We start from the raw sequence: 230,686 nt of genomic DNA on the forward strand, positions 1-230,686 counted from the left end.
TTACCAAAAAACAGACTAAATGGACAACTAAAACAAAAAATGCCACGAAAAATTCGTGGCATTTACTTGACGAAGTCTTTTTTCAACAGCGTGAACCTTCTATCATAGAAGGTTTTTTTGTTTTCATTGATCAACTAATTCATGCATTAGTTGAAAAACCTTTAAGCTGATCGATAGCTTTTTTATCAAGTTAACCGCAGTTCAGTCACTACGAAATGGTATATCTATTGGCATTTGAATTAATACACTTTTATTACTTATAAAAAAATGACTAATTTAAAACTGAGGTTAAATAGATGCCTATTGTGCAATCAATTCAAAACCATCAGTTTTCCTTTTGATGACCTCTTTTTACAGCCTCTTCTGATAGTGCTGTGAAAATTTGAAAAGTAATACCGAATTTGTCAGTTACAATAGCGTAGGCAGGACTAAAATGAACTTGTTTTAGTGGCATTACCACTTGACCATCTTGTTTCAATAATTCGTAAAACTTATTTGTTTTCTCTATTTCATTTGTAGTAATACAGATGTTAACATTGTTCCCGTTTCGATATTGTAAACCTGGAAACAGATCAGCAATCATGATATTGGACTCACCGATTTTTAATATTGCGTGTGCTACTAAATCCTTCAAATTTTCTGGTAGAGGGGAATTAGGATCTTCTGGTGCATCCCCAAATAATTGGCAAAATAAAAGATTTGCATCGAGTGATGCCTTGTAAAAATCAATAGCTTCCTTTGCATTACCATCCATCATCAAAAATGAATTCAATTGTACTGTCAAATTAAACAACTCCTTAGGTTCTAGTGTAATATGCTTGTTTAAATCTTTGGTCATGTTAGTAAACCAATACAAAATGAGACTGTATTGTTTCCTACATCAATATTGATTACACTTACTAGTGTAGTGCCTAAAGGTGACAAATCTAGGCACCATTAAGAGGTGTTTTTATGAAAAAATCAGAACGAATAAATCAAATACTTCGATTCATCAATCAAAAACAGCATTTTACACTTCAAGATTTAATGCAGGAATTTCAGATTTCAAAAAGGACAGCACTTAGAGATATAGCTTCTTTAGAAGAAATTGGAGCACCAATTTACGCAGAATATGGTCGTTATGGGGGATATCGCTTACTTAATCAAATGAAGCTTCCACCTATTTATTTTAATAATCAAGAAATCCTTGCTCTTTACTTTGCAATGCAGTCACTTCGAAGCTTTTCAAATTTACCTTTTCAAGTATCCTATCGTACAATTCATGAAAAGTTCATAAATGTACTGTCGGAATGGCAAAAACAAGAAATAGAGCGGATGCAAAATCGCGTATCCTTTCAACATACTGTACAAATCAAAGAAAGCATATATTTAGAAATATTATTAATGGCAGCTGTTCAAAATATTGTATTAAAAATAACATATCAAAACAGCTTACGTACGATTCACCCGATTGCTATATACGTAATGAAGGGTTATTGGTATTGTCAAGCATATGATATGGATAAAACAGCTTACCGTGTTTTTCGTTGTGATCGTATCTCTTCGGCTGAAATAACAAGCATTCAACCTTTGGAGGAATTAAAAGAAATTACTAAGCAAAATTCGCATTCACTTTGGAAGCCGTCAGAAAATGCAATAAAATTTAAATGGTTGATTAATCAAGCAGGAATAGAATTATTTCAACAGGAACATTATCCATCCATGGAATTAATCTACGAGTTGGAAAATTCATATATTATTGGTACATATGAGCCAAATGAACTTGGCTTTATCATTAAATATCTTGCCAGATTAGGACAAACAGTAAAAATCATAGAGCCTACTAATTTAAAGGAAACTTTACGACAGTATTATAGAGATATTCTTGAAAATATATAATCGACGTGTTTGATAAACTTAAGGCATACAAAATTGAAAAAGAACAGGGTTAAAGAACGAAATGCTTTAGTTGAATAAGAGTTCCTAAAGGTCGTCAAATTAGACAACTTTTTTTAGTTCAAAAATCAACATTTAAATTTATTAGAGCCATTTGTTTAATAATAATTTTACTTTTTCAGATTTTATTGATTGTATTGTTTTTGAAATCATATTATGATTATACTTAATTATTCCGATACGAAAGGTTGGTTTTATGTATGTCTAATTCAAAAATAAATACAATTCCATTACCTTTAGTTCGTACAAATCAATGGACGATCTTTATTTCTGTTATATTAACTTGGGTAACTGGACAATACTGGCTACTACTCATTCCTTTAATAAGTGGACTTAGTGGATTACTTTTTGATTTCCATCCAATCATAAAATTTGCTAAACGTTTTTTAAAAAAGAAACCATCGAGCTATCCACAAGAGGATAAAGGACAACAAAATTTTAATCAAACAATTGCAGTAACTTGCTTATCGCTAGCATTTATTGGTGCATTAGTTGGTTGGACCGTATTATTTTATGTATCTTCAATAATGGTCGCATTAGCATCGTTTATCGCAATCAATGGATTTTGCATTGGATGCTATATTCATTTTCAATGGAACCAATATAAATACCGAAAAAGCTTAAGGTAAATTAAATAAAAATCAGAGTCTTCTCATTAAATGTGAGGGCTTTTTTTATGATATGAAGTCCTATATTCTGATTGAAATGGGAGTTGATTTTAAAAATATGGAAGAATAATTGAAACTCGTAATATATAATTAATTGGTTTATTCCAATTATTTGTATGATATATGATATGATATAATAATAAGTCTTTTATCGGTGGTGATTTGGATGGAAAAAGCTCAATTCTCAGAAGAACTTATGAGGTATATTTCAAATATGAATCATGAGAATTCTGTTGTTCAGTTTTCTGTACCAGGCAAAGGACGATTCACTCTTGTTCTTCAAGAAGAAGAAAAATCTATTAAAGCAGACATAGAAGTAAATCCTGAAATAGAGATTATGATTAGAAAAAGTCAGGATGAGTACAAAAAAGGTTTAGGGGTGTCAACATCTGATTTTTTAAAGTCAATTTCCTCTAAAGACTTCATCTAATGATTTTTAGAAATGTTATATGGCCACTTAGTGTACGAAATAAACTTACCCAATATAGAAGTATTAGATTCACTCCAGAAGAAACATTTGATTTTATTTCACAATTAGTCTTAGAAACAGAAGATTTATTAAAAAATGAAGTCATAGGAAAAGCATATACTGAAGAATATGGGAATTATAATGGAATATCATGAGTCGTCATAAAAAAATTTCGCATTTATTTTGAAAAGGTCAATAACGATATAGTTATTGTAGCAATCGTATTTCCAGGTGAAAAATAATTAAAATCAGAGTCTTCTCATTAAATGAGAGGGCTTTTTTTATGATATGAAAACATATTTCGGTATAATAGGACTAGTATTTGAAATTGTACGAAATAGATAAACAGATTGCTTCAGGAAGGAAGAATAGAAATAATGATTAAATGGAAAGAAGATATTGTTATTAATACAAATATCGAAAAAGTATGGAGTCTATTTTTAGATAAAAATATTAAGAAAATAATGCCAAAGGTTGAAGAGCATAATTTAATCGATAAAAACGAATACGAAGTAGGTGCAAAGCATCAGCAAAGTTATAGAGAAGGAAAACGTGTTGAATCTTATATTGTTGAAACTTTAGCATACGAAGATACTGAATCATATAAAAAAAAGCAAATCCATTTTGTTTTAGCAAATGCATTTGAAACGAATCTGACATTTATATTAGAAAAAATCGATGATACACATACAAAATTTATTTATGAAGGCACGAATGCTGGAGTGAATTTTATCGGACGAGCAATGTTAAAGCTAGCGAATCCAAAGGGGAATAATTTAAGAGCAGTACATGAATTTTTACAAAGGGTCGAACAAGAAGCTTTAAGGGAGCAGGATGAATAGGTGCTACTATACAACAAAAAGGAGAGCATCTTATACTCTCCTTTTGTTATTTATTTTGATACTTTACTTAATAACTCATATGAATATAAACGTGCTGCATGATCGAAAACAGAACCATTTACCATAATTTCATCAGCTTTTGTTATATTTAATACTGCTTGTAGTTTTTCAGTAACGGTTTCGATTGTACCTATAGCGGATAGTTTCATTTGATTTTCAAGTGTTTCTTTTTCAAAAGGACTCCAAATTTCATCCATATCGTCAACTGGTGGTTTTAAAAGTGCTGGTTTGCCACCTCGCACTAAGTTTAAGAATGATTGTTGCTGTGTTGTGAAAAGTCTTTTTGCTTCTTGATCTGTGTCAGCAACGACAACATTTAAGCCAATCATTGCATAAGGTTCATCTAATACTTTAGATGGTTTAAAGTTATTGTGATACAACTGCATTGCTTGGACTGTATAGTCTGGTGCGAAATGCGCTGCAAATGCAAATGGTAAACCTAATTCAGCAGCTAACTGAGCACTAAAGCCACTTGATCCTAATAACCAAATTGGTATATTTAAACCTTCACCAGGTACAGCTTGAACTGTTAAACTACCAATTCCACCTGGCGGATTAAAGTAATTACGTAATTCTTCTAATTGAGCAGGAAAGTCTTCGTGGCTGCGTAAATCTCTTCGTAATGCTCTAGTTGTTGACATATCACTACCAGGGGCACGACCTAATCCGAGATCTATACGACCTGGATGTAGTGATTCTAAAGTACCAAATTGTTCTGCTATGACTAATGGAGCATGATTTGGTAACATGATGCCTCCAGAACCAACTCGAATCGTTGATGTTCCACTTGCAATATGTCCAATTACAACTGATGTAGCTGAACTTGCAACTGCTGGCATATTATGATGTTCGGCAAACCAGTAACGGTGATATCCCCATTTTTCTGCATGCTGTGCTAAATCAAGACTATTTTTAAACGCATCAGCAGGAGTGCTTCCTTCAACAACTGGTGCTAAGTCTAAAACAGATAAAGGTATTTCACTTAAATTCTTAGCAACTTTATCTTGGAAACGATTATTCATCATAAAATTTTCCTCCTAAAAAACAATTTTCAATATATGGAAATAACGAGACGTTTTCATTTGATAAACTGTGTTTTAATTATATACAGTATGCTAAGATTATAGAAAATCTAAAGCCATAATACAAGCTTTTGAACTTGGAAATATTTATACAGGTAAACTTCATATGGTAACAAGAAGCACTTTTGGTAAAAAGAAAAAAATTTGTAAATAAATGTATAGAATAAATTTTTAGAATCATACTATCTTTAATCTGATAAACAACATCAGAGCATCCAAAAGACAAAGGAGTCAACAACATGGCAAACAGAAGATCTTCAAATCAATATGCTTCACCAAATGCAAGTTCAGCAATTGAGCAAATGAAGTTCGAAATAGCTTCTGAATTTGGAGTGCATTTAGGACCAGACACAACTTCACGCGCTAACGGTTCAGTTGGTGGAGAAATTACGAAGCGTCTAGTTCAAATGGCAGAACAAAGCCTAGGCGGATACTCTCGTTAAATAAAAAATGAGGATGGAAAGCAAACTTTCTATCCTTTTTTTATTGTCTAAAAACAACTAGATCCATCCAGTAAATTGGTATCTACTTACATTTAAACAAGACTAAAACTACTATATACTTGCAAGGGAAACAAAAACGGGGGATAATAATATCACTGGATGGTGATAAATGATGTCAAGTTGTAAAAATTCCGTTACACCTAAGTGGTTCGGATTTGCTATTCAGGCATTAGTTTTACTAGCAACAACAGAAGGGGTTACACCAAGTAAAGCAATCGCAAAACATATTAGATCAGGTGTTTCATTTATGAGAAGGATCATGGCTCCCCTCGTAAAAGAAAAAATAGTAGAAGCAAGAGAGGGACGAGATGGCGGCTATTTATTAGCTAAGTCACCTGAGGAAATTACCTTAAAACAAGTCTACATTGCCCTACAAATGACAGAACCTCTATCAACCGCACTAATTGAATCCACATCTGACTGTACTAGTGGACGTGTAATGAACAACGTATTCTCAGACTTTGCAATTGAAGCAGAAGAGCACTTACTTGGCTTTTTATGTAACTATACTTTGGCGGATTTTGTAAGACGTGCCAGTCATAAAACGATCGAATCACTTTGAAAATATCGTACATTTGGATGTACGATATTTTTATTTTATTGGGGATAGAGGACTACATATAAAAACCGGGGTGATTCATATAAGCTGTCATGTCTTCGAATAACGAGTGAGGTGCAAATAACAGTCAATCATCATAAAAAACTATTTTAAAAATTACATAATCCTTTAACAATAACATGAAGAACTCTTAATTCATCTCAACTGACCAAGACATTTCTTACAATAAGTCATTAAACACAAGATAAGAGTCAAAATGCTTTTATAAAATAATAAAAAGTGAGGTGTTTTATTTGAAACAAAATGATTATTATCAAAATTTATTAAAAAGGCTTTGTAAAGCTAATAATATCTCTCCCCGAAAACCTAGGTTTGAAAGCATTGATGATATCGTAATTATCCATGTGAAAAATCAATTGAAAGAAGGAGTAGATCTAGACAGTTTTAAAATATTAAATCTTATTTATCAAACAGTTGTACCTTTAGGTATAAAGTTCAATCAACAATTATTTTTATATCCTAAAGGGGATTGATTGGATAGAGTTACGATCTCTTTTAGCAGAAATGATTATATGGTTTTAAACAAGAAGCTAGAAACAGGAGATATAAATAACTAATTTTTTTACAAGGTAGATAGTTTGATAAAACAACTATATGTTTTGACAAATTTATTTCTCCCAACGGATTTCAACAAGCCTCAAAATTCTAACCTTGAGAGAAAAGTTAAACATAAATAAAAAAATGCACTTGAAATGAGAACAGTTATCGCATATACTGTACTTAAATCAAACGCACTTACAAAAAGTAACCAACAAGCATAAACCACACTATTTTTTTAAGTTTTACTGTTTCTAATCTAAGGACAGTAAGGTTTCAGTATAATATTCTAAAATTAACTGTACTTAATTTAAGTTCAGTAAAAAACAAAAGGGAGAGATTTTTTAAATGAAATGGTTTACTCGAATTATTCAAGGGATTTTAATTATTGCATTTCTAATGTCTGGATTTGTGAAATTAAGTGGCAATACTCAGATGTTACATGATTTTAAAGAGGTTTATGGTTATTCAAAAGGGATGATGTATACGATTGGTTCGTTTGAGGTGTTAGGTGCAATTGGTTTATTAGTTGGTTATTGGAAGTTGATAATAGGTAAGCTTGCTTCAGTTGGATTAGCAATTATTATGGTAGGCGCTGTATTTACTCATTTACATGCGGGTCAAGGCATGGGTGTTGCAATGGCTCCATTCGTTCTGTTAGTGTTAACATTAATTGTACTAATTTCTAGAGGAGGTAAATTAAAATGAATTTTCATCAAAAGCCAAAGGTTTATGCTCCAACAGTTGAATTAAAAGTTGCAAATTTAGAGCGTTCATTAGCGTTTTACCAAGAGGTTATCGGTTTAAATGTTTTGGACCATTCAACTACAAATGCCAGTTTAACAGCGGATGGAGTAAATGTTTTAATTAAATTAGAGCAGCCAGCCAATGTTACACCTAGAAATGAGCAAAATACAGGATTGTATCATTTTGCGTTATTAGTACCTACTCGAAAAGATTTAGGTATCGTACTTAAGCATCTGATTGAAACTAGAAATCCACTTCAAGGTGGTTCGGATCATTTAGTCAGTGAAGCGATCTATTTAGCAGACCCAGATATGAATGGTATTGAAATTTATGTAGATCGTCCATCAGAGAATTGGCAATGGCATAATGAGTATGTCGTTATGGATAGTAAACGATTAGATGTAGAAGGGCTTTTGGCACTTGCTGAAGGTGAAACTTTTACTGGACTACCACAAGGAACAATTATGGGGCATATCCATTTACAAGTTTCTGATTTAAATAGCACAGAGAAGTTTTATTGTGAAGGGCTTGGATTTGATGTTGTAACGAAATATGGAAGCCAGGCATTATTTATTTCAACTGGACGTTATCATCATCACATCGGTTTAAATACTTGGCATAGTGCAGGAGGAGTTGCGCCCTCTGATAGCAGTGCAGGATTAAAGAATTTTACGTTGTTATATCCGAGTGAAGAAGAAAAATCGGTGGTAGTAAATCGTTTAAAGAATATGGGAGCTTTTGTTTTTGAAGAAAATGGCGTTACATTTACGAAGGACCCTTCAGGCATAACAATCCAACTATTAGTTGGTAATGAAAAATAAAAATATAAAAAATATGAGTATCAGACTGATTGCAAGCGCTTGTCTTTCGAGGCGTGAAGTCTGGTGAGGAGCGGAGTTACCCTAGAGGGTAATGAGCACCGCGCAGGCAGGCGAAGCAACGAAGAAAGCGAGCGTTTGGCGGGCAGTCTAAAGAGACATTTTCAACTACAGTGTTGTGAATGTCTCTTTTTTTCGTTTCTATTTTTTAGTTGCTTTCTATCATATTTCTTCAATAAAAATAATATATTTGAACAACATGTACATTTACTAACTATGGGAGACGGGAAGAAAAAGGGAGAGTGAAAAAGTGTTACATATTGTGGTTTGTATAAAACAAGTGCCTGATACGAAGATCATTAAGATGAATCCTAAAACGAATACGATGGACCGAGCAAGTGCTCCAGCAATATTAAATCCGTATGATGCTCATGCTGTTGAGGAAGCTGTTCGAATTAAGTATAAATATGGTGGAACAGTTTCGGTTATTACCATGGGGCCACCACCTGCTGTAAAAGCTATCAGAAAATGTATAGAAATCGGTGCAGATGAAGGGTATATGATTTCAGACCGTGCATTTGCAGGGGCAGATACTTTAGCGACAAGTTATGCTTTGACAAAGGCAATTGAGAAAATAGGACAAATTCAAGCGATTGATTTAATCATTTGTGGAAAGATGACAATTGACGGTGATACTGGACAAGTTGGACCAGGTATTGCACGTCGTTTAGATATACCACCGTTAACATCAGTTAAGAAGGTTCAAGAAATTAATAAAGATGAAGGTTATGCAATTGTTCATCGAAAAATAGAAGATGGCCATGAAGTGATTAAAACGAGTTTACCTTGTTTATTTGCAGTTGAGAAGGAAATCAATGAAGTTCCTTATTCATCACTTACAAATATGATAAAGGCTGCCAGGTATAACCCGACCATCTGGGCCGTGAAGGATTTAGAAGATATTGATATTAAACAATTAGGTCTGAAAGGTTCTCCAACAATTGTATCGAAAGTATGGGCTCCACCAAAGGCCAAAGGTGGAACGGTTTTTGAAGGAACTTCACTAGAAAAAGTAAATGAACTGATGAAGATTTTAAATGAGAAGAAAGAGTTATTTGAAGTGAAAGGAGGGGTATAAATGGATTTCTCAGAGTACAAAGGTATTTGGGTGTTTATTGAAGAAAACGATAAAGTCATAGCACCCGTGTCACTTGAATTGCTTGGAGCTGGTAAAGAATTAGCTGAAAAACGTGGTTGCGAATTAGCAGGATTATTAATTGGTGAAAATGTGAAATCATTGGCCCCTACGTTATTTGAATACGGTGCTGACATCGTTTATGTTTATGATGATCCAATTTTTAAAGATTATCGTACGGAGTCTTATATGAAAGCAGTACTGGAATGTTGTAACAAATATAAGCCCGAAATCTTATTGTATGGTGCAACTTCTAAAGGGAAGGATTTAGCTAGTGCAGTTGCAACTGACTTACCTACAGGTTTAACAGCCGATACAACTGTATTAGATGTTGAAGAAGATACAGGACTATTATTAGCTAGTCGACCTGCATTTGGTGGAAATATAATGGCAACTATTCTTTGTAAGAAATATAGACCTCAAATGGCTACAGTTCGTCCGAAGGTAATGAAAGCGCTCACTCCTATTCCTGGTGCTGAGGGTGTTGTGATTGAAGAGGAAATTGATTTAAAAGAAGAAGATATTCGTACAAAAGTATTAGAGATTGTACGTGCAACAACTAAGAAAGTTCGCATTGACGAAGCAGATATTATCGTCGCTGGTGGTAAAGGATTAGGTAGTAAAGACGGATTTCAGTTGATTCATATGTTTGCAGAATCGATTGGAGCAGCTGTTGGAGCAAGTCGTGATGTAGTTGAAGCTGGCTGGGTTGAACATCATCATCAAGTTGGTCAGACTGGCTTAACGGTTACACCAAAAATTTATTTTGCAATTGGGATATCTGGCGCAATACAACATATTGTTGGGATGCAAAATTCAGGTCTCATTATTGCAATCAATAAAGATCCGAATGCGGCAATTTTTCAATCTTGTCATTACGGCATCGTAGGAGACGCATTTGAAATTGTACCAATGCTGATTAACCAATTCCAAGAAAGTTTTTCTTTAAAGGAGGAAAATCACGATCATGCCGGAAAAATTTGATGTAATTGTCGTTGGAGCAGGCCCAGCAGGAATTTCATGTGCATACGAACTCGCAAAAAATGGTGTTAATGTTGTCCTTATTGAAAGAGGAGAATATCCTGGTTCAAAAAATGTTATGGGTGGCGTATTGTATCGTAAAATGATGGAGGACGTTATACCTGAATTTTGGAAGGATGCACCAATTGAACGTGTGATTGTAGAGCAACGAGTTATGATGCTTGATAAACAATCCGCTACAACCTTTGGATATAAAGGTCTAGAATTTGCTGAAGAACCTTATAATAATTTTACGGTTCTTCGCTCAAAGTTTGATCAATGGTTTGCTCAAAAAGCAGTAGAACAAGGTGCATTATTAATCAATGAAACTGTTGTTCTCGAGTGTATTGTTGAAAACGATATGGTAGTTGGGGTAAGAACAGATCGACCAGATGGTGATTTATATGCCGATGTGGTAGTACTTGCTGATGGCGTAAATTCACTTTTAGGAAAATCTTTAGGTTTCCATAAAGAATGGCGACCAGATGAAGTTGCTTTAGCTACAATGGAAATTTTAAAGCTAGATAGTAAAATAATTCAAGATCGATTCGGCCTTGAAGGTAACCAAGGTGTAGCAATCGAGCTATTTGGAGATGCGACAAAAGGCATAGTTGGCACAGGATTTTTATATACAAATAAAGATTCTCTTAGTATTGGGGTCGGTACATTATTATCAGGAATGATTGAAAACAAATTGAAACCTTATGATTTACTAGAATACGTTAAGAATCATCCGATGATTAGACCGTATATTCAAGGAAGCGAACCACAAGAATACCTTGCTCATTTAATTCCAGAAGGTGGGTACAAATCAATTCCTAAATTGGTAGGAAACGGAGTATTAGTAATTGGTGATGCAGCACAATTAGTAAACGCAATTCACCGTGAAGGATCAAATATGGCAATGACTTCTGGAAGATTAGCAGCAGAGACCATTATCGAAGCAAAAGCGATTGATAACTACTCTGATGTTGCTTTAAAACCGTACGCTGATAAATTACTAAATAGCTTCGTTGGACAGGATTTGAAAAAATATAAAGATGCAACACATCATTTTGAAAAATTCCCTCAATATTTCGAGCAATATATTCCACTATTAAATAAATCTGCCAGCCAAATGTTTACAGTAGATGGTAAATCTAAATGGGAAAAACAAAAGAATATTATGAGTAATATAGGAGGAGCAAAGGCTAAACTTAAGCTTGCGAAAGATGTATACAAAGCATGGAAGGTGATGAAATAAATGAGTGAGACAAAAAAAGAAAGTACAATCGAAGAAAAGCAGTATCTCGTTCGTTTTAATGCTGATACAAAATCGCACTTAACTGTACTAGATTCCGATATTTGTATGACAAAATGTCCTGATAAAATCTGTACGATATTTTGTCCAGCAGAAGTTTATAAATGGGAAAATATTCGAATGCATGTTGGATACGAGGGATGTCATGAATGTGGAAGCTGTAGAATAGGCTGCCCTCATCAAAATATTAAATGGGAATATCCGAAAGGTGGGCACGGAATTATATTTAGATTGGGGTGATTGGAATGTTCTCGATAGGCAACTATGTTATGTTTAGCTTAGATGGTGCTGTGGGAACGGTTATGGAAACTAAAGATAATCATTGCTTAGTAGCTTGGGAGGATCGTGTTTGTAGTTGGGCAAGTTTCGATCTACTAAGGAAAATTAGTTGCGCAGAATTAATTCAACTCTTCACTCCAAAATAATTCACCTTTTTTAAAAGAATCGATATAAAAATGGGGGCTATATGAGAGGTAAAACAACCTCCCATATAGCCCCCAATTACATATTAAAGCCCGTCAAAAGCTATATACTTCTACATCAACCCGTATACCATAAAAACAATTCTATATGTTCCTTTTTCTATTTTTACTTTTTTCGGTTCTTGGATAGGTGCTTTATCAGATTTCGTTTTACATCCTACTCTATTCTTACAGGATTTAATTAGGTTCTCACTGTTTTTAGGTTTAGATATTTTTGTTTTTTCTTTTTGAACAGTATCTAGTTTAGAGTGTTCAGTTTTATAAATTACTTTGGTTGGCTTAATACTTTTGTCTTTTTCTGTTGCTTCTTTATGTTCTACTTCATTTGAAGGATCTGCAATAGAGGTAAAAATAAATAAAAAAAATAAGGCTCCAGCAATAATAAAATTCTTTAAAGATTTTCCGTTCACTTTAAAGAAAGAGTTAATCCCCTTAATAATAAAGAATAGAATTCCTATAAGACATAAAAATTCAATAAAAGTGTACAATAGTCAGCCTCCCTATATTTTTCCACATAATAACTATTCGTTATAGAGGACTAAATTCCCTTTTTAAAGTTAATTGGAGTGTTACTAAAGTATAGGAAAATTCCATCGGATGAAATAGTGGGTGCTATTTTCCCATATATAGCCAATTCTTTTTTTAGTGCTTTAGTTGTTATAGTATGGAGTTAAAAAATGGAGGGGGATATACAATGCAGAACCTATATGGCATCCATTATATGATCTTATCTTCAAGACATTCGTACAGTTCGTCCACTCTAACATTTAATAGGAAGATTTCTATTAATATAAAAGAAAATTTTCCTTATCACATGTCCACTTAAATGAAAAAGTTCCCCCAAATTGTATCTAAGTTATTTAATTTAGAATACATTTTTACATAAACCTAGGGGACACTAAAGGTAATAATAAATGTTTATGTGCCAGCATTTCAAAATTATATACTTTCAAATGCTAATTAATTGATATAGTCTCTAACAACTATATCTTTTTTATTTTGAAGTCGAAACAGACATTAAGGTTAAAAGAATTAGAATTTACCAAAACTATACAATTCCAATGTAATAATAAAAAAAATCAAAGCTATAATTAAATTTCATTCAATAAAATAAGAATAATATCATTGACTAAATAATAGATTGAATTTATATTTAATTTTAAATATTCAAATAATTAGGGGTGTTTAGATGGGAAATGCATTAGTGTTTCAGTCAGATTTTGGATTACTAGATGGAGCAGTTAGCGCTATGTATGGTGTTTCTTGTAGTGTAAATCAAGATATAAAGATTTACGACTTGACCCATGATATACCTCAATACAATATATGGGAAGCTTCTTATCGACTTGTACAAACAATGAATTACTGGCCAGTTGGAACAGTATTTGTTTCAGTTGTAGACCCAGGTGTAGGCTCGGATCGTAGAAGTATAGTAGCTCGCACAAATACGAATCACTTCATTATAACACCTGATAACGGAACATTAACACATGTTGGCAAAATATATGGAATCAACCAATTAAGAGTCATTGACGAAGAAATTAATAGACTACCAAATTCAAGTGAATCCTATACTTTTCATGGGAGAGATATTTTTGCTTTTACAGGTGCAAGATTAGCATCTGGAATAATCGATTTCGAAAATATTGGTCCAGAAGTAGATTCAGATTCATACATAAAATTACCGATTAAAGAATGTCATAGTGAAAACAATTCGATAACAGGAACAATTGATATACTTGATGTTCGCTATGGTAGTATTTGGACGAATATTGGTCGATTAGATTTTCTTAAACAAGGCGTTTCTCATGGGGACTTTGCCGAAGTACTAATTACACACCAAGGAAGAAAAGTATACAAAGAATCCGTAAAATATGGAAAATCATTTGCTGATGTAGCCATTGGAGAACCAATCTTATATGCAAACAGTCTAGATCAAATGGCAGTTGCTGTAAATCAAGGATCGTTTACTGATGAATACGGAATTGATACAGGTATAGAATGGGAAATAACACTTAAAAGTAAGTAGGGAAATATCTTTCCTTATTCCCAAATTTCAGTAATTTTTCAATATAATTTTAACTCGGAAGTTTACTTATTTTTAAGTAGGCTTCCTTTTTTTTTTAGTGGATTTAATCGGGAAGTTATAAATTTCGAATTTAAACTGATAAAAGTAAGTGAATTACTTCACAAAATATTCATTTTTGACTCTATTAAATTCCTTATATTTAGGGGATTTGTAATATTAAAAGTAAAATTTTAGTGAACACTTTCACAAATTATTCACAGACAATTCTATTTTCCTTTACTATAATTGGCTGTAACTTCTAGATAGATGTTTAGTCCTTTTTTGAAAGCATCTTTATATGAAGAATTTTTTGTAAGGGGTTTTGATTGAATGAAAGTTTCTAAGATTGTAGCAATTGGAGTAGTAAGTTTTTCAACACTTGTAGGAGCGGCAAATACATCATTTGCAGCTGTTACGTCTCAAGCAAATTCAAAAGCAGTTATTAATTTTACAGAAGGTTCTGGTCCAGTAACACCTGTAGATCCAACAGATCCATCAACTCCGTTAGAGCCAATTGGTCCTACTGATCCAACAGATCCTCCTACTGGTGAGACAGGTGCTTTAACTTTAGACTTTGTTTCTTCAGTTCAATTTGGTTCGAATGAAGTTTCAACTAGTGATAAGGTTTATTCTTCTACATCTAAAAAGCCTTTTATCCAAGTTTCTGACCGCCGAGGTACTGGTGAAGGGTGGAAAGTGACAGCGAAAGCTAGTAAGTTTACAGACGGTATAAAAGAATCACTACCCGGAGCGGTTCTTACTTTTAAAAATGGTTCAGTTGTAACACCAGGTAGTGGAACTGGCCCAACGCCTGCTCAAACGATTACTCTAAATACAGATGGATTAACTGAATCTTCAGTTGTTACTGCTGAACCTGGTACGGGACTTGGTACTTGGTTAACAAGATGGTTAGGTCCAAATCCTGATGTTAATGATGGTGCAGTAAATAATAATGTTACATTAAAAATTCCTGGTGGTTCAGCAACAGTAGGTAATCATGAAGCAATTGTTACTTGGACACTAGTCGATGCTCCAGGTGTATAATTGAATCTACATAAAAAAGCTTAATCAATATTTATTGGCCTGATAGGTAATTTCTGTTAGGCTTTTTATATTTTTCTAATTAAAAATTCTGTATAATTTAATCTGTCGTTAAGGACATCTTAGAAACTAAAGGTGGAGATTTTATTGGAGTCTAATTTTAAATTAGCAAGTAGATCAAGTAGGTTATTAGCAATATTGGTTGATGGATTTATTAGTTTTCTTTTTATTTTTGCTATATCGATTATAACTGGAATGACAAAGTTTTCAACATTTTTTAATCCTAGTCGAGTAGACAAATTTGATATTTGGGCAACTATATTATCGATTATAAGTGTTTTTATATTTTATATTTTGATCCCAACATTTGTTTGGAAAGGGCAAACAATAGGAAAGCGTTGGTTAAATATTGCAATCGTTAAGAACGATGATCAAGAAGTAAATTTAAAGACGATGATTATAAGAGAAATCTTTTTCATTTTTGGATACATAAAAATACCATATTTATCATTAGTTGTAGGTTTTGTTGCATTTGTTGATCCGTTTTTCATTTTTTCTTCTGAACGAAGAACTCTACATGATTTAATTGCAAAAACAAAAGTAATTGATGTTTAAAATAAAAAGAAAGCTCATGGAGCTTTCTTTTTATTTTAAAATTTTCATTTGGCTTATATGAGCACGTGTTTCTTCAGTACCTAATTCATAAATCATCGCATAGGCTTGTTTTAAAAAATAGTCATATCCATCATTGTTTTCTTGGCTCCAATTTGTGATTGGAATGATGAAAGCAGTTTGAATACCTGCTGCTTCATCATAGCTGTCAATCTGATGGAAAATTCTTTCGAGTCTATGTTTTTCATCGATCGTAGCATCAATTTCTAGCTCATAAGGTGCGTCCCCTTGGTTTGGAACAATTGTTTTTGCTTGAACGGATACATAATATCTCCTTTTTTCCATATAAATCTCCCTTTTACGTATTTTTGGTTATCCTTTTTATTATCCTCACCGACCAGTGCTTTATTCAAAATTAATAATAAGCTTGAGTAGAACATAAAAAGGAATTTCATAAATAATATTGAAATATAAATTTGATATTAAGATAATTTATGTATAGATGAGGGGGGAATTTATGAAGGGACTATATCGAGACTTTTTTCTTCATTTCGATATTATTGTAATGGGAGTACTTTTTTTAGTTGGAATTATTTATAGTGTAGGATTACATTTATCATGGCTTACTGTCTTAATTTTCATTATAGGATTAATCTTTTTTATGTTTAGTGAGTATGTAACTCATCGTTTCATTTTTCATTTAAAAGCACCAAAAAATAAACTATTACTTAAATTTATGAAAAGAATTCATTATGATCATCATACGTATCCAGATGATTTGAAATTATTATTTTTACCGATATGGTATAGCATTCCGAATTTAGGCTCACTTTGTATCATATATTTTTTGATATCGAAAGATCTAATTCAAGCGATCGCATTTGGTTCTGGTTTAGTTTTTATGTTACTAGTGTACGAATGGAAGCATTATGTAGCTCATAGGCCAATTAAACCATTAACGAAAGTAGGGCGACAGATTAAGAAGCTACATATTCTGCATCATTTTAAAAATGAAAACTTTTGGTATGGTGTATCGACACCTATTTTTGATGGGATTTTTGGTACTTTGAAGGATGAGAAGGAAGTAGTTACAAGTAATACTGCGAAAGCCTTAGAAGAAAGAATGTAAAATGCAAGTAAAAGAGATATTTTGGAGGAATAATGATTTACTTATTATCTTTTTTAATTGGTGGGTGCTGCGGTATTATTACCGGTTGTACGTTGTATATTATTAAAATGATCAAAGAAAATGCCTAGTGTTTACGCTAGGTATTTTTGTCGGTTTAAAGCTCCTTTTTTTATGAAAACAGTCCATTTTATAAAATTTTTCTAATAAATTAATATTTTATTAAAATTGAAAAAAGGGTAAATATTTGATTGTTGTGCTTACTATACTGAGAATGAGGGGGGATGATTGTGTCATTGGATCGAACTCATTTAGAAAATGTTTTTAGACAGATAAGAAGAGAGAAATTCGAATGGCTAAACTAAATTACAAAAAAATTATGCTTTTAGGATTTGGATTTTTTGCAATCAGTCTTACTTGGTCAGTCTATAATGCTTTTATGCCAAAGCTTTTAAGCGATTATTTAAAGTCATCTGCTTTAATCGGATTTATTATGACGTTTGATAATTATTTTGCATTATTTTTACAACCTGCCGTTGGAATGTATAGTGATCGTTTAGATACACGATTTGGAAGAAGAATGCCATTTTTAATAGTTGGTATGCCACTTGCAGCATTATTTACCTTTTTAATTCCAGTGCATAAAACACTTTTTATGTTAATCTTTTTTATTGTGTTTATGAATTTAAGTATGAGTATTTTCCGTTCTCCAGTAATAGCACTAATGCCTGATTTAACAAGAGTTGAACAAAGAAGCAAGGCGAACAGTGTCATTAATTTTATGGGTGGAATTGGTGCTTTAATTGCATTCTTTATTGGTTCAATATTGTGGGATTTAAATAAAGGGTTTCCTTTTTACTTGGCTGGATTTTTAATGTTATTTAGCTTTCTAATTCTATTTTTCTTTATTAGAGAAAAAAGTGATGTTCTAAATTATGAGCAGGCTGAAGAAAAGGTAAAGTTAAGAGAAGGTTTTCGTTCAGCTATTCAGAATAAAAGTGCATTATTTCTATTATTAGCAATTCTGAGTTGGTTCACGGGATTTAATGGAATTGAAACCTTTTTTACACGTTATGGGGAAGTTTATTTAGGAGTAAAAGTTAGTGCAGCAGCGTTTTCATTTGCTTTCATATCACTAGCATTTTTAATTTTTGCCATTCCTGCCGGGTTTATTGGAACAAAAATTGGTAAGAAACGCAGCATATTAATTGGTATATTTGGAATTATCATAGGATTTATTATTTTATTTTTCTTAAAAGATTTATTATTCATTCGATTAGTCTTTTTGATTATGGGATGTTTATGGGCATTAGTAAATATTAATTCTTATCCTTTCTTAGCCGAGATGGCACCGATTGGTTTTATTGGAACATATACAGGTTTATATTATTTATTTTCATCGATTGCCAATATTATATCACCACCATTATTAGGTGCAATTATGGATTTAATTGGATTCAAGTTTATGTTCTTGTATGGTTGCTTCTTTATTACAATTTCATTTTTCATGATGCTTAAAGTAAAAGATAATCATAAAACAGTCGAAAAAAATTCAAATGCATCTATATAAAATTGATGCTTTGAATTTTTTTGGCTGAGTTTTTAAATTTTAAGCTTAGGTTTCACATAATTAAAATTAAATAACAAATAATAATAAATGCTGATATTTCAGTGTCTATTAAAAGAGAAATTTTGAAATAAACATAAGTTAGGAGCACTACAAAATGACAACTAATATCAATAAATTGATTGATCATACAGTTTTAAAACCTGAAACAACTAAATCTCAAATTGAAAAATTATGTCAAGAAGCAAAAGAACATAATTTTGCATCAGTTTGTGTGAATCCAACTTGGGTGAGTCATTGTTCAAGTTTGTTAAAAGGCTCTGAAGTATTAGTTTGTACTGTAATTGGATTTCCTTTAGGTGCGAATACAAAAGAAACGAAAGCGTTTGAAACGAAGAATGCCATTGAAAATGGTGCAGGGGAAGTCGATATGGTAATCAATATCGGAGCTTTAAAGGATAAGGACTATGACACTGTTGAACAAGATATAGCAGCGGTTGTTAATGCAGCAAAAGGTAAAGCATTAGTAAAAGTAATTATTGAAACAAGTCTTTTAACGAATGAAGAAAAAGAAATGGCTTCAAAGCTTTCTGTAAAAGCTGGAGCAGATTTCGTTAAAACATCTACAGGATTTTCAACTGGTGGTGCAACTGTTGAGGATGTAGCACTAATGAGAAAAACAGTTGGACCTGATATTGGAGTTAAAGCTTCTGGCGGAGTACGTGATATAGCAAGTGTAAATGAAATGGTTAAAGCCGGAGCAACTCGAATTGGTACAAGTAATGGAATCACGATTGTCCAAGGAAACGTAGCAACAGAAGGTTATTGATTCCTTTTAATGGCAAAGGCTGTTAAGTTTCAAACTTGACATTTACCTGTTGACCTATCAATAGTTTATGTATTATAATCGTAAAAGACATGTGGAAAAGTGTTCTTTTTTGCAGTGTTTTATTGATTGGTAGCTTGGAGGGAGGGAAAAGTAAGATGTCTAAAACAGTCGTTCGTAAAAACGAATCTTTAGAAGATGCTCTTCGTCGTTTTAAACGTTCAGTTTCTAAAACTGGTACGCTACAAGAAGCAAGAAAACGCGAATTTTATGAAAAGCCAAGTGTAAAACGTAAGAAAAAATCAGAGGCAGCGAGAAAACGTAAATTCTAAGAGAGGGTGTTACTATGAGTCTTCTCGAACGTTTGAATTCAGATATGAAACAAGCGATGAAGGAAAAAAACAAAGACAAGTTAGCAGTTATTCGTATGGTGAAAGCGTCATTACAAAATGAAGTAATTAGCTTAGGGAATAATGTGACATTGTCAGCTGATCAAGAGTTAACAATTTTAACTCGTGAAGTGAAACAACGTAAAGACTCCCTCCTGGAATTCGAAAAAGCTGGTCGTCAAGACCTTGTGGATAAATTAAAGCAAGAGTTACTGATTCTAAAAGAATACTTGCCTCAACAATTATCTGAAGAGGAACTTCTTGAAATTGTACGTGTTACAATTTCAGAAGTCGGTGCTACATCAAAAGCTGACATGGGGAAAGTAATGAGTGCAGTTATGCCTAAAGTAAAAGGACAAGCTGATGGCTCTTCTGTGAATAAAGCTGTAGCAAGTCTGTTAAAATAAACGTCTATTTATAGACGTTTATTTTTTTTGTTTTTTAGTTACTGCAATTAAAACCTTCAAAATGATGCTTCAGTCCAATAAATCACATAAATCTGCTAAATTTTCACGAAAACAGTACGGTTCACAAAAAAAATCTAAATTCTCCTATACCAATTAGGTTGGTAGGTTTGGTAGTGAGTGCACTCATCACTTATGTTACAGTCAAAGGGGTATATGGTGATGGGAATAGTGATATAACTTCAATTGGTCTTGTAGTCATGTGGAGTCTGTTCTTTCTCACACAAGGAGTTCTATGGTGGGTTGCTACTTCACAAGGAAAACAAGATGTTTATCAAGATGTTTCATTCCAAAGAAGAATGTAAAAACGTAAATAAATTTAAACCGAGAATAGTTATTAGTTCTCGGTTTTTTTCTTAGTCATAAAACTATAAGAGGGATCTTGGGAAGGACATTCGACTCCTAAATAATTTGATTGATTTTCCGCACTACACAGACGCTAGTTCCTATAAAACCCAACTTCATCCCCATAAATTAAATCAATAAACACACTTTTTGAAATCTAAATATTCATCTTAAATTTCCTTTACCATTTTCTTTTTATATCATACCTTCACAAAATTCATCATAAATATGATATGAAAGGGGGAGGAGTCTATCTTGAAAAGATTAGCCCATAATTTAAAAACCTGGATGTCAAGTAAGATGGACTTACCACCAGATGTACTATTGGAATTGCCACGTATTACAATGTTAGGTCAACTACATATTTATATTGAAAACCATAGAGGGTTACTTGTGTATTCGGATAATGAATTGCGTTTGTTAATGAAGCAGGGGCAGTTGTTGATTAAGGGAAAAGATTTTGTTTTGAAGACGATGTTGCCTGAGGAGATTTTGTTGGAAGGCGAAATTGAGCATGTGTATTTTATTAATGAATAGCATCTAGAACTTACACCATGATCAGTCTAATGAACATGGGGGATTTAGGATGAAAAACCAATGGACTTCAAATCTTACGGGGATGGTTCAAGTAAAAGTAATTGGGCTTGGACCAGAACGTTTTTTAAATGATTGTATGCGAAAGGGGATTCCACTTCGTAATGTAAAGAAAAGTGGAACTAATTCGATTACGTTTACAATTGAGTTGAAAGATTATAAACGGATCAAGAATATTCCTCGGAAAAAAGAGTATAAGGTTTATTTTATTGGCAGGAAGGGGCTGCCTTTTGAAGTTAGACGAGCATGGAAGTATTTTGGATTTGTTGTAGGGGTAGTTGGTTTTTTAGTTGTATTATTTTTACTTTCAAATATGGTTTGGCGAATTGATATAAAGGGTGCTTCACCTGAAGTGGAATATAAACTTCGGAAAGATTTAACTGCGATGGGTGTTAAGACCGGCGCATCTCAATTTACTTTACCTAGAATGCAAACAATCCAAAAAAAGCTACAAGATGATAATCCAACATTAACCTGGATCGGTGTACAATTAAATGGGACTACCTTTCATTTTGAAGTAGTAGAAAAGCATATTCCTAAGCCTGAGAAGGCGTTAAGTCCACGTCATATTATTGCAAGTGAAGAAGCTGTTATTTCAAGTATGTTTGTTGAAAAAGGGAAACCTCTTGTAGTAAAGAATGACTTTGTGAAAAAAGGTCAAATATTAGTATCTGGAATAATCGGAACGGAAGAACATCCTATTTTAGTCCCAGCAGTTGGCAAAATCATGGGGGAAGTTTGGAGAGAGGAAATTATTAGTGTTCCTTTAGATACTCCGTTTACGGTTCTTACAGGAGAGAGAAAAACTAGCTATTATATTGGAACTAAGGAAAATCAAATAAAATTTTGGGGTTTTGAAAAGAATAAATATAAGTCTTTTGAAGATGAAAGTAGTTCGTATCAATTTAAATTTTTAAAATGGAAATTACCGATCTTTTTTAGTAAAAAAACAACTCTAGAAAGTGAAAAATATGTAAGAACATACTCTAAAGTGCAGGCTGCTCAACTTGGAAAACAAATTGGTAAGAAGGAATTAATGAAAAAGTTAAGTCCAGATGCCAAGATTTTACAAGAAAAAGTTTTGCACGAGTCAATAGACAATGGTAAAGTTAATTTAAGAATGTATTATAAAGTTTTAGAAGATATCACAAAAACGAAAACTATTGTTCAAGGGGACTGAGTAATGCCAGAACAACTACTAACGATTAATCAACAACTAGAAGATCCAAACGAAGCAATTGCCTTATTTGGTACAAACGATAAGCATCTAGAAATAATTGAAAATTTGCTTGATGTTAAGATTGTGTCACGTGGTCAATCTGTACAAGTTTCAGGTACGAATGAAGATGTGAAAACTGTTGAGCAAATCATTCAAGCTCTTTTAGAGGTTATTCGAAATGGAGTGAGTATTACATCGAGGGATGTTACGTACTCAATTCAGATGGCTAAAGAAGGAAGGCTGTCATCATTTGCTAAGTTGTATGACGAAGAAATTATTAAGAATTCAAAAGGAAAACCAATTCGAGTTAAGACTTTTGGACAAAGACATTATCTTCGTGCAATTCAATCAAATGATTTAGTATTTGGGATTGGACCTGCTGGTACAGGTAAAACATATCTTGCAGTTGTCATGGCTGTTCAAGCATTAAAAAATAATAAAGTAAGTAAAATTATTTTAACAAGACCTGCTGTGGAAGCTGGAGAAAGTTTAGGATTTTTACCAGGAGATTTAAAGGAAAAGGTTGACCCATATTTAAGACCATTATACGATGCTCTACATGATGTTTTAGGACAAGAGCATACTGTACGTTTAATTGAAAGAGGAACGATTGAAATTGCACCTTTAGCATACATGAGGGGACGTACTTTAGAAGATGCCTTTGTCATTTTGGATGAAGCTCAAAATACGACAATGGCTCAAATGAAGATGTTTTTGACCCGTTTAGGATTTGGCTCTAAAATGGTTATAACAGGTGACCCTTCACAAATTGATTTACCTAAAGGAGTAAAGTCTGGTTTAATATCAGCTCAAAATACACTTAAAGGTGTTGAGGGTATTGGTATGACAATCTTAGAACAAACAGACGTAGTTCGTCACCCACTAGTACAAAAGATTATTCAAGCTTATGATTTAGCAAAAGAATGATTCGTAGTGACCCTACATTGATAGGGTCATTTCGTATTTTTATGATGAGGTGCATTTCTAGAAAGGGGAAACAATGAATAGTTTGCAAGCTTTAATTCAGCGTTTTAAGAATCAAACTCTTGTCATATTACTATGTACTATTGCATTCAGCTTATTAAGTTTTCTTCTTTTAGTTAGTCATGTTAGACCGGTAAAATACGACATTCAGCTATTATCAATTGCTGATGATAATATTTATTCACCTATCACGATTGAGGACAAAGGAGCTACGGCTAAAAAACGACTTGAGGCTGAATCAAGAGTTGAGGATGTATATAAGTACGAGGAAAGTTATACACAAAAACGTATTGATATTGTAAATTCAATTTTTGATATTGTAACAGAAGTGAAAAATAAAAATGCCAATAGTGATAATCCTACAGGACAAGCATTAATTGATAAAGAAACAAGTGATGTTAAGAAAAAACTGCCTGACGATATTCGTAAAAGCTTAGAAGATAGTGTATATAGTGCATTAATAAAATCGTCTGAAGAACAGCTAAATATTTCTAAAGCTTCGTTAAATACTGCGATTAATAATGTGATGTCTGAGGAAATTACAGCGAATCAAATCGAAGAATCTCGTGGAAAGTTAAGAACTGAATTATCATATGTAAGCATTAATCCTTCACTAAAAGATGCGATGATCGCTATAGGCGATTTTGCTATTGTTCCAAACTACTTTTATGATGTCGAAGCGACAAAAGAAAGAAGACGTCTAGAAAGTGAAAGTGTAGATAGTGTCTATATATTACAAGGACAAGTCTTAGTTAAAGCCGGAGAGACGATTACAAAGGAAAAATATGATCAGTTAAAATTAGTTGGTTTAATAAAAAACAAACAATCGATTCAACCGTATATTGGATTAATTTTATTAATTGGAGTATTGGCGTACTTCGTATTGAAGCAAACGGCAAGTTTAAAAGAAAAAGGGAATATATACATCGTTACATACTATAGCATTGTAATATTTACAATCTTAATTTTGAAAATTGTAAGCTTGTTTCAAAAAGTTGAGTTTTCTGGCCTTGTATATGTAGCTCCAGTTGCGATTGGGACTTTATTGATAAAGTTTTTATTAGGTAATCGATATTTAATGGTATCGTCAATTATTTTCTCTATTTGCGGTAGCATAATGTTTAATGAAGATGTAAACGGCGCAATTAATTACTCGACTGGAATCTATATTTTATTTAGTTCAATCACCGTTTTATTTTTAAATGAAGTTAAAAATAAACGTTCAATGATTCTCCATGCGGGATTTTTAATTTCGCTTGTTAATATTGCAACCCTGTTTTCTTTAATCTTAATTCGGAATGGTCAATATTCATCAGTAGAAATTGGGATTTATTTATTAATGGGACTTACTTCTGGAGTTTTATCAAGTGTTATTACGATGGGTATTTTACCTTTTGTAGAAGATTCGTTTGGAATGGTGTCCTCATTTAAACTTGTTGAGTTAGGTAGTCCAAATCATCCTTTATTAAGAAAAATATTATTAGAGGCTCCGGGTACATACCATCACAGTATAATGGTTGCAAATTTAGCTGAAGGTGCTTGTGAAGCAATCGGTGCAAATGGTTTGTTAGCTAGAGTAGGAGCTTATTATCATGATATTGGTAAAACGAATAATCCAGGATTCTTTATAGAAAATCAAATGGGTGGTCATAATCCTCATGATCGAATTAAACCAATTCAAAGTAAAGATATCATTTTAAGACATGTAAGTGATGGGGTAAAAATACTAAAAAAATATAATTTGCCAAAAGATATAATTGATATTGCAGCGGAGCATCATGGTACAACTTTATTAAAGTATTTTTATTATAAAGAAAAAGAGATGAATCCTGATGTTAAAGAAATTGATTTTAGATATCCAGGTCCAAAAGCTCATTCAAAGGAATCAGCTATTGTAGGAATTGCTGATAGTGTTGAAGCAGCAGTTCGTTCGTTAAAGGACCCTGATATGGGAAAAATCGAGGTATTAGTTTCTTCCATTATGCACGATCGTTTGAATGATGGTCAGTTTGCAATATGTGAATTAAATTTAAAAGAATTACATATTGTTGAGAAATCATTGTGTGAGACTTTAAAAGGAACTTTCCATTCAAGAATACAGTATCCAGATGAAAGATAAGGTGAGGTTATGGTTGAACTAGAAATTGATTTTATAGATGAAACAAATGAAGTGACTAAAGAACAGCAATCTGATATAAAGGGTTTACTAGAGTGCGCACTTGAATATGAGGGTGTAACGGGTGAAGTTGAAATTGCAGTTTCATTTGTAGATGATGAAAGAATTCATGAAATTAATAAGGAGTATCGAGAGAAAGACCGTGCTACTGATGTTATTTCGTTTCCAATGGAAGAATTAGGGGAAGGTGAAATTGAAATCATTGGAGTGGACTTACCGCGTACTTTAGGTGATATTGTCATTTCGATTCCTACTACCAAGCGACAGGCTGATGAGTATGGTCATTCATTCCGCCGTGAATTAGGTTTTTTAGCAGTTCACGGATGTTTACATTTACTTGGTTATGATCATATGAATGAAGCCGATGAGAAAGTGATGTTTACAAAACAAAAGGAAATATTAGAAAGATATGGCCTTGAAAGACTCTAAAAAAAGAGCGCCATTACTTAAATCTTTTGGTTTTGCATTTAGTGGTATTTTTAAAGTCATTAAGGATGAAAGAAATATAAAAATCCACTTATTTGCAGCATTTATTTCAATCGGCCTTGCGTTTTATTTACATATTAGTCGAATAGATTGGTTAATTCTTCTGCTTATTATTACAATTGTCATTTCGCTAGAGTTAGTTAATTCCTCAATTGAAGCAGTTGTAGATTTAGCATCACCTAATAAACATCTTTTAGCAAAAAAAGCAAAGGATGTGGCAGCTGGGGCGGTGTTAGTCGCTGCAATCGTTTCAATCATTATAGGTGCTTTGCTATTTTTTCCGTATTTTACTATACTACGTTAATAAGACCCCACTTTCGTGTTCGGGCTTATAATAGGAGGCTACATAAATGGATAAACAACAACTTATAAATGAAGCGATAAAAGCTAGATTAAACGCATATGTACCATATTCGAAATTTCAAGTAGGTGCAGCTTTGCTTACAAAGGATGGTCAAATTATTCGTGGTTGTAACATAGAAAATGCATCATATGGTCTAACGAATTGTGCAGAACGAACTGCATTATTTAAAGCATATTCAAATGGCATTACGGAGTTTTCAGCAGTAGCAGTAGTCGCTGATACCGAGGGACCTGTTGCACCATGTGGGGCATGCCGTCAAGTTTTATTTGAACTTGCTGGTCCAGATACAGTAGTATATTTATCGAACTTAAATGGAGCAATCCAAGAAACAACAGTAAAAGAATTATTGCCAGGAGCATTTACATCGGAGGATTTGAATGAATAAAGAAAGTTATAAATCAGGTTTTGTCTCAATTATAGGTAGACCAAATGTAGGGAAAAGTACATTCCTAAATCGAGTAATAGGTCAAAAAATAGCTATAATGAGTGATAAGCCTCAAACTACTCGTAATAAAATTCAAGGCGTTTTTACAGAAGATGATGCACAAATTGTCTTTATAGATACGCCAGGAATCCATAAACCAAAACACAAACTTGGTGATTTTATGGTAAAGGTAGCTCAAGATTCAATTAAGGATGTTGACGCTACTTTATTTATGATAAATGCCAATGAAGGATTTGGTCGTGGAGATGAATTCATTATTGAGAAGCTGCAGGGAAGTCGTAGTCCAGTAATTTTAGTTATTAATAAAATTGATACAATTCATCCTGATCAGTTATTTGATTTAATCAATAAATACAAAGATTTATTTCAATTTGCTGAAATTGTTCCAATCTCAGCATTACAAGGGAATAATGTCGATCGCTTATTAAAAGTTATTAAAACGTATTTACCAGAAGGTCCGCAATATTATCCTGCAAATCAAGTAACAGATCATCCTGAAAGATTTATCATTTCAGAATTAATAAGAGAAAAAGTATTGCATTTGACTAGAGAAGAGGTTCCGCATTCAATTGCTGTTATTATTGAGCAAATTGAAAGAAGATCAGAAGGAAATGCAATATACGTAAATGCAACAATTGTCGTTGAAAGGTCTTCCCAAAAAGGAATCATTATCGGTAAGCAAGGCAGCTTGTTAAAAGAGGTTGGCAAGCGTGCTCGTTTAGATATAGAAAACTTGCTTGATACAAAAGTATTCTTAGAGTTATGGGTTAAGGTTCAAAAAGATTGGCGTAATCGTATGTCTCAATTAAGAGATTTAGGTTTCCGTGAGGATGAATATTAAAAAGCAAAAATCAAGGGACTAGGGCTTAGCATCAGGGTCTAATAATATTACCATTTGTTCAAAAAGCCCAACATATTTTTCTGGATTTTGCAAGCTTTTTATTTGTTATTTTAATAAATTTTATACACATGAAAATCGGGAGAGAAGGTCACATTATAAGTAAGCAGGGAAAGTAATTGGCTATAGGTAATGAGCAATGAGTTGTAGCTATTCTTGAAAGGTGGTTTCTCAATGTTGAATTTTACCTGGGATGTCTTTTCTAAAACTGGAAATGTTGAGACATATTTATTGTTTAAGCAGCTTGAACAGGAACATGTGGATCAGAAAAGTTACATTGATGAAGAAATAGCTGATATTGATTCCTTACATACTTAACCTTCATCCAATTGGATGGTGAGTTAATTGTTACAGCGTGTAGAAGGAATTGTATTACGGGCAAACGCTTATGGAGAATCAAATGTTATTATTACTCTCTTAACAAGAGAATTAGGTAAGATAGGAGTTGTGGCAAGAGGAGCAAAGAAGACGAATAGTCGACTTGCTTCTGTTACACAACTCTTTACATATGGGTCATTTTTGATTCAAAAAGGATCCGGTTTAGGTACATTAAGTCAAGGAGAACTGATTGATTCATTTCGTGAGTTAAGAAGTGATTTAGTTGCAACTGCGTATGCTTCGATTGTTGTAGAGCTTACTGATAAAGCGGTTGAAGAGAAAAAAAATAATCCGTATTTATTTGAATTGGTCCTTCAATTACTACAGCACATGAATGAAGGTGCAGACGCTGAAGTTTTGACTTATTTATTTATGACAAAAATGATACCTGTATTAGGATATCACCCATTTTTTGATCAATGTGTGAATTGTAGATGTAGTGCAAATGAAAATATATTTGTAGCCTTTTCTGTTAAAGAAGGTGGGTTTTTATGTCAGCGTTGTAAACATACTGATCCATATGCTTTTTCTGTTACTGAAAAGTCGGTTAAGTTAATGAGATTATTTTATCATTTTGATGTAAATCGACTTGGAAAAATTGAGGTTAGTGAAGCAACAAAGAAAAACTTACAACAAATTTTATTTTCATACTATGATGAATATAGTGGAATCTATTTAAAGTCACGCAAATTTTTAGAGCAATTAAAAAATATGGATAATTTTCTGAAAACAAATAAAAATTCAGAAACCTAAGGAAGGAAATAGGCTACCTATTTCCTTCTTTCTTTTTTAAATTGTAAAAATAGTATATAATATTTATTAGAGAGTATAACATATTGGATAGTTAGGGGTGAGGGAAATAGAACTGACAAAGCGACAAACTCAAATACTTGAAATTGTAAAAAATAATGGACCAATTACAGGTGAACATATAGCTGATCAGCTAGCACTTACAAGAGCTACGCTTCGCCCGGATTTAGCTATTCTTACAATGACTGGTTTTTTAGAGGCAAGACCACGAGTAGGATATTATTACACAGGAAGAACAAGCGGTGCACAAGTCATTGACAGAATTAAAAAATTGACTGTAAAGGAATTTCAGGCTATTCCAGTTGTAGTAGATCGAAGTTCATCAGTATATGATGCGATAGTTACAATGTTTCTTGAAGATGTAGGAACGTTATTTGTTGTTGATCAAAATTCGATATTAACAGGAGTACTATCGAGAAAAGACTTACTCCGTGCAAGTATAGGAAATAAAGATTTGCATACATTACCCGTAGATATTATCATGACGAGGATGCCAAACATTACAATTTGCTATAAAGATGATACAATTTATAATGTAGCTAAGAGTTTAATTGAAAAACAAATTGATGCTGTCCCTGTTGTTCGTGAAAGTGAGCATGGACTTGAGGTTATTGGTCGATTTACAAAAACAAATTTTACTCGTGCGATTGTAGACTTAATGAACAATGATATGTTTTAGTAAAGTTAAGAGGTGAACATATGGGCAATTCAATCGTTTATGTTGTATCAGATTCTGTTGGTGAAACAGCAGAGCATGTCGTAAAGGCGGCTATTAGTCAATTTCATCAAAAATTCGAGATTAGACGTGTACCATACGTTGAAGATAACGCAACATTAATTGAAATAGTTCAAGTAGCAAAAGAAAATAATGGTATTATTGTATTTACATTAGTAAAACCTGATATGAGAAAGAAATTATTAGAGGAATCGCAAAGTGCTGGGGTAATCGTATATGACTTAATCGGTCCATTAATCGATAAAATTTCAACGATTCATAAACTTGAACCTAGAAATGAACCTGGTGTTGTTCGTAAATTAGATGAAGATTATTTCCAACGTATAGAGGCAATTGAATTTGCGGTTAAATATGATGATGGAAGAGACCCAAGAGGTATTGAAAAAGCTGATATAGTCTTAATCGGTGTATCGAGAACATCAAAGACTCCTTTATCACAATATCTTGCTCATAAAGGATTTAAAGTTGCCAATGTGCCTTTAGTTCCAGAAGTTGATCCACCAGAACAACTATTTAATGTTCCAAAAGAAAAGTGCATAGGACTAATGATTTCTCCAGAAAAGTTAAACCATATTCGAAAAGAAAGATTAATTTCATTAGGACTTCACGATGGAGCTAGTTATGCTAATATTTCAAGAATTGAAGATGAGCTAAAACATTTCAATAATGTTGTTAAACAAATTGGCTGTAAAGTTGTAGATGTTTCAAGTAAGGCAGTAGAAGAATCCGCTAATGTAATATTAAATTACTATTACCAAAATAAGCAGATTAGATAATTTTTTTTGAAATTAAAAATGATCGATCTTTTTAGACTGACACATTAGAGTAATCTAATGTGTTTTCATCTTTTGTAAAAGTTGAAATTCTTTAGTACTTATTGCTAGATTTCCTAATTAAAATAGATTATAATAAAAAATTGTATGAAATGAACTAATTAATAGGTTTAACTTTTTATACTTACGAATAAACTATGAATATGTGCTTCCTAGTTTATTGAAAGATGGAAATAAAACTACATAAATCGATACATGTTTTGAAGGAATTACAAAAGACATGTAGAAATTAATCATAAGCGATAAATAAATGGGTTAATGAAAACCAGAACTAGCAGTTGGATGCAATGCTTATGAACTACTGTTTAGCACTTCTTTTTAGATAATTAATAATTCATATATGATTTAATAAAGTGAATTAACTTAAGTTTAAAATATATGGAAATATTTTTGTCGAATCATGAAGGAATACAGTGAGTTTTATCGAATAAAATAATATATGGAGCTGTCAGTATGGGAAACAGAATTCCCGATGAACTTGTCGAGCAGGTTCGTCAGTCAGTTGACATAGTTGATGTAGTAAGTGAGTATGTTCCTCTGAAAAAACAAGGAAGAAATTATTTTGGACTTTGTCCTTTTCATGGAGAAAGCACACCATCTTTTTCTGTGTCTCCTGAAAAACAAATTTTTCATTGTTTTGGATGCGGTGCTGGAGGAAATGCGATTTCTTTCATTATGCAACTTGAAGGACTTAACTTTCAAGAATCTGTCCATCAGCTTGCAAAAAAGACAAATATCACTTTACCTTCAGATACGGTTGACACAGTCAAGAATCCACAAGCTACTGAGCAAGGCATTATGCTTGAAGCTCATGAGTTTGTCAAAAAGTACTATCATCATCTATTAGTTAACACAACAGAAGGTAAACAAGCATTAGAATACCTACTTAACAGAGGAATTTCTAGAGAGGAAATAAAGCATTTTGAGCTTGGGGTTGCTTTAGATTCTTGGGATGCTGTTACTAAGGTGTTAGAAAAACGTGGCTATTCAATGCCAATCATGGAGAAAGCTGGTCTAGTTGTTCGAAGTGAACGTGATGGTAATTACTATGATCGATTTCGAAATCGATTAATTTTTCCAATTCATAACCATCAAGGAAAAATTGTTGCATTCAGTGGAAGAATAATGGGTGAAGGGTCACCAAAATATTTAAATAGTCCTGAATCTTCAATTTTCCATAAAGGAAAATTATTATATCAATTTTACCAAGCAAAGAATGTCATGCGAAAGCAAAATCGGGCAATCTTGATGGAAGGTTTTGCAGATGTCATTTCTGCGTTTAGAGCTGGTGTCCATGATGCAGTTGCAACCATGGGAACATCATTAACAGAGGATCAAGCGAAAGTCTTGAAAACATCTGTTGATCAAATTATTATTTGTTATGATTCAGATCAGGCTGGTATTAACGCAACTGAAAAAGCAGCTAAAGTTCTTCAAAAAGAAGGATTTACAATTAAAGTAGCACAAATGCCTGATGGCTTAGATCCTGATGAATATATAAGACAATTTGGTCCAGAAAAATTTAATACCTCTATTATTGAAGCTAGTGTATCATTAATGAGTTTTAAAATGCAATATCATCGAAAAGGAAAAAATCTTTTAGATGAAACTGTTAAATTTCAGTATATAAAAGAAATGCTACAAGAAATTGCTAAACTAAGTCAACTGATCGAACAAGATTATTACTTAAATCAACTCTCAAAAGAGTTTTCTATCTCGATTGAAGTACTTAAGAAGGAATTTGGACAATATAGTAATCAGGCAAATCGTATATCTAATGTAACAGAAGTAAAAACTGATATCAAACGCGATATTACTACTAAGACACTTCTTCCTGCACATGTTAGAGCTGAACAATTACTGTTAGCTCATATGTTAAATAGCAGTGACGTGGCTGAAAAAGTAAGACAGCAATATCAGGGTCTATTCTACAATAATGATTATTCCGAGATTATAATCCATCTTTATGCTTATTATGAAGAGGGCAATGAGTCTAATATTAGTAAATTTATGAATTACCTTCCTTCAAAAAGGTTACTTGAAGTAGTTTCAAAAATTGTCAATTTACAGATAGCACCTGAACTAACAGAGCGAGAGTTAAAGGATTATTTAGATGCATTAAACAACTATGATAAACAACAACGTATACGTGAAAAAGAAATAGATCTGAAAAAAGCCGAACGTGAAGGAGATTTTGTAAAAGCTGCAACGATTCTCCAGCAAATCACACAGCTAAGATCTAGTATGAAATATGTTAAATGATTCGCGAACTTTTCGAAGGAGGGGAACAGATGGCTGATAAATCGGCTCGTTCTAAAGATACGGAAACAGAAGTAACACTTGATCAAGTAAAAGCATTATTAATTGAAAATGGTAAAAAACGTGGTGTAATTACATATGAAGAAATTGCAGATCGTTTAAATGGATTTGAAATTGATTCAGATCAACTTGAAGAGTTTTATGAGCAACTAGGTGAACAAGGTATTGATATTGTTGGTGACGCTGATGATGAACCTAGAGGAACTCAATTAGAAAAGGAAGAAGAATTTGACTTAAATGATTTAAGTGTTCCTCCTGGAGTAAAAATTAATGATCCAGTACGTATGTACCTAAAAGAAATTGGCCGAGTTGATTTACTTTCTGGACAAGATGAAATCAATTTAGCGAAACGCATTGAAGAAGGCGATGAAGAAGCGAAACGACGCCTAGCAGAAGCGAACTTACGATTAGTAGTAAGTATTGCAAAACGTTATGTAGGACGTGGTATGCTGTTCTTAGACCTTATTCAAGAAGGTAATATGGGATTAATCAAAGCTGTTGAAAAGTTTGATTATCGTAAAGGTTATAAATTTAGTACATATGCGACTTGGTGGATTCGTCAAGCGATTACTCGTGCAATTGCAGACCAAGCTAGAACAATCCGTATTCCAGTTCATATGGTGGAAACAATTAACAAATTAATTCGTGTTCAACGTCAATTGCTTCAAGATTTAGGTCGCGAGCCATCTCCTGAAGAAATTGGTGAAGAAATGGATTTACCACCAGAAAAAGTTAGAGAAATCCTTAAAATTGCTCAAGAACCAGTTTCATTAGAAACACCAATTGGTGAAGAAGATGATTCACACTTAGGTGATTTCATTGAAGATTCGGAAGCAACTTCACCAGCTGAGCATGCAGCTTATGAAATGCTAAAAGAGCAATTAGAAGATGTTCTTGATACATTAACAGATCGTGAAGAAAATGTTTTACGTTTACGATTTGGTTTAGATGATGGACGAACTCGTACTTTAGAAGAAGTTGGTAAAGTATTTGGAGTTACACGTGAGCGTATTCGTCAAATCGAAGCAAAAGCTCTACGTAAATTACGTCATCCAAGCCGAAGCAAACGTCTAAAAGATTTCTTAGAATAGAATGTTTAAAAAGAGTTTATCCTTTATTGGGTAAACTTTTTTATTTTCAACTAAAAAATATAAAATAAAACGTTTTAATTAGTAAATATGTCACAATAAAAAAATTGTCAAAATATATCGAATGTCCGTACTAAATATATAATTGTAGTGCTATGCTACATACTAAGTAATGCTAAAACGGTTGATCTTTTAATAATTTATTCTAAAGATGAATCAAAGGATAATTTAAGCAAAAATGGTTATTATAAATTATGGAGACGCTAGTAGTAATTCCATCATTTTAACAATTGGATACCTATTTACTTTATTTTACAGAATTGTCTTTAAATTTGCAAATACTCATTTTCCCTACTTATTTAATAATTTTTATAATTAGTTCAATACTACTAAATATAAAATAAATGGTTTGAAGACATATTACCTATATCGTAATAGCAATTATTTATTAGAGTTTTTTAATAGAATGGGTTAAATCTTTTGCTTAAGCTTTTTGTGAAAATGATTAAATTTAAAATAAAAGTTTAATGGGTAACGATGGTTTTAAATGGTTTCTTAAAAAAACTTACTTATTTCATTTATCAAGAGGTGAGTTTATACAAATATAATTTGTAATTATGCTATATAGAATTTAATTCTTTATAGTAGGAAGGTTTATATAATTTTGAAATCGTTTAACAATTTTTAAATTTATCCAATATAATACTTTTTTTATTGTTTTTAATCGTATACAATAATAATGTTATAGTAATTAATTTTATTTTTTTAAGGGGTTACATAAGGGGGATCATAATGAAACGAAATCCATTAATTCCTTTTGCTCTAATTGCAGCACTAGGAATCGCAGTCATGCTAATTATTTCATTAAAAGGAGCAAAACAGGCTGATGAAATTGCCAACGGTGATAAAAAACCGGCGCAAACAGCATCAACTAAGCCTGATGAAATATATGCTCAAACATGTGTTAGCTGTCATGGTGATCAATTACAAGGGGTTGTAGGACCAAACTTAACTAAAGTAGGTTCAAGATACTCAGAAGATCAAATCAAAGACATTCTTAAAAACGGTAAACAAGGCGGAATGCCAGCTGGTTTACTACAAGGACCACAATTGGATGCTGTTGCTAAATGGTTATCTGAGAAAAAATAAGCAAGCATATAAAATGACCTCTTCGTTAGAAGGGGTCATTTCACTGTTTAATCAAATTTATAATAATTTGAATTTCAGACTGCTTGAAAAAGCTTTCTTTCGAGGCGCGAAGGTCGAAGATGAGCGGAGTTACCTAAGACGGTAATGACACCGCAAGCGGCCATTTGTCAGGTAGTCTGAAATGACCTCTTCGTTAAGAAGGGGTCATTTTGGTTTCTTGACTACTATAGTGTAAAATGATGTTATGAAAATAAAATGAAATGGTGATTTTGTTATGAATGAAGTTAATTTATCAAATCGTTTAAAAAGAGTATTTGATTACATACCAGAGGGCACGAAATTAGCTGATATTGGATCAGATCATGCTTATTTACCTTGTTATGCAGTTTTAAATAAAAGATGCACCTCAGCTATTGTAGGGGAAATTACTGAAGGTCCATATAATTCAGCACGATCTACGATTCGTCAAAGTGGGTTAGAAGGAATTGTAGAAGCGAGAATGGGAGACGGGCTAGAGGTTTTAGTACCGAACGAAGTAGATGTCATAACAATAGCTGGAATGGGTGGTTCTTTAATTTCGAGCATATTAGAAAAAGGTAAAGAAAAACTTCAAGGTGTTGAAACGTTAGTGTTGCAACCAAATATTGGTGCAAATCAAATTAGAAATTGGCTTGATTATGAAGGATATTCTCTTGTGGAAGAAGATATATTAGAAGAGGATGGAAAAATCTATGAAATTCTAGTAGCTTCTAAATCAAATCCAAATAGTGCATACAGTGAAAAGAAAGATATGGAGCTATTTATAGGTCCTTACTTATTAAAAAACAAAAATGATGCATTTAAGAAGAAATGGGAACATGAAAAAAAGAATTTTGAAAGAATCTTAACTCAACTTGAATCAGCAAAACAAACAGAGGAATCAGTTCAGAAGATGAAAGAAGTTGAACAGAAACTTGAGTGGATAAAAGAGGTGCTTTCATGAAATCGATAAATGGTTTTCAGCTAGTACAGCAATTTGAAGAACTATTCCCTAAGCATTTAGCTGAGGAAGGTGACCCAAATGGTCTTCAAATTGGTACATTATCAAAACAAGTGACAAAGGTATTAATTGCATTAGATGTCACAAAAGAGGTTGTAGAAGAGGCAATTTCAATTGGTGCAAACCTAATTATTGCTCACCATCCTATTATCTATCGTCCTTTAAAAAAGATTGATACAGACAGTGAACCGGGTAAAATAGTGGAACTTTGTATTAAACATGATCTAGCTGTTTTTGCAGCACATACAAATGTTGATATCGCAGAGAACGGTGTAAGTGATTTTTTAGCTGAAGCTTTACAATTAGAAAATACGAATGTTCTCGCTCCAACTTATGTAGAAAAATTAATTAAGTTAGTTGTATATGTACCGAAAACACATGCTGAAATTGTATTAAATGCAATTTGTGATGCTGGAGCAGGTCATATTGGTCAATACAGCCATTGTAGCTTTAGTTCGAATGGAACAGGGACATTTATACCGTTAGAGGGGACAACACCATTTATTGGGCAACAGGGGCAATTAGAAGAAGTTGATGAGGTAAAGCTCGAAACAGTTGTTCCACAATTAAAATTAAAACAAGTGCTAAAAGTGATGCAAAAAGCTCATCCGTATGAAGAAGTGGCATATGATACATACACACTAGAAAATGAAGGCAAAACATTCGGGATTGGGAGAATCGGAAGCCTTAAAGAAGAGATTTCATTAGAAGAATTTGCACATTATGTAAAAGAGAAATTAGATTTACAAGGTGTAAGAGTGGTAGGGAACTTAAGTGATCGAGTAAAAAAGGTTGCTATTGTAGGTGGAGACGGAAATAAGTTTGCCTATCATGCAAAAAGAAATGGTGCAGATGTTTATTTAAGTGGTGATATATATTACCACGTAGCACAGGATTGGAAAATGCTTAATTTAAATATAGTTGATGCAGGTCACAATATTGAAAAAGTGATGAAATTAGGTGTTAAACGTCTTTTAGATAAAAAATTAAAAGAAAAAAACATGGCTTGTGAAATTATCGCTTCAACGATTCACACTGATCCATTTACATTTATTTAAACGTTTTTTGCGAATTAAAAAATAGGACTTCCGGTTTAAAAATCCAGAAGTCCTATTTTTTAGTCTTTTATTCTAACTTTAGGTAGTATTTTACTTAATTCTACTCCAGATTTTGTATCCCAAGTGCTTTCATCGTTTGGATCATACTTCTCCAAAAATGCGATAACTTCACGTGTGATCGGTGTTGGAGTAGAAGCTCCAGACGTAACAGCTACAGTCTCAACGCTCTCTAACCATTTTAACTGAAGTTCAGTTATATCTGAAATACGAAATGCCTTTGTTCCTGCAATTTCATGCGAAACTTGTGCAAGTCTATTTGAGTTATTACTCATAGGGTCACCTACAACAATTGTTAGATCTGCTTGGCTAGCTTGATCAGCAATTGCTTCTTGACGAACTTGAGTTGCCATACAAATTTCTTTATGAACATGAGCAGTCGGGTACTTTATAATTGCGTATTGAATTAATTCAACTACGTCCCATTGGCTCATAGTTGTTTGATTTGTAATGATAATTTTATCAGTAGGAATTTCTAAAGCATCAATATCAGATTTATTTTGAATTAGGTGAACAATCGAAGGTGCGATTCCAACTGCGCCCTCTGGTTCCGGATGTCCTTTTTTACCAATATAAATAAAGTGATAGCCTTCAGCCATTCGTTCTTTAATTAAATCATGAGTTTTCGTTACATCTGGACAAGTCGCATCAATCGTCGTAAGCCCTTTTTTAATTGCTTTTGATTTTACTTCTGGAGAAACTCCGTGAGCCGTAAAAATAACAGTACCTTTTTCAATCTTATCTAGGATATCTAATCTGCTTGGACCATCTAAAGTAATGATACCTTCTTCTTCAAATGCGTCTGTAACATGTTTATTATGAACAATCATACCAAGTATATAAATTGGTCTTGGTAATGATGGATCTTTAGCTGCATTTCTAGCAATGACCATTGCATCTACAACTCCGTAGCAATAGCCTCGTGGGGTAACTTTAATAACTTTCATGGAGTAGCCCCTCCTTTATAATATTGTTGTCATTTTTTATTATAAAGGAGGGAGATACTACTATACAAAGAAAAAGAAAATTTACATAAACAATTTTGGTTTTGGATTTACGTTTGATGCAGTTTCTTCAATATTAAGAGATGGTTCTATTACTTCTGACTTAATTGGAGCTTTCTTTCTTTTTTTGGGTTTTGTTTCTTCTGTTTGCACAGCATCTATTATTCCATTTGAATCATTTTTTTTACTTTTTTTTGTGTCGACCGGGTCGTCGGTATTTACTGCCTTAAATATTTTATAGATTGAAGGGAAATTTTTAATAGCAGGAGCGTATTGTTGAATCATTGGCGTGACTTGTTGAGCTGCTTGAACAGCTTTTTGCATACCACCGATGACACCTGTAATTGAAGTGTCTCCTCCCATTAATCGCGAGAAAAAACCTGGACTTCCATCATCTTCTTTTTCGGGTGGTTGCCCAGTCATTGGGTAATGATTTTGTGATCCTTGTTGCTGATAATTACTACCGCCCTGTGGCTGCATTACTGGCTGGTTTTGAAAAGGAACAGGTTGTAAAATTTTATTTTGGCTTATATATTGTTGATGTGCGTTTAACTGTGGTTGATATGAAATTGGTTGTTGATAATGACCTTGTTGCCCAACAATTTGTTGGACAGGTGGATAAAACTGTTGTTGTTGTTGCATATAAGGTTGCTGATGTGATTGGGGATATGGGTATCGTTGATCAAAATTTGGTCTTGCACCGTATGGATTTTGTAAATTTTGATAAGGCTGTTGATAACTATTATAAAAATTTGGACCGTTCATAGGAAAAGGCTGTTTATTTTTTTTCTTAAATTTATCAAGTAATCCCATTCTAATACCTCCTTTCAAAAATACTCTTTATTACTTAGGCTATGCACATAATTTGAAATGGTTAGTATAGGACAGAATAAAAATTAAAATGCTACTAAAGAAGAAAGAAAAATTATAATTAGCTTTATTGGGCTAATCTATTGTATAATAGATAATTGTAGCTATTTTGTAAGAGGATATAGTTTCCTCATTACATAGAAAGTTTAAATTAAGAAGGTGAGTTATATGGCAATTTCATTTAAAAATTTTCAATTAAAACCATTTATTTTGGAAGCGATAGAGAAGAAACACTTTACAGAACCAACAGAAATTCAACAAAAGATTATTCCTCAAGTTAAAACTGGACGTAGTGTAATCGGTCAATCGCAAACAGGGTCAGGAAAGACTCATGCATATCTAATTCCGACAATTAATACGTTAGATCCATCTTTAGATCAAGTGCAATTAGTAATAACTGCTCCAACTCGTGAATTAGCGACTCAAATTTATAATGATGTTCAAGCAATCATTGAATGTTGTCCAGAAGATGAGCAATTAACTGCAAAAAACTTCGTTGGAGGAACCGACTACAAGCGTACTGTTGAAAAACTTAAAAAACAGCCACATATTGTAATTGGGACTACTGGACGTATTAAAGATTTAGTAAATGATAATGTATTATTAGTTCATACTACGAGGTATTTAGTAGTGGATGAAGCAGATTTAATGTTAGATATGGGATTTATCCATGATGTGGACCAAGTTGCATCAAAAATGCCAAAGAAACTACAAATGCTTGTTTTTTCGGCGACAATTCCTGAGAAGCTTAAACCGTTTTTGAAAAAGTATATGGAAAATCCTGAACATATTCATATTAATCCGCAACAACTTTCAGCTCAGAAAATTGAACATATTATTGTTCCAAGCCGACATAAAGACAAAGTTAAAATGACTAAAGATATTTTATTAAGTTGTCAGCCATATTTAGCAATTGTCTTTACAAATACGAAGAAAAAGGCTGAAGAAGTTGCTACTCAATTAGCATCATATGGCTTAAAAGTTGGTCAAATTCACGGAGATTTAACTCCTCGTGAACGTAAAAAAATGATGAAGCAAATTCAAGATTTAGAGTTCCAATATATTGTTGCTACTGACTTAGCTTCCCGAGGGATCGATATTGAAGGTGTAAGTCATGTAATCAATATCGAACTACCAGCAGATTTAGACTTTTATGTCCACCGTGTAGGACGTACAGGGCGTGCAAACTTCTCTGGAACTGCTATTACAATTTATGATCAAGAAGATGAACAAGCATTAGACAAACTTCAAGATCGTGGAATTACATTTGAGCATCGTGAACTTAAAAATGGTGAATGGGTTGATTTAGGACCTCGCTCAAAACGTAAGCTACGTAAAAGAACTGATCGTAATTTAGATGCAGTTGCTGGTAAAGCAATTAAAAAGCCATCTAAAGTTAAACCTGGCTATAAACGTAAACTGAATGAACAAAGAGAATCATTTAAAAATAAAGTGAAAAGAAAAACGAGTAGATAGTTTGAAAAAAGAAAGGAAGAATATTCCTTTCTTTTTCTTTTACACTTTAAGAAAGTATAAATTGGCAACGAGGAAGTTAATTCGACGTGGTAGCAAATTTTAGGAATAAAGTATAAGTGCAACTAAACCTCTGTCTTCGCCTAAGACTTGCCAATCGGCAAGTTTTCTTTATAAACAGGCGAACAATTTAACCATAATTGATTTTCATGTTAAAATGGTTATTATGATTAATTAAGGTAGGAGCGAAAAAGAATGTTACGAATAGGATCACATGTTTCAATGAGCGGTAAGAAGATGTTTTTAGCCGCTAGTGAAGAAGCTGCAAGCTATGGCGCTAATACATTTATGGTATATACAGGTGCGCCTCAAAATACACGACGTAAAGCAATTGAAGATCTAAATATTGAAGCGGGTTTAAAACATATGGCTGAAAATGGAATTGCTAATATAGTAGTCCATGCACCATATATTATCAATATTGGAAATACGACAAATCCAGCTACCTATGAATTAGGTGTTGAATTTTTACAAAAAGAAATAGACCGTACAGCAGCATTAGGAGCAAAACAAATCGTATTACATCCAGGTGCCCACGTAGGCGCTGGTGAAGATGCTGGTATCGACAGAATTATTCAAGGTTTAAATGAAGTATTAACTGCTGAAACTCCAGTACAAATTGCGCTTGAAACAATGGCTGGAAAAGGTTCAGAATGTGGTAAATCATTCGAAGAAATAGCGAGAATTATGGAAGGTGTACATTACAACGATAAATTATCAGTTTGTTTTGATACATGCCATATTAATGACGCTGGTTATGATATCGTTAATGATTTTGATGGTGTCTTACAGCAATTCGATCACTTAATTGGGATCGATAAAATAAAAGTACTTCATATTAACGATAGTAAAAATCCAATGGGAAGTCGAAAAGATCGACATGAGAACATTGGCTTTGGGTCGATTGGATTTAAAGCATTAAACTATATTGTTCATCATCCACAACTAATGGATATCCCTAAAATTTTAGAAACTCCATATGTTGGTGAAGATAAAAACAACAAGGTACCACCGTATAAATTAGAAATTGAAATGTTACGCAATCAAGAATTCAACGAAAACTTAATTCAAGAATTATTGAAAGCTTAATTCAAAGAACCAGCTCATTTTAAATAATGGGCTGGTTTTCTTTATTTTCTTATTGGACTGCAAATAAAATCTGGAAATCGCAATTAAAATCGGTAAAACTGCAATTAAAATTAGAGAATCGCAAATAATATCCAACATTACCCATACCCCTAGAAGTATAACGACTTGGAAATCAGATAAAAGTAGATACCTTTAAATGAATTCTAGCAAATATGCTCTTATTCTTACTTAAGTGAATAATAAACTGTTAATTATTTTTAAATTATCAGTTACAAATAGAAAGCAATACCCTACTAGCACTAGTAATAAAAAAAGGGCACCCATAAGTCAGTTAATCCGACTTATGAAACAGCCCCATTCAATCTAGTTTATAATTCTATTTCTATAACCTTCTTTAACTTACTATCCAAATATGAAGCAATTATTTTTCCGTCAATAATTCTTTTCACAGTGACAACATTACTAACTAATTCGTGATCATGTTCGTCTAAGTGCATTAATTTAATATAGACCACATGTGCCTTGTCACGTTCGATTAAACTACTAGCGATATTAAGAGCTAAGTTATGGCTTAAATCATCCATATGAAACATGTGTTTGAATTTCACTTCGTCATCTGTTTCTTTGTCTAAATAAATTATTTCATAATGTAGCTCATGCAAATCCATATTAATCCCTCTCATTTCGTTTTAAAATAGTTAAGTGATTCTTTGTATGAGCATTATATGATTTGTGAAATGAGTAGAGTTATAAATTAAAGCTTTTTAATGAACATTTAAACCAAGCTTAAGTTAGCTTTTGAAAAATAATATCAACTTGTTGTGCAGTGGCTTTAGAGGTAACATTTGCAATTTGGGAAAGAATTTGCTTTTTATGTTCAGCGTCATAAATATTATAATTTTTCCCGTTTAATATTGCAGCCACTTTATTGGCTTGATCTGGCGTAATATACACTTGATATTGCTGGCTTAATTTTAATAAATCCTTTGGTGTTATACTATTTACCTTTTTATTTATGAGTGTTTGGATAATATTCATTCTGAACCTCCTCTTGGGTGAAATATTTCATCAATAAATTTTATGAAGGGTTGTTATAAATAATGAGCATAGGACACTAATATCAATTGATTTTTCAAAAATAATATGGATAACAGTGGGAGGCAGTGCAAAAAACTGTACTGATTTCACATGGAGATTCAGGAGAAAATAAAAGACACTCCTATTCGCGGTATCTTATAACTGGATCATTGAGGCGTCGTAAAGCGGATTATTTGAACAACTCAATTAAACTATTAAAATAGAAAAGCTTGAATTCATGATAGAATTCAAGCTTAATTGTTTACTATTAGTGGATTGCTTTCTTCTTAAACTTTCCGCCTTTGACATCTGCTATATTTCCGATTGCTACAAAGGCATTTTCATCATAGTCTTCAACAATCGATTTTAATTTTGCTTCTTCAAGTCTTGAAATGACTGTAAAGATGATTTTTTTATCTTCACCCATAAAGCCACCTTCGCCATGAAAATATGTAACTCCTCGACCTAATCGGGCATTTAATGCATCACCGATTTCTTTATCATTATCACTAATAATCCAAACAGATTTAGTATCCTGGAACCCTTCAATTGTTAAATCAATTGTTTTAAATGCTACATAATAGGCAATTAATGAATACATAGCATTATCCCATCCGAATACAAATCCTGCACTTCCGAGAATAAATACATTAAATGCCATAACAACCTCACCAATTGAAAAAGGTGATGATTTTGTTAAAAGTATTCCTATAATTTCAGTCCCATCAAGTGAGCCACCATTACGAATTACTAATCCTACGCCAATTCCTAAACCTAATCCACCAAATAATGCAGCCAGTAAAGGGTCATTAGTTAAATGAGGAATGTCCTTAAAAAGAGAGGTAAATACTGAAAGTACAGTGATACCAAATAAAGTTGAGATAGCGAATGTTTTACCGATTTGCTTATAACCTACTATTACAAAAGGTAAGTTTAACAAGAATAGAAAAATACCGAGATTAATCGAAGTAATATGGGAGAGGATCAAAGAGATACCTACGATTCCACCATCAATGATATCAGTTGGAATAAAGAATGCTTTTAAGCAAGCTGCCATCAATGCAGCTCCTAGTGTGATAAAAAACCCCCGTCTAATAATCTTAAAATTTGAAAGCTTACGATGTGTAATTGCGTTCAAGAAACCACCTCTTTATCTATATTTATATGATAATTGTAACACATTGTATTTTTTGTCACAAAGTGATAAGTCTTTTTTATTAAAAATACATTAAAAATCCACTAGAGGAATTAAGGGATTTAAAGTTTTGATAAAGATATAATAAATTAAAAAACTTATAAATATTTTGCCGAGTTTTCTTTGTTTACAAATAAGAAGTATTCTCTTATACTAAGAACTTGAAGTAAAACGTAATTATTCCTAAATAGATGAAGGTGTTTTAATAAATGAGTCAAGATATCATAAAAATTGAAGATTTGTCTTATAGCTATGAACGTCAAAATGTATTAACAGACATTAATCTTCTAGTAAAAAAAGGAGACTTTTTAGGTTTAGTTGGTCCAAACGGTAGTGGCAAATCAACTTTACTAAAATGTATATTAGGTATCCAACAACCAGATGAAGGAAAAATAGAGATATTCGGTACAGATATTCGAAAAATGAAAAGTTGGGATAAGATTGGTTATGTATCTCAAAAAGCGAATAGTTTTAACTCTGGATTTCCAGCATCGGTTTTTGAAGTAGTATCATTAGGTCTTGTTTCTAAAATTGGATTGTTTAACGGTTTTAAAAATTCGGATAAACAAAAAGTCGCTGAAGCGTTGAAGTCAGTTGGAATGTATGAATTTGCAAATCGTAATATCGGCGAACTTTCAGGTGGACAACAACAGCGTGTCTTTATTGCACGAGCACTTGTAAGTAATCCAGAACTATTAATACTCGATGAACCAACCGTTGGGGTAGATGCTGAAAATGTAGAAAGCTTTTATCAATTACTTAGCGATTTAAATACTAAGCTTGGTATTACTTTATTATTAGTTTCTCATGACATTGGCATTATTACGGATAAAGTATCACATGTTGCATGTTTAAATAAAAGACTACACTTCCATGGTAGTCGAGATAAGTTTAAAGATGCTACTGAGAAGGATTTGTCTCTTCTATATGGCCATTCTGTGCATGTACTATCTCACAATCACGAGAATGGAGGAGATCGAATATGATGGATTTCTTTCATTATGATTTTCTGAGAAATACATTAATCACTGGTATGATAATTGGAGTTATGGCTCCATTATTAGGTGTATTTGTTGTATTTAGAAGATTATCACTTATTTCTGATGCACTGAGTCACGTGACTTTATCAGGAGTTGCAGCAAGTCTTTTACTTGAAAAGTTTTTCTTTACATCAGGCTTTATTAGTCCTTTATTTATGGGGATGACATTTTCAGTTGCAGGAGCATTTTTAATTGAAAAACTAAGAAGTGTTTATAAACATTATCAAGAGTTAGCAATTCCAATCATTCTTTCAGGAGGAATGGGATTAGGTGTCATTTTAATTTCACTAGCTAATGGATTTAATACAGATCTATTTAGTTATTTATTCGGTAGTGTTAGTGCTGTGTCACAAGAAGATTTAATTACTGTCATAATTATAGCTGTTTTTGTAGTAATATCTATCATAGTACTTTATAAAGAATTGTTCCTATTATCATTTGATGAAGAATATGCAGTTGCTTCAGGTATTAATGCAAAATGGATTCATTATTTGTTTATCTTATTAGTTGCTTTGGTAGTATCCATTTCTATGAGAGTTGTAGGTGTTTTATTAGTATCATCTCTAATGACTTTACCAGTAGCAGCGAGCATACGAATTTCGAAGGGTTTTAAGCAAACAATTATCTTTTCTATTATTTTCGGAGAGTTTTCAGTAGTTGCAGGTATTTTACTTTCTTATAATTTAAATCTCGCGCCTGGTGGTACGATTGTGATCCTGCAAATCCTTATTCTTATTTTTACTTTAAGTTTGAAGAAATTAAGAACGAGACAAAGGTAGTGATTAAATGAAATTAGCAGATGCATCAAAATTACTAAAAGAAAGAGGCTTCAAAAATACGCCTAAACGATATGATATGCTTGAATATATTTTTAGGCAAAATAAATATGTAACTGCAAGAGATATTCAACAAGCATTAAAAGATAAATACAAAGGACTTAGCTTCGATACGATTTATCGTAATTTATCAACATTTATTGAGGTTGATGTAGTGGAAGTTACAGAACTAGATGGTGAAAAACGTTTTCGATCGAAGTGCTCTTCCTCAGAGCATCATCATCATTTTATTTGTTTAGATTGTGGTAATACAAAAAGTATTTATAGATGCCCTATGGACAATTTATCTGTTGATTTACCTGGTTATACAGTACAAAGTCATAAATTTGAGATATACGGTCTTTGTCCAGAATGTAGTTGAATTCTATCCACTTTAGAGAGTACAGTTGTACTCTCTATTTATTTTAGGAATAGGTACATGTTACATAATTTTCCAATTTCGTTTATACTTTAATTAGAAGTGAGAAATTATTTTAATGCATTTAAAATAAGGAAGGTGTAAAAGGTATGGCTATAGGAGATTTATTCTTTCAGTTGATTGTATTTTTAATACCAGTTGCTATTATTATTTTAGTAGTATTTATTTTTCGTTCCATTAGGAAAAATAGGCTTCAAATGCAGATGGTTGAAGCAAAACTTGATAAGATAAACGAAAACTTAAAAAAAGATTCATAGGTTTTATAAAATTTAATTGTTGGTTTTAAACTAAAAAAAGGTTGTCTAATTAGACAACCTTAAAAACTCTGATACAACTAATGCATGAAATAGTTGCATTAGGACTTATCTATTTACTTTCTTCATTAGGGACGAACTCATTTGACCATGTTCCGATTTAGTAATTTAAATCAAACTTGGATTCTGAAAAATTTGTTATCTATCTAATTTTTAAAATTATTTTCCCCTTAGCTCTTCCTAATTCCGAGTATTCCATCGCCTTTTGAGCATCCTTAAAAGAAAAAACTTTATCAATTATGGGTTTAATTTTACCTGATTCAATATAGTTTGATATAATACTTAATTGATCTCCACTTGGCTTCATAAACAAAAAAGTATATTGAACATTATACTTTTTTTCTAGCAAAGTTAGTTTATAGCTTGCTGCTGAAAATAACATTGTTTTAAAAAATCCAGAACCATATTCTTTAGCAAATCGAGCGTTTGGTAAACCTGAAACGGAAACAATATTCCCACCGTTTTTTAGAACATTAAATGATTTTTCGAGTGTTTCTCCACCAAGTGTATCAAATACCGCATCATAATTTTTTAATTTTTCTTCAAAATTTGTACTTTTGTAGTCGATAACTTCATCTGCACCGAGAGATTTTACCAAATCCATCCCTTTTGCACTTGCAGTTGTTACAACGGTAGCACCCATTAGTTTTGCGAGCTGAATAGCAAAGGTACCGACACCGCCAGATCCAGCATGAATTAAAATCTTATGTCCTTTCCGTATTTGAAGAATGTCATGCAGAGCTTGATATGAGGTTAATCCAACGAGTGGGATTGATGCTGCTTCCTCAAAACTCAAATTTTTAGGTTTTAATGCTATATCCTCTTCATGAACTGCAATATATTCAGCAAACGTTCCCATTTTCTGTTTACGTGGACGCCCATAGATTTCATCTCCAACATTAAAACGAGTTACATTTGCTCCAACCTTTACGACTACACCAGAAAAGTCATTTCCAAGGATAAGTGGCATTTTATATTTTAGTAACATCTTGACTTTTCCATCTCGTATCTTAAAATCAACAGGGTTAATACTAGCTGCATGTATTTCTGCAAGAACTTCATTTTCTCCAATATCAGGTATCTTCATTTCAACCATATGCATCGGGACTTTACCATACCGTTCAATTACCATTGCTTTCATTTACGATCCCTCCAAATAACAGACGATTCACAACTACGTTTCAATAAAATTTTTGCAATAGATCTTCAATGTCCTTCACAAGATCTTTTAATAAACCTAATTTTGTTCGTACATCTACAAAATAAAAATTTTTTGTCCCTTCTTTACGCATTAAAATTACACCCGCATCTCGCAAAATCCTAAGATGATGTGACACAGCAGGACGAGAAAGATGTGTTTGTTGAGTGATTTCACCTACACGTAATCCTGTTTGACAATCAGTTCCCATTAACACTAACAAGATGGATTGACGAGTTTCATCTCCAATCGCCAATAGCACTTTTTGGCAATTAATAAAATCCTCTTTGATTGTATTTAATTGGTCAAATTTGTTCATTCAATTAGTTCCCCCACAAATCAGTTTAATTGTTTAAGTTGATGAACCATTGTACAAAAAAACAATATACTATTGTTGTATTCCACGCAATATTGAGAAAGTAAATCGAGACGAATCAATTTATAAAAAAACGATTTCCACATTTGGAAATCGACTTTTTTAGTTCTTTTGTAATACACAGCGTTAGATGCATATCAATGTAAGATTGAAACTTATGGTACGAATAGAACAATAAATAACATAAGTAATACCATTCCAATAGGGAATGCAATTAACAATTGCTTCCATTTTTGAAAGTTAATAATAAATACTAGAATTGATACTATTACAAAAATCCATCTAGATAATGTTTCACTAATGTTTAATGTATCTGGTAAATACATTGCAGTTATAAATAAAAGGATCGTCCAAAATATTGAGTATGTAATAATATTTAAAACCAATTTTAAATTCATCGTCGCCAGTTCCTTTTTTACCTTTTATATTGATAATATCATATAAATCTCTATTTATATTATTGAATTAAGATTAAGTTACATTACAATATATTATTCTTTTCACGCTGTTGAAAAACAACCTTGTCAATTAAATTACCAAATTTTCGTAAAAGGCGAAGAGTGATGTTGATTTCCACTATAGGAAGCTCGCTTTCCATGGGGCGAGATTCTTTCGCCTCCTCGGCAAGCCTGCGGGGTCTTTAGCCTTCCCGCTTATCCCATAGAAGTCGAGCGTCCCTTTTGTTCCAATCAACTTATTCATCAAAAAAAGTCATCAATAAATGCTAATCAAATAGCCTTTACTAGAGTAACCTAACTGTTTATATTAATCAGTTTAGGTCAATAAATATCGAACATTAATTAAACTAATCAATTGAATTTATTTTTCTAAAGATTAGCTCATAATATTTTTAACTTCTGAAAAAAACAAAAAAATCATTATTAGTGTTATTGGAATCATGAAATTGCTCAAACATATTAACATTTAAAACTATTAATAGCATCCAAAAAATGATAATGTCATCATTCATAAATGTTCATTTAATTTCCGTTGTCCCTATTGACCATTTAATATTTCAACCCTCTGAAGACAATATATTATTGTCTTTTTTTCTTTTATAAGGTATAGTAAATATCACCATATGCGTTTAAATGTTTAAACGTATAATCTTAATTTAAATTAAAAGATAAATAATATAAATCGACGGGTAGGGAGAAATAACGATGAAGTCAAATGAGACTGTATTAATTACCGGTGCATCCGGAGGAATTGGTAAAGAATTAGCTATTTTATTTGCAAGGGATGGATTCGATTTAATTTTAGTAGCAAGATCGATTGATAATTTAATGGAAGTAAAAAATGAAATTGAATCAATGTCGAAAGTAAAGATTCATCTATTTTCAAAGGATTTATCTAAGGAAGAGGAAATAGTTTCTTTACAAAGGGAATTAAATGCGGAAACTATTCAAGTTGATTATTTAGTGAATAATGCTGGGTTTGGATTATTTGGGGAGTTTGCAACTACAAATTTAGACGAAGAGTTAAACATGATTGATTTAAATATACGGACAGTAACACATCTTACAAAATTGTTTCTAAAAGGGATGATTGATCGAAATAAGGGTGGAGTGATGAATATTGCTTCTACTGCAGCATTTCAGCCTGGACCATTAATGGCTGTTTATTATGCTACAAAGTCTTATGTTCTTTCTTTTACGGAAGCACTTTCGAATGAAATGAAAGGAACAAATGTTAAGGTAACAGCTGTTTGTCCTGGTGCAACAGAAACGAATTTTGGAAAACGTGCTAATATGCATGAATCAAATCTATTCCAAAGTGGAGTAGGGAATGTAAAAGATGTTGCTAAAGTAGCATATAGGGGATTTAGAGATGGAAAAACAATTGTGATTCCTGGTATGACGAATAAAATACTAGCAAATTCTGTTCGTTTCATGCCAAGAAAATTAGTTACGAACGTTGTAAGGTATATCCAAAGAAGAATATAATTTTTAAAACGACTCGGACATAATTGGCCGAGTCGTTTTTTGCTGATAAATTATGTATAAATTTTAACTAAGAATTTTTTAGAATATGGAAGTTTAGAACGATGTAACAAGCAATCTGTTCAAGAATAGATAATTAATAAATGAAATTATTGCTGCCCGGCAGGGTGTGTAAATACTTGAAAAAGTACGCCAAATTTATCTACTACTTTACCATAACATGGGCTAAATCCAGTATCTTGTAATGGTAACTCTACTTCGCCACCTTCTGAAAGGCCTTCAAAAAATCGTTTTGAAATTTCAATTTCATTTGTAGAAATACAAATTGTTACTTGGTTTCCACTTTGGAACGGGTAACCAGGATAAGTATCTGAAAGCATTAATACTGATTTTCCGATTTGGATCGTTGCGTGCATGATTAAATTATTAGCATCAGACGGTATCTTTCCTTCTGAATCCTCTCCAACTTCTCCATAAGTTTGACTAAATAATACCTTTGCATCAAGTGCTTTTTCATAAAAATTGATTGCTTCTTGAGCATTTCCATCCATGATTAAATAAGGGATTAATTCTAATGACATGTTCCACTTCACTCCTTGTTTAACTATTAATTTTGTTAAATTGAAAGAACTTAAATATTCTAAAACGCTTGTCTATCTTTTACCATATTCTATTCGATCCATATCTAAATTATAAAATAAAGAACATACGTTTGCAATATTGACTATTTTAAAGTTTTTCGACATAAAACGGGAACTTTTGTTCTTTTTTTATTTGTTATTTTATCCGTTAAATAGAGGGGAATTACCTCTATTGTTGAATAGTATGCATTAGGGCAAGATGTTTAATAAACTTATAGCCTAGGAGGCTGAGTGGTTTGCAGGAGCTCAAAAAATATAGAAGAAATGTCTTCATATTATTGTTTGTTATATTTATTTCATTTATAGGACATTTTGCGAACTCATTGCCAATTGTTAGTAGAAGAATCTTAGAAGGGATTCTTTGGCTTTCGCTAATTAGTTGTTTTGGAATTATAACAAATGGAGTAATTAAGTTTAGTCAAAAAATCGGTAAATTAGCATACTTCTTTGTTTTAGGTAGTTTAATTAGTGCGATTTTTGCATTTACAATCGAAACTTTCAATACAATAAAGGTTATATCATTTTATATTTATTATATTTGTCTTTTTGCGAGCTTAATTACTGGTGTAGTAGCAATTATAAAAGAAGAAAAAGGGTTAGCAAAATTATCGGGATTTATTTTAATGTTCTTATTTGGACTAATTTTTGTGTGTACTTTTATTGTGTGGAATATAAATGGTGCGCAATATTAAACGTCAAACTGCTTGCCAAGCACTTGTAATCAGTCTGACAAACAAGTTTAAATACTGCTATTAATTTTTCCATCTAGAAATAGATGGTTTTTTATTTTAACGTTTTTACTATTTAAAAAAGGTATTAAGTTACATTTATAGAATAGGTGAGATATTGATTGAATTACCCATTTCCAATTAGAGATAGTGAAACTAAAATTACAGAATGATTATGGGGGACAGAAATGAATAAGATGTTATGGAATTCACCTGAAAAGTTGAAAACATTACTTTCAGAATTAGTAAGCTGGAAAAGTATAACGCTAACAGATGGGGAACGGCAATTTCCTATTAATTTATTTAACAAGCTATCAGCTTTACAATATTTTAAAGATTTACCAAATCAACTGAAGTTACATGATTCAGATAAAGGTCGTAAATTTTTAACTGTATTGTATAAAAAGCCAGATGTTAAAGATACGATTTGTCTTATAAGTCATTTTGATACTGTAAATACAGAAGAATATGGTGAGCTTGAACATTTGTCTACCAAAACAGAAGATTTAACAAATGCTTTTCATGAACGGCTAAATGAATTATCAAAAGAAGTTCAAAGTGATTTGAATTCTGGTGAATATTTATTTGGTCGTGGTTCGATGGATATGAAAATGGGACTTGCGATGCATATGAGTCTTATTGAGAAAGCTAGTATTGAGGAATGGCCGATTAATCTTTTGTTATTAACTGTTCCTGATGAAGAGGTAAATTCGGCTGGAATGCGTGACGCGGTCTCAACTCTTGTAAATCTTCAGGAAGAATATGATTTAAATTTTAAATTATTTTTAAATGGTGAGCCCGTATTTTCACAAGAACCAGGTGATCCAAAGTATTATATTTACTCTGGTACAATAGGTAAAATAATGCCAGCCGCATTATTTTATGGTAAAGAAACTCATGCTGGAGAACCATTAAGTGGCATAACATCTCCATATATTGCATCTTTTTTAACTAGAAAAATGGAGTGGAATGAGGAGTTTCAAGAGATTGATTTTGGTGAGAAAACTCCGTTACCTGTTACATTACAGCAGAAGGACTTGAGGTTAGAGTATTCGACTCAAACACCTTTTCGTTCATGTGCGCTATATAATGTATTTTTAATGAAAAGAAATGCTTCTGAAGTTTTTAATCTGTTCGAAAAAGTAGCACAAGAAGCTGCTGAAGAATGTAGTTTTGAATATGAAAATATTTGTAAAAAACAAAATGTAAATCCAGTAGGGAAAGTAAAAGTTATCCAATATACAGACTTGCAGCAATATGCTATTAGGAAGCTCGGCGAGGATTATGTGTTAAATCTTAAAAAAGAAATTCATTCGCACAGTGAATGGGATGATCGTGAAAAGTCCTTTAGAATTGCAGACAATTTAATGATTGAATGTCAGGAGCTTGCACCTGCTATTATCATATTATTTGCACCACCTTACTATCCAGCAATAAATTCTACTGGAGATGAGTTAGTGGAGAAATGTATTCAATTTTCTGCTGAGCTTGCTAGTAATCAGTTTAATTTACCCGTAAAACGTATTCACTATTTTAATGGAATAAGTGACTTAAGTTATGTTAATTACAGTGATTCGCTTGGCGGATGGACAGCATTTGAGTCGAATACACCAGTATGGGGAGATAGTTATACTCTACCTTTTAGTTTAATGGAAAAATTAAATGCACCTGTGTTAAATATCGGACCGTTCGGAAAAGATGCGCATAAGTTAACTGAGAGGTTACATATGAGGAATGCATTTGAAGAAGTACCTTATATAGTAGAAGAAGTGATTCATATGATTAGTAAATTGAAATGAGAAAAATAAAACCTTCTAATATAGAAGGTTTCAGACTGTTGACAAACGCTCGCTTTCTTCGTTGCTTCGCCTATCTGCGGTGCTCATTACCGTCGTCTAGGGTAACTCCGCTCCTCACCAAGCTTCGCGCCTCGAAAGACAAGCGCTTGCAATCAGTCTGAAAATCAAGTTTATATTACTTTGTCTACACACTAAAAACCTTCTAATATAGAAGGTTTATTTTTTTAGTATTCTATTTCTTCAATATCCTTTGGCTGAGGAAGTGGTTGGTTATTTTGTTTGCTCTGAATTATATTATTTATTTCGTCTTCTCTTCTTTCTCTTATAATGCTGTTTTGCTTTTCGCGATTTTTCAATTTATTTGCTCCCTTCACTTCGATTACAGTTAATTTGTGCAAAAATAACTAATTTATTAGAAGTTTGAAGGCATGGCCAAATCGTTTAACCTTTTATTTCTGCTTTTTGATTAAATAGATTATTAAAAATTGATTGCCACTCATCTTGACTTTTTATTTCAGTTATACAGATTCGATGATTTTTGGTTACTTTTAATTGGTGATCTGATAACGAAATTCTTCCTTCTTTCGTTAATAAGTTGACGATTTTATATTGGGTGAAAATTGTTTCATTACTGGTTTGGAAGTAATGAAATTGTTCTTCAAATTGTTGGAGCTGTTTTGGAATCATTGAAATGAATAGTAAATCCTTCCAAGTTCCAATGAATTTTTGAAGGATGAAATTCGAATCGTCTTGTTCAATCATTCGATAAGATCCGTTTGAATCTGAGTATTCATAATGGTCACGAAGCAAGAGTGGTTCTAAAAAACCGCCACCAATTCCTACGTCTGCGAGATAGTTTTGATCGTCAATTTTTACTAATATAGATAAATGTGAGAATTCGGGATTCCAAAACTGTTTTTCTTCATTCCAAAATTTGGTTGAAATAAATGATACATTGAAACCTAATTCCTGTAAGACTGAAAAAAGCAATGAATTCGTTTCAAAACAAATCCCACCTCGCTTACCTGTAGCTATTTTTTTCATAATTTCAGAAGGATTCATTGAGAGGGGTATTTGAGAAATAATATCGATATTTTCAAATGGAATTGAGAGTAAATGGTGCTTATGAATTTGTTTTAATGAGGAATATGAAATTGTTTGGGTTTTATTTAAACGGATGTGTTTAAAATATGACTCGATTAGCATTAAATCCTCCATAATATGTAATGTAAATAGTAAATATAATGAGTATACAATGAGGATTGTATAAAAAGTGAAAAATAAGAGAAATAATTTGGAAATTTCTAAAATCATAGTTGACACATAGGAATAGTGTGTTTATTATTAAGCTTATATAAAAAATCAATATGGCTGATTGGAAGACCAAAGGCCCTTAACTATTTTCATTAGTTAAGGGTCTTTTTGCACTTTAAAAAGATAAATTGGCAGCGATGAAGAGTATTCGGCGGGCTACCAATTAGGAATAAAGTATAAGTGCAACTACGTCTCTGCCTTCGCCTAAAACGCTAGGCAATCGACAAGTTTTCTTTACATTTGTGCCTTAAAGGGGAGATTCTAATGTGTTGAAGTGTAGAGATGGGTACAAATAAAAATCGGAAAATTGAAATTGAGAGGGGCAGATCATTGTGGGGGCAAAGAAATGGATTATTAGCTCGGTAGTTGTTGTATTAGCAGTTTCGGGAGTATTGTATGCGACCTTGAAGGATGATAAATCTGAGGCTACTAATACTGAAGCAGCAAATAAAAAAGTGGAATTGTTAAATGTTTCTTATGATCCAACTCGTGAATTATATGAAAATTATAATAAAGCTTTTAGTAAGTATTGGGAAAAAGAACATAACCAAACTGTAACAATTAAACAGTCCCATGGTGGTTCTGGAAAACAAGCTAGGGCAGTAATCGATGGTTTAGATGCTGATGTAGTTACACTAGCTCTTGGATATGATATTGACTCGATCAATGAAAAGGCACAACTAATATCCCCTAATTGGCAAAAAGAATTTAAATACAATTCAACTCCTTATACATCAACAATTGTTTTTTTAGTAAGGAAAGGAAATCCGAAAAATATTAAGGATTGGGATGATTTAACGAAAAAAGGAGTTCAAGTAATTACTCCAAATCCTAAAACTTCGGGTGGCGCAAGGTGGAATTATTTAGCTGCTTGGGGCTATGCAGACAAAAAATATAATGGTGATGAGAAAAAAGTAAAAGCGTTTATGAAGAAATTATATAAAAACGTTCCAGTATTAGATACTGGTGCACGTGGTTCAACAACTACATTTGTTGAAAAAGGAATTGGAGATGTATTAATTGCATGGGAAAACGAAGCATTACTTTCAGTGAAGGAATTAGGTGAGGGGAAATATAATATTGTATATCCTTCGATTAGTATTTTAGCTGAGCCACCTGTTGCGGTTGTTGATAAAAATGTGAAGGAAAAGAAAACTGAAGAGGTGGCAAAGGCCTACTTATCTTATCTATATAGTAAAGAAGGCCAAAAAATCATTGCCGAAAATTATTATCGTCCGAGAGATAAAGAGATTCTCGCTAAATATAGTGAACTATATCCTAGCCTGCCATTGTTAACAATTGATAAAGATTTTGGTGGATGGAGTAAAGCTCAATCGAAGCATTTTGATGATGGTGGGGTATTTGACCAAATTTATCAATAATACCTAATTGGAAAATAAGGAGGACATTGGACTTTATTGGGCGTTTTACTAGCGCTTAAGCCAAGTCTTCTTTATTTGATTTTTATTTTAAGGAGGATTGACATAATTTGTTTAAGAAGCGGAAAAGAATCCTACCTGGATTTGGATTAACCTTTGGATTTTCAATATTATATATCAGTTTTTTTATTTTTCTGCCAGTATCGATGCTGTTCTTACATTCTTTCGATATAGGTTGGTCAAAATTTATAAAAATTGTTAGTGAACATAGAGTACTAATGTCTTATAAAGTTAGTTTTGGAACTGCCTTTATTGCGGCGATTATTAACGCTGTTTTTGGTTTATTAGTAGCTTGGGTGCTTGTTCGTTATCGTTTTCCTGGAAAACGAATTGTAGATGCATTCATTGATTTACCTTTTGCATTACCGACTGCAGTTGCTGGTATTACTTTAACAACATTGTATTCTCCTGATGGTTGGGTTGGAAGATTTTTCTCTTTCAAAATTGCTTATACACCACTCGGGATTATTATAGCTCTTACATTTATCGGGTTACCATTTGTAGTTAGAATGGTTCAACCTGTTCTTGAAAATTTTCAAAAAGATGTTGAGGAAGCAGCGGCAAGTCTAGGGGCAAACCGTTTTCAAATTTTTTGGAAGGTAATTTTTCCAGGGATTTTACCAGCATTATTGACTGGATTTTCTTTAGCATTCGCAAGATCTTTAGGTGAGTATGGGTCAGTCGTGTTTATTTCGGGAAATATGCCAATGAAGACTGAAATTACACCCTTGTTAATAATGACAAAATTAGAGCAATATGATTATTCAGGTGCAACTGCACTTGCAATTGTGTTATTAGTAACTTCTTTCTTACTCTTATTGATCATTAGTATTTTTCAAAGATACGCAAATCGTGCTTTTGTTCAAGGGGGTAAGAGTTAAGAATGGAAAGAGAATTCAAGATTGAAAGAAATATAGAAGTGAATGCTACTAGTACCGAGAAAAAAGCGAAATTGAACGGGAATACGTTTCCGATTATTTTAATTAGTATTGTCATACTTTTTTTAGCGATATTTTTATTTCTTCCATTAGTTTCAATTTTTATAAAGGCTTTACAAGATGGTTTTGGAGTTTATAAAGAAGCGATTGTAAATGATGAGACATTAGCAGCAATTAAATTGACGTTTTTGGTAACGATTATAACGTTACCACTTAATGCGATTTTTGGCGTTTCAATTGCTTGGGCTACAACGAAATTTAATTTTAAAGGAAAAAATATATTAGTAACGTTAATTGAACTACCTTTTGCAGTGTCGCCAGTTGTAGCAGGATTTTTATTTGTTCTATTATTTAGTCCGAATCATGGGTTTTTTGGTGGTTGGTTAAAGGAACATAATTTGAAAATCATTTTTTCAACCCCAGGAATTGTTCTAGCAACAATTTTTGTCACATTGCCTTTTGTAGCGAAAGAATTAATTGCGGTTATGCAGGCTACAGGGAGTGCTGAAGAGGAAGCTGCACTAACTTTGGGTGCGAACGGATGGCATATTTTTTGGAAGGTGACACTTCCGAAAATAAAATGGGGACTTTTGTATGGCATTATTTTATGCAATGCAAGAGCGGTTGGAGAATTTGGTGCTGTATCAGTAGTATCTGGACATATTCGTGGAGAAACAATTACTATGCCACTTCACATTGAAAATTTATATAATGAATACCAATTTCCACAAGCATATACAGTTGCGTCACTCATGTCCATTTTTGCGATTCTGACATTAGTTATTAAAAATATAATTGAATGGAAAGTTCTAAAGGAAGAAAAACAATAGGAGCGGATTGTATGTCAATTAAAGTTTCAAATGTAATAAAAAGTTATGAAAATGAAACTGCCTTAAAAGGAATTGATTTAAATATAAAAAAAGGGGAATTGGTTGCTTTATTAGGGCCATCCGGATCGGGTAAAACAACATTGTTGCGAATAATTGCCGGTTTAGAAAATCCAGATTTGGGTGAAATATTTTTTGAAGATCAGGATGTAGCAAATGTGCAGGTAAAAGAAAGAAATGTAGGATTTGTATTCCAGCATTATGCTTTATTTCAGCACATGACGGTTTTTGAAAATATTGCTTTTGGTTTGAAGGTTAGACCAAGAGCAACACGTCCGTTAAAAAGAAAAATTAATGAGAAAGTAATGGAATTACTATCTTTAGTAAAATTAGAAAGCTTTGCAAATCGATTTCCTTCTCAATTATCTGGTGGACAAAGACAGCGTGTTGCATTAGCTAGAGCATTAGCTGTTGAACCAAGTGTATTATTATTAGATGAACCATTTGGGGCATTAGATGCAAAAGTTCGAAAGGATTTAAGAAGATGGTTACGTAAACTCCATGATGAAATTCATATTACGAGTATATTTGTAACACATGATCAAGAGGAAGCACTTGAAGTTGCAGATCGAGTTGTCATTATGAATGGCGGGACGATTGAACAAATCGGAACACCTGAGGAAGTATACCATACGCCAGCAAGTCCGTTTGTTTATGATTTTCTTGGCAAAGTAAATTTATTTCATGGAAGGATAAATAAGGGGAGCTTAATAAGTGGAGGATTAGAAATTCCATTGCCAGAATTAGTTGAACAAGAACATAAAGAACATAAAGAGGTTACGGGATATGTTCGACCTCATCAAATTACAATCGAAAAATTTGAAACAAATCAAACATCGATCAGTGCAATCGTAACACATATTCATGCTGTAGGACCTATCGTATATGTGGAAGTCCTACGGGAAGATACAAATGATTATGTTGAAATTGAACTCATGAACGAATTATTTTACGAACTAAATATTCAACTTGGAGAAAGAGTTTTTGTCCGTCCTAATGAATTGAAGGTATTTATTCCTCAAGATTATTCGATTTGACAAGATAGGAAAAAAATAAAAAAGGTTAAGGAGCAGTGTCCTTAACCTTTTTTGTTATGATTAACCTTTTGCTGCTTCTAGTTCAGCTAGTTTTTCTTTGGCAATGATGTCGATTTCGCGTTTTAGTTCTTCAACCATTGTTGCTTCAGGTACTTTACGTACGATTTCCCCGTGACGGAATAGTAATCCTTCACCACGAGCTCCAGCAATACCGATGTCTGCTTCGCGTGCTTCACCAGGACCGTTTACTGCACATCCAAGTACGGCAACCTTAATTGGTACTTTTAGTGTTGAGATGTACTCTTCAACATCATTCGCAATACTAATTAAGTCAATTTCGATTCGACCACATGTAGGGCAAGAAATTAAAGTCGCAGCGTTTGAAGATAAACCGAAAGATTTAAGTAATTCTCTTGCAACTTTTACTTCTTCAACTGGATCTGCGCTTAATGAGATACGCATTGTATTTCCGATCCCTTTACTAATGATTGCACCTAAACCAGCGGCACTTTTAACTGTACCAGCAAACAATGTACCTGATTCAGTAATACCTAAATGTAAAGGATAATTGAATGCTTTTGAAGCTTTTTCATATGCCTCAATTGCTAGGTTTACATCAGATGCTTTCATCGATACAATGATGTCATGGAAATCTAAATCCTCAAGAATTTTAATGTGATGTAATGCACTTTCAACCATTCCATCAGCAGTTGGGTAGCCATATTTCTCTAAGATTCGTTTTTCTAATGAACCAGCATTAACACCGATACGAATCGGAATTCCTTTAGCTTTAGCAGCATTTACTACTGCTTCTACTTTTTCTTTACGACCAATATTACCTGGATTAATTCTTATTTTATCTACTCCGCCTTCAATTGCTTTTAAGGCTAATTTATAATCAAAGTGTATATCTGCAACAAGAGGTATGTTAATTTGTTTTTTAATATCAGCGATTGCATTTGCAGCTCTTTCGTCTGGTACTGCAACTCGAACTATCTGGCATCCAGCTTCTTCAAGTCGTTTAATTTCTGCAACTGTTGCTTCAACATCGTGTGTTTTTGTCGTTGTCATACTTTGGATTGAAATTTCATTTGCTCCACCAACAACTACATTACCTACTTTAACTGCACGTGTTTTACTTCTATGTGTAATTTCGTTCACGAGTAACTCGCTCCTTCAAAAATAACTTTATTTCTATTTTGTATAAATCTACATTATCATATTTTCTTCATGATTACTCATTTTATCAACTGGTTCTAAAGAAATATATCACAAATTTTATTTTTGTGAAGAGTAAATTGGGAATTTATATGATTTTCCACTTTGAATTTTAGTAGGTGAAAGTCCATTGTTTAATGCACTAAAATCTTTTGTAATTTGGCTAATCGGCTGGTTAAAATCAGGGTTAAGATTTTCGATAATTCCTAAAACAGTGTCACCGTTTTTAACTTGAATTTTTTCATATTTTGGAAGTGAGGTTTCTTTTGTTTCTGATTTTGTTGCTTTTGCCACAGTAGCAATATGTTTAGTTGGGATCGTCCCTACTTGAAGGTCAAAGAATATTATATATGCAAGCAATAAAGAACCTAGTAAAAAAGCTATTTTTTTCATTAATCATCACTCCTTTTGTAGACTATATGCTTGTCCACAACGAATATTCCTACTAGGAGCTTGGACTAATAAATATTTTAGCAAAAAAAAAGAAGTGTGAAACACACTTCAGTAAACATTATTTTTTAGATGGTAAATTTTTAATTGTTAATGTGTACATAGCAACTGTTAATATTATAAAAATTAACGTTTGGAATGAAATATTTACTTTCAATAATCCTAGCAATAAATAGAGAACAGTAGGTAGTGTTAAACTATACGAAACCATTGCAAAGCGTTGTCTAAAAGGCAAGTGCTTAGTCGACTTAAATAAAGATGCTAAAAACGCTAATAATGTAGCAATTATAAATATGGAGATACTATAACCTAAATAAAATAAGAAAAATAACGCGATTAAGACTACTGGAAGTGCTTCTTTTATATTTTCAATAAATTTTGAAACGTCCGCTTTATTTATTACTCTTGATTTTAATGAAGGGTAAGGGAAATCTTGTTCGCCTTTATCATTTTTCATTATTATTCTATTTTTTAATACCACAAAGGCATACTGTTCATTTTTTAATTTTGTAGGTATAACTGTTTCCTTTGGATAAAAAGCATATTTATACTCGCCGATATTTCGTTCGAATGGCGTATTGTCGTTTATTTTTATTGATCCTTTGGTTAAAGTAATTGATTGAATATTATCTTTAAGCAGATCAGAAACATTATTGACCTGAAGCTTCACATCTTTTACTAATGAAAAGAATCCAGGAAGAGTATATAAAATTGCTAGTAGGAAAAGAAAAAAGATTGTTTTACCGATTTTTTGGAGTCTATATCTTGATATTGTTTTTGGAGAGTATAAACTAAACCAAAATTGTTTAAATATATTCATAAACTCATCCTTTCTTATTTAATGTTATTTCACTTCCCGAAATTTATTATGTAGCTTTCGGGCTATTTTGTATATTATAATCTTTTTTTGGTAATTGAATATTAAACTTTAATTAAAATGATAAGAGCATATAAGAAGAGGAAGATAATGGTTTTAGGATCGTATTTAAGTTTGGCTTTAAATCACGATAAAACAATTTATTTTCACTAAAAAATAGTTAATATAAATTAATAATCAAAATAATTATAAAAAGTGTTGACGTCTAGTTCGAAACATGATAAATTAAATATTGTCTTAAGGACAACAGGAATTATTCCGCAGTAGCTCAGTGGTAGAGCACTCGGCTGTTAACCGAGTGGTCGTAGGTTCGAATCCTACCTGCGGAGCCATTTATATAGTTTGGCGGTGTAGCTCAGCTGGCTAGAGCGTACGGTTCATACCCGTGAGGTCGTGGGTTCGACTCCCTCCGCCGCTACCAATATTTTATTATGGAGTAATACCCAAGTCCGGCTGAAGGGATCGGTCTTGAAAACCGACAGGGGTGTAACAGCCCGCGGGGGTTCGAATCCCTCTTACTCCTTAATTAGTGAAAAAGTCTTCAACGATCATGTTGAAGACTTTTTTCGTTTTTGGTTTATAAATTAATCTAGAATGATTTTTTATCTTCTTTGATCCAAATTCTTAAATAATTTTCTTCCAAAAATTAATCTTTTTTACTTTCTTTCCCTTTTCTCAAGCATTACTATTGAAATCTTTCTGTTTATTTGATAACTTTAAATTGAAATTCACTATTATCTTTGGGAGGAAATAAAAAATGTCAAAATTTGAATTACCACAATTACCTTATGCTTATGATGCATTAGAGCCACACTTTGATAAAGAAACAATGAATATTCACCACACTCGTCACCACAATACATATGTAACAAACTTAAACGCTGCTTTAGAAGGTAAAGAAGTAGCTGCATCTTCAATTGAAGAATTAATTTCAAACTTAGATGCACTTCCAGAAGGTATCCGTACAGCTGTACGTAACAATGGTGGTGGACATGCTAACCATAGCTTATTCTGGACTTTATTAACTCCAGAAGGCACAGGCACTCCAGTTGGTGAAGTTGCTGAAGCAATTAACGCTAAATTCGGTAGCTTAGATGAGCTTAAAGCTGCTTTCACTCAAGCTGCATTAACTCGTTTTGGTTCTGGTTGGGCTTGGTTAGTAGTAAACAATGGTGAGTTAGAAGTGACTAGCACAGCTAACCAAGATTCACCTTTAATGGAAGGCAAAACGCCTATCTTAGGTTTAGATGTATGGGAGCATGCTTACTACTTAAACTACCAAAACAAACGCCCTGACTACGTTGGTGCATTCTGGAATGTAGTAAACTGGGAAAAAGTAGAAGAATTATACCAAGCTGCTAAATAATTTATAAAAAATGAACACTACTTAATTTATTTAAGTAGTGTTTTTTTTTATGGTTAAAAAAAGGATAAATTTTCATTTACTCGGAAAACTAGTTCATGAGACAAAGGAGAGTTTATGATGAGTAAGTGGAAATTTTTATTAGGTGACGTAGATTTAAATAAAGATTTAATTCTTTTACTAAGTGTCGGTGGATTGTTTACTTTAGCGACAGCTTTATCTAGCACATTTGTAAATGTTTATTTGTGGAAGCAATCAAATAATTATTTACCAATTGCTTCGTACCAATTTTCGATCGCATTTTTTCAAGCTCTTACATTCGTAATAGCAGGTAGATTAGCTAAAACCATTGATCGAGTTGTCATTTTAAGAGCGGGTATTTCGTTTTTGGCAATATTCTACATAGTCGTTTTACTATTTGAAACGAATACATTATTAGCAACAATTTTAATTGGAGCGATTTTAGGAATAGGAAATGGCTGTTACTACTTAGCGTTTAACTTATTAACGTTTGAAGTTACAGAACCTGAAACTAGACAATTTTTTAATGGTTTTTTAGGGTTAATTAATTCGTTCTCAGGAATGCTTGGCCCATTTATAGCTGGAGCGATTATTTCTTCAATGATTGGAAATAAAGGTTATCATTTTGTGTTTCTTGCTGCAGTTATTTTATTTATATGTGCAGTGGTCTTAAGTTGCTTCTTAGTTAGACGGGAACTTGATAGTGAGTTCAATATTAAGCGCGTCATTCAAGAAAGAAAATTAAATGATAATTGGCGGAGAGTAACATATGCTAATTTCTTTCAGGGGATTCGTGAAGGGATTTTTATGTTTGTAATTTCAATTTATATTTTCTTATCGACAGGAAGTGAATTTGCATTAGGGAAATACGGATTAATTACATCGTTAATTAGCTTTATTACCTATTATATTGTTACAAGAATTATTAAAGAAAATTTTAGAATGAAAGCTATATTTATTGGTGGTTTTTTACTATTTTGCTCTGTTTTTGTAATCGCTTTTAAAGTTTCATTTCCTTTATTAATCATTTACGGTGCAATAATTTCTTTGGCATATCCAATCATTTTAGTACCTTACTTATCTTTAACATATGATATAATAGGAAAATCGTATAAGGCCAGGGAATATAGAGTGGAATATATCGTTATACGTGAAGTGTATTTAAATAGCGGTAGAATGTTTTCTATTGCCGTTTTCATTGTATGTACATCACTATTCCAGCCAGAACAATTTATTCCATTATTAATGTGTTTATTTGGTGCAGGACACTTTTTGGTCTATTTCGTAATGAGGAAATTAGAATATAAGCATGCTTAAGTATTGTCACTAAATTGTCAAAAACTTAGCAGTGATTCCTTTTCCGAATCATTAAAATATTAATATGTAGAATTAGTAATTGTAGAAAAAAGAGGAGAAAAAATGAATAAGCCTAAGAAATATAAAATCACACTACCAACACGACTGAATACACTATTTTTTCTTGTGTTTGTCTTATTTTCTTTTTTAATTCTAAGACTAGGTGTCGTACAAATTGTTAAAGGTGAAGACTATAAATTAGAATTAGAGCGTACAGAAAATATGACCGTCGACCAAGCTGTACCAAGGGGAAAAATTTTAGATCGTAACGGAAAGGTTGTCGTAGATAATACGCCTTTGCGTACAATTACGTATACAAGAAAAAAAGGGACAACTTCAAGCGAGTTATTAACAATGGCTACAAAGTTAACAAGTTATCTAAAGATGCCAACTAATAAAATAACTGAACGAGATAAAAAAGATTATTGGTTATTAACAAATCCTGATGAAGCAAAAAAATTAGTATCAAAAGAAGAGGCTAAAACACTAAAAGCTCAAAATAAAGATGATGACGCTGCTTACAATAAAGCTTACTATAATTTACAGATTGATAAAATTACAGCAGATAATATTAATTCACTTAGTGCAAATGACTTACAGATACTTGCAATTTACAAACAAATGAGTGCTGGTTATGCACTAACTCCACAAACAATAAAAAGTGAGGGAGTTACTGAAAAAGAATATGCAACAGTTAGTGAACATTTAGATCAGCTTCCAGGTGTAGATGTAACGACAAATTGGGAAAGAAAATATGTTTATGGTGATACGTTCCGAACAATTTTAGGTAATATTACTTCTGAAAAAGAAGGATTACCTGCTCAAAATGTCGATTATTATTTAGCACGTGGTTATGACCGTAATGATCGTGTAGGAAAAAGTTATATTGAAAAGCAATATGAAGATGTTTTACGTGGTACAAAAGGTAAGGCACAAAATGTTATTGATTCAAATGGAAATGTTGTTGATACGAAAGTGATTACAGAAGGGGAACCTGGAAGTGATTTAGTACTATCAATTGATATTGAACTTCAAGGTAAGGTAGATAAAATAATTAAAGATAGGCTTGTACAAGCAAAAGCAACGTCAAATGGTCGATATTTGGACCGTGCATTTGTTACAATGATTAACCCGAAAACGGGTGAAGTATTAGCAATGTCAGGAAAGCAAATTGTTAAAGACAAAAAGACAGGAAAAAATAAAGTTGTAGATTACGCAACTGGAAATGTTACTTCATCTTATGAGATGGGTTCTACAGTAAAAGGTGCAACTCTATTAACTGGTTATCAAACTGGGGCAATTACTCCAGGACAAAGGCAATTCGATACTCCGATTAAAATTGCAGGTACACCAGTAAAAGCGTCATATAAAAACTTCGGATGGATTAATGATTTAGATGCTTTAAAATTTTCTTCAAACGTTTATATGTTCCGAACGGCTATGGCTATTGGACATGCACATTACGTTGAGAATAGGCCTTTAGATATTGACGTAAAAGCGTTTGATACATTCCGAAATAGTTTCAGCCAATTCGGTCTAGGTGTTAAAACTGGAATTGATTTACCAAATGAAGCAATTGGATTTAAAGGTGTAGACAAAAGCCCAGGTTTCCTACTAGATATGGCGATTGGACAGTATGATACTTATACACCACTACAATTAGCTCAATATGTATCTACAATCGCAAATGGAGGTTACAGAATTCAACCACATGTTGCGAAAGAATTAAGACAACCTTCAATCGGCGAAGATAGTGGAGTCATTAGACAAGAAATTAAACCTAGAGTATTAAACCGTATTGACATGAAACAATCATACATCGATCATGTTAAACAAGGTTTAATCAAAGTATATAATGAAACTGGTGGTACTGCTCACAAATACTTCACAGGCGTAGATTATAAAATAGCCGGTAAAACAGGTACAGCCCAATCTGTATACGACGGTCCAGATCGTAAAAAATACAATGGGCCACAAAAAACTTATAATGAAACATTGATGGGTTATGCACCGTATGACGATCCCGAAATTGCCTTTGTCGTAGTAGTTCCATGGTTACAAACTGACCAAGCGCCAGTAAATAAATACATTGGCCGAGATATTATGGATGAATACTTTAAATTGAAAAAAGAAAGACAATCAATCTATAATGACGAACCAAAAGACAATTTAGATAACCAAGACAATCAAGGTAGTCAAGATAATCAAGACACTCAAAATAATAATCAATAAGAAGAGAAGGGGTTAAACCCTTCTCTTTTTTATTTGGAAAACTCCCTTTCTACACCCTTCCTTCACCTTCTTTAACTTATTTACATAATCTTTACATTCGGTTAAAACAGGTTTAATAGTTTGAGAATATGATTATTCATGTAAGTACTAATGAATTTTAACGATTATAAAGTTTATCTATTGTTTAGTTATTATTTTATATATCAAAAATAGAAAGCTTCCTTTAGGATGAGAGGGGAACGAAAGTTATGACAATGACATTAAATAGAGAGATTATTACTAAAAATGATGATATTGAAGAGACAAATACAAACGTGAAAAAATCAATTGTATATGATACTCAAGATTTAAATTTATGGTATGGACATGATAAAGCATTAAAAAATATAAATTTAAGCATTTATGAGAATGAGGTTACTGCGATTATTGGACCTAGTGGATGTGGTAAATCGACCTATTTAAAAACGTTAAATCGTATGGTTGAGTTAGTTCCTTCAGTTCGAACAGAAGGGAAAATTCTTTACCGCGAACAAGATATTTTCGATAAAAACTATCCTGTTGAAGAATTAAGAACACACGTAGGAATGGTATTCCAAAAGCCAAATGTATTCCCTAAATCAATTTGGGAAAACGTTGCGTATGGACCCAAAATACATGGAATTAAAGATAAAGCTACATTAAATCAGATTGTTGAAAAAAGTTTAAAAGGTGCAGCAATTTGGGATGAGGTTAAAGATCGTTTGCATGAGAATGCTTTTGGTCTTTCAGGAGGGCAACAACAACGTTTATGTATCGCGCGCTGTTTAGCAATCGAGCCTGATGTTATTTTAATGGATGAGCCAACGTCAGCACTAGATCCTATTTCAACTTTAAAAGTTGAAGAGTTAATTCACGATTTAAAGAAAGATTTCAGTATTATTATTGTTACACACAATATGCAACAAGCAGCTCGTGTTTCTGATAAAACTGCTTTCTTTTTAAGCGGTGAAGTAGTTGAGTTCTCAGATACAAATAAACTGTTCTCAACACCTAAAGATAAACGTACTGAAGACTACATTACTGGACGATTCGGATAATAGAAGGGAACAGGTGAAAAGAGATGAGAAATCAATTTGAAGCAGACTTAAAAACATTACAAGAAATGATTATCGAATTGGCTGAGAAAACAAAAAAAGCAGTCATTAAAAGTATGTCGGCATTTCGTACAGAAAATATTGAACTAGCTTTAGAAGTAATTGACGAAGATGAACGCATTAATAAATTAGAAAAAGAAGTGAATGAATTAATTTTAGTGATTATTACAAGGCAACAACCAGTTGCTGTAGACTTAAGAAGAAATTTAACTGCTATTAAAATTGCTCATGATCTTGAACGAGTTGCGGATTATGCAGTAAATATCGCAAAATCGACAATTCGTATTCGTAGTCGTCAAGAAAACTTACCATTAGAGAATATAGAAAAGATGCATGAACTTGGCTTAGATATGTTAACAAAAGCTTCAGAAGCATACCGAACTGAAGATTTACAAGCTGCCAAAGAGATTGGTGAAATTGACGATATTGTTGATGAACTATATGGAACTACTGTTAGAACTCTAATGTCAAGTATTGCAAATTCACCTGAGCATGTATCTAATATCATGCAAATGGCATTTATTTGCAGATATCTTGAAAGAATTGCTGATTATGCAACAAATATTGCAGAGAATATTTATTATTTAGTTAAAGGGAAACATTATTTATTAAATCAATAAATATAAGACTATAGTTTATAAATAAATTAAAAGGGTGTTCAGACAAAATTTACCTGAATGCCCTTTTGTCATATTTATGTAATATTAAGCATACTTCTTTAACTAGTATAAGATATTGAGGTGGTAATAAATGAAGGTTGTTATTTTAGCTGGAGGATACGGTCAAAGGCTTTTACCAATTACTAACAACATTCCTAAGCCACTATTACCAATCGCAAATAGAGCGGCAATTGAGCATTTAATATTACATTTAACAAGACTTGGGTTTAATGAATTTATCATTCAACTTCATTATATGTCCCAAGCAATAATCGAGACAATTAATGCAATGAAATTAAAAAATGTTTCAATTGATTATATTATAGAAGAAAAAAGTTTAGGGTCTGCTGGATGTTTAAGACTTTCTAAGCATTTTCTTCATGAACCCTTTCTATTAGTGAATGGTGATATTTTATTTGACGGTGATATTCGAGAGGCATTAAAAAATCATTTTGAAAGTAAAAGTAAATTTTCTATGTTTGTAAAACAAGTAGATAAATGTGGATCATACGGAAATGTAAAAGTAAAAAATGGACAAATAATCGATTTTATTGAAAAGCCGAATGAAGGTAGTGAAATAAGTAAATTAGTTAATACTGGAATTTATATTATGAGTCCAGAATTATTAGATCAAATTCCAGAAAATCGTTATTTTGACATTAGTAATGATCTGATTCCTTTAATGTTAAAAAATAATATCAGTTTAAATGCTTTTCATTTAAAAGGTTATTGGATTGATTATGGGACTCCTAGAAGGTTTGCAAAGCTAAACGTAGATTGGATCGAAGAGAAATTAAACTTACCTATTCCTGCCGTTCAAATATTACCGAGAATCTTTTTAGGTGAGCATGTTACGATAAATAATAATGTTAAGATTGTTTCTCCCGTTATAATTGGGAATGATGTTACGATTGAAGAGAACTGTGTAATCGGCCCTTATGTGTCGATTAGTTCTAATATTCGCATCGATCAAGGCAGTGTATTACATCATCAAGCTGTCTTTCAAAAATATACTCTGAATTATGAGAATAAGTTTGTACATAATTCAATAAAAAAAATATCAAAAGAAATACATTGAATCAATAAAAACTATGGAAATTATCGCGAAAGAATGTTATTATATACAAGTCTGATTATGTCACTATGTCAGGAGGGAAAATAAAATGCGCGTAAATATTACTTTAGCATGTACAGAATGCGGAGATCGTAACTACATCACTACTAAAAATAAACGTAATAACCCAGACCGTCTTGAGCTTAAAAAATATTGCCCAAGACTTAAAAAAGTTACAGTTCATCGCGAAACAAAGTAAACAGTAGGAATTTTCCTACTGTTTTTTTTATATCTAAATACTTATAATTTTAATTAGCATACATCATTTACTTTCGAAAACTAAGGTCCTGACCTAAGGAGGCCATTATTATGGAAAAAAAAGAAATTAGAAATTCTATGATGAAAAACTTGAAAAATATTTCAGCACCGGAAAGAGACGAAAAGTCAAAACAAATTATAGAAAAATTATTAAATACAGAAGAAATGAAGAGTGCAGATATAATAGCAACAACTATGCCAATGGAGTATGAAATAAATACTAAGTATTTAATCACTGCTTGTTGGAAATTGAATAAATCAGTTGTTGTCCCTAAATGCAACCATGAGACTAGAAAAATGCATTTTTACAAAATCAATTCATTTGATGATTTAAAGAAAGGTTATTTTGGAATACAAGAGCCGATAGAAGAAAAATGCGAGGAAATAAATAAAGAACTTATTGATTTAATAATTGTGCCTGGAGTAGCATATACAAAAAATGGTGAACGAATAGGATATGGTGGTGGTTATTATGATCGCTACTTAGAAGATTATAATAAACAACTTTTAGCCTTAGCTTATGACATTCAAATTATTGATGAATTACCAACCGAAAAACATGATATTAAGATGCCGTTGATTTTAACAGAGTCAAGAATAATAGAAGCGATGTAATAAGTGCATAATGTGACGCGATTTGTTTGAAAATAGGTAAGACTGAATTAGAGTCTAATTGAAAAAAATTAAATTTGTGCAGGACTAATATTGTAACAAATTTGTAAAAAGTTTCACAAACTTTGAGTGGAAATACATATATAATATAGAAGTCCCAATTACTTACACTTTTATAACACAAATGAGGTGGATATTATGTTACAAAAAGAAATAAATCGTGTCGCACTTATCGGAACAGGCGCAGTTGGAGCTAGTTATGCTTTTGGTATGTTAAATAAAGGTGTTGCTGAAGAATTAGTAATGATTGATTTAAATAAAGATAAAGCAGAAGGGGACGCAATGGATTTAAGTCATTGTCTACCTTTTGTAGATTCTAGAACAAAAATATGGGCTGGTGATTACAGTGATTGTAAAGATGCGAGATTAGTCGTCATTACAGCTGGTGCAGCTCAAAAGCCTGGAGAAACTCGTTTAGATTTAGTTGCAAAAAATTGCGCTATTTTTAAAGGGATTGTTGGAGAAATTATGGCTTCAGGATTTGACGGTATCTTTTTAATTGCCACAAATCCGGTAGATATTTTAACTTATGCAACTTGGAAATTTTCAGGATTACCAAAAGAAAGAGTAATCGGATCTGGAACAAGTTTAGATACTGCTCGTTTTAGATATATGCTTGGGGATTATTTTAATGTTGATGCAAGAAATATCCATGGGTATATTATCGGTGAACATGGTGATAGTGAACTACCAGTATGGTCTACAACAACTGTTGGTACGTCCCCTGTACACCATGTATTAAAGAAGAATCCAAAATACAGTCAAAGAGAGCTTGATGAAATCTTCTTAAATACACGTGACGCCGCATATCACATTATAAAGAAAAAAGGCGCAACATACTATGGAATTGGAATGGGCTTAGTTAGATTAACTAAAGCGATTCTAAAAAATGAAAATAGTATTATTACGGTTTCTGCATATTTAGATGGACAATATGGAGAACACGATATATATATTGGCGTACCAGCAGTAATTAATCGTGGTGGAATTCGAGAGGTTGTTGAACTAGATTTAAATGAATTAGAGCAACGTCAGTTTAAAAACTCCGTAGACACATTAAGAAAAACGATGGAACCTGTTTTGGGTAAAGAAAATTAAGTGATGATTTTTTTCAGAAGTTAAATCATGAGTTAATAAGACCTCTTTCTATTTGAAAGAGGTCTTATTGTATAGAATATTTGAAAAATGTGCCAACTTTTTATATTGTAAAAGTAACAAAAAGAATTATGGAGGTAATTTTGAAAAAAATAAATAGTAAGTACTCATGGGTATTAATAATAATATTCATTATTGGACTAGCTCTATTTTTTGGAAACCAAAGTTTTTTTAATAATCATCTAATAAAGACTAATGAGACTTCATTGAAATTTCCTAATTACGATGAAACAGCGATCGAAGCTGAAAATGGATTATTAGCTGTGACGAATCCTACATCTAATTTAGTATTAGTTAATAAAGAAAGAAAGCTACCAGATGGGTATGAACCGCAAGATCTAGTTTATCCGGTCGTTCCTTTACATGGAGTAAACAAAGATAAGACATTAATGAGGAAAGAGGCAGCTCATGCTTTAGAAAAATTATTTGAAAGAGCAGAAGCAGATGGCATAAAGCTGACTCCAGTTTCTGCATATCGCTCTTTTGATCGCCAAAAAAGCTTGTATAATTATTATGTACAAATTCATGGTGAAGATTGGACTCAATCTTTTAGTGCTGTTCCTGGTACAAGCGAACATCAAACAGGTTTAGCAATAGATGTATCATCTCCAAACTTCGGTAACAAGCTTGAACAAGGATTTGGAGAAACGAAAGAAGGAACTTGGCTTGCAGACCATGCACATGATTTTGGATTTATCATTCGTTATCCAGAGGACAAAGTCGATATTACTGAATACAATTATGAACCATGGCATATAAGATATCTCGGGATAAAATACGCTACATATTTATATAAAAATGATTTAGCTTTAGAAGAAGTAATGAAGCCTAAAAAATAATTAAAAATGCCTACAAAATAAATGGTTTGTTTGGTATTTCACATTGACGAGTAATCGTTTCCAACTTATACTTATTACATGTTTAGAAAGATAAAATAATAGGAGTTAAGTATGAAATCCGTATATGATATTCAACAATTTCTAAAGAACTATGGGACCATTATTTATACAGGTGATCGATTAGCAGACTTGATGTTAATGCAAGATGAGCTAAAAGAATTATTTTTAGCGAATATACTTGAAAGTAAAGATTTACAAATTGCGACCATGATATTAAAAAAAGAGATGGATGAAATAAAAAATAAAACGGTTTGAAGAAATCGTTTTTTTTAGAATCTATTGCAAACGATTTCACTGCGAAGGGAGAAGACATTATGGCTAAAATGATTGTAGGTGTCGATTTAGGTGGTACAAGCATTAAATTGGCATTATTAACAAATAACGGGGAATTCATCGATAAATGGGAAGTACCAACAGATAAATCTGATAGTGGTAAGCATATTCCTAAAACAATTACAATTGCAATTGAAGAAAAGCTTAAACAGATGGATAAAACAAAGGAAGATATCGCTGGAATCGGTATTGGAGCTCCAGGTTCGGTTCGATTAGAAGATGGACTTATATTTGCAGCAGTAAATTTAGGGTGGGTTAATTTTCCTCTAAAAGAAATTCTAGAAAAGGAATCAGGAATTCCTGTAATCGTTGATAATGATGCAAATATAGCAGCTGTTGGCGAAATGTGGAAAGGTGCTGGAAATGGAGCAAAAGATGTAGTAATGGTTACGCTTGGAACAGGAGTGGGCGGAGGCGTAATTGTAAATGGGGACGTTGCACATGGAATTAGTGGATCTGCTGGTGAAATTGGCCATATTACAGTACAACTTGAAAATGGAGTATTATGTAACTGTGGAAAAAGAGGATGCTTAGAAACTATCTCTTCAGCTACAGGAATTGCAAGAATAGCAAATGAAAAATTACAAAATACGACAAAAGAGACGGTTTTAAAAGAAATGTCGAATGGTTCACCAGTTACTACAAAGGATGTTTTTGAAGCTTATTCCAATGGTGATGAAGTTGCAGAAGAAATCGTTAATCATGTAATGAGATATCTAGCTTTAGTTTTAGCCGGAGTTGGAAATACTTTAAATCCTGAAAATATCATTATTGGTGGCGGAGTCTCAAATGCAGGTGAACTGTTATTAAAACCTCTAAAGAAATATTTTGACGAATTTGCTTTTACAACAGTGCGAGATTCGACAAAACTTTCAATTGCAAAATTAGGGAACGATGCAGGAGCAATTGGAGCAGCTTATTTAGTAAAAAAATTTATTACTAATGAAATTTAACTTAAATTTAAGGTACTTCTAATTGAAGTACCTTATTATGTTTATTGTATCGAATTGAAAAAAAAATTAGTTATTTGACGACGGAACTAGTTTATGATAAATTGAATGACGTTAGAAAAAAACTAAGGCAACGTCAAATAAATTATTTAGATTCATTCATCTAGTAGCTAATAATTGTATGAATCATTTTGAAAATTCTTGGTATTTAAATGCCAATAAAATAGATATGTGAAATGCCAAACATTGTATTATTATAGATAAAATAGATTAATAGTCTAAACAAGAGGAGGAACAGAATATGTGGAAAAAGTTTATTAAAAACTTTGGATTCCCGTTACTTGCTGTATTCCTTTTATGGATTAAAGCAACGATTCTAAGCCAATTTTATTTTGATTTAGAAATTGAAAATTCAATGCAAGAATTTATTTTAATTATTGCTCCTATATCTTCATTATTAATATTTATAGGTATAGCTCTTTTTGCAAAAGGACCAAAACGAAATAGAGCAGTTATATGGATTACTGTAATTATGTCCTTTATTTTAGTAGCTGATACGGCTTATTATTCATTCTTTGACGATTTCGTAACGATTCCAGTGTTATTTATGACTCGAAACTTTGGGGATTTAGGTTCAAGTGTTAAAGCAATGATCAGCTATAAAACAATCTTAGCTTTTTCTGATATTTTTATCTTAATTGCTGTTAATTATTTCTGGGGTAAAAAATTCTTTACTACTGGTAACATTAAAGGGAAAGCTAGAACAGCGTATTTCTTAGCAGCGGTTGCTATATTCTTAGTTAACCTTGGATTAGCAGAAACTGAACGTCCACAATTATTAACACGTTCATTTGATAGAGAATACATTGTTAAATTCTTAGGATTATACAATTACCACATATATGATATGGTTATTCAATCAAAAACATCTGCTCAAAAAGCGATGGCTGATGATAGTCAATTAGCAGGAATCGAAAACTTTATACGTGCTAACGATACAGGTGTGAATGCACAATTACATGGTAAATATAAAGGTAAAAACGTAGTAGTAGTTTCATTAGAATCATTACAAAATTTCGTAATTGGACGAAAAATTGATGGACAAGAAATTACACCTTTCTTAAATAAATTTACGAAAGAAAGCTATTATTTTGATAATTTTTACCACCAAACTGGACAAGGTAAAACATCTGATGCTGAATTCTTAATTGATAATAGTTTATTCCCATTAGATCGTGGTGCGGTTTACTTTACAAACAGTGGTAATACGTTTACTGCAACACCAGCAATCCTTAAACAGGATCAAAATTATTACACTTCAGTAATGCATTCAAATAATAAATCGTTCTGGAACCGTGACATGATGTATCCAAGTCTAGGTTACGATCGTTATTATAATGAAGTTGACTTTAAAGTATCTGCAGCTACTTCAATTGGCTGGGGACTAAAAGATAAATATTTCGTAGAACAAGCAGTAGACAAAATGGTAGCAGAGCCTAAACCGTTCTATAACCGTATGATTACACTAACTAACCATTATCCATTCGAATTAAATGATGAAGATTTAATGATTCCACGTTTAAAAACTGGAGACCAAACTGTTGATAATTATGTAACAACTGTACGTTATTTAGATGAATCAATTAAACATTTCGTTGAAGAAATGAAAGCAAAAGGTTTATATAATAATACAATCATTGTTATGTATGGTGACCACTATGGTATTTCTGAAAACCATAACCGTGCAATGAGTGAAGTATTAGGACAAGAAATTACACCTGCAGAACATGTTAAATTACAAAAAGTACCTTTCTTTATCCACTTACCTGGACAAACTAAGGGTGAAACAGTTCATAAAGTTGCAGGTCAAATTGATGTTAAACCGACAATTTTAAACTTATTAGGTGAAGATCCAAATAAAACATCTATCAACTTTGGTAATGATATTTTCTCTCCAAAACACAAAAACTTTGTAGTTTTCCGTGATGGAACAATTGTTACTGATAAATATATTTACACTGGTGAGAAGATGTATGATCCAAATACAGGTGAAGAATTAAAAGGACAAAAACCACCTAAAGAAGACTTAGCAAAAGCAAATAAATCACTTGAGTATTCAAACTCGATTATTTATAAAGATTTACTTCGTTTCTATGAAGTTAAATATAAAAAAGCTGATACAAAGTTTGAATAAATATGAAAAGCACTTCCTTAATGGGAGTGCTTTTTTACGCTGTTGAAAAAAACTTGTCAATTAAATTACCAAATTTTCGTAAAAGGAGTAGAAGTGATGTTGATTTCCACTACAGGATGCTCGCTTTCCATGGGGCGAGATTCTTTCGCCTCCTCGGCAAGCCTGCGGGGTCTCAGCCTTCCCGCTTATCCCATAGGAGTCGAGCACCCCTTTTGTTCCAATCAACTTATTCATAAAAAAAGTCTTTAATAAATCCTAATCAAATATCCTTTACTTAGAGTAACATAACCGTTGTTTATTAATTAGTTAATAGGTCAATTAATATGGAACATTAATTAAACCAAAACTAATCAATTGAATTTGTTTTTCTAAAAGTTAGCTTATAATTTTTTAACTTCTGAAAAAAACATTTCTAGTGTTATTGTAATCATAAAATTGCTCAAAAAAAGAAATATCATGTTACTTTCCACTACAGGATGCTTGCCTTTAAGTGTAGAGAGATTTTGTAGCTACCTTGCCACATTTGTCCTGCAAGTCTTTTAGTCCCATCTCTCAGCCATTCTGCTAATCCCACAAGAGCCCGAAACTTACGAAGCTTTAATAATTTAATATGACTATGTTAAAACGCTAAATAAAGCACTTCCTAAACGAAAGTGCTTTTCTTTATTTTAATTACATACAATTAACTAGAAAATAACTGATGAGGTGAAAATTTTGTATAAAAACAATCGGCCATTATCCTTTCATCCAAGAAGATACGATTTTAATGAACTTTCAAAAGATATTAGTTTATTAGTACAAGAATTTCCTTTTCTTCGTCTAAATACGATTGGAAACAGCGTTTTAAATCAGCCTATATATGAGATTCAAATTGGAAATGGACATAGAAAGGTACATTGGAATGGATCGTTTCATGCAAATGAATGGATTACAACTTGTGTAATCATGAAAATGCTATTTTGGATATGTAACACTTTAACAACTGAGGAGTTGCCATTTCATAAAGAATTAGTAGCTTTATTTAATGAGAATACGTTGTCGATTGTCCCTATGGTGAATCCTGATGGGGTAAATTTAGTTATAAATGGAACTGTTGAACATAGTGATTATATGGAATTTGTTCATAAAATTAACGAAGGAAATGATGGGTTTACTGGATGGAAAGCAAATATAAGAGGTGTTGATTTAAACAATCAATTTCCTGCACATTGGGAGTTTGAAAAAGAAAGAAAGAAACAAAAAACATTCTCTCCTAGAGACTACCCAGGAGATGCTCCATTAACTGAACCAGAAACAATCGCTATGAGTAATTTAGCAGTTGAAAGGAAATTTGATCTTCTTTTGGCTTTGCATACTCAAGGTAAAGAATTTTATTGGGGCTATGACAATCTTGAACCGCCTATCTCGGAAGTCTATGCCAATTATTTTTCTAGAATCAGTCCGTATAAGGCAGTAAAAACAATTGATAGCCATGCAGGTTATAAAGATTGGTATATACAAGAATTTAGAAAACCAGGATTTACACTTGAATTAGGTAAAGGAATAAACCCATTGCCACTTTCTATGTTTGAATCCATTTTTTCCGAGACGTTTCCAATTCTGTTAGCATCATTATTTAATTTAGAAAATATCCAAGCATCTCTTAAATAAAAAAGCTGACAATTTTGTCAGCTTTTTTATTTAAGTAACATGTTTTCTATATGTAGAAAATAGTCCGTTACATAAAGAAATAAATATTATAAGTGCGCTGGTGGATAACCGTTATGTAAAATTGTCATAATGGCAAACCAACCAAATAAAACTAATGTAGCGCCAGACCAAAAAACGGCTAAAAAGTTCTTCTTCTTTAATGATCCTAATAAAGCAGGAACACTTAGAATAGCTACTAGTATAAAAATAATAACTGTACCCATTGTAAACCCCCTATAAATTTCGTCAAGCAACCCCTGTTTGCTATCACATCATTATTATTGTAAAACTTTTGCGAACAATTGTCTATTTGAAATTAAGTGCTAAAACAAAATTATGATATAGTATTATATAGATTAAAAAGAAAGCAGGGTATGAATATGAATGTTTTACAATTACCACTAGGTCCATTACAAACTAATTGTTATATCTTAAGTAATGATATGAATGAAGCAGTTATTTTTGATCCGGGCGAAGAAGCACATGTTATCTTTAATGTTATTGAAGAAAATAAATTAAAGCCATTAGCAATTCTTTTAACCCACGCTCATTTTGATCATATTGGGGCTGTTGATGATGTGCGTGATGAATATAATATACCCGTTTATATTCATAAATATGAAGCAGATTGGCTAACAGATGGACAAAAAAATGGTTCTGAGTTATTTATGAGAAATCAATCAATTTTTGCAAGGGAAGCAGATCACTTGATTGAAAAAGAAGGTAAAATGGAAATTGGTCCTTTCTTATTTTCAATTTTTGAAACTCCAGGCCATTCACCAGGCAGTGTTTCATTTTATTGTAAAGAAATAAAGACAGTATTTTCTGGTGATGCATTATTTGAAGGAAGCATTGGACGAACTGATTTACCTGGAGGGGATCACGATCAGTTGATTAGAAGTATAAAGGGTAAGCTTCTTTCTTTACCGGATGATGTCGTTGTATGTAGTGGTCATGGAGAATCTACAACGATTGGTGATGAGAAAAGATATAATCCATTTTTATAATAGGTAATTTGATGAAAAACATAATTATTAATGCAATAAATAACAGAAAAAAAGGTTTTATTACATACGAACAATTTATTTCTTTAGTGCTGTATGATCATGAAAAAGGTTATTATCAAATGGCAAATGAAAAAATTGGACGAAAAGGTGATTTCTATACTACAAGCTCAGTAGGTTCAGTATATGGAGAAGTAATTGCAGCATCATTTTGTCGGTTTGTTAAGAATAACCTAATCCAACCTTTTTTTATTGAAGTTGGTGGTGGAAATGGCAGATTCGCCGCAGCCTTCCTTTCGTACTGTGAAAAAAAAGAGCCTGAAATTTATCATAATTTAACTTACTATCTTATCGATGCAAGTAGGTATCATCGTAAATTACAAAAAGAATTATTGGCGAACCATTTGAATTGTAAATACTTCTCAAATATAGTAGAAATTGGGCAAATCAAAAATGGAATGATATTTTCAAATGAATTGTTTGATGCTTTGCCTGTTCGAGTAGTTGAATTTAATCAAAACGAATGGCATGAGGTAGTAATTGTAATTGATGGACAAAATAATCTGAAAGAAAATCTTGTTAATATTCAAGATCGTGAAATTAGTGATTTTCTAAGTAGATACAAATTTGTTGGTATGGATGGGCAAAGAGTTGAAATTCCTGTTGGTATGGAAAAAGTTTATGACCATTTACAATCGAAAATTAGTAAAGGAATCATTTTAACTGTTGATTATGGTTTTACGAGAGAAGAATGGGATGCACCTCATCGAATTAAGGGAAGCTTGCGCGGTTATTACAAGCATGAAATGAAATCAAATATACTAGAGCATTTAGGGCATATGGACATTACAACTCATATTCATTGGGATGAATTAAAAAAGTTCGGATTACAAAATCATATCGAAAATCTATACTTTTCTAATCAAAGAGATGCAATATTAGATTTTGGTATTTTAAATTGGCTTATCCCGCATGCTCAGTCAAATCCATTTTCAAGCGAATATAAACAAAATAGGGCTGTACAATCTTTAATTATGCCTGGGGGAATAAGCGATTCCTTCCAATGGCTATTACAAACAAAAGGTATGTCAACAAACGATCTTACTAAGTTGATTGAATTGATTTCATTAAATGAATACAAATAAAAAAACCAGTCATATGACTGGTTTTTCTATTACTCACTAAAGCCTGGTACTAATAAGAAAGTACTATAATATGTAAATCCAATAAAGAACACAGTTAAGTATGCGCCAAAGATATAGATGTACATACGCTCAGAAAGCTTTAGATAGCCTAATACTACGAAAAATGCTGTTTGACATGCAAAAATAAGTGCAGCTGCTGACATATGTCCAACATAGAACATTACCGTAAATATAGCTGTCCAGAATCCTAGAACGCGGAACATTCGATCCATCCTAAATCCCCCCATAAAAAATTTCTACCCATTCATTATTATAAAATAAGAAAGTTACAATTGTAAACAATGTATTAATACAATTCTAAATTGATTCTAGAGATAATGAAATAAACCATATCTGATATTATTTTTCTTATTTAATAATTTTCTATACATTGATTTGAAAATATACTTTTTGTTTTATGTTATAAATTTGATTTTCTTGTACGTTATTTCGGTAAATTAACTTTAGTTTGTAAAAAAAATTTAGCTAAATTTAATATTTGCGCTTAGTTAGCAAATTTTTAAGATTTGATAGCTGAGGGAAACAAAAATATAATTACTCATATAGAAAGGGGGACTAAAAATGGTATCAGTAGAAACAATGGTCGAAGAACTTCTAAAAAAAGCTTGCCATTTTGGGGCATCGGATATTCATTTATTACCAAAAAAGGATGATGTACAAATTTTTTTTCGTGTGGATGGTGAGTTGAAACTGATTCAACGAATAAATAAAGAGGAGTCTAAGAGGATCATCATGCATTTGAAGTTTTTAGGAAGTATGGATATAGGAGAAATTAGACGACCACAGACTGGAATTTTAGTTGTTAACATTAATGAAATTTTATTATCACTTCGCTTGGCCACTTTACCAACGATTATTGATGAATCTATGGTTATTCGTATTCATCCCCAACAAAAAATTGCTCCAATAGAAAGTCTTTCTTTATTCCCATCTACAACTCGTAAGCTTTTGTCTTTATTACATCATTCACATGGGCTAATGATGTTTACAGGTCCAACAGGCTGCGGGAAAACAACAACGCTATATTCCTTATTACAGTCAGCTAAAAAAGACATAGCAAGAAATATTATCACTTTAGAGGATCCGATTGAAAGGAAATCTGACGAATATTTTCAAGTCCAAGTTAATGAAAAAGCAGGTTTAACATATGCAACTGGATTAAAAGCTATTCTTCGGTCTGATCCAGATATAGTAATGGTAGGAGAGATTAGGGATGAAGAAACTGCGAAAATTGCCGTTCGGGCAGCATTGACCGGTCATTTAGTATTAACGACAATTCATTCTAATAATACAAAAGGTGCATTATATCGAATGTTAGAGCTTGGAATTCCAAAGGAGGAACTATTTCAGGCAATGGTTGCTATCGTTTCACAAAGATTAGTTCCAATAAAATGCCGTTTTTGTGAAGGGGATTGTGAACCAAATTGTTTTGTAAATCGAAATCACAGAAGATTAGGGGTATATGAATTGCTATATGGGAATGCTCTAAATTCGGTTATTAATGAATTTAGAGGGATACAAGAAGAAGTTCAATTATCTACTTTAAATGATCAACTCATAAAAGGTTATGCATTAGGTTTTATTGATAACAAACATTTGGACCGAAGTATAATCTATGGTTAAATTTTTTAATAAAAGAAAATTAACTTATATTGAACAGGCTAAGTTATTAAAAATATTAGGAGAACTTTTACAAAAAGGTTATCCTTTAATTCAAGCAATTGAATTCTTAACGATTCAATTCCCAGATGACCTAAAAGAATTGATTTATAAAGCTAAAATAGCCTTGGTGGAAGGAGGAACTTTCATCGATTTTGCTAAAATGCTTGGCCTTCATCAAGATGTGCTCGTTTACTTGTATTATGCAGAAAAGCATGGTGATTTGTCCTTAGCGCTAGGTGAAGGCAGTTATATGCTTACAAAAAAGATTCAACATAGAGCTTACATAAGAAAAATCATGGGATATCCTATTTTTTTAATCACAATATTGTTGCTAATTTTGTTTTTGTTTAGAAATATAATCATTCCTCAATATGAAATGCTATTTTCAACATTCCATTCTAATCAGAACTCTTTTATTTTCATCTATCTTCAAGTTATAAAAAAATTACCTTCAATTATGTTTTCTTCCCTTTTCCTAATTGGTTTGACCGTCTATGGATACTTATTTGCAATTAATAAATTAAATTCAATCGAGAGGATGGATAAATTAATTCAAATCCCGTTGGTTAGGAAGTATTTAATTACGATGAATACTTATGAATTTTCAATGCAGTTAAGCATATTATTACATGCTGGTTTTCCCATAGTTGATGCACTAAAAACAATGCAGAATAATGATAGTAGGGCATTTATTAAAGAAAAAGCAGTAGTTTTCTACAATCAAATATTAAACGGAATTTCTATGCAAGAAGCATTTAAAAATGAACGTGCATTCCATAGAGATATAATATTTGTGATTGAACATGGGATGAACAATAGTACCCTTAGTAAAGAACTTGCTGATTATGCTGATTATTTAAAGGAGAGTATAGAAGCTTATTTTCACAGATCGATAAGGATCATTCAACCAATTATTTTAATCTTAATTTCAACAAGTATTCTATCACTGTATATAGCCATCTTGTTTCCTATGTTTCAATTGATGAACAATATCTAGGAGGAGTTAGTTTGAATGAAAAAGGATTTACGCTAATTGAAATGTTAATTGTTTTATTTATCATTTCACTTCTTTTATTACTAGTGATACCAAATTTAGGAAAACAGCAACAATCGATTCAAACGAAAGGATGCTCTGCACTTCAAAAAATGGTTCAGTCAAGTGTTGAATCATATCGATTAGAAAATGAACAATTACCTGAGAGTTTATCAGTCTTAAAAGAACAGGGCTATATAACATCATATAAATGCAATAATAAAGTTGAATTATCGTATGACAAAGCAACTGGAACCGTATCAATACCTTAAAAAAAGGGTGGATAATTCGTTTGGTTTTACATTTGTTGAGATGTTATTAGTCCTTTCAATAATGATATTGTTATTAATTTTACCGATCAATCAAGTTAGGAAGATTGAGGATGAACAAAAGTTAACATTATTTATTCAAATGCTTCAAAATGATATTTTTCTTGCACAAAGGAACGCAATAATAAAACAAATTCCTACTAGGATTATCTTTTATCAAAATAAATATGAAATGGAAGATAATTTACTAAATCCTCCTGTAGTCATTCGGAATTTTGACAAATCAATTAAGATAACTAACCTTACGTTAAAACCTCCATTAAGATTTAACTCCGATGGTAATATCTCAAGCTCTGGAACGATTTCAATTAAATATAAAAAAGCTGAATATATCGTTACTTTTTATTTAGGAAGTGGTCGATTTAAATATGATCGGAAATGAAAAAGGATTTACATTTATAGAAGCAGTTATTTCTTTAAACTTACTAATTATTTTTTGTATTATGATCGTTCCTTCAATGTCATCATTTTTACAAGAAAAAGATAACATAACGATTAGCCATATGGCAGATGACTTATTAACAGATATGGTTCATCTTTATTTTATGAACAGAGAAGATTTTAAAGAGGGCTTCTATACAAAGAATGGCAGAGAGTTTTTCGTAATAATAAACGCTAGAAATAATTTTAATTCGATTTGTGTTACTTGGACTGATCGAAAAAAGGAAAGTGAAATATGTGAAGAAATTAAAGAATGAAAAAGGGTTTACTTTACTCGAAACACTTTTTTCACTTGTTTTATTTTTAATGATTATTTCTATATCCACTTCAAGTATAAAAAGCTTTGTTAAACGAAATTACAGTTATGAATCCGTAAATAGGTTAGAATTAGATAATTTTATAAAAGAAGTTCAAAAAGAGGCAAACAAAAGTATAGGTTTTACAGTTCATTCCGACCTTCTTCTTTTTGAAGAGTTTAATCAAGTTACTGTTAGTTATCGAAAATATGCAACGATTATTCGGCGACAAAGGCTTGGATTAGGACATGAAATCGTACTTCAGAATATAAGGGATATAAAGTTTGAACAAATAAGTGAAAGGCAAATCCTAGTAAAAGTAATTGATTTAAATGGTGGAATTTATGAAAAAACTATTCGGATGTTTATCAATTAAATTTAAAATACTTGGTGAAAATGGAGTGTATTTACCTTACACGATCTTTATGATAAATATTTTACTAATTTTTTTTCTAATACAAATAGATATTTTTCATTCGTTCAATACCTTTTATTCTTATACGAGAAATCAAAACAAACTAGACCGGGTACATTCACAAGCAATTTACGATTTAAAACATGGTAATTTACCACTTCAAGGAAATACAGTAAAGTATTATAATAATACAAAAATTATATTGAATACTTATTTAGTTGCAAATGATGAATATCATGTAACTTTAACTAGTAGTAATTCAAAAATAAAAAAATATGTAGTTCAATTTAAATATAATAAAAGTACAAATCAAGTATCGGATTGGATCGATTAATTTGGAGGATGAAATGGAATCAATTTATTTAGTAGGATTTATGGGGTGTGGTAAGACGACTGTTGGAAAGGAATTAGCTAAAAGAGTAAATAAAAAATTTATTGATTTAGACGAGGAGATTGTTTCTCAAACAGGCAAAAGCATACCAGAATTGTTTAATGAGTTTGGTGAAAGCGGTTTTCGCGATATAGAAACACAAGTATTAAAAAATTTACCATCAAAAAAAATGATCACTTCAACAGGTGGTGGAATCATTCTTCGTGATGAAAACATTGGATATATGAAAGAAACTGGCAAAATAATTTATCTTGAAACTCCAATTGACATAATATACGAAAGAATCCATTTGGATTCTAACCGACCAAATGCTGTAAATCGAACGATTGAAGAACTAAAGGAACTGTTTCAAAAGAGAGAATCACAATATAAAAAAGCAGATTATGAAATTTCAACGAATAATTTAACACCATTTGAAATTGCGTTGGAAATCATTGACTGTTTAAATTATTCAAAAGGAGGAGATAGTAGAAATAAGTGATAAGAAAGTAAGGTGATTTCTATTGAAAACAAATGATTATGTAAAATATATGACAGAACAATTTATTAATTATATCGATCAACCAAAAGAAAAACGTGATTCAATAAAACAAGAAAAAGAAGACTTGAAGGCCCCATTTTCTACTAACATGTTTGGAATGTTACCATTAAGTCTAGCTTTATTAATGAAAAAAGTTCAAAATCGTAAAGACAAAGAAAAGAAAAGTATTTAGTTAATAAGACTGATTTCAAATAAAGAAGTCAGTCTTTATTTTTTTTAGTAGAAAGAAAAGGAGAGAGGAACAATCTCTTAGATATCCCTCTTTCCCTAATCCCCACATAAAAGCCTCTTTTAATTTAACTTATTCATTGTGTTTGGTGATAGATAAAAAAGCCCACCATTAATTGCATCAACATGAATAATTGGTTCGTAAAGTTCTTTCAGTGCATTGAATTCAACATGGTAATTTTCAGGTTTTTCTTCATCAGCTTCATAAAATTGATTTAATAAATCTAAATCATGTTGCCATCTATTCCTTGCTTCTTCAGCCCATAACGTATCTTCTTTTTCAATTATGTTTCGAAGTAATTGTTCCATTCGATTTAAACCACTTATTGGTTTTATCAAAGGTGACATGGAATAACAAAAATCAGGTATTTTAGAGTTGAATTGGATTTTTTCAAGTTTTGTATGAAAATCTTCAATAATTCTTCCGGAAATTAAATGGATTCCAAAAGAATATAAATAATCTTTTTTATGATCACAAGTAAAAGAAACCTGATAGTTAACAGCTAACCAAGGGTGTAATGCAATTTGTTGGCCCATAGGTGCTTTTGTGTCTTCATAAAGTCTAATTGACTGTCCTAGATCATTAACGATTGAGAAAATTTGGTGAAGGCGGGGCGAACCAAAATGAATTTGTTCACCTTTAAGATCTTCAGGTGCATTATCACTATCTGTAATCAGTGTTAACTTCATAGGATTTGGGATACCGCCTGTTTTTTCTAAATAATGCCAATAGAAAGGGCGATTCATTAATTTTTTATCCATCTCAATTGTCAATTGTATTTCTAAATATGTTGGTGTTTTCTGTAGAATTTCACAATCATTATGTCTGAAAAAGTATTCGATATAATCATGGATTTCATGTTGCTGCATAACTATCACCTGCTTGTTTATGTTGCTGTAATTGAATGATTGATGTTAAATTTTCCATTTTAATTTTCATTTCGCCTTCAGTTTTAGAGTGAATAAATATTTCATTCATATGAGCTTCAAAATCTTTATAAGGAATTCTAGTTAGAATATCATCCAGTTCACCAATGACACGCTCAAATAAATTGATTTTTTCATAAAGTAGTCTTAGTATGTGTTCTTCAATTGAGCCAACGGTCGCAAAGTTATAAATACTTACATCCTCTGTTTGTCCAAGTCGATGTATACGTCCTATTCTTTGTTCTAGCCTCATAGGATTCCAAGGAAGGTCATAATTAATCATATTTGAACAAAATTGTAAGTTAATACCTTCACCACCAGCTTCGGTTGCTATTAGCACCTGTACACGATTTTTAAATAATTCTTTCATCCAATCTTTCTTACCTCGTTTAAAACCACCCCGAAATGGTACAGATGTAATACCGTTTTGCTTTAATAACCATTGCAAATACAACTGTGTTGCACGATATTCAGTAAAAATAATTACTTTATCATTTATTTTTTTAATTAGTTCAATTACTTTATTTGCTTTTGAATTAGACGTAATTTGATTAATTTGATGAAAAATTTTCTCGATATAAGGATCGTTAATATCAATATTTTCTTTTTCAAATCTTTGAAGCATTTTTTTCATTGATACATAAACAGCTTCACGACTACTACAAGCCTCACGCTTAAATGTTAAAAAGGAGAATGCTGAGGTTACCCCAGTATATTGTGATTTCTGCCATTCATCGATTAAATCATAAAGCTTTTGTTCTTCTTCATTAAAATTAATTAATACTGTTTCTACCTTTCGCTTTGTCCACTCGATGCCTGTATCTTGTCTACGATTTCGAACCATTACTTTTCCAATTAGTTCTCGTAATAAGTCTTCATGCTCTAGTGAGCGGTTCTTAGCAGAAAAATATTCTTCAAAACTAGATTTATTACCTAAATGGCCAGGTTTTAATAAAGAAACTAAATGGAAAATTTCTTCTATGTTATTTTGAACTGGTGTAGCAGTAAGCAGTAAACAATATTTCTTTTTAAGATGTTGTACAAACTCATAGTTTTTTGTTTTATTATTTTTAAGTTTATGAGCTTCATCGATAATGACGAGATCATAGTTGATACCTAATATTTTTTCTCGATGAGGATCTCTTTTTGCGGTATCAATAGATGATACAACAACATCACAGCTATCCCAGACATAGTTCTTTTTTTGTTGTGCGATTGCTGGAATATGAAATTTTGTATTTAATTCAAAGGTCCACTGTGATACAAGTGATGCAGGAACTAGTATAAGTACCTTATTAACTAAACCACGAATCATGTATTCTTTTAAAATTAAACCTGCCTCAACTGTTTTACCTAATCCTACTTCGTCAGCTAAAATTGCTTTTCCATTCATTTTTTCAATTACAGTCGTAGCTACATCTAATTGATGAGGAAGTGGCGTTAAATTTGGTAAATGAGTAGGAGCAATCATACCTGTAAAAGATGGAATTGCTAATTTTGTAGAAGTATGATAGGCAAGCTTATAATTCTCCCAATTTGACCATGGTCCATCATTCTCAAGCTTATCTATGAACTCTTCTTGCCATTCTGTATGGAATTTAATCTCAATTGACATGTAAACCTCACCTATTTCATTTTTATATTGGTTAATCATGAACGTTATAGTGAAATAACTGCTATAATGTTCGTTGTTTTATTTATAAAAAAATTCACTTTGATATTGCTGAAACTTGTCGTTTAATGTTAGGATAATAGTGTAGAAAAAAGTAAAAATTTATTATTCTTTTATTAAACAAAAAACTCTTATTGTTAAGAAAAAACAGTTAACTAATATAGTTTGATAATATTTTCTTGTTTTCTACTAGTTTTTCCGAAAATATACAAAATATGTAAATTATTTAATGGTTAGCTGGACGAACTATTAATTTAGTTTTCCAACATGCTAGCATGTAGATAAGGGGGAAATGGCTACATGACGACTTTATTACGCACACCATTGTTTGAAGATTACAAAGTTTTAGGTGGTAAAACAATTGATTTTGGTGGCTGGGAGCTACCTGTGCAATTTTCGAGCATTAAAGATGAACACGAAGCTGTTCGTACAGCAGCTGGTTTATTTGATGTTTCACACATGGGAGAAATTGAAGTAACTGGTAAAGATAGTCTTAAATATTTACAAAAAATGATGACAAATGATATTTCAAAATTAAATGAAGAAGGCGCATTATATACAGCAATGTGCTATGAAAATGCTGGAACGGTAGACGACTTACTAGTTTATAAGTATAACGATGAACACTATTTATTAGTTGTAAATGCGTCTAATATTGAAAAAGATTTCGCATGGTTAATTTCACATGTTGAAGGTGATGTAAAAGTAGTTAATAAAAGTAATGAAGTTGCACAATTAGCTCTTCAAGGGCCAAAATCTGTTGCAATTTTACAACGTTTAACGAATGAGAACGTTGCTGATATTAAATATTTTACTTTCAAAGATAATGTATTAATTGGTGATTTAAATGTTTTAGTTTCACGTACAGGCTACACAGGTGAAGATGGATACGAATTATACTTAGCTGCAGAAGATGCTTCTAAGCTTTGGACTTTACTTTTAGAAGCAGGTAAGGAAGACGGTTTAAAACCATGTGGATTAGGTGCTCGTGATACACTTCGTTTCGAAGCAGCTCTAGCATTATATGGTCAAGAACTAACTAAAGACATTACTCCATTAGAAGCTGGTATCGGCTTTGCTGTGAAATTAAATAAAGAAGAAGATTTCTTCGGTAAAGAAGTTCTGAAAAATCAAAAAGAGCAAGGTGTACCTCGTAAACTTGTTGGAATTGAAATGATTGACAAAGGTATTCCAAGAACTCACTATCCTGTATATGTAAACGGGGAAGTAATTGGTGAAGTAACAAGTGGTACGCAATCTCCAACATTAAAGAAAAATATTGGACTTGCATTAATCAAATCTGAATTTTCTGCTTTAGGTACTGAACTTGAAGTTGAAATTCGAAATAAAAAATTAAAAGCAGTAGTAGTTTCAAAACCATTTTACAAAAGAGAGAAGAAGTAACTAGGGGGAGAAAGGGGATTACCTTAATGCATCGTTATTTACCAACGACAGAGCAAGATCGTCAAGAGATGTTAAAAGTAGTAGGTGTTTCATCAGTTGATGAATTATTTAGTGATATTCCTGAAAAAGTTCGATTTAATGGATTATTAAATATTAAAAAAGCAAAATCTGAATCTGATTTATTAAAAGAATTAACTGAATTAGCTAATAAAAATGCCAATTTAAAAGAGTATGTATCTTTCTTAGGAGCGGGTGTTTATGATCATTACTTACCAACTGTTGTAGATCATGTAATTTCACGTTCAGAGTTCTATACAGCTTACACTCCATATCAACCTGAGATTTCTCAAGGTGAACTTCAAGCAATTTTTGAATTCCAAACAATGATTTGTGAATTAACAGGGATGGATGTAGCAAACTCGTCAATGTATGACGGTGGTACTTCTTTAGCAGAAGCAACTACTTTAGCAGCAGGTCACAATGGTAAAAAACGTATTTTAGTATCAAAAGGTGTTCATCCACAATCACGTGAAGTTATCTTATCTTATGCTAAAGGTCAACACTTAGAGGTTGTTGAAATTGGCATTAAAGATGGAAGAACTGATATTGAAGAATTAAAAAATGAAATGAATGACAATGTAGCATGTGTTGTTGTTCAATATCCTAACTTCTATGGACAAGTAGAAGAATTAGCTGAAATCGAACCAATTGCACATACTGGTAAAAGTTTATTCGTTGTTTCAAGTAACCCATTAGCATTAGCAGCTTTAACTCCTCCAGGAGAATTTGGAGCAGATATCGTTGCTGGTGACGCGCAAACATTTGGTATTCCTACTCAATTTGGTGGACCTCACTGCGGATACTTTGCAACTACTACTAAATTAATGCGTAAAATGCCAGGTCGCTTAGTTGGTCAAACTGTTGATGGTGAAGGTCGTCGCGGATTTGTATTAACACTTCAAGCTCGTGAACAACATATCCGTCGTGATAAAGCAACTTCAAATATTTGTTCTAACCAAGCGCTTAATGCATTAGCAGCTTCAGTTGCAATGACAGCTCTTGGAAAAAATGGTGCTGTAGAAATGGCAATGCAAAATATTGTTCGTACTCAATATATGAAGAAAAAATTAATTGAAAACGGTATCTCAGTTGTATTCCAAGGTGCTGCATTCAACGAACTTGTAATTGACGTAAAACAAAACGTATCTGAAGTCAATAAACAATTATTTACTAAGAAAATTATCGGTGGTTATGACTTAGCTAAAGTTGAACCTACTATGGCAAATCACATGCTAATCGCAGTAACTGAATTACGTTCTAAACAACATATTGATACATTTGTAGAAGAATTAGCATTATTAGTAGACGGAAAGGGGATTCAACATGCTGAAGGATCAACCGTTAGTTTTTGAGATAAGTAAAGAAGGTCGTATAGCATATAGTCTTCCTACAATGGATGTAGAAGAAATTGATATTAATGAAGTTATTCCAAGTGCGTATATTCGTAAAGAAAAAGCGGAATTACCAGAGGTTTCTGAATTAGATTTAATGCGCCATTATACTGCGTTATCTAAACGTAATCATGGTTTAGATTCAGGGTTCTATCCACTTGGGTCATGTACGATGAAATACAATCCAAAAATCAATGAAGCTGTAGCACGTTTCGCAGGTTTTGCACATATTCATCCACTTCAAGATGAATATACAGTGCAAGGTGCTCTTGAATTAATGCATGAGCTTCAACAAGAATTAAAAGAAATTACTGGTATGGATGAAGTAACGTTACAGCCAGCTGCTGGTGCACATGGTGAGTGGACTGGATTAATGATTATCCGTGCTTATCACGAAAGCCGCGGTGACTTCAACCGTACTAAAGTAATCGTACCTGACTCTGCTCACGGTACAAACCCAGCATCAGCTACTGTAGCAGGCTTTGAAACAATCACTGTTAAATCTAATGAAAAAGGTTTAGTTGACCTTGACGATTTACGTCGTGTAGTTGATGAGAATGTTGCAGCATTAATGCTTACAAACCCTAATACATTAGGTCTTTTCGAAGAAGATATTTATGAAATCTCTGAGATCATCCACGCTGCTGGTGGTAAAGTTTACTATGATGGAGCAAACTTAAATGCTGTATTAAGTAAAGCTCGCCCAGGAGACATGGGATTTGACGTAGTTCACTTAAATCTTCATAAAACATTCACTGGTCCTCACGGTGGAGGTGGTCCTGGTTCTGGTCCTGTTGGAGTTAAAGCAGATTTAATTCCTTACTTACCAGCACCAATTGTTGAGAAGGTTGGAGATGAGTACGTATTAAATTCAGACCGTCCAGAAACAATTGGTCGTGTTAAACCTTTCTTCGGAAACTTTGGAATTAATGTAAGAGCATATACTTATATTCGTTCAATGGGTCCTGAAGGATTAAAACAAGTAACTGAAGATGCGGTACTAAACGCTAACTACATGATGCGTCGTTTAGAGCCTCATTTCGATCTACCATTCGATCGTCATTGTAAGCATGAGTTCGTTTTAAGTGGAAAACGTCAAAAGAAATTAGGTGTTCGTACTTTAGATATTGCTAAACGCCTATTAGACTTTGGTTACCACCCACCAACAATCTACTTCCCATTAAACGTGGAAGAGTGTATCATGATTGAACCAACTGAAACAGAATCGAAAGAAACTTTAGATGCGTTCATCGATGCAATGATTACAATTGCTAAAGAAGCTGAAGAAAATCCAGAAATCGTTCAAGAGGCTCCACATACAACTGTTGTAAGTCGTCTTGACGAAACTTTAGCAGCTCGTAGACCTGTATTACGTTATATTAAAGCATAAATCAAAAAGTTCCCTCATCGAAGGGAACTTTTTTTATGGATATATTTCTGAATAGTAATATAGAATCTAATCAAAAAGAAACCGTGTTTTTGGACCTTCTTAAAATCTATTTAATCCGATTAATCCGACCATCAAATGCCTGGATCAATGGTTGCTTTTGTTCCTTCACATAATCTTCAAATGCATCAAAGTCTGTTGGACCTACTACTTTATCTTTACCTGATAGAAATATCGAGAAATTGTCACCGCCATTAGCAAGATAGCTATTAGTAGTGACAGTATAACTAGTTTGTGGGTTAATTGGGGTACCATCTGTTCGCTTGATATTAATTACTTTTTGACCAGAATCTTTTGTATTATCCCAAGTATATTTTAAACCTGATATTTGTAGAATCCGAACACTATCATGTTCCTGCCATTGCTGATTGAGAAGTTCCCGGATTTGTTCACCAGTTAATGTCATTTTAACGAGTTTAATTTTAAATGGTTGGATCGTGATCAATTCATTCAAAGTTACATCCCCTTTTGGAAGATCAGCACGTATTCCACTAAAGTTCATAAATGCGAAATCAGACTTCATTGCAAGTCGTTGTGAATCTGCAATCATATTTCCTAAACTAGATTCTCCATTATGATTCTTCTTACTTAAAATGTCGCTTGCAGCTTTTCCAACGACTTTATTTACGATCGATTCAATTTTAGATACATAATTTTGTATCATTTTTTTTATTTCATGATCTGGTTTAATAACATCTTGGTAGACCATTTTTATACGTGCCTTTTTGTCTACAATATCTTTCGTATTAGGATCAATTGTTAACTGAATATCGGAGAAAGATATTCCATAAGAGTAGGATTGAACAATCAGCTTTCCGTCTACTTCTTTGTTAAGATAAGTATGTGTATGTCCAGAAATTATAACGTCAACTTCATCATCCATTTTTTTTGCCATTCTAACGATTTCACCTGTCGCATTTCCATTTGCTTTGGACTGATTTCCACCATTATGTGCCAGCACTACAATCGTTTTTACACCTTGTTTTTTAAGTGTTTTTACTGAATGATTGATTGCTTTTACTTCATCAATAAACTTTACGCCATCTGTTTTATTTGGTGGTGCAATTTTTGGAGTATCTTTAATTACGACGCCTATAAATCCAATCGGTACGCCATTAATATTTTTTATACCGTATGGAGGCAGAAGGGTCTTACCAGTTTTAACGTCGATAACGTTGGCACATATATACGGAAAATTTGCCCCAGTAAAATAACCAGTTTTTTGATTGTTTCCGCCTCGGATCAACCTCAACATTTCATTCACACCACGATCGAATTCATGATTTCCTAGAGTCCCATAGTCAAAACCCATCTTGTTTAATACATCAATTGTAGGTTCATCCTGAAGAAATGAAGAGATTGGAGGACTACCACCAACCATGTCACCAGCATGAACTAAAATAGTATTTTTATTTTCTTTTTTCTTTTGATTCAAATATGCGGAAAGATATGCTACTCCGCCAACATTTCTGCCGTTAAATTTTCGAGTCGTATCTAATTGTCCATGAAAATCATTAATGCCAAGTAATTGTACTTGAATGAAACGGTTCTTATCTTTCTTGGTGTTAATAGGAATGTTTCTTGCAGCCGGATTACCAGAAACCATAAATACTCCTGCAGATACTGTAGTCGTAAGAACAAAAGCAAGAACTGCTTTTTTCAATACGTTCCAATTCAATATATTCTCCCTCCTAAATCGCTAGTAGGTTACTTACTAAGAATAGGGAAGAATTGTTAAAGTTACTTTGCTCTAGTGTGAATTTTCAGTTAAATTTAAAAACTGGCTATTACTACGCACCTAAGAAAAATTAAATATTTTTAATATTATTTATAATTGCATTTTTATACAATATTAAAATGGATAAAAAGTAATATAAGGCATAAAGGAAGAACTGGGGAGGAGGAGGGGCTAAAGAGTAATAGAGTCTTTAAAAACTACTAGTATACCTTTACCCTTGCTTTCTCCATTATCTACATTTAATTCCTTGCTTTAATAAACCTAAACTTTACCCTAAAGAATCTATAATTTCTTATTGCCATTCTTTTCACTTGATTGAATAAAAACCCACAACAATATCAAATTCTTTTTGTAACATACTAAAATTTCCCAAAAAACTTATTAATTGGTGTTGATTTTTTCTCGCATAAGGAGGATAATTGTAACATTATTTTTAACTGAAAATTAACTAAATTAGGGGTAATAAAAATGAAAATCGTAAAGTTTGGTGGGTCTTCATTAGCCACTTCGGGACAAATTGAAAAAGTATTTCAGATTGTTACATCAGATGTTGAGCGTAAAATTATCGTTGTATCTGCACCAGGTAAAAGATTTCCAGATGATATCAAAGTTACCGATTTACTAATTAGTTGCGCACAACTTGCTCTACAGGGAAAGGATTATTCGAAAGAATTCCATCAAATTATTCAAAGGTATTCCGAAATTGCAAGTGGATTAGGTTTATCTGAGGATATTATGAATGAAATTTCACTAGGTATCGAACTTTCTTTAAGTAGTGAAAAGGATCATCCTGCAAGATATATGGATGCTGTTATGGCATGTGGGGAAGATAATTGTGCTAGATTAGTAGCGTCATATTTTCAGTTAAAAGAACTTGAGGCAAGTTATATTAATCCAAAAGAAGCAGGTTTATTTGTTACAAATGAACCAGGACATGCCCAAGTTTTAGCGAAAAGCTATGAGAACTTATTTGAATTGAGAAAAAAATCTGGAATTCTTATTTTCCCAGGATTTTTTGGCTATTCAGAAGATGGACATATCGTTACATTTTCTCGCAGTGGCTCAGATATTACTGGTTCTGTTGTTGCCAACGGAGTTAAAGCTACTTTATATGAAAACTTTACTGATGTTGATGCAGTTTTTTCTGTAAATCCTACGATTATTCGTAATCCAAAGGAGATTAAGGAATTAACTTATCGAGAAATGAGAGAGTTATCATATGCAGGCTTTAACGTATTTCATGACGAAGCATTGATCCCTGCCTTTCAAGCTGGAATTCCAGTAAACATTAAAAATACGAATAATCCAATAGCTCCCGGTACACGAATCGTTAAGGAACGTACGTTATCAAACGGTCCTTTAATTGGGATCGCGAGTGATAATGGATTTTGTAGTATATATATAAGCAAGTATTTAATGAACAGAGAAGTAGGATTTGGGCGTAAATTATTGCAAATACTTGAGGATTATCAGATTTCATATGAGCATCAGCCAAGTGGAATTGACGATATATCGATTATTATTCGTCAAAATCAATTACCAGTTGAATTAGAATTTCAAATTATTAATCGGATCCAAGATGAATTAGATGCTGACCATGTGGTCGTTGAAAGAGACCTTGCTTTGATCATGTTAGTAGGTGAGGGGATGCGTCATAATGTTGGTACTACTGCAAGAGCAAGTATAGCGTTAGCAAATGCGGGAATAAATATTGAAATGATAAACCAAGGTTCTTCAGAAGTAAGTATGATGTTTGGAGTAAAATCATATGACGAGAAAAATGCAGTACAAGTTATTTATGAAGAATTCTTCTCAAAAGTGTCATCTAACTAATTTAATTAAATATAGATGAATAGAATGAACATTTAACGTAATTCCATAAAATGGAATACATAAGGAGTATAAGAATATGACAGAAAAAGAAATACAATTACTTCAGTGTATTGAACAAAATGGACGCTTAAGTAATGACGTGATAGCAAAAATGATTGGAGCTACAGAAGAAGAGGTAGCTGATATATTAACAAAATTTGAAAACGATCGTATTATTCTTCAATATATTACGCTTATTGATTGGGGAAAAGTTCCAGTTCAAGAAAGTATAACTGCTATGATTGATGTAAAAGTAGCTCCAAAACGTGGCGTAGGGTTTGATGAGATTGCTGAAAAAATCTATTTATACCCAGAAGTTAAATCAGTTTATTTAATGTCCGGAACATATGACCTATCGGTTGTAGTTGAAGGGAAAACAATGACATCAATTGCATCATTTGTATCCCAAAAACTATCGACTTTAGAATCTATCTTATCAACGACTACCCATTTTATTTTAAAACGTTATAAACATGATAGTATCGTATACGGTCAAAAACAAAGCGATAAGCGCATGGTGATCACGCCATGAGTAAATTTAATTTATCAAATACAGTAACTACACTACAACCATCTGGGATTCGAAAGTTTTTTGATTTAGCGGCTAGTATGGATAATGTCATTTCACTTGGAGTAGGTGAACCTGATTTTGTCACGCCTTGGAATGTTAGGGAAGCTAGTATTCATTCGTTAGAAACAGGACATACGGCATATACTTCAAATGCTGGACTGCTAGAATTACGCCAGGAAGTAAGTCGTTATTTTGCTAAGAAATTTGATGTGCATTATAGTCCAGAAGATGAATTAATTATAACAGTAGGGGCAAGTCAAGGGATTGATATTGCTTTAAGAACAATTTTAAATCCTGGGGACGAAGTAATCGTTATTGATCCATGCTTTGTTTCATATGCTCCTTTAGTTTCACTAGCAGGCGGTGTTCCAGTGCATTTATCAACGACGGGAGAAGAAGAGTTTAAAATCAATCTTCAAGCGTTGAAAAAGAAACTTACACCGAAAACAAAAGCGATCTTACTTTGTAATCCTAATAATCCAACAGGTACTCTACTAGAAAAAGAATTATTAGAGGATTTAGCCGTATTTGTTAAAAAACATAATTTAATTGTCATTTCTGATGAAATTTATGCTGAGCTTGTTTATGATGGCCAATATACAAGCTTTGCAAATATCGAAGGAATGCGAGACCATACAATTTTAATTTCTGGATTTTCTAAAACATTTGCAATGACAGGCTGGAGACTTGGAATTGTTGCAGCACCTTCGGACATTATTTCTCATATGCTTAAAGTTCATCAATATGCAATTATGTGTGCACCAACTATGTCACAGCATGCTGCAGTTGAAGCACTTCGAAATGGAGATCATGATGTAGAAGCAATGCGACGCAGTTATATGCAACGTCGTAATTTTCTTGTGCAATCTCTTCAGGAAATTGGATTATCATGTCATCTTCCTGGTGGAGCTTTTTATGTATTCCCATCAATACAGAATACGGGCTTAACATCAGAGGAGTTCGCTGAACAATTATTATTAAAAGAGAGAGTAGCGGTCGTCCCGGGAAATGTTTTTGGAGATTGTGGTGAAGGGTATATTCGATGTTCTTATGCAACTTCATTAAATCAATTAATTGAAGCTACAAAAAGGATTAATCGATTCTTACAGACTCTTCCAACTTACCAACCAACAAATTTTATTAAAGTTGAAAGTAAATAAATGAAAAATAAAAGCTCTTGTTTTCTATTTGAGGAAACAAGAGCTTTTATTTTATTGCAGTATATAATTCCTTTGTTTGAGCTTCAAGTATTCTTTCAGTAAAAATTGATGTAATTAAGTGATCGTACCCTAAGGTTTCACATAATATCCAGTTATATTGCATTTCTAGAGGTAACGAATTAATTTTTTCTTTTAATTCATTCATAAGAGTTCCTGAAAAAAATAAATACGGAACGATTATTACTTGATGATTTTTTTCTGTCAATAGTTGATTCCATGCTTCGTGAATCGACGGCTTTGAAACGGCCATAAAAGCGGGGAGAATAGGATGCTTTAAATTTGCTTCAAGGAGTTTAACGATTGAATTGAAATCATTTATCGTTAATGGATCACTACTTCCTCGTCCAACTAGTAGTATTTTAGTTGGCTTTATTAAATGCTTAACCTTTTCATTTATTCGCTTTTGGATTAATTCGATCATATTTTTGTGTATTCCGATTGGAGTGGCAATTTTTATTTTTATGTGTGGATATTCCTTTTGAAATTTCGCGATTTCAAGAGGAATATCCACCTTTGCATGATTTGCAGAAAGGAGTAAAACCGGCAATACTGTTACCGATTTTGCTCCTTTACGCAAACAATTCTCTAATCCTACTGAAATTGATGGTTCTGCGAGTTCAATAAAACTAATTTCTTGAACAGGGCAATCGATTTGTTTTTGTACTTTTTTAACAAATTGTATGGCTGAATGGACAGCCGATTTTACACGGCTTCCATGACATACATATAAGATTGCATCCATTCTAAAGCACCTCATTCCATTTTAAGGGAGAATTTATAGACTAGAATAATTAATGTTTTTCTGTTCAGTGATCACGTTATAGTTAGTCTCAAACCATTGTAATTGATGGTGTAATTTAACGACTTCTCCTACGATAATCATACTAGGATTAGTTATTTTTTCTTTTTCAACGTCTGTTATTACATTTTTTAATGTACTAATGACAGTTCGCTGTTGTTCAGTAGTACCATAGTGAATCAGGGCAACGGGTGTGTCTTGATGTTTTCCATTTGAAATTAGTTGGTGACGAATATACGGTAAGTTATTAACCCCCATATAAATTGCTAGTGTGTCAATGCCTTTTGCTAAAGAGGCCCATTTAACTGTATCCTCTTCTTTGCAATGACCTGTTACAAAAGCAAAGGAACTACTATAATCACGATGTGTGACAGGTATACCAGCATAAGCTGGAGCTGCTATACCTGATGTAATGCCAGGAACGATTTCAAAGGAGACACCACGTTCTACAAGATAAGTTGCTTCTTCCCCACCACGACCAAAAATGAAAGGATCTCCACCTTTTAATCGAACTACGTTTTTTCCTTTTTTTGCATACTTCACTAAGAAAGCATTTATTGTTTCTTGTTTTAATGCATGGTAGTTTGGGAGTTTACCAGCGTATATTAATTCGACGGATTCTTTTGCATACTCTAATAGTCCCTTATTAACTAGTCGGTCATATATAATGACATCTGCATTTTGAATGCACTTTAGTCCTTTTACAGTAATTAGATCAACATCTCCTGGTCCAGCACCAACTAAATAAACTTTTCCAATCATTCCACACACCTCATCATCATCGTTTACTTAAAACTTCTAAATCTAAAACAAATCCACCACTTTGACTAACTTTCTTTTTTTCATACATCAGTAGTTCTTTAACGTCCGGTTTCTTAACATAAAACTTTTCAAGTTCTGTATCAACTAGTTTAAATGCTTTTTCATCATCGCTTGCTAATATAACAATAGGAACGATACGGCTTTCGATTGTTGCCTCAAATCGATATAAAAACATAGGTCACCGACTTTCTTTAAGATGCATTGACAGTTTCAAGAATGGAAGTTAAATAGGTTTGTAATTCTTCAATTCCAACTCTTGAAACATAATCTAAAAAGGTTTCTGAAGGTAGTTTATTTTCGCTAAAGTGCTGCAAGAATTTTTCTAATACTAGGTGGAGGGCAGGGGATTCAACCTTCCCTTTTAATTTTTCATTTAATTTCCCACCGTTGGCTAATGTTCCACCTACATAGATTTCAAAAGCCTCTACTAATTCTTTTTTATCATTACGAGCCTTAATTCCTTGAAGTCCGATATCAGCGATTGCTCTTTGACCACAAGAGTTAGGGCAACCAACCATATGAATTCTAACAGGTACATCCAAAGTAATTTTTTCATCTAAATAAGCAGCTGTATCCTTCATACGAGCTTTCGTTTCGACTAAAGCTAAATTGCAGTATTCACTTCCGGTACAAGCAACAGAGTAACCAATAAATTTTGGCGGTATTGGTGTGAATTTTTCAAGTATTGGTTCTTTCAATAATTCATCAATATTTTCAGTTGGAATATTTGGCAGAATTAAATTTTGTGAATTACAATTACGTATTTCACCATTACCGTATTTTTTAACAATTCTAGCTAACTCAAAAACTTCCTTAGAATGCAATCTTCCAACAGGTATACTTAATCCAACATAATTTAATCCTTCTTGCTTTTGTGGTTGAACTCCATAAAAATATCCTGCATTCCATGACTCTTCAAAGCCAGTTCCTTTTGTTAATAGCTTACCTGTATATCCTTCTAAAACTTCTTTAAACTTTTCAACGCCCCAATCAGCGACTAAAAACTTTAAACGAGAGTGATGGCGTTTCTCACGGTACCCATAATCTCTAAAGATTGTAGTAACGGCGATTGCAATTTCCTTCACTTGATGTGGTAACAAGAAAACATCTAGTTCTTGAGCTAAATGTGGAGCGGAAGAAAGCCCTCCACCAACTTTTAAATGGAAACCAGAAGTTTCTTTGCCGTCAATTTCTTTAATAGCCGGAATAAATGAAATGCAGTTAATTTCTGCATTTGATGCATTATTTTTATTAGTACTGATCGACATTTTATATTTTCTAGGTAGATTGGAGAACTCCTCATTAAACTGAAAGAATTCATAAATTTCCTTTACGATTGGTGTAGTATCAAATAATTCATTCGGATCGATCCCTGCAAGTGGATTTCCTACGATATTACGTGTAATATCACCACATGCACCAGCACTAGATAGCCCAACTTTTTCTAAACGAGTGAAAATATCTGGTATTTGATCAATTGTTAACCAATGAAATTGGATCGCTTGTCGGGTTGTAATATCATATACATCTCGACCATAATCACGAGCGATTTCTGCTAATGTTATAAGCTGTTCATTTGTTAATATGCCAGACGGAACATTAACTCGCATCATAAAATATCCGGCTTCCTTTGGTTTTTGTAAATAGCATCCAGCCCACTTGAATAAATCCCATTGATCTTTTGGAATTGATTCAAACCCATTTTCAGCATAGTAGGGGATGTCATCATAAATTTTAAGTCCATCTTTAACGAGTTTCTTTTTTTCAGTTTCATTTAGCTTAAGATTATCTTTCCAAATTTTTTCAAATGCCATCCAACATCACCTTACCCAATATAATTTTTACTCTTTAAAAATTGTATTATTGTTTCAACACATTCTTGTACAGATTGCTTATCAGTATTTAATGTAATTTCTGGATTTATTGGTGCCTCATACGGAGAACTGATGCCCGTAAAGTTTTGAATTTCACCATTTTTTGCTTTTTTATAAAGTCCTTTCGGATCTCTACTCTCACAAGTTTCAACGGAGCATTCTACGTAAACTTCAATAAACTCGTCTTGTTCGACTAATGACCGAACGATATTTCGATCAGCAATAAAAGGGGAGATAAAAGCCGTTAAGACAATTTGCCCGTTATCAACAAAAAGTTTTGCTACTTCACCAATTCGTCTTATGTTTTCAGTTCTGTCAAAATCAGTGAAACCTAGATCTTTGTTTAAGCCGTGACGAATATTATCACCATCTAATACGTATTGTTGAACATTTAGATGGTATAAGGCTTTTGCTATCTCGTTAGCAATCGTCGATTTACCTGAAGCAGATAAACCAGTAAACCATAAAATACAGCTGTGGTGTTTGTTTTTTTGTCGACGATCTTCTTTTGAAATACTAGCCTGATGCCAAACGATATTTTTAGACATTCAACTTTTCTCCTATTCTACAGAAATTGATTCAGGTTCTTTTAAACCTTCAATTAGTACTTCAACAACTTCTTTTCTACTAAAAGCAGAAGGAGGAAGTTCACCTTTTTTTAGCATTTCACGAACCTTCGTACCTGATAATGTTACGTGATGCTCGCTACCATGCGGGCATGTTTTGGTTGATGCCATATTCTCGCACTTTGTGCAATAGAAACTATTTTCAAAGAATAGGAGAGAGATTCCTAATTCATCTTGCGAAAAATTTTGAAAGATTTTTTGTGCATCATAAGTTCCGTAGTAATTGCCAACGCCAGCATGATCACGCCCAACAATAAAATGTGTACAGCCATAATTTTTTCTAACAATCGAATGGAACACAGCTTCTCTCGGTCCCGCATATCGCATAGCGGCAGGGAATACGGCTAAAAATACGCGATCAGAAGGATAATAGCTTTGAAGTAAGACTTTATAGCTTTTCATTCGGACTTCTGCAGGAATATCGTCCGATTTTGTCTCTCCAACTAATGGGTTTAAGAACAAACCATCTACAATTTCTAGTGCGGTTTTCTGAATATATTCATGGGCACGATGAACTGGATTACGAGTTTGAAACCCAACTATTTTCTTCCAATTTAATGATGCAAAATTTTCTCTCGTTTCTTTTGGACTTAAATAATGTTCAGTAAATTGAGTACGATTAATTTGTCTATTAACAGTTACTTCGCCACCTAAATAAACATCGCCACGGGAATACATTTTTGCTACTCCAGGGTGGTTTGTGTCAGTAGTACCATAAACAAACTGTGCCTCAAGTAATTTGTTAGGTGTATAAATATCATCAATCTTTAACAATCCATACACATTATTTTCAAAAGTTAGTTTAACTTGTTCTCCTAGTTTTAGATTGCTAGCTATTTGTCCACTCACAGGAAGGGTAATTGGAATACTCCATACAGTCCCGTCTTTTAATCTCATTGTGCTTACGACTTGCTCATAATCATCCTTTCCTAAATAACCAGTAAGGGGACTATAAGCTCCATTTCCAATTAATTCTAGATCACTTAACGCAATTAAATCTAAAGGAATTTCCTTCAAACCATCCTTAACAGTAACTTCTGGATTAAATCGATTAATTAAGACTCCGCCATGTGGGGGTAAACTCATTTCTAAACACTCCTTAAAATTTCCTATTTTAATAGTTAGTAAGAATAAACCTTCATTTTTTAGCATCTAATATAGACAACTAATCATGTAATCCACATTCAGTTTTCTGTGAACCAGACCAACGACCAGATCGGCTATCTGAAGAATTTGAAGCGGGTAATGTACATACCTCGCAACCAATACTTGGGTACCCTATATCGTGTAATGGATTGTATGGGAGATTTTTGTAATATACATATCGCCAAACTTCCTTCCAAGTCCAATGGATTAAGGGGCAAATTTTAATTGAACTGAACTTATTATCAAGATTAAGAAATTCTGTTTTTTGTCTTGAAGGAGATTGTTCCCTTCTTAAGCCTGACACCCAGGCTGGAGCACCTTTTAGAGCTTCTTGAAGTGGTAAGATTTTGCGAATATTACAGCACTTATTTGGTTCACGCTTCCATAACTCATCTCCATGAATACTAGCTTGCTCTTCTAAAGTTAGACTTGGTGTTTTCTTTTCTATTTGTAAGCTTGGATATTTAGCTTGCACGCGGTCTATTAATTCATAAGTTTCCTTGAAATGTAGGCCGGTCTCTAAGAAAACAACCTTTGCATCAGGTTTTACTTTTGAAATTAAATCAATTAATAAGATTCCCTCAACTCCAAAGCTACAAGCATAAACTAAATCATCACCATAGGTTTTGTAAGCCCATTCGAGTACTTCAAGTGCACCTTTTGTTTCATTATCAATCGAAAAGTCAGGTATACTTTTCTCATTCCAATTTTCAAATCTCATTTACTTTTCCTCCAATTGACATAAGAAGCCAAGTTATCCTAAAAAGAAAAGGCAGCTCAAATCTACATTTTTCATACGTAGACTTGAGCTGCCTCTAGTTTTTCTAGTCAGCAGGAACCCTATTTACTTTAATCGAATTTTTTCTTGTTTTTCTACTTGAATAATTCTCCCATCTTGAACGACTAATGTGATTGTTCCAAATCTTAAACCATTAAGTAATGATTCCACGACCTCAATGATGGGTGTTAAGTCGTTGGTTTGGCTCATGAGCTTCCTCCTAGATTTTAATTACAACTAAGTCTATCAGAATTATATGGATTGTCAATTTCAAAAATGATAATTTATTAAAAATTTATATATTTCATAATCTTGTATTATGTGATTAAAATTCTCCATTATATGTCAACTATTAAATAAAAATAATAAGTAAAAAACATAATAATATTGATACAAAAGTAAATCTGCTTTACATTTTAATATTTAACAAAAATAATTTTGTTCTTATAAGCTATTAATGAATATACAATTATTTAAGAAAGATAATAATGGAATAACAATTAGTTACACTTAAAGGAGGTTCCTTTTGACAATTCTACATAACGAGCCATTAATTTCAGCTATTATAGCGTGGTTTATTGCGCAGTTTTTAAAGGTCATTATCCATTTATTTAAAGAAAAAGAATTTGATATATCTAAGTTTTTTGCTTCAGGTGGTATGCCAAGTTCACATTCCTCAACAGTTACTGGATTAGCATTAAGTGTTGGATTAACACAAGGTTTTGGAAATGTTACTTTCGCAATCTCAGCAATTTTTGCGACGATTATTATGTATGATGCTTCAGGTGTAAGATTGGCAGTTAGTAAACATGCAAAGTTATTAAATGATTTTTTTCATGGAAGAATTAAAAATTATAAAGCATTAAATGAACTAGTAGGTCATACTTCATATGAAGTTGTTGTTGGAGCATTAATTGGAATCATCATTGCCATCATAGTTTCAAAATTTTAACGCTCTAATATAAATCATTTGATTTATATTATGGGCGTTTTTTTACACATTGATAAAAGATTAATGGCAACGAGGCAGACTTTACGACGGGGTGGCAAATACCCTCTGCGTCTTCGCTTTAAGACTTTAATCGAGAGAGTTTTCTTTCTCTATTTTCTGACTCAAAATATAAATCAATAGGCGAATTTACATCAGTTTGATAAGATATTGGTAGGATATGTAAATAAGGAGTGGAAGAATGAAAAGTACAGTAAGTGAAAATAGTGCTTGGAAAAAGGTGGGTCGATCGATTTATCAATTCCGGTATATTGTTATTGCAATTTTAGCTATATTTTCAATCATTCTAGGTATTTATTCGAAGCATTTACCTGGCATTTTAGATGGAGATGGTTTTAGGACACCTGGAGAGTATGAAAAAGCTAAGAATGTGCTAGAAAAAGAATTTGAACAATCGCCAGATTCACTCATCATTATTCTCGAGCGAAAAAAGGGTGCCACAAGCGTCGAATTTCAATCTGATATTGAACGGATTGTGAAGGAAGTTCAAAAGGAAAAGAATATAAAACAATTTCATCATCCTCTAATAAATCCGGGAATGAAAAACGATAATATTGCCTACTTATCTCTTTTATTTAATGAGAAGGATCACGATAAGCTTGTTGATCTAAACAATAAATTCGCAAAAAAAGTAGAGTCTTTTTCAAATGATACTGTAAAGGTAGGGACAACTGGATTTACAATCATTAGTGATGTAATGAATAAAACTAGTCAAGAAGACTTAAAGAAAGCAGAAATGATCGGTGTACCGATTGCGTTTATCGTCCTATTTTTTGCATTTGGAAGTTTAGTTGCATCTGCAATTCCAATTATAATCGGTATGATAAGTATTTTAAGTACATTTGGAATTTTATTTTTTATAGGTAAGCATGTTGATTTATCAATCTTTGTCTTAAATGTTGCACCGATGATTGGCTTAGCATTATCAATCGATTTTGCCTTATTATTCGTAAGCCGTTATAAGACTGAATTACAGAACCATTCAACAGTGAAAGAAGCAATTAGTATAACGTTTGCAACTGCAGGTAGAGCGATTATATTTTCTGGTATTTGCGTATTTATAGGGTTATCAGCTCTGTATTTCATAAATATTGATTTATTTAGAAGTGTCGCAATAAGTGGTGCAGTTGTTGTATTAGTTAGTTTATTTTTATCTTTAACTCTTTTACCAGCAGTCCTTTCAGCTCTTGGTAAAAATATTAATAAAGGTACGTTAAAATCCATTGCGAATCGAAGCCAAGACCAACAACAAGCAGTTTGGAGAAAATTTGCAAATTTCGTTATGAAAAGACCAATCATCATGGCACTAACATCATTAATCATTTTAGGTCTTTTCGTCATTCCAATTAGGGATGTGCACTTAAATATCCCTACAATTGATGCATTACCAAAGGATGCAGCGTCGAGAATTAATTATGAAAAATATCAAAAAGCTTTTCTTCCGGAAGCTCAAAAACATGGAACAATCTCAATTGTACTAGAATCTAATACGGACTTTTTAAAGCAAAATAATGTAAATGCATTAGATAAAATACAGAAAAAGCTTGAAGATGACAAAAATGTTTATGAAGTTAAAAGTGTGTTGAATGCAGTTAATTTAAACGCTCAGCAATTATTACCTGCTTTAAAATCTCCAAACGCATCAAAAATTCAGCCTGCGATTGATGCCTATATTAAAAAGAATAAAACTTATATTCAAGTATTCTTGAATTCTGATCCAAAATCAGAAAAAGGGAAGCAATGGGTAAGAGATTTTGAAGATAAATACAATGGGAAAATTGAAGGACTTGACTATACTATAGGTGGTCAAGTGAAATTTGAACAAGAATTATTTGATGAAATTACAGATAATATTGTATACGGTTTACTTGTAATAATGGTTAGTACTTTTATCATATTAATGATTGCATTTAGGTCCATTATCATTCCAATCAAAGCGATCTTAATGAATGTATTATCTTTAAGTGCAACGTTTGGAATCATTACTTGGCTATTCCAAGGTGGTAATTTTGGCTTACCTCAATCTGATATCATGTTGATTTTGCCAGTGTTTGTCTTTGGATTAGTTTTCGGTTTAAGTATGGACTATGAAGTATTTTTAATGTCGAGAATGCAAGAGCTATACTATGAATCGGGAGATAATACTTATTCAACAAGAGAAGGGTTAGTATCGACGAGCCGTATTATCACATCAGCGGCATCCATTATGATTGTTATTACAGGGGCATTTGCTTTTACTGATATGGTACCCGTTAAACAGATGGGAATCGGGATTGCTATAGCCATTTTCTTGGATGCTACAATCGTTCGTTTAGTTTTAGTTCCTAGCTTAATGCAGTTATTTGGAAAATGGAATTGGTGGTTTCCATTTACAAAAAATAAAATCGATGAACCATCTAGACGAGTTGGATAAATCAATTAAAGAAACTGTTATTCATTTCATATTTGAGTAGCAGTTTTTTATTTAAGTGAACTAACTTGTTCTGTGTAAAAATTCCCAATTTTTCGAAACTATAGAAAATACATGGTCAAATTTGGTAAACTAAAAATGAAAGAGGAGGAGTAGTAAAAATGTTAAAAAGATCAATAAGGGCAATTTTAATAAGCTGTCTTGTATTAACAATCAGCTTATTAGCAGCATGTGGTAGCAATAATGAAAAATCTGCAAATGGTAAAAAACATGGGAAATTACCAATTGCAACAATAAAGGTAAAGGATTACGGTGTCATTAAAGCTGAATTATATCCTAATATTGCACCAAATACAGTAGATAATTTTATATCACTAGCAAACAAAGGCTTTTATAATGGATTAACATTCCATCGAGTTGTTAGAGACTTCGTAATTCAAGGTGGCGATCCTGAGGGAACTGGTGGCGGTGGCCCAGGATATGCAATTGATGGAGAATTTACATCAAACGGCTTTAAAAATAACTTGAAACATACAACAGGTGTACTATCTATGGCACGAACTGGTGATCCAAATAGTGCTGGAAGTCAATTTTTCATAATGGCAAACGATACACCTGACCTAGATGGGCAATATGCTTCATTTGGTAAAGTGACAGAAGGAATCGATATTGTTAAGAAAATTGACGCAGTTGAAGTGGATTCAATGGAAAAACCTGTTACTCCAGTAATCATCGAGTCGATAAAGGTAGATACAAAAGGTGAGAAATACGCTAAACCAAAAACTCATAAAGAATAAAATCGTCCTTGAGCTTGGTTTTAATGACTTCTACATAAAACTAAAAAAAACTACTTCAAAAAAATGAAGTAGTTTTTTCATTATTAAATGGATTATAAACCTTTTTTAATTTTACCAGACCAAAGTTTGTAGCCGCCTTTAAGTTGGTAAAGTTCTGTTACACCTTGTTTACGTAAAATACGTGCAGCTTGTCCTGGACGAACACCCATTTGATCATATAAATAGACTGCCTGATCTTTACGAATTTCTTTTGAACGCGTTTTTAATTGTGCGAACGGAATATTTCGAGCACCTAATATATGGCCGTTCTTAAAATCTTCTTGATCACGTAAGTCAATTAGCTGAGCTTTACGGTAGCCAGCACGAAATTCTTCCTCAGATAACGTTTTTATTAAACGTTTTTGGTAGAAATACATAACTGTTGAGTATACAATGATACCTAGTACGACAAAAATTATTGGTAAAAACTGACTCAAATTTTTCAACACCTTTCAATTACCTACTTATCTTATTATAATTCTCTAGTAGGATTGTGCAAGAAACTTTCATTAAAAAAGTAAAAATTTATCGAAAAATGAGGAGATTTTCAACATGACAAAGACAAAGTGGTATTTTATTAATAGCGGAGTAAAATCAGGTAGCTATAATATGGCTCTTGATGAATGCTTAATCAAGTGGCAAAGTGAAGAAGGTTTTCTTCCAACACTGCGTTTCTATGAATGGGAAAATCCTACTGTAACAATCGGATATTTCCAAAAAAACCAAGAAATAAGCTTAGAAGCATTAAAAAAATACAATGGTGATTTCGTAAGACGCCAAACCGGTGGAAGAAGCGTGCTTCATCACGATGAATTAACTTATAGCGTAATTGTCCCAGAAAGCTACCCAAATATGCCAGTATCTGTTACAGAAGCATATCGAGTGATTTCAATGGGGATTTTAGAAGGGTACAAGCTACTTGGTTTAGATGCTTCTTTTTCTGTACCAAAAACTGCTGAAGAAAAAAATGAATTAAAAAACCCAGCAAGTGCCGTTTGCTTTGATGCGCCATCATGGTATGAAGTTGTTGTAAATGATAAAAAAATTGCTGGAAGTGCTCAAACGAGACAAAAGGGCTCAATTCTTCAGCACGGTTCAATTCCTTTAAATATTGATGTTGATATGTTATATGACTTATATATTTTCTCTTCAGACGCTGTGAGAGAGAGAATGAAAAAACGATTCTTAGATCGTGCAACTTGGATCAATGCAGAAAGTTCTACTCCTAAAACAATGGCTGACCTGTATGAAGCATTTGAAAAAGGCTTCGAAATTGGTTTAGATATTGAGTTAGTATCTTATGAATTAACAGAGGCTCAAGAGAAGGAAGTACAGGATTTAGCTGCTACTAAATATGGTACTGAGGAATGGAATTTACGTAAGTAGTTTTTTATTGAAAGCCTTTATGGCTTTCTTTTTTTTGCATTGAGTTTTGGGGGAGCAAATAAAAGAAGTAAGGGTGCAAATAAATGAGGTGAGAATGCAAAAAAATTAGAAGTGCAAATAAAAATGGTCAAAGTACAATTAAAATTCAATAATCGCAAATAAAAAAGGCAAAAGTGCAATTACATTTCGAAAACCGCAAATAAATATACGGAAACTGCAAATACATCAAAGATACACTGATACGGCTAAGGGTATCCCAACGGGGTTTAAGCATAATACATTTCATCTTTAACACAAAATTTTAGTGGAACCCCTAAAATGTAGTGCAATTCTATAAAAAGTTAACCCTTTTTTTAATAAATTGATCCGATTTTTTTAAAAAATTGCAAATCCAGCATTAAATTACCCTCAATCCATTCAAATTTAGGCATCAACGAAAAAATAAAGGAGCATCAAAAGAGAAACTTCCTACCTTTTCCACTGTTTTAATTCATATCAAGGTTAATACTAAACAAAAAAGTTGAGAAGGAGTAGATTATATGAAGCCTTTTATACCAAAGCTTGTTTATTTCGAGCCCCAAGCTTTAGAGTATCCGTTAGGAAAGGAATTAAAGGAGAAATTTGAGCAGATGGGTTTAGAAATAAGAGAAACAACATCGCATAATCAAATTCGAAATTTACCTGGTGAAAATGATGTGGAAAAATACCGGATTGCTAAGTCTACTTTAGTAGTTGGGTTGCGTAAGACTTTAAAGTTTGAAACATCTAAACCTTCAGCGGAATATGCAATTCCACTTGCTACTGGCTGTATGGGGCATTGTCATTATTGCTACTTACAAACAACGCTTGGTTCCAAGCCTTATATTCGGGTATATGTAAATTTAGAGGATATTTTTGAGCAAGCCCAGAAATATATAAAGGAACGCGAGCCTGAGATTACACGGTTTGAGGCTGCGTGTACTTCTGATATAGTTGGCATAGATTATTTAACACATTCTCTAAAGAAAACGATTGAATTTATTGGTGAAACAGAATACGGTCGTTTACGATTTGTAACGAAATTTCCACATGTAGATCATTTACTTGATGCAAAACATAATGGAAAAACAACATTCAGATTCAGTATTAATTCTAGGTATGTTATCAAAAACTTCGAACCCGGAACTGGTTCATTTGATGAGAGAATAGAAGCCGCGAAAAAAGTTGCATATGCAGGATATCCATTTGGGTTTATTGTTGCACCGATTTATATGCATGAAGATTGGGAAGAGGGCTATGAGGAGCTTTTTATTCGATTAAAGGATGCATTAGGTGAATTGGCAAATGAGAAGATGACATTTGAGCTTATACAGCATCGGTTTACTAAGCCTGCCAAAAAGGTGATTTTAGAGAGGTATCCTAATACTAAACTTGAAATGGATGAAGAGAAAAGGAAATATAAATGGGGTAAATATGGAATTGGAAAATATGTTTATCAAAAGGAAGAGGCTGCTTCAATTGAAGAGACCATTTCGGGTTATATAAAAAAGTATTTTCCAAATGGAGAAGTTCAATATTTTACTTAATGAAGTGTATCTATTTTCTAGGTACACTCTTATTATTTTCATCATACTCTTATACAATGAAGATCTATTATCATTTAAATGTGTTCATGTTAATTGCACTTTTGGTTTATGTGTTGTATCATTTTATTGATGCTTATTGTAACGGAATAAAGTTTGAATAAGTGTATTGGAGGAAGAACATGCCCACACCTAGTATGGAAGATTATATCGAACAAATTTACCTTTTAATTGAAGATAAAGGGTATGCTCGTGTATCTGATATTGCTGAAGCATTATCAGTACACCCATCGTCAGTAACCAAAATGGTGCAAAAACTAGATAAAGACGATTACTTAATTTATGAAAAATATAGAGGGTTAATCCTAACCGAAAAAGGTAAAAAAATGGGAAAAAAACTTGTCTATCGCCATGTATTACTAGAGCAATTCTTAAGAATTATTGGTGTGGATGAAAACTTAATTTATCAAGATGTTGAAGGAATGGAACATCATATGAGTTGGGAAGCAATTGATCGAATAGGAGAACTTGTACAATTCTTTGAAGAAGATAAAAATCGAATTGAAGCATTAAAATATATTCAAAAATCGAATGAAGAGCAATCGAATTCAAAAAAATAAGAAGACTGTGTTTCGAAATAGAGCACAGTCTTTTTCTTTCAAATTAATGGTGTTTAGATTGATTGAATTGTCCAAAAAGAAAGACCGTGCTTAGTAGGAAGCACGGTCTTTCTTTTTGCCCTTTTCACCCTCAATCACAGTTAAGTGACTTGCATCCTTTGATCGTTTTTTTAACAAAGGCGTGGAGGTACTTTTTCTTGAAGTGGGCTTTGATTTGTTAATCGATTTTTTAAACGAGCTAGATTTTTGAGTGTTATATTTTTTTATTGTTTGTTTTGCAGCCTTACGATAGGAGTCTTGATGGCTTCTTTGACTATTTGAAGATGAAAAAACTCTATAAATAAAATAAATAATTAAAAGGATTAATCCAATAAACAAAAATCGTTGTAATAATTTTGCTGGATCGTTTATCAACTGAGCAATTAAGCCAAAAAGTGCTAATGCTATTATTCCATAAAATATTGATGTGTACACTTTTTGATTCACTTTAAGCACCTCCTATGGTGAAGAGTAGATAATGTGTTAGAAAAATATTGTTTCTTATAGTTTATTACATTTTATCCAATAAGTTGATATTTTTTATAAAATTCTGTCAATTAATTCTTGTTATTTTTTTCCACTTCTAAAAGTCGGTTAAATGAAGCGATTGAAACTTCAACTTGATCATCAGATGGTTCTTTAGTTGTTAATAATTGAAGCCATAATCCAGGGTAACCTACCCATCTTAATATAGGAATATTTCGAACTTTATTTGTTAATTGAAGAACTTCGAACGAAACACCTATAACGACTGGAATTAATAAAAGTCGATCGACAATTCTTAGCCATAGTGGGCTTGTTGGAACTAAGAAGTATATGAACATACCAACAATTACAGTAAATAGGATAAAGCTGCTTCCACAACGATAATGAAGTCGAGATTGTGATTGGACTCCTTCAATCGTTAAAGGAATATTGTTTTCATATGCATTAATCACTTTATGCTCGGCACCGTGATACATAAACACTCTTTTTATAAATGGAGTCAATGAAACTAAGTAAATATAAATTAATAAAAAACCTAGTTTTAAGATACTTTCTATTACGACTTGTTGAAAATCGGTTTCAAATATTGGTTTCAGTGTTGCTGCTAGTAGTACTGGTACAAGTGTAAAAATAACTTTTCCAACTAAAAATGATAAAACGGCTAGTAAAGAGAGTCCGAGATAAGCTGCAAGCGTACCTTTTTGTTTTTCACGCTCAATTGCAATTTTCTCATCATCTTTTGGATCAATTCCGTATCTTTCAGTTGAGTAATTTAAATGCTTGGATCCATTAATACTTGCTTGTATAATCGCGACTACACCACGGACTAAAGGAATTTTCTTTAATTTTTGCATTGTCCGATTTATATGTATCGGTTCTTCATAATATTGAATTTCTTCATTTGTCCTGCGGATAGCAGAGACTGTATGTGTTTTGCCACCAAACATTACGCCCTCTACGATTGCTTGACCCCCATAAACTGCTTTATTTTTCTCTCTCATGTTGCACCAACCTAAACTTGTTTTTTATCTATTACTATCTATTGTAAATGTAAGCATAATAATGGTGCAAGTAAGAAGTAGGAAAATCTAAATAATAATCATAATATTTTTAATTTTCTAATAAAAAATCGGAATCACATTAAAAATTTCTTTGTTGGACATAATACTCAGAGATATTTAGCAATGTATGGAAAGGGAAATGTTAAATGCAGGAAAAAGATAAAGAACAAGAAAAAAAGCAAGGTCAGGATCAAGAACAAGAAAAGGATATGCAGGTTCAAGAAAATAATCAAAACCAAGATCAAAATCAGAGTAAAAGTCAAAATGAATACCTAGTCCAAGGTGGCGATGGTGATTCAAAAGGGAATAAGAACTTTAATAAGATTGCAAGTATTGGGTTTTTTGGTGGCATATTTTGGTCTTCTGTTTTGTTAGTACTAAGTTATTTTGACTTTACTCAAATTGGTCCAAATTTTGTTTTAGAAAGAATTAAACTTGGAAAATGGGCAAATGGTTATATTGAAAACTTAATTTCTATAGTTGGTATTGGGATTATATCAATCATTATTGCTTTTATTTTTTATTTTATCGGTAGAAAATTTAACGGAATTCTGCCAGGTATATTTTTTGGATTACTCCTATGGGTTATTGTTTTTATTCTTCTTGGTAAAATAGCATTCGATTTAAAAGCAATTAAGGATTACTCGTCTGATACGACAGTTACTACAATCTGTTTATTCATTTTATACGGAACTTTTATTGCATATTCTGTTTCTTTTGCATTTCAAGAGCAAAAGGCATATTTGCGTGGCTATTCAAAATAGTCTGGCCTATGATAAAATAAACCTTGGGTATTCCAAGATATGTGTATTTGGGATAAATATGCGAAAAATGATGGGTGGAGACTTTTAAAATGGCTAAGTTTTTATTATTGAATGGACCTAATCTAAATATGCTCGGTCAGAGAGAAGTTTCTATCTATGGTTCAACTACATTAAAGGATATTGAGGATCATTTATCATCGCTTGCACATGAAGATGGGGACACGATTGATTGTTTTCAATCGAATCATGAAGGTGAATTAATCGATCAACTGCATGCGGCAAATAATGTCTATGATGGGATTCTGTTTAATCCTGGCGCATTTACTCATTACAGTTATGCAATTCGTGATGCAATTGCAAGTATTACCGTACCAACTATTGAAGTACACATTTCAAATATACATAAAAGAGAAGAGTTCCGACATACTTCAGTTCTAGCTGCTGTAACTGTAGGGCAAATCGTTGGTTTAGGTGTGTATGGATATGATCTAGGGTTAAGTGCGTTAAAAAAGATTAGTAGGGGAGAGAAAAACAATGGAAAAAATTAAAAAGTTACGTGAAGCTTTAGTAGAAAAAGGATTAGACGCATTATTAGTTACTAGTACATACAACAGACGTTACATGACGAACTTCACAGGTTCTGCTGGTGTTGCATTAATTACACAGGACAAAGCTTTATTCATTACTGATTTCCGCTATATTGAACAAGCTACTAGCCAATGTGAAGGTTATGAGATAGTTAAACATGAAGGTTCAATCCCAGCTGAAGTTGCAGCTTTAACTGAGAAATTTGGCGTAGCAAAACTAGGATTTGAACAAGATCATGTTACGTTTACAGAATTTGGTTCTTACCGCAAAGTAGTAAAAGCAGAATTAGTTCCTGTAAGTGGATTAATTGAAAAATTACGCTTAATTAAAACGGATGCAGAGATTTCAATCATTAAAGAAGCTGCTAAAATTGCAGAATCTGCTTTTGATCATATTTTAGGATTTATCCGTCCAGGTGTTACTGAATTAGAAGTATCGAATGAGTTAGAATTTTTTATGCGTAAATTAGGTGCTACTTCATCATCATTTGATACAATCGTAGCTTCTGGTACTCGTTCTGCGCTTCCTCACGGTGTAGCATCAGAAAAAGTAATTGAAACAGGTGATTTTGTAACGTTAGATTTTGGTGCATACTATAAAGGTTATGTATCAGATATGACTAGAACAGTTTCTGTAGGTGAGCCTCATTCTGATTTGAAGAAAATTTATGATATCGTTCTTGAAGCTCAATTACGTGGTGTTAATGGGATTAAAGCAGGTATTACAGGTAAAGAAGCTGATGCTTTAACTCGTGATTATATTACGGAAAAAGGTTATGGAGAATATTATGGACATGGAACTGGCCATGGTATTGGTCTAGAAGTTCATGAGGGACCTGGCGTATCATTCCGTTCTGATACAGTATTAGAGCCAAATATGATCGTAACTTGTGAACCAGGTATTTATATTCCAAATCTAGGTGGAGTTCGTATAGAAGATGATTTAATCGTTAAAACTGGTGGTAACGAAAACTTAATGTCTTCACCAAAAAATCTAATTATTTTATAAGATTTCATTAGATTAGAAATTAGAACTACACAAAAAGCGTATTTTACTTTATGATATAAAGTTGTAAAAGAAATTCATGGTAAGAGAAATGGTTCTTTTTTACACAATACATACTTATAGAACCATTTCATTTTTTAGGAGGATATTTAATGATTTCAGTAAATGATTTTCGTACAGGTTTAACAATTGAAACTGACGGTGGACTTTGGCAAGTAATTGATTTCCAACACGTTAAACCAGGTAAAGGTGCTGCATTCGTACGTTCAAAACTTCGTAACCTACGTACAGGTGCTGTACAAGAAAAAACATTCCGTGCTGGTGAGAAAGTAGCAAAAGCACATATTCAAAACCGTAAAATGCAATATTTATATGCTAATGGTAACCAACATGTATTCATGGACAATGAGTCTTATGAGCAAATTGAATTACCAGAAGCAAATATTGAACGTGAATTAAAATTCCTTAAAGAAAATATGGAAGTTTATATCATGACTTTTGAAAGTGAAATTTTAGGTGTTGAATTACCAAACACTGTTGATCTAAAAGTAGTTGAAACTGAACCAGGTATTAAAGGTGATACTGCTTCTAACGTTACAAAACCAGCTACAATGGAAACTGGTTTAGTAGTACAAGTACCAATCTTCATTAATGAAGGCGAAGTATTAATTATTAACACAACTGAAGCTAGCTACGTTTCACGTTCAAAAGCTTAATTAAATGTAAAAATGGAGGCACTTATTTAAAAGAGTGTCTCTTTTTTCTTATTATCAAATTTAAATAAGTAAGGGTGATTAAATGGTTACATCAATAGTTCTTTGGACATTGATTATCATTTGTTTTGCATTGGCGTTTATTGCGCTAATCAAACCAATAATTCCAGGTGTACCAGTATTATGGGTAGGGTTTTTAATTTATTACTTTGGTATAAATAAAACTAATTTAAATAGATCGTTTTGGATTATTATGCTGATTTTTACAGCTGTTATTTTTCTAGCGGATATTCTAGCTAATAAATATTTTCTTAAAAAATACGGCAGTACAAAAACTGGTGAAAGAGTAGGGTGTTTAGCTGTAATCGTTGGATCGTTTGTTTTTCCTCCCTTTGGCTTAATTATTGTCCCTTTCATATCTGTTTTTATTGCTGAGAAATTACAAGGGAAGAATACGAAAGAGTCAATAAAATCTGCATGGGCGACAGTTGTCTCTTTTATTAGTAGTTCATTAGCAAAAGCGGTATTGCAAGTTATTATGGTAATAATCTTTTTTGTTTATATGATATTTTAATTTTGTTTGAGAATCTTATCGTAAGACAATGAAGATATAAGTCATGTTGATTTCTATTACGGCCTGTCATGAGTAAGTTATTTTTCTTTATTTAGCTTTAATAGTTACTCATGAACCTGGTATAAGAATGTAAGATTCAAGAATCTGCGTTAAAAGTAACTCATGACCCCTTTATGAGTAAGTAAGATTCAAGATTCTGCTTAAATAGTAATTCATGAACCCTTTATGAGTAAGTAAAATTAAAGAATCTGCGTTAAAAGTAACTCATGAACCTCTCATAGGTCTGTCATGAGTAAGTTATTTCATATTTACTTTTTCAGATACACACCAACCATTCATAAGCAAGTCTAAAGAGAGAAGTTATACGACTTCTCTCTTTTTTGTGCCTTCGAATTAATGTTTGTCTTCTGAAATGGACATGTTCAGCATATTAGTAATAAAAAAGAATGAAAAAAGGTGTGTAGCTATGAAGGATTGGATTGATTCAATGGATCGAGCTGTTCTAAGTATGGGAATGCTTAGAGTTTTTGGTGGAAGTGTAGAATTGATTGCTGCTTTTACAATTTTGTATTTAAACGACATTAAGAAAGCCTTGGCAGTAAATAGTGTTTTGGCAACTGTCGGACCTATAATTCTCATTTCAACAATGGCTATTGGAATTATAGGGGTTGCTTCTAAATTGGATCCTATTCGATTAGTTTTAGTAGTTTGTGGTGTGTTTTTAATATTGTTGGCAGTTTTTAAATGATAGGATGTGACCTTTTATGGAAGAGGTTTTCAACGTATTACCTACATTAATTAAAGAAAAGTTACAGCGTTCATATGGAGACTTACATCAAGTCGAGGAATTAAGGTTAAGAATTGGGCGTCCAGTTGAAGTGATTTCTAATAATCAGTCAAATTTTATTCCTTATATCCTAACAGAAGAAGAAGGCGGGCAGATTCTTGGAAAGTTAAGTCAATTTTCAATTTATACGATTGAGGAAGAATTGAAAAAAGGATATATCACAATTAAAGGTGGGCATCGAGTCGGGTTAGCTGGTCGCGTTGTAACCGAAAATGGAATGGTTAAAATGATTCGAGATATTAGTTCTTATAATTTTCGGATTGCAAAAGAAAAAGTAGGAATAGCTAGTCCTTTTGTAAAGTATGTTTATGAAGGAAGATGGAAAAACACTATGCTGATTGGCCCGCCACAAGCAGGGAAAACAACATTACTTAGGGATTTTGCTAGAGTGGTGAGTCAAGGCGATGCCATAAGGAGAATAAGGCCTGGGAAAGTAGGCATAGTTGACGAGCGTTCTGAGATAGCAGGTTCAGTTAAAGGGGTTCCTCAATATACATTTGGTGAAAGAATCGATGTATTAGATGCATGTCCAAAGGCTGAAGGAATGATGATGCTTGTAAGGTCGATGAGTCCTCATGTCATTCTTGTAGACGAAATTGGAAAAAAGGAAGATGTTGATGCAATTTTAGAAGCGATCTTTGCCGGAGTTCAATTAATAGTAACCGTCCATGGCTATTCTCTTGAGGAAATTAGAAAACGCCCTTCTCTTTTGCCTTTGTTTCAAAATGGGACATTTGAACGATTTATTGAAATTTCAAATTTTCCGTCACCTGGTACTGTTACGGATATTAAAAATAAGGATTTCACTAGTTTATTTCATCCGAGGGCGGTGCTTTAGATGAGGTGGATTGGAGCACTTATTATCATTTTTTCAACAAGCTGGCTTGGATTTTATTTTGCCGGTAGATTATCAGAACGAACAAAAGAATTAAGGGGCTGGAAGTTGGCTCTCCAATCACTTGAAGCAGAGGTAATGTATAGTCAATTGCCACTGCAAGAAGCGTTTAGAAGAATTTCGAGTCAATTGAAAGGACCGATTAATAGTTGTTTAAAGGATTTTGCAATTCAACTTGAAACGAGCGCATTATCAGCGAAAGAAGCTTGGGAAAATTCATTAATGAAATATGCAAAAACTGTCTCGATTAAAGAGTCAGACATACAAGTGTTATTACAATTTGGTGAGACGATTGGTATGCATGATAAATATTCTCAACAAAAACAAATCATTTTAGCACTAAAACATTTGGAAAGAGAAGAGCAAGAAGCAATCGATTCACAGGGCAGTTATGAACGAATGTCTAAAATGTTAGGCGTTTTAAGTGGAATATTAATCGTTATATTACTCTTGTAGGAGGAATTTAAATTGATTACAAATTATGCACTGATGTTTCAGATAGCTGGGATTGGAGTAATTGCTGCCATTATCCATGCGGTCTTAAAGAAAGCCGGACAGGAAGAGTTTGCTACTTGGACGATTATAACTGCATTCATTATCGTATTTCTTCAAGTAATCACTAAAGCTGGTGATCTATTTAATAAAGTTAGGGATGTATTTCTATTTCATTAGATTAGGGGTGAGAGTCTTTGGAAATCATCCAAATTGTTGGCATTGGTTTAGCTGCGACATTTGTCATTCTTCTATTAAATCAATTTAAAATGAATAATTTTACGTTAGCAATAACTGTTTTTATAAGCTGTGTATTGTTTTTATTTTTATTAGATAAAGTGCAATTTTTATTAGATCAAATTCAAAAGCTAGCAAATCAAGCGAGTATTAAAAATGTGTATGTTGAAACTTTATTAAAAATAATTGGGATCGCATACATAGCTGAATTTGGCGTTCAAATTACGAAAGATGCAGGCCAAGGGGCAATTGCTTCCAAGATTGAACTAGGGGGCAAAGTACTCATTTTGGTTCTTGCAGTACCGATTTTAACAGCTTTAATTGAAACAATTTTAAGTTTTTTACCAAAAATTTCTTAGATGTAAGGGAAGGAGGACATTATGTCAAAAAGGATGAAAGTTTTTCTTCTTTTCTTTACTCTCTTTTTTTTAGTACCAAGAATTGTACAAGCTGCTCCTCCACCTGCTGAGATAGTAAATGAACAAATACAAAGGTTAGGGATCGATGAAGTTCAACAATATTGGGATGAAGTTGTTCATCAATATGGTGGCTTTTTACCAGAAAGTCAAAAAGGGGACTTTATCCAATTTATAAAGGGAGAAAAGAAATTTTCATTGCAAGAATGGTTTATTGCATTTGCTAAATATATATTTTTTGAGTTAATAAGTAATGGAAAAATATTAGGGATCTTAATTATGTTAGTTATTTTTAGCTCTTTACTCCAATCATTACAAAATGCATTTGAGAAGAGTACGGTTAGTAAGATTGCTGATAATGTGGTTTTTCTAGTATTAGTCGTTTTTGCATTAAATAGTTTCTATGTTGCCACGCAGGCCACCCAAGATGCAATTACAGTCATGATTGATTTTTTACGAGCACTAATACCTATTTTACTAGCTTTGATTGCGACATCAGGTGGTGTCATATCCGTTGGTGTTTTCCATCCAATCTTAATTTTTTTAATGCACACCAGTGGATTACTAGTGACGTATTTTGTACTACCTTTAATTCTTGTATCAACAATTTTAAGTATTGTAAGCATTATAAATGATGAGTTAAAGGTGACAAAACTTGCTTCATTAATAAGAAATGTTGCTGTAGGTGTACTAGGAATCTTTTTAACTATTTTTTTAGGGGTATTAAGTGTACAAGGTTTGACGACTGCCGTTTCGGACGGGGTAGCAGTAAAAACAGCTAAATTTGTAACAAGTAATTTTGTTCCGGTTGTTGGTAAAGTTTTTGCAGACGTTACAGATACAGTTATTAGTGCGTCTTTATTATTAAAAAATACAGTTGGGATTGTAGGTTTAGTTACTTTATTGGCAATCGTTGTATTCCCAGCTATTAAAATATTAGTTTTAGCTTTAATTTATAAATTCTCAGCGGCGATTTTACAACCAGTTGGAAGTAAAAATATCATTAGCACGATTGATACGATCGGAAAAAGTGTAACTTATTTATTTGTTTGTTTATCAATTGTTTCATTAATGTTTTTCTTAAGTATGACTTTAATAATAGCGGCAGGAAACATTGTCGTCATGTTTAGGTAGGTGAAAAAATGGAATTCTTTATACACTGGGTTTCAAATATTATCGTCTATATACTAGTTGCAACCGTCATTATGATGTTAATTCCAAATACCGGCTTAGCAAAATATGTACGATTTGTAGCCAGTCTATTATTAATTGTCATGATGCTCCAACCAATTTTTCAATTATTCAGAGTAAATATAAAAGAAGTGCTAGCTGGGTACCAGTCTAAAACGTATGAAGCAAATGGCGAAATAAAAAATGAAATAAATAATAAGAAAAATGAAATACAAGAAGCAGAACGTGCATATATATTAAAACAAATGGCTGTCCAAATGAAAAAGGACGTTGAAAAAAGCTTTACAAAAGAATTTGAACAGGTCATTACAAATGTGGATTTACAAGTAAAAGATGGAGTTAATAATGTCAAAACAGCTCAGGATCTTTCTAAAGTAATCGTTTACGTTGGCCCTAAAAAAGATGAGACAAGCAATGTAGAACCTGTTCAAGAAGTATCAATTAATACCGATCAGCCAGTTCAGACAGACGATGAAAAAATTAAACAACAAGAGTTACAAACTTTTTTAGCAAATAAATGGGAGCTTGAGGACAAGCAAATCGAAGTCAAAATGGAAGGAGGGGAGTAATGACAAATGAAGAAAAAGATTCCACCAATAAAATTAGCAGACTTTCTAAAAGGAAATGGCGATGACAAAACCTCTTCTGACAAAGAAAAAAGTCCATTTAAACTGACGAGAAAATATGTACTAGCTCTACTGGGACTCGGGGTTTGTTGGATGATTGCAAGCAGTCTATTTACTAATACAAATCAAAAAACGAATTCAATGCTTTCACCTATTTCCACAGAAACGAGTGGAAAACCAAAAAATAATGAACAAGCTGTTGAGACTCTTGGAAGTGATGGTGGAAAATCATCATCAAACAAAATGGAAGAATATGAAACAAAATACGAGCAGCAGCTAACAGAGACATTAAATAATATGGCTGGTGTAAGTAATGTAAAAGTAGTAGTAAATCTTGAAGGTAGTGGAAAGAACGTTTATCAAACAAATAAAACGAATCGTTCTCAAGAAACTGAGGAAACAGATAAACAAGGTGGGAAACGAAATATTGATGATCAATCACAAGAAGAGCAAGTAGTCATTATTGATAACGGTGATAAACAAGAACCTGTTATAGCCGAAACTCAAATGCCAAGAATTAGAGGTGTACTCATTATTGCAAAAGGTGCAGATAACCTAGAAGTTAAACAAATGATTAGAGAAGCTGTTACACGATTACTTGATGTACCAAGCTATCGTGTCTCTGTACAACCAAAAAAATAAGAGGAAGAAGGTAAAAGTTAAATGAAAAAACAAACAATTTGGTTATTAACAATGTTAAGTTTAGTAGTTGTATTATCAGTTTATTATGTTACAACACCTGATAATTTAAAAACAACAAGTTTTATGAACATGAATAATAGCACAAATACAGATTCATTAGACTCAACTCCTAAAGATACTAAGAAAACGGATTCTAAAACAGATACTTCTAAACAAAACTCAGATACTTCTAAACAAAACTCAGATACTTCTAAACAAAACGATAAAGAAACAGCTTCCAAAGAAAATTCTACTAGTGAAGTATTCTTAAAACAACGTATGGAACAAGAAGATCAAAGAAGTCAATTAATTGATGAATATAAATCTACTGTTGACTCAGCAACTGCATCAGCAAAAGAGAAGAGTGATGCATTCACTAATATGAATGAACTTCAAAAATTAACTGCATTAGAATCAGATGTAGAAACTATGATTAAAGAAGCTGGCTATAAAGATGCACTAGTTCGTTCTGACAAAGATGAAGTAAAAGTAGATGTAACATCTGCAAAACCAAGCAGAAAAGCAGCGAATGACATTATTCAAATGACAAGAAGTGTCTTAGGTGAAAAATTAGTAGTTGTAAAATTCCAAGTTAAATAATTTGTTGAACAAAGCCAGTAGAATTCATTCTACTGGCTATCATTTTGTATAAAAGGTTTGACCAATTTTCCAAAATAAATGAAGCCCCCGTGAGGTTATTTACATCCTGTAACGAAAAATCAACTAAGTACTTATTTAGAAGAACATAATGTACGTAATAGCCAAAATAAAAGGCTTCCCATTGTTTAAATCGCCTGTTGCCAGCGGGATTAACTACTGGCTCTTCATTTTTTTTAATAAGCATATAAATAATTAATGTGAATTTTAGGATTATTCCTAATTCCTGTGCACTTTCTGTCTTTGGTTTTCCCTGTTATAATAGTTTATATTGAATTATTTTTGGTAAGGAATAATATATAAATATTCCTTGTAAAATAGCTAAAAATAATTAGGCATTACTTTGGTTAAAATAATTTGTTGAAAAGTTTAGTATTAGGTTATAAGATTAGACTATATGTCTTAAGGGGTGAACAGAATGAAAATTCATGAAATTAGAGAATTAATTAAGTTAATCGATCAATCAACAATAAATGAATTCGAATTTGAGGATAATGGTGCTATCGTTAAAATTAAAAAAGGTGGACAAACAACTGTTGTTACATCTGCTCCAGTTGTACACCACGAGGTAGCTCCTGTTGTTACATCTGCTCCAGTTGCAACTTTAGAAAGACCAGTTGCTGCAGAAGTTGCTGCACCTGTAGTGGAAAAAGAAGATACAAGTAACTTACATAAAATTACATCACCGATGGTAGGTACTTTCTACGCATCTCCATCTCCTGATGCAAAAGAATACGTATCTATAGGTGATCGTATTAAAAACGATTCAATCGTTTGTATCGTTGAAGCAATGAAGTTATTTAATGAAATTGAAGCTGAAATTGAAGGCGAAATCGTTGAAGTACTAGCTAAAAATGGTCAATTAGTAGAATACGGTCAACCATTATTCTTGGTAAAGGCCTAATATCTACAAAATTAACAGTACTTTACTAGAGAAGGTGAAGAAATGAAAAAGGTTTTAATAGCGAATCGAGGAGAAATCGCCATTCGTATTATTCGAGCATGTAAAGAATTAAACATTGAAACAGTTGCTATTTACTCTGAAGGAGATAAAGAAGCATTACATGTTCAAATGGCTGATGAAGCTTATTGTGTCGGACCTAAATTATCAAAAGATAGTTATTTAAATATGACTAATATCATTAGTATTGCAAAACTAACTGGCTGTGACGGAATCCATCCTGGTTATGGTTTCTTATCAGAAAATGCTAGTTTTGCAGAATTATGTACAGAGTGCAATGTGAAATTCATTGGACCAACGGCTGATTCTATTTCTAAAATGGGTACAAAAGACGTTGCTCGTGAAACAATGAAAGAAGCAGGAGTACCAGTAGTACCTGGTTCACAAGGTATTATTCAAAGTGTTGAAGATGGTAAAAAGATTGCTGCAGAAATCGGTTATCCAGTTATTATCAAAGCTACAGCTGGTGGCGGAGGTAAAGGGATCCGTGTAGCAAAAGATGAAACCGAACTTGAAAAAGGTATACAAATTACTCAACAAGAAGCTCAAACAGCTTTCGGTAATCCGGGTGTATATCTTGAAAGATACATTACAGATTTTAGACATGTTGAAATTCAAGTTTTAGCAGATGAACATGGTAATACGATTCATCTTGGAGAACGTGATTGCACAATTCAACGTCGTCTTCAAAAATTAGTAGAAGAAGCGCCATCTCCTGTTTTAGACGAAGAAACTCGTCAAAAAATGGGTCAAGCAGCTGTTCGTGCAGCTGAAGCAGTAAATTACTGGGGTGCAGGTACTGTTGAGTTTATTTATGAACCACATACTAAAAACTTCTTCTTTATGGAGATGAACACACGTATTCAAGTTGAGCATCCTGTAACTGAATATATTTCTGGTATTGATCTTATTAAGCAACAATTATTAATTGCTAAAGGTCATCCATTAAAAATTACTCAATCAGACGTGACTTTAAAAGGATGGTCTATTGAATGTCGTATTAATGCAGAAAATCCAGATAAAAACTTCATGCCGTCTCCTGGTAAAATCAATTCGTATTTACCACCAGGTGGTCCGAATGTTCGTGTTGATTCTGCTGTATATACCGGGTACACAATTCCGCCATATTATGATTCAATGATTGCGAAAGTTATCGTGCATGGCAAGACAAGAGAAGAAGCAATTGCTATAATGATAAGAGCACTTGAAGAATTTGTGGTAGAAGGAATTTACACAACAATTCCATTCCATTTAAATTTATTGCAAAATGAAATCTTCGTAAAAGGGAAGTATAATACTAAATTCCTTGAGGAGCATGCGCTTGTTAAAGGATAAAGTGGAGGGATCTGTATGAACGAAAATCAAATTTTAGAAATGGGTACTGCGACATTAGGTCGAGTAGAAATCGCACCTGAAGTAATCGAAGTAATTGCTGGTATTGCAGCTGCTGAAGTTGAAGGTGTTTCAAGCATGCGTGGAAACCTAGCATCTGGTATTTCTGAAATTATCGGTAAGAAATATCACGGTAAAGGTGTCCGAGTTGATTTATCAGAAGATCGAATTACAATCGATGTATACATTCTAGTTAAATTTGGTAAGTCAATCCCAACTGTAGCAGGAAATGTACAAGACAATATTCGTCAAGCATTACTAACGATGACAGGTCTTGAATTATCTGAAGTAAATGTTCACGTAGTAGGAGTTCAATTCGATACGAAACCTGAGCAAGAAGCTCCAATTGAACTTTAATCTTATAAAAAGAGTCTCTATCTAATAGAGGCTCTTTTTTTGTTTTGCTAGATAAGAAGTAAGGACAGTCTTTTCAGTTCTTTCATTTTGGTGCATCCTTTGTCAGGTTCTTGTGAACTAATTTAATATTTTGAAATGTGTTAAAATTAATTTGTAAATGAAATAGAAAAAGGTGACAATATGATCTTAAATTTGAGCACAAATCGAACAAACTTACGTGAATTTGTTGAAAGTGATTGGCAGCAAGTACATAAATATGCATCACAATTAGTTGTATGTCAATTTCAGCCATGGGGTCCAAATACGGAGAGTGAGACTAAAGAATTCATTCATAAAATACTAGAAGATATGAAGCAAATAAATAGGACTAGATTTGCATTTGCAATAATAGAAAAGAAATCCGATGAATTAATCGGATCAATCGAGTTTAATATTAGGGATGAAATTAATCAAATAGGTGAAATAGGGTATATAATTCATCCGAACTATTGGGGCATGGGTTTTGCTAGTGAAGCTACTAAAGAAGTCATTTCATTCGGATTTAAAAATTTTAAGCTTCATCGAATATTTGCGACATGTGATGTTAGAAATATTGCTTCAGCTAAAGTACTTGAAAAATGCGGATTAAATTTGGAAGGTAAAATGCGTGAAAATCTATTATTAAGAGACGGATGGAGAGACACTTATTTATACAGCATACTGGAACATGAATGGCTTAGGAATCAGGAAGGACAGGAAAGAGCATAAAATCTGGTATTAGTTGGAAAGTTTTTTTATTTCCTGAAAATCTTTTGTACCCCCTTTAATTCCGCATTTTCGTAATCTATCTATTTGAATGTTCGTGTTTTCGTGTGTAAATATTATTTTAAAGTAAGAAAAAGGAATATTTTTTAAAAAAACACAAACATTAATCTGTTATTTTATTGGATTTTAAGTTAAAATGTAGAAAATAGTTTAAAGTATTGAGTTTGCTTAGAAACGTTAATAATAATAAAAATTAGAGTTAATACAGACAGTCGTTGGAACTTATTAAAAAAAATGGTAAAATAACGTGTTACTATACAAAATTAGAATTCGTTATTACCTATGCAACGAATGATGAATTTAGCTTAAAGGAGTTTATTATTTTGATGAAACGTAGAAAAGCAAGGGAACTTGCATTACAAACATTATTCCAAATGGATTTAAGTGAAGCGAATGCTTCAGAGGCATTAGAGCATGTATTAGAAGAAGCTGAAGAAAAACAAGATGCTTTTTTAGAGGCAATTGTAACAAATTTTGTTAGTCATAAAGAAGTGATTGACGAACAATTAGCTTCAAATATCGAAAGCTGGACGATGGATCGTTTAGGCAACGTTGATCGCAATATCCTTAGAATTGCTCTAGTAGAAATTACTTACTTAGAGGATGTTCCAAAAAGTGTAGCAATCAATGAAGCGATTGAAATTGCTAAAGTTTACGGTGATGATGATTCTAGTAAATTTATCAATGCGGTATTATCAAAATTCTAAATAGATAGATTGTTTATATGCATAGGGGGAAACTAAAATGGTAGCAACATTAATTAATGGTAAAGAAGTTTCAGTATCAATTCGTGAGGAATTAAAGAATGGTGTTTCAGAATTAAAAAATCAAGGTGTTACACCAGGTTTAGCAGTTGTTTTAGTTGGAAATAATTCTGCTTCAAGAACATATGTGAATTCGAAGCATAAAGCATGTAATGAATTAGGAATGTACTCTGAAGTAATTGAATTACCTGAATCAGTTACTGAAGATGAGTTATTATCCGTTGTAAACAAAATAAACGATGATGAGTCAATTCATGGTATTTTAGTTCAGTTGCCATTACCTGCTCATATCTCAGAAAAGAAAGTAATTGAAACAATTTCTCCATTAAAAGATGTTGATGGATTTCATCCAATTAATATTGGAAGAATGATGACGAATCAAGATTCATTACTACCTTGTACTCCTTTTGGTATATTAAAATTAATAGAAAATACAAATATTCCGATTAGTGGAAAACATGTCGTTGTTATTGGACGTAGTAATATTGTAGGGAAACCAGTTGGACAACTATTCTTAAATGAAAATGCAACTGTTACTTATACACATTCACGTACAACTAATCTAAAAAATATTACAAAGCAGGCTGATATTTTAATCGTTGCGATTGGTGTAGCGAAATTAATTACAGCTGATTATGTTAAAGAGGGAGCAATTGTGATTGACGTCGGAATGAATAGAGACGAAAATGGCAAATTATGCGGAGACGTAAATTTTGAAGATGTAAAAAATGTTGCTGGTTATATTACGCCTGTACCAGGTGGAGTAGGTCCAATGACAATTACAATGCTACTTCATAATACGTTAAAAGCAGCTTCTCAAATTGATCGTAAATTAAATTTGAGTACTAAACTTTAATCTTATTGCTTTGTAAGAATGAAAGAAGGGCTATGCATGACGGAAAAGCTACCAGTTACTGTTACCGCATTAACTAAATATTTAAAAGCAAAATTTCAAGCGGATCGTAATTTGCAAAATATACTTCTCCGTGGAGAAATCTCAAATTTTAAACGTCATTCATCTAGCGGTCATTATTATTTTACGTTAAAAGATGATGGTGCTAGAATTGCAGCGGTCATGTTTCAATCCTATAATGCAAATATTGCATTTCAACCAACCGATGGTATGCAGGTTATTGTACAAGGTGAAATAAATGTATACCCAGGATCTGGTAGCTATCAAATCTACATAAGAGACATGCAACCTGATGGGGTTGGCGGTCTCTTTGTAGCTTATGAACAATTGAAGAAAAAACTATTAGAAGAAGGACTCTTTGATCAGAAATTCAAGAAAAAGATTCCTTCTTTTCCTAGTGTAATCGGGGTTGTTACTTCACCAACCGGTGCTGCTGTTCGCGATATCATTACAACGATTCAACGAAGATACCCGATTGGGAAAATAGTTGTAATTCCGACCCTTGTACAAGGTGAAGGGGCGAAAGCGTCGATTGTGAAATCAATTGAAACAGCAGGTAAAATGAAGGAAATAGATGTGTTAATAGTCGGACGTGGCGGAGGATCAATTGAGGAACTCTGGGCATTTAACGAAGAAATAGTAGCGAGAGCGATCTTTGAATCAAAAATCCCAATCATTTCCGCAGTGGGTCATGAAACGGATACGACAATTGCTGATTATGTCGCTGATCTAAGGGCGCCTACACCTACTGCAGCAGCAGAATTAGTTTCGTTAAGCCAAAGAGAAATACTTGAGCAATTTACAGTTCGAAAATCAAGACTCAATAAAGCGATGGATACGATTATTGAACGAAAACAAACGCAATTAAAGGCTGTTCAAGATGCTTATGTTTTTAGATATCCAAATTCACTTTTCCATCCAAAACAAGAGCAATTTGACCGCATTAATGAACGTTTACATACATCAATAAATGAAATTATTAAGTCTAAAATAAACAAGCATAAAGAACTAAATTCGTCTCTACTTATTCATCATCCAAGTAATAGAGTTCAGCTTGAAAAGCAAAAGCACCAGCAATTACATAATGCTTTACAAAAAGAATTTAATCGCCTAATTACCCAAAAGAAATTTGAAATGGAAAGAGTAGTTCATACACTAGATGCACTTAGCCCATTAAAAGTTATGGCCAGAGGTTATTCATTAGCATATAAAAATGATAACGAATTAATGAAATCGGTTAAACAAGCAAAAAGCGGAGACCGATTCCAATTACAAATGACCGATGGGAAATTAAATTGTGAAGTACTTGAAGTAAAAGGAGAGTGAATCAATTGTCACAAAATGAGCGTTCTTTTGAAGAAGCAATAAAAGAAATTGAAATGATCGTACAAAAATTAGAGCAAGGTGACGTACCTCTTGAAAAAGCGATCGAATACTTTCAAGAAGGTATAAAACTATCTCAAATTTGTCAAGAGAAGCTTACTAAAGTTGAAAAACAAATGACTTCTATATTAAATGAACAGGGTGAACAAACTCCTTTTACTGTTGAGGAGGAATAATATGAACACTTTCAAAGATTTTATGGAGTATTCCAGTAGACTAGTAAATGATGAAATGATTAAATCGGTTGAAAGATTAAAAGCACCAGAAAAATTAAAAGAATCTATGTCCTATTCATTACAAGGTGGAGGGAAAAGAATTAGACCTCTTTTACTTTTCGCAACGCTAGATGCATTTGGTAATGACCCATTAATGGGGATAAAACCTGCATGTGCTTTAGAAATGATTCATACTTATTCATTAATTCATGATGATTTACCATGTATGGATGATGATGATTTTCGAAGAGGAAAACCGACTAATCATAAAGTATTTGGCGAAGATCTTGCGGTATTAGCAGGTGATGGTTTATTGACATACGCATTTAAATTAATTACGGAAATGAATGATTTTCATGTGTCTGATCAAGTGAAACTACAATTAATTAGTGAATTAGCGATAGCTGCAGGTCCGGAAGGTATGGTTGCTGGTCAGGTAGCAGATATGGAAGGTGAAAGTAAAGAGCTTAGTGGAGAAGAATTGCAATATATCCATGAAAGAAAAACGGGGAAAATGCTAATGTATCCAGTTATTGCAGGTGCAATTATTTCAAAAGCAACAGCCGAACAATTATCTCACCTAACGCAATTTGCTTATAAACTCGGTATCGCATTTCAAATACAAGATGATATTTTAGACGTAATAGGTGATGAAGAAGTACTTGGTAAGCCAGTTGGTAGTGATATAGAAAATGATAAAACTACTTATGTTAAGCTGTATTCAGTAGAGGGTGCTAAAGAAAGGCTTCATACATTTATTACTGAAGCTAAACAACATGTTCGAGCATGTGGGATTAAAGATGACTACTTAATCTCAATTTGTGATTTTGTTGAAAATCGCAGTTTTTAATCTTTGATTATGTAATTAATTCCATGTCCATTGAATAGATTTATTCATTTATGTATAATGTAACTACTTAATAATCGTTAATGATGTTAATAAAATATACAGAAATGTAGGCCGTTAACACATATGTGCTAGCGGCTTTCTTTTCATTTTGCAAAAAAAATTATTCATAATTTTATTCTATAAAAATAAAAAACATTAAACAGATTTTAATAAAAATGGTATTATGATACATGGTGTTAAGAGTTAGTCATTTAAGAAACTAGCGTTTAACTACAAGTATGGTAAAATCATTTTATAGATAAAATTACATAATAATGAATTATTTATATAGATTTAACATCTAGGAAGGTGAGTGATCCAAGATGGATCTTACGACAATTGAAAATCCGAGCTTTTTAAAAAATAAAACGAACGGTGAATTAGAAGTATTAAGTGAAGAAATTCGTAAATTTCTTATTCAACAGCTTTCTGAGACAGGTGGTCATATTGCGCCAAATTTAGGAGTTGTTGAATTAACGATTGCATTACATAAAGTCTTTAATTCGCCTAAAGACAAATTTTTATGGGATGTAGGACATCAATCGTATGTTCATAAAATATTAACTGGTCGCGCAAAAGAATTTACAACACTTAGACAATTTAAAGGATTATGTGGCTTTCCTAAGCGAAATGAAAGTGAGCATGATGTATGGGAAACTGGACACAGCTCGACTTCACTATCTGCGGCAATGGGGATGGCTATTGCTAGAGATATTAAAAAAACTGGTGAATACATTATTCCAATTATCGGAGATGGTGCATTAACTGGTGGGATGGCTCTTGAAGCAATGAATCACATTGGACATGAACAAAAAGATGTCATCGTTATTTTAAATGATAATGAAATGTCTATAGCTCCGAACGTAGGTGCTTTACATAGCATTTTAGGAAGATTGAGAACAACTGGGAAATACCGTTGGGCTAAAGGTGAACTTGAAGGCGTGATCAAAAAAATTCCTGGAATCGGGGACAAACTATCAAGTACATCAAAAAAATTAAAAGATAGCCTTAAATACTTAGTTACACAAGGAATGTTTTTTGAGGAGATGGGTTTCACTTATTTTGGACCAGTTGATGGTCATAATTTTGAAGACTTATTTGAATCCCTTGAATATGCTAAGAAAACTAAAGGCCCGGTAATAGTACATGTACTAACGAAAAAAGGAAAAGGATATAAGCCAGCAGAAAGTGATGATATTGGAACTTGGCATGGTACAGGTCCTTATAAAGTAGAATCTGGGAAGTTAATTAAGCCGGATAAAGCACCACCAGCTTGGAGTAAACTTGTTAGTGATACTGTATTAAAGTTAGCTCTAAAAGATGAGCGAATCGTAGCGATTACTCCTGCAATGCCAGTCGGTTCAAAATTGGAAAATTTCCAAGCTCAATTACCTGACCGAATTTTTGATGTCGGTATTGCAGAGCAGCATGCGGCAACAGTTGCAGCTGGTTTAGCAACGCAAGGAATGAAGCCGTTTTTAGCAATTTATTCAACATTCCTTCAAAGAGCATACGACCAAGTTTTACATGATATTTGTAGACAAAATTTAAATGTATTCATTGGAATCGATCGTGCAGGATTAGTAGGAGCTGACGGTGAAACTCATCAAGGTGTGTTTGATATTGCCTTCCTACGTCATATACCAAACTTAGTTTTAATGATGCCTAAAGATGAGAATGAAGGCCAACATATGGTAAACACTGCAATTCAATACGACGATGGTCCAATTGCGCTGCGTTTCCCTAGAGGGAATGGTATCGGCGTACCAATGGATGAGCAATTAAAAGAAATTCCGATTGGATCATGGGAAGTATTAAGAGAAGGTTCAGATGCAGTTATCTTAACGTTTGGTACAACAATTAAAATGGCATTAGATGCAGCGGATGATTTAGAGAAAGAAAATATTTCTGTTAAAGTAGTAAACGCAAGATTTATTAAACCAATGGATACTGCAATGTTAAATGATATCTTTAAGAACGGAAAACCGATCTTAACGATTGAAGAGGCAGTATTACAAGGTGGTTTTGGAAGTGCTGTTTTAGAATTTGCAAGTTCAAATAATTTTCAAAACGTCCGCGTAGAACGCATAGGTATACCGGATTTATTTGTTGAACACGGTGATGTTGATAAATTACTTGATGAAATTCATTTAACAAAAGATGAATCGGTTAAGAAAATCCGTGAAATGGTTTGTAATAAATAAGAGGATGACATTTAAATGGCAAAAAAGGAACGAGTAGACGTACTTTTAGTAGATCGTGGTTTAATCGAAACACGCGAAAAAGCTAAACGAGCAATTATGGCAGGACTTGTCTATACAAACGAACAAAGATTAGATAAGCCTGGAGAAAAAATAGATATTGAACTCCCATTACAAATTAAAGGTGAAGTTATGCCTTATGTGAGCCGTGGAGGATACAAATTAGAAAAAGCTATAAACACATTCGATCTATCAGTTAAAGATAAAATTATGATTGATATTGGATCTTCGACAGGTGGATTTACGGATTGTGCTCTTCAAAATGGGGCAAAAAAATCATATGCACTTGATGTTGGATACAATCAACTTGCTTGGAAATTAAGGCAAGATGAACGTGTTATTGTAATGGAACGAACAAATTTTCGTTATGTTAAACCAGAAGATTTAATTGAAGGTTTACCTCAATTTGCTTCAATTGACGTATCCTTTATTTCGTTACGTTTGATTTTACCAGTCTTAAAAACATTATTAGTACCTTCAAGTGATGTTGTCGCGTTAATAAAACCACAATTTGAAGCTGGTAGAGAGCAAGTTGGTAAAAAGGGTATTGTACGCGATCCAAAAGTTCATGAACAAGTGATCGAAATGATGAGCGATTTTGCGCTTCGCCAAGGATATGATATAAAAGCTTTAACTTTTTCTCCTATAACGGGTGGAGAAGGTAATATTGAATTTTTAATTCATCTTCATTGGGAAGGTTCAAAGGAAATTGGAAATAGCGAGTTAAATCGATTACCAATGGAAATTGTAAATGAAGCACATACTGAATTAAAGAAGGTAAAATAATAAAAAGGAAACCAAATAGGTTTCCTTTTTATCCTTTTTTCAAATTAAGGTAAAAAAATTATGCTAAAAAATGCATTTTATGAAAACGTTTAAAAAAATATATACAATAACGAGTAGATTAGATAAGATATTCTTTAAGTAAGATATTTGTCGGAATTTGCAAAGAGGTGTATTATGAATAAAGGTCAGCGTCATATAAAAATACGAGAAATTATCGCAAAAAATGAAGTAGAAACACAAGATGAATTAGTACAATCACTAAGAGACTTAGGGTTTAAAGTAACCCAAGCAACGATTTCACGTGATATAAAAGAACTACATTTAGTAAAAGTACCGTTATCTGATGGTCGATATAAATATAGCTTACCTGCAGATCAACGATTTAATCCTTTACAAAAATTAAAAAGACTTTTAATTGATTCATTTATTAAAATTGATAGTTCAAGTCATTTAATTGTAATGAAAACATTGCCTGGTAATGCAAATGCAGTTGGTGCATTAATTGATCATTTAGATTGGTCAGAAATTATGGGTACAATCTGTGGTGATGATACGATCTTAATCATTTGTCGTACACCTGTAGATGCTGAGGATTTAAAAGAAAAATTTATTGACATGCTTCAATAGGAGAATGGTTTTAAAAAGAGGAGAGAAACTCATTGTTATCTGAAATTATCATTAAAAATTTTGCAATCATTGAGGAAGTTTCCATTTCATTTGAAAAGGGTTTAACTGTACTAAGTGGTGAAACAGGAGCGGGGAAGTCAATTATTATTGACGCTATCGGTCTGTTACTTGGTGGTCGTGGGTCTGCAGAATTCGTAAGATATGATACTGAAAAAGCAGAAATTGAAGGCTTATTTCATATCGAAAATGAGAATCATCTAATTTATTCAAGATGCAGAGAATTAGGCTTTGACATTGAAGATGAAATGATTATTTTAAAAAGAGATATTACTTCATCTGGTAAAAGTGTATGCCGTATCAATGGGAAATTAGTGACAACTTCTATACTTAAGGAAATTGGTGGTTTACTTGTTGATATTCATGGGCAACATGAGAGCCAAGATTTAATGGACCAAGAACATCATTTACCGATGTTACAACAATATGATGAAAAAGCAATCGCTCATTTGTTTACTGAATATCAAAATATTTTTAATAACTATACAGACTTAAAAAAACAGTTAAAGCAATTAACTGAAAATGAACAACAAATGGCTCATAGGTTGGATTTAATTCAATTCCAGCTAACTGAAATACAAAATGCGAATTTGCAAGAAAATGAAGACGATCAGTTGATGGAAGAAAGACTCAAAATTTCTAATTTTGAACGTATTTATAAGTCTTTAGTTGAAGCATATCAAGGTTTATCCCAGGATGGATCAGGATTAGATTCGGTCAGGTCGAGTATGTATTCTTTAGAGTCAGTAACGAATATCGATAATGACATTAAAGAAATGCATGAAGGAATCAGTAGTAGCTATTACTTATTAGAGGATATATCGTATCGATTACGTGATTCTATCGAACAAATGGAATATGATCCAAATAGATTAAACGAAATTGAAACTCGTTTAAGTGAGATCTCTATGTTAAAAAAGAAATATGGGCACAGTGTTGCTGATATCTTAAAATACGCAGAAGGTATCGAACAAGAGTTGGATACTATTCAGCATAAAGATATGCATATCGAGAAGTTACAAAAAGACTTAGATAATGTGAAAATCAAGCTAATTAAAGCTGGTAAGACTCTTTCAAATAAAAGAAAAGAATTAGCAATCAAATTAACTGCTGATATACATAAAGAATTAAAAGAGCTTTATATGGAAAAAACAACCTTTGAAATTATGTTTGATGTTGAAGAAGGACAAGAATCAGATCCAATTATAGATGAACAACATATTAAGTTTAAAAAAGATGGCTTTGATATTGTAGAGTTTTATATTTCAACAAACCCAGGTGAGCCTTTAAAGCCATTAGCAAAGGTTGCATCGGGTGGAGAACTGTCAAGGATGTTCCTAGCCTTAAAGAGCATTTTCACGAAGCATCAGGGGATTACGTCAATTATATTTGATGAAGTTGATACAGGGGTTAGTGGAAGAGTAGCGCAAGCAATAGCGGAAAAAATACACAAGGTATCCATTGATTCTCAAGTTCTGTGTATAACTCATTTACCACAAGTTGCTTCTATGGCAGATACGCATTTATTTATCGCCAAATTAATTGATGGAAATCGAACGAAAACTTCTGTTACACCATTACGAAATGATCAAAAAATTAATGAAATTGCAAGGATGATCGCTGGAGTTGAAATTACAGATGTAACGATTCAACACGCTAAAGAATTGATCGATCAGGCAGCTTCTGCAAAATACCAATCTCAATGAACATAAAGAGAATGTTTAATGATGGAAATTTTTTTCTATACATTAAATATTCTCTTTTTTTTATGGGAATTATTGATAAATTAGTAATTGGAAAATGCTAAATGAAACATACTAATACAACATTATACGTTAAAGAATCTATCATATTTTTACAATCATATTTTGCTTTTGCAAAGCTAACATTAACTACATAGCCACGAATTAAAAAAATGAAATTTGGCGCTAAGGAGAGTGATTCGCTTGTGAAAAATATAAATGTTCATCGAATAATAAAAATTCTTCTCCTTTTATTTATAGTTGGTATTGGCGTGTTTAATATAAATCAAAATAATGTGTTTTCATCTACCATAAAAAATAAGAATCAACAAGAAATTGTTAATGTAGCACTTGGTATGAATGAATTACCAAGTAAAAAGGTAGATGTTAAAGTATTAAACAGTTTAAGAATAATACCAGGGGGACAGTCAATAGGAGTAAAACTTAACTCAGTAGGTGTCTTAGTCGTTGGACATCATTTAGTAAATACTAGTTCGGGACAAAAGTCTCCAGGCGAAATTGCCGGAATTAAAGTTGGAGACATGATAATAAAAATGAATGGTAAACAAATCGAAAAAATGTCAGATGTATTACCGTTTATTCAAAAAGCAGGAAAGTATGGTAAACCTATAAAAATCACTGTAAAACGCGAGGGTAAGTATTACACAAAAATGTTACAACCTATTCGGGACCAAGGTCATAATAGCTATCGAATTGGATTATATATAAGGGATTCTGCTTCTGGTATTGGCACGATGACATTCATTGAACCTAATTCATTAAAATATGGTGCACTAGGACATGTTATCTCTGATAGCGATACGAGAAAAGCCATTGAAGTAGAAGATGGACATATCGTCTATTCAACAGTGACTGCAATTGAAAAAGGTGCAGATGGCTCACCAGGAGAAAAAATAGCGCATTTTGCTTTAGATCGTGGAACGATTGGTAATATCACTTCAAATAGTCCATTTGGCATATTCGGTAAAGTTAACAATAAAATAGACAATGGGATCATGTCACAACCATTACCAATTGCATTATCAAATGAAGTGAAAAAAGGTCCTGCTAAAATACTAACCGTAATACATGATAATAAAGTAGAAGCATTTGACATAGAAATAGTAAGCAGTATTCAACAAAAATTCCCTTCCACTAAAGGAATTATTTTAAAGGTTACTGATAAACGTTTACTTAAAGAAACTGGCGGTATTGTACAAGGAATGAGCGGCTCACCAATCATTCAAAATGGAAAATTAATCGGAGCAGTTACACATGTTTTTGTAAATGATTCGACTAGTGGATATGGGGTTCATATTGAGTGGATGCTTGATGAGGCTAAAGTCCCGATTTATGATTATCATAATAAAAAGGCTTCTTGATTTAAAAAATACACCTATCAAATTATGTAGGTGTATTTTTTATGTTTATTTACACTTCAGAATGCTCGATTTTTGTAATGAGTTATCATCCTACTCGTTACTTCTTTAATAGAGCTCAAAGGGCTACATTGCATCTCTCATAAGGATTAAGTATCTTAAGTATCCTTTGGAAGTAAAACTCATTATATGGATAGCACAGAAAATACTCAAAAATACCCTTTCCCTTTATGAATTGATTCCAACACTGATAATACAATTATTAAATATTTTGTAGTGTATTTTGTTAAAAATAAGTCAAAAAAGGAAAAAAATGGTAGTATACTATTAGCAACATCGAAAGATTAAAAAAATTTTAATGTGGAGGATGGTTGATATGACGCTTAATGTTACAGAATTGTAAATTTATATTAAAAATTATAAATTTACATACTATTTCATTTTTTATATAATGAATTATATGTATAATTCGACTTAATACATAGTAGTTTTTAACGCAATAGTCGAATGCTAGAAGAAATTGAAGAAAACTATCTATATTAATAAAAATATTCAGAATTTATAATAAAAACAGGAAATAAATTTTTATTGTCGAAATTATCGGTAATAAGTAATGAAAATTCACTATAGAGGATGTAGGGAGGAACGGGCGTGGAGAAAATTAAAGTATTATTAGTTGATGATAATAAAGAACTTGTTATTATGTTAGAAAACTACATTAACGCACAAACAGATATGGAAGTGGTTGGGGTTGCGTTTAATGGACAAGACTGCTTACCTCTAGTGAAGGATAAAAAGCCAGATGTACTAGTCCTAGATATTATTATGCCACATTTAGATGGATTAGCGGTTTTAGATCGTTTACGCGCTGGCTTAGTTGAAAAAATTCCAAACGTTATTATGCTAACAGCATTTGGTCAAGAGGATGTTACTAAAAAAGCTGTTGACCTTGGTGCATCATATTTTATCTTAAAACCATTTGATATGGAGCATTTAATCAGCAATATCCGTCAAGTAGTTGGAAAGGGTAGTGCGGTAACTAAACGTAATGCACCTTCTTTAGTTTCTAATTACGAAAGCAAGCCACGTAACTTAGATGCTAGTATCACAAGTATCATCCATGAAATTGGGGTACCTGCTCATATTAAAGGATATATGTACTTACGTGAAGCGATTTCAATGGTATATAACGATATTGAGCTTCTAGGTTCAATTACAAAAGTTTTATATCCGGATATCGCTAAAAAGTTTAATACAACAGCTAGCCGAGTTGAACGTGCAATTCGACATGCGATTGAAGTAGCATGGAGCCGTGGAAATATCGATAGTATTTCTACATTATTTGGTTATACAATTTCAATGTCAAAGGCAAAACCAACAAATTCAGAATTTATTGCAATGGTTGCTGATAAATTACGTTTAGAACATAAAGCATCTTAATTTATTTTTATAACTAATTATTCAGAAAATTAAATCCCGATTAACTTCTAATAGTGATTCCACAGACATTTCTCTTAGCGAATAACTTCTTATGAGATCTTCGGTACTTTTTCGCATTAGCAATTATATTATTTGTAAAAAGGAAACGTTGTCTATTGTAGACAACGTTTTCATTTGTTTTTGAAGAACAACCATGTCAATTAAATTACCAATTTTTCGTAAAAGGAGTAGAGTGATGTTGATTTCCACTACAGGATGCTCGCTTTCCATAGGGCGAGATTCTTTAGCCTCCACGGGAAGCCTACGGGGTCTCAGGCTTCCCGCATATCCCATAGGTGTCGAGCATCCCTCCATTCCAATCAACTAATTTTATAAATTTTACTTAAGGACAGTGAAAGCTAGTAGCCGTTGAATTTACACTTTATAAAAAATAGTTTGCCTAATAATTTGTAGTATGCTACAATATTTAATGCGCCACTGATATATTTAGATACACGATATTATTACTACGAAATTTGGGAGAAAATTGGACGTATTCCATGACGCGTCAGCTATTTCAACCTTATTTAAAAATTAGTAGTAGTGTCTGTTAGTGAAGATTGTTGTGAAACAAGCTGCCTAATGGAACGGCCCTGGAGCCGAATTGCGAAAGAGAGGTAGGGCTTTCGCCAATAGACAACAATTTTTAAATTTAAATAACTAACATATATATATATTACAAAGGCTATTCGTATACGTTGTACGAATAGCCTTTTTCCATTTGCAAAATAATCCGATGAATTGAAGGAACAAATAAAAAAAATAGGACATACCAATATGGTTGTCCTATCACTTTGTAGTTTTAATTAAAATATGAATACAATCGTAAACACAATCGCTACAATAAAACGATAAACTGCAAAACCTGTTAGTTTTACTTTCTCTAATAATTTTAGGAAGGAAACGATCGCAAGTAATGCAACTACGAATGCAGTGATAAATCCAGTTGCGAATAATGGTAGATCTGAAGCACTTAAAATATCGATATTTTTAACAAAATCTAATCCACTTGCAGCAATCATCATTGGTACTGCTAAAATAAAAGTAAATTCTGCAGAAGTTTTTCGATCTAATCCAAATAATAATCCCCCAGCTATTGTAGAGCCTGATCGTGAAAATCCTGGCCATAAAGCTAGCATTTGGAAGCAACCAATAATAAAAGCTTGTTTATATGAGATGTGATCTAAATCAGATGATTTAGGATGTTTAGAAACTTTTTCAGCAACAATTAATAAAATACCGCCTGCTACTAATCCGATTACAACAGTTTTAGGTGAGAATAAAACATCTTTAATGAAATCATGGAATATAAGCCCTACAATCCCGGCTGGAATAGCACCGATAATAATATGAATTAAATTGAGGTTCGTTTTTCTATAACCATCTGATTTAACCCCTAGTACTGACCATAGTCGTTTCCAAAAAACAACAACTACTGCTAGAATTGAACCGAGTTGAACAATTACTTCAAAAAATGAAGCTTTCTCTCCAGTGAAATTTAATAAATCAGCAACTAAAATCATATGACCAGTAGAAGAAACTGGTAAAAATTCTGTTAATCCTTCTACCATCCCCATGATCAAACCAATTAACCAATCAGGTAACATTTAAAAATACCTCCATAAATACTTTTCGTTATAAAATATACACAATACATTACATTTTACTTGAAAACTAATTAATATGAAAGGAAGTTTAAATTAAAATTAGCTCATAATTGTTAATTATTTGTGCAATTTTACATAAAAATGTAATTTAGGATTAGAATTAATAAAAAAGGTGCAAAAAAAGAAGTAGAAAAACTACTTCTGCTTACATTTACTATTTAGATTCATTATCCTCAGAAGCTTCTTCGCTTTTAGACAAATCTAGTTCCATCAACTTTTTCATTAATATATGCTGTGGCATATGCATAATTTGTTCTAAAGGAACGTTTAACTTCTTAGAAAGTAAAATTGCCGTTTCAGGCGAAATTTGCAATGGTCGCATAATAGTCCTCCTTAGTTTCGTAAAATTAGTATACAATAAGAAAAAGAAGAAAGTACATATTTTCTCAACAAGGGGGGAATTTGAGTGGTTGATATTATTGGTCATAGAGGTGCTGCAGGAACCTACCCAGAAAATACAATGGTTTCTTTTATGGCATGTGAAGATCTAGGGGCAGACGGAATAGAGTTAGATGTACACTTATCAAAAGATGGTGAAATCGTTGTAATTCATGATGAAACAATAAATCGTACAACTAACGGTAAAGGTTTCGTTAAAGATTATACTTTAGCTGAATTAAAGCAATTTGACGCTAGCTATCGATTTAAACGTCAATTTAAAGGATGCACGATCCCTACCTTAAAAGAAGTATTTGAATGGGCAAAAGGAAATAACTTTAGTATCAATGTTGAATTAAAAAATGATAAAATCGAATACCATGGACTTGAGGAACGAGTAATAAATTTAATCCGTTCATATGAATATGAAAAAAGAATCGTTTTATCTTCCTTTAACCATAAAAGTATGCTTAAATTCCACTTAATGGCGCCGGATATTGAAACAGCAGTTCTGTTTAATAGAAGAAGTAAAGAACCTTGGAAGATTGCTGAAGATTATAAAGCAAATGCAATTCATCCTAATTATCGTATAATTACTGATGAACAAATAGAAGAAACGATGGAACATCACATAGCCGTAAGACCGTATACAATCAATGAACCTGCTGTTATGAAACGATTATTTGAAGTCAAGTGTACAGCGATTATTACTGACTATCCAGAGCTAGCTTTCCAAGTCAGAAGTCAACTTCTTAGTAAATAAAAAAAGTGCTCTCATTAGCACTTTTTTTGTTTTGTTATTTATCTTTTGGTTTTAATGAGACCCTAAGTTAAACTCTCACAAAACTTATCTTTTTAAAAATCTGCCTTGAACTTTGTTTCGTTTACGATCTCTAAATAAGACAAAGCTTCCGACTAAATAAAAACCGACTCCTAATGAAACAAGTCCGATTAATAATTGCAATGGAAGATTTGGAATGCCAAAAGAATGGATTAGAAATACCGTATCACGAAGTAATTTAATTCCGATAACTGCTAAAGCTATTGGTACAACAATCACAACGAATGCTAACATACGTGTAAATGATTCTTTCATGTTTATTAATTCCTCCGTTAAAAGTAACAATAAAGTATAAAATTACGTAATTCTCTTTCTTCATAATCTTATACAAGGATAGTGTTGTCAAGCCTTATAAAACATTTGAAATAGACGAAAGAATGACTTTTTATATATAATAGTCTAATGTGTTTAATAATTTGTTGAAATTAGTAGGTGAACTAAGATGAAACAAAACGTAATGATCGTTGGAATGGGAACAGGAGGCACAGCTGTATTAAAACTTCTATCACATTCTGATTTATTTCATGTTGTTGCAGTAGTAGATATGATAAAAGAGGCTAAAGGTTTAGAATTTGCTAAAAGCTTACACATTCCAATATTAAAGGATTGGAAGTCTAATTTAAACGAAGAGATTGATGTTGTCATAAATACTACTGGAGATGAAACGATATACCAGGAATTAAACGAGTATAAAGCTAAGCATACTTTAGTGATCCCAGGTTCTGTTGCAAAAATGATATCTGATCTTGTTCAAGAAAAAGAATCACTTTTTAATTTAATCGATAATAAAAAAAGACAACAAGAGCTCATTTTGGACAACACTCATGATGGGATGATTGTGGTTGATAAATGGGGAAAAATTCTTTTATTCAATCGCTCTGCAGAAAGAATGTTACATACTGATAAAGATGCTGCAATTGGTAGGTATATATTGGATGTTGTCCCAACTAGTAAATTACCTCGGGTTCTTCAAACGAAAAAGAAGGAAATTAATCAAGAGCATATTTTAATTAATGGAAGTAAGATTTTTACGACTCGAATTCCAATCTTTCGAGAAGATGGTGAACTTGAAGGTGCAATTTCAGTTTTTAAAGATGATACTGAGGTAATCGATTTAGCAGAAGAGGTTACAAATTTAAAAGAAGTTTATAGCATGCTTGAAGCAGTCATTCAAAGTTCGGATGAAGCAATTTCAGTTGTAGATGAAAAAGGAAATGGAATTATTATTAATCCGGCATACACAAGACTGACTGGACTATCAAGTGAACAAGTACTAGGTAAACATGCAACGATTGATATTGCTGAAGGTGAAAGTGTTCATTTAAAAGTGTTGAAAACAAAACAAGCAGTTCGTGGAGTACGCATGAAAGTGGGAAAGCAAAATCGTGATGTACTAGTTAATGTAGCTCCAGTAATTGTAGACGGAAAATTAAAAGGCAGTGTTGGAGTAATTCATGATGTTTCTGAAATTTCACAGTTAACGAATGAATTACATAGAGCACGTCAAATTATTAGAACATTAGAGGCAAAATATTCATTCGAGGATATAGCTGGTGAATCTGAAGGAATCAGTTTAGCGATCATGCAGGCTAAATTAGCTGCGAGCACTCCTGCTACGGTTTTACTACGTGGGGAATCTGGAACAGGAAAAGAATTGTTTGCTCACGCGATTCATAATGAAAGCGATCGCAAATATAATAAATTCGTTCGTGTGAATTGTGCTGCGATTTCTGAAACTTTATTAGAAAGTGAATTATTTGGTTATGAAGAAGGTGCTTTTTCTGGCGCGAAACGTGGTGGGAAAAGAGGACTTTTTGAAGAAGCTAATAATGGTAGTATTTTCTTAGATGAAATTGGAGAATTATCACCTGCGATGCAAGCCAAACTATTAAGGGTCCTACAAGAGAAAGAAATAAGACGTGTAGGTGGGACAAAGTCTATTCCTATTAATGTGCGAGTGATTGCTGCGACGCATGTTCATCTAGAGGAAGCAATCATTGAAGGAAAGTTTCGAGAAGATCTTTATTATCGATTAAATAAACTTCCTATTATTATTCCTGCGCTAAAGGATCGAATTGAAGATATTTTACCAATTGGCGAAAGATTATTAGCAAAAATTAATCAAGACTACGGTCGAAATGTTGAGGGGATCTCATTATCAGCATTAAATAAATTAAAAAGTTACAATTGGCCTGGTAATGTTAGGGAATTGGAAAATGTGCTAGGTAGAGCAGTTATATTTATGAAATTTAATGAAAAGCAAATCCTACCGGAACATTTATCAGCGATTGTACAAGTTAAGCAAGAACAATCTGTTCATCATAACGAAGTTCATACTGAAGAAATAAGCTCCCTTGATGAAATGGTTATAAATTATGAAGGTGAAATTATTGAAAAGATATTAATGAAAAATAATGGCAATAAAACAAGGTCAGCAAAAGAGCTTGGAATATCAGTAAGGAATTTGTATTATAAATTGGAAAAATACCACACTGCAAAAAATAGCACGCAATAATTTGCGTGCTATGAATATTTTTGCATGCAATTACTGTCATTTTTCAAAATATTGTTGTAGAATAGATTTATTGGTGTTACTAGTACCTGGTACTAGAATGTTGGTAATGTAAGGCTTTTCAACTATTTTTAAAATAGTTTTATCCTTTTTGGAAAGTTGGCACGCAAATTGCTTTATATAGTGCAGGGGGATGAAAGGAAGGGCTTTCAATGAATTTAACAGATATAATGTTACGTGCGAAAAATCATTCTAGGCAAACTGTTGCTGTAGCTGTAGCTGAGGACTTCGAAGTAAAAGAAGCAGTTTCAATTGCGTTAGATAATGATTTAGCAAACTTTTTACTTTTCGGAAACGAGCAAGCGATCTTTGAAATGTATGAAGATTTATTAAAAAACGAACAATTTGCAGAAAGACTAAAAATTGTTCATTCTCATTCAAACAAAGAGGCTGCTAAAAATGCAGTTGTAGCTGTTCGCTCTGGTGAAGCTTCAATTGTAATGAAAGGTAATCTTTCATCTTCAGTTCTTCTAAAAGAAGTATTGAACAAAGAATATGGTTTAAGAGATAAAAGTGTTTTATCACATGTTGCAATATTCGACGTACCAGGTAGAGAAAATGCTGTAATCGTAACAGATGCTGCGATGAACATAGCACCTACGTTAGATCAAAAGGTGAAAATTATTGAAAACAGTGTTGAAATTGCAAGGAAAGTAGGAATAGAAACCCCTAAAGTTGCTGTACTGGCAGCTGTTGAAGTAGTAAATCCTGCAATGCAAGCAACACTAGATGCAGCATCATTAACTGTCATGAATACAAGAGGACAAATTAAAAATTGTATTGTTGATGGACCATTAGCGCTTGATAATGCCATTTCTGTTGAAGCAGCTAAACATAAAGGCTTAACTGGAGAAGTTGCTGGGAAAGCTGATATTTTATTAGTACCTACAATAGAAACTGGAAATATTTTATATAAATCATTAGTCTTTATGGCTAACTCAGAAGTGGCTGCACTTATTGCTGGAGCAAAGGCACCGATTGTTTTAACATCGCGTTCTGACTCTGCAATGACAAAATTATATTCATTAGCATTAGCTATATGTAATTCTAAAAACTAAACTTACACATTTTAAGGGAGCTGTTATTACATGGAAATCTTCAAATACTTAGAAACTTATGACTATGAGCAAGTTGTTTTCTGCCAAGATAAAGAATCAGGATTAAAAGCAATTATTGCGATCCACGATACTACATTAGGTCCAGCTTTAGGTGGAACAAGAATGTGGACTTACGAATCAGAAGAAGCTGCAATTGAAGATGCTCTACGTTTAGCAAAAGGTATGACTTATAAAAATGCTGCTGCTGGCTTAAACTTAGGTGGAGGAAAAACTGTAATCATCGGTGATCCACGTAAAGATAAAAACGAAGCAATGTTCCGTGCATTTGGTCGTTATATCCAAGGCTTAAATGGTCGATATATTACTGCTGAGGACGTAGGTACTACTGTTGCAGATATGGATTTAATCCACGAAGAAACTGATTATGTAACTGGTATCTCACCATCATTCGGTTCTTCAGGTAACCCATCTCCAGTTACTGCATTTGGTGTTTACCGTGGTATGAAAGCTGCTGCAAAAGAAGCATTTGGAACTGACAGCTTAGAAGGTAAACAAATTGCAATCCAAGGTGTTGGTAATGTTGCATACAGCCTTTGCGAGTACTTACATGAAGAAGGTGCTCAATTAATCGTAACGGATATTAATAAAGAAGCTGTACAACGTGCAGTAGAAGCATTTGGTGCTACAGCAGTAGATCCAGATGATATTTATGGAGTAGAATGTGATATTTATGCACCATGTGCATTAGGTGCAACAATTAACGATAAAACTATCCCACAATTAAAAGCGCGAGTTATTGCAGGTTCTGCAAATAACCAATTAAAAGAAACTCGTCATGGTGATTTAATCCATGAATTAGGTATCGTTTATGCTCCTGACTATGTAATCAATTCTGGTGGAGTAATCAACGTTGCAGATGAGTTATACGGATACAACTACGACCGTGCAATGAAAAAAGTTGAAGGCTTATACGATAACATTGCAAAAGTAATCGAAATTTCAAAACGTGACGGTATTCCAACTTATTTAGCTGCAGACCGTTTAGCTGAAGAGCGTATTGCTACAATGGCAAAATCTCGTAGCCAATTCTTATCAAATGGTCACAACATCTTAAGCAGAAGATAATTGATTGACTAAATAAATTTTTAGTTAAAAATTCCTTTATTTTTTAGATGGAAAGAAAGAGTGAAGTAATAGTACCTCTTTCTTTCTAGTTATAAAGGTAAGGTAAACTTAGAAGGGAGAGTGTTGACAATGCATCGTATTTTAGTAATTAATCCTGGCAGCACATCCACAAAGGTTGGTGTATTTGATGATGAAAAGCCAATTTTTGAACAAACAATACGCCATGACGATGAAGAATTAAATAAATACAAAACAATAATTGATCAATATGAATTTAGAAAAAATGTTATTTTAGAGGTATTACACAAAGAAGGCATTAACATTTCTAAATTAAGTGCTGTATGTGGTCGAGGTGGACTACTTAGACCAATCGAAGGTGGAACTTATGCAGTAAATGAAATCATGTTAGAAGATTTGAAAATTGGTTATAGTGGTCAGCATGCTTCAAATCTTGGTGGAATCATTGCTAATGAGATTGCACAAGGATTAAACATCCCAGCATTTATCGTTGATCCAGTAGTTGTTGATGAATTAGATCCGGTTGCAAGAATCAGCGGACAATCACTTATGGAAAGAAGAAGTGTTTTCCATGCTTTAAACCAAAAAGCTGTAGCACGAAAAGTGTCAAAACAGTTAGAACAGTCATATAACGATTTAAACCTTATTATCGCCCATATGGGTGGAGGTGTGAGTGTTGGTGCTCATAAAAAAGGACGCGTAATTGACGTAAATAACGGTTTAGATGGTGAAGGACCTTTTAGTCCAGAGCGAGCTGGTACTGTACCAATTGGTGACTTAATAAAACTTTGTTACTCTGGTGACTACTATATTAACGAAGTTCAAAAAATGATGGTTGGTCAAGGTGGATTAGTTAGCTATCTTGGAACAGCAGATGCAATTAAAGTTGAAAACATGATTGAAGATGGTGACGAAAAAGCTGCATTAGTATATGAAGCAATGGCTTACCAAGTCGCAAAAGAAATTGGAAGTGCGGCAGCTGTTATTGAAGGAAATATTGATGCAATTATATTGACAGGTGGAATCGCTTATAGTGATTTTATTGTTAATGAAATAACAAAAAGAGTTAAATGGATGGCACGTGTAATTGTTTTACCAGGTGAAAATGAACTTCAAGCTCTTTGTGAAGGTGCACTTCGCGTACTTCGAGAAGAAGAAGAAGCAAAAATCTATCCTGGAGAATTTGCAGTTAAATCTTTAGTATAAATGTGAGGAGAATTTCATCATGGCAACAGAATATGATTTAGTCGTACTCGGTGGCGGTACAGGCGGCTATGTAGCTGCTATTCGTGCTTCTCAATTAGGATTAAAAGTAGCAGTAGTAGAAAAAAATAAACTAGGTGGAACTTGCTTACATGCAGGCTGTATCCCAAGTAAAGCATTATTACGTAGTGCAGAAGTTTTTTCAACTGCTAAGAAAAGTGAAGAGTTTGGTGTTGAAACATCAGGCGTAACATTAAACTTTAGCAAAGTACAACAAAGAAAAGAAAATATCGTTGCCGGGCTTCATAAAGGTGTTGAACACTTAATGAAACAAGGGAAAATTGATGTATACGACGGTTTAGGACGTATTTTAGGTCCTTCAATCTTCTCTCCAATGCCAGGAACAATTTCAGTAGAAATGAACGATGGTAGCGAGAACGAAATGCTAATTCCTAAGAACGTTTTAGTCGCAACTGGTTCAAGACCAAAGTCTTTACCTGGATTAACTATTGATGGTGAGCATGTAATGTCATCTGATGAGGCGTTAAAAATGGAGTCACTTCCTGCGTCAATTATTATCGTTGGTGGCGGTGTAATTGGTATTGAGTGGGCTTCAATGTTAGCAGATTTTGGTGTTGAGGTAACAGTAATCGAGTATAGTAAAACTATTTTACCTTTAGAAGACGAAGAAATTTCTAAAGAAATGACTAGATTATTAAAGAAAAAAGGTATTAAATTAGTTACTGATGCGAAAGTTTTAGCTGAAACTTTAGTAATCGATAACGGTGTAAGAATTAATGCACTTCACAAAGATACTGAGAAATCTTTCACTGCTGAAAAAATGTTAGTATCTGTAGGCCGTCAAGCGAATGTTGAAGGAATCGGATTAGAAAATACTGAGATTGTAGTTGAAAATGGTTTTATCCAAACAAATGCTAATTACCAAACTAAAGAAACACATATTTATGCGATTGGTGATGTAATTGGTGGCTTACAATTAGCACATGTTGCTTCTAGAGAAGGTACAATTGCAGTTGAGCATATTGTGGGCAATTCACCACTTCCATTAGATCCAACAATGGTTAGTAAGTGTGTTTATAGTAATCCAGAAGTTGCATCTGTTGGTTTAACTGAGCGTGAAGCAAAAGAAAAAGGTTATACAGTTAAAAAAGGTAAATTCTCATTCCGTGCAATCGGTAAAGCTTTAGTTTATGGTGAGCATGATGGATTTGTTAAAATAATTGTTGATGAAGAGACGAATGATCTTCTTGGTGTCCATATGATTGGACCTCATGTAACTGATATGATCTCTGAAGCAGGTTTAGCACGAGTATTAGATGCAACTGCATGGGAAATTTCTCATACAATTCATCCACATCCTTCATTATCAGAAGCTATTGGTGAAGCAGCACTTGCTGTAGAAGGATTAGCAATTCACTCTTAATTTAAAAAATTGAAATGTAGAGAGCAATCTCTACATTACATCACTATAATGATTTAAAACGCTTCCACACATGTATGTGGTAAAAGGGGGATATTTATGGAAAAGGTTACAACTTCAAACCGTCATGAACAGCTTGGTCTATCAAATGATGATGTTCTTAGTATGTATGAAACAATGCTAATGGCACGTCGAATTGATGAGCGTATGTGGTTATTAAATCGTGCTGGTAAAATTCCGTTCGTTATTTCTTGTCAAGGTCAAGAAGCAGCTCAAGTTGGATCAGCTTATGCATTAGATAATACAAAAGATTACGTATTACCATATTACCGTGATATGGGTGTTGTTTTACAATTCGGAATGACAGCAAAAGAATTAATGCTTTCTGGTTTTGCAAAAGCAGAAGATCCAAACTCTGGTGGACGTCAAATGCCAGGTCATTTTGGACAAAAGAAAAATCGTATCGTTACAGGTTCATCTCCAGTTACAACTCAAGTACCTCACGCTGTAGGTGTATCTCTAGCTGCAAAAATGGAAGGTAAAGACATTGTCTCATGGGTTTCATTTGGTGAAGGTTCTTCTAACCAAGGTGATTTCCATGAAGGTGCAAACTTTGCTGGTGTACATAAGTTACCAGTAATTTTCATGTGTGAAAATAACAAATATGCTATCTCAGTACCTATTGAGAAGCAATTAGCATGTGAAAAAGTATCTGATCGTGCAATTGGATACGGTATGCCTGGTTTCACTGTTGATGGAAATGATCCTTTAGAAGTTTATCGTGTAACAAAAGAAGCAGTTGACCGTGCTCGTCGTGGAGAAGGTCCAACATTAATCGAAGCTGTATCTTATCGACTAACTGCACACTCAAGTGATGATGATGATCGTATTTACCGTTCTCGTGAAGAAGTAGAAGAAGCAAAAAGCAAAGATTGCTTGTTTACATTTGCAAAATACCTTCATGAAGTTGGTGTATTAACAGAAGATATAGAAAAAGAATTAGATACAAAAATTCGTGCGATCGTTGATGAAGCAACTGACTACGCAGAAAACGCTCCATATGCAGCACCTGAGCATGCATTGAAGTTTGTTTACGAAGAATAAGAGGGGGTAGGACAATATGGCAGTAATGTCTTATATAGATGCAGTAACTTTAGCGTTAAAAGAGGAAATGGAACGCGATCCAAAGGTATTTGTATTAGGGGAAGACGTTGGATTAAAAGGTGGAGTATTTAAAGCGACTCATGGTCTTTATGATCAATTTGGTGAGGATCGTGTATTAGATACACCACTTGCAGAATCTGCAATTGCTGGTGTTGGTATTGGTGCTGCAATGTACGGACTTAGACCAGTAGCTGAAATGCAATTTGCTGATTTCATTATGCCTGCAGTAAACCAAATTATTTCTGAGGCATCAAGAATTCGTTATCGTTCAAACAATGACTGGACTTGTCCTATTACAATTCGTGCTCCTTATGGAGGCGGTGTACACGGTGCACTTTATCACTCTCAATCTGTTGAGAAGGTATTTGCAGGTCAACCAGGATTAAAAATTGTAATGCCTTCTACTCCTTATGATGTAAAAGGTTTATTAAAAGCAGCAATTCGTGATAACGACCCAGTAATTTTCTTTGAGCATAAACGTGCTTATCGTTTAATTAAAGGTGAAGTACCTGAAACTGATTATGTACTTCCAATTGGAAAAGCTGATGTAAAACGTGAAGGTGAAGATATCACAATCATCACTTACGGATTATGTGTACATTTTGCTCTTCAAGCTGCTGAAAAATTAGCTCAAGATGGTATTTCTGTACATGTTTTAGACTTACGTACAATTTATCCATTAGATAAAGAATCTATTATCGAAGCTGCTTCTAAAACAGGAAAAGTTTTATTAGTAACTGAAGATAATAAAGAAGGAAGTATAATGAGCGAAGTTGCAGCAATTATTGCTGAAAATTGCTTATTTGAATTAGATGCGCCAATCGCACGCCTTGCTGGCCCTGATGTTCCGGCAATGCCTTATTCTCCAACAATGGAAAAATTCTTCATGGTTAATCCAGATAAAGTAGAAAAAGCGGCTAGAGAACTTGCAGCATTTTAATGGCACTGTTTGAAAAAGGGGGACATAATGATGATCGAAAATATTAAAATGCCTCAATTAGGTGAAAGTGTAACGGAGGGTACAATCAGTACTTGGTTAGTAAAAGTAGGAGATCGTGTAAATAAATACGATCCACTTGCTGAAGTTATGACAGATAAAGTTAATGCTGAAGTACCATCTTCATTTTCTGGTGTGATTAAAGAATTAATCGCAAATGAAGGTGAAACTTTAGCTGTTGGTGAAATCATTTGTACGATTGAAGTTGAAGGAGCTTCTAGTGAAGTAGCTGCTACAACAATCGAAGAAACTAAACCAGCTGAAAAAGCAGCACTTGTAGCACCAGCACAAACTCCTGTAGCTGCTGCACCAGTTCAAACTATTGCTAAAACTGATGAGTCTGGTAAAGTACGTTTTTCTCCAGCTGTACTTCGTTTAGCACAAGAAAATAATCTTGATCTTTCATTAATTCCAGGTACAGGAAATGAAGGTCGAGTTACTCGAAAAGACGTTTTAAATGCAATCGCAAATGGTGTACCACAAGCGGCACCAGCACCTGTTGCAGTTGAAGCTCCAGCTCAACCAGTTGTTGCACAAACTGCTCCTGCTGCCCAAGTAGCGACAGCACCTACTGCAGCACCAGCACCTGTTATTCCAACAGCAGTTGGTGATATTGAAATTCCAGTTACAGGCGTACGTAAAGCAATTGCATCAAATATGTTACGTAGTAAACATGAAGCTCCACATGCTTGGATGATGATCGAAGTAGATGTTACAAACTTAGTAAATTACAGAAACAGCCTGAAAGATTCTTTCAAGAAAAAAGAAGGCTTCTCTTTAACATTCTTCGCATTCTTTGTTAAAGCTGTGGCGCAAGCACTTAAAGAATACCCAATGATTAATTCAATGTGGGCTGGAGACAAAATCATCCAAAAGAAAGATATTAACTTATCAATCGCTGTTGCAACAGATGATGCATTATTTGTTCCAGTAATTAAAAATGCTGATGAGAAAACAATCAAAGGTATCGCACGTGAAATTACTGAATTAGCTACAAAAGTTCGTACTGGTAAATTAAAATCAGACGAAATGCAAGGTGGCACATTCACAGTAAATAACACTGGATCATTTGGTAGTGTTCAAAGCGCAGGTATCATTAACTACCCACAAGCTGCAATTTTACAAATTGAAAGCATCGTAAAACGTCCAGCTGTTGTAAACGGAATGATTGGCGTTCGCGATATGGTTAACCTATGCTTATCACTTGATCACCGTGTTCTTGACGGATTCATTTGTGGTAAATTCTTAGGAAGAGTAAAAGAAATCCTAGAAAATACAACAAAAGAAAATACGAACGTATATTAATTTATAAACGAAAGAGGTTGTCATTTGGGCGGCCTCTTTTTTTATGTTTTTTAGATCGTCGTGGGAGGTGCAAATAAAGATAGAGGATCTGAAAATAAAAATAGGGAAACTACAAATAAACTTAGTAAAACAGCAATTAAAAGTATAGGTGCAAATAAAAATAGAGAATCTGCAAATAAAAATAGCAAAACCGCAATTAAATCCCACAGTATCCCAAATAAAATAAGAAATTACCCATACCGGTTATCGTATTTTAACTTAATAATAGTCGAAAATAGATCCATTCAATTAGGTTTATTCTAATTTCTTTCTTCTATGTACAAAAATAGTGATGAATTACGCCAATTATCTATAATAAAGGAAAAATAAAATCACGCATAATGACAAACGCCATCGAGATACCCCATGTAATTAAACAAGTTATTTTTTCAATAACATTGTGCCTCTATCCTGAATTATAAAATAGCTCTTTTTTAGTGATTTATGATAAAATTAATAATTATAAAATTCTGTATTTTTTTAAAAATGGGTGGAGGTGAAATTTATGCTAGTTGAACAAAATGGTTATTACATATCAACGAATAAAGAATTATTAAACAGAGACGTTATTTATAACTTTTTAGACAAAGAATCATATTGGGCAAATGAAATTCCTTACGAATATATTGATCGATTTATCAAAGGATCATTCTGTTTTGGTGTTTACAAGGGGAAACCAGGAGAAAGTGATCTTACCCAAGTAGGCTTCGCAAGAGTAGTATCAGATGGCGTCACATTTGCTTATTTAGCAGACGTATTTATTCTCCCAGAATACCGTAAACAAGGCTTATCAAAATGGCTTATGGAAGAAATCATGGGTTATGAAAAACTATCAACAGTAAGGACATTCATGCTTAAAACAAGAGATGCTCACAACTTATACCGCAAATACGGCTTCGAAGTGATTGATAATAGTAAAAACCGATTCATGGCAATATTAAAAGACAATCTGTATCGAAATATGAAAAACAATAGGAAATAGGATGCCATTCCTCTTCCTTATTATCCTCTTTTTCCAGCCTTCTTGAATACCATTTTCCTTTACTCAACATCCGGCTCACTTTTAGATCTGTGGACTAAAATCTTTACAAACTGTAACATTTGTAAGATAATTTACAAATATGTGACATCTTAGAGAAATAGGGGGGATAAGATGTTTAAAAATTTATCTGCCGTACATCCTGTTGCTTGGAATATCGTTATTGGAACTTTATTCGTTAGGTTTGCTAGCACAGTAAGTATGCCATTTTTAGCTATTTATTTAACTTCAGTTAAACATATCTCGCCTGCAATGGTTGGGCTCATGTTAACGGTTTCATCTTTTTTAGGGGTATTTTTCAGTTTTATTGGAGGAACTCTTTCTGATCGTATTGGAAGGAAAACTATTTTATTATCGAGTATTTTCTTATGGTCTATTACATTAGTTGGTTTTGGACTAGGAAATTCATTTGCCTGGTTTTTTGTGCTGAACTCGATTTTAAATATTTGTTCATCATTTTTTGAACCTTCTTCAAGAGCATTACTTTCTGATCTAACAGACGAGAAATCAAAACTGTTAGTCTTTAACTTGCGGTATGCAGCGATTAATGTTGGAGTTGCAGTAGGTCCTTTAGTTGGTTTATATCTAGGAAGCTCAAAAAGCACATTGCCATTCGTATTATCTGGAATTGTGTACTTTTTTTATGGTTTAACATTATTGTTTATGTTATCAAAGTATAAAATTGGAGAAGGAAAGTCTGCTTCAGCAACTAACAAAGTTTCGATGAAGGCATCGTTTTCAATTTTACGTAAGGATATCATCTTTGCATTGACGATTCTAACAATCTGTTTTTATGGTCTTGGTTATTCACAAAGCTTTTCAACAATGTCTCAATATTTTGCGAATGCACCACAGTTTCATAATGGCATTAAACTGTATGCGTATTTAACAACAATCAATGCAGTAACTGTAGTCATACTTCAATTCCCAATTGTAAGTAGAATGAAGAATTTTTCACCTACTGTATCTATGATGATTGGTAATGTGATTGTTAGTTTAGCTGTTGCTGGATTTGGGTTATTTACTAACTTTTTCTTATTAGCACTCGTAATGATTGTGTTAACTGTAGGAGAAATATTTGCATTTACATTTACAGATGTATTTGTCGATCAGCTTGCTCCTGAAGAATTAAAGGGAACTTATTTTGGGGCAATGGGATTTTCAAAACTCGGTTTTGTTTTCGGTCCTGCGCTAGGTGGTAGTTTATTAGCTTACTTCGGATATGAAAATGGCGGCCGTGGATTTGTTATTATTAGTGCAATCGCTTTTATAAGTTTTCCAATGATGTATTTTGTAAATCGACTTTTTCAAAAAAGAAATGCAGTCAAGGTTGAATCGGATGCAAAATTAACTGTTAATTCTTAAAAGAACGCAAATAAGCGTTCTTTTTTTGTTAGATTAAGTATTTTTTCCGTTTATTTCCAGTAACAAATTGTGATACATTTAATGTAAGAATAAAAATAGCTAGGATGGGGAGTTATATTGAATAAATTTGGTTGGCTTTCTTTAATGATGGTTGGTATCAGTATAGTTATAGCTCTTTTTATTAATGATCACCCTCAACAACTAGGCATATTCCTTTTATGTTTCTTAATCTTATCAGTAACAGGGGTAATTTTTGGATTCCTCTCAAAAAAACTTACAAATATTATTCTTGGCGTAGTCCTAAATATTGTCACATGCATTTTCTTCTTCTTAGTAGTATTGGCGTTCGGTATTGGTGAAGCTTAAATAGTAGAGTTTTTTCATCTCATACTAAAAAAGTATGCTTTCGTTCATTTCCTCATATATTTGTATAAACAAATGATATGGGGGGAGAGATATGGACGAACTTCTTTTTGATCAGCTTAAGTTATTAAGTTGGGACTGTATAATATTAGAAGGTGCTAGTGAGCAAGAAGAAGAGCTAATGAAAAATGTATTATCCACATTACATTCAATCGGATTAAAAAATAAAATTGATGCAAAAGTTTTATTTATTGCAGGAGATGTGGAAAAGATTGATCAGTTTGTCGTAAAAAATCCATTCGTAACTGTCATTCGTGTTGTTGAAGAATTAAATGAAGATTACCAATACGCCATATCTACATTAGCTCATTTACCGAATGTAATTGTAGAGTTAGTGGATGAATAATTAAGGCGTTAAAAGATTCATTAAAAATAATAAAACTAGCAGGTTCAAAAGCTTGAATTAATAGCCGCTATATTGGTAAGATGAAAAAAAGCATGTAAGGAGTAGATGAAATGAATATGAATTTTAATTTTTTTATGAATGATGTTGTCCATACTGCACGTCAAGAAATCGTAGCGGCTGGTTATGCAGAGTTAAAAACACCTGAGGAAGTAGAGCAAGCTCTAGAAAAGAAAGGCACTACACTTGTAATGGTAAACTCAGTATGTGGTTGTGCTGGTGGTATTGCTCGTCCTGCAGCAGCACATTCAGTGCACTATGATGCAAGACCTGACCAATTAGTAACTGTGTTTGCTGGGCAAGATAAAGAAGCTACTGCAAGAGCTCGTGAATTTTTTACTGGTAAAGCACCATCATCTCCGTCATTTGCACTTTTAAAAGACGGTGAGCTTGTAGCAATGGTTGAGCGTCATGAAATTGAAGGTCATGATCCAATGCAAGTCATTCAAAAACTTCAAAATTACTTCGATCAATTTTGTGAAGAAATGTAAATAAAAAAGTACAAAAATTTATGAGGGGAATTCCATAAATTTTTGTACTTTTTTTGTACATAATAATATTATTATGTAAACTGTGTTTTAAATGAAGCGTTTTAGTTAATTATTTTGTAAATAAAATAAAAGATAAAAAAGAAAGATAATACAGCTAAAGAGCATGTAAAAATTAATAACATTAATGCATCTTTATATGCTGTTTCATCAAATTTTACGCGAAAAGCGAAGGATTCTGATCTATGTTTTTTTAATTTTCTATACTGGTTTAAATCGATAATATTTGATTGATCCACAACACACCTCTCCTTTGTAGTTCTAATATATTAATTAAATTTTAAAATATTCTAAATAATTAGTAAAGTTGTTTTGCGAACAAAATACTAGCAAATTATGCCATAATTAATAGGAATAAAATTTACTAATATGCTTGAAAGGTAAGTGGGAATTTGTGAAATATACTTTATGTTTTATCAAACGTAATGATGAACTATTAATGTTAAATCGTATAAATGCTCCTACAATGGGAATTTGGAATGGTGTTGGTGGAAAAATAGAAAAAGGGGAAACAATCGAAAGATCAGTTCAAAGAGAAATTGCAGAAGAAACAGGAATACAGATTGAGCTGAAAGATATAACTTATAAGGGGAAAGTGACCTGGCATGAAGAAAATGTGGATTTCGGAGGTATGTATGTATTCCTGGCCGAGGTTTCTAATAGCTTAAAATATGATACGCCATTAAAAACAGATGAAGGAATTTTAGATTGGAAAAAAATTGATTGGGTAATAGATGAAAAAAATCAAGGAGTAGGAGAGTGTATTCCTTATTTTCTTCCAATACTATTAAATAATGAGCGAAATCATCATTATTCCTTTTATTATAAGGAAAATAAGGTTGTTGATGTAGTAATTCAAGAAGAAATTTTAGTATAATAAAATAATTTATAAATGAATAATGTAATCATTTTTATGATAATACCATTTCCACAATGGTATTTTTTTTATGAACAAGTATGAAAACGCTTAAATTTGGGGGAATTAAAGTGTTCGGTAATAAAAAATGTAGTAATTTGCGAGAATTGTCGAAAACTTTATGAAAGGTTTGAAAAGTCTAATAACAAGGCTCTCATTCGCTTGGATGAATAAATATATAAACGTAATGAATATTAATAAAAATTTTTTTATTATAATATCCCTGTAAAATTAAGCTATGACTAATTTTTTTGTCGAATTACTGAAAAATATATTTGCATATTTATTAGTATGTGTTAAAATTCATTTTGTAGAATAATTATTCATTCGAAAAAAATGGTTGTTTAATAGAATACTAAAAAAGATAATAGAAATAATAAGTTTGAATTTTACAAAAATTAGGGGGAAGCATTTATGAAAAAAATAGTCGGAGTTTTAGCTGCATCAGCATTATCAATTGGAATGTTATCTGCTTGTAACAAGTCAGATGATAAAACCTTAATCTTAGGAACAAGTGCGGATTATAAGCCTTATGAGTTTATTGACACAAAAAATGACAAAATAGTTGGGTTTGATGTTGACTTAGCTAAAGCGCTTGGTAAAAAAACTGGATACACAATTAAAGTAAAAGATATTGATTTTACTTCATTAATTACTGCGATGAATGCAGATAAAGTAGATTTTATAATGGCCGGTATGAAAAAGACACCTGAGCGTGCGAAAAATGCAGATTTCACTGAACCATATTTCACTGATCAAAATGAAATAATTGTAAATAAAGATTCAAATATTAAAAGTGTTGAAGATTTAAAGGGAAAAACAGTCGGAGTACAAGCTGGTTCAATTCAAGAAACAAAAGCAATTGAAGTTTCTAAAAAGGTTGGATTTAAAGTTGAAAACCGTAACCGTATTCCTGAGATGGTAGAAGAATTAAAAGCTGGAAGATTTGATGCTGTTGTTATCGAACAATCTGTAGCAAGTGGCTATTTAAATAAATTACCTCAAATGCAAGGTGAATTAATGCAAGATTTCTTTGAACAATCTGGTTCAGCAGTAGCTCTTCCAAAAGGTAGTAAATTAACTCCTAAATTTGATAAAGCACTAAAAGAATTAAAAGCTGATGGAACTGTTGATAAATTAATTAAAAAATGGTTCGGTGAATTGAAGTAAAACGTAAGATTTTAATAGTTTTAAAGATAACCCAATAGGGTATGGCGGAAGATATAGAAATGATAAGTTTTTGTTGTAATCAGGGGAGGAATTATTGATGGAGAAAGATTGGAGTCACTTATTAGAAAAAATGCCTTTACGTCTTGCACCAAGCATGGCAAAGGATCATCCTAATTTACCAGTTGTAAAGGAAGAAGGCTGTTACTATTATGGTGTAGATGGTAAAGAGTACTTAGACTTTACATCTGGTATTGCTACTACAAATGTTGGACATCGTCATCCAAAAGTAGTACAGGCAATTAAAGATGGCGCAGATTCTTTAGCACATGGTCCATCGGGTGTTATTATTTACGAATCGATTTTAAAGCTAGCAGATGAGTTGGCTGAAATTCTTCCTGGTAATTTAGATACTTTCTTTTTTGGTAATAGTGGAACTGAAGCGATTGAAGGTGCGATTAAGCTAGCTAAACATGCTACTAAACGTCCATATATTGTTTCATTTATTGGTTGTTTCCATGGCCGTTCTATGGGAGCTCTAAGCGTTACGACTTCAAAAAGTAAGTATCGAAAATTTTTACAACCAACAGGCTCTTATCAAATACCTTATGCAAATGTTTCCGAATGCCCTGAAGGTTATGATGAAGAACAATATGTAGTAGAGCAATTAGAAAAAGATTTTAAACGTTTATTTAATCATCAAGTAACACCAGAAGAAGTAGCTGCAGTTATTGTAGAGCCAGTTCTAGGTGAAGGTGGATATATAGTACCACCTAAGGCATGGTTAAAGAAAATACGAGAAATCTGTGATAAAAATAATATTTTACTAATTTTTGATGAAGTTCAAACTGGATTTGGACGTACAGGAGATTGGTTTGCTGCACATACTTTTGATGTAACGCCAGATATTATGGCAATTGCAAAAGGTATTGCAAATGGTATTCCTTTAAGTGCGACTGTAGCATCAAATGAACTAATGAAACAGTGGCCACTAGGTAGTCACGGAACAACATTTGGAGGAAATCCAATAGCTTGTTCAGCTGCGTTGGCTGTTTTAGAAATTATAAAAGAAGAAAAGCTTTTAGAAAATACGAGAGAAGTTGGAGCTTACGCAGTAGAAAAACTGAATGCATTAAAAGAAAAGCATTCAGTAATTGGAAGCATTCGCTCTATTGGTTTAATGATCGGCATTGAAATCATTAATCCAGCTACAAAAGAACCAAACGGTGATGGTTTATTTAAAATTCTTGATCTTGCTTTGGAAAAAGGTGTTTTATTCTACTTCTGTGGTAATAACAGTGAAGTAATTCGAATGATTCCACCATTAACAGTTACGAAGAATCAAATCGATGATGGGCTAGCAATCTTAGATGAAGCATTAACAGAATATGAGCAATCCATTGGATATGAATTATATGAAACAAAGGGCATTGGTTTCTAAACCAGTGCTCTTTATCTAAACAGGCTTTGTCGAATAAACTTTCAATTTAAAGACAAATAGTAAAGGAGTACTACAATATGAACTTAGATTTTTCTCAAATTGTCCCTTCAATTCCATATATATTGGCCGGATTAAAATTAACACTATTAGTAGTTGTTTGTTCAATTTTATTAGGTCTTGTTTTAGCAATTTTACTTGCATTAATGAAAATTAGCCGTGCAAAATGGTTAGTTGTATTAGCTGATTTTTATACTTCAATTTTTCGTGGAACACCGATGGTTTTGCAATTAATGATCATTTATTATGGTTTACCACAATTAATTGGTTTCGATATCGAAAAGTTCCCCGCAGCGGTATTGGCTTTTGGATTGAATTCAGGAGCTTATGTATCAGAGATCATCCGTGCAGGTATACTAGCAGTAGATAAAGGTCAACAAGAAGCTGCTTCAGCTTTAGGTATCCCTTACCGTAAAATGATGTCAAAAATTATTTTACCTCAAGCATTTAAAAATATTTTACCAGCTTTGATGAATGAGTTTATTACATTAACGAAGGAATCAGCAATGGTAACAGTAATTGGTGCATCTGATTTAATGAGAAGAGCATTCTTAGTAGGTGGAGAGACGTACTCATTTATGGAGCCACTTATTTTTGTAGCAGCAATCTATTACATTATCATTATGATCCTATCCCTTCTGGGTAAATCAGTTGAAAGGAGAATGCGTACAAATGATTAGAATTACTAATTTAAATAAAAGCTTTGGAAATGTTCATGTATTAAAAGGAATCACAACTATAATTGAACAAGGGTCTGTAGTTGCTGTAATTGGCCCATCTGGTTCTGGTAAATCTACATTTTTGCGTTGTATGAATTTATTAGAAACTCCTTCAGATGGTGAAATTTGGATGGATGATATTGAAATTACAAATCCTAAAAGTAATATAATGAAAATACGTGAAGAAGTAGGTATGGTATTCCAGCATTTTCATTTGTTCCCACATATGACAGTACTAGAAAATATTACGTATGCCCCGATTAATGTAAAAGGTATGAGTAAGGCTAAAGCAGAAGAAAATGCAAAGGCACTTCTTGAAAAAGTTGGACTTCTTGAAAAAGCAAACGTATATCCACCTAAACTTTCAGGTGGTCAGAAACAACGTGTAGCTATAGCAAGAGCACTTGCAATGGAACCTAAAGTAATGCTATTTGATGAACCAACATCAGCTTTAGATCCAGAGATGGTAAAAGAAGTACTTGAAGTAATGAAATCATTAGCTCATACTGGTATGACAATGGTCATCGTTACACATGAAATGGGTTTTGCAAAGGAAGTTGCAGATCGAATTCTATTCCTAGACGAAGGAAATCTAGTTGAGGATGCAACTCCAATCGAATTATTCACAAGACCAAAAACAAATCGTGCTAAGTTATTCCTTGAGAAAGTTTTATAAGTCATCACTTAAATGTGAAGAATCCCTACTTTTCATCTGAAAAGAGGGATTTTTTTATTGACAAAAAATTCATTGAATTACTAAAAAAATGTCTAATTATGTTTTAGGTATGTAAGTTAGCGTGTGTTTCTTGTATTTCAACTTCAGTTTGTACTCAAATTTTACAAAAAAAAAAATAAATCATTAGAACTTGTTAATTCTTGTCTATCGAAAACATTTATTAAAGTGGATCAAAATGAAATAAAATTATCTTAGTTTCTGAATATTCTTTCATTTTAATTGCAATAATATCTTCAAATTTTTCAAGAAATAAAAACTTGAAAGGAGAGTATGATGATGGAATTGGACAAAAATTCTAGTACGAGTATAACTCAAAGCAAATACTCGGAAGTGGCAAAATCTGATGAGTTTAAGCAGTTATTGAAAGCAAAAAGAAAGTTTATTCTACCAATGTCTTTATTCTTTTTTTGTTTTTACATTGCATTACCATTAATGACTTCTTATTCTAAAGCACTAAATACAAAAGCATTTGGGGAGGTAACATGGGCTTGGATGTTTGCATTTGCTCAATTTGTTATGACATGGGTATTATGTATGATTTACAGTAAGAAAGCTGAATCCTTTGACAAAATGGCTGATGGTGTATTGGAAAAGTTAAATAAAGGAGGGGAGGAAGTTTGAATACGACGGCATTTACATTATTTTTAATTATCGTACTAGGAACGCTAGTTATTACATATTTCGCTTCTAAAAAAACAAAAGATGCGAAAGATTTTTATACAGCAGGCGGTGGATTGACAGGATGGCAAAATGGATTTGCAATTGCAGGTGACTATATGTCAGCAGCATCCTTTTTAGGAATTGCAGGTGCAATCGCTTTAACTGGATTCGATGGATTTTTCTATAGCATCGGATTTTTAGTTGCATATTTAGTCGTTTTATATTTAGTAGCAGAGCCTTTACGAAATCTTGGAAAATACACCTTAGCAGATATGATTGCTGCGCGATTTGATCAAAGAAAAGTAAGAGGGGTAGCCGCGTTAAACACAATGACGATTTCAATCTTTTATATGATTGCACAACTAGTTGGTGCTGGTGCACTGATTAAATTATTACTTGGAATTGATTATACGAAAGCTGTTTTAATAGTAGGTATTTTAATGACTGTATATGTAATATTTGGAGGTATGAGGGCTACTAGTTGGGTTCAAATCGTAAAGGCAATCCTTCTAATGCTTGGAACATTAGTCATTTCAATCATCGTTTTTGCTAAATTTAATTTCAACATTAATGAAATGTTTAGTCAAATGAGAACGGCAACTCCTCTAAAGGACTCGTTTTTAAATCCAGGTGTAAAATACACAAATGGATTAGATACAATTTCATTAAATTTAGCACTTGTTCTTGGAACTGCCGGATTACCTCATATACTGGTCCGCTTCTTTACAGTGCGTGATGCGAAAACGGCACGAAAATCAGTCGTTTATGCAACTTGGTTAATCGGAGCATTTTACATCATGACCATTTTCCTTGGATTTGGGGCAGCTGCATTTGTTGGAAATTCTGAGATTATAAAAGCAAATCCAGCAGGAAATATGGCGGCGCCACTTTTAGCTGAAGTATTAGGTGGCAACTTTTTATTTGCCTTTGTTTCAGCTGTAGCATTTGCAACTATACTTGCAGTAGTAGCAGGGCTAGTATTAACTGCTGCATCTGCCTTTGCACATGATTTTTACAATGAAATCTTAAAACAAGGTAAAGCAACTGAAAAAGAGCAAGTTTCAATGGCTAGATATGCATCGATTGGAGTTGCTTTAATCTCAATCTTACTTGCAATATTTGCACAAACATTAAATGTTGCCTTTTTAGTATCCTTAGCATTTGCTGTTGCTGCAAGTGCGAACTTACCAGTCATACTCTTTACAATCTATTGGAAACGTTTTAATACGACTGGCGCAATTACTGGTATGTTAACTGGATTACTATCTGCAATCATACTAGTAGCGATAAGTCCAAATATTTGGAGTCCTATAGAAGGAAAAGCCATTTTTGTTGGAAATCCATTAATTAATTTAACGAATCCGGGGATTATATCGATTCCTTTAGGATTCATAGCTGCTTATTTAGGTACAATTCTATCAAGTAGGAAAGAAAATGAAGCTAAATTTGATGAAATTCTTGTGAAGTCTAATACTGGCCATGGGGTATCTGGTGTTTCTACGCATTAATCATAATTAGAAAAAAAGAAACTGAAGAAAATTTCTCAGTTTCTTTTTTATTTAGGAACAAATTAATTTACTCATCACTTTGTTTTAATTTTAAAGGTTTTGTAGAGATAATCGATTCAATGTTTTTACTTATTAGTTTATTATTTTTACGATTTTCGATTCTTACTTTTGCTATTTCAGCAAGTTCTCGTTCTTCTTCGGTTTCAAGAATGATCGTTGGAACTGGTACCGTTTTATTATCTTTCATCCCAACAAATGTTAAAAATGAAGCAGCTGCAACGCGGCGATTGCCTGTAATCAAGTTCTCTGCAATCGCTTTTACGAAAATTACCATAGATGAAGTTCCTGTAACGACGACAAAGGATTCATAAGAGATACAATCCTCTTCTGTAACAGGATGTAAGAAGTCTACATGGTCGATCGAAGCAGTGACACATTTCAATCTTGAATGTTTAGAAGCAGTAATTGAAGCAGTCATATCCATGTCAGCAAGAATTTTTCCACCAAATAATGTTTGGTGATTGTTTAGGTCAGTAGGGAAAACTCGAACAGTTAATGCTGAACGCGATTCATGGCAATATTTTGAACTCATAAATTCACACCTTTTATTAGAATAATGATATTTTTACCAATCTATTTTTTATTAAGCGTAATTATGAGATGAAATTTTCATTAGAAATATTAACCTATTGAATGAATCAAATACGACATAAAGTAAAACATAAATAATAGGTGATATTATGTATAGAATTGGTTCAAGGATTGTTAAAACGGCGTTAGGGAGTGCAGTTGCAATTTTTATTGCACAATCGGTGGGAGTTCATTTTTACGCGTCTGCTGGAACATTAACAATATTATGTATACAAACTACTAAAAAACGTTCATTAGATACAGCGTTAAGAAGGTTTTCTGCATGCGTGCTGATCATCCTTTTTTGTATTTTTTTCTTTCATATTTTTGGTTATACACCTTTAGCGATTGGACTATTACTTTTATTTTTTATTCCAAGCTTAGTAAAGCTTAAAATTCAAGAAGGAGTCATTTCTAGTGCAGTGATCATGCTACATCTATATGGTCTAAAAAACATTACATCTTCAATAATAGTAGATGAGTTAACTGTAATTGTAATAGGAATTGGTGTAGCTTTACTTTGTAATTTATATATGCCTAGTTTAGATAATCAAATAAAAAGCTTTAAAGTACAAATTGATTCTAAATTTTGTTTTATTTTTGAGAAGATTTCTATTTATTTAAAAGAACCAGCTAATAAATGTTTTTTAGAAGAATATGATGAAACAGTAAAATTGCTTCAAGAAGCAAAGAGAATTTCTAAATTAGAAATCGATAATCATTATTTTAAATCCTCGAATGATGAAGATTATGAATACTTTTTATTAAGAGAGCGGCAACTTGAAATTATTCACCGTATTATTGACACGGTTTGTGACATTAAAGTGAGTAACGAACAATCTCATATTTTATCCAAATTTTTTAAAGATCTAAGCTTTTCAATTAACCCGATCATAAGTGGAGCTATATGTTTATATCAGTTGGAAGAAATCTATGGTATGTTTCGGGCGATGCCGTTACCACAAACATCTGATGATTTTGAAACTAGAGCATCGGTATTAACAATCATCAATGAAATGGAAAGTTTTTTGATTTTGAAATCGAAGTTTAAGGGGAAATACGCTAAGTGAAATTAAAAAGGGGTTGCTTTATTTGCTTAAACTAGTTCTATCACTACTTTTAGTAATTGGTCCAGTATGGCCACTTGGACAAAATCCAAGGGTAGGCGAACCATTTATTATTATTAATAAAGAAGTAAATAATTTGGCATATATAGAAGATGGTAAAGTTCTAAGGATTTATCGAATTGCTACCGGAAAAACAGCAGATTTAACTCCTGAAGGTATTTTTAATATTACATATAAAGCCAAAAATCCATATTGGCGCAAAAAGAATATTCCAGGAGGGGATCCTAAAAATCCTCTAGGAACTAGATGGATTGGTTTTGACGCATTAGGTACTGATGGTTCGATTTATGGTATTCATGGAAATAATGACCCTTCAACAATTGGTAAATATATATCAAATGGATGTGTAAGAATGTATACAAATGATGTAAATGAACTTTTTGATAAAATCCCATATGGAACGAAAGTGTTAATCACAACATCATCAAGTTCATTTGAACAACTAGCTCGTGAACAAGGTGCAATCAGATAATAAAGAGGATTCACCATCAAAATCTCAAGATCTTGTTGATGAATCCTCTTTTTCCATATTATTTGGCCTTTTATAACATAGCAGCGATACCTGCAAGTAAAGTAGTAGCAAGCATTGAAATTAACATAATCATAACAACTACTTTTTGTGTTTTTTTTCTCATGTGATTACCACCTTATATTAAAGAATTACAATTTATTAATTTTTTATTAGAATCATACAAGTGTTGTCCTATTTTAGCATATGTAGGATATTTTTTACAGTCTAAGCCTCTTTTTTAGTAGCTCCCATCCTTGCCTAATTAATACGCTGTATTATGCCAAAATAAAAAAGGGTCTCATAAGCATTTTTAGCTTACGAGACATCCCTTATTTACTCAAAATGTAATTAAAATTTTACTTAACTCCAACCGCGTCAAATGCTTTATTTACAGTAGTTACTTCAGCGGAGCTGGTACCGTAAAGGTCAGAAGCTGCTTTCACACATGCCGCACGAGCTTGACTGAAAGTAGAGGAAGCTGTTAAGTAAACAGTATTTGCACGATAGAAAATTTGAGCTAGTTTATCATTTCCGATCCCCGTAACAGACACGCCATAAGCAGTTCCACCATTAGCAATTAAGTAAGCAGCTTTATTAATAATACCGCTATTTGTATGAACTCCTCCATTATCAGATGTACCAGTGTAACGATTTGCATAGTTATCTGGATCTCCATATTTAGTTGGGTCACTCATCGAACGAAGTGCATCACCTGCAATTTTTGGTGTATAAATATCTTCACCAATCAGGTAATCAGGATTTTTATTATTATAGAACTCTATTAATGTACCAAAAATATCAGAAATTGCTTCGTTTAGTGCACCAGATTCATTCTGATAAGTTAAATTTGAGCTAGTTTCTGTTACAGCGTGAGTTAACTCATGTGCTACTACGTCAATACCACCTGATAATGGAATAAATGTTGTACCATCACCATCGCCATAAACCATTTGCGTCCCGTTCCAAAACGCATTGTTGTAATTACGGCCATAATGGACACTCGATTTTAGTGCACCGCCTTTATTATCATAGGAATTACGATTAAAAACAGTTTTATAATAATCAAATGTTAATCCAGCAAAATAATGTGCGTCAACTGCAGCTGCATCATAAGTGCTATTTAGCAGATTATCAGGACTTGTCCAAAGTGTACCAGCAAGACGTGTTTTGTTAGCCGCATCATAAGTGAAAATACCACCTGAGGCTCTAGTGTTATCTTGTAAATAATAAGTTGAACCTGATACAGTCATATTTAGTGTTTTTGTATCACCAAGCACGCCAACTCCTGTTCCAGTTGTATTCGTACTACTTGTTGTTCCACCAGGTTTTGTAGGAGGGGCACTACTATCTGCTTCGTCTAAATTATTATAGCTATTTAATATTTTTCCAGTTGATGCATCAATGAAATAATTAAAGTTTCCTGGTTTAGGAGAAAGGAAGTTTAAGTTTACAAGGTAAGCGTAAGTAGCTTCATCACCATTTGTGTAAACAACTAGATCTGCTGTAGGGTCTTTTTCATAGATAGGAGTATAACCAAGGTCGGCTTCTGCAATTTTAATAGATTTGTTGGCATTTACTTTCTTTTCAGATTTAAGTCCTTTTTTCGTATCTAGATTAGGTGCTACCGTACCAGAGAAAGCTGTTAGAACACCATCGTCTGCAACTAATGCTGTTTGAGTAGAGCCCCAAACAGGTACACCATTATATACTTGTTGTAGTCGAAGAGCGGTTCCTAAAATATCTTTATTGCTAGATTTAATAATGAATGATTCATCTGAGGATTTCGAACCGAGTTTAAATTTATCTTTGTTAGCATTGACATAGCCTAGTACAATGCTCTCAGGACTTTGAGTAGATGTCTTTGTCAGCTGACCTGAAACAAATTCAGGTGATCCTACAGATTCATTGTACTTGTAGCTAGATAACACATTTTTTGGTGCAGCATATGTATTTGTTACTGAAAAACTACTTGCTGCTAATCCTAAAGATAACCCAACTGCTAAAACTTTTTTGCTCACTTAAATTCCTCCCTAGTTAACAAATAGTGATAACGAGGTTATATTATCATGTAATCTAGTAGGTTTACAAACTACAAAAAACTGCAATAATTGCACTTTTTTTTGGAAAAATAAGTCTTTTATATCGAGTCTAAATAACAATTCGGTTGATAAGTAGTCAGATTGTTTTATGAAAAGAGAAAAAGTGAGGGGAATGCCGTCGAACTTTTTTTAATTGCTTGTAGTTTTGGTGTTTAGCTTAATTGTTCTCTTGATTCAAAATCATAACTTCATTTTCAGTGTTATCTCTTAAAATACGGTTGGATACTGCTACGGTTTTTAATCATGTTTGTCCACTTTCTTGAATATTGTTTAAATAATAGTTTATGTAATTTTGAACAGATTACAGTACATAAAAAATCTCATATGTTTCTAAAAAAAAGCATTGAATTGAAGGAGAGGGAAAAAAATGTTTACAAATATAGATCATATGGCAATCTGTGTAAAAAATTTAAACGATAGTATTAAAAAGTATGAGGGTGATTTAGGCTTATCATACTCATATCGAGAAATAGATGAAGACCAAGGTGTAGAAGTCGCATTTTTTAAAACAAATAAAATTAACATCGAATTAATCCAACCACTTACATCAACGAATCCTGTACATAAATATATTGAAAAAAAAGGTGAAGGATTGCATCATATTGCTTTTCAAGTAGATGACATCGAAAAATCACTATTAGAACTAAAAAAACGCCAATTCAATTTAATCCATCATTCACCACGTAATGGGAGTGAGGGGTCAAAAGTTGCCTTTATCCACCCTAAACAATTTGGAGTATTAATCGAAATTGTTCAAAAAAGGGGGGAGTTTAATGAGCAAGTATGATGATCTTTATAAACTATATGAAAAGAAATCTGAAATAGAGCAAGGTGGAGGATTTGAACGGATTGAGAAACAACATGAACGTGGAAAGTTTACAGCACGAGAAAGAATTGACATGCTATTAGATGAAGGGAGTTTTGTTGAGTTATTTAGTTTTGTCGAGCATCGTTGTTCAGATTTTGGAATGGATGAACAAAATGGTGCATGTGATGGAGTTGTCACAGGTTATGGCAAAATTAACGATCGAACGGTATTTGTTTTTTCGCAAGATTTTACTGTGTTCGGCGGTGCTTTAGGTGAAATGCATGCGAAAAAAATAAGTCAATTAATGGATATGGCAGTACAGTGTAAGGCTCCGATTATTGGATTAAATGATTCAGGTGGAGCTAGAATCCAAGAAGGTGTCCTTTCTTTAGATGGTTATGGACATGTTTTTTATCGTAATACGATTTATTCAGGGGTTGTACCACAAATTTCAGTTATTATGGGGCCTTGTGCAGGTGGTGCAGTCTATTCTCCAGCAATTACTGACTTCGTTGTCATGGTTAATGGAACTAGCCAAATGTTTATTACGGGACCTAAAGTAATCGAAAGTGTAACAGGTGAGAAAATCTCTGCAGAGGATTTAGGTGGAGCTAAAGTCCATAATGAGATAAGTGGAAATGCTCATTTCCAAGCTGGGTCGGAAGAAGAAGCCCTTAAGATCGTTAGAAATTTAATAGAGTATTTACCGGCTCATTGGGAAGAAAAACCACCAACTAAAATGAAAACCGAAAAAGATCTTGATGATTTAATGGAGCTAATTCCTGATGAAAGTAGTCGACCTTATGATGTTAAAAAAATAATAGATATGATTGTAGATGATGATTCCTTTTTTGAGGTTCAAAAAGATTTCGCTAAAAATTTAGTTGTAGGTTTTGCTAGATTAAATGGTGAAGTAGTAGGTCTCGTTTGTAATCAACCTAAATTCATGGCTGGAGGTTTAGATTTACATTCAGCTGATAAAGGGGCAAGATTTATTCGTTTTTGTGATAGTTTTAATATACCAATCATCACTTTTGTTGATGTGACAGGGTTTTTCCCTGGTGTAAAACAGGAGCATGGAGGTATAATAAGGCATGGTGCTAAGCTTTTATATGCGTACTCTGAGGCAACAGTTCCAAAAGTTACAGTCATTACGAGAAAAGCATTTGGTGGAGCATACGTTGCATTAAATAGTAAATCAATTGGAGCAGATTTAGTATTTGCATGGCCAAACGCTGAAATCGCTGTAATGGGTGCTGCAGGTGCTGTAAATATTTTATACGGAAAAGAAATCTCTCAAAGTAATCGACCAGATGAGTTAAGATCAGAATGGATGGATCAATATAAAGAGAAATTTTCTAATCCTTACGTTGCTGCAAAATACGGTTTAGTTGACGATGTTATAGATCCAAGGATGACTAGAAAAAAGCTTATTCAATCTTTAGAAGTATTAAAAAACAAAAATGAAAAGCGCCCAGCAAAAAAACATGGTAATATACCTTTGTAGACATTTTTTTACATATACAATATGGAGGCATGACACAAATGATTAATGAACAACGTGTAGTAGAAGAATTTTTAGAATTAGTACAAGTAGACTCTGAAACTAAGTTTGAAGCTGAAATTGCAAAGGTTTTAAAACAAAAATTAGAAGCCCTTGGAATGAATGTTTTTGAAGACGACACGATGGGTGTTACAGGTCACGGTGCTGGAAATATTGTTGCTACAATTCCTGCTACTAAAGAAGGCGTTGACGGTATTTTCTTCTCTTGTCATATGGATACAGTAACTCCAGGTAATGGTATCAAGCCATCAATCAAAGATGGATATATCGTTACTGACGGAACTACAATTCTAGGTGCAGATGATAAAGCTGGTATCGCAGCATTTTTAGAAGCTGTTAAAATCATTAAAGAACAAAATATTGAGCATGGTGAAATCCAATTCATTATCTCAGTTGGTGAAGAATCTGGATTACATGGTGCTAAAGCAATGGATCCTAAGTTAATTACAACTAAATTTGGATATGCATTAGATAGCGATGAAGAAGTAGGTAACATTATCGTAGCAGCTCCAACTCAAGCTAAAGTAATTGCTACTATTTATGGTAAAACAGCACATGCAGGTGTTGCACCTGAAAAAGGTGTTTCAGCGATTACAATTGCTTCAAAAGCAATTGCAAGAATGCCACTTGGTCGAATCGACGAAGAAACGACTGCTAATATCGGACGTTTCGAAGGTGGAAGTGCAACAAATATCGTATGCGATCAAGTGAATATTTTAGCTGAAGCTCGTTCATTAATCGGTGAAAAAATGGAAGCTCAAGTAGCTAAAATGAAAGCTGCTTTTGAAGAAGTAGCTACTGAAATGGGTGGACGTGCTGAAGTAGAAGTTCAAATTATGTACCCAGGATTTAAATTTGGTGAAGGAGACCACGTTGTTGAAGTTGCAAAACGTGCAGCAGAAAAAATTGGACGTACTCCTGCATTACAACAAAGTGGTGGAGGATCTGACGCGAACGTATTCGCAGGTCACGGTTTCCCAATTGTAAACTTAGCAATCGGTTATGAAGAAATCCACACTACAAATGAAAGAATGCCAATTAAAGAGTTAGTAAAAACTGCTGAAATGGTCATTGCAATTGTAGAAGAAGTTGCTAAATAATTAAGTAAAAAAGGGCTGTCTTATCTATCAGAATAACTGATAAATAGGCGCCCTCTTTTTGTTTTTAAAAATAATGGCTCTGTTAAAGTGGATTATTGATTTTGAACAAAAAAATAAGACCACAAAGATAGTGGTCTTTGCTTGTTCTTATTGAACTAAAGCATCAGTTAGTTGCATAAACTATTTAGTTATGTAAGTTATTATCCCTATTCTTTTTCCCGAGAGAATAAACAGAAGCAAAAAGAAATATCATAGCTAATCCAACTCCAATAATCATTGAATAATCAAAATAATCTTTAAGTGCCATACCTCCAGAAATAGATGCAGTAAACAATAACAAAAAGAAAACTGTATAATTCTTTTTCATAATTTCCCATCACCTCTTTGGTATATTTTACCATAAATATGTAATTTCTTATTAAACTATACTGCAATTTGGTTGAATAAAAAAAGCTACCGAAGCAGCTTTGAGGTTGTTCAACTAATGCATTGCTAATCTAATTACTTGCTCAAAAGTAACGCCTAGATAACGATATTTAATAGTAATTCTATTTATTTTTTTATTATGTAACATACTTAACTCGTATACTTTATCTTTTGCTGAAGCAGTACCTTGGTTTTGCTTCTTAATCAAATTTTTAGGTGATATATTTGGTTTTAATACCATTGATTGAACTTTTGTATTGTTTTTCTCAAAATCAAATACATCTGAGCTATCATACTCTTGAAATCCACTTCCAGCTTGTATCTTTGTTTTTTTAGGAACTTCTTCATTATTTATTGATATTTTCTTTAGATGAATATCACGTAAACCTATATTACCAATTTCAATAGCTATTCCTTTTCCATTATCACTCGGAACGATTCTACCCGTTTCAATTGGTGGTTTTTGTTTTATTAAAACAACGTATGTAACTACTATTATGATTAAAAGTAATAGACTAACAATAATTTTCTTCAAGACATTTATCCCTTTCCTTAATCTTCAAACAAGGAATTAGATACTAATTTCCCCTTCACTCCACCAAACAAGAAAATCTTCTAATGATGGTGCGATCCATGTTCGACTATCGTCTTCATGATTCCATACGTAAATATCATCTTTTTGAATGTCACCGTTAATAATTGAAAATGCGAAAAAGTCACCATTTCCAGCGTCAGCAAAAAATAATAGACTATCGAAAGACATGTAGGAATCCTTATAAACTTCAAGTGTTCTTCGTTCAATATTTTCTTCAATTATTTCATTTGAAGACCAAAATCTTGCACCTTCAGTTTCAACTCCATTTGATTCTTTTAGAAGATTGACTAACTCGTTTGTAATTTCCAAATTAAATCTGTCATTAATTTCTTTTAACTGTTCTTGTGTAGCTGGTTGATTAAATGCTGGTTCATCTGAGACCTTATTAATTAAATTCTTCCACATATCTTATTGTCCTTTCTAATCTAAATTTAATGATATTATCTGAATTATTATAACATTTCTTATTCAACTAAACTGCCATTATGTTGAATAAGAAAAAGCGATCTTCTATATGTTTTAACTAACTTGCAAAAGTTCAATATATTTAATGTCATGATAATTTAAATATCTCTCTTATTTGACAATCAATACTTATAACGAAATGTATGTCGCCATCATAAGTTAAATTTTGATTAATAAAGAGTAATTCATTCGTTCAATAGACTAGTCTATTGTTTTTAAGATTAATCTTATTTATTAAGAAATGATTGGAACGAAAGGGTGCTCGACTCCTATGGGATTAGCGGGAAGGCTGAGACCCCGGAGGCGGCGCCGAGGAGGCTCAGGTCGCGCCCTATGGAAAGCGAGCAACCTGTAGTGGAAATCAATATTCACGACTTACTTATCAATGAAAAATCAAACAATTTAATTGACAATATTCTTTTTTCAACAGCATGAAAAAGACGAGACATTTACGTGTCTCGTCTTTTCAGTAGTTAAGAAGTCTAAAAACTAACTTTCATATCGCTAACGCTAATTTGTAGTTAATCGTTTTCTATATAGGAAAAAGAATACGATCGCAAGCAATAAGGCAGTTGGAAATATGACTAAACTATACTTTGCAAAAATAGACGCCACTTTATCCCATTCTTCACCAAAAATTTTACCTAATGTTATAAAAGTGAATCCCCAAAGAATTGCTCCAATAAATGCAAAAGTTGCAAATTTTTTATAAGAATATTTATTAATGGCAGCAAAATAAGCAGTTAAATGCCTGATTCCGGGTATGAAAAATCCTATTATAAGTATATAAGGTCCAAATTTTGTAAATAAGCTTTTTGTCATTTCAATTTTTTTCTCTGTAATATGAACTTTTGGTCCATATTTATTAAGTAAAGGTAAACCAAATATGTATCCAAGTAAATAACTTAATGAGATTCCACAAATGATTCCAATAATCGCACAAGCTATTGAAGGTAAATATGATAATCTACCTAGAAATACATTATAACCTATGTATACTAAAAGAATTTCATCTGGTAGTGGTAATCCAATAATGCCTCCTATTAATGCTAAAATGATGCCTAAATAACCATAATGACTAATTATTAAGTTTAAATGTTGAACCATTGACATACACATCCTCGTTTTTTTCCGCGTGAAGTAAATAGGCAAAAATTTATTTTAAAGATAATATCATTGTATACAAACAAAAGTATTTTATAGCATTTTTTTAAATATAGCAATTCAAAATTCAAATAATTTTGTTATTATTAGAATGATTTAATATTACGATAGAAAATAAAGAAATTTAGGTGGGAAAAATGATTAATTATTATGAAATAATCCCAAATATATTTAGTAGGAAAGAAACAATCATCATGTTTCATGGTTGGGGTTCAACGATTGAATCACAAATACAACTTGGTAAAGAGCTATCTGAATTAGGATATAAAGTTGTTATTCCCGAAATTAAATACCATGATTCTAGACAGGCTCTGAATAAACATTTCGAACAACAGATTTTACAAACATATTTTTGGAAAACGATATTTGAAACAATTGATGAAGAAAATGAAATGATAAATCAGTTTTGTTTACAAAAAGAAAATACAATTCTGTTAGGTAGTTCAATGGGTGGTTTTATTGCAAGTGGAATGTTTTTTTCAACTAATTGTTATGCCGGATTAATTAATATTAATGGTTCTAGTTCTTTTCTATATTCTGAGAAAAATTTTCGTAAAAAAGATAGAAGAGAACCATTAAATGAAAGTGAATTGGAAACGTTTGTAAAATATGATCCTAAATTTAAAGATAGTACGATAAGAAAGCCTGTTTTATTCTTACACGGCGAACAGGATTTAGTTATTCCAATTGGAGGGCAACTCGATTTCTTAACAACAAAACATCATTCTTATATAGATTTTCTTAAATATAAGGATGTAAATCATACGATCACAAGTAGTATGAAAAACGACTTAATCAATTGGGTTGATAAAAATTTTAAAAAGGAGGGGATTTTTTATGATTGAAAATTCACTACCAAATGGATTAGCTAAACCTGCTATTAGAGCATTAACTTCAGCAGGTTACTTACATTTGGAGCAATTCACACAATTAAGTGAAGCAGAAGTATTAAAATTACATGGGATGGGCCCTAAGGCGATTATGACCATTAAAAATGCATTGGAAGAGAAAGGATTATCTTTTAAAAAATAATATTAGCTAGATTAAGAACTGATAGAAAATCAGTTCTTTTTTATTTTGTCATTATTAAGTAATGCAGGGGGTGTTATAAAATCAATGATTAATACCTTTTTACCAAATGTTGCTTGGATATTATTATAAGTTATAGTGATAAAATGAGCTTTATTGTTAAAATTTCATAAAAAGGAGGAAGGCTATTGGAACCTAACTTGTCTCCTATACAAAAAAAAGGAAACCGATATTATTTAACAGTAAATAAGAAATTTTGGTTTAGCCATTTTATTTCATTTTCTTGGTTAATTTTTTCAATTTATTTATCAATTCCTTGGGTAAAGGATTTATCTGACGTTGTTACTACGCCTATAGCAATCATTATAATAGGTGGTATTGCCTACATACCGGGCTATATGAGCACTTTTTTAGTCATAAGTTTACTACTCGATAAACAACCGAATTTTAAAAATGAATTTCCAAATGATTCGATAACTGTATTAGTGGCTGCTTATAATGAAGAAGGTGCTATTTTTAATACGTTAAAATATATTTCAGATCAAGATTATACTGGTAAAATAAACATTATTGTTATTAATAATAATTCAACTGATGGTACAGATTGTGAAGTAATGAGGGCGAAAAAAGAGTTGAGTTCAAATATTACTTTATTACATCAACCAAAACCAGGTAAGTTTCATGCACTTAATTTAGGCTTGGAGTATGTAAAAACACCATATGTCATTACTTTAGATGCAGATACTTTAATCCATCCTTCTGCAGTAAGATACTTAGTTTCAAGAATAAAAAGTAGCCCTTCTGATGTTAGTGCTGTTGCTGGTTCAATGTTAGTTCGTAATAGTCGTGAAACATTTTGGACTAAGATTCAAGAGTGGGACTACTTCTTAGGAATTGCTTCCATAAAAAGACTTCAGGGATTATATCAAGGAACTCTTGTTGCACAAGGGGCGTTTAGTTTATATAAAACTGATTGTGTAAAGGAAGTTAATGGTTGGCCAGATGCAATTGGAGAAGATATCGTTTTAACATGGAGACTTTTACAAAAACAATGGAAGGTATACTTCGAACCATTAGCAGTAGCATTTACTGATGCACCTACAACCTTTGGTCATTTTGCTAAACAAAGATCAAGATGGGCACGAGGTATGGTTGAAGGACTAATTGAAATAAAACCGTGGCAACAACCACAAGTTTATACGAAATATTTAACTGGTATTAATCTCATGATGATTTACTTAGATCTTATTTACACTTTATGTTGGATTCCTGGACTGATTTTAGCGTTTTTTGGAATCAACATTATTGTTGGTCCAATGACTTTATTAGTTCTCCCATTTACATTTATTAGCTATTCAATCCTGTATTTTTACCAGAAAAACTATGTTTTCCGTAATTTGAATTTAAGAATAAGAAATAATCGTATAGGATTTCTATTCTTTCTATTATGCTATCAAATGATTATGTCGCCAGTTTCACTTTATGGCTATATTCAAGAATTCTTTAAATTAAAACGAGTTTGGGAATAAAAACTTTATAATCAAAAGGAAGGGGATCACAAAAGTAAATGTACTTTTAGTGATCCCCTTTTTGTTTTTATAAATTAGTTGTTTCTTTCTTTGTTGAACTATCTAGTTTCATCTTTAATTGAACTTCTTGCTCAGCGATAATATCATCATCTTCGGCATTATCACGAACAACCTTTTGGGTTAAAATTGAGCCTACTGCTACTAATAGCATAACTGCAATATAATAACCTTTTTCGTTTAATTCCATATCTGCATTGTAAAGTCCGATACAAAACAAAAATACTCCTGCAACCAATGTAAAGTAAGCTAAAACAGTAAATGCTGGTGTGTTTCTACGTCTGTGCGTCTGCAAATTTAATTACGCTCCGGCTAAGATTTTTCTTAATTGTTTGACGTTAAAAATGCAATTAAGAAGGTATATATGATTTCAAAAAAATTTTTAACGTCTAATATTATTATATAAAATTTGTTATTGAATAGTAATAAAATTCTAATAAATTAGTAAGTTAGAAAATATTACTGGAATTTTTTAGGAAAAAGCTAAATAAAAAATAGAGAAATACAAAAAGATATCTATCCACAAATAGATAGGAAATATTTATTTGGAGAGGATGGTCAGATTTTGAGTAATAGAGGTGCTGGTATTGGAGGAATCGTGTTTGTAGGCTGTATGTTTCTAGGCGGAGGAATTGGAAGTTTATTACATGAACCACATTCTGGTTGGCTAATTGGAATGGGGGTTGGATTTTTAGGGCTCGCTTTAACAAGATTTCTAATAAAAAGTTAATTCGGGAACTAAAAAAGAACCTCAAGGGGAAGTGATAACCTTGTGGTTCTTTTAATTGAAGAGGAATTTTATAAATAAAATCGATCCCTGATTTCTTTTGAGGGAATCATACACGATTCGTTTTTTCCAAAGAATTTAAAACGATTTCTTGCGATCAGTCTATATAAATAGTTACGTATTGTAGCTGGGATTATGATAAAGGCATAGAAAAATTTTGGCCAGCCTTCTAAATTTTTTGCAATAGAAAGTGCAGCTGAAGATTCTATTTTTATTTTTCCATTTTGAACAAGAATAATTGAATCAATTGAACCAAGTTCGGGGTGATCCTTCTTAAGCTTTTCGCCAAATGTGGATTGTAGTGCGGCAAAATGAAAATAACCTTTTTGGTCATGTTTAATTATAAATTGAACAGCTCCATTGCATAAAATACATTCACCATCAAATAAAATAACTGGCCTCTCGCTCATAATTTATCCCCTAAAGATTATTCTTGGTTCACCATATGGTAAGCAACATTTCTTAAATGTTGTAATAATGGCTCTTTAATTTCTTCATTTAAATCGACATCATCCATTGCTTTTCCCATGCAATCCAACCAGTCATGAGCTAATTCAATTGTAATTGGAAAAGGCAAATGACGCGCGCGCATTCTTGGATGACCGCGTTCCATACTATAATATTGTGGTCCACCTAAAAACTGTGTTAAAAATAGTTTTTGTTTACGAGCTGTTTCCTCCCAGTCACCTGGAAATATTGCTGAAAGTCTCTCATGCTTTGAAACATAAGAATAAAAAGTATCCACTAGCTCTTCTAATTTTTCTTTCCCTATATAATCATACATTGATTGATTTTCGTTACTCAAAAGAAAATACCTCCATTAATTTCAAAAAATACAATTTAGATAGGTTTATTTTATCTCTTTTTGAACTTTATGAGAAGTAAATAGGAACTTTAGGGAATGTATTTTATTATTTAAACCCCTATTCTAATTAGAAGAGGGGTTTCCTTCATAAGCTTCAATTAAGTTGTTTATATTGATTTTATTCTTAGTTTGTAGAACAGCTTTCATTACTCGTTCAGATTTTTCTAGATTAGAGTCATTTAATAGTTGAGGTAAAATGGTCGGAACAATTTGCCATGAGACACCAAATTGATCTTTTAACCAACCACATGCTTGCGCATTTTTATCTCCATCCTTTGATAATTTTTCCCAATAATAATCTATTTCTTCTTGGGAGTCACAATGAACGATGAATGAAATTGCTTCTGTAAATTTAAAGTGTGGTCCACCGTTTAACGCAACAAAATCTAGCCCTTCTAAGCTAAATTGGATTGTCATAACAGCTCCTTCTTCCATACTGTTTGGGTCATGTCTTTCTTTTCCAAAACGTGTAATTCTTTCAATCTTTGAATTCTTAAATATAGAAGTGTAGTAATTTACGGCTTCTTCGGCTTGTGTATCAAACCATAAATTCGTTGATATTTTTTTAATTTTACTTAGCATAGCTTTTCTCCTTTAATCCAAAAACGTTTATAATAATTAGAGATTGGTTTTAGATTTGATTCAAACTTTATCAGTTTTAACGATCTTCAACATTAATACACGTTTATAGGAAATATAAAAAAATGATATTATACTAGCATAGGAGGTGTAGCAATGAATCAATGGGCACCAAAGAGCGGAAGAGTCATTTTACATGTTGATATGAATTCATTTTTTGCTTCGGTTGAAATAGCGAATGATCCAACACTAAAGGGTAAACCAGTAGTTGTCGCCGGCAATGAAAAAGAACGCAGGGGAATTATCGTAACTGCAAGTTATGAAGCTCGAGCTTATGGAATTCGGGCAACAATGCCATTATGGGAAGCGCGAAAAAAATGTCCTGAGATGATTGTGAAAACTCCAAATTTTGAAGCTTACCGAAAAGTCTCAAGGCAAATATTTGAAAAATTAGGTGCAATAAGTCCTAAAATTGAAGTGGCATCAATTGATGAAGGATATATTGATATAACTAATTGTGATGAAAAACTAGGTCATCCAATTAAAATAGCTGAATTGATTCAGTCAATGTTGTTAGAAGATCTGGATATGCCATGCAGTATCGGTATTGGTCCAAATAAATTTCTTGCGAAAACAGCCTCAGATATGAAAAAACCACTTGGAATTACTGTTCTTCGTAAGAGGGATGTCCCTACTATTTTATGGCCTAGAAAAGTAGGAGAAATGCATGGGGTTGGTAAGAAAACTGAAGAAAAATTAAATGAAATTGGTATTATTACAATAGAAGATTTGGCAAAAAGTAATGAAAAACAAGTACAAGAATTATTAGGAGTAAACGGTAAATCTTTAAGAAATAAGGCCAATGGAATAGATGAGAGAGAAGTCGATCCTAGTCGTATGCTTTCACATAAGACAATTGGCCAATCAACGACATTTTCTTTTGATGTTTTTGAGGAACCAATTATTGCAGAAAAATTTGAAGCTCTATCAAAACGGGTAGCTGAACGATTAATTAAGAAGGGTTTAGTTGCTGACACTGTGACAATTACACTTCGATTTAGTGACCGAAAAACAATTAATCGAAGTAAAAAACTTTCAACACCTGTACAACAAGCTAATGATATCTTTAAAGAGGCATTTGATTTATGGAAAAGAAATTGGAACGGAGAACCATTACGTTTAATCGGAGTAACTGCATCACAATTAAATCCAAAAGATGAAATATCAAAGCAATTAGACCTATTTTCTTTTGAAAAGGATGCCAAACAAGAACCATTGTTTGAAACATTACATAAATTGCAAGATAAATATGGAGAACAAGTGATTAGTTTAGGGAGACAAAAAAAGAAAATTGACTCAAACAATATATTAGATATATTGAAATCTACAGAGTAAACAACTGCTGGGCTTTCAATCGAAGGTCTTTTTGTTGTCTTCGTTTTTTAACAAAAAAAGACGGTCTATTAATTAGACAGTCTTCAAATAGTTATATAACCGTTTAAACTTTCTCAATAATAATTTTAGTTGCTGTTGGAAGATATTGTTCCACTGCATTCAGTACATTTTGATCATCTTCATATGCACCGACCTGTACTCCGTCTACGATTACTCTATGCATTTCAGACTTAGCCTTAGCTGTTAAGTTAAATGCTTTAACTAATCCATTTACATGCCCTTGAGCTACTTTTTGACGCCAATTTGGGTCTTTTAGTTTTGCAGCATCACTTGCATTATCTATGAATCCATTTTCAGTCAGAATTGCTGGCATATTTGATTGGCGTAATACATGAAAATTAGCTTTTTTCTTACCACGATCAGTTAGACCATTTACCTTTACGATTTCTGGATGTAAAACGTTTTGATATTGAGCTGAAGTAGACGTATCTGACAAACCATCGTATATATAATCCTCGTAGCCAGACGCTGATGTATTAAATGAATTGATATGAACAGATAAAAAGTAGGTAGCACCCCATGAGTTCGCATCGTTAGTACGTTCAGATAAAGAACGATCAGTATCTGTAGATCTGCTCATTCTAACCTCAACGTCATTATAGTTATTCAATAAATCTCTTATTCTTAAAGCGATATCCAAAGTTAGATCTTTTTCCTTTAATCCATTACCTACTGCTCCTGAATCAGAGCCACCATGCCCTGGATCTAAATAAAGTTTCAACATTAAATTTATCCCTCCTAATGATAATCTATTCAAAGTAGCCTTTAGTTGAAATGGACAAGCATCTAATGTATATAACCAAATTTAAGAGATTTAGTTGAATTAGACATTCATTCTAATAGATTCTTTTATTTAGATTGATAGTTAAGTAGGGGAATACTAAAATATTGTCGAATTTAAAGATTAAGTTAGATCTAATGTAACTATTGCCAACAGCCAAGGAGGAAAGTGTATGTATACAAAAATGAAAGCGAATGAACACGTTTATTCATCACATCGTAATGTGGTGTATGCTAGAAATGGAATGGTCGCTACTTCCCAACCATTGGCTGCACAAGCGGGCCTAGATATTTTAAAAAGGGGTGGTAATGCAGTAGATGCTGCAATCGCTACAGCTGCTTGCCTTACAGTAGTAGAGCCTACTTCAAACGGTATTGGTGGAGATGCATTTGCATTAGTTTGGATGAACGAAAAGTTATACGGTTTAGATTCAAGTGGACCAGCACCTAAAAATATATCAATTGAAAAATTAAAAAATTTAGGGTATGAAAAAATGCCTAAATATGGTTGGATTCCAATAACTGTCCCTGGTGCTCCGGCTGCTTGGGTAGAATTATCGAATCGGTTTGGAAGACTTTCGTTAAAGGACGTGCTGCAACCGGCAATTGAATATGCTCGTGAAGGTTTTCCGATTTCACCAACATTAGGTAAGTTTTGGAAAAAGGCTTATGAAATATACAAAAAGGAGTTAAACTCTGAGGAGTTTGCTGCTTGGTTTGATACGTTTGCTCCAAATGGAAGAGCTCCTGAAGTAGGAGAAATTTGGTCGTCATTGGACCATGCAATAACGATAGAAAAAATAGCCGAAACAAATGGTAAAGATTTTTATAAAGGTGAAATTGCAGATAAAATTATTGCTTCTTCAAATGAATATGGTGGTTTTTTAACAAAAGAAGATTTAGAGTCTTTTAAACCGGAATGGGTAAATCCAATAAGTATAAATTACAGAGGCTATGATGTTTGGGAAATTCCACCTAATGGTCAAGGAATTGTCGCACTGATGGCTTTAAATATGTTGAAAAATGAACAGTTTGATGACAAAGAGAACGTAACTACATATCATAAACAATTTGAAGCAATGAAGTTAGCTTTTGCTTGCGGAAAGGAATATGTAACAGATCGAAAGTTTATGAAGACTTCGGTTGAAAGTCTATTAAGTGATCAATATGGAAAAGAACGCTTTTTAGAGATCACGGAAACTGCTCATACACCATTACCTGGAAGACCGCCTAGTGGAGGAACTGTTTATTTAGCAACAGCTGATGGAGATGGGAATATGGTCTCCTTTATTCAAAGTAATTATATGGGTTTTGGGTCAGGTATAGTAATTCCTGGAACTGGGATTGGATTGCAAAATAGAGGTTGTGATTTTAGCTTAAATGAAAAACATGCCAACGCTTTAATTGGTGGAAAAAAATCATATCATACGATTATTCCGGCATTTTTAACAAAAAATAATAAAGCAATTGGACCATTCGGTGTAATGGGTGGTTATATGCAGCCACAAGGCCATGTTCAAGTAATCATGAATAGCATTGATTTTCATTTAAATCCACAAGAAGCCTTAGATGCTCCTAGATGGCAATGGATTGAAGAGAAAATAGTTGAAGTTGAACCTAATTTTCCTCAAGAGATTGTAAAAGAGTTACAGGCTAAAGGTCATGAAATTAAGGTAGCAAAGGATACTGGAAGTTTCGGGCGAGGCCAAATTATTTGGAGAAATGAAGACTCTGGCGTTTTAATGGGTGGTACAGAATCAAGAACGGACGGTTGTATAGCAAGTTGGTAAATATGAAAAGGAATTGATTTAATGAAACAATTAGAAATATTCATCGCTTTTTTTCGAAGTAGTATTTTAGGATATGGTGGGGGACCATCTACGATTCCTCTAGTTTATAAAGAAGTAGTGGATACGTATAAATGGATGAAAGACGAAGAGTTTTCTGAAATTTTAGCTATAGGAAATATGCTCCCAGGTCCAATCAATACAAAATTAGCAGGTTATATTGGTTATCGTATTGGTGGCATAATCGGAATGCTTAATGCGATTATTGCAACGATCTTACCGACAATCCTTTTAATGATTATACTTTTAACATCATTAGCGTCTTTTAAAGATATTAAATGGGTTAATGGGATGAAGGAATCAATTGTACCTGTTGTAGGGGTAATGTTAGGTGTGTTAACATGGCAATTTTATCAAAGTTCAAAAAAAGGATTGAAAACACCAACAATATTAATTCATTTAGTTGTCGGTTTGTTTCTTATTCAATTTTTACACATACACCCAGCGATTATAATTGGTAGTTTACTACTATTTGCAATCTTCCAGCCAGTGAGAGCAACTTCCTCAAATGACCATCAGACGAGGAAGGGGAGTAAAAACGAATGATTTATTGGAAATTATTTCTTTCATTTCTTATTACGAATCTTTTAGGATATGGTGGGGGGCCGGCTACCATCCCATTAATTCAAAATGATGTTGTTACACAAAATCATTGGTTAACTCAACAAGAGTTTCATGAAGCATTTGCCATGGGGAATGCCTTACCAGGGCCGATCGCAACTAAAATGGCTGGCTATATTGGATACAAAATTGGAGGGATCTTTGGTTCCTTTATAGCAGTCTTTGCAACGGTAATCCCTTCTTTATTACTTATGATTCTACTAATTGGATTGCTTTATAAAAATCGTAACTCAATTCGAGTTAAAAGAATGACAGCATATGTAAAACCAACAATTGTAGTACTATTAGGCCTACTTACATATCAATCTTTTTCTGATTCATTTCATGATATTGGAGCATTCCAAGTTATTTTTATTGCAGTTTGTACATTTTTCTTAATGGAAAAATTTAAAATTCATCCGGCTTTTGTAGTACTTGGTGCGTTAATTTATGGTGCCATTAATCTTTAAAAATAAAAAAGAAACCAATTAATTGGTTTCTTTTTCTTTTTCTTCTTCTTCTTTTTGTTTGCTCATAACTTCTTCATAATCTTTATTAAACCAAAGAGGATCCATATTATCCACTTCGCCATTATAATTAATCAAAATTTCTTCGCCAGCTTTAATGTCTTTGTAAGCGAAAAAATCAAATGTGTGATTATCAAAGTTAATATCGTAAGTTGCATTTGCATCATAAGAATGGTTGAATAGCATTCCGTATCCTAGAAGAATAGCTGAATGATTAATACCATATTCAAATGTATAGTCTGCTAATAAAGTTTTCTCGATATGCTCATGTTCCTCGTTCGGGTAAGAAATAACTGGCGCCTCGTGTATCAGTTCACCTTTTGCAATATCACGTGTTGCAAAGACACCTCGATTAAATTCACCGTCACTCAACGTAGAAGTTTTAATTTCAATCATAATTACACCTATAATTCTCTCTTAAGTCTTATAGATAGTTTGCCACTATTTTAGATATAAATCAATTTTTTTATCTAATTAGCGTTATTCACATAAAAGTGCGTCTCTTTTTCGATCGAAAGAAGTAGTAAAACCCAGGACAAGTCTACTATAAGATTAAAAACGGATAAAATAATAAAAATCTAAGTATATATTTTGCCAAAACATCAAATTATAAAATTGTTATATATATATATAGGGAGGCAGATTATAATGAAATTTTTTTATAAGATTATGATTTTATTGATTGTAATGTCTTCTATTCTTCCAGGAAATAAGCAGGTAAATGCAACTAGCAAAAAGGAATTTCTGCGAATTGAAGGATATAAGCCAAACCAAACTGTAACTAAAATTCCTAATCTATCTGATATTTTACAGGTTTCAACAAATCAGATCCTAGTAACTTTTGATTCACAAGTTGATCTAAATTTAGGAACAAAAGCATCATTTTATTGGATTCAAAGTTTATCTGATAAAATCCCTACCGGAATTGCATCTCTAGGAAGCAAAAGTCAATTTAATGCAAGGAATGCTTTATCAACTAATCAAGTTACAATTACAAAGGTACAAGGAGATAACAATTCATTCTTGTTAACCTTTAAACAAGAAATACCTTCAAATAAGCGATTTAAACTAGCAGTTCGTCATTTGCATGCTCCTGGTGGAAAACCATTTGATGGTATAAATGGTGTAAAAGTATTTACAGGTAAATAATTATTTAGTAGTTTGTCTATACGATGTAATCCCCTAAAGCAGAGGGGATTTTTTTATGTCTTGTAAAGAATGATGCCAAACGATCGTTTATGGAATATGTAGGTTACTCCGAAAAAAAATCTTAAAAAATATAAATTATAGAATTGACTTTAACGTTGCGTAAAGGTGTATTGTAATGATGTCAGGAGGTAGTCGCAATGGAATATACAGTACAAAAGCTTGGACTTCTAGCAGGAATCAGCACAAGGACTTTAAGATATTATGATGAGATTGGAATTCTTAAGCCGGCAAGAATTAACTCATCAGGATATCGGATTTATGGTCAAGCGGAAGTAAATCGCTTGCAACAAATCTTATTTTATAGAGAACTAGGTATGAATTTAGAAAACATTAAAGAAATTATCACATCACCTGATTTTAATAGTGCCAAGGCGTTAACCGAGCATCGTGAGCAGCTTCTTGATAAAAGAAAGCAATTGGATTTATTAATTACAAACGTTGAAAAGTCAATTGCTCTAACAGAGGGGAGAATTACAATGTCAAATAAAGAAAAATTTGAAGGCTTTAAGAAAGATATGATCGAAGAAAATGAAAAGAAATATGGAAAAGAAGCACGTGAAAAATATGGAGATGAAGCTGTTAATAAATCAAATCAAAAAGTAATGAATATGACAGAAGAAGATCATAAAGAAGTAACGCGACTTGCTGAAGAATTAGCAAAAACACTAGCTGAAGCATTAAAAACGGGCGATCCATCAAGTGAAATTGCACAAAAAGCAGCTGATCTGCATAAACAATGGTTAACATTTTATTGGAGCAAATATAGTAAGGAAGCGCACGCGGGCTTAGCCCAAATGTATGTAGACGATGAACGCTTTAAAGCACATTACGATAAGGAACATCCTGGAACTGCTGAATTTTTAAGAGATGCAATTCATATTTACACGCAACATAAAAAATAGTCGGGGAAGGTGTACTTAGACTAGTTCTAAGTACACCTTCTCATAATTCGTGAATTTTACTCATGAGGAAGTAAAACAGGAAAAAGAAGAGAAAAGGTTACTTATGAGAGGTTCATGAGGAAGTAAAACAGCAAAAAGAAGAAAAAAGGTTCCTCATGAGAGGTTCATGAGGAAGTAAAACAGGAAAAAGAAGAAAAAAGGTTACTCATGAGAGGTTCATGAGGAAGTAAAACAGGAAAAAGAAGATAAAAGGTTCCTCATGAGAGGTTCATGAGGAAGTAAAACAGGAAAAAGAAGAGAAAAGGTTCCTCATGAAAGGTTCACGAGGAAGGTAAATAGCAAAAAGAAGAAGATCCATATTCTTAAAAGATTTATGAGCATTTAACACAACAAAATGAAGATGTTGTCATAATCCTAAGACTCCTATGGGATAAGCGGGAAGGCTGAGACCCCGCAGACTCGCTGAGGAGGCTTGGTCTCGCCCCATCGAAAGCGAGGAGCATCCAGAAGAGGAAATCAACATTACTCTACTCCTTTTACGAAAATTTGGTAATTTAATTGACAAGGGTGTTTTTCAACAACGTGAGAAAGTGTACCTAGATTCAATCTAAGTACACTTTTTTTATATTTTTTTGGAAAAAAATAGTAAATGTATTCAACGAAATTTGGTATAATTATTTTTATGATTAATTAGTTTGATGTAAATTTTATAGAGAAGTATTATAAATTTTTAAATAATGGAATGTTTATGTACAATATAGGTAAGAATTTGATTTAAATAATTCAATTTTTAAACTAAGGATGTACTAAAATGGACGAACAATTTATACCGAGGAAAGAGCGACATAAGAAGCGCTTTATTAGAAAGCGTCAAAATATTGAGCATGAAAAAATAAAATTTAGTACTTATATATTAAGTGTATTTTATTATTTTTTATTATTTTTAATTTTCAATCTTGTACAATTTTATATATTTCAGCATGTTAAACATGTTAATCACACCATTAGATCACTTGGGAATTTTGATTTAGCTAGAGCAATTATATCAGGATTAATCTATTTACTATGTATTATTTGTATTGAGGATACTTATAGAAGATATCGAATGCCTTCAACTTTCATCCGAATATTAATACCAATTTTAGTGTTTATTTTAGCAATCATCACTATGTATACTTTATTAAAAGTATTTTTCTAAAACGATTTATTAAGATGAAAAACAGCAAAAAAGTATTACTTCATTAGAATGATGTAATACTTATTTTGTTGAGCTTAAATAGTAACTTTGTTAGAGAATGGATAGGTTGGGGGGCAAATCGCTTATCTTTGTAAGTTGTTTATGAATCTTTTACACTTATTTCTAATAATCTTTTTTGAATCCAAACAGCGGCTTGGGTACCATCGCCCATTGCTATTGTGACTTGTTGAGAATGGGCTACTAAATCGCCGGCTGCCCATACATTTGGAACATTCGTCTCCTTTGTCCGCGGGTCTACAATAACATGCTTATTATTTAAAAGATTTACCCCTAGTTGGATAGCAAGATTATTTTGTACTTTATTTCCACCAAAACCAATAAAAGCTCGGTCCCCATAAATTATTTCACCACTTTGTAAACAAATGCCTTTAAAAGTGGAATCATCTTCTTTGAGTACTTCTTTAATGTTTTCTTTTCGATAGTGAATTCCAATTTTCTGTAGTTGGTCATTTAATTTGGTATCAACGTCATGTCCTTCGTGATTAATATATGTAATTTGTTTTGACCAATAAGCTAATGTTATGGCGAGATTTGCACCAGTATTACCAGATCCAAGTATTAAAACATTTTTATTTAAAATTTCATATCCATCACAGTCTGGACAAACATAAATTGTCGATCCAAGACAATCGACTAGATTTTTAATTTGAGGAATTCGATCAATTAGTCCAGTTGCGAGTAAGACTGTTTTGGCAGAATAAGATTTTCCCGCTTTCGTCTCTATTAAGAATTGATTGTTTACGTTATGTATACTTATTACTTTATCTTGGGTGAATGATACACCATAGACTTCAGCATGCTTTCTTCCTAGTTGTCTTAGCTCTTGTCCACTTACACTATTCGGCCAACCTAATATATTGCGATATGTTTTACATAATGTTGAGCGCCCATAATTTGAGTCAATTACGAGTACATTCCTTTGGTATCGCCCAAGCTGAATTGCTGCCTGTAAACCTGCGAAACCTCCCCCTACTATGATACATTCAAATAATTCATTCATAGACTATTCTCCTAAATCATTTAATACAAAATCGTATATGTTCAATTTTTCCAATTAAGCAATTTCTAATCACAATTTCTCAATTAATCTAATTGTTGAAAATTAAAGTATTTTTGATTGATATATTCTGAATAGTTAGGTACGATTTTTCTATTAACTTATTTTAATTTGTTGTTTTTTGTGGAGGGAGTAAAAATGAGTGCAGATAAGATTGCCTTAACAAATTCTAGAACGAAGGGAATTATTCTCGTATTAACTGCGGCAATATTATGGGGCATATCTGGTACTGTTGCACAATTTGTATTTCAAAGAAATCATTTTAGTCCAGAATGGTTAGTAGTTATTCGATTATTGTTTTCAGGAATCATCCTATTAATTTTTGCTAGTCTGAAAGAAAAAAGAAATATAACAGAAGTTTGGAAGGATAAGAAGGATATCTTAAATTTATTGTTATTTAGTATTCTTGGGATGTTAGCAGTTCAATATACATACTTCGCCGCAATAAAAGCATCAAATGCTGCTACTGCGACAATTTTACAATATTTGGCACCTGTCATTATTACATGCTATTTAGCAATGTGTTTCAAAAAAGGACCAACTAGAAAAGAGGTACTTGCTGTCATTTTAGCGCTTGCAGGGACATTTTTATTGGTAACACATGGAACGATTAAAGGATTGTCTATTACTGGATGGGCATTGTTTTGGGGACTTACTTCCGCTTTTGCTTTAGCATTCTATTCAATACAGCCTCAAAATCTTTTAAAAAAATTTGGGTCGACAATCGTAGTAGGTTGGGGAATGCTAATCGGTGGAATTTGTTTTAGCTTCATACATTCACCTTTTAATTTCCAAGGTCATTGGTCGATGAGTGCATATTTCGCAGTCATTTTTATTGTTATTTTTGGGACGTTAATAGCCTTTTATTGTTATTTAGAGAGTTTAAAGTATATTAATGCTTCTGAATCTAGCTTGCTTGCATGTGTGGAACCATTATCAGCAGCTGTACTATCAGTCATTTGGTTAAGAGTAAATTTTGAAATGATAGACTGGATCGGTAGCCTATGTATTATAAGTACGGTTATCATTTTAGCAATGGCTGATCGAAAAGAGGCTAATTGACTATTATCTGTCACAAAAGAGCATAAAAAGACAGGACTCAATAATTTTAACTTGTTAGGATGTAAATAAGGGAGGAGTCATATGGCTTGGGTTGAATCTTTACAAAAGGCAATTGATTATATTGAAGACAATCTATTAAATGAGTTAACGATTGAAGAAATTTCTAAACAAGCTAATTCATCTGTTTTTCATTTTCAGCGAACATTTTCAATTTTAACTGATATTAATATAGCTGAATATATAAGACGAAGAAGACTGACGCTAGCGGCCAATGAATTAACAACTACTGATCATAAAATAATTGACATTGCCTTGAAATATAGGTATGACTCTCCTGAGGCTTTTGCAAAAGCGTTTAGAAGACAGCACGGTGTAACACCAAGTGAAGCAAGAAAGTTTATTGGAAATCTAAAATCATATAACCGCCTTGTTATTCAGGTGAGTTTGAAGGGAGCAGAACCAATGCAATTTAATATTGTTGAAAAAAGTGCTTTTCAAGTAGTTGGCGTGAAAAAAGAGTTTTCTTATTTGAATGATCAACAACAGCAACTGATTCCTAAAATGTGGGATGAGGTTAATGAAAATGGTACGAGTGATCGTTTGTACGAAATTAACAACGGTGACATTAAAGGTATTTTAGGTGTGTGTATGATGAGCGAAGAACAAAAATCAAAAAATCTACTAGAATATTGGGTTGCAACCGCATATGAAGGAGTTGTACCAGAAGGATTTTATCATCATGAAATTCCTGCATCAAAATGGGCTGTATTTGGTGTTCACGGAGCAATGCCACATGCAATGCAATCGGCATGGAAGAAGATTTTTTCGGAATGGTTTCCTTCAAGCGGCTATTCACATGCAGGCATCCCTGAATTTGAACTTTACCCGGAAGGAAATCCATTTAGTGAAGATTATTATACTGAAATTTGGATTCCGGTAAAATAAATCCGATTATTTATTATAAGAGGTAAAAAAGGTGCTTCATAAAGAGAGCACCTTTTCTTTTATGTAGGGATTTATCCTCTTAATGCTTCTAAAACTACTTGTGCTTTGTAGCCTTCAGAGAAATCTATGATTGTAGCTTCTTCACCTTTTAGAGCCTTTACTAAATTGTCAATTAATGAATCAGCTAAAGTTTGATCGGCTTCAATTTGCCTAATTGGCTCGCCGATTTTTCCTCCTTCTAAACTAGCCCAATTTACTAAAGAAAGAGTTCCTTCCGAACCATATGCTGTAAATTTAATTTCTTCTTCACCTGCAATTTGGCTTAAGCCATCAATTAATACAGGAGTGCCATCTTCTAATTCTAAAAAGACGATAATTCCATTTTCGGAAGCAATTGGGTCAGCGGGATATTGCATATGTTTCGTATTGACTTCCATGTTACCAAAAATCTTTTGAATTTGTTGAATATAATGCACACCAACCTCTAATACATAACCTCCTTGTTCTTTAGTAGCAACCCATTCATTTTGTTGCCATAGTCTCGGCCAATTTGGAAAACGCATCTTTAATTCGATTCTTCTTAAGTCACCAACATATCCGGATTTTATAAGGCTAGCAAAAGACTTACTACCAACACTATAGTTTAATGGAAAGTTCATAGCATGAAAAATACCTTTTTCTTTAGCTTGAGTATAAAGTCCTAGAGCTTCCTCTGTTGAATTTGCCAAAGGCTTTTCACAAAGCACATTAATTCCTTTTGCGATTACATCAGATACTACCGAATAGTGATATTTTGGAGGTACAGTCACATAAACGAGATCAAGTTCAGCATTTTCAAGCATCTCAAGATGATTTGTAAAAGTTAAAACTGATTCTAATTGGCTACTTGTTTCTTGAACTCTTTCTTCTAAGGTGTCACATATTGCTACTATTTTTGTTTCTTGGTTGTTTGAAAATAATGGAATTAATCTTTGGCCAATTGCACCAAGACCAATAATACCAACTTTTATCATGAGAAAAACACCTTTCAAAATAGATTTATATTGTAATTATAGTAAGAAAAATTAAATAATTAAAGAAATAGGTATCATGTTCTTTGCATAAGAGAATTGAAGTATTACAAATTGCTCATTGAAAATATTTTTTTGAGTAAAAAGTTTTGCGAATTACCAATTTCAAAAAGGGGTTTTCGACACAGAAAGAGAATATAATTCATTGATAAGTAATGGAGGTGACATCTTGGAGAAGAAGCCGTTGTATTATGATGGTAGTGGGGATGGAGAAAAATTAATTCAATCAAAAGTTGTAAAGCAAGTGAGTATTGTTACTGAAGTAAGAAAAAATTTAACTGGTAATCCGTTTGTGATCGATTGGAGTCAAGTTAAAGTAGCTGGGGAATAATTTGTTATTCGTATTTGTTCTTGATTAAGAACGAACCGAAAAACGATCAGCAAAATAATGAATTAAAAAAATGTTTATCCCAGTTGATTTATTAAAATTAAAAAGGATGTCCCATAAGTTAGTAAGTTAAACAAACTTAAGAGATATCCTTTTTGATTAAAGATTATTAACAGTTTCCATCAATGTCGCAGCTTAATGAAGACTGCTCAACAAGTTTTTGGTTGTTTAAAGCTTGAATAAATGCCTCTTTACTTTGAACACCTTGTAAAACTTGATCACCAATTATAAAGGTTGGTACTGCATTAATAAAATTAGGGTTTTGGATCGATGAGTCATACTTAGAATTTGAAACAGCTTCTATGAATTGAGAACGGTCTAAGCCAAGTTTTTCAGCGATATCTGCAAGTACGTTTACATCACCAATTTCTTTGCCTTCTGTCCAAAAGTCTGCCAAAACCGCTTGTGCATATGCAGCACCTTTTCCATTTTCTTCAGCGAATAAAAAGCCTCTGTGAGCTTTTTTAGTTGAAGGATGAGGATCCATAGTTGGTAAAATCATCTCTACACCGAGTTTTTGTGAAAGTGGTTGAACACCGAATTTCCATCCTTGTTGAATATAAGAACTATTTGGACTTAAAGGTTCAGCTCCCTCAGGTCTTAATTGGAATGGTTTCCATTCAAGCTCTACGTCGCTAACTTCTTTCATAGCGTCCTCAAGTGGTTTTTTTCCTAAATAGCAAAACGGACATACATAGTCCGAATAAATTGTAACTTTCATTATGAAACCTCCTAAATCAATTAAAGAAAGTATAAACAATATTAGAACTAAATCTCAATTTATTAGCTTCGAATTACGAAATTTTTTTAGGGATATAACTGATTTACAAGTAAAAAAAGAAATAGAGCATGAGAGCTCTATTTCTTTTTATCATTGGTTGATTGATCATCAGGTGGTGGATTTGTTCCGATTCTAGCAGTGTTCAGATCAACAAATGCGTTTAAAAAATATTTTCTTCTTAAAAGTAAAACGGATAGTAGTAATAGACCACATATTGATGTGAAAATCATTCCAGTAAGTAATCCACCTATATACATGAATGTATCCATTTGTGATGTAAAAAGTGACCAAACTAAAATAGAAAGGATTCCGTCTGCTAAAACAATGGCAAGCGATACTACTAAATACGGTAAAAATTGTCCAGTCTCTTTTGTTTTCTTTGAAGCATATCTATACCCAATTGGTACAGATAAAAAGATGATAAAACAATAGAAGAGTAATATGAAATCTCGAATTGACATAGTATCACACCTAACTTTTTTTGTTGGTACTATACTATATGCAGAATATTCATATAATTGGACAAGAATTTTTTATTTACCAATTTTTACTTTTTTCTTTTTAATTTCTGCTTTTTCAGGCTTTGTAGGAGAGAAGTTATCAAAATCCTTTTTTGTTTGTGGTACTTCGATATGCCCTGTTCTTATATTTGCTTTATATAAATCAACTTGTTCTTTTGTGTCTTTATTTAAATTCTTATCTGTTTTTGCAAGGTCAACGCCATTTTCTTTAATGCCCCATCTCAAAATGCGTCCGCCTTGAAAGTTCCCTTTTAATTTCTTTGTAATTACTTCATCTACGCCTTTATCTATTCGTTTAATTGCTGATGTTAAGGTGACATTTTCCGGTAATCCTTGTTTATATTGATCCCGGTCAACACCAATTACCCAAACCTTTTTACCATTTTTCTTTAATTTTTTAGCTTCAGTAAATACACCTAATCCTGTTTTTCCTGCTACTTGGAAAATTATATCTACACCTTTATCATTGTATAGGGACTTTGCTAATTTACTTCCCTCTGCAGTTTTATCATATGAATTTGCAAATTCAGTCAATACTTTTATTTTTGGATCGACTGACATAACACCTGCTTTAAATCCGTATTCAAATCTTTTTATAAATGGATCTTTTGTACCACCGATAAATCCAATCTTATGCGTTTTAGTGTTCATCGCTGCTGCAATACCAGCGAGGAATGCTGATTGCTCTTCACGATAGGTAATACTTACGACATTTGGTCTTTCAACAATCCCATCAATTATGACAAAGTCAGATTTTTTTTCTTTACTCGCAACTTCAGAGATGGCTTTTTGAAATGAATAGCCTATTCCAAATGTTAAATCATATTTTTTCTTTGCATACTTCATTAATTCTTTTTTTGCTGCTTTGTCGTTTGGGGCATCAGTTTTTACATAATTTTTATTTTCCTTCCAACCATGTTTCTTTCCAGTTTCTATAATTCCATCCCAAACTGCTTGGTTAAATCCTTTATCGTGAATTTCTGTTTTCCCCATAACAATTCCAATCTTAAAATCATTTTCTTTTTCTTTCTCCGATGCACTTATATTATTATTTCGATTAGCACAGCTGGTTAAAGTAAGGCTAGCAATTAGTGAGACAGTGGCGATTTGGAAAAAACGTCTTCGCATTGTTTTCCTCCATTTATTATTTTTAAAAAACTTAGCTCTATTGTGTAAATTTCCCAATCATTTCATAAATCATTCTTTAAAGTGTTGGCAATTTAATATACAAGTGGTACTGTAACAATTAGAAATGATTAAGATGGAGGCATTAACGTGAAGCTTGTATTTTTAGGAACGGGAGCAGGAATGCCATCAAAAGGTAGAAATGTAACAAGTATTGCATTACAGCTTTTAGAGGAAAGAGGAGCGACTTGGCTTTTCGATTGTGGTGAAGCAACACAGCATCAAATATTACATACGACAATTCGGCCACGACGAATCGAGAAAATTTTTATTACTCATTGCCATGGCGATCATATCTTTGGATTACCTGGATTAATAAGTAGTAGAACTTTTTTAGGTGGAGAAGATTTATTAACAATTTATGGACCTAAAGGGTTAAAGGAATATGTAGAGACTAGCTTTAAAATTAGTGGTACTTATTTGAAATATCCGATTTATTATGTTGAAACTTCTGAAGGGATCGTTTTTGAAGATGACCAATTTATTGTTCAAGCAGTAGAGCTTGAACATGGAATTCAATCATTTGGTTATCAAATTATTGAAAAGGATTTACCTGGGGAATTGAACGTAGAGGAATTAAAGAAAATTGGTGTAAAACCAGGGCCAGTTTATAAATTCCTAAAAGAAGGGAAAACAGTAACGTTAGAGGATGGAAGAATTTTAAATGGTAAGGATTTTATTGGGCCTTCAAAAAAAGGTCGACGCATTGCAATAGCAGGGGATACTCGTATAACTGATAAAAGTAATTTGCTAGCAAGAGGTATGGATGTATTAGTACATGAATCAACCTTTGCAGACGATGAAACAGCTCATGCATATGATTATTTCCATACTACAAGTACTCAAATTGCAACTGTTGCTAAATGTGAGGAAATTAAAACACTCTATTTAACACATATAAGTGCAAGATATCAAGGGGAAGCTTCAAAAAAATTATTAGATGAAGCACGTGAAATATTTGATCATACATATATAGCGAATGATTTTGATGAATATGAAATCACAAGAAACGATTAAATTTTACGAATGAAATTTTCAGTTAAGATGCAGAGCTTTTAAAAAGTTGAGAAGTGTACATAAAAGAATAGTTTAGAGACATGATATAAGTATTCTGCGTAAAAGGAAGGTCATGGCTTTGAAACAATTAAAAGTTATCCTTTTATTTATTTTTTGTTTCCAATCTATTTTTTACAGTTCTATTAATGCATCAGCTGAAAGTAAAAATCGATATTACTACGAAAAGCAAGGTACTGCTATTTGGGAGGTGCCTGTAAAAGAGAAAGTAATAGCAATTACATTTGATGATGGGCCGAATGATGAATATACTCCAGAAGTTTTAGATTTGTTAAAGAAGTATAATGCTAAAGCAACATTTTTTTTAGTCGGTGAGAGAGTTGCGAAATTTCCTGAAGTTGTAATGAGAGAAATAGAAGAAGGTCATGAAGTTGCGAATCATACATATACGCATGCTAGACTTCAGTATTTAACTGATGATCAAATAAGAGATCAATTACATAAAACTCATGATGCAATTATAGCTGCAACTCATGTCGAACCAGTATTATTTAGACCACCATTTGGTTACTATAGTGAGCGTTCGATAAATACAGTGCATGATCTTGGCTATTTAACTGTTATGTGGTCATGGCATCAGGATACATTTGATTGGCAAAATCCTGGAGTATATAAAATCGTATCAAATGTATTAAAAGATACTAGAAAAGGAGATATTGTTCTTTTTCATGATCACGGCGGGGACCGTAGTCAAACTATCGAAGCACTGAAACAAATCTTACCAGCCCTTCAAAAGCAAGGTTATCAGTTTGTAACGGTATCACAACTATTACAATTAAAAGCAGGAGTTAAACTTCCTAATTTTTAGTCAAAATCAGATCAATGGATTATCCAAATTGATCTGTTTTTTTGTTTGTCTGGCTTTTCTACTTCTTAAGTCTGATATAAAACCATTCCTCAGGCCATTATTCCAATATAAAAACTTGTATAAGATAAGAGTATAAGTTGAAAGGAGGCGACGAGGTCATGAAGAAGTTCTTAACTTTTATCCTCGTACTAATATTAATTGGAGTTGCTTTAGCGAATTTAGGTGGCTTGATTACTTTAGCACTTGGGTTAGTAATCACATATTTCAGTTTTAAAAAGTTTATGAAAACAGATTCGATTTTAATGAAAATCATCTGGACAATTATTGGATTAATCGGATTATCGATTGCAATAAGTGGTCTTCCTTCTTTAATAGGTGCAGCCGCAGCAATTTTGCTTTATTACCTATATAAAGATTATAAAAATCAAAAAAACCTTAAAGATGATGAATTTAATATTTATGATGAAAATTTCAACCCTATAAAATAAGAGGAGTGTATGACTATGAAAAACTTATTTACTCGTATTAAAAATCAAATCTCAGCGGATTTACATGGCTTATTAGATGAGAAAGAACAACAAAATCCTATCTCACAATTGAATTACTTCATTAAACAATCTGAAAGTGAATTAGGAAAAGTAAGGGGATTACTTGAAAGACATTACTCATTACGTACGAAATTCCAGGTCGAACGTGAGGGAGCACTTCAAATGGTGCAAAAACGTGAAGAGCAATTAAAGGTTGCAAATGAAGCTGGTGTTGAAGAGTTAATCAAACGTGCAACTGAAGATCTAGCTTTTTATAAAGAACAAGCTGAAAAGTTTGTTACGTTAATCGCTAAAACAGAAGAAGAAATTAGCTTTATGCATGAGCAAGTTAATCAAATTGAAAAAAAGTTAAAAGAGCTTCATACGAAAAAATATGACTTAATGTCTCGCCAAAACATGGCTCACGCGACAAAAAAAATAAATGAAACTCACCATTTACTTAATAGTAAAATGCCATCAATTGACTTCAACTACTTTGAAAAACAAATTCGTGATTTAGAGCTAAGAGTTCGTTCAGAATTTGATCTTCAATCATTTGATTACAAAATTGACTTATTAAAAAAAGAACTAACAAATAAAGTAAAGCAAGAAGCATAATCGTTTTCGAGAAGAAGAGATCACCTATCTCTTCTTTTTTTGTGTGGATTTAAAATGGAACAATTCAACTAATTTCATTTTTTTTCACTGAGAAGTAGATGTGTGAGGTGGATTTCCACTACAGGAGGTTATAAGTAAGTAATTCTCAAGAAAAAGTAATTTAAGTTACTTATGAACCTTTTATGAGTAAGTAAATTACAAGAAAATGCATTCTAAGTTACTCACGAACCAGATTTTTTTTCTTTTCTTTGATTATTTTGGAATAAATTTCTCTTTTAAAAATATAGATATGATGTTGACTTTAAATAGTATTGTAGAATTATTTGAAAATTTTGAATTAGTTTGTGAAACAAAAAAGGTACATTTTGAGAAAAGGCGAATTAATTATGAAAGGCTTCGAGATGGTTTTAAAAGACATTGTTATTTATTAACGTAAGATCCGTAAGATTCCCACATAAATAAAGATCCTACATTTAAGGAGCGTATAAGGAGGTTTGTAGAGTTTCAATCTTTGGGATGAGGGGCTTGAATCGATTCTACTTATGTTAACAGTGCTTTTAATTAAAACATGCGACTTGATGGAGTTTTAATTTTTGTATATGTGTTTTTAAAATAAAAAATTAAGAATGATTAGTAAAATAAATTTTGAAAGTAGGGTTATTATTGAGAATTAAAGGTAATATCGTAAAAAAACATGATGTAGTTCATTGTATGGTTTCAACTGAGGCACAGTTTGCATGGGATCTTTTAAAGAAAACAAAATATCGATGTATTCCAGTTTTAAGTGAAAATGATAAAGAGTATGTTGGAAATCTTTATCGTGTTGATTTAGCTGAGTATTTAGTAGATAACGATTCTTTGCAAGGCAAGACAGTAAATGATTTTGTGCGCAAAGAATGTCCACCAATTCAGGAGGATTCACCATTTTTCAAAGTATTCTTTACGATTAAACGTTTTCCATATTTAGCAGTAGTAAATGATTTAAATGAATTTGTAGGAATTTTAACGCATAAAACAGTTTTTGAATTATTAGAAGAAGCATGGGGACTGAAGGACGGCGGTTATTCATTAACTGTTAGTACGATGGAACATGAAGGTGCATTAGCAAGATTAGCTAAGCTTGTAAATAAATATTCTAATTTGAAGAGCTGTATCACACTAGATAGTGATTCGGTTTATCGAAGAGTTTTAATTACGCTACCACCAACTATTAGTGAAAACGATTATATTAAGTTGAAAAAAGATATTATTAAAAAAGAGTTTCATATTATGCATGAAGAAGTTGCAACAAGTCATGCTACTCAAAAATGATTAAAAAGAAGAGCAAGGGGATCATTATAAAGTACCTTGCTCTTTTATTTATTAAACTTAATTTAAATATGATTTGTAAATTTTGAGGCAAGTTTGAAGGCTTGGACTTAGTTAAACCCTTAATTTAGCTTTTTATGTACTTCATGATTTGATTCTTTATTTTTCTTTAATGAATCGAATTTTAATAGTAGGAGAGTTGATACTTTTTGAGGGTAGCTAAGTGGTTTGCCTTTTGCTTCTACCATTGAATTACCAACAACATAACTGATTGTTAGAAAGCCAACAATTAATACTAGTGTAACGATTAAAGCAATTGTGATGAGAATACGCTTAATACTCGCTCGTAATACTCTACTGTTTGTTATTTTCATCAGAAAACTCTCCCCCCTTAGGACAACACAGTTACCTGTATCATTTTATTACCTAAAGAAGAGAGTCATGACAAGCTGATTAAATTTTATTAATTTTTTCATATTCCTCTTGGATTTCACGTGATCGAACAGTTGCTTCAATAAAGCAATTTAAGAATGAATTAGCAACTTCACGGTCTTCAAGAACAGAGATTCCAGCTTGAGTAGTGCCATTTGGGCTTGTAACTTTCTTCCTCAATGTCAATGGAGATTTATTCGTTTCTTGAAGCATTGAAATCGAGCCCATTAAAGTTTGTTGAATAAATGGCTTGGCAATATCACGATGGATCCCTAGTGCCATTGCAGCTCGTTCAAATTGCTCGATGACATAATATATATAGGCTGGACCACTACCAAATAATCCAGTCATTGCATGTAATTCGTCTTCTTCAACTTTAGCGACAATACCAACACGCTCAAATAATCTTTTTGCTGTTTGCACTTTATCAAAAGGAACTTCATCTGGATAAGCAAGTGCTGTAGCAGATTTTCTAACGAGTGAAGACGTAGTTGGCATTGCACGAACAATATTCAGATTTTCATTTCCTAATAACTGCTTAATTGTACTGATTGGAACACCTGCTACTAGGGAAATAATTAATTGTTTTTCATTGAAAAAACTTTTAATTTGATCAAGAGCGATTGTAACATCTTTAGGCTTCATCGCTAAAAAAACTACACTTGAACCAGAGATTGCTAGCTGACGGTTAGTAGTAGCTAATACACCATATTTTGTATGTAAACTATCTAAACGCTCTAAATCCTCCCTATTAGTGATTGCAATTTGATCACCTTCAATATACCCACTATCAATTAATCCTGCAATTAATGCTTCTGCGATACTACCTGCACCAATAAACGCAACTTTTCCTAGAAACATTACATTCACCTCACCTTTATTGTAATAGATATTTATATTAGAGAAATCAATGCTATATTCCTAGTTGACATATTACTTTTATATCATTTTTCAAAAATATTTTTAAATAATTTTTAGATGCAGGCAAAATACCTTTATCGATCCCCGTGTTCACAGTACTTTCTAGGTTCTGGTATTATATTAATGTAAAATTCTAATCATCTTTGTTTGTATTTTTTTAAATGTATATTAGAATTAACTGTAAGAAGATTCAGATAAGGAGGAATTAACATGATCCCTGAAGATAAGATTCACCAAATTACACTCCCGGTACCTTATGCAATGAATACAGTAAATGTTTTTTTAGTTGAAGGAGATTTATTGACTTTAATTGATACAGGAACGAATACTCCAGATACATTAGATGCACTTAAAAGTGAATTAGATAAAATAGGGTATAAATTAGAAGATATTGAACAAGTCATTTTAACTCATCATCATCCAGACCATGCAGGATTATTAGAAGAGTTCAATGAAGATGTGAAGATTTTAGGCCATGAACGAAATATTCCGTATTTAACTCAGGAACAATCATTCCTAAATTACTATAATGAGTACTTTATTGAAAATGCACTATTATACGGTGTACCACAAGAATATGTACAAAGAATGCCTCGTACAACAGAGAAAATGCCATATACTAGTATTCGTTCTTTAACTCATACGATAGATGAAGGCGATCAAATTGATAGTATTTTTGGATTGAAAGTATTGTACACACCTGGTCATGCAACTTCACACATTTCTTTATTCAGTGAGGATGATGGCATTGCATTCGGTGGAGATTTATTATTAGATAAGGTTTCGTCAAACCCAATTATTGAGCCGCCATTAAATGGTGAAACCGAACGTGTAAAACCATTATTACAATACAATCACTCTTTAAAAAGAATAGCGGAACTTCAGATTACAAAATTATATACTGGTCATGGTGAACCAGTTACAGATATTAAAGGGTTAGTAAAAAGTAGATTAGAAAAGCAAAAAGCTAGATCTGCAAAAGTATATGAAATGATTAAAAAACAACCGTTAACTGCATATGAAGTTTGCCAAATGTTATTTCCAAAGGTTTATCAAAAACAACTTTCACTTACTTTGTCTGAAACAATTGGTCAATTAGACTACCTGGAAAACTTAGGTTTTATTAGTTTAAATGAACGAAATGATGGTATACTTGAGTATAAAACGAATGAGCATTCAGTCAGTCAATAATAGAGGTGGAAATTTTTGAGGTTAAGTAACCAAACGGTAGTAATAACAGGTGCTTCGAGTGGTCTTGGGAAAGATTTAGCTTTAACTGCTGCAAAACAAGGCGCTAATATCGTCTTAATTGCTAGAAGAGAAACTGAGCTAAAAAACTTAAAGGCAAAAATACAAGAAGATTTTCCAGTTAAATGTCATTATTTTGTTGTAGATGTGACAGATGAAAATGCAGTATACGATGCATTTCATCAAATCGAAGAGCAATTTGATGGAATCGATGTCTTAATAAATAATGCAGGGTATGGTCTATTTCAAACAGTTGAACAAATGTCACTTCAAGATATGAAGCAAATGTTTGATGTCAACGTATTTGGAGTCATGATATGTTCAAAGCTTGCCCTTACGTCTATGAAGCTAAAAGGGAAGGGACATATTATTAATATCGCTTCTTTAGCCGGTAAGATTGCAACATCAAAGGCTGCAGCATATGCAGGTTCTAAGCATGCAGTGCTAGGATTCAGTAATGCTTTAAGACAAGAAGTTGAAAAAGACGGTATCTATATTACGAATATAAATCCAGGTCCGATGGATACACCGTTTTTTGATATAGCAGATGAGTCAGGATCATACGCAAAATCTGTTCGGAAAATGATGTTAGACCCTGAAAAAGTTGCTTCGAAAGTTATTTCTTTAATTGGAAAAAATGTTCATGAAATCGACCTACCTTCATGGATGGGATTTGGAGCAAAAGTCTATTCAGTATTCCCTAAAGTAAGTTATTATTTAATGATGAAATTCGGAAATAAAAAATAATTGAAGCTGTTTATAGAGACAGCTTAGATGATGATAGAAAAAAGAGCTAAGAGAGGAATTTTCTCGAAGCTTTTTTTATGTCAAAGAATCGAATAAAAAAGAAATATTGCAATTAAAGATTAAAGGGGATTTTTATTATTTATAAAAATAAATGTAGTCATGGTGAATTATATCGAGTAGAAGCAGATTTTGCTGATCCCATTTGGTGTGCAAAGTGTAATTGGAATTTTGATATTGATGACCTCCACATATCTGAAGAGTTATCTAGAGAATTAATATCATGGGTACTTGAATATCAAAATTCAGTAGATTTATTTAAGGCACCTTCACTACCAGAAGTTAAGAAAATTAAACATAATCAAATGGGAGCATTATTGGCAAAAAAAGTTCAATTCGAGTTAGATGTTCCTGTAATTTTTAATCCTTTAACTTAAAAGTTATTAATAGCTTGGTTGTAAACTAATTCGTTTGCTAAATACATAAAGGAAAGTTAAGACCACATTTTTGTGGTCTTTTTCAGTTGTAATCAACATAATTTCATTCGAAGTAAACCCTATTGTTTTTCATTAGTCTAACTTCATGCGCTTTCAACTATATATATAGTAATGAGATCTAATTGAAAGATGGTGGGATAGTATGACTAAAAGGGATTATTTAATAAAACCACTTGTAGGTGATCGTTATCCAACAATTGATCGAGGAGAAACTATCTACCTATGGGACAAGCAAGGAAAGAAATATATTGATGGTTCTTCGGGTGCAGTTGCTGCAAGTATTGGTCATGGTGTGAAGGAAATAATTGATGAAATGGTAAAGCAAGCCTCTAAAGTGGCGTTTGTTTATAGATCACAGTTTACGAGTGAGGCGGCAGAACAATTAGCTGAAAAAATAGCTCAGCTAGCACCTGGAGATTTAAACTGGAGTTTTTTTGTTAATAGTGGTACTGAAGCTACTGAAACAGCTATGAAAATGGCAATACAGCATTTTCAAGAAAGAGGAATTCATACGAAAACGAAGATTATATCAAGGAGCATGAGCTATCATGGCATCACCATCGGATCCTTATCTATGTCAGGGCATCCTTTAAGGAGGAAACGTTTTACTAGTTTACTAGAGGATTATCCAATGGTTGAAGCGCCGTATTGCAAAAGGTGCCCATTTGAATTAGAGTCTGGAAATTGTGGTTTACTTTGTGCGACCGCACTTGACCGTACAATTCAGAAATTAGGTTCTGAAAATGTAGCAGCCTTTATAGTTGAACCTATTGTTGGTGCGGCAGGAGGTGCGTTAACTCCTCCAAAAGGGTATTATGAAAAAATTAAAGAAATTTGTGATAAACATGATGTGTTACTTATTGCGGACGAAGTAATGACGGGAATAGGTAGAACTGGAGAAATGTTCGGAATGAACCATTGGAATTGTGTGCCCGATTTATTAGTCCTCGGTAAGGGATTAGCTGCTGGTTATACGCCAATTGCTGTAGCAGTCGCAAGTGATCGTGTAATGCAACCAATATTAGAAGGCAGTCGACTTGTTATGAGTGGACATACGTTTAGTGCGAATCCTCTCTCTGCAAGTATAGCTTTAGCGGTTTTAAACTATGTCGAAAAAAATGGATTAGTACAAAATTCTAAAATACAAGGTGAAAAGATTAAATTAAAACTAAAGGAATGGCAGAAAGAGTATCCTTTTCTATTCGATATCAGGGGAGAAGGACTACTGATCGGAATAGAAATAAATGAAGATTTCTTTGATTGTAAAAGTGTAACAAATCGTGTAATTGAGATTGCTAAAAATCATGGATTATTACTGTATCCATCTGTTAGTGGTCCCTATGGAAGATCTGAAAATAGTTTCTTGCTTTCTCCACCTTTAGTCATTACTGATGCGCAAGTAAATGAATTGCTAACTTTATTGAAGGCAGTATTTAATGAGCTAAATCAAGAAGCAAAGGAGATCGAATAATGGCAATCAATACTTTCGGAAAAATCATTAGTATTGAAGAAGCTTTGCTTTATTTTAAAGATGATATGGTGTTAATGTTCGGTGGGTTTGGAGGAATCGGTAACCCGCCAACATTAATAAGGAGCATTTTAGAGAAAGGTGTGAAAGATCTTACTCTAATTGGAAATGATACGGGTTTTCCTGATGTTGGGATTGGCCAATTAGTGACGGCTAAAAGAGTAAAAAAAATGATTACAACACATATCGGATCAAATCCGAATGCTGGAAAGCAAATGACAGATGGTACGTTAGAAATAGAGTTCAGTCCTCAAGGTACATTTATCGAACGGATCCGAGCGGGTGGAGTTGGATTAGGTGGTGTTTTAGTGGATATTGGGATTGATAGTGTAATAGATGTTGATAAACAGAGAGTGAATGTATTTGGGAAAGAGTATTTAGTTGAAACTCCTCTTATTTCAGATGTTTCAATTGTATATGCGAAGAAAGCAGACCCTTTTGGGAATTTAGTTTTTGATAAGAGTGCTCGCAATACGAATCCTTATGTAGCAATGGCCGGAAAAATCACAATTGCGGAAGTTGAAGAAATTGTTCCATTAGGAGCATTAGAACCTGAAGAAATTATCGTGCCTGGCGCTTTCGTAAACCACATCGTTCAATCGGAAGGAGTGAATTGGAAGTGGGTTTGGGAAAAATAAATCCTAGGGAAATGATGGCAAAACGTGCAGCAAAAGAAGTAAAGAGCGGTATGATTGTGAATCTTGGGATTGGAATTCCTTCACTGATCCCAAATTACTTACCAGATGATTGTCAAGTAATGTTCCATGCAGAAAATGGCGTGTTAGGTTTAGGGCCTACTCCGCAAAAAGGTGAGGAAGATGAGAATTTATGTAATGCTGCAGGATTACCTGTAACATTAATTCCAGGTTCGAGTTATTTTGATAGTAGCATAGCCTTTGCGATTATTCGAAAAGGTTTATTAGATTTAACAGTACTAGGTGCCCTCGAAGTCAGTAAAAATGGGGATTTAGCAAATTGGATTGTCCCTGGTAAAAGAGTGCCAGGAATTGGTGGAGCAATGGACTTAGCTCAAAAATCAAAAAAAGTAATTGTTTTAATGAACCATACTAATAAAAATGGTGACCCAAAAATAGTCTCTGAATGTACACTCCCTCTTACATCTCCAAATTGCGTAGATTTAATCATTACTGAAATGGCCGTAATTGAAGTTAAAAAAGAAAATGGAGAGCTTTGGTTAAATGAAGTAATGTCTCCATATTTAGTCAGCGATGTGATTGAGAAAACTGGTGCTCCACTATTTGTGAACCCAAATGTTATTGTTCATCGTTGGGAGTGATCTAGATTGGATTTGAAAGCTAAAATTAATGACTACATTCATAAAAATAAGAACAAGGTAATTGAATTACTTCAAAATCTTGTTCGTGAAAAAAGTGTTTCAGGAAATGAAGCTGCTGCACAAAAAATTGTCTCAAATTATTTACAAAATCTTGGATTAGTGATTGATCGTTTTGAGCCATCAATTGAGGAATTAACAAAATCATCTTTTTTTATTTCAGAACGAACTTCATTTGAAGATAGTCCAAATATCGTTGCAATTTTTAAGGGAACAGGTAATGGTAGATCGATTATATTAAATGGACATATTGATGTGGTTCCCGAGGGTGAACTAAGTAGTTGGGAGCGCCATCCGTATAGTGGTGCAATCGTTGGAAATCGCTTATATGGTAGGGGAACAACAGATATGAAGGGCGGAAATGTTGCTGCATTATTTGCGATTGAAGCAATAAAAAAATGTAATATTCCTCTTAAAGGCGACATCTATTTTGAAAGTGTTATTGAGGAAGAAAGCGGAGGGGCAGGTACGCTAGCAACGATATTACGAGGATACGAAGCTGATGCTGTCCTTATTCCAGAACCAACTAAAATGAAAATTTTTCCGAAACAGCAAGGCAGTGTTTGGTTTCGAATAAAAGTAAAAGGTAAAGTCGCCCACGGTGGAACAAGGTATGAAGGTATTAGTGCAATTGAAAAAAGTATAATGGTTATTAATCATATAAATCAATTAGAAAAAGTTCGAAATACAAGATTACTAGATGATCCACTATACAAAAATGTGCCAATTCCAATTCCAATTAATATCGGAAAAATAAATGGAGGTACTTGGCCCTCCTCTGTCTCGGATCTAGTTACTCTTGAGGGGAGGCTAGGTGTTTCACCAAATGAAACAATCGAAGAAGCTAAACTTGAAATAACGAGGTGGCTTAAAACACTCTCATTAATTGATGATTGGTTTATTGAAAATCCGGTTGAGCTTGAATTTTTTGGAGCAAGATGGTTACCAGGTAGTATTGATCTTGAGCATCCATTTATGGAATCTCTAAAGAAATCATATCAATATGTTTATAAAAATCAACCAATTATTGAAGCCTCTCCATGGGGTACGGACGGCGGTTTATTTACACAAATAAAACAAATACCTACTATTGTGTTTGGACCAGGCGAAACGAAGGTTGCACATTATCCAAATGAATACATTGATCTAGATGAATTGTTTCGTTGTGCGGAGGTAATTGCTTACACTTTACTAGATTGGTGTGGAGTAGATGAATAATGGTGTATTTTATCAAAACAAGTCTCAAAAATATTTTCAAGGAAATAATATGAGCTTTTATATTAAATATTATGTAAATAATCGACGAAACATCAAGTACTAGATTAAAGTGGGTGATTTGGCGAAAAATAGCAATCCAATGTTGTGGACTAAGTACTGCTATGATCAAGATGTTGGCGTTATAAAAATAAAGGGTAGAGGACTCGGTTATTTACGAGTCTTTTTTATTTTGTAAGAGAATTTATAATACAAGGCAATGAAATTGGAACACTAATAGAAAAAAGATAAAGTGAGGATTTATATGCGAAAGATAACTTTATTTTTTCTATGTCTATTTTTGTGGATACAGCTACCAGAAAAAACACATGCTGCAGACAAAATTCCAATTTTAATTTATCATTCCATTGATGAGTTTACTGGTCACGGAGTAAGAGACTTGTTTGTCTCACCAGAGAATTTTGAAAAGCAAATGATTTATTTACGTGATCATGGATTTACACTTTTAACTTTTGAACAATGGGGAGACCGTAATAACGTAAAGAAACCTGTATTTATTACAATTGATGACGGTTATAAAAATAACTTAAATGTGTTAAAAATCTTTCGGAAATTGAAATCGGATACGTTTACACCAAGAGCAACTATCTTTGCGATATCCGACTATATTGGATGGCCGGATCGTCTTTCTAGCACGGATTTAAAAAAGATGTCTGATACAGGGATGTTTTCAATCCAATCACACACTGCAACCCATCCAGATTTAAGGAAGATAGATGATTATCAGCATGAGTTGAAAGATTCCAAAGATAAGATCCAATCAATCACTGGAAAACCTGTGATAGCTCTCTCTTATCCTTATGGTTATCATAATGATAAAGTAATTGAGGAAACAAAAAAGTACTATAAATTTGCAGTAGCGACAGATCCGAAATATTATCTAGAAAAGGGTACAAAGAATGAAGTCTATCTTTTACCTAGAATCTATATTAAGTATGAGAATACGATGGATGAATTTGCTAAGATTGTAGAAGGACAGGCTAAGGTAATTGTAAATTTTAGAGAATCTGAGACTATTTATTACGATTGAAATAAGGTTACTCATAAGTCTTTGTACGTTCGACTTTATGAGTTAACCTTTTTTTTATTGATTATTAAAGATATTTGCTTAGTTAAAAGATTATTTTTTCATCAATCATGGGGAAAATTACCTTTTTTTAACTTTGTCGATAAATAGGAGGTTTGTGAATAGTTTGTCTCATGGTATGATATAGTAAGTGATAGATTAATGAGATAGAAAAGGTGATTAAATGAGAGCAAATCCATCACAAAGACCATCATCTAAAATGAGGTCAGTATGGAGAATTACATCACTACTTAGCAGTATCTCTTTAGTTGCTTTACCAATTATCTATTATTTTCTTATGAGATATTTTTCACTTCCCTTCTTTATTTTAATGATTATTATAGGTATCGTTATAACGTTAATTATTTTTTTAACTTTATTTTTACCTACACTTAAATTGAAATATACCGCATATGAGATTTATGAAAATGAGTTAGAAATTCAAAAAGGAATATTTGTTATTAAACGAATTGTTATTCCTATGGTCAGAGTTCAACACGTTACGACAGAAGTAGGACCAATACTGCGTCGATACCGTTTATCTACAGTGAATATTTCCACGGCTGCTACCACACATGAAATTGAAGGCTTAGAACACCATGTCGCAGAAAAGCTTAGAGATAAAATTATCTACTTAGCAAGGATAAGTGATGACGATGTATGAGCCAAAAAGACAACATCCAGCTTATATACTTACCGTATTTTTAGAGCAAATTAAAAACGTACTAATACCACTTATTATACTTTTAGTTTCAGGTGGTAAAGGTTCATTGTTTCAATATTTGTTTGCTGCTGTTCTGATTGTTTTTCCAGTTGCTTCAGCAATCATAAAATGGTATCGATTTACCTACTATATAACTGAAGATGAATTTAGAATTCGTTCGGGATTATTTGTAATCGAAAATACATTTATTCAAAAAGAACGTATTCAGTCTTTTTCAATTAATGCTGGATTTATTCAACAGTTTTTTAATGTGGTGAGCGTACGAATTGAAACAGCTGGTGGGAAAAAAGCTGAAGGTATATTAAATGCGATACCTAAGGAAGTGGCACTTTCATTAAAAAATGAAGTATTAAACTCTAAAAAGAAAAAAGTAGGTTTGGTTGTAGCTGAGGAAAATAGTGTCCAAGCAGTACCTTTAGTAGATATAAGTTTAACAATTGAAACGAGAAAACTTTTTTTAGCTGGAATCACTTCCTTTGAAGTTGGACTAGCTTTTGCCGTTTTAGCATCATTATTTTCACAAATCGAGGATTTACTTCCACATAGTATTTATGTGGCAATATATAATCAAATACAAACATTCACTTACATGATGTTTTTTATTGTATTTTTAGGTAGTTTATTACTTTCCCTAATTTTTTCAACCATTCGATACATATTGAAATTTGCAAACTTTACTGTCCAAAGAAGAGATGATCGAATTATTATTACAAGAGGGTTATTCGAAAAAAATGAATTTACGGTTTCGTTAAAACGAATTCAAGGAGTAGTTATAAAAGAAGGGATCATTCGTCAATTATTCGGCTATTCTACAGTTTACGTAGAAGCTGTTGGAATGGGGGATAAGCAGGAACAAGGTAGACATGTTCTACATCCATTTATTAAAACGAAGGATGTCCACTTATTCCTAAAAAATTTTATTCCTTCTATTAACTATGATGAAATATCAAACCGAGCACCAAAAAGAGCTCGAAAAACGTATTATTCAAGAATGATTATTACTTTTCTTCTAATAGCAAGTGGAATTGTATTACTTCCATTTGTCCATTTCTGGGCTTATGGCATTGTTTTAATTGGTCTATTTATTGGGGAATTAGGATTTAGAAACGCAGGCTATACATTATTAGATCGAACTGTGATCATTCAGTCTGGTTATTTCTCAAGAACAACCGCGATTTTACCAAAAGAGCGAATACAAGTATTGATCGGTGAACAAAGTTTCCTTCAAAAAAGAGTAAAACTAAAATCTATATACATTACGATTCTTTCAAGCCAATTTGGTCGTACTTATCAGGTAAGACATTTAGATGAAAAAGACGTAAATCAAATGATTGGTTGGTTTAGTTAATATATCGTATTGAACAAGTACAGATCGTTAAAAGAAGACGTGTATACATTAGTGTAAGCACGTCTTTTTCTAACGCTTAAATTTATTTTTTCAATTAGGAGGAAAAGAACTTGGGGAAAAGAATATTTGTAGGAATACTCCTCTTAACCGTGTTTGTGACAGTTTTACATACGCTGTGGAATAAACCTGCACCATTAAAGCATGGAGTGATTGATGATGTTGGCCATCTTCTTCCGACTAAAATTGATCGTATTGTCAAAGGAAAAGAAGTAGATCAATTAAAGAAAATTGTAATTGAAGCAAAAAAACAAGGGAAGACAGTTTCAATTGCAGGTGAGCGACATAGTCAAGGAGGTCATACATATTATAAAGACGGTGTAGTGATTGATTTAAAAACATTTAATAAGGTTGAAAAAGTGGATCCTGTTCAAAAGACAATTATTGTTCAAAGTGGTGCTACATGGGGAGATATACAAAAAGCGATTAATCCTTATCATCTTGCATTGAAGGTAACTCAGTCACAAGAGATATTCTCAGTAGGTGGTTCATTAAGTGTGAACGCACATGGTCGTGACATTCGGAATCACTCATTAGCTAGTACTGTTAATTGGTTTACATTATTAACACCAGAAGGGAAGGTAATTAAAGTAAGCCGCACCGAGAATAAAGAATTATTCCCGTATGTATTAGGTGGATATGGATTGTTTGGAATTATTTTAGAAGTAGAGTTTCAACTAACAAATAATGAATTATATCGAGTAGAAACAAAAAAGATGGACTATAAGAAGTATCCAAATTATTTTAACAAGAACGTTTTAGATAACCCAAATGCAAGAATGCATATTGCTAGGATTTCTGTAGCACCAGATAGCTTTTTAGATAAGGTTTATGCAATTAATTATATGGCAACATCCCATAAAATGACCGATTCAGATCAAGAGCTGAAGGAAGATCATTCCGCTTTTTTACCGAAGTTTGCACTAGGTATGTCCAGAACTTCGGACATTGGTAAAAATCTATTTTGGGAATTTCAATATCGCTTTATTCACTCCCTAAATGGAAACTATGAAACTCGCAATAATGTCATGCGTTCTGAAAGTAAGTTTATGGAATTCGATGATCGTCAAGATACACAAGTTTTACAGGAATTTTTTGTACCTGTAAATGAATTTGTTCGTTACATTGATGATGTTAGAGAATATTTACAATATGAAAATTTAAATATATTAAATATTACGATTCGATACGTTGAAAAAGATGATGAAACAGTCATGAATTATGCGAAAGATGATATGTTTGCTTTCGTTGTTTTGATTCAACACGGTAAAGATAAAGATTCTGTTCAATATGCAAAAGAAGTCATTCAAAAGTGGACTGATCTAACTCTAGAGCATCGAGGTACTTATTATTTACCTTATTATCCATATCAGTCTAAGCAACAAATGGTTTCAGCATATCCAAAAACGCAAGATTTTTTCAATAAGAAAAGAGAGTTTGATCCAAATAGTGTATTTATGAATACGTTTTATGAAAATTATGGGGAGTAATCCTATGAACCGTTTTTTAATTGCATTACTTAGTATTATTGGATTTAGTAGCTCTTTAGTATTTCCATATTATGTCCTCTTCTTAAGGAATATAGGAGATGCGTATGACGTATTTAGTTTATTATATGGACTTTTTTCATTAAGTTTAAGTGTGGTTGTATACTTTGGTGGCCGATTCGTTGACCGGGTTTCACCATTTTTATTAATGATATTCCATTCATTATTTTGCTGTTTATTGTTTTTTTCACTGCCTTTAATCGATAATATAAAGATTGTTTATATTGGGCAAGTTTTATTTGGAGGATTTACTGCGTTATTCAAGATCGCTGAAAAGAAATTATTTATGAACGCTTCATCCGATTTTTATAGGAGTTACTTATTTTGGACTTCTTTTGTAACTGCTATTTGTATTATAGGTGTTGGAACTTTACTTGAATCAATTGATATTCAATTTATGTTTCATTTAGCAGCTTGGCTATTCTTAATAAGTGCACTTGGTCTTTGTTATAAAATGATAAGGAGCATGGGGCAGACTGGTCCTAAGTAATGAAGTTTATTATTAAAATTCAGACTAACACAACAATGTTTTGTTTTTATAGGTAATTTTTGTGCGTAACGTTGTTATATTCCTTTTTATACAATTTAGTTAATGAATATGTACCATGATTTACATATAAAATACTGTTTTTAATAAAAATAAAATAATAAATTTAAATTTATATATTGTTTAAGTAACGAAACAATGTTATATTAACTTTAAATTAATTAAAGTATTTATGGAGACATTCATTACTTTATGTGAAGTTAAATTGTATGGAAGGAATGATTATATATTATGAGACATGAGGAAGCTGTAGGGATTTTTTATGCTGCTTTTGTAATTTTAGGATTAACGATTGGTTTAGGTGTAGGTTATTTTACATCACATTTAGTCGTAGGAGGATTTATTGGTTTTGGAATTGGAATAGGTTTAGGTCTATTAAGTAATGCTATTTTATACATTAATAAAGACTGATTTTGACGGCTGTGCTAATAATTGCCAAAGGATAGCTCTTCATCAGACTAAGTTCCTCGAAAGAATAGCTAAATTTTATGCTTGAAATGTAAAGGAGAGATGGTCATGCAAAAAAGGGAAACAAAACTGGTTCCTGTTATGATTGCGTTATTGCTTGGGATATTTTTCGCTTCCCTTGATAACACAATCGTTTCTACGGCAATGCCTACAATATTAAAAGATTTAGGTGGCTATGATAAATTTGTTTGGGTAACATCAGCTTACTTAGTTACAGAAATGGCTGGGATGCCAATTTTCGGTAAACTTTCTGATATGTACGGTAGAAAAAGATTTTTTATGTTAGGAATTATTCTATTCATTTTAGGTTCAGTTCTTTGTGGAACAGCGACTTCTATTATTCAGCTTAGTATTTATCGTGCAATCCAAGGTATTGGTGGAAGTGCATTAATGCCAATTGCTTTTTCAATTATTTGGGATGTGTTTCCTGTTGAAAAGCGTGGTAAAATGAGTGGTGTTTTTGGTGCTGTTTTTGGGTTATCAAGTGTTCTTGGACCTTTAATTGGCGCTTATATTACGGATTATATTAACTGGAGATATATTTTCTATATTAATATTCCTTTTGGACTTTTAACACTTGGACTAATTAGTTATTTTTATGTCGAGTCAAAAAACCACACAAAGCAACAAATAGACTGGTGGGGTGCAACAACATTTATTATTAGTATCATATGTTTAATGTTTGCACTTGAACTAGGTGGAAAAGAATATGCTTGGGATTCAGTTCAAATTTTAGGTTTATTTGCTGGATTTGCTGTTTTCCTTATTGCCTTTTTATTTATTGAACGTAAAGCAGCTGAGCCGATTATTTCGTTTAGCATGTTTAAATATCGTCTGTTTGCTGCGAGTAACTTTGTTGGCTTATTTTATGGAGCGGCATTCATTGCTGCAACTATTTATATTCCAATCTTTATCCAGTTTGTTCAAGGTGGAACAGCTACGAATTCTGGTTTAGTTTTATTACCAATGATGGTGAGTGTAAGTATTTCTGCCGCATTTGGTGGAACTTTAGCAAATAAAACTAGTTATCGTAATATTATGGTCGGATCAGTTGTGCTTCTGTTAGCAGGTATTATTTCCCTAGGTACTTTAACACCTGATACGTCTAAATTCCAAGTGATCGTTTATATGATCATTGTTGGATTTGGTGTAGGGGCATCGTTCTCAGTTCTTGGTATGTCTGCGATGCATCATTTTGATAATGAAAATCGTGGTTCTGCAAGTTCAACTAACGCATTCCTTCGTGCTTTAGGAATGACAGTTGGTATTACTGTTTTTGGAGTTATTCAACGAAATGTATTTACTGATAAAATTGCTGATGCATTTGCAAAAAGTGGAGCACCTCAGGATTTTTCGAATATTAATCAAGCCTTTACTCCTGAAGCTGCCAAATTGATTCCTGCACCAATATTGACAAAAATTACTGACGTGTTTTCAACATCTATTGCTCATACATTCCTTTGGACATTAGTTCCTGTAGGATTAGCATTGATTTCAATTTTCTTAATGGGTAATGAGCGTTTATCAGATAAAGAAATGGCTAAGAGCAATGCGTCATAAATAGAAATAAAAAAGAAAGGCCTTAGGTCTTTCTTTTTTTGAACACAATTGGGTAAGTAGATTGAATGATTTAGATAGGGGTTTTAGTTATGGCAGAAATTTGGGAATCGAGTTTTATAGAAAATCAAATGATGTGGGGATTTGAACCTTCAGACTCCGCAATTTTAACAAAGGACTTTTTCCTTGAAGAGAAAGTTCAGGATGTTTTGATTCCGGGGATTGGATATGGTAGAAACGCAAAAATTTTTACTGACAATGGAATAAACGTAACAGGTATTGAAATATCAAAAACAGCGATTGAATTGGCAAGACAAAATGGAATTAATTTTACTATTTTTCATGGTTCAGTTACCGACATGCCTTTTGATCAAAAGCTTTATGACGGTATATTTTGTTACGCACTTATTCACTTATTGAATAAAGAAGAGAGAGAAAAGTTTATTAAAGATTGCTATAATCAGTTAAATCCGAATGGCTATATGGTATTTACTACAATTTCAAAAGATGCACCAATGTACGGAAAAGGCAAACAGCTAGATAAAGATTACTTTGAAATAATGGAAGGGATAAAAATGTTCTTTTATGATTCTAACTGGATCAAGCAAGAATTTGGAGACTATGGATTGATTGAAGTTTCCGAAATTCTTGAACCACATAAGAATATGGAAAGTAAACCTCCGTTTAAATTTACGATGGTGAAATGTCAAAAGAAATGATAATTAGAAATTTAAAATAGTAAAAATCACTTGTGATGATTTTCCTGCCTATAATGTTGTCTCCACATTATTGCTATTTAATTTCAGAAGCAAAAGAGGTATAAGGCTGCTTAAAATAGGAACCTACTCTGTATAAAGAGTAGGTTCTCTACTTTTATTCGATGTTTTTCATTTCATTTTTATATAATTTGTAAAGTTCAAATTCATCCTATATTTTCAAATCTTCAAAGAGAAAGCATTTTATTGATTGTAAAGTGATAATGGGTGGCGATTCAATTTGGTTTCAATGTGAGTTAAAGTAGTGAGTTTTAATCGTGAATTAAACAAGGGTGAAAATTTTGGTTTAATTTTATATTAGGTTGTCTTTTTCAAAAAATAGTTTAGACTAGTAACTGAGGTGAATGATCTTGAAAGATAAGGTTTCTAGTACGAAGTGGTTTGGACTAGCACTGCAATCTCTACTAGTTTTAGCGGAGCAAGATGGAATTTGTCCAAGCGCAGTATTAGCTCAAAAACTTGAAGCACAATCTACTTTTTTAAGAAAAATTCTTGCTAATTTAGTTAAGGCAGGCATTATTTCAGCTAAAGAAGGACGAGATGGTGGATATTATTTAGCCAGAGGTGCTAATGAAATTACTTTAAAAGATGTATATGATGCGATGAGATCAGATCCATATTCAAAAGGCTTTTTAGATGTAAATAGTAAGGAATGTTTTACACCATCTACACGATCTGCTTTATATGATTTAAAAGATGAGATGGAAAGCTGGCTTGTTGAAGGTCTCGCAAAGAAAACAATTTCAGACTTATTACCAAAGGAAAATGGATAAAATAAAATCGAAACTAGTTTCAGATGGCCTACCAAACGAACTCGCAATCAGTTTGAAAATCAATTATTAGTATGTTTTCTAATTTAGTCGAAACTAAAATGTTTCGATTTTATTTTTTTATAAACTGTAGTTGACTTTTATACAGTTAAAGTCATATACTGTATTTATAAAGAATACAGTTAATTAAGGAGAGATTAAATATGTCTAATGTTAAATCTGAAAAAGAAGAGTATTTAAATAAAGTAAACGAAATTGATTTTGGTAAAGAAGCGCCAAAAGAACTTGATAGTACGGATTTCTTTACTGTAGCAAAGGAAAGAAGATCAGTTCGTCACTACGATCCAAGCTTTCAAATGTCTGATGATGAAATTAAGGAGTTACTAGAAATTGCAGTTCAAGCTCCATCTTCTTCTAATTTACAACCATGGAGATTCCTTGTTATTAAGGACCAAGATACTAAACAAAAATTATTACCAATCGCTAATAACCAACAACAAGTTGTGGATGCTTCTGCGGTAATCGCTGTTTTAGGTGATACAGAAGCATACAAAAATGCAGATCGCATTTATGATGAATTAGTTGAAAAAGGTATGATGACTCAGGAAGTGAAAGACTTCTACGTAGGATCAATCGTGAAAAACTACGGTGGTTTACCAGAAGAAATTGCAACAAAAATTGCGATGGTTGATGGTGGATTAGTTTCAATGCAATTTATGCTTGCAGCAAAAGCAAAAGGTTTAGATACAGTTCCAATGGGTGGATTTGACCAAGCGAAATTTGTAGAAGCTTTCAATGTACCAGCAAACTTCAAACCAGTTATGTTAATTTCAGTTGGTAAAGGAATCAAAGCAGGCTTCGAAAAAGTTCGTTTAACTTTAGATGAAGTTGTTGCTTGGGATCAGTACTAATTACTTAGAAGATATGTAGAACAGGGATAAGGGAAACCTTTGACCTGTTCTTTTTTTGATTGAAGGAAATTTGCATCCGTTTAAAGAATAACTTTTTTGGAGGGGACTAATTATCCAGTGTTAACTAGCTAAGAATAAAGTAGATGAGCCAATCCGAGTGGTATTATAAAAACATGTATAGTAAAATTTAAAATGAAGATTTTTCATGTTGTACATTAATTTATAATTATGTAATGCTAAAAAAGTGGAATTAATAAGAGGTGTTTATCGATGACAAATAATAATATGCATCCTAAAGTTGAAGCATTTTTATTGAGAGCGAAAAAGTGGCAAGAGGAATTTTATAAGTTAAGAGATATCGTCATTGACTGTGAACTGACTGAAGATTTTAAATGGATGCATCCTTGTTACACACTTGATAATAAAAATATCGTTTTAATTCATGGTTTTAAAGAATATTGTGCACTTCTGTTTCACAAAGGTGCGTTGTTAAAAGATCCAAAAGGCATTCTGATTCAACAAACAGAAAATGTACAATCAGCTCGTCAGATTCGGTTCACCAATATTCAGGAAATAATTGAAATGGAAAGCGTTTTAAAGGACTATATTAAAGAAGCAATTGAAGTGGAAAAAGCAGGTTTGCAAGTAGAATTAAAAAAGACTTCAGATTATGAAGTTCCTGAAGAATTACAACTTAAATTAGATGAAATTCCGGCCTTAAAAACGGCTTTTGAAGCATTAACGCCAGGACGTCAAAGAGCTTATATTTATTATTTTTCTCAACCAAAACAATCAAAAACACGTACGTCTAGGGTTGAGAAATACATTGGTCAAATTCTCGATGGAAAAGGATTAAATGATTAGTTTTATTAAAACAAATAAAAAAATAAAGAGCGATTAATATTGCTCTTTTAGTGTGTAGCCAAAGTACAAAAAACTTGTTTTTCAGACTGATTGCAAGCGCTTGTCTTTCGAGGCGCGAAGCCTGATGAGGAGCGGAGTTACCCTAGACGGTAATGAGCACCGCTCAGCAGGCGAAGCAACGAAAAAAGCGAGCATTTGGCGGGCAGTCTGAATGGATTAAAAAATTAATCCCCACCAATCATTCCGACTTTTTTGTTTGTCTTATTATCTATATAGATAACGATCTTCTCTTCAGGATTATCTCCATTAAAAGTAACAGAATATAGCTTATCTTTATGATAGTTTTTATTAAATATTGTAGCATTATTCGGTATGGATTCTACTTTTTTAACGACCCCATGTTTATCACTTAACGCAGCCTGTTCAGTTCTAGTTAGGCTAGCATATGCAATGCCTTGGATACTTTCGTCATTATTTTTTTCACAACCAATTACTGAAAGAAGCATAAATGTTATCATTAATATGAAAATATTTTTTCTCATAAAATTCACTTCCTTTCTATATATAATAACATGCAATACATAAAAAATGTTAAATTATGGTAATTTTTACTTGGTTTTTAAAGTATTGAAAGTGTAAAAGGTTGTAGGAAATAAAGTAGAAATTAATTATATAATTGTATGTTCTAGCTATTTATAAATTATTTAAGCTATTAACTAAGGGAGGATTGAATTTATATGGGACATAACAAACAGGCAATACATCTTCATAAGCGTTTAAACACTTTGCATACAAAACATAATGAACGAGTTGCTGAGTTTCATAAACAACACGCGCTTCAGATTGAAAATGGTGGAAATGGAAATGGTTTACTAGCTAAATGGGAAAGATTTGTTTACTTCAAAGGAAGAAATGCATTTAAGGCAATTAAAGGGTTCGTTAAGTGAAAAGTGGGAACATAGGGTATAGGGAAACCTTTGCCCTTTTTTTATTCTTTAAAATAAAAAATATCGTGAGTCGCAAATAAAATCTGAAAACCGCAATTAAATTTGGCAAAACGGCAATTAAAATTAGGGAATCGCAAATAAATTTAGCGAAACTGCAATTAAATTCCAAGGAATCGCAAATAAAATTTTAAATTACCCATACCAGTTAAGGTATTATGTCCTCAAATTTAGACAATAGTAGGATAAATAGCAGATTTTATCAAGTTTTTATTCAGACTTGGAACAGATTTTCTAGTTTTTGATAAAAATCATACCAGCTTCAGTACATTCACCATTTTTTTACAATTAAAAAAGAGCGCCTCATACGTCAGTTAACCTGACTTATGAGACAGCCCCATTATTTGATATTAGCCTTCTCCATGTAATCGATATGCCATGTGGTTTGTTGGACCAACGTATTGATTAAGTGGGAATGAGTGACGAATTGCTTCAGTAATGAATTTCTTTGCAGTGTAGATTGCTTCTCTTGGTTCTGCTCCTTTAGCAAGCTCTGCACAAATCGCAGCCGAATAAGTACAACCCGCACCGTGAGTATATGTAGTTTCGATTCTATCAGATTCTAGATGTTCGATTTTTTCTCCATCAAATAATACATCTATTGCATTTTCATGCTGAATTTTGCTTCCACCTTTAACTAAAACATATTTAGCACCTAATTCATGGATTTTGCGTGCTGCTTCTTCCATTTGTTCAACAGTGCAGATTGGAGCCATTTTAGCTAATTGAGCTGCCTCAAATAAATTTGGTGTTACAACTGTTGAAAGAGGTACTAAAATTTCTCTTAATGCATCATTTGTCTCTGGGTGAAGAGCCTCGTCATTTCCTTTACAAATCATAACTGGATCGACAACAACTCGATCAATATTATGTTTTTTTATTGTTTTTGCTGCTAGCTCAATTATTTCAGTTGAACCAAGCATACCTGTTTTCATTGCTTGAATTCCAACGCCAACAATGATTGTTTCTAATTGTGCTGCAATTGTATCTATATCAATTGGAAATACTTGATGATGCCAATGATTATGAGGATCCATCGCTACTAAAGTTGTAATTGCACTCATGCCATAAACATTACGTTCCTGAAACGTTTTAATATCAGCTTGTAATCCAGCTCCACCACTACTATCAGATCCCGCAAGTGTTAATGCTTTATAAATTGTCATGTGAAAATTTCCTCCTTTGAAGTATATAGAATTATTATACAAAAACATAAGTGTTAGGTACAAGACATGAGTATCCTGAGGCGAAAATCAAGAGATACATCTCTTAGGTAAAGTCTGTTTTTGTCGAAAATTCTATTGACAAACTAGATTAATAGATTGTATATTGAGTTTATAAAAATTAATTTAATATGATCTTTATCTCGTTTGGATAGAGGCGCAGTTTTGATTAGTCGTTACTTTGAGGTTTATGGTACCTGTGAAAAGTAATAAAAGGTGAAACTGCCGAAGTAATAAATTTACCATTTAAATTTATTACTGGGCCTATTGCTGAATAAGCATAGGACTGTCACAAGATTTCTTGTGGAGGGCTATTGAAGAGATGTTGATGTTGTTTGACACATATAATTGAGTCTTAAACACGTGAACATTGCTTCACGTGTTTTTTTGTATTTTACCAGATTTTCCATTCTTTACATAATGACGAAAATACTGAGTAAAATACACATCATACAACACTTTATACCGTCCCATATTCTCGCGTAAAGATAAGATTGCAAGAATCAAGAGGAGGCAATAAGATGGGACTAACAAACCCTAAGAATGATAAAGTAGTATCGAATACTCACGATGGTTCTTTAAAAAGGGGCCTTAAAGCAAGACATTTAACGATGATTTCAATTGGTGGTTCAATTGGGACAGGATTGTTTTTAGCTAGTGGAACTTCAATTAGTCAAGCTGGTCCTGGCGGAGCTGTTTTAGCTTACGGACTAATTGGTATTATGGTTTATTTCTTAATGACTAGTTTAGGTGAAATGGCGACTTATTTGCCAGTTTCGGGTTCATTTAGTACTTATGGATCTCGCTATGTTGATCCAGCATTTGGTTTTGCTATGGGTTGGAATTATTGGTATAACTGGGCAATCACTTTAGCTTTTGAATTATTAGCTTCAGCAATGCTGATGAAATATTGGTTCCCTCATTCTCCAGCAGTATTATGGAGCGGAATCTTTTTAGTGATTATATTAGGTTTAAATTTACTTTCAGTTAAAGGCTATGGTGAATCAGAGTTTTGGTTTTCATTAATTAAAGTTGTAACTGTAGTTGTCTTTTTAGTTGTTGGTATTGCAATGATTTTTGGCATTATCAGTGGACATCATGCAGGTTTCAAAAACTTTACTGCTGGAGATGCTCCGTTTCATAATGGATTTTTAGGTGTTTTATCAATCTTTATTGTTGCAGGTTTCTCATTCCAAGGTACAGAGCTAATCGGTGTTGCAGCAGGTGAGACAGAACATCCAGAAAAAAATGTTCCAAAAGCTATCCGTCAAATTTTCTGGCGCATCCTTTTATTTTATGTATTCGCTATTATCGTAATTGGTTTATTAATTCCTTATACAGATCCTGGTCTAATGAAAAACGATGTGGCTGTTAGTCCATTTACTTTAGTATTTGAAAAATTAGGTGTTGCATTTGCGGCTTCTGTAATGAATGCAGTTATTTTAACATCAGTTTTATCGGCAGGTAATAGTGGAACATACGCATCTACTCGTATGTTATATACTTTAGCAATTGAAGGAAAAGCTCCTAAATTCTTAACAAAAGTAAATAAAAATGGTGTTCCTACAAATGCTTTATATATAACACTTGCAGTTGGTTCACTTGCTTGTTTATCTTCATTTTTCGGTGAAGGTCAAGTGTATACTTGGTTATTAAATTTATCAGGCTTATCAGGTTTCCTTGCTTGGTTAGGTATTGCGATTTCTCATTACCGTTTCCGTAAGGCTTATGTTGCTCAAGGAAAGGATTTAAAAGATTTACCTTATCGCGCAAAATGGTTCCCACTAGGTCCAATCTTAGCATTCTTAGCTTGTTTATTTATTGTACTAGCTCAAAACTGGCAAGCTTTCACTGGTAAGGCAATTGATTGGCAAGGTGTACTTGTTTCATACATTGGAATTCCTGTATTTTTAATTGTTTGGTTAGGTTATAAATTTAAACACAAAACGAAAGTTGTTTCTTATAAAGAGATGGATTTATCTAGAAAATAATATCAACATGTAGAAAAAGTACTAAAAATTTGATTTTCAGACTGATTGCGAGCTCTTGTCTTTCGAGGCGCGAAGCCTGGTGAGGAGCGGAGTTACCCTAGACGGTAATGAGCACCGCGCAGGCAGGCGAAGCAACGAAGAAAGCGAGCGTTTTCGGGCAGTCTGAAGCCCTTTCATCTTAGATGGAAGGGTTTTTTAGTTGTTTTAACCGATTTTTATGTAAATTTGGAATTTTTGTTCACAAAAACTAATACCTTTAGTATTATAAAACTAAAGGTATTAGTTTTTATTATTAGGAGGGTATAAAATGAAGATTACGAAAAATAATTATCTTTATGAGTTGAGCTTTTTACCCAATTTCTTTCCTGTAAATTGTTTTTTAGTTGAAGAAGAAAACGAACTTACGTTAATTGATACAGCACTATCCTTTAGTGCGACTAAAATTATTGAAGCAGCTAATCAAATCGGCAAAAAAATTACGAATATCGTTTTAACGCATGCGCACGGTGACCATGTTGGAGCGCTTGATCAATTAAAATCACTACTTCCTGATGCAGTCGTCTCCATTTCAAAAAGGGATGCAAAATTATTAAAAGGAGACACTAGTTTAGAAACTAGTGAGGCAAATATGCCTATAAAAGGTGGCGTCCCTAAAAATATCGAAACTATTCCGGATCGCTTACTACAGGAAGGAGACACTATTGGTTCTTTAATAGCAGTTGAAGTTCCCGGGCATACACCTGGTTCAATGGCATTTTTAGATCAACGCACAAATGCTATCATCGCTGGTGATGCCTTTTCATTAAGAGGTGGTTTTGCAATCTCTGGTCAATTGAAAATTTTATTTCCTTTTCCTTCAATGGCAACATGGAATAAAGATGCTGCTTTAAATAGTGCTAAGAAAATTAGTGAATTAAAACCTACATTATTAGCAGTAGGTCATGGTACGATGTTAAGTCATCCACAAGAAGCAATTGACCGTGCTCTTAAAAAGCAGTAAGTGAAGGGGAATTCGTAATGTCACCAAGGATTGGATTGAATTTTAATCAATTACTGAGTACTTCAATTAAAATTGTCGATACAGAAGGCTGGGAGGCTTTAACGATTAGTTATCTTGCAAAGAAGCTAACGATTCAACCACCATCGATTTATAATCATATTAAGAATTTGGATGAACTAAAAAATAGTGTTGCATTACATGGGATTACTCAACTTTATGAAAAACTTCGTGAATCGGTTGAAGGTAAAAATAATGAGAAAGCAATTTTTGCATTAGCTTTTGCTTATCTTGATTATGCTAGAACCCATCCTGGTTTATATAAAGCTACCTTATCTCCGTCTCAAACACCAGGTGATGATTATCATTTAACTGGCAATAAAATATTGAACTTAATCTATGAGTTATTGAAACCATTTAATTTATCGGATATTGAACTTATTCATGCGGTAAGAGGTTTAAGAAGTTTACTTCATGGTTTTGTTTCGCTTGAAAAAAGTGATGGATTTGGTATAAATATTCCAATTGATGAAAGTGTACTTTTTGTATTGAAAAATTATGTAAGAAATTTGAAGCCGGATATAGAGAAATAATCAAAAGGATAGGAAGGTTTAATTACCTTCCTATCCTTATTTATTGAATTTATAGAGAAAATACGCTTTTATTTAAAATTACGCGTTTACGCCGTCTTTGAAGTTTTTATTCCAGTTTTTATCTCCCATATGTTCAAGATCTTCAGTAGTACGTTCTAATACGTCAATTAGTAACGTCTTCATATGGTGAATATTGTTATAAAATAATTTTTCTTCTTCTAAATCTGGTTTTGCATGATGAGCTGCCTTAATTGCTGTTTCTTCACGAAATCTTCTAACTTTTAAGTCTAACTCATCAAAGACGTGTTTTACATACTTTACAATATTTCTATGGTTTAACGTATTTCTCTCATTTAATTCCTCTAATTTGTTTACCATAGTCATTTTCCTCCATGAATTAAGATTAAAAGATTAATATTGATTATACTGAATCAATGTGAAAAAACAATATAAATTATAAATTTTTAACCATTTATAATCAAAACCTTATGATTTTAATTTCAAGTCAAAATTGTATTTTTTTCCATCTGATGTATGATAAAATGACTTAATAATATTTTCTATTTTGCATAGGAGGCCTATTATGAAAGCAATTGTTATTCACCAATATGGAGATAGCTCTGAGTTTAAAAATATTGAACTTTCAATACCGAAGCCATCTGGTCATCAAGTTTTAGTTAAAGTTTCTGCGACTAGTATCAATCCAATTGATACAAAGATTAGAAAAGGAATAGTACCAAATGCGTTCAATCCTAAATTTCCGATGATTTTACATAGTGATTTTTCTGGTGAAGTTGTTGAAGTTGGTGAAAATGTTTCACGTTTTTCAGTTGGAGATTTTGTTTTCGGTTTAAATGTCTTTACGGGTACTCTTTCAGATTATTTTTTAATAGAAGAAACAGTAATTGCTAAAGCTCCAAAAAATTTACCAATTCAAGAAGCTGCAAGTTTACCACTAACAGCTATTACTGCATGGGAGGCACTTTTTGACAGAGGTAATTTAAAACAAGGTGATCATATTTTAATTCATGGCGGGGCAGGTGGCGTTGGTCATCTAGCTATCCAGTTGGCGAAAGCTTTTGGAGCTACTGTTACGACAACTGTTTCGTCGAATGAAAAAGCTGATTTAGTTAAAGCGCTAGGTGCAGACCATGTCATTAATTACAAGGAAGAGTCAGTCCAAGAATATGTTAACCGCCTAACGGATGGGCAAGGCTTTGATCTTGTTTTTGATACTGTCGGTAAAGAAAACCTAGATAAATCCTTTATTGCAGTTAAACCAAAAGGTACTGTTCTAGCAATCGCAGCACGTTCTACGCATGATTTAACACTTTTACATAACAAATCTTTATCTTTACATGTAATTTTTATTTTACTTACTCAAAAAACAGAGGAAGGGCGCAAAGAACATAGCGCTATATTAAATAAAATTGCTACTTTAGTTGAAGAAGGTAAGCTAAAACCACTAATCAATCCTAAATCTTTTACATTTGATCAAGTGAAGGAAGCTCATGATTACTTTGAAAATAATGAAGTACAATATGGTAAAGTATTAATTGAAAATAAGTAAAACTATTTAAATCCCTTTTGCATATGCTTGGGGATTTTTTTCATAATCAAACTTCCTACTTTCATAATTTGTTTGGATATATGGCTTTACATCAATCTGTTTAAAGTAATAAGTTTTTTCATTTATCATAACTTTGAATCCACTATTTTTATAAGTGAATTTTACCTTATTAAAAATCGAACTTTGTATATTATACTGGGATTCTTTTTTTCTTAAATAGTTTCCTTTATCTAATTTTCCATTACCTTGTAAATCTTCGTAATAATAATAAAATGTATAATCATTTTCTGGATCAAAGACGATTGATTCAAAAGGCAGTTCATTACATAAAAATGTACCTCTCAATAAAAATGTCTTATTTGGGGAATTACAACTACTAGTTAAAAACACCAATATAAATGTAATAAGTATTTTTTTAGTATTAAGTTTTTTCATGAACTTTTTTTTCTTCTTTAATAAGACTTTTAATGTTTACTATTTACTAACTTAATAAGGGAAGAAGTTATCTTTCTATTTTGCTGGCGTTAATTAAGGTGTTAACCTATTTGTAACTTTTTTGAAGCCGGTAGAAGTATAAACAAAGAAGTTTAAGGGCAAATATTTTTTAGTAAAATTTAACAGAGTGCTCAATTAAATTTTACTAAATTTTTTGAGATATTTTACTTTAACTATTGAATATTTTGTGAAAAATTTCACAAAATGAGAGACTTCGTAAAACAATAAAATTATGTAATTAAGTTATTTGTTCGCGAAATCAATAAGATTAATCTTTTTGTTCTCATGGTATTTAGTCAGTAGTGGTATATAATGGAAATATAATTCGTGGAATAAAGGATGTGAAAACGAGGTAGAAATTTTCTCCCTCTATTCAAATGAAAATAAAATTAATTATTGCTGATGATAATTCATTTATAAGGGAAGGGCTTAAAATCATATTGAGCTCTTATGAAGAGTTTGAAGTATTAGAAACAGTAAATGATGGGAATGAAGCGTTAAAATATTGTCAAAATAATGAGGTAGATGTTGCGCTTTTAGATGTTCGAATGCCAAATATGAATGGCGTAGAAGCTACGAAGCATATTTCCGAGCAAACTAAAACAAAGCCACTTATTTTAACGACTTTTGATGATGATGAATACATTATTGATGCTGTTAAAAATGGAGCAAAGGGCTATTTATTAAAAAATAATGAACCAGAACGAATTCGAGAAGCGATTAAAAGTGTTTATCATGGAAATACAGTCATGCAAGATTTAGTACTAGATAAAATTAGAACGAATTTATCAAGTAATGCAAGTACAACAGATACGAAAATCGATACGAGTTTGTTTACCCAAAGAGAGTTAGATGTAATAGCTTTAATTGCAAAAGGGTTTTCGAATAAGGAAATTTCTAAGCAAATTTATATTTCTGAAGGAACAGTTGCTAACTATATTACTTCAATTCTCGGAAAAACTGGGCTAGAACATCGAACACAAATTGCTATTTTTTATATTACTGGGAAAGTAGACTAACGCGAGGGAGTTACATATGGAGCGTTGGATTATTTTAAATAAACTCGTTGTAATCTTGTATTTAGCTCTAATTTGTATTCAAAAAGAAATTTCTAATTTCTCTTGGTTACTATTTGCATTACTAGTTTATTTTTGTTTAAATATTAGTCTTTACTTAATAAAAAATAGATCGTTGATAAAATTTTTACTAATCTTATCAATTTGTTTAATTGTCTATTCCAGTTTAAAGATTCAGCCATTATTTCTTTTACTACTGCCAATGTCGATCTTAGAGCTTGTTTCTTTTTTTACTTCGAAAAAATGGATTGGTTGCTTTCTTGCACTATTTCCAATTTTCTACTTATCTAATTCTTTACAGCCTATTTATGGATTAATTTCATTATTTAGTTTTATCGTTTTTTCTCTTTTTAATTTGTATAACACTAGATTACGGTTTAAAGAAGATCAAATTGACAAAATGAGGAGAACGATTCAAAAGCTGTCAAAAAAGATAAATAACCATAATGAGTTTATTGAGCAATCGGAATATACCTTTAAATTGGAGGAACGAAATCGTATTTCTCAAGAAATACATGATAAAATAGGGCATTCAATGACAGGTGCGCTATATCAAATGGAAGCAGCTAAACATTTAATGAGTACTAATCAAGACAAAGCATTAGAATTGCTTCAAAATGCGATTAATATTTCAAAGGACGGAATTGAAAACATAAGACTTACTTTAAAAAATATGAAGCCTCCAACTGAACAAATGGGAATTCATCATATGAAATTATTCATAGATGAATTTTCTGCTAAGCATGATTTAAAAACATTGTTTGTCTATAAAGGGAATCTCGACTTTATTACGCCAATCCAATGGAAAGTAATTCAAGAAAATGTAGTTGAGGCTTTAACAAATACAATGAAATATGCAAATGCTACAGAGGTTTCGATTGAAATACATGTCATGAATAAAATGATAAAAACAAATGTAAAAGACAATGGTAAAGGGAAAGTTAAAATTAAAAAAGGTTTAGGCATTATTGGGATGGAAGAGAGAACTGCGGCTATAAACGGGAAAATAATAGTGGATGGTCATGATGGTTTTTCAGTTACAACTTTGCTTCCAATCCAATAATTTCAACATGTGATATGAATTTCTATTAAGTCCATCATGATTTTGCCTAAATAAAAACATGAATATTCTCATGTGAAAAGGGTGAACTAATACACTGATATTAGTTCACCCTTTTGCTTATAATAGCATCATACACAAAGCTTAAGAGGTGAGAGGATGAAAGTTTTAGAGATAAAAAATTTAACTAAAAAGTTCGGGGATTTTATAGCGGTAGATAATATGTCTTTATCAATTGAAGAAGGAGAGATTTTCGGATTTCTTGGAGCAAATGGAGCGGGAAAAAGTACGACAATTAATATTATTTCAGGGCTACTTCGAAGTAATCAAGGTACTGTAGAAATCCTAGGAAAAAACAGTAAGAAGAATAGTAAATTCGCAAAAATGAATATTGGAATGGTACCTCAGGACTTAGCTATTTATGAAGATTTAACTGCCTATGAAAATGTTAGATTTTTCGCTGGACTATATGGTTTAAGAGGTTCGGAATTAAATGAAAGAGTAGAAGAGGCATTACAATTTGTAGGGTTAGAAGATAAATTTAAGGACTATCCAAAAAATTTCTCTGGTGGAATGAAGAGAAGGTTAAATATTGCGTGTGCGATTGCACACCGACCTAAACTGATTATTATGGATGAACCAACTGTTGGAATTGATCCACATTCACGAAACTATATTCTTAATAGTGTACGTAAGCTTAATGAAATGGGCTGTACAATCATTTATACGAGCCATTACATGGAAGAAGTTGAAGAAATATGCTCTCGTATTTCGATTATTGATCATGGAAAAATTATCGCTGAAGGAACAAAGGAACAGCTTAAATCGATTATTACGAATACAAAGGATATTCGAATTGAAGTTAAAACGACTGAAAATATTGATGTTACGGAGCTTAAAGCGATTAATGGTGTTGAGAACGTTCATATTTTAGATAATGTTATTACGATTACTTCAGATAATGGTGTGAATAATTTAAATAAAATTATTCAACATTTTATTAATAATGAAATCGAAATCAGTTCATTACAGGAAAATGCGCCTAACTTAGAAACTGTTTTCCTTACATTAACAGGTCGAAATTTACGTGATTAACTTTATGGAAAATTATTTAATAAGGAGGCAATTAGCTTGAATATTTTTAATATTGCTTTCATGGAAATTAAGCGTGACTTTCGAGATGTAAGGAACTTATTTTTTATGTTAGCATTTCCAATCATTTTAATGCTTGTCTTAGGTACTTCACTTTCAAATGCTTTTTCAACAACCGTCCCGATTAAAGATGTGCATGTTTTATATAAAGATCAATCAACAACTGGTGAGTTTTCGCAGTATTTTAACGAATTAATTAAAAGTACGAAAAAGTCTGGAATTCATTTTAAAAAAGCTGCGAGTAATACAAATGGTGAGAATGAAGTGAAACGAAATCATTATGATGGCTATATTTCTATTCAAAATAACGAAATTAAGCTTTATATTAATGAAGGAAACAGTGTTGAGGGTAGTGTTATTCAAGGAATGTTATCTTCTTTTGTAGATAAATATAATGTTAGCGTGGAAGTTGCAAAAGTCGATCCAACTCAAGTTAAAGATGTCTTTTTAGGTAATTCTCAGGATGATTATATTAAGGACACATCGATTGCATCAAATAAACAGCCAGGTTCGATGGATTATTACGCGATTGCAATGACGACTATGATTGTTCTTTATGCAGCTATGTCTGCAAGTAAATTGATCACAGGAGAAAGAGTTAGAAAAACGGCTGATCGATTAATCGTTTCTCCTATTTCTAAATTTGAGATTTTTATAGGGAAAATACTTGGAAGTTTAGTTGCTAACTTTCTGTGCATTATTGTTGTTGTCTATTTCAGTAAATTCTTTTTTAAAGCCAACTGGGGTAACCATCTATTATTAGTCTTTATTGTTTTATTTACGGAAGTTCTTCTATCAATTAGTTTAGGCTTGGTTGTAAGCTATATAACGAAATCAAATGCATCATCTAGAGCAATCATCATGATTGTTGTGCAGCTATCTTCATTTTTTGGTGGAGCTTACTTTAAATTGGGCGATACTAGTGGGATTTTAAAATTCATTACTCAGCTTTCACCACTTACATGGGTTAATACTGCAATTACAAAAATTATTTATGCAAACGACTTGTCAGCTGCTATCCCAGCGCTTGTCTTTAATATAGGTTTTTCTTTATTTTTCCTATTTCTTGCATCTATTTCTCTACAAAGAAGGGAGGGGCTGTAGGATGCAGACAGTTTTTTGGTTAATTTCGAATACTTTAAGAGCTACTTTTAAAAATAAGAAAAATATTATTATGTATATTTTAGTGCCTCTAATTGGTATTTTTATTTCTTTTCTAGCTTATGGTGGTTCCAATAAAACGATCGTTCATGTTGGGATTGTCAATGAGGATCATCAATATATTGCAAATGATACGATTAAGTTTTTAGAACACTTAGATAACGTTCGTATTGAAATAATAAACATTTCTGATGCCAATGATAAGATCGCTTCAGGATCACTTGATTGTGTTATTTCGTTCCATGATGGTTTTACAGATAGTGTACGTTCTGGTAACCCAAATCATATTCAAATATCTTCAATAAAAGGTGCTCAAATTACTAGCTTTGTAAAATCTTATTTATACAACTATATCGACAATGTTTCAGCTATTAGTAGAGTGGCTAAAACAGACCAAACTAAATTTAATCAAATGTATTCCAACTACCAAAACGCAAGCTTCAAGGTAGCAACAAAAACATTATCAGATTCATCTCAATCTGAATATATGACGACATATAGTTTAGGCTTTTTGATTATGATTATGTTAATGTCTGCAGGGAATCTTTCTGAAATTATTTTAAAGGAAAAAGAAAATCGAATTTACTACAGACTTTTGTCAGCACCTATTAATGCTAGAAAATATATTTTCTCAAATGTTGTAGTAAATATGATTGTAATGACTGTCCAAGTAATTATTACGCTCCTCTTTATGACGAAAGTGTTTCATATCGATATTCATATTCCATTTTGGGAAGCAGCAGTTGTTATGATGCTTTTTGCTTTGGTCTCAGTCGGGATCTCATTAATGATTGTAGCGTTCTCTAATAGTTCTAAATCATCTGGAGCATTGCAGAACTTAATCGTTGTTCCAACTGTTATGATCTCCGGTTGTTTCTGGCCAATCGAGATTATGCCATCATCAGTACAAAGAATTGCGGATTTTCTTCCACAAAGATGGACGTTAGAGACATTGACGAAGTTGCAACAAGGAAGTAGTTTAGGAAGCTTATATTTAAATATTTTAATCCTTCTAGTTTTTGCGGCTGCATTTTTCTTAATTGCTATTTATAGGTTTAGTCGTAATAGTTCTACTAGAAATTTTGTGTAG

General features: G+C 32.7%; 252 protein-coding genes, 3 tRNA genes, 1 pseudogene and 1 riboswitch. Of the genes and pseudogenes, 195 read left to right on the top strand and 61 right to left on the bottom strand.

Annotation, left to right across the window (positions count from 1 at the left end; genetic code table 11):
• Positions 1-325: 325 nt before the first annotated feature.
• The gene (locus tag ACFVRR_RS08360; RefSeq protein WP_387326935.1) at positions 326-784 is read right to left on the bottom strand and encodes a VOC family protein; all 459 of its coding nucleotides are present in this window, start codon (positions 782-784) and stop codon (positions 326-328) included.
• 167 nt (positions 785-951) lie between these two features.
• Between ACFVRR_RS08360 and ACFVRR_RS08365 the strand changes: the two genes are divergently transcribed.
• The 5 genes from ACFVRR_RS08365 (at position 952) to ACFVRR_RS08385 (ending at position 3,914) form a co-directional block, all read left to right on the top strand.
• A complete protein-coding gene (locus ACFVRR_RS08365) occupies positions 952-1,878 on the top strand; it encodes a helix-turn-helix transcriptional regulator (RefSeq protein WP_387326938.1) in 927 nt (308 codons plus the stop codon).
• A gap of 257 nt (positions 1,879-2,135) precedes the next feature.
• Positions 2,136-2,564 carry a DUF4395 domain-containing protein gene (locus ACFVRR_RS08370; protein WP_387326940.1) on the top strand — a complete coding sequence of 143 codons (429 nt, stop codon included), beginning with the start codon at positions 2,136-2,138 and terminating at the stop codon, positions 2,562-2,564.
• Positions 2,565-2,769: 205 nt separating this feature from the next.
• Positions 2,770-3,033 carry a hypothetical protein gene (locus ACFVRR_RS08375; protein ID WP_387326943.1) on the top strand — a complete coding sequence of 88 codons (264 nt, stop codon included), beginning with the start codon at positions 2,770-2,772 and terminating at the stop codon, positions 3,031-3,033.
• Positions 3,033-3,227, top strand: coding sequence for a hypothetical protein (locus ACFVRR_RS08380; RefSeq protein ID WP_387326945.1), 195 nt, complete (start codon positions 3,033-3,035; stop codon positions 3,225-3,227). Before ACFVRR_RS08375 ends, ACFVRR_RS08380 begins: the two co-directional genes overlap by 1 nt.
• A 222-nt stretch (positions 3,228-3,449) precedes the next feature.
• Positions 3,450-3,914: an SRPBCC family protein gene (locus ACFVRR_RS08385; protein ID WP_387326947.1), complete on the top strand. Its 465-nt coding sequence runs from the start codon at positions 3,450-3,452 to the stop codon at positions 3,912-3,914.
• Positions 3,915-3,964: 50 nt separating this feature from the next.
• On the opposite strand, the gene ACFVRR_RS08390 is transcribed toward ACFVRR_RS08385, so the two are convergent.
• On the bottom strand, positions 3,965-4,999 hold the full coding sequence (locus ACFVRR_RS08390) for an LLM class flavin-dependent oxidoreductase (protein WP_387326950.1): 1,035 nt from the start codon (positions 4,997-4,999) through the stop codon (positions 3,965-3,967).
• Positions 5,000-5,295: 296 nt separating this feature from the next.
• Here ACFVRR_RS08390 and ACFVRR_RS08395 point away from each other — a divergent pair, with 296 nt between their 5' ends.
• From ACFVRR_RS08395 to ACFVRR_RS08440, 10 genes are all read left to right on the top strand, one after another.
• Entirely contained in the window at positions 5,296-5,499 is a 204-nt protein-coding gene (locus ACFVRR_RS08395; RefSeq protein WP_097974212.1) for an alpha/beta-type small acid-soluble spore protein, read from the top strand.
• A 169-nt stretch (positions 5,500-5,668) separates the two neighbouring features.
• Positions 5,669-6,121, top strand: coding sequence for an RrF2 family transcriptional regulator (locus ACFVRR_RS08400; RefSeq protein WP_084006921.1), 453 nt, complete (start codon positions 5,669-5,671; stop codon positions 6,119-6,121).
• Positions 6,122-6,411: 290 nt separating this feature from the next.
• On the top strand, positions 6,412-6,651 hold the full coding sequence (locus ACFVRR_RS08405; protein ID WP_387326954.1) for a hypothetical protein: 240 nt from the start codon (positions 6,412-6,414) through the stop codon (positions 6,649-6,651).
• A gap of 412 nt (positions 6,652-7,063) precedes the next feature.
• Positions 7,064-7,423, top strand: a complete 360-nt coding sequence (locus ACFVRR_RS08410; RefSeq protein WP_387326956.1) for a DoxX family protein — start codon at positions 7,064-7,066, stop codon at positions 7,421-7,423.
• Positions 7,420-8,283 (top strand): VOC family protein, encoded by an 864-nt coding sequence (locus ACFVRR_RS08415; protein ID WP_387326958.1) that lies wholly within the window; start codon positions 7,420-7,422, stop codon positions 8,281-8,283. Before ACFVRR_RS08410 ends, ACFVRR_RS08415 begins: the two co-directional genes overlap by 4 nt.
• 307 nt (positions 8,284-8,590) lie before the next feature.
• Positions 8,591-9,418 carry an electron transfer flavoprotein subunit beta/FixA family protein gene (locus ACFVRR_RS08420; protein WP_387326960.1) on the top strand — a complete coding sequence of 276 codons (828 nt, stop codon included), beginning with the start codon at positions 8,591-8,593 and terminating at the stop codon, positions 9,416-9,418.
• Entirely contained in the window at positions 9,419-10,459 is a 1,041-nt protein-coding gene (locus tag ACFVRR_RS08425; RefSeq protein ID WP_056474897.1) for an electron transfer flavoprotein subunit alpha/FixB family protein, read from the top strand. It begins immediately after the preceding gene.
• The gene (locus ACFVRR_RS08430) at positions 10,443-11,738 is read left to right on the top strand and encodes an FAD-dependent oxidoreductase (RefSeq protein WP_025568181.1); all 1,296 of its coding nucleotides are present in this window, start codon (positions 10,443-10,445) and stop codon (positions 11,736-11,738) included. Before ACFVRR_RS08425 ends, ACFVRR_RS08430 begins: the two co-directional genes overlap by 17 nt.
• Positions 11,739-12,035, top strand: a complete 297-nt coding sequence (locus ACFVRR_RS08435) for a ferredoxin family protein (protein ID WP_025568180.1) — start codon at positions 11,739-11,741, stop codon at positions 12,033-12,035. It abuts the gene before it with no gap.
• Positions 12,036-12,040: 5 nt separating this feature from the next.
• On the top strand, positions 12,041-12,220 hold the full coding sequence (locus ACFVRR_RS08440; RefSeq protein ID WP_025568179.1) for a tudor domain-containing protein: 180 nt from the start codon (positions 12,041-12,043) through the stop codon (positions 12,218-12,220).
• Positions 12,221-12,330: 110 nt separating this feature from the next.
• Here ACFVRR_RS08440 and ACFVRR_RS08445 read toward each other — a convergent pair whose 3' ends face one another.
• Entirely contained in the window at positions 12,331-12,765 is a 435-nt protein-coding gene (locus ACFVRR_RS08445) for a hypothetical protein (RefSeq protein ID WP_387326966.1), read from the bottom strand.
• A 701-nt stretch (positions 12,766-13,466) separates the two neighbouring features.
• Between ACFVRR_RS08445 and ACFVRR_RS08450 the strand changes: the two genes are divergently transcribed.
• From ACFVRR_RS08450 to ACFVRR_RS08460, 3 genes are all read left to right on the top strand, one after another.
• Complete coding sequence (locus ACFVRR_RS08450) at positions 13,467-14,306, top strand: SAM hydrolase/SAM-dependent halogenase family protein (RefSeq protein WP_387326969.1); 840 nt, start codon at positions 13,467-13,469, stop codon at positions 14,304-14,306.
• 369 nt (positions 14,307-14,675) lie between these two features.
• Positions 14,676-15,389 carry a WxL domain-containing protein gene (locus ACFVRR_RS08455; RefSeq protein WP_387326971.1) on the top strand — a complete coding sequence of 238 codons (714 nt, stop codon included), beginning with the start codon at positions 14,676-14,678 and terminating at the stop codon, positions 15,387-15,389.
• A gap of 144 nt (positions 15,390-15,533) precedes the next feature.
• A complete protein-coding gene (locus tag ACFVRR_RS08460; RefSeq protein WP_387326974.1) occupies positions 15,534-16,001 on the top strand; it encodes an RDD family protein in 468 nt (155 codons plus the stop codon).
• Positions 16,002-16,031: 30 nt separating this feature from the next.
• On the opposite strand, the gene ACFVRR_RS08465 is transcribed toward ACFVRR_RS08460, so the two are convergent.
• Positions 16,032-16,343, bottom strand: coding sequence for a hypothetical protein (locus tag ACFVRR_RS08465; protein WP_025568175.1), 312 nt, complete (start codon positions 16,341-16,343; stop codon positions 16,032-16,034).
• Between the two features lie 172 nt (positions 16,344-16,515).
• Between ACFVRR_RS08465 and ACFVRR_RS08470 the strand changes: the two genes are divergently transcribed.
• The 23 genes from ACFVRR_RS08470 (at position 16,516) to ACFVRR_RS08580 (ending at position 37,291) form a co-directional block, all read left to right on the top strand.
• Positions 16,516-17,127, top strand: coding sequence for a sterol desaturase family protein (locus tag ACFVRR_RS08470; protein ID WP_097974233.1), 612 nt, complete (start codon positions 16,516-16,518; stop codon positions 17,125-17,127).
• Positions 17,128-17,476: 349 nt separating this feature from the next.
• Positions 17,477-18,694: an MFS transporter gene (locus tag ACFVRR_RS08475; RefSeq protein ID WP_387326977.1), complete on the top strand. Its 1,218-nt coding sequence runs from the start codon at positions 17,477-17,479 to the stop codon at positions 18,692-18,694.
• Between the two features lie 154 nt (positions 18,695-18,848).
• Positions 18,849-19,520 carry a deoxyribose-phosphate aldolase gene (gene deoC / locus ACFVRR_RS08480; RefSeq protein WP_387326980.1) on the top strand — a complete coding sequence of 224 codons (672 nt, stop codon included), beginning with the start codon at positions 18,849-18,851 and terminating at the stop codon, positions 19,518-19,520.
• 155 nt (positions 19,521-19,675) lie between these two features.
• Positions 19,676-19,849 (top strand): 30S ribosomal protein S21, encoded by a 174-nt coding sequence (gene rpsU / locus ACFVRR_RS08485; protein WP_003152957.1) that lies wholly within the window; start codon positions 19,676-19,678, stop codon positions 19,847-19,849.
• Positions 19,850-19,863: 14 nt separating this feature from the next.
• Complete coding sequence (locus tag ACFVRR_RS08490; protein ID WP_069034181.1) at positions 19,864-20,313, top strand: GatB/YqeY domain-containing protein; 450 nt, start codon at positions 19,864-19,866, stop codon at positions 20,311-20,313.
• Positions 20,314-20,486: 173 nt separating this feature from the next.
• Positions 20,487-20,675, top strand: coding sequence for a hypothetical protein (locus ACFVRR_RS08495; protein WP_387327067.1), 189 nt, complete (start codon positions 20,487-20,489; stop codon positions 20,673-20,675).
• A 328-nt stretch (positions 20,676-21,003) separates the two neighbouring features.
• Complete coding sequence (yqfC, locus tag ACFVRR_RS08500) at positions 21,004-21,252, top strand: sporulation protein YqfC (protein WP_088011443.1); 249 nt, start codon at positions 21,004-21,006, stop codon at positions 21,250-21,252.
• A 49-nt stretch (positions 21,253-21,301) separates the two neighbouring features.
• Positions 21,302-22,489, top strand: a complete 1,188-nt coding sequence (gene yqfD, locus ACFVRR_RS08505) for a sporulation protein YqfD (RefSeq protein ID WP_387327070.1) — start codon at positions 21,302-21,304, stop codon at positions 22,487-22,489.
• 3 nt (positions 22,490-22,492) lie between these two features.
• Entirely contained in the window at positions 22,493-23,455 is a 963-nt protein-coding gene (locus ACFVRR_RS08510; protein ID WP_387327073.1) for a PhoH family protein, read from the top strand.
• A 73-nt stretch (positions 23,456-23,528) separates the two neighbouring features.
• On the top strand, positions 23,529-25,631 hold the full coding sequence (locus ACFVRR_RS08515; RefSeq protein ID WP_387327075.1) for an HD family phosphohydrolase: 2,103 nt from the start codon (positions 23,529-23,531) through the stop codon (positions 25,629-25,631).
• Positions 25,632-25,640: 9 nt separating this feature from the next.
• The gene (ybeY, locus tag ACFVRR_RS08520; protein WP_387327078.1) at positions 25,641-26,117 is read left to right on the top strand and encodes an rRNA maturation RNase YbeY; all 477 of its coding nucleotides are present in this window, start codon (positions 25,641-25,643) and stop codon (positions 26,115-26,117) included.
• A complete protein-coding gene (locus ACFVRR_RS08525; protein WP_387327081.1) occupies positions 26,098-26,478 on the top strand; it encodes a diacylglycerol kinase family protein in 381 nt (126 codons plus the stop codon). The genes ybeY and ACFVRR_RS08525 overlap by 20 nt, the downstream gene beginning before the upstream one ends.
• A gap of 46 nt (positions 26,479-26,524) precedes the next feature.
• On the top strand, positions 26,525-26,923 hold the full coding sequence (locus ACFVRR_RS08530; RefSeq protein ID WP_098428880.1) for a cytidine deaminase: 399 nt from the start codon (positions 26,525-26,527) through the stop codon (positions 26,921-26,923).
• Positions 26,916-27,824 carry a GTPase Era gene (gene era, locus ACFVRR_RS08535; protein ID WP_387327084.1) on the top strand — a complete coding sequence of 303 codons (909 nt, stop codon included), beginning with the start codon at positions 26,916-26,918 and terminating at the stop codon, positions 27,822-27,824. The genes ACFVRR_RS08530 and era overlap by 8 nt, the downstream gene beginning before the upstream one ends.
• 231 nt (positions 27,825-28,055) lie before the next feature.
• Positions 28,056-28,199 (top strand): YqzL family protein, encoded by a 144-nt coding sequence (locus ACFVRR_RS08540; RefSeq protein WP_069034173.1) that lies wholly within the window; start codon positions 28,056-28,058, stop codon positions 28,197-28,199.
• A gap of 27 nt (positions 28,200-28,226) precedes the next feature.
• Positions 28,227-29,012 carry a DNA repair protein RecO gene (gene recO, locus ACFVRR_RS08545; RefSeq protein WP_097974253.1) on the top strand — a complete coding sequence of 262 codons (786 nt, stop codon included), beginning with the start codon at positions 28,227-28,229 and terminating at the stop codon, positions 29,010-29,012.
• A 97-nt stretch (positions 29,013-29,109) separates the two neighbouring features.
• Entirely contained in the window at positions 29,110-29,748 is a 639-nt protein-coding gene (gene ccpN / locus ACFVRR_RS08550; protein ID WP_387327087.1) for a transcriptional regulator CcpN, read from the top strand.
• A 20-nt stretch (positions 29,749-29,768) separates the two neighbouring features.
• Complete coding sequence (locus ACFVRR_RS08555) at positions 29,769-30,581, top strand: pyruvate, water dikinase regulatory protein (protein WP_387327090.1); 813 nt, start codon at positions 29,769-29,771, stop codon at positions 30,579-30,581.
• Positions 30,582-31,091: 510 nt separating this feature from the next.
• On the top strand, positions 31,092-32,900 hold the full coding sequence (dnaG, locus tag ACFVRR_RS08560) for a DNA primase (RefSeq protein ID WP_387327092.1): 1,809 nt from the start codon (positions 31,092-31,094) through the stop codon (positions 32,898-32,900).
• 29 nt (positions 32,901-32,929) lie between these two features.
• Positions 32,930-34,048 carry an RNA polymerase sigma factor RpoD gene (gene rpoD / locus ACFVRR_RS08565; RefSeq protein WP_069034168.1) on the top strand — a complete coding sequence of 373 codons (1,119 nt, stop codon included), beginning with the start codon at positions 32,930-32,932 and terminating at the stop codon, positions 34,046-34,048.
• 789 nt (positions 34,049-34,837) lie between these two features.
• The gene (cccA, locus tag ACFVRR_RS08570; RefSeq protein WP_387327096.1) at positions 34,838-35,194 is read left to right on the top strand and encodes a cytochrome c550; all 357 of its coding nucleotides are present in this window, start codon (positions 34,838-34,840) and stop codon (positions 35,192-35,194) included.
• 274 nt (positions 35,195-35,468) lie between these two features.
• Positions 35,469-36,176, top strand: a complete 708-nt coding sequence (locus ACFVRR_RS08575) for a tRNA (adenine(22)-N(1))-methyltransferase (RefSeq protein WP_335480540.1) — start codon at positions 35,469-35,471, stop codon at positions 36,174-36,176.
• Positions 36,173-37,291 carry a Nif3-like dinuclear metal center hexameric protein gene (locus ACFVRR_RS08580; RefSeq protein ID WP_387327100.1) on the top strand — a complete coding sequence of 373 codons (1,119 nt, stop codon included), beginning with the start codon at positions 36,173-36,175 and terminating at the stop codon, positions 37,289-37,291. Before ACFVRR_RS08575 ends, ACFVRR_RS08580 begins: the two co-directional genes overlap by 4 nt.
• A 59-nt stretch (positions 37,292-37,350) precedes the next feature.
• On the opposite strand, the gene ACFVRR_RS08585 is transcribed toward ACFVRR_RS08580, so the two are convergent.
• Entirely contained in the window at positions 37,351-38,295 is a 945-nt protein-coding gene (locus tag ACFVRR_RS08585) for a 4-hydroxy-3-methylbut-2-enyl diphosphate reductase (protein ID WP_387327103.1), read from the bottom strand.
• An 81-nt stretch (positions 38,296-38,376) separates the two neighbouring features.
• Complete coding sequence (gene vrrA / locus ACFVRR_RS08590) at positions 38,377-39,165, bottom strand: VrrA/YqfQ family protein (RefSeq protein WP_387327106.1); 789 nt, start codon at positions 39,163-39,165, stop codon at positions 38,377-38,379.
• Between the two features lie 225 nt (positions 39,166-39,390).
• Here vrrA and ACFVRR_RS08595 point away from each other — a divergent pair, with 225 nt between their 5' ends.
• Together ACFVRR_RS08595 and ACFVRR_RS08600 are read left to right on the top strand one after the other, a co-directional pair.
• Complete coding sequence (locus ACFVRR_RS08595) at positions 39,391-40,698, top strand: DEAD/DEAH box helicase (protein WP_387327109.1); 1,308 nt, start codon at positions 39,391-39,393, stop codon at positions 40,696-40,698.
• A 252-nt stretch (positions 40,699-40,950) separates the two neighbouring features.
• Positions 40,951-41,844 (top strand): deoxyribonuclease IV, encoded by an 894-nt coding sequence (locus tag ACFVRR_RS08600; RefSeq protein ID WP_387327111.1) that lies wholly within the window; start codon positions 40,951-40,953, stop codon positions 41,842-41,844.
• 368 nt (positions 41,845-42,212) lie between these two features.
• Here ACFVRR_RS08600 and ACFVRR_RS08605 read toward each other — a convergent pair whose 3' ends face one another.
• The 3 genes from ACFVRR_RS08605 to ACFVRR_RS08615 form a co-directional block, all read right to left on the bottom strand.
• Complete coding sequence (locus tag ACFVRR_RS08605; protein ID WP_387327113.1) at positions 42,213-42,512, bottom strand: hypothetical protein; 300 nt, start codon at positions 42,510-42,512, stop codon at positions 42,213-42,215.
• Positions 42,513-42,630: 118 nt separating this feature from the next.
• Positions 42,631-42,882 (bottom strand): DUF2624 family protein, encoded by a 252-nt coding sequence (locus tag ACFVRR_RS08610; RefSeq protein WP_097974270.1) that lies wholly within the window; start codon positions 42,880-42,882, stop codon positions 42,631-42,633.
• A gap of 307 nt (positions 42,883-43,189) precedes the next feature.
• Positions 43,190-44,059 carry a YitT family protein gene (locus ACFVRR_RS08615; RefSeq protein WP_069034159.1) on the bottom strand — a complete coding sequence of 290 codons (870 nt, stop codon included), beginning with the start codon at positions 44,057-44,059 and terminating at the stop codon, positions 43,190-43,192.
• A 266-nt stretch (positions 44,060-44,325) separates the two neighbouring features.
• On the opposite strand from ACFVRR_RS08615, the gene ACFVRR_RS08620 reads away from it, so the two are divergent.
• The 4 genes from ACFVRR_RS08620 to ACFVRR_RS08635 all read left to right on the top strand — a co-directional run bounded on the left by ACFVRR_RS08620 (position 44,326) and on the right by ACFVRR_RS08635 (position 46,667).
• On the top strand, positions 44,326-45,102 hold the full coding sequence (locus ACFVRR_RS08620) for a metal ABC transporter ATP-binding protein (protein ID WP_387327118.1): 777 nt from the start codon (positions 44,326-44,328) through the stop codon (positions 45,100-45,102).
• On the top strand, positions 45,099-45,935 hold the full coding sequence (locus ACFVRR_RS08625) for a metal ABC transporter permease (protein ID WP_097974274.1): 837 nt from the start codon (positions 45,099-45,101) through the stop codon (positions 45,933-45,935). The genes ACFVRR_RS08620 and ACFVRR_RS08625 overlap by 4 nt, the downstream gene beginning before the upstream one ends.
• 7 nt (positions 45,936-45,942) lie before the next feature.
• Positions 45,943-46,353: a Fur family transcriptional regulator gene (locus ACFVRR_RS08630; RefSeq protein WP_069034156.1), complete on the top strand. Its 411-nt coding sequence runs from the start codon at positions 45,943-45,945 to the stop codon at positions 46,351-46,353.
• Positions 46,354-46,499: 146 nt separating this feature from the next.
• Positions 46,500-46,667: a DUF4083 family protein gene (locus ACFVRR_RS08635; RefSeq protein WP_387327122.1), complete on the top strand. Its 168-nt coding sequence runs from the start codon at positions 46,500-46,502 to the stop codon at positions 46,665-46,667.
• Between the two features lie 199 nt (positions 46,668-46,866).
• Here the strand turns inward: ACFVRR_RS08635 and ACFVRR_RS08640 are convergent, their stop codons facing one another.
• From ACFVRR_RS08640 to ACFVRR_RS08650, 3 genes are all read right to left on the bottom strand, one after another.
• Positions 46,867-47,865, bottom strand: coding sequence for an NADP-dependent oxidoreductase (locus tag ACFVRR_RS08640; RefSeq protein WP_387327125.1), 999 nt, complete (start codon positions 47,863-47,865; stop codon positions 46,867-46,869).
• A gap of 40 nt (positions 47,866-47,905) precedes the next feature.
• The gene (locus ACFVRR_RS08645; RefSeq protein ID WP_387327127.1) at positions 47,906-48,241 is read right to left on the bottom strand and encodes an ArsR/SmtB family transcription factor; all 336 of its coding nucleotides are present in this window, start codon (positions 48,239-48,241) and stop codon (positions 47,906-47,908) included.
• A gap of 212 nt (positions 48,242-48,453) precedes the next feature.
• Positions 48,454-48,696, bottom strand: coding sequence for a hypothetical protein (locus ACFVRR_RS08650; RefSeq protein WP_387327129.1), 243 nt, complete (start codon positions 48,694-48,696; stop codon positions 48,454-48,456).
• A 765-nt stretch (positions 48,697-49,461) separates the two neighbouring features.
• On the opposite strand from ACFVRR_RS08650, the gene ACFVRR_RS08655 reads away from it, so the two are divergent.
• A complete protein-coding gene (locus ACFVRR_RS08655) occupies positions 49,462-50,244 on the top strand; it encodes an SDR family NAD(P)-dependent oxidoreductase (protein ID WP_387327131.1) in 783 nt (260 codons plus the stop codon).
• Between the two features lie 146 nt (positions 50,245-50,390).
• Here ACFVRR_RS08655 and ACFVRR_RS08660 read toward each other — a convergent pair whose 3' ends face one another.
• Positions 50,391-50,822, bottom strand: a complete 432-nt coding sequence (locus ACFVRR_RS08660; protein ID WP_387327134.1) for a VOC family protein — start codon at positions 50,820-50,822, stop codon at positions 50,391-50,393.
• Between the two features lie 296 nt (positions 50,823-51,118).
• On the opposite strand from ACFVRR_RS08660, the gene ACFVRR_RS08665 reads away from it, so the two are divergent.
• The gene (locus ACFVRR_RS08665) at positions 51,119-51,574 is read left to right on the top strand and encodes a hypothetical protein (RefSeq protein WP_387327137.1); all 456 of its coding nucleotides are present in this window, start codon (positions 51,119-51,121) and stop codon (positions 51,572-51,574) included.
• A 224-nt stretch (positions 51,575-51,798) separates the two neighbouring features.
• Positions 51,799-53,409 (top strand): M20/M25/M40 family metallo-hydrolase, encoded by a 1,611-nt coding sequence (locus ACFVRR_RS08670; RefSeq protein WP_387327139.1) that lies wholly within the window; start codon positions 51,799-51,801, stop codon positions 53,407-53,409.
• A gap of 224 nt (positions 53,410-53,633) precedes the next feature.
• On the opposite strand, the gene ACFVRR_RS08675 is transcribed toward ACFVRR_RS08670, so the two are convergent.
• Complete coding sequence (locus ACFVRR_RS08675) at positions 53,634-53,765, bottom strand: hypothetical protein (protein WP_387327142.1); 132 nt, start codon at positions 53,763-53,765, stop codon at positions 53,634-53,636.
• A gap of 85 nt (positions 53,766-53,850) precedes the next feature.
• Positions 53,851-54,615, bottom strand: a complete 765-nt coding sequence (locus tag ACFVRR_RS08680; protein ID WP_387327144.1) for an arylamine N-acetyltransferase family protein — start codon at positions 54,613-54,615, stop codon at positions 53,851-53,853.
• A gap of 437 nt (positions 54,616-55,052) precedes the next feature.
• On the opposite strand from ACFVRR_RS08680, the gene ACFVRR_RS08685 reads away from it, so the two are divergent.
• The 4 genes from ACFVRR_RS08685 (at position 55,053) to ACFVRR_RS08700 (ending at position 59,024) form a co-directional block, all read left to right on the top strand.
• Positions 55,053-56,105 (top strand): sulfate ABC transporter substrate-binding protein, encoded by a 1,053-nt coding sequence (locus tag ACFVRR_RS08685; RefSeq protein ID WP_387327821.1) that lies wholly within the window; start codon positions 55,053-55,055, stop codon positions 56,103-56,105.
• Between the two features lie 107 nt (positions 56,106-56,212).
• Positions 56,213-57,043 (top strand): sulfate ABC transporter permease subunit CysT, encoded by an 831-nt coding sequence (cysT, locus tag ACFVRR_RS08690; protein ID WP_387327147.1) that lies wholly within the window; start codon positions 56,213-56,215, stop codon positions 57,041-57,043.
• Between the two features lie 2 nt (positions 57,044-57,045).
• On the top strand, positions 57,046-57,930 hold the full coding sequence (gene cysW, locus ACFVRR_RS08695; protein WP_387327150.1) for a sulfate ABC transporter permease subunit CysW: 885 nt from the start codon (positions 57,046-57,048) through the stop codon (positions 57,928-57,930).
• 11 nt (positions 57,931-57,941) lie between these two features.
• Entirely contained in the window at positions 57,942-59,024 is a 1,083-nt protein-coding gene (locus ACFVRR_RS08700; RefSeq protein ID WP_098566179.1) for a sulfate/molybdate ABC transporter ATP-binding protein, read from the top strand.
• A gap of 60 nt (positions 59,025-59,084) precedes the next feature.
• Here the strand turns inward: ACFVRR_RS08700 and ispG are convergent, their stop codons facing one another.
• From ispG to ACFVRR_RS08715, 3 genes are all read right to left on the bottom strand, one after another.
• A complete protein-coding gene (gene ispG, locus ACFVRR_RS08705; RefSeq protein ID WP_098233313.1) occupies positions 59,085-60,185 on the bottom strand; it encodes a flavodoxin-dependent (E)-4-hydroxy-3-methylbut-2-enyl-diphosphate synthase in 1,101 nt (366 codons plus the stop codon).
• 117 nt (positions 60,186-60,302) lie between these two features.
• Positions 60,303-60,635, bottom strand: coding sequence for a hypothetical protein (locus ACFVRR_RS08710; protein WP_097974294.1), 333 nt, complete (start codon positions 60,633-60,635; stop codon positions 60,303-60,305).
• 118 nt (positions 60,636-60,753) lie between these two features.
• Positions 60,754-61,512, bottom strand: a complete 759-nt coding sequence (locus ACFVRR_RS08715) for a DUF1189 domain-containing protein (RefSeq protein ID WP_387327154.1) — start codon at positions 61,510-61,512, stop codon at positions 60,754-60,756.
• Positions 61,513-61,826: 314 nt separating this feature from the next.
• On the opposite strand from ACFVRR_RS08715, the gene ACFVRR_RS08720 reads away from it, so the two are divergent.
• From ACFVRR_RS08720 to ACFVRR_RS08800, 17 genes are all read left to right on the top strand, one after another.
• Positions 61,827-61,901, top strand: a tRNA-Asn gene (locus ACFVRR_RS08720).
• Positions 61,902-61,913: 12 nt separating this feature from the next.
• Positions 61,914-61,990 (top strand) — tRNA-Met (locus ACFVRR_RS08725).
• 12 nt (positions 61,991-62,002) lie between these two features.
• Positions 62,003-62,092: transfer RNA gene (locus tag ACFVRR_RS08730), tRNA-Ser, on the top strand.
• A gap of 234 nt (positions 62,093-62,326) precedes the next feature.
• On the top strand, positions 62,327-62,935 hold the full coding sequence (locus ACFVRR_RS08735; protein ID WP_088010981.1) for a superoxide dismutase: 609 nt from the start codon (positions 62,327-62,329) through the stop codon (positions 62,933-62,935).
• A gap of 117 nt (positions 62,936-63,052) precedes the next feature.
• Positions 63,053-64,270, top strand: coding sequence for an MFS transporter (locus tag ACFVRR_RS08740; protein WP_387327159.1), 1,218 nt, complete (start codon positions 63,053-63,055; stop codon positions 64,268-64,270).
• A 102-nt stretch (positions 64,271-64,372) separates the two neighbouring features.
• Positions 64,373-66,541: a peptidoglycan D,D-transpeptidase FtsI family protein gene (locus tag ACFVRR_RS08745; RefSeq protein ID WP_387327162.1), complete on the top strand. Its 2,169-nt coding sequence runs from the start codon at positions 64,373-64,375 to the stop codon at positions 66,539-66,541.
• A 248-nt stretch (positions 66,542-66,789) separates the two neighbouring features.
• The gene (pstB, locus tag ACFVRR_RS08750) at positions 66,790-67,617 is read left to right on the top strand and encodes a phosphate ABC transporter ATP-binding protein PstB (RefSeq protein ID WP_387327164.1); all 828 of its coding nucleotides are present in this window, start codon (positions 66,790-66,792) and stop codon (positions 67,615-67,617) included.
• Positions 67,618-67,640: 23 nt separating this feature from the next.
• Positions 67,641-68,294 carry a phosphate signaling complex protein PhoU gene (phoU, locus tag ACFVRR_RS08755; protein WP_387327166.1) on the top strand — a complete coding sequence of 218 codons (654 nt, stop codon included), beginning with the start codon at positions 67,641-67,643 and terminating at the stop codon, positions 68,292-68,294.
• A 130-nt stretch (positions 68,295-68,424) separates the two neighbouring features.
• Positions 68,425-69,411: a nucleotidyltransferase family protein gene (locus ACFVRR_RS08760; RefSeq protein ID WP_387327168.1), complete on the top strand. Its 987-nt coding sequence runs from the start codon at positions 68,425-68,427 to the stop codon at positions 69,409-69,411.
• An 85-nt stretch (positions 69,412-69,496) separates the two neighbouring features.
• Positions 69,497-69,646, top strand: coding sequence for a 50S ribosomal protein L33 (gene rpmG / locus ACFVRR_RS08765; protein WP_056475024.1), 150 nt, complete (start codon positions 69,497-69,499; stop codon positions 69,644-69,646).
• Between the two features lie 110 nt (positions 69,647-69,756).
• Complete coding sequence (locus ACFVRR_RS08770) at positions 69,757-70,320, top strand: 5-formyltetrahydrofolate cyclo-ligase (RefSeq protein WP_387327172.1); 564 nt, start codon at positions 69,757-69,759, stop codon at positions 70,318-70,320.
• Between the two features lie 195 nt (positions 70,321-70,515).
• Complete coding sequence (locus ACFVRR_RS08775; protein ID WP_387327175.1) at positions 70,516-71,475, top strand: L-lactate dehydrogenase; 960 nt, start codon at positions 70,516-70,518, stop codon at positions 71,473-71,475.
• Positions 71,476-71,603: 128 nt separating this feature from the next.
• Entirely contained in the window at positions 71,604-72,371 is a 768-nt protein-coding gene (locus ACFVRR_RS08780) for a M15 family metallopeptidase (protein ID WP_387327823.1), read from the top strand.
• A 111-nt stretch (positions 72,372-72,482) separates the two neighbouring features.
• Positions 72,483-72,686 (top strand): YqgQ family protein, encoded by a 204-nt coding sequence (locus ACFVRR_RS08785; RefSeq protein ID WP_097974311.1) that lies wholly within the window; start codon positions 72,483-72,485, stop codon positions 72,684-72,686.
• A gap of 56 nt (positions 72,687-72,742) precedes the next feature.
• Complete coding sequence (locus ACFVRR_RS08790; protein ID WP_387327825.1) at positions 72,743-73,717, top strand: ROK family glucokinase; 975 nt, start codon at positions 72,743-72,745, stop codon at positions 73,715-73,717.
• 298 nt (positions 73,718-74,015) lie between these two features.
• Complete coding sequence (locus ACFVRR_RS08795) at positions 74,016-75,908, top strand: LTA synthase family protein (RefSeq protein ID WP_387327178.1); 1,893 nt, start codon at positions 74,016-74,018, stop codon at positions 75,906-75,908.
• A gap of 714 nt (positions 75,909-76,622) precedes the next feature.
• Positions 76,623-77,558 (top strand): M14 family metallopeptidase, encoded by a 936-nt coding sequence (locus ACFVRR_RS08800; RefSeq protein WP_387327181.1) that lies wholly within the window; start codon positions 76,623-76,625, stop codon positions 77,556-77,558.
• Positions 77,559-77,644: 86 nt separating this feature from the next.
• On the opposite strand, the gene ACFVRR_RS08805 is transcribed toward ACFVRR_RS08800, so the two are convergent.
• On the bottom strand, positions 77,645-77,821 hold the full coding sequence (locus ACFVRR_RS08805; RefSeq protein WP_098428838.1) for a DUF2759 domain-containing protein: 177 nt from the start codon (positions 77,819-77,821) through the stop codon (positions 77,645-77,647).
• A 156-nt stretch (positions 77,822-77,977) separates the two neighbouring features.
• On the opposite strand from ACFVRR_RS08805, the gene ACFVRR_RS08810 reads away from it, so the two are divergent.
• A complete protein-coding gene (locus ACFVRR_RS08810) occupies positions 77,978-78,604 on the top strand; it encodes an MBL fold metallo-hydrolase (protein ID WP_387327185.1) in 627 nt (208 codons plus the stop codon).
• Positions 78,605-78,615: 11 nt separating this feature from the next.
• A complete protein-coding gene (locus ACFVRR_RS08815; RefSeq protein ID WP_387327187.1) occupies positions 78,616-79,746 on the top strand; it encodes an SAM-dependent methyltransferase in 1,131 nt (376 codons plus the stop codon).
• Between the two features lie 29 nt (positions 79,747-79,775).
• Here ACFVRR_RS08815 and ACFVRR_RS08820 read toward each other — a convergent pair whose 3' ends face one another.
• Positions 79,776-80,018: a DUF2626 domain-containing protein gene (locus tag ACFVRR_RS08820; protein WP_387327189.1), complete on the bottom strand. Its 243-nt coding sequence runs from the start codon at positions 80,016-80,018 to the stop codon at positions 79,776-79,778.
• A gap of 349 nt (positions 80,019-80,367) precedes the next feature.
• Here ACFVRR_RS08820 and comGA point away from each other — a divergent pair, with 349 nt between their 5' ends.
• The 9 genes from comGA to ACFVRR_RS08865 are packed head-to-tail and all read left to right on the top strand — an operon-like array spanning position 80,368 to position 85,086.
• Positions 80,368-81,429, top strand: coding sequence for a competence type IV pilus ATPase ComGA (gene comGA / locus ACFVRR_RS08825; protein WP_387327191.1), 1,062 nt, complete (start codon positions 80,368-80,370; stop codon positions 81,427-81,429).
• Positions 81,422-82,465: a competence type IV pilus assembly protein ComGB gene (comGB, locus tag ACFVRR_RS08830; protein WP_387327193.1), complete on the top strand. Its 1,044-nt coding sequence runs from the start codon at positions 81,422-81,424 to the stop codon at positions 82,463-82,465. Before comGA ends, comGB begins: the two co-directional genes overlap by 8 nt.
• Before the next feature lie 11 nt (positions 82,466-82,476).
• Complete coding sequence (gene comGC, locus ACFVRR_RS08835) at positions 82,477-82,773, top strand: competence type IV pilus major pilin ComGC (protein ID WP_088010965.1); 297 nt, start codon at positions 82,477-82,479, stop codon at positions 82,771-82,773.
• The gene (gene comGD / locus ACFVRR_RS08840) at positions 82,739-83,212 is read left to right on the top strand and encodes a competence type IV pilus minor pilin ComGD (protein WP_141437834.1); all 474 of its coding nucleotides are present in this window, start codon (positions 82,739-82,741) and stop codon (positions 83,210-83,212) included. The genes comGC and comGD overlap by 35 nt, the downstream gene beginning before the upstream one ends.
• A complete protein-coding gene (locus tag ACFVRR_RS08845) occupies positions 83,199-83,528 on the top strand; it encodes a hypothetical protein (RefSeq protein WP_387327196.1) in 330 nt (109 codons plus the stop codon). The genes comGD and ACFVRR_RS08845 overlap by 14 nt, the downstream gene beginning before the upstream one ends.
• Positions 83,509-83,943 (top strand): competence type IV pilus minor pilin ComGF, encoded by a 435-nt coding sequence (gene comGF / locus ACFVRR_RS08850; RefSeq protein ID WP_387327198.1) that lies wholly within the window; start codon positions 83,509-83,511, stop codon positions 83,941-83,943. Before ACFVRR_RS08845 ends, comGF begins: the two co-directional genes overlap by 20 nt.
• Complete coding sequence (locus ACFVRR_RS08855; protein WP_387327201.1) at positions 83,912-84,316, top strand: hypothetical protein; 405 nt, start codon at positions 83,912-83,914, stop codon at positions 84,314-84,316. Before comGF ends, ACFVRR_RS08855 begins: the two co-directional genes overlap by 32 nt.
• A gap of 13 nt (positions 84,317-84,329) precedes the next feature.
• On the top strand, positions 84,330-84,854 hold the full coding sequence (locus ACFVRR_RS08860; RefSeq protein WP_387327204.1) for a shikimate kinase: 525 nt from the start codon (positions 84,330-84,332) through the stop codon (positions 84,852-84,854).
• A 22-nt stretch (positions 84,855-84,876) separates the two neighbouring features.
• Positions 84,877-85,086: a YqzE family protein gene (locus tag ACFVRR_RS08865; protein WP_387327206.1), complete on the top strand. Its 210-nt coding sequence runs from the start codon at positions 84,877-84,879 to the stop codon at positions 85,084-85,086.
• Positions 85,087-85,205: 119 nt separating this feature from the next.
• Here ACFVRR_RS08865 and ACFVRR_RS08870 read toward each other — a convergent pair whose 3' ends face one another.
• Together ACFVRR_RS08870 and ACFVRR_RS08875 are read right to left on the bottom strand one after the other, a co-directional pair.
• Positions 85,206-86,012 carry a YqhG family protein gene (locus ACFVRR_RS08870; protein WP_097978536.1) on the bottom strand — a complete coding sequence of 269 codons (807 nt, stop codon included), beginning with the start codon at positions 86,010-86,012 and terminating at the stop codon, positions 85,206-85,208.
• Entirely contained in the window at positions 85,999-87,684 is a 1,686-nt protein-coding gene (locus tag ACFVRR_RS08875; protein WP_097978537.1) for a DEAD/DEAH box helicase, read from the bottom strand. The genes ACFVRR_RS08870 and ACFVRR_RS08875 overlap by 14 nt, the downstream gene beginning before the upstream one ends.
• A gap of 357 nt (positions 87,685-88,041) precedes the next feature.
• Between ACFVRR_RS08875 and gcvT the strand changes: the two genes are divergently transcribed.
• Genes gcvT through gcvPB form a run of 3 tightly spaced genes read left to right on the top strand, consistent with a single transcriptional unit; the run spans position 88,042 to position 91,986 of the window.
• Complete coding sequence (gene gcvT, locus ACFVRR_RS08880; RefSeq protein WP_387327209.1) at positions 88,042-89,145, top strand: glycine cleavage system aminomethyltransferase GcvT; 1,104 nt, start codon at positions 88,042-88,044, stop codon at positions 89,143-89,145.
• 26 nt (positions 89,146-89,171) lie between these two features.
• Complete coding sequence (gene gcvPA / locus ACFVRR_RS08885) at positions 89,172-90,557, top strand: aminomethyl-transferring glycine dehydrogenase subunit GcvPA (protein WP_387327212.1); 1,386 nt, start codon at positions 89,172-89,174, stop codon at positions 90,555-90,557.
• On the top strand, positions 90,529-91,986 hold the full coding sequence (gene gcvPB, locus ACFVRR_RS08890; RefSeq protein ID WP_387327215.1) for an aminomethyl-transferring glycine dehydrogenase subunit GcvPB: 1,458 nt from the start codon (positions 90,529-90,531) through the stop codon (positions 91,984-91,986). Before gcvPA ends, gcvPB begins: the two co-directional genes overlap by 29 nt.
• Positions 91,987-92,092: 106 nt before the next feature.
• Here gcvPB and ACFVRR_RS08895 read toward each other — a convergent pair whose 3' ends face one another.
• Positions 92,093-93,649, bottom strand: coding sequence for a bifunctional metallophosphatase/5'-nucleotidase (locus tag ACFVRR_RS08895; RefSeq protein ID WP_387327827.1), 1,557 nt, complete (start codon positions 93,647-93,649; stop codon positions 92,093-92,095).
• A gap of 600 nt (positions 93,650-94,249) precedes the next feature.
• Here ACFVRR_RS08895 and ACFVRR_RS08900 point away from each other — a divergent pair.
• From ACFVRR_RS08900 to ACFVRR_RS08910, 3 genes are all read left to right on the top strand, one after another.
• Positions 94,250-95,614 carry an aspartate kinase gene (locus ACFVRR_RS08900; RefSeq protein ID WP_387327218.1) on the top strand — a complete coding sequence of 455 codons (1,365 nt, stop codon included), beginning with the start codon at positions 94,250-94,252 and terminating at the stop codon, positions 95,612-95,614.
• Between the two features lie 76 nt (positions 95,615-95,690).
• On the top strand, positions 95,691-96,185 hold the full coding sequence (locus tag ACFVRR_RS08905) for an Lrp/AsnC family transcriptional regulator (RefSeq protein WP_056475086.1): 495 nt from the start codon (positions 95,691-95,693) through the stop codon (positions 96,183-96,185).
• Positions 96,182-97,384, top strand: a complete 1,203-nt coding sequence (locus tag ACFVRR_RS08910) for an aminotransferase (protein WP_387327221.1) — start codon at positions 96,182-96,184, stop codon at positions 97,382-97,384. The genes ACFVRR_RS08905 and ACFVRR_RS08910 overlap by 4 nt, the downstream gene beginning before the upstream one ends.
• Positions 97,385-97,430: 46 nt before the next feature.
• Here the strand turns inward: ACFVRR_RS08910 and ACFVRR_RS08915 are convergent, their stop codons facing one another.
• The 8 genes from ACFVRR_RS08915 to ACFVRR_RS08950 form a co-directional block, all read right to left on the bottom strand.
• A complete protein-coding gene (locus ACFVRR_RS08915) occupies positions 97,431-98,186 on the bottom strand; it encodes a sirohydrochlorin chelatase (RefSeq protein ID WP_387327224.1) in 756 nt (251 codons plus the stop codon).
• Positions 98,187-98,219: 33 nt separating this feature from the next.
• Positions 98,220-99,005, bottom strand: coding sequence for a uroporphyrinogen-III C-methyltransferase (gene cobA / locus ACFVRR_RS08920; RefSeq protein ID WP_387327226.1), 786 nt, complete (start codon positions 99,003-99,005; stop codon positions 98,220-98,222).
• 16 nt (positions 99,006-99,021) lie between these two features.
• A complete protein-coding gene (locus tag ACFVRR_RS08925; RefSeq protein ID WP_097978543.1) occupies positions 99,022-99,240 on the bottom strand; it encodes a DUF3906 family protein in 219 nt (72 codons plus the stop codon).
• Positions 99,241-99,256: 16 nt separating this feature from the next.
• Complete coding sequence (locus ACFVRR_RS08930; RefSeq protein ID WP_387327230.1) at positions 99,257-100,879, bottom strand: nitrite/sulfite reductase; 1,623 nt, start codon at positions 100,877-100,879, stop codon at positions 99,257-99,259.
• A gap of 11 nt (positions 100,880-100,890) precedes the next feature.
• Complete coding sequence (gene cysC, locus ACFVRR_RS08935) at positions 100,891-101,487, bottom strand: adenylyl-sulfate kinase (RefSeq protein WP_387327232.1); 597 nt, start codon at positions 101,485-101,487, stop codon at positions 100,891-100,893.
• A 12-nt stretch (positions 101,488-101,499) separates the two neighbouring features.
• Positions 101,500-102,651, bottom strand: coding sequence for a sulfate adenylyltransferase (gene sat / locus ACFVRR_RS08940; RefSeq protein ID WP_387327235.1), 1,152 nt, complete (start codon positions 102,649-102,651; stop codon positions 101,500-101,502).
• A 79-nt stretch (positions 102,652-102,730) separates the two neighbouring features.
• Entirely contained in the window at positions 102,731-103,432 is a 702-nt protein-coding gene (locus ACFVRR_RS08945; RefSeq protein WP_097978547.1) for a phosphoadenylyl-sulfate reductase, read from the bottom strand.
• A 123-nt stretch (positions 103,433-103,555) separates the two neighbouring features.
• The gene (locus tag ACFVRR_RS08950) at positions 103,556-103,699 is read right to left on the bottom strand and encodes a YezD family protein (RefSeq protein ID WP_097978548.1); all 144 of its coding nucleotides are present in this window, start codon (positions 103,697-103,699) and stop codon (positions 103,556-103,558) included.
• Between the two features lie 316 nt (positions 103,700-104,015).
• On the opposite strand from ACFVRR_RS08950, the gene ACFVRR_RS08955 reads away from it, so the two are divergent.
• From ACFVRR_RS08955 to ACFVRR_RS08965, 3 genes are all read left to right on the top strand, one after another.
• Entirely contained in the window at positions 104,016-104,441 is a 426-nt protein-coding gene (locus ACFVRR_RS08955) for a divergent PAP2 family protein (RefSeq protein ID WP_387327239.1), read from the top strand.
• A gap of 238 nt (positions 104,442-104,679) precedes the next feature.
• Positions 104,680-106,911 carry an MMPL family transporter gene (locus ACFVRR_RS08960; RefSeq protein ID WP_387327242.1) on the top strand — a complete coding sequence of 744 codons (2,232 nt, stop codon included), beginning with the start codon at positions 104,680-104,682 and terminating at the stop codon, positions 106,909-106,911.
• Positions 106,912-107,069: 158 nt separating this feature from the next.
• Positions 107,070-107,705 (top strand): peptidylprolyl isomerase, encoded by a 636-nt coding sequence (locus tag ACFVRR_RS08965; RefSeq protein WP_387327245.1) that lies wholly within the window; start codon positions 107,070-107,072, stop codon positions 107,703-107,705.
• A gap of 92 nt (positions 107,706-107,797) precedes the next feature.
• On the opposite strand, the gene ACFVRR_RS08970 is transcribed toward ACFVRR_RS08965, so the two are convergent.
• Positions 107,798-108,121, bottom strand: coding sequence for a rhodanese-like domain-containing protein (locus tag ACFVRR_RS08970; protein ID WP_082459617.1), 324 nt, complete (start codon positions 108,119-108,121; stop codon positions 107,798-107,800).
• Between the two features lie 175 nt (positions 108,122-108,296).
• Between ACFVRR_RS08970 and ACFVRR_RS08975 the strand changes: the two genes are divergently transcribed.
• From ACFVRR_RS08975 to mntR, 3 genes are all read left to right on the top strand, one after another.
• Entirely contained in the window at positions 108,297-109,130 is an 834-nt protein-coding gene (locus ACFVRR_RS08975; RefSeq protein WP_097978551.1) for a lipoate--protein ligase family protein, read from the top strand.
• Positions 109,131-109,669: 539 nt separating this feature from the next.
• Positions 109,670-110,695, top strand: coding sequence for a spore photoproduct lyase (gene splB, locus ACFVRR_RS08980; protein WP_387327250.1), 1,026 nt, complete (start codon positions 109,670-109,672; stop codon positions 110,693-110,695).
• A gap of 179 nt (positions 110,696-110,874) precedes the next feature.
• Positions 110,875-111,312 (top strand): transcriptional regulator MntR, encoded by a 438-nt coding sequence (gene mntR / locus ACFVRR_RS08985; protein WP_097978553.1) that lies wholly within the window; start codon positions 110,875-110,877, stop codon positions 111,310-111,312.
• A gap of 90 nt (positions 111,313-111,402) precedes the next feature.
• Here mntR and ACFVRR_RS08990 read toward each other — a convergent pair whose 3' ends face one another.
• Together ACFVRR_RS08990 and ACFVRR_RS08995 are read right to left on the bottom strand one after the other, a co-directional pair.
• A complete protein-coding gene (locus ACFVRR_RS08990) occupies positions 111,403-111,798 on the bottom strand; it encodes an SA1362 family protein (RefSeq protein ID WP_097978554.1) in 396 nt (131 codons plus the stop codon).
• A gap of 110 nt (positions 111,799-111,908) precedes the next feature.
• On the bottom strand, positions 111,909-112,838 hold the full coding sequence (locus tag ACFVRR_RS08995; protein ID WP_387327255.1) for a DUF1385 domain-containing protein: 930 nt from the start codon (positions 112,836-112,838) through the stop codon (positions 111,909-111,911).
• A 206-nt stretch (positions 112,839-113,044) separates the two neighbouring features.
• On the opposite strand from ACFVRR_RS08995, the gene ACFVRR_RS09000 reads away from it, so the two are divergent.
• The 29 genes and pseudogenes from ACFVRR_RS09000 (at position 113,045) to spo0A (ending at position 138,554) form a co-directional block, all read left to right on the top strand.
• Entirely contained in the window at positions 113,045-113,662 is a 618-nt protein-coding gene (locus ACFVRR_RS09000; protein WP_387327258.1) for a YqhR family membrane protein, read from the top strand.
• Between the two features lie 89 nt (positions 113,663-113,751).
• Entirely contained in the window at positions 113,752-114,210 is a 459-nt protein-coding gene (gene aroQ / locus ACFVRR_RS09005; protein WP_069034086.1) for a type II 3-dehydroquinate dehydratase, read from the top strand.
• Complete coding sequence (locus ACFVRR_RS09010) at positions 114,197-115,258, top strand: M24 family metallopeptidase (RefSeq protein WP_387327261.1); 1,062 nt, start codon at positions 114,197-114,199, stop codon at positions 115,256-115,258. The genes aroQ and ACFVRR_RS09010 overlap by 14 nt, the downstream gene beginning before the upstream one ends.
• A 149-nt stretch (positions 115,259-115,407) precedes the next feature.
• Positions 115,408-115,971 carry an elongation factor P gene (efp, locus tag ACFVRR_RS09015; protein WP_172443911.1) on the top strand — a complete coding sequence of 188 codons (564 nt, stop codon included), beginning with the start codon at positions 115,408-115,410 and terminating at the stop codon, positions 115,969-115,971.
• 82 nt (positions 115,972-116,053) lie between these two features.
• A complete protein-coding gene (locus ACFVRR_RS09020) occupies positions 116,054-116,542 on the top strand; it encodes a DUF456 domain-containing protein (RefSeq protein ID WP_387327265.1) in 489 nt (162 codons plus the stop codon).
• A gap of 466 nt (positions 116,543-117,008) precedes the next feature.
• The gene (locus ACFVRR_RS09025; protein WP_025672203.1) at positions 117,009-117,290 is read left to right on the top strand and encodes a YqhV family protein; all 282 of its coding nucleotides are present in this window, start codon (positions 117,009-117,011) and stop codon (positions 117,288-117,290) included.
• Positions 117,291-117,306: 16 nt separating this feature from the next.
• The gene (gene spoIIIAA / locus ACFVRR_RS09030) at positions 117,307-118,227 is read left to right on the top strand and encodes a stage III sporulation protein AA (RefSeq protein WP_387327269.1); all 921 of its coding nucleotides are present in this window, start codon (positions 117,307-117,309) and stop codon (positions 118,225-118,227) included.
• Positions 118,228-118,740: a stage III sporulation protein SpoIIIAB gene (gene spoIIIAB / locus ACFVRR_RS09035; protein ID WP_025672205.1), complete on the top strand. Its 513-nt coding sequence runs from the start codon at positions 118,228-118,230 to the stop codon at positions 118,738-118,740.
• A 12-nt stretch (positions 118,741-118,752) separates the two neighbouring features.
• Positions 118,753-118,956, top strand: a complete 204-nt coding sequence (spoIIIAC, locus tag ACFVRR_RS09040) for a stage III sporulation protein AC (protein WP_088072847.1) — start codon at positions 118,753-118,755, stop codon at positions 118,954-118,956.
• Between the two features lie 26 nt (positions 118,957-118,982).
• A complete protein-coding gene (gene spoIIIAD, locus ACFVRR_RS09045) occupies positions 118,983-119,372 on the top strand; it encodes a stage III sporulation protein AD (RefSeq protein WP_069034314.1) in 390 nt (129 codons plus the stop codon).
• 21 nt (positions 119,373-119,393) lie between these two features.
• The gene (gene spoIIIAE / locus ACFVRR_RS09050; RefSeq protein ID WP_387327274.1) at positions 119,394-120,563 is read left to right on the top strand and encodes a stage III sporulation protein AE; all 1,170 of its coding nucleotides are present in this window, start codon (positions 119,394-119,396) and stop codon (positions 120,561-120,563) included.
• Between the two features lie 8 nt (positions 120,564-120,571).
• Positions 120,572-121,189: a stage III sporulation protein AF gene (gene spoIIIAF / locus ACFVRR_RS09055; RefSeq protein WP_387327277.1), complete on the top strand. Its 618-nt coding sequence runs from the start codon at positions 120,572-120,574 to the stop codon at positions 121,187-121,189.
• 6 nt (positions 121,190-121,195) lie between these two features.
• The gene (gene spoIIIAG / locus ACFVRR_RS09060; RefSeq protein ID WP_387327280.1) at positions 121,196-121,888 is read left to right on the top strand and encodes a stage III sporulation protein AG; all 693 of its coding nucleotides are present in this window, start codon (positions 121,196-121,198) and stop codon (positions 121,886-121,888) included.
• Positions 121,889-121,909: 21 nt separating this feature from the next.
• Entirely contained in the window at positions 121,910-122,527 is a 618-nt protein-coding gene (locus tag ACFVRR_RS09065) for a SpoIIIAH-like family protein (RefSeq protein WP_387327283.1), read from the top strand.
• Between the two features lie 475 nt (positions 122,528-123,002).
• Complete coding sequence (gene accB, locus ACFVRR_RS09070) at positions 123,003-123,488, top strand: acetyl-CoA carboxylase biotin carboxyl carrier protein (protein WP_387327286.1); 486 nt, start codon at positions 123,003-123,005, stop codon at positions 123,486-123,488.
• Positions 123,489-123,530: 42 nt separating this feature from the next.
• On the top strand, positions 123,531-124,880 hold the full coding sequence (gene accC, locus ACFVRR_RS09075; RefSeq protein WP_387327289.1) for an acetyl-CoA carboxylase biotin carboxylase subunit: 1,350 nt from the start codon (positions 123,531-123,533) through the stop codon (positions 124,878-124,880).
• A 15-nt stretch (positions 124,881-124,895) separates the two neighbouring features.
• A complete protein-coding gene (locus ACFVRR_RS09080) occupies positions 124,896-125,294 on the top strand; it encodes an Asp23/Gls24 family envelope stress response protein (protein ID WP_056475162.1) in 399 nt (132 codons plus the stop codon).
• Between the two features lie 180 nt (positions 125,295-125,474).
• Positions 125,475-126,041 (top strand): GNAT family N-acetyltransferase, encoded by a 567-nt coding sequence (locus ACFVRR_RS09085; protein ID WP_387327293.1) that lies wholly within the window; start codon positions 125,475-125,477, stop codon positions 126,039-126,041.
• Positions 126,042-126,424: 383 nt separating this feature from the next.
• On the top strand, positions 126,425-126,805 hold the full coding sequence (gene nusB / locus ACFVRR_RS09090; RefSeq protein WP_387327830.1) for a transcription antitermination factor NusB: 381 nt from the start codon (positions 126,425-126,427) through the stop codon (positions 126,803-126,805).
• Positions 126,806-126,842: 37 nt separating this feature from the next.
• Positions 126,843-127,718 carry a bifunctional methylenetetrahydrofolate dehydrogenase/methenyltetrahydrofolate cyclohydrolase FolD gene (gene folD / locus ACFVRR_RS09095; RefSeq protein WP_387327296.1) on the top strand — a complete coding sequence of 292 codons (876 nt, stop codon included), beginning with the start codon at positions 126,843-126,845 and terminating at the stop codon, positions 127,716-127,718.
• 36 nt (positions 127,719-127,754) lie between these two features.
• Positions 127,755-129,101 (top strand): exodeoxyribonuclease VII large subunit, encoded by a 1,347-nt coding sequence (gene xseA / locus ACFVRR_RS09100; RefSeq protein WP_387327299.1) that lies wholly within the window; start codon positions 127,755-127,757, stop codon positions 129,099-129,101.
• A gap of 5 nt (positions 129,102-129,106) precedes the next feature.
• Positions 129,107-129,334 carry an exodeoxyribonuclease VII small subunit gene (locus ACFVRR_RS09105; RefSeq protein WP_387327302.1) on the top strand — a complete coding sequence of 76 codons (228 nt, stop codon included), beginning with the start codon at positions 129,107-129,109 and terminating at the stop codon, positions 129,332-129,334.
• 1 nt (position 129,335) lies between these two features.
• The gene (locus ACFVRR_RS09110; protein WP_387327305.1) at positions 129,336-130,223 is read left to right on the top strand and encodes a polyprenyl synthetase family protein; all 888 of its coding nucleotides are present in this window, start codon (positions 129,336-129,338) and stop codon (positions 130,221-130,223) included.
• Between the two features lie 362 nt (positions 130,224-130,585).
• On the top strand, positions 130,586-132,466 hold the full coding sequence (gene dxs, locus ACFVRR_RS09115; protein ID WP_387327308.1) for a 1-deoxy-D-xylulose-5-phosphate synthase: 1,881 nt from the start codon (positions 130,586-130,588) through the stop codon (positions 132,464-132,466).
• A gap of 15 nt (positions 132,467-132,481) precedes the next feature.
• Positions 132,482-133,309 carry a TlyA family RNA methyltransferase gene (locus ACFVRR_RS09120; protein WP_387327311.1) on the top strand — a complete coding sequence of 276 codons (828 nt, stop codon included), beginning with the start codon at positions 132,482-132,484 and terminating at the stop codon, positions 133,307-133,309.
• Between the two features lie 174 nt (positions 133,310-133,483).
• Positions 133,484-133,936 carry a transcriptional regulator AhrC/ArgR gene (gene ahrC / locus ACFVRR_RS09125; protein WP_069034068.1) on the top strand — a complete coding sequence of 151 codons (453 nt, stop codon included), beginning with the start codon at positions 133,484-133,486 and terminating at the stop codon, positions 133,934-133,936.
• Positions 133,937-133,968: 32 nt separating this feature from the next.
• Positions 133,969-135,699, top strand: a complete 1,731-nt coding sequence (gene recN / locus ACFVRR_RS09130; RefSeq protein ID WP_387327314.1) for a DNA repair protein RecN — start codon at positions 133,969-133,971, stop codon at positions 135,697-135,699.
• 308 nt (positions 135,700-136,007) lie between these two features.
• Positions 136,008-137,117, top strand: a pseudogene (gene spoIVB, locus ACFVRR_RS09135) (SpoIVB peptidase); the annotation flags it as partial.
• A 648-nt stretch (positions 137,118-137,765) separates the two neighbouring features.
• On the top strand, positions 137,766-138,554 hold the full coding sequence (spo0A, locus tag ACFVRR_RS09140) for a sporulation transcription factor Spo0A (RefSeq protein ID WP_069034065.1): 789 nt from the start codon (positions 137,766-137,768) through the stop codon (positions 138,552-138,554).
• Between the two features lie 845 nt (positions 138,555-139,399).
• Here the strand turns inward: spo0A and bacA are convergent.
• On the bottom strand, positions 139,400-140,200 hold the full coding sequence (bacA, locus tag ACFVRR_RS09145; protein WP_387327317.1) for an undecaprenyl-diphosphate phosphatase: 801 nt from the start codon (positions 140,198-140,200) through the stop codon (positions 139,400-139,402).
• A 214-nt stretch (positions 140,201-140,414) separates the two neighbouring features.
• Entirely contained in the window at positions 140,415-140,582 is a 168-nt protein-coding gene (locus ACFVRR_RS09150; RefSeq protein WP_098428787.1) for a YycC family protein, read from the bottom strand.
• An 84-nt stretch (positions 140,583-140,666) separates the two neighbouring features.
• Here ACFVRR_RS09150 and ACFVRR_RS09155 point away from each other — a divergent pair, with 84 nt between their 5' ends.
• A complete protein-coding gene (locus tag ACFVRR_RS09155; protein ID WP_387327321.1) occupies positions 140,667-141,401 on the top strand; it encodes a glycerophosphodiester phosphodiesterase in 735 nt (244 codons plus the stop codon).
• A gap of 84 nt (positions 141,402-141,485) precedes the next feature.
• Here the strand turns inward: ACFVRR_RS09155 and ACFVRR_RS09160 are convergent, their stop codons facing one another.
• Positions 141,486-141,734 carry a DUF2627 domain-containing protein gene (locus ACFVRR_RS09160; protein ID WP_069034062.1) on the bottom strand — a complete coding sequence of 83 codons (249 nt, stop codon included), beginning with the start codon at positions 141,732-141,734 and terminating at the stop codon, positions 141,486-141,488.
• Positions 141,735-141,921: 187 nt separating this feature from the next.
• On the opposite strand from ACFVRR_RS09160, the gene ACFVRR_RS09165 reads away from it, so the two are divergent.
• The 20 genes from ACFVRR_RS09165 (at position 141,922) to ACFVRR_RS09260 (ending at position 163,383) form a co-directional block, all read left to right on the top strand.
• The gene (locus ACFVRR_RS09165) at positions 141,922-143,994 is read left to right on the top strand and encodes a sigma 54-interacting transcriptional regulator (RefSeq protein WP_387327325.1); all 2,073 of its coding nucleotides are present in this window, start codon (positions 141,922-141,924) and stop codon (positions 143,992-143,994) included.
• A gap of 209 nt (positions 143,995-144,203) precedes the next feature.
• Positions 144,204-145,109 (top strand): phosphate butyryltransferase, encoded by a 906-nt coding sequence (gene yqiS / locus ACFVRR_RS09170; protein ID WP_387327328.1) that lies wholly within the window; start codon positions 144,204-144,206, stop codon positions 145,107-145,109.
• 30 nt (positions 145,110-145,139) lie between these two features.
• Positions 145,140-146,234, top strand: a complete 1,095-nt coding sequence (gene bcd / locus ACFVRR_RS09175) for a branched-chain amino acid dehydrogenase (RefSeq protein ID WP_387327330.1) — start codon at positions 145,140-145,142, stop codon at positions 146,232-146,234.
• A 123-nt stretch (positions 146,235-146,357) separates the two neighbouring features.
• Positions 146,358-147,458: a butyrate kinase gene (gene buk / locus ACFVRR_RS09180; RefSeq protein ID WP_387327333.1), complete on the top strand. Its 1,101-nt coding sequence runs from the start codon at positions 146,358-146,360 to the stop codon at positions 147,456-147,458.
• Between the two features lie 19 nt (positions 147,459-147,477).
• The gene (gene lpdA / locus ACFVRR_RS09185) at positions 147,478-148,899 is read left to right on the top strand and encodes a dihydrolipoyl dehydrogenase (protein ID WP_387327336.1); all 1,422 of its coding nucleotides are present in this window, start codon (positions 147,478-147,480) and stop codon (positions 148,897-148,899) included.
• A gap of 96 nt (positions 148,900-148,995) precedes the next feature.
• On the top strand, positions 148,996-150,000 hold the full coding sequence (locus ACFVRR_RS09190) for a thiamine pyrophosphate-dependent dehydrogenase E1 component subunit alpha (RefSeq protein ID WP_097974515.1): 1,005 nt from the start codon (positions 148,996-148,998) through the stop codon (positions 149,998-150,000).
• A gap of 16 nt (positions 150,001-150,016) precedes the next feature.
• Complete coding sequence (locus tag ACFVRR_RS09195) at positions 150,017-151,000, top strand: alpha-ketoacid dehydrogenase subunit beta (RefSeq protein ID WP_025671106.1); 984 nt, start codon at positions 150,017-150,019, stop codon at positions 150,998-151,000.
• Between the two features lie 27 nt (positions 151,001-151,027).
• Positions 151,028-152,362: a dihydrolipoamide acetyltransferase family protein gene (locus tag ACFVRR_RS09200; protein ID WP_387327340.1), complete on the top strand. Its 1,335-nt coding sequence runs from the start codon at positions 151,028-151,030 to the stop codon at positions 152,360-152,362.
• Positions 152,363-152,906: 544 nt separating this feature from the next.
• Positions 152,907-153,383, top strand: coding sequence for a GNAT family N-acetyltransferase (locus ACFVRR_RS09205; protein WP_387327343.1), 477 nt, complete (start codon positions 152,907-152,909; stop codon positions 153,381-153,383).
• 171 nt (positions 153,384-153,554) lie between these two features.
• A complete protein-coding gene (locus ACFVRR_RS09210) occupies positions 153,555-154,805 on the top strand; it encodes an MDR family MFS transporter (protein ID WP_387327346.1) in 1,251 nt (416 codons plus the stop codon).
• Between the two features lie 117 nt (positions 154,806-154,922).
• Entirely contained in the window at positions 154,923-155,171 is a 249-nt protein-coding gene (locus ACFVRR_RS09215; protein ID WP_387327349.1) for a hypothetical protein, read from the top strand.
• Positions 155,172-155,262: 91 nt separating this feature from the next.
• Positions 155,263-155,574: a hypothetical protein gene (locus ACFVRR_RS09220; RefSeq protein WP_387327352.1), complete on the top strand. Its 312-nt coding sequence runs from the start codon at positions 155,263-155,265 to the stop codon at positions 155,572-155,574.
• A 110-nt stretch (positions 155,575-155,684) separates the two neighbouring features.
• Positions 155,685-156,122, top strand: coding sequence for a BrxA/BrxB family bacilliredoxin (locus ACFVRR_RS09225; protein ID WP_387327355.1), 438 nt, complete (start codon positions 155,685-155,687; stop codon positions 156,120-156,122).
• 451 nt (positions 156,123-156,573) lie between these two features.
• A complete protein-coding gene (locus tag ACFVRR_RS09230; RefSeq protein ID WP_387327358.1) occupies positions 156,574-157,056 on the top strand; it encodes an NUDIX hydrolase in 483 nt (160 codons plus the stop codon).
• Between the two features lie 453 nt (positions 157,057-157,509).
• Complete coding sequence (locus tag ACFVRR_RS09235) at positions 157,510-158,265, top strand: transporter substrate-binding domain-containing protein (RefSeq protein ID WP_387327361.1); 756 nt, start codon at positions 157,510-157,512, stop codon at positions 158,263-158,265.
• Between the two features lie 97 nt (positions 158,266-158,362).
• Positions 158,363-159,703 carry an aspartate aminotransferase family protein gene (locus ACFVRR_RS09240; protein ID WP_387327364.1) on the top strand — a complete coding sequence of 447 codons (1,341 nt, stop codon included), beginning with the start codon at positions 158,363-158,365 and terminating at the stop codon, positions 159,701-159,703.
• Positions 159,704-159,780: 77 nt separating this feature from the next.
• Positions 159,781-160,440 carry an amino acid ABC transporter permease gene (locus ACFVRR_RS09245; protein WP_097974534.1) on the top strand — a complete coding sequence of 220 codons (660 nt, stop codon included), beginning with the start codon at positions 159,781-159,783 and terminating at the stop codon, positions 160,438-160,440.
• Positions 160,433-161,155, top strand: coding sequence for an amino acid ABC transporter ATP-binding protein (locus tag ACFVRR_RS09250; RefSeq protein WP_097974536.1), 723 nt, complete (start codon positions 160,433-160,435; stop codon positions 161,153-161,155). Before ACFVRR_RS09245 ends, ACFVRR_RS09250 begins: the two co-directional genes overlap by 8 nt.
• A 336-nt stretch (positions 161,156-161,491) precedes the next feature.
• On the top strand, positions 161,492-161,836 hold the full coding sequence (locus ACFVRR_RS09255; protein WP_387327368.1) for a DUF485 domain-containing protein: 345 nt from the start codon (positions 161,492-161,494) through the stop codon (positions 161,834-161,836).
• A complete protein-coding gene (locus tag ACFVRR_RS09260) occupies positions 161,833-163,383 on the top strand; it encodes a solute symporter family protein (RefSeq protein ID WP_387327371.1) in 1,551 nt (516 codons plus the stop codon). The genes ACFVRR_RS09255 and ACFVRR_RS09260 overlap by 4 nt, the downstream gene beginning before the upstream one ends.
• A gap of 67 nt (positions 163,384-163,450) precedes the next feature.
• Here the strand turns inward: ACFVRR_RS09260 and ACFVRR_RS09265 are convergent, their stop codons facing one another.
• Positions 163,451-163,975, bottom strand: a complete 525-nt coding sequence (locus ACFVRR_RS09265; protein ID WP_097974541.1) for an acyl-CoA thioesterase — start codon at positions 163,973-163,975, stop codon at positions 163,451-163,453.
• Positions 163,976-164,123: 148 nt separating this feature from the next.
• On the opposite strand from ACFVRR_RS09265, the gene ACFVRR_RS09270 reads away from it, so the two are divergent.
• Both ACFVRR_RS09270 and ACFVRR_RS09275 read left to right on the top strand, forming a co-directional pair.
• Positions 164,124-165,083, top strand: coding sequence for an aromatic acid exporter family protein (locus ACFVRR_RS09270; protein ID WP_387327375.1), 960 nt, complete (start codon positions 164,124-164,126; stop codon positions 165,081-165,083).
• Positions 165,084-165,096: 13 nt separating this feature from the next.
• The gene (locus ACFVRR_RS09275) at positions 165,097-165,612 is read left to right on the top strand and encodes a L,D-transpeptidase (RefSeq protein WP_025671086.1); all 516 of its coding nucleotides are present in this window, start codon (positions 165,097-165,099) and stop codon (positions 165,610-165,612) included.
• Positions 165,613-165,682: 70 nt separating this feature from the next.
• Here the strand turns inward: ACFVRR_RS09275 and prli42 are convergent, their stop codons facing one another.
• Positions 165,683-165,775 carry a stressosome-associated protein Prli42 gene (gene prli42 / locus ACFVRR_RS09280; RefSeq protein WP_156339731.1) on the bottom strand — a complete coding sequence of 31 codons (93 nt, stop codon included), beginning with the start codon at positions 165,773-165,775 and terminating at the stop codon, positions 165,683-165,685.
• Positions 165,776-166,007: 232 nt separating this feature from the next.
• The gene (locus tag ACFVRR_RS09285) at positions 166,008-167,669 is read right to left on the bottom strand and encodes a M4 family metallopeptidase (RefSeq protein ID WP_387327380.1); all 1,662 of its coding nucleotides are present in this window, start codon (positions 167,667-167,669) and stop codon (positions 166,008-166,010) included.
• A 448-nt stretch (positions 167,670-168,117) separates the two neighbouring features.
• Here ACFVRR_RS09285 and mce point away from each other — a divergent pair, with 448 nt between their 5' ends.
• Genes mce through ACFVRR_RS09300 form a run of 3 tightly spaced genes read left to right on the top strand, consistent with a single transcriptional unit; the run spans position 168,118 to position 171,222 of the window.
• Entirely contained in the window at positions 168,118-168,537 is a 420-nt protein-coding gene (mce, locus tag ACFVRR_RS09290; RefSeq protein ID WP_335477637.1) for a methylmalonyl-CoA epimerase, read from the top strand.
• Positions 168,524-170,065: an acyl-CoA carboxylase subunit beta gene (locus ACFVRR_RS09295; protein WP_387327384.1), complete on the top strand. Its 1,542-nt coding sequence runs from the start codon at positions 168,524-168,526 to the stop codon at positions 170,063-170,065. Before mce ends, ACFVRR_RS09295 begins: the two co-directional genes overlap by 14 nt.
• 38 nt (positions 170,066-170,103) lie before the next feature.
• The gene (locus tag ACFVRR_RS09300; RefSeq protein WP_387327387.1) at positions 170,104-171,222 is read left to right on the top strand and encodes a M20/M25/M40 family metallo-hydrolase; all 1,119 of its coding nucleotides are present in this window, start codon (positions 170,104-170,106) and stop codon (positions 171,220-171,222) included.
• A gap of 184 nt (positions 171,223-171,406) precedes the next feature.
• Here the strand turns inward: ACFVRR_RS09300 and ACFVRR_RS09305 are convergent, their stop codons facing one another.
• The 4 genes from ACFVRR_RS09305 to ACFVRR_RS09320 all read right to left on the bottom strand — a co-directional run bounded on the left by ACFVRR_RS09305 (position 171,407) and on the right by ACFVRR_RS09320 (position 173,821).
• Positions 171,407-171,589, bottom strand: coding sequence for a hypothetical protein (locus tag ACFVRR_RS09305; protein WP_387327390.1), 183 nt, complete (start codon positions 171,587-171,589; stop codon positions 171,407-171,409).
• A 114-nt stretch (positions 171,590-171,703) separates the two neighbouring features.
• Positions 171,704-172,183, bottom strand: a complete 480-nt coding sequence (locus ACFVRR_RS09310; protein ID WP_387327393.1) for a hypothetical protein — start codon at positions 172,181-172,183, stop codon at positions 171,704-171,706.
• A 36-nt stretch (positions 172,184-172,219) separates the two neighbouring features.
• Positions 172,220-172,648, bottom strand: a complete 429-nt coding sequence (locus ACFVRR_RS09315) for an SMI1/KNR4 family protein (RefSeq protein WP_387327396.1) — start codon at positions 172,646-172,648, stop codon at positions 172,220-172,222.
• Positions 172,649-173,218: 570 nt separating this feature from the next.
• A complete protein-coding gene (locus ACFVRR_RS09320; protein WP_387327399.1) occupies positions 173,219-173,821 on the bottom strand; it encodes a DedA family protein in 603 nt (200 codons plus the stop codon).
• 188 nt (positions 173,822-174,009) lie between these two features.
• Between ACFVRR_RS09320 and ACFVRR_RS09325 the strand changes: the two genes are divergently transcribed.
• The 3 genes from ACFVRR_RS09325 to ACFVRR_RS09335 all read left to right on the top strand — a co-directional run bounded on the left by ACFVRR_RS09325 (position 174,010) and on the right by ACFVRR_RS09335 (position 176,430).
• Entirely contained in the window at positions 174,010-174,717 is a 708-nt protein-coding gene (locus ACFVRR_RS09325) for an alpha/beta hydrolase family protein (protein ID WP_387327402.1), read from the top strand.
• Positions 174,710-174,904: a helix-hairpin-helix domain-containing protein gene (locus tag ACFVRR_RS09330; RefSeq protein WP_387327405.1), complete on the top strand. Its 195-nt coding sequence runs from the start codon at positions 174,710-174,712 to the stop codon at positions 174,902-174,904. The genes ACFVRR_RS09325 and ACFVRR_RS09330 overlap by 8 nt, the downstream gene beginning before the upstream one ends.
• Before the next feature lie 185 nt (positions 174,905-175,089).
• Positions 175,090-176,430, top strand: a complete 1,341-nt coding sequence (locus ACFVRR_RS09335; RefSeq protein WP_387327408.1) for a glycosyltransferase family 2 protein — start codon at positions 175,090-175,092, stop codon at positions 176,428-176,430.
• A 67-nt stretch (positions 176,431-176,497) separates the two neighbouring features.
• On the opposite strand, the gene ACFVRR_RS09340 is transcribed toward ACFVRR_RS09335, so the two are convergent.
• Positions 176,498-176,782: a YiaA/YiaB family inner membrane protein gene (locus ACFVRR_RS09340; protein ID WP_387327411.1), complete on the bottom strand. Its 285-nt coding sequence runs from the start codon at positions 176,780-176,782 to the stop codon at positions 176,498-176,500.
• A 270-nt stretch (positions 176,783-177,052) separates the two neighbouring features.
• Between ACFVRR_RS09340 and ACFVRR_RS09345 the strand changes: the two genes are divergently transcribed.
• Positions 177,053-177,217 carry a hypothetical protein gene (locus ACFVRR_RS09345; protein WP_175403474.1) on the top strand — a complete coding sequence of 55 codons (165 nt, stop codon included), beginning with the start codon at positions 177,053-177,055 and terminating at the stop codon, positions 177,215-177,217.
• Positions 177,218-177,285: 68 nt separating this feature from the next.
• Here the strand turns inward: ACFVRR_RS09345 and ACFVRR_RS09350 are convergent, their stop codons facing one another.
• From ACFVRR_RS09350 to ACFVRR_RS09360, 3 genes are all read right to left on the bottom strand, one after another.
• Positions 177,286-177,684 (bottom strand): thiol-disulfide oxidoreductase DCC family protein, encoded by a 399-nt coding sequence (locus ACFVRR_RS09350; protein ID WP_387327414.1) that lies wholly within the window; start codon positions 177,682-177,684, stop codon positions 177,286-177,288.
• 17 nt (positions 177,685-177,701) lie between these two features.
• Positions 177,702-178,079 (bottom strand): globin domain-containing protein, encoded by a 378-nt coding sequence (locus ACFVRR_RS09355; RefSeq protein ID WP_387327417.1) that lies wholly within the window; start codon positions 178,077-178,079, stop codon positions 177,702-177,704.
• Between the two features lie 123 nt (positions 178,080-178,202).
• Positions 178,203-178,721, bottom strand: coding sequence for a VOC family protein (locus ACFVRR_RS09360; RefSeq protein WP_387327420.1), 519 nt, complete (start codon positions 178,719-178,721; stop codon positions 178,203-178,205).
• A 153-nt stretch (positions 178,722-178,874) separates the two neighbouring features.
• Here ACFVRR_RS09360 and ACFVRR_RS09365 point away from each other — a divergent pair, with 153 nt between their 5' ends.
• Entirely contained in the window at positions 178,875-180,113 is a 1,239-nt protein-coding gene (locus tag ACFVRR_RS09365) for a DNA polymerase IV (RefSeq protein ID WP_335448027.1), read from the top strand.
• A gap of 103 nt (positions 180,114-180,216) precedes the next feature.
• On the opposite strand, the gene ACFVRR_RS09370 is transcribed toward ACFVRR_RS09365, so the two are convergent.
• Positions 180,217-180,897 carry an N-acetylmuramoyl-L-alanine amidase family protein gene (locus tag ACFVRR_RS09370; RefSeq protein WP_387327425.1) on the bottom strand — a complete coding sequence of 227 codons (681 nt, stop codon included), beginning with the start codon at positions 180,895-180,897 and terminating at the stop codon, positions 180,217-180,219.
• A gap of 229 nt (positions 180,898-181,126) precedes the next feature.
• Between ACFVRR_RS09370 and ggt the strand changes: the two genes are divergently transcribed.
• The 3 genes from ggt to ACFVRR_RS09385 are packed head-to-tail and all read left to right on the top strand — an operon-like array spanning position 181,127 to position 183,870.
• Complete coding sequence (ggt, locus tag ACFVRR_RS09375) at positions 181,127-182,743, top strand: gamma-glutamyltransferase (protein ID WP_387327428.1); 1,617 nt, start codon at positions 181,127-181,129, stop codon at positions 182,741-182,743.
• A gap of 21 nt (positions 182,744-182,764) precedes the next feature.
• Positions 182,765-183,346 carry a chromate transporter gene (locus ACFVRR_RS09380; protein WP_387327430.1) on the top strand — a complete coding sequence of 194 codons (582 nt, stop codon included), beginning with the start codon at positions 182,765-182,767 and terminating at the stop codon, positions 183,344-183,346.
• Entirely contained in the window at positions 183,343-183,870 is a 528-nt protein-coding gene (locus ACFVRR_RS09385) for a chromate transporter (RefSeq protein ID WP_387327433.1), read from the top strand. Before ACFVRR_RS09380 ends, ACFVRR_RS09385 begins: the two co-directional genes overlap by 4 nt.
• Positions 183,871-183,888: 18 nt before the next feature.
• On the opposite strand, the gene ACFVRR_RS09390 is transcribed toward ACFVRR_RS09385, so the two are convergent.
• Positions 183,889-184,323: an SET domain-containing protein gene (locus ACFVRR_RS09390; RefSeq protein WP_387327435.1), complete on the bottom strand. Its 435-nt coding sequence runs from the start codon at positions 184,321-184,323 to the stop codon at positions 183,889-183,891.
• 252 nt (positions 184,324-184,575) lie between these two features.
• Between ACFVRR_RS09390 and ACFVRR_RS09395 the strand changes: the two genes are divergently transcribed.
• The 3 genes from ACFVRR_RS09395 to ACFVRR_RS09405 all read left to right on the top strand — a co-directional run bounded on the left by ACFVRR_RS09395 (position 184,576) and on the right by ACFVRR_RS09405 (position 187,236).
• Positions 184,576-185,076, top strand: coding sequence for a hypothetical protein (locus ACFVRR_RS09395; protein ID WP_387327438.1), 501 nt, complete (start codon positions 184,576-184,578; stop codon positions 185,074-185,076).
• 197 nt (positions 185,077-185,273) lie between these two features.
• Positions 185,274-186,038 (top strand): MerR family transcriptional regulator, encoded by a 765-nt coding sequence (locus ACFVRR_RS09400; RefSeq protein ID WP_387327441.1) that lies wholly within the window; start codon positions 185,274-185,276, stop codon positions 186,036-186,038.
• An 811-nt stretch (positions 186,039-186,849) separates the two neighbouring features.
• A complete protein-coding gene (locus ACFVRR_RS09405; RefSeq protein ID WP_387327444.1) occupies positions 186,850-187,236 on the top strand; it encodes a hypothetical protein in 387 nt (128 codons plus the stop codon).
• Positions 187,237-187,375: 139 nt separating this feature from the next.
• Here the strand turns inward: ACFVRR_RS09405 and ACFVRR_RS09410 are convergent, their stop codons facing one another.
• A complete protein-coding gene (locus ACFVRR_RS09410) occupies positions 187,376-188,296 on the bottom strand; it encodes an NAD(P)/FAD-dependent oxidoreductase (protein WP_387327446.1) in 921 nt (306 codons plus the stop codon).
• Positions 188,297-188,491: 195 nt separating this feature from the next.
• On the opposite strand from ACFVRR_RS09410, the gene ACFVRR_RS09415 reads away from it, so the two are divergent.
• Together ACFVRR_RS09415 and ACFVRR_RS09420 are read left to right on the top strand one after the other, a co-directional pair.
• Positions 188,492-189,415, top strand: a complete 924-nt coding sequence (locus ACFVRR_RS09415) for a DMT family transporter (protein ID WP_387327449.1) — start codon at positions 188,492-188,494, stop codon at positions 189,413-189,415.
• An 81-nt stretch (positions 189,416-189,496) separates the two neighbouring features.
• Positions 189,497-190,360 carry an AraC family transcriptional regulator gene (locus tag ACFVRR_RS09420; RefSeq protein WP_387327452.1) on the top strand — a complete coding sequence of 288 codons (864 nt, stop codon included), beginning with the start codon at positions 189,497-189,499 and terminating at the stop codon, positions 190,358-190,360.
• A gap of 71 nt (positions 190,361-190,431) precedes the next feature.
• On the opposite strand, the gene ACFVRR_RS09425 is transcribed toward ACFVRR_RS09420, so the two are convergent.
• Positions 190,432-191,373, bottom strand: coding sequence for a Gfo/Idh/MocA family protein (locus tag ACFVRR_RS09425; protein WP_387327455.1), 942 nt, complete (start codon positions 191,371-191,373; stop codon positions 190,432-190,434).
• Between the two features lie 226 nt (positions 191,374-191,599).
• Between ACFVRR_RS09425 and ACFVRR_RS09430 the strand changes: the two genes are divergently transcribed.
• Positions 191,600-191,761, top strand: coding sequence for a hypothetical protein (locus ACFVRR_RS09430; RefSeq protein WP_387327458.1), 162 nt, complete (start codon positions 191,600-191,602; stop codon positions 191,759-191,761).
• A 166-nt stretch (positions 191,762-191,927) separates the two neighbouring features.
• Here the strand turns inward: ACFVRR_RS09430 and ACFVRR_RS09435 are convergent, their stop codons facing one another.
• The 3 genes from ACFVRR_RS09435 to ACFVRR_RS09445 all read right to left on the bottom strand — a co-directional run bounded on the left by ACFVRR_RS09435 (position 191,928) and on the right by ACFVRR_RS09445 (position 194,248).
• Positions 191,928-192,539, bottom strand: coding sequence for a DsbA family oxidoreductase (locus ACFVRR_RS09435; protein ID WP_387327461.1), 612 nt, complete (start codon positions 192,537-192,539; stop codon positions 191,928-191,930).
• Between the two features lie 137 nt (positions 192,540-192,676).
• The gene (locus ACFVRR_RS09440; RefSeq protein WP_387327464.1) at positions 192,677-193,060 is read right to left on the bottom strand and encodes a hypothetical protein; all 384 of its coding nucleotides are present in this window, start codon (positions 193,058-193,060) and stop codon (positions 192,677-192,679) included.
• 72 nt (positions 193,061-193,132) lie between these two features.
• The gene (locus ACFVRR_RS09445) at positions 193,133-194,248 is read right to left on the bottom strand and encodes a BMP family lipoprotein (RefSeq protein ID WP_387327467.1); all 1,116 of its coding nucleotides are present in this window, start codon (positions 194,246-194,248) and stop codon (positions 193,133-193,135) included.
• 147 nt (positions 194,249-194,395) lie between these two features.
• Between ACFVRR_RS09445 and rnz the strand changes: the two genes are divergently transcribed.
• The 5 genes from rnz to cbpA all read left to right on the top strand — a co-directional run bounded on the left by rnz (position 194,396) and on the right by cbpA (position 198,643).
• Positions 194,396-195,322: a ribonuclease Z gene (gene rnz, locus ACFVRR_RS09450; protein ID WP_387327470.1), complete on the top strand. Its 927-nt coding sequence runs from the start codon at positions 194,396-194,398 to the stop codon at positions 195,320-195,322.
• Positions 195,323-195,434: 112 nt separating this feature from the next.
• The gene (locus ACFVRR_RS09455; protein ID WP_097974593.1) at positions 195,435-196,187 is read left to right on the top strand and encodes a polysaccharide deacetylase family protein; all 753 of its coding nucleotides are present in this window, start codon (positions 195,435-195,437) and stop codon (positions 196,185-196,187) included.
• A 158-nt stretch (positions 196,188-196,345) separates the two neighbouring features.
• Positions 196,346-196,675, top strand: a complete 330-nt coding sequence (locus tag ACFVRR_RS09460; RefSeq protein WP_387327473.1) for a lmo0954 family membrane protein — start codon at positions 196,346-196,348, stop codon at positions 196,673-196,675.
• Between the two features lie 15 nt (positions 196,676-196,690).
• Positions 196,691-197,332, top strand: coding sequence for a PspA/IM30 family protein (locus ACFVRR_RS09465; RefSeq protein ID WP_387327476.1), 642 nt, complete (start codon positions 196,691-196,693; stop codon positions 197,330-197,332).
• Between the two features lie 663 nt (positions 197,333-197,995).
• Positions 197,996-198,643, top strand: coding sequence for a cyclic di-AMP binding protein CbpA (cbpA, locus tag ACFVRR_RS09470; RefSeq protein ID WP_387327479.1), 648 nt, complete (start codon positions 197,996-197,998; stop codon positions 198,641-198,643).
• 119 nt (positions 198,644-198,762) lie between these two features.
• Here cbpA and ACFVRR_RS09475 read toward each other — a convergent pair whose 3' ends face one another.
• Together ACFVRR_RS09475 and proC are read right to left on the bottom strand one after the other, a co-directional pair.
• Positions 198,763-199,014, bottom strand: coding sequence for a hypothetical protein (locus tag ACFVRR_RS09475; protein WP_097974601.1), 252 nt, complete (start codon positions 199,012-199,014; stop codon positions 198,763-198,765).
• A gap of 79 nt (positions 199,015-199,093) precedes the next feature.
• Positions 199,094-199,933 carry a pyrroline-5-carboxylate reductase gene (proC, locus tag ACFVRR_RS09480; RefSeq protein WP_387327481.1) on the bottom strand — a complete coding sequence of 280 codons (840 nt, stop codon included), beginning with the start codon at positions 199,931-199,933 and terminating at the stop codon, positions 199,094-199,096.
• Positions 199,934-200,203: 270 nt separating this feature from the next.
• On the opposite strand from proC, the gene ACFVRR_RS09485 reads away from it, so the two are divergent.
• The 17 genes from ACFVRR_RS09485 to ACFVRR_RS09565 all read left to right on the top strand — a co-directional run bounded on the left by ACFVRR_RS09485 (position 200,204) and on the right by ACFVRR_RS09565 (position 217,274).
• The gene (locus ACFVRR_RS09485; protein ID WP_387327484.1) at positions 200,204-201,184 is read left to right on the top strand and encodes an MBL fold metallo-hydrolase; all 981 of its coding nucleotides are present in this window, start codon (positions 200,204-200,206) and stop codon (positions 201,182-201,184) included.
• Between the two features lie 15 nt (positions 201,185-201,199).
• Positions 201,200-201,988, top strand: a complete 789-nt coding sequence (locus ACFVRR_RS09490; protein ID WP_069033437.1) for an SDR family NAD(P)-dependent oxidoreductase — start codon at positions 201,200-201,202, stop codon at positions 201,986-201,988.
• Positions 201,989-202,624: 636 nt separating this feature from the next.
• Positions 202,625-203,953, top strand: a complete 1,329-nt coding sequence (locus ACFVRR_RS09495) for an aspartate aminotransferase family protein (protein WP_387327488.1) — start codon at positions 202,625-202,627, stop codon at positions 203,951-203,953.
• A gap of 65 nt (positions 203,954-204,018) precedes the next feature.
• On the top strand, positions 204,019-204,648 hold the full coding sequence (locus ACFVRR_RS09500; protein WP_235832758.1) for a CoA transferase subunit A: 630 nt from the start codon (positions 204,019-204,021) through the stop codon (positions 204,646-204,648).
• Positions 204,630-205,307: a 3-oxoacid CoA-transferase subunit B gene (locus tag ACFVRR_RS09505; RefSeq protein ID WP_387327491.1), complete on the top strand. Its 678-nt coding sequence runs from the start codon at positions 204,630-204,632 to the stop codon at positions 205,305-205,307. The genes ACFVRR_RS09500 and ACFVRR_RS09505 overlap by 19 nt, the downstream gene beginning before the upstream one ends.
• 6 nt (positions 205,308-205,313) lie before the next feature.
• Positions 205,314-206,582, top strand: coding sequence for a peptidase (locus tag ACFVRR_RS09510; protein ID WP_387327494.1), 1,269 nt, complete (start codon positions 205,314-205,316; stop codon positions 206,580-206,582).
• A 301-nt stretch (positions 206,583-206,883) separates the two neighbouring features.
• The gene (locus ACFVRR_RS09515) at positions 206,884-207,669 is read left to right on the top strand and encodes a polysaccharide deacetylase family protein (RefSeq protein ID WP_387327497.1); all 786 of its coding nucleotides are present in this window, start codon (positions 206,884-206,886) and stop codon (positions 207,667-207,669) included.
• A 220-nt stretch (positions 207,670-207,889) separates the two neighbouring features.
• Positions 207,890-208,369: a PH domain-containing protein gene (locus tag ACFVRR_RS09520; protein ID WP_387327500.1), complete on the top strand. Its 480-nt coding sequence runs from the start codon at positions 207,890-207,892 to the stop codon at positions 208,367-208,369.
• Positions 208,362-209,777 (top strand): PH domain-containing protein, encoded by a 1,416-nt coding sequence (locus tag ACFVRR_RS09525; RefSeq protein ID WP_387327503.1) that lies wholly within the window; start codon positions 208,362-208,364, stop codon positions 209,775-209,777. Before ACFVRR_RS09520 ends, ACFVRR_RS09525 begins: the two co-directional genes overlap by 8 nt.
• A 110-nt stretch (positions 209,778-209,887) precedes the next feature.
• Complete coding sequence (locus tag ACFVRR_RS09530; RefSeq protein WP_387327506.1) at positions 209,888-211,324, top strand: FAD-binding protein; 1,437 nt, start codon at positions 209,888-209,890, stop codon at positions 211,322-211,324.
• A gap of 4 nt (positions 211,325-211,328) precedes the next feature.
• On the top strand, positions 211,329-211,871 hold the full coding sequence (locus ACFVRR_RS09535; RefSeq protein ID WP_387327509.1) for an MFS transporter: 543 nt from the start codon (positions 211,329-211,331) through the stop codon (positions 211,869-211,871).
• 288 nt (positions 211,872-212,159) lie between these two features.
• A complete protein-coding gene (locus ACFVRR_RS09540) occupies positions 212,160-212,339 on the top strand; it encodes a hypothetical protein (RefSeq protein WP_097974623.1) in 180 nt (59 codons plus the stop codon).
• A gap of 105 nt (positions 212,340-212,444) precedes the next feature.
• Positions 212,445-213,956 carry an MDR family MFS transporter gene (locus tag ACFVRR_RS09545; protein WP_387327512.1) on the top strand — a complete coding sequence of 504 codons (1,512 nt, stop codon included), beginning with the start codon at positions 212,445-212,447 and terminating at the stop codon, positions 213,954-213,956.
• Positions 213,957-214,045: 89 nt separating this feature from the next.
• Positions 214,046-214,672 (top strand): class I SAM-dependent methyltransferase, encoded by a 627-nt coding sequence (locus ACFVRR_RS09550; protein WP_387327515.1) that lies wholly within the window; start codon positions 214,046-214,048, stop codon positions 214,670-214,672.
• A 407-nt stretch (positions 214,673-215,079) separates the two neighbouring features.
• The gene (locus ACFVRR_RS09555; RefSeq protein ID WP_084006839.1) at positions 215,080-215,502 is read left to right on the top strand and encodes an RrF2 family transcriptional regulator; all 423 of its coding nucleotides are present in this window, start codon (positions 215,080-215,082) and stop codon (positions 215,500-215,502) included.
• A gap of 200 nt (positions 215,503-215,702) precedes the next feature.
• Positions 215,703-216,410, top strand: coding sequence for a nitroreductase family protein (locus ACFVRR_RS09560; RefSeq protein WP_387327519.1), 708 nt, complete (start codon positions 215,703-215,705; stop codon positions 216,408-216,410).
• A gap of 270 nt (positions 216,411-216,680) precedes the next feature.
• Positions 216,681-217,274 (top strand): YdeI/OmpD-associated family protein, encoded by a 594-nt coding sequence (locus ACFVRR_RS09565; protein WP_387327522.1) that lies wholly within the window; start codon positions 216,681-216,683, stop codon positions 217,272-217,274.
• Positions 217,275-217,498: 224 nt separating this feature from the next.
• Here the strand turns inward: ACFVRR_RS09565 and ACFVRR_RS09570 are convergent, their stop codons facing one another.
• On the bottom strand, positions 217,499-217,816 hold the full coding sequence (locus ACFVRR_RS09570) for a hypothetical protein (RefSeq protein ID WP_387327525.1): 318 nt from the start codon (positions 217,814-217,816) through the stop codon (positions 217,499-217,501).
• Between the two features lie 195 nt (positions 217,817-218,011).
• Between ACFVRR_RS09570 and ACFVRR_RS09575 the strand changes: the two genes are divergently transcribed.
• Positions 218,012-218,221, top strand: a complete 210-nt coding sequence (locus ACFVRR_RS09575) for a hypothetical protein (protein WP_387327528.1) — start codon at positions 218,012-218,014, stop codon at positions 218,219-218,221.
• A gap of 407 nt (positions 218,222-218,628) precedes the next feature.
• Here ACFVRR_RS09575 and pdxK read toward each other — a convergent pair whose 3' ends face one another.
• Entirely contained in the window at positions 218,629-219,444 is an 816-nt protein-coding gene (gene pdxK / locus ACFVRR_RS09580; RefSeq protein ID WP_387327531.1) for a pyridoxine/pyridoxal/pyridoxamine kinase, read from the bottom strand.
• A 201-nt stretch (positions 219,445-219,645) separates the two neighbouring features.
• A riboswitch (Lysine riboswitch) is annotated at positions 219,646-219,823 on the top strand.
• A gap of 199 nt (positions 219,824-220,022) precedes the next feature.
• Here pdxK and ACFVRR_RS09585 point away from each other — a divergent pair.
• The 3 genes from ACFVRR_RS09585 (at position 220,023) to ACFVRR_RS09595 (ending at position 223,082) form a co-directional block, all read left to right on the top strand.
• On the top strand, positions 220,023-221,492 hold the full coding sequence (locus ACFVRR_RS09585; protein ID WP_387327534.1) for an amino acid permease: 1,470 nt from the start codon (positions 220,023-220,025) through the stop codon (positions 221,490-221,492).
• Positions 221,493-221,799: 307 nt separating this feature from the next.
• Complete coding sequence (locus tag ACFVRR_RS09590; protein ID WP_387327537.1) at positions 221,800-222,492, top strand: MBL fold metallo-hydrolase; 693 nt, start codon at positions 221,800-221,802, stop codon at positions 222,490-222,492.
• Positions 222,493-222,509: 17 nt separating this feature from the next.
• Positions 222,510-223,082, top strand: a complete 573-nt coding sequence (locus ACFVRR_RS09595; RefSeq protein ID WP_387327540.1) for a TetR/AcrR family transcriptional regulator — start codon at positions 222,510-222,512, stop codon at positions 223,080-223,082.
• Positions 223,083-223,160: 78 nt separating this feature from the next.
• Here ACFVRR_RS09595 and ACFVRR_RS09600 read toward each other — a convergent pair whose 3' ends face one another.
• Positions 223,161-223,460 carry a hypothetical protein gene (locus ACFVRR_RS09600; protein WP_069033413.1) on the bottom strand — a complete coding sequence of 100 codons (300 nt, stop codon included), beginning with the start codon at positions 223,458-223,460 and terminating at the stop codon, positions 223,161-223,163.
• 205 nt (positions 223,461-223,665) lie between these two features.
• On the opposite strand from ACFVRR_RS09600, the gene ACFVRR_RS09605 reads away from it, so the two are divergent.
• Entirely contained in the window at positions 223,666-224,652 is a 987-nt protein-coding gene (locus tag ACFVRR_RS09605) for a zinc-dependent alcohol dehydrogenase family protein (protein ID WP_387327544.1), read from the top strand.
• A gap of 6 nt (positions 224,653-224,658) precedes the next feature.
• On the opposite strand, the gene ACFVRR_RS09610 is transcribed toward ACFVRR_RS09605, so the two are convergent.
• Positions 224,659-225,087, bottom strand: coding sequence for a hypothetical protein (locus ACFVRR_RS09610; RefSeq protein WP_387327547.1), 429 nt, complete (start codon positions 225,085-225,087; stop codon positions 224,659-224,661).
• A 437-nt stretch (positions 225,088-225,524) separates the two neighbouring features.
• On the opposite strand from ACFVRR_RS09610, the gene ACFVRR_RS09615 reads away from it, so the two are divergent.
• From ACFVRR_RS09615 to ACFVRR_RS09635, 5 genes are all read left to right on the top strand, one after another.
• Complete coding sequence (locus ACFVRR_RS09615; protein WP_387327550.1) at positions 225,525-226,166, top strand: response regulator; 642 nt, start codon at positions 225,525-225,527, stop codon at positions 226,164-226,166.
• 16 nt (positions 226,167-226,182) lie between these two features.
• A complete protein-coding gene (locus ACFVRR_RS09620; RefSeq protein WP_387327553.1) occupies positions 226,183-227,286 on the top strand; it encodes a sensor histidine kinase in 1,104 nt (367 codons plus the stop codon).
• 156 nt (positions 227,287-227,442) lie between these two features.
• Positions 227,443-228,378, top strand: coding sequence for an ABC transporter ATP-binding protein (locus ACFVRR_RS09625; protein ID WP_097974651.1), 936 nt, complete (start codon positions 227,443-227,445; stop codon positions 228,376-228,378).
• A gap of 36 nt (positions 228,379-228,414) precedes the next feature.
• Positions 228,415-229,539 (top strand): ABC transporter permease, encoded by a 1,125-nt coding sequence (locus ACFVRR_RS09630; RefSeq protein ID WP_387327556.1) that lies wholly within the window; start codon positions 228,415-228,417, stop codon positions 229,537-229,539.
• Position 229,540: 1 nt separating this feature from the next.
• A complete protein-coding gene (locus tag ACFVRR_RS09635) occupies positions 229,541-230,686 on the top strand; it encodes an ABC transporter permease (protein WP_387327559.1) in 1,146 nt (381 codons plus the stop codon).

The organism is Gottfriedia sp. NPDC057948 (assembly GCF_042887255.1).
In the GTDB taxonomy this organism is placed as follows: Bacteria; Bacillota; Bacilli; order Bacillales; family Bacillaceae_G; genus Gottfriedia.

Bases quoted from the DNA above. Each gene is read 5' to 3' on its own strand.
- ACFVRR_RS09420 (WP_387327452.1), top strand. From the start codon at position 189,497: ATGGCTTGGGTTGAATCTTTACAAAAGGCAATTGATTATATTGAAGAC.
- ACFVRR_RS08410 (WP_387326956.1), top strand. From the start codon at position 7,064: ATGAAATGGTTTACTCGAATTATTCAAGGGATTTTAATTATTGCATTT.
- spoIIIAA (WP_387327269.1), top strand. From the start codon at position 117,307: ATGGAAGAGGTTTTCAACGTATTACCTACATTAATTAAAGAAAAGTTA.
- ACFVRR_RS08630 (WP_069034156.1), top strand. From the start codon at position 45,943: ATGAAATTAGCAGATGCATCAAAATTACTAAAAGAAAGAGGCTTCAAA.
- ACFVRR_RS09560 (WP_387327519.1), top strand. From the start codon at position 215,703: ATGTCTAATGTTAAATCTGAAAAAGAAGAGTATTTAAATAAAGTAAAC.
- ACFVRR_RS08950 (WP_097978548.1), bottom strand. From the start codon at position 103,699: ATGAGCCAAACCAACGACTTAACACCCATCATTGAGGTCGTGGAATCA.
- ACFVRR_RS09500 (WP_235832758.1), top strand. From the start codon at position 204,019: ATGGTGTTAATGTTCGGTGGGTTTGGAGGAATCGGTAACCCGCCAACA.
- ACFVRR_RS09225 (WP_387327355.1), top strand. From the start codon at position 155,685: ATGAATATGAATTTTAATTTTTTTATGAATGATGTTGTCCATACTGCA.
- ACFVRR_RS09250 (WP_097974536.1), top strand. From the start codon at position 160,433: ATGATTAGAATTACTAATTTAAATAAAAGCTTTGGAAATGTTCATGTA.
- pstB (WP_387327164.1), top strand. From the start codon at position 66,790: ATGACAATGACATTAAATAGAGAGATTATTACTAAAAATGATGATATT.
- ACFVRR_RS09460 (WP_387327473.1), top strand. From the start codon at position 196,346: ATGAAGAAGTTCTTAACTTTTATCCTCGTACTAATATTAATTGGAGTT.
- ACFVRR_RS09575 (WP_387327528.1), top strand. From the start codon at position 218,012: ATGGGACATAACAAACAGGCAATACATCTTCATAAGCGTTTAAACACT.
- ACFVRR_RS09600 (WP_069033413.1), bottom strand. From the start codon at position 223,460: ATGGTAAACAAATTAGAGGAATTAAATGAGAGAAATACGTTAAACCAT.
- yqfD (WP_387327070.1), top strand. From the start codon at position 21,302: ATGAAAAACCAATGGACTTCAAATCTTACGGGGATGGTTCAAGTAAAA.
- ACFVRR_RS08855 (WP_387327201.1), top strand. From the start codon at position 83,912: ATGAAAAAACTATTCGGATGTTTATCAATTAAATTTAAAATACTTGGT.
- ACFVRR_RS08680 (WP_387327144.1), bottom strand. From the start codon at position 54,615: ATGCTAATCGAGTCATATTTTAAACACATCCGTTTAAATAAAACCCAA.
- ACFVRR_RS08860 (WP_387327204.1), top strand. From the start codon at position 84,330: ATGGAATCAATTTATTTAGTAGGATTTATGGGGTGTGGTAAGACGACT.
- ACFVRR_RS09360 (WP_387327420.1), bottom strand. From the start codon at position 178,721: ATGCTAAGTAAAATTAAAAAAATATCAACGAATTTATGGTTTGATACA.
- ACFVRR_RS09520 (WP_387327500.1), top strand. From the start codon at position 207,890: ATGAGAGCAAATCCATCACAAAGACCATCATCTAAAATGAGGTCAGTA.
- ACFVRR_RS08745 (WP_387327162.1), top strand. From the start codon at position 64,373: ATGAATAAGCCTAAGAAATATAAAATCACACTACCAACACGACTGAAT.
- ACFVRR_RS08910 (WP_387327221.1), top strand. From the start codon at position 96,182: ATGAGTAAATTTAATTTATCAAATACAGTAACTACACTACAACCATCT.
- comGA (WP_387327191.1), top strand. From the start codon at position 80,368: ATGGTATCAGTAGAAACAATGGTCGAAGAACTTCTAAAAAAAGCTTGC.
- ACFVRR_RS09605 (WP_387327544.1), top strand. From the start codon at position 223,666: ATGAAAGCAATTGTTATTCACCAATATGGAGATAGCTCTGAGTTTAAA.
- ACFVRR_RS09245 (WP_097974534.1), top strand. From the start codon at position 159,781: ATGAACTTAGATTTTTCTCAAATTGTCCCTTCAATTCCATATATATTG.
- accC (WP_387327289.1), top strand. From the start codon at position 123,531: ATGAAAAAGGTTTTAATAGCGAATCGAGGAGAAATCGCCATTCGTATT.
- ACFVRR_RS08805 (WP_098428838.1), bottom strand. From the start codon at position 77,821: ATGGGTACAGTTATTATTTTTATACTAGTAGCTATTCTAAGTGTTCCT.
- ACFVRR_RS09385 (WP_387327433.1), top strand. From the start codon at position 183,343: ATGATTTATTGGAAATTATTTCTTTCATTTCTTATTACGAATCTTTTA.
- dxs (WP_387327308.1), top strand. From the start codon at position 130,586: ATGGATCTTACGACAATTGAAAATCCGAGCTTTTTAAAAAATAAAACG.
- bacA (WP_387327317.1), bottom strand. From the start codon at position 140,200: ATGTTACCTGATTGGTTAATTGGTTTGATCATGGGGATGGTAGAAGGA.
- ACFVRR_RS09320 (WP_387327399.1), bottom strand. From the start codon at position 173,821: ATGTCAATGGTTCAACATTTAAACTTAATAATTAGTCATTATGGTTAT.
- ACFVRR_RS08970 (WP_082459617.1), bottom strand. From the start codon at position 108,121: ATGTATTTCTACCAAAAACGTTTAATAAAAACGTTATCTGAGGAAGAA.
- ACFVRR_RS09535 (WP_387327509.1), top strand. From the start codon at position 211,329: ATGAACCGTTTTTTAATTGCATTACTTAGTATTATTGGATTTAGTAGC.
- ahrC (WP_069034068.1), top strand. From the start codon at position 133,484: ATGAATAAAGGTCAGCGTCATATAAAAATACGAGAAATTATCGCAAAA.
- ACFVRR_RS09160 (WP_069034062.1), bottom strand. From the start codon at position 141,734: ATGAAAGAATCATTTACACGTATGTTAGCATTCGTTGTGATTGTTGTA.
- ACFVRR_RS09440 (WP_387327464.1), bottom strand. From the start codon at position 193,060: ATGTCAATTCGAGATTTCATATTACTCTTCTATTGTTTTATCATCTTT.
- comGB (WP_387327193.1), top strand. From the start codon at position 81,422: ATGGTTAAATTTTTTAATAAAAGAAAATTAACTTATATTGAACAGGCT.
- ACFVRR_RS09110 (WP_387327305.1), top strand. From the start codon at position 129,336: ATGAACACTTTCAAAGATTTTATGGAGTATTCCAGTAGACTAGTAAAT.
- vrrA (WP_387327106.1), bottom strand. From the start codon at position 39,165: ATGGGATTACTTGATAAATTTAAGAAAAAAAATAAACAGCCTTTTCCT.
- ACFVRR_RS08620 (WP_387327118.1), top strand. From the start codon at position 44,326: ATGAGTCAAGATATCATAAAAATTGAAGATTTGTCTTATAGCTATGAA.
- spoIIIAB (WP_025672205.1), top strand. From the start codon at position 118,228: ATGAGGTGGATTGGAGCACTTATTATCATTTTTTCAACAAGCTGGCTT.
- folD (WP_387327296.1), top strand. From the start codon at position 126,843: ATGGTAGCAACATTAATTAATGGTAAAGAAGTTTCAGTATCAATTCGT.
- ACFVRR_RS09410 (WP_387327446.1), bottom strand. From the start codon at position 188,296: ATGAATGAATTATTTGAATGTATCATAGTAGGGGGAGGTTTCGCAGGT.
- ACFVRR_RS08530 (WP_098428880.1), top strand. From the start codon at position 26,525: ATGGATAAACAACAACTTATAAATGAAGCGATAAAAGCTAGATTAAAC.
- ACFVRR_RS08385 (WP_387326947.1), top strand. From the start codon at position 3,450: ATGATTAAATGGAAAGAAGATATTGTTATTAATACAAATATCGAAAAA.
- splB (WP_387327250.1), top strand. From the start codon at position 109,670: ATGAAGCCTTTTATACCAAAGCTTGTTTATTTCGAGCCCCAAGCTTTA.
- ybeY (WP_387327078.1), top strand. From the start codon at position 25,641: ATGGTTGAACTAGAAATTGATTTTATAGATGAAACAAATGAAGTGACT.
- ACFVRR_RS08925 (WP_097978543.1), bottom strand. From the start codon at position 99,240: ATGTTTTTATATCGATTTGAGGCAACAATCGAAAGCCGTATCGTTCCT.
- ACFVRR_RS08605 (WP_387327113.1), bottom strand. From the start codon at position 42,512: ATGGATTTGCATGAGCTACATTATGAAATAATTTATTTAGACAAAGAA.
- comGD (WP_141437834.1), top strand. From the start codon at position 82,739: ATGACAAAGCAACTGGAACCGTATCAATACCTTAAAAAAAGGGTGGAT.
- ACFVRR_RS08490 (WP_069034181.1), top strand. From the start codon at position 19,864: ATGAGTCTTCTCGAACGTTTGAATTCAGATATGAAACAAGCGATGAAG.
- ACFVRR_RS09270 (WP_387327375.1), top strand. From the start codon at position 164,124: ATGTATAGAATTGGTTCAAGGATTGTTAAAACGGCGTTAGGGAGTGCA.
- ACFVRR_RS09325 (WP_387327402.1), top strand. From the start codon at position 174,010: ATGATTAATTATTATGAAATAATCCCAAATATATTTAGTAGGAAAGAA.
- ACFVRR_RS08895 (WP_387327827.1), bottom strand. From the start codon at position 93,649: ATGGTTTCTGGTAATCCGGCTGCAAGAAACATTCCTATTAACACCAAG.
- ACFVRR_RS08400 (WP_084006921.1), top strand. From the start codon at position 5,669: ATGATGTCAAGTTGTAAAAATTCCGTTACACCTAAGTGGTTCGGATTT.
- cobA (WP_387327226.1), bottom strand. From the start codon at position 99,005: ATGATTGGAAAAGTTTATTTAGTTGGTGCTGGACCAGGAGATGTTGAT.
- ACFVRR_RS08580 (WP_387327100.1), top strand. From the start codon at position 36,173: ATGAAATCGATAAATGGTTTTCAGCTAGTACAGCAATTTGAAGAACTA.
- ACFVRR_RS09200 (WP_387327340.1), top strand. From the start codon at position 151,028: ATGATGATCGAAAATATTAAAATGCCTCAATTAGGTGAAAGTGTAACG.
- ACFVRR_RS09080 (WP_056475162.1), top strand. From the start codon at position 124,896: ATGAACGAAAATCAAATTTTAGAAATGGGTACTGCGACATTAGGTCGA.
- ACFVRR_RS09120 (WP_387327311.1), top strand. From the start codon at position 132,482: ATGGCAAAAAAGGAACGAGTAGACGTACTTTTAGTAGATCGTGGTTTA.
- ACFVRR_RS08810 (WP_387327185.1), top strand. From the start codon at position 77,978: ATGAATGTTTTACAATTACCACTAGGTCCATTACAAACTAATTGTTAT.
- aroQ (WP_069034086.1), top strand. From the start codon at position 113,752: ATGGCTAAGTTTTTATTATTGAATGGACCTAATCTAAATATGCTCGGT.
- ACFVRR_RS09625 (WP_097974651.1), top strand. From the start codon at position 227,443: ATGAAAGTTTTAGAGATAAAAAATTTAACTAAAAAGTTCGGGGATTTT.
- accB (WP_387327286.1), top strand. From the start codon at position 123,003: ATGAAAATTCATGAAATTAGAGAATTAATTAAGTTAATCGATCAATCA.
- ACFVRR_RS09390 (WP_387327435.1), bottom strand. From the start codon at position 184,323: ATGATTGAAATTAAAACTTCTACGTTGAGTGACGGTGAATTTAATCGA.
- ACFVRR_RS09615 (WP_387327550.1), top strand. From the start codon at position 225,525: ATGAAAATAAAATTAATTATTGCTGATGATAATTCATTTATAAGGGAA.
- ACFVRR_RS08635 (WP_387327122.1), top strand. From the start codon at position 46,500: ATGGCTATAGGAGATTTATTCTTTCAGTTGATTGTATTTTTAATACCA.
- proC (WP_387327481.1), bottom strand. From the start codon at position 199,933: ATGTTTCTAGGAAAAGTTGCGTTTATTGGTGCAGGTAGTATCGCAGAA.
- ACFVRR_RS08655 (WP_387327131.1), top strand. From the start codon at position 49,462: ATGAAGTCAAATGAGACTGTATTAATTACCGGTGCATCCGGAGGAATT.
- yqfC (WP_088011443.1), top strand. From the start codon at position 21,004: ATGTCAAGTAAGATGGACTTACCACCAGATGTACTATTGGAATTGCCA.
- cysC (WP_387327232.1), bottom strand. From the start codon at position 101,487: ATGTCTAAAAATATCGTTTGGCATCAGGCTAGTATTTCAAAAGAAGAT.
- ACFVRR_RS09210 (WP_387327346.1), top strand. From the start codon at position 153,555: ATGTTTAAAAATTTATCTGCCGTACATCCTGTTGCTTGGAATATCGTT.
- ACFVRR_RS08870 (WP_097978536.1), bottom strand. From the start codon at position 86,012: ATGCAGCAACATGAAATCCATGATTATATCGAATACTTTTTCAGACAT.
- ACFVRR_RS09235 (WP_387327361.1), top strand. From the start codon at position 157,510: ATGAAAAAAATAGTCGGAGTTTTAGCTGCATCAGCATTATCAATTGGA.
- ACFVRR_RS08875 (WP_097978537.1), bottom strand. From the start codon at position 87,684: ATGTCAATTGAGATTAAATTCCATACAGAATGGCAAGAAGAGTTCATA.
- ACFVRR_RS09010 (WP_387327261.1), top strand. From the start codon at position 114,197: ATGGAAAAAATTAAAAAGTTACGTGAAGCTTTAGTAGAAAAAGGATTA.
- ACFVRR_RS09395 (WP_387327438.1), top strand. From the start codon at position 184,576: ATGAAATTTTTTTATAAGATTATGATTTTATTGATTGTAATGTCTTCT.
- ACFVRR_RS08465 (WP_025568175.1), bottom strand. From the start codon at position 16,343: ATGGAAAAAAGGAGATATTATGTATCCGTTCAAGCAAAAACAATTGTT.
- ACFVRR_RS08975 (WP_097978551.1), top strand. From the start codon at position 108,297: ATGACAAAGACAAAGTGGTATTTTATTAATAGCGGAGTAAAATCAGGT.
- nusB (WP_387327830.1), top strand. From the start codon at position 126,425: ATGAAACGTAGAAAAGCAAGGGAACTTGCATTACAAACATTATTCCAA.
- ACFVRR_RS08900 (WP_387327218.1), top strand. From the start codon at position 94,250: ATGAAAATCGTAAAGTTTGGTGGGTCTTCATTAGCCACTTCGGGACAA.
- ACFVRR_RS08415 (WP_387326958.1), top strand. From the start codon at position 7,420: ATGAATTTTCATCAAAAGCCAAAGGTTTATGCTCCAACAGTTGAATTA.
- ACFVRR_RS09370 (WP_387327425.1), bottom strand. From the start codon at position 180,897: ATGTTGAAACTTTATTTAGATCCAGGGCATGGTGGCTCTGATTCAGGA.
- ACFVRR_RS09635 (WP_387327559.1), top strand. From the start codon at position 229,541: ATGCAGACAGTTTTTTGGTTAATTTCGAATACTTTAAGAGCTACTTTT.
- cysW (WP_387327150.1), top strand. From the start codon at position 57,046: ATGGAAAGAGAATTCAAGATTGAAAGAAATATAGAAGTGAATGCTACT.
- ACFVRR_RS08645 (WP_387327127.1), bottom strand. From the start codon at position 48,241: ATGAACAAATTTGACCAATTAAATACAATCAAAGAGGATTTTATTAAT.
- ACFVRR_RS08625 (WP_097974274.1), top strand. From the start codon at position 45,099: ATGATGGATTTCTTTCATTATGATTTTCTGAGAAATACATTAATCACT.
- cccA (WP_387327096.1), top strand. From the start codon at position 34,838: ATGAAACGAAATCCATTAATTCCTTTTGCTCTAATTGCAGCACTAGGA.
- ACFVRR_RS08785 (WP_097974311.1), top strand. From the start codon at position 72,483: ATGAAATCCGTATATGATATTCAACAATTTCTAAAGAACTATGGGACC.
- ACFVRR_RS08650 (WP_387327129.1), bottom strand. From the start codon at position 48,696: ATGAATTTAAAATTGGTTTTAAATATTATTACATACTCAATATTTTGG.
- ACFVRR_RS09405 (WP_387327444.1), top strand. From the start codon at position 186,850: ATGGACGAACAATTTATACCGAGGAAAGAGCGACATAAGAAGCGCTTT.
- ACFVRR_RS08905 (WP_056475086.1), top strand. From the start codon at position 95,691: ATGACAGAAAAAGAAATACAATTACTTCAGTGTATTGAACAAAATGGA.
- ACFVRR_RS08915 (WP_387327224.1), bottom strand. From the start codon at position 98,186: ATGGATGCAATCTTATATGTATGTCATGGAAGCCGTGTAAAATCGGCT.
- ACFVRR_RS09265 (WP_097974541.1), bottom strand. From the start codon at position 163,975: ATGAGTTCAAAATATTGCCATGAATCGCGTTCAGCATTAACTGTTCGA.
- ACFVRR_RS08365 (WP_387326938.1), top strand. From the start codon at position 952: ATGAAAAAATCAGAACGAATAAATCAAATACTTCGATTCATCAATCAA.
- ACFVRR_RS08395 (WP_097974212.1), top strand. From the start codon at position 5,296: ATGGCAAACAGAAGATCTTCAAATCAATATGCTTCACCAAATGCAAGT.
- ACFVRR_RS09425 (WP_387327455.1), bottom strand. From the start codon at position 191,373: ATGATAAAAGTTGGTATTATTGGTCTTGGTGCAATTGGCCAAAGATTA.
- ACFVRR_RS08930 (WP_387327230.1), bottom strand. From the start codon at position 100,879: ATGGCATTTGAAAAAATTTGGAAAGATAATCTTAAGCTAAATGAAACT.
- ACFVRR_RS08515 (WP_387327075.1), top strand. From the start codon at position 23,529: ATGAATAGTTTGCAAGCTTTAATTCAGCGTTTTAAGAATCAAACTCTT.
- ACFVRR_RS09545 (WP_387327512.1), top strand. From the start codon at position 212,445: ATGCAAAAAAGGGAAACAAAACTGGTTCCTGTTATGATTGCGTTATTG.
- ACFVRR_RS08510 (WP_387327073.1), top strand. From the start codon at position 22,493: ATGCCAGAACAACTACTAACGATTAATCAACAACTAGAAGATCCAAAC.
- ACFVRR_RS09025 (WP_025672203.1), top strand. From the start codon at position 117,009: ATGAAGGATTGGATTGATTCAATGGATCGAGCTGTTCTAAGTATGGGA.
- ACFVRR_RS09525 (WP_387327503.1), top strand. From the start codon at position 208,362: ATGTATGAGCCAAAAAGACAACATCCAGCTTATATACTTACCGTATTT.
- mntR (WP_097978553.1), top strand. From the start codon at position 110,875: ATGCCCACACCTAGTATGGAAGATTATATCGAACAAATTTACCTTTTA.
- ACFVRR_RS09435 (WP_387327461.1), bottom strand. From the start codon at position 192,539: ATGAAAGTTACAATTTATTCGGACTATGTATGTCCGTTTTGCTATTTA.
- lpdA (WP_387327336.1), top strand. From the start codon at position 147,478: ATGGCAACAGAATATGATTTAGTCGTACTCGGTGGCGGTACAGGCGGC.
- dnaG (WP_387327092.1), top strand. From the start codon at position 31,092: ATGGGAAACAGAATTCCCGATGAACTTGTCGAGCAGGTTCGTCAGTCA.
- ACFVRR_RS09305 (WP_387327390.1), bottom strand. From the start codon at position 171,589: ATGAAAAAGAATTATACAGTTTTCTTTTTGTTATTGTTTACTGCATCT.
- ACFVRR_RS09445 (WP_387327467.1), bottom strand. From the start codon at position 194,248: ATGCGAAGACGTTTTTTCCAAATCGCCACTGTCTCACTAATTGCTAGC.
- ACFVRR_RS08440 (WP_025568179.1), top strand. From the start codon at position 12,041: ATGTTCTCGATAGGCAACTATGTTATGTTTAGCTTAGATGGTGCTGTG.
- gcvT (WP_387327209.1), top strand. From the start codon at position 88,042: ATGACGACTTTATTACGCACACCATTGTTTGAAGATTACAAAGTTTTA.
- ggt (WP_387327428.1), top strand. From the start codon at position 181,127: ATGTATACAAAAATGAAAGCGAATGAACACGTTTATTCATCACATCGT.
- ACFVRR_RS09195 (WP_025671106.1), top strand. From the start codon at position 150,017: ATGGCAGTAATGTCTTATATAGATGCAGTAACTTTAGCGTTAAAAGAG.
- ACFVRR_RS09485 (WP_387327484.1), top strand. From the start codon at position 200,204: ATGATCCCTGAAGATAAGATTCACCAAATTACACTCCCGGTACCTTAT.
- ACFVRR_RS08380 (WP_387326945.1), top strand. From the start codon at position 3,033: ATGATTTTTAGAAATGTTATATGGCCACTTAGTGTACGAAATAAACTT.
- ACFVRR_RS08600 (WP_387327111.1), top strand. From the start codon at position 40,951: ATGTTACGAATAGGATCACATGTTTCAATGAGCGGTAAGAAGATGTTT.
- ACFVRR_RS09220 (WP_387327352.1), top strand. From the start codon at position 155,263: ATGGACGAACTTCTTTTTGATCAGCTTAAGTTATTAAGTTGGGACTGT.
- ACFVRR_RS09000 (WP_387327258.1), top strand. From the start codon at position 113,045: ATGCAGGAAAAAGATAAAGAACAAGAAAAAAAGCAAGGTCAGGATCAA.
- ACFVRR_RS08945 (WP_097978547.1), bottom strand. From the start codon at position 103,432: ATGAGATTTGAAAATTGGAATGAGAAAAGTATACCTGACTTTTCGATT.
- sat (WP_387327235.1), bottom strand. From the start codon at position 102,651: ATGAGTTTACCCCCACATGGCGGAGTCTTAATTAATCGATTTAATCCA.
- ACFVRR_RS08960 (WP_387327242.1), top strand. From the start codon at position 104,680: ATGAAAAGTACAGTAAGTGAAAATAGTGCTTGGAAAAAGGTGGGTCGA.
- ACFVRR_RS08375 (WP_387326943.1), top strand. From the start codon at position 2,770: ATGGAAAAAGCTCAATTCTCAGAAGAACTTATGAGGTATATTTCAAAT.
- phoU (WP_387327166.1), top strand. From the start codon at position 67,641: ATGAGAAATCAATTTGAAGCAGACTTAAAAACATTACAAGAAATGATT.
- ACFVRR_RS09565 (WP_387327522.1), top strand. From the start codon at position 216,681: ATGACAAATAATAATATGCATCCTAAAGTTGAAGCATTTTTATTGAGA.
- ACFVRR_RS09065 (WP_387327283.1), top strand. From the start codon at position 121,910: ATGAAAAAACAAACAATTTGGTTATTAACAATGTTAAGTTTAGTAGTT.
- ACFVRR_RS09255 (WP_387327368.1), top strand. From the start codon at position 161,492: ATGGAATTGGACAAAAATTCTAGTACGAGTATAACTCAAAGCAAATAC.
- ACFVRR_RS09595 (WP_387327540.1), top strand. From the start codon at position 222,510: ATGTCACCAAGGATTGGATTGAATTTTAATCAATTACTGAGTACTTCA.
- ACFVRR_RS09585 (WP_387327534.1), top strand. From the start codon at position 220,023: ATGGGACTAACAAACCCTAAGAATGATAAAGTAGTATCGAATACTCAC.
- yqiS (WP_387327328.1), top strand. From the start codon at position 144,204: ATGAATTTAACAGATATAATGTTACGTGCGAAAAATCATTCTAGGCAA.
- ACFVRR_RS08965 (WP_387327245.1), top strand. From the start codon at position 107,070: ATGTTAAAAAGATCAATAAGGGCAATTTTAATAAGCTGTCTTGTATTA.
- efp (WP_172443911.1), top strand. From the start codon at position 115,408: ATGATTTCAGTAAATGATTTTCGTACAGGTTTAACAATTGAAACTGAC.
- ACFVRR_RS08770 (WP_387327172.1), top strand. From the start codon at position 69,757: ATGGAAAAAAAAGAAATTAGAAATTCTATGATGAAAAACTTGAAAAAT.
- ACFVRR_RS09190 (WP_097974515.1), top strand. From the start codon at position 148,996: ATGGAAAAGGTTACAACTTCAAACCGTCATGAACAGCTTGGTCTATCA.
- mce (WP_335477637.1), top strand. From the start codon at position 168,118: ATGTTTACAAATATAGATCATATGGCAATCTGTGTAAAAAATTTAAAC.
- ACFVRR_RS08735 (WP_088010981.1), top strand. From the start codon at position 62,327: ATGTCAAAATTTGAATTACCACAATTACCTTATGCTTATGATGCATTA.
- ACFVRR_RS09380 (WP_387327430.1), top strand. From the start codon at position 182,765: ATGAAACAATTAGAAATATTCATCGCTTTTTTTCGAAGTAGTATTTTA.
- ACFVRR_RS08595 (WP_387327109.1), top strand. From the start codon at position 39,391: ATGGCAATTTCATTTAAAAATTTTCAATTAAAACCATTTATTTTGGAA.
- ACFVRR_RS08815 (WP_387327187.1), top strand. From the start codon at position 78,616: ATGAAAAACATAATTATTAATGCAATAAATAACAGAAAAAAAGGTTTT.
- ACFVRR_RS08575 (WP_335480540.1), top strand. From the start codon at position 35,469: ATGAATGAAGTTAATTTATCAAATCGTTTAAAAAGAGTATTTGATTAC.
- ACFVRR_RS08780 (WP_387327823.1), top strand. From the start codon at position 71,604: ATGGAGGTAATTTTGAAAAAAATAAATAGTAAGTACTCATGGGTATTA.
- ACFVRR_RS09150 (WP_098428787.1), bottom strand. From the start codon at position 140,582: ATGCGACCATTGCAAATTTCGCCTGAAACGGCAATTTTACTTTCTAAG.
- ACFVRR_RS09205 (WP_387327343.1), top strand. From the start codon at position 152,907: ATGCTAGTTGAACAAAATGGTTATTACATATCAACGAATAAAGAATTA.
- spoIIIAG (WP_387327280.1), top strand. From the start codon at position 121,196: ATGAAGAAAAAGATTCCACCAATAAAATTAGCAGACTTTCTAAAAGGA.
- ACFVRR_RS09610 (WP_387327547.1), bottom strand. From the start codon at position 225,087: ATGAAAAAACTTAATACTAAAAAAATACTTATTACATTTATATTGGTG.
- ACFVRR_RS08370 (WP_387326940.1), top strand. From the start codon at position 2,136: ATGTCTAATTCAAAAATAAATACAATTCCATTACCTTTAGTTCGTACA.
- ACFVRR_RS08455 (WP_387326971.1), top strand. From the start codon at position 14,676: ATGAAAGTTTCTAAGATTGTAGCAATTGGAGTAGTAAGTTTTTCAACA.
- ACFVRR_RS09240 (WP_387327364.1), top strand. From the start codon at position 158,363: ATGGAGAAAGATTGGAGTCACTTATTAGAAAAAATGCCTTTACGTCTT.
- spoIIIAE (WP_387327274.1), top strand. From the start codon at position 119,394: ATGTCAAAAAGGATGAAAGTTTTTCTTCTTTTCTTTACTCTCTTTTTT.
- ACFVRR_RS09165 (WP_387327325.1), top strand. From the start codon at position 141,922: ATGAAACAAAACGTAATGATCGTTGGAATGGGAACAGGAGGCACAGCT.
- gcvPA (WP_387327212.1), top strand. From the start codon at position 89,172: ATGCATCGTTATTTACCAACGACAGAGCAAGATCGTCAAGAGATGTTA.
- ACFVRR_RS08670 (WP_387327139.1), top strand. From the start codon at position 51,799: ATGAATAAGATGTTATGGAATTCACCTGAAAAGTTGAAAACATTACTT.
- ACFVRR_RS08540 (WP_069034173.1), top strand. From the start codon at position 28,056: ATGTTGAATTTTACCTGGGATGTCTTTTCTAAAACTGGAAATGTTGAG.
- ACFVRR_RS08475 (WP_387326977.1), top strand. From the start codon at position 17,477: ATGGCTAAACTAAATTACAAAAAAATTATGCTTTTAGGATTTGGATTT.
- ACFVRR_RS08760 (WP_387327168.1), top strand. From the start codon at position 68,425: ATGAAGGTTGTTATTTTAGCTGGAGGATACGGTCAAAGGCTTTTACCA.
- ACFVRR_RS08715 (WP_387327154.1), bottom strand. From the start codon at position 61,512: ATGAATATATTTAAACAATTTTGGTTTAGTTTATACTCTCCAAAAACA.
- ACFVRR_RS09550 (WP_387327515.1), top strand. From the start codon at position 214,046: ATGGCAGAAATTTGGGAATCGAGTTTTATAGAAAATCAAATGATGTGG.
- ACFVRR_RS08660 (WP_387327134.1), bottom strand. From the start codon at position 50,822: ATGTCATTAGAATTAATCCCTTATTTAATCATGGATGGAAATGCTCAA.
- rpoD (WP_069034168.1), top strand. From the start codon at position 32,930: ATGGCTGATAAATCGGCTCGTTCTAAAGATACGGAAACAGAAGTAACA.
- ACFVRR_RS08585 (WP_387327103.1), bottom strand. From the start codon at position 38,295: ATGAAAGTTATTAAAGTTACCCCACGAGGCTATTGCTACGGAGTTGTA.
- ACFVRR_RS08700 (WP_098566179.1), top strand. From the start codon at position 57,942: ATGTCAATTAAAGTTTCAAATGTAATAAAAAGTTATGAAAATGAAACT.
- deoC (WP_387326980.1), top strand. From the start codon at position 18,849: ATGACAACTAATATCAATAAATTGATTGATCATACAGTTTTAAAACCT.
- ACFVRR_RS09590 (WP_387327537.1), top strand. From the start codon at position 221,800: ATGAAGATTACGAAAAATAATTATCTTTATGAGTTGAGCTTTTTACCC.
- ACFVRR_RS08555 (WP_387327090.1), top strand. From the start codon at position 29,769: ATGGGCAATTCAATCGTTTATGTTGTATCAGATTCTGTTGGTGAAACA.
- ACFVRR_RS09085 (WP_387327293.1), top strand. From the start codon at position 125,475: ATGATCTTAAATTTGAGCACAAATCGAACAAACTTACGTGAATTTGTT.
- ACFVRR_RS09455 (WP_097974593.1), top strand. From the start codon at position 195,435: ATGGCTTTGAAACAATTAAAAGTTATCCTTTTATTTATTTTTTGTTTC.
- ACFVRR_RS08425 (WP_056474897.1), top strand. From the start codon at position 9,419: ATGGATTTCTCAGAGTACAAAGGTATTTGGGTGTTTATTGAAGAAAAC.
- gcvPB (WP_387327215.1), top strand. From the start codon at position 90,529: ATGCTGAAGGATCAACCGTTAGTTTTTGAGATAAGTAAAGAAGGTCGT.
- ACFVRR_RS09020 (WP_387327265.1), top strand. From the start codon at position 116,054: ATGGTTACATCAATAGTTCTTTGGACATTGATTATCATTTGTTTTGCA.
- ACFVRR_RS08640 (WP_387327125.1), bottom strand. From the start codon at position 47,865: ATGAAAGCAATGGTAATTGAACGGTATGGTAAAGTCCCGATGCATATG.
- ACFVRR_RS09465 (WP_387327476.1), top strand. From the start codon at position 196,691: ATGAAAAACTTATTTACTCGTATTAAAAATCAAATCTCAGCGGATTTA.
- rpsU (WP_003152957.1), top strand. From the start codon at position 19,676: ATGTCTAAAACAGTCGTTCGTAAAAACGAATCTTTAGAAGATGCTCTT.
- ACFVRR_RS08845 (WP_387327196.1), top strand. From the start codon at position 83,199: ATGATCGGAAATGAAAAAGGATTTACATTTATAGAAGCAGTTATTTCT.
- ACFVRR_RS09300 (WP_387327387.1), top strand. From the start codon at position 170,104: ATGATTAATGAACAACGTGTAGTAGAAGAATTTTTAGAATTAGTACAA.
- spoIIIAF (WP_387327277.1), top strand. From the start codon at position 120,572: ATGGAATTCTTTATACACTGGGTTTCAAATATTATCGTCTATATACTA.
- rpmG (WP_056475024.1), top strand. From the start codon at position 69,497: ATGCGCGTAAATATTACTTTAGCATGTACAGAATGCGGAGATCGTAAC.
- ACFVRR_RS09400 (WP_387327441.1), top strand. From the start codon at position 185,274: ATGGAATATACAGTACAAAAGCTTGGACTTCTAGCAGGAATCAGCACA.
- ACFVRR_RS08795 (WP_387327178.1), top strand. From the start codon at position 74,016: ATGTGGAAAAAGTTTATTAAAAACTTTGGATTCCCGTTACTTGCTGTA.
- ACFVRR_RS09330 (WP_387327405.1), top strand. From the start codon at position 174,710: ATGATTGAAAATTCACTACCAAATGGATTAGCTAAACCTGCTATTAGA.
- ACFVRR_RS09315 (WP_387327396.1), bottom strand. From the start codon at position 172,648: ATGTGGAAGAATTTAATTAATAAGGTCTCAGATGAACCAGCATTTAAT.
- ACFVRR_RS08740 (WP_387327159.1), top strand. From the start codon at position 63,053: ATGAGTAAGTGGAAATTTTTATTAGGTGACGTAGATTTAAATAAAGAT.
- ACFVRR_RS09415 (WP_387327449.1), top strand. From the start codon at position 188,492: ATGAGTGCAGATAAGATTGCCTTAACAAATTCTAGAACGAAGGGAATT.
- ACFVRR_RS09540 (WP_097974623.1), top strand. From the start codon at position 212,160: ATGAGACATGAGGAAGCTGTAGGGATTTTTTATGCTGCTTTTGTAATT.
- ACFVRR_RS08435 (WP_025568180.1), top strand. From the start codon at position 11,739: ATGAGTGAGACAAAAAAAGAAAGTACAATCGAAGAAAAGCAGTATCTC.
- xseA (WP_387327299.1), top strand. From the start codon at position 127,755: ATGACGGAAAAGCTACCAGTTACTGTTACCGCATTAACTAAATATTTA.
- ACFVRR_RS08820 (WP_387327189.1), bottom strand. From the start codon at position 80,018: ATGGATCGAATGTTCCGCGTTCTAGGATTCTGGACAGCTATATTTACG.
- bcd (WP_387327330.1), top strand. From the start codon at position 145,140: ATGGAAATCTTCAAATACTTAGAAACTTATGACTATGAGCAAGTTGTT.
- ACFVRR_RS09475 (WP_097974601.1), bottom strand. From the start codon at position 199,014: ATGAAAATAACAAACAGTAGAGTATTACGAGCGAGTATTAAGCGTATT.
- ACFVRR_RS08450 (WP_387326969.1), top strand. From the start codon at position 13,467: ATGGGAAATGCATTAGTGTTTCAGTCAGATTTTGGATTACTAGATGGA.
- ACFVRR_RS08470 (WP_097974233.1), top strand. From the start codon at position 16,516: ATGAAGGGACTATATCGAGACTTTTTTCTTCATTTCGATATTATTGTA.
- ACFVRR_RS09295 (WP_387327384.1), top strand. From the start codon at position 168,524: ATGAGCAAGTATGATGATCTTTATAAACTATATGAAAAGAAATCTGAA.
- ACFVRR_RS09620 (WP_387327553.1), top strand. From the start codon at position 226,183: ATGGAGCGTTGGATTATTTTAAATAAACTCGTTGTAATCTTGTATTTA.
- era (WP_387327084.1), top strand. From the start codon at position 26,916: ATGAATAAAGAAAGTTATAAATCAGGTTTTGTCTCAATTATAGGTAGA.
- ACFVRR_RS08775 (WP_387327175.1), top strand. From the start codon at position 70,516: ATGTTACAAAAAGAAATAAATCGTGTCGCACTTATCGGAACAGGCGCA.
- ACFVRR_RS09495 (WP_387327488.1), top strand. From the start codon at position 202,625: ATGACTAAAAGGGATTATTTAATAAAACCACTTGTAGGTGATCGTTAT.
- ACFVRR_RS08430 (WP_025568181.1), top strand. From the start codon at position 10,443: ATGCCGGAAAAATTTGATGTAATTGTCGTTGGAGCAGGCCCAGCAGGA.
- prli42 (WP_156339731.1), bottom strand. From the start codon at position 165,775: ATGAGAAAAAAAACACAAAAAGTAGTTGTTATGATTATGTTAATTTCA.
- ACFVRR_RS08525 (WP_387327081.1), top strand. From the start codon at position 26,098: ATGGCCTTGAAAGACTCTAAAAAAAGAGCGCCATTACTTAAATCTTTT.
- ACFVRR_RS08610 (WP_097974270.1), bottom strand. From the start codon at position 42,882: ATGAATATTATCCAAACACTCATAAATAAAAAGGTAAATAGTATAACA.
- ACFVRR_RS09365 (WP_335448027.1), top strand. From the start codon at position 178,875: ATGAATCAATGGGCACCAAAGAGCGGAAGAGTCATTTTACATGTTGAT.
- ACFVRR_RS08710 (WP_097974294.1), bottom strand. From the start codon at position 60,635: ATGAAAAAAATAGCTTTTTTACTAGGTTCTTTATTGCTTGCATATATA.
- ACFVRR_RS09570 (WP_387327525.1), bottom strand. From the start codon at position 217,816: ATGAGAAAAAATATTTTCATATTAATGATAACATTTATGCTTCTTTCA.
- pdxK (WP_387327531.1), bottom strand. From the start codon at position 219,444: ATGACAATTTATAAAGCATTAACACTTGCGGGATCTGATAGTAGTGGT.
- ACFVRR_RS09515 (WP_387327497.1), top strand. From the start codon at position 206,884: ATGCGAAAGATAACTTTATTTTTTCTATGTCTATTTTTGTGGATACAG.
- ACFVRR_RS08390 (WP_387326950.1), bottom strand. From the start codon at position 4,999: ATGATGAATAATCGTTTCCAAGATAAAGTTGCTAAGAATTTAAGTGAA.
- ACFVRR_RS08995 (WP_387327255.1), bottom strand. From the start codon at position 112,838: ATGAGAGAGAAAAATAAAGCAGTTTATGGGGGTCAAGCAATCGTAGAG.
- ACFVRR_RS09350 (WP_387327414.1), bottom strand. From the start codon at position 177,684: ATGAGCGAGAGGCCAGTTATTTTATTTGATGGTGAATGTATTTTATGC.